Raw genomic sequence first — 167,029 nt, forward strand, 5'->3', positions numbered from 1 at the left:
TTCAACGTCTGCTCGGAGCGCGCGTATTCGCTGAAGGAAGTGCTGGTGATGCTGTCGCGCATCGCCGGTTACGTGATCGACGTGACGGTCGATCCGCGTTTCGTGCGGCACAACGAGGTGAAAAGCCTGAGCGGGTCGCGCGACAAGCTGCGGCGCGCGGTGGGCGAGCTGCCCGTCACACCGCTCGACGAAACGCTGCGGTGGATGGTGGATGCGATGCGAGCCGCGCCGCAAGGGCACGCAGGCTGAATCACGCGGCGCATGCGGGAACGCGGTGCGCCGGACGGAATGGCTTGACGCGAAAAACAACGGGCCGCCTGTTTTGCAGGCGGCCCGTTGTCGTTGATGCGTCGACGCGGCGAAAGCACCGCGTCGCTCAGCCCTCCAGGCCGCGCGCGAGATCGTTGCGCAGGTCGCCCACGTGCTCGAGGCCGACCGACAAGCGGATCAAACCTTCGGTAATCCCCGCCGCCGCGCGCGCTTCCGGCGTGATACGGCCGTGCGTCGTGGTCGCCGGATGCGTGATCGTCGTGCGCGTATCGCCGAGGTTGCCGGTGATCGAGATCAGCTTCGTGTTGTCGATCACGCGCCATGCGTTCGCGCGCTGCTGCTCGGGCGTGTCGCCCTTCAGCTCGAACGACAGGATCGCGCCGCCCGCCTTCTGCTGACGCTTCGCGAGTTCGTACTGCGGGTGCGACTCGAGGCCCGGATGAAACACGCGTGCCACCGCCGGATGCGAATCGAGCCAGCGCGCGATTTCCAGCGCATTCGCCGATTGCTTCTCGACGCGCAGCGACAGCGTCTCCATCCCCTTCAGCAGCACCCACGCGTTGAAGGCCGACAGCGTCGGGCCCGCGCTGCGCACGAACGGAAACACCTTGCCCATGATGAATTCCTTCGAGCCGACCAGCGCGCCACCAAGCACGCGGCCCTGCCCGTCGAGGAATTTCGTTGCCGAATGCATCACGACGTCCGCGCCGAGCTTCAGCGGCTGCTGCAGCACCGGGCTGCAGAAACAGTTGTCGACGACGAACAGCGCGTTCGCGGCCTTCGCGATCTTGCCGATCGCCTCGATGTCGGCGAGTTCGGTCAGCGGGTTCGACGGCGTCTCGAGGAAGAACATCTTCGTTTCGGGCCGCACGGCTTCCTGCCACGCGTTCAGGTCGGTCGGGTCGACGAAGGTCGTCGTGATCCCGAACTTGCTGAAGATCTGCGAGAACATCCCGAGCGTCGAGCCGAACAGGCTGCGTGAGCTGACGAGGTGGTCGCCCGCCTGCAGCGCGGACATCACGACCGACATGATCGCGGCCATCCCGGAGGCAGTGGCGATGCACGCCTCGCCGCCCTCGAGCGCCGCGAGACGCTCCTGGAACATGGTGACGGTCGGGTTCGTGAAGCGCGAATAGGTGAAGTAGTCTTCCGAATTCGCGAAGCGCTCGGCCGCGTCGGCCGCGCTCTGGAAGCAAAAGCTCGACGTGAGGAACAGCGCTTCCGAGTGCTCGTTGAAGTCGCTGCGCAGCGTGCCCGCGCGCACGGCAAGCGTGTCGAAGTTGAGGGAGTCGTCCATGTTCCGTTTTCCGTATTCGATGGCCGCGCGTGTCGCGCAAGCCAAGTCAAAACCAGGCCAAAACAAAAAGCCCGCTATGCGTCGGCATCAGCGGGCTTCGGTGCGGTACGACAGCGATCGACTCGGGCCGACTGCCGCCGGCCTTCGCTTTAGCTGTTTTGGGAAGTTGCCCCGCGTCCGCAAGCTGAATCAAATCGACGCAAGGCCACATCCTATCACGCTTCGGCAAAAGCGTGCGCCGGTGTCACTCGACCGACAGCTGCAGGTTCATCTGCGAGCGTTGGGTGTCGCCGGCCGTATCGCGATCGGCCTGCGATGCCGGCGTGAGGCGCGCGCGCTCGATCGTATCGAGATACTCGGGCGTCACGTCGCCGGTGATGTAGTTGCCGTCGAAGCACGACGCCTCGAAGCCCTCGAGCTTCGGATTGATGTCGCGCACCGCGCGGCGCAGGTCGTCGACGTCCTGGTAGATCAGGTGGTCGGCGCCGATGATCTTCGCGACTTCGTCGTCGGTGCGGCCGTGCGCGACGAGCTCGCCGCGCGTCGGCATGTCGATGCCGTACACGTTCGGGAACTTCACCGGCGGCGCCGCCGATGCGAAGATCACCGACTTCGCGCCCGCATCGCGCGCCATCTGCACGATTTCATGCGAAGTCGTGCCACGCACGATCGAATCGTCGACGATCAGCACGTTCTTGTCCTTGAACTCGATGCTCATCGCGTTGAGCTTCTGGCGCACCGACTTCTTGCGCACGGCCTGCCCCGGCATGATGAACGTACGGCCGACGTAGCGGTTCTTGAAGAAGCCTTCGCGATACTCGACGCCGAGCTTCGCGGCGACCTGCATCGCGGCCGGGCGCGACGAGTCGGGAATCGGCATCACGACGTCGATCGGCACGTTCGGCAGCTCGCGCTTGATCTTCTCGGCGAGATAGTCGCCCATGCGCAGGCGCACGTTGTAGACGGGCACACCGTCGAGGCACGAGTCCGGACGCGCGAGGTACACGTATTCGAACATGCACGGATTCAGCGTCGGCTGTTCCGCGCATTGCTGGCTGTGGAAGTTGCCGGCCGGGTCGATGAAGATCGCCTCACCCGGCTGCACGTCGCGCACGAATTCGAAGCCGATGCCTTCGACCGCGACCGACTCCGACGCGACCATCCACTCGGTGCCGTGCTCGGTTTCGAGCTTGCCGATGCAGAGCGGGCGGATGCCGAACGGATCGCGGAACGCGAGCAGGCCGTAGCCGGCGATCAGCGACACGATCGCATACGAGCCCTGCAGGCGGCGATGGACACCCGAGACCGCCTTGAACACCGAGGCCGGATCGAGCTCGAGGCCCGTGGTCGACAGTTGCAGCTCGTGTGCGAACACGTTGAGCAGCACTTCGCTGTCGGAATTGGTGTTGATGTGCCGGCGGTCGATCCGGAACATCTCGTCCTTCAGTTGCTGCCAGTTCGTCAGGTTGCCGTTGTGCGCGAGGATGATCCCGAACGGCGCGTTCACGTAGAACGGCTGCGCCTCGGCCTCGCTCGACGCCGAACCGGCCGTCGGGTAGCGCACCTGGCCGATGCCGTAGGTACCGGGCAGGCTGCGCATGTTGCGCGTGCGGAACACGTCGCGCACCATGCCGTTCGCCTTGTACATGTGGAAATTGCTGCCGTCCGCCGTCGCGATGCCCGCTGCGTCCTGACCGCGATGCTGCAGCAGCAGCAGGCTGTCATAGATCAGCTGGTTGACCGGAGATTGGGAGATAACGCCTACGATGCCGCACATGGCATGTCCTTCAGAATGACAAAATCGGTTACGTCCTGCCCGGCCGCGTCGTCACACGCGTACGTACTGGGCCATGCCGTCGGGCAGGAGCTGCTTCAGCTCGTGCACGCCCTGTTCGGCAAAAGGACGCAATAGCGCATTGCGCCAGAATTCCTGTTTGGGCAGTTCGGTCAGCCCGGCCGCCGCGACCAGCAGCACCACCAGCACGCAGCCGCGGACGAGCCCGAACATCATGCCCAGCGAGCGGTCGACGCCGCCCAGGCCGCTCGCCTGCGCGATCCGCGACAGCAGCGCGTTCGCCACGCCGGCGACCAGTACCACACCGATCACGAGCAACGCGAAGGCGATCACCCACTGCGTCAGCGCGCCACCCGGCCAGTTCACCGGAATGTACGGCACGACCAGCCCGACATAGCGACCGGCGATCACGATCGCCGCGATCCAGCCGATCAGCCCGAAAATCTCCGACACGAAGCCGCGCCACGCACCGCGCAGCGCCGACAACACGATCACCGCCAATACAGCGTAGTCGAAAGCCGTCAGCATCGTGCGTTATTGCGTCAGACCGGCTTCGCGCACCTTCGCGATCGCGGCGGTAGCCGCCGCGCGATCCGCGAACGGGCCCGCACGCAGCAGTGTAGCCGTGCTGCCGTCTGCCTGCTTGCGATGCTCGACATATGCGGGCACACCCGCAGATTTCAACTTGGTGGCCCACGAACGGGCCGTCGCGTCATCCTTGAACGAACCGAGCTGCACCGCGAAGCGCGCACCGGCCGGCGACGCCGGCGACGATGCGTCGCCGCTGTCCGGGCTCGCGGCGTCGGCATTCGCAACGGTCGCCGGAGCCGGCTTCGGCGCGGCCGGTTTCGCCGCGGGGGCGGCCGGCTTCGGCGCCGGCTTCGGCGGCGTCACGCTCGCCGTGGTGGTCGTATCGGGTTTCGCGGCCGGCTTGGCGGCATCCTTCGGCGCAGGCGCCGGAACCGCCGCGACGGCGGTGTCCGATGCCGGCGGCTCGTCGTGCGCGACGCCTGCCTGCACGTCGGGCGCGTCGTCGTCACGCGGCGCGACCGCCTGGTGCGCGGGCCGGTTCGGGATGTCGATCGCGATGTCGTCCGTCACCGGCTTCGGGTGCGAATCGAGCACCATCGGCAGCACGATCACGGCGGCCACGACGAGCGCGATCGCACCGACGAGGCGACGGCGCGCGCGTTGCTTTTCTGGAAGGGTCGGATCGAGGAGCAGTGCGTCCGATTCCGGACGCTCGGTGCGGCGCGGGCGCCGCTCGACGCGTTCAGTGCGCTCCGTGCGCACGTTCCGGGAGGTCCCGGTGCGACCGCCGCGCCGCGTGGGCGCGTCGTCGTCTTTTTTGCCGAACGAGAAAATTCCCATGAATGGCTGAGTCCGAAACTGCCCGTCAGTCAGTGTTGCTGCGATTTACGGTAGGCCAGCACGCCGGCAACCGTATGGAAACTGCCGAAAACCACGATTCTATCATTCTCGGATGCTCTTTTTAGTGCATCGCGAAACGCTTCGGCCGGCGACGCGTATCGCGTGACGCTCGAATCGGGCCCCTCCTCCACGCCAGCCTTGCGCAGCGCGCCTTCGAGCTGCTCCGCGGAGGCCGCGCGCGGCAGCGGCAGGTCGGTCACGCACCAGTGGTCGATCTCGCCTTTCAGATGCCGCAGCACGCCGTCGATGTCCTTGTCGCGCATCGCGCCGAACACTGCGTACGTGTACGGGAAGAAGCCCATGTTGCCGAGATTCTGCTCGAGCACGGCCGCCGCATGCGGGTTGTGCGCGACGTCGAGCACGATCGCCGGCTTGCCGGGCAGCACCTGGAAGCGCCCCGGCAGCTCGACGTTCGCGAGCCCGAGCCGGATGTCCTGCGCGGATACCGGCAGCACCGGGCGCAGCGCCTCGAGCGCGGCAAGCGCGGCCGATGCATTGATCAGCTGATTCGCGCCGCGCAGCGCCGGATACGCGAGCGCCGGATAACGCTTCTCGCGGCCGAGGTAGCTCCACTGCTGGCGCTCCGCGCCCGCCTGCGCCTCGTAGCGGAAATCGCGGCCGACCAGCCACAGGTCGGCGCCGATCGCTTCGGCATGGTCGGCGAGCGTCTGCGGCGCGGCCGGATCGCCGCAGATCGCCGGCTTGCCCGCGCGGAAGATCCCGGCCTTCTCGAACGCGATCTTCTCGCGCGTGTCGCCGAGGTATTCGGTGTGGTCGATGTCGATGCTCGTGACGATCGCGCAATCGGCATCGACGATGTTGACCGCATCGAGCCGGCCGCCAAGGCCGACTTCGAGGATCACCGCGTCGAGCCCGCGCGACGCGAACAGATGCAGGATCGCGAGTGTCGTGAATTCGAAGTACGTGAGCGACACGGGCTCGGCCAGCGACGTCCGTGCGGCTTCGACGGCCTCGAAGTGCGGCAGCAGTTCGTCATCGGTGACGTTCTGCCCGTTCACGCGCGCGCGCTCGTTGAATTCGAGCAGGTGCGGCGACGTGTGGCAGCCGACCTTGTAGCCCGCGCGCACGAGGATCGTCTCGAGGAACGCGCAGGTCGAGCCCTTGCCGTTCGTGCCGCCGACGGTGATGACGGGGCATGCGAATTCGAGTTGCAGCGCCGCCTTGACCTGCCCGATACGGGTCAGGCCCATGTCGATGCCGACCGGGTGCGCGCGTTCGAGATGCGAAAGCCACGCGTCGAGAGTGGGAAAAGTGCTCATCGGATCAAATCTGGATCGGTACCGCCACTACGCCAAAAAACGAAGCGCGCCGCCTGACGCTGAAGCCAGGCGACGCGCAGAGTTCACGACCTCGCGCCGATCAGGCCAGCGCGTCGGCCGGCTGTCGCTGCAGCAGCGCGAGCAGCTGCGCGATCTCGTCGCGCATCTTGCGGCGATCGACGATCATGTCGATCGCGCCCGTCGTCAGCAGGAATTCGGCGCGCTGGAAGCCCTCCGGCAGCTTCTCGCGGACCGTCTGCTCGATCACGCGCGGGCCGGCGAAGCCGATCAGCGCCTTCGGCTCGGCGATCACGACGTCGCCGAGGAACGCGAAGCTCGCCGACACGCCGCCCATCGTCGGGTCGGTCAGCACCGAGATGAACGGCAGCTTCGCTTCGGCCAGCTTGGTCAGCATCGCGGTGGTTTTCGCCATCTGCATCAGCGACAGCAGGCTTTCCTGCATCCGTGCACCACCCGACGCCGTGAAGCAGATGAACGGCACGTGCTGTTCCAGCGCGTTCTGCGCGCCGCGCGCGAAGCGCTCGCCGACGACCGAGCCCATCGAGCCGCCCATGAACGAGAACTCGAAGCAGGCCGCGACGACGGGCAGCGTGTGGATCGCACCGCCCATCACGACCATCGCGTCGGTCTCGCCCGTCTCGTCCATTGCTTCCTTCAGACGATCGGGGTACTTGCGGCTGTCCTTGAACTTCAGCGAGTCGACCGGCACGATTTCCTGGCCGATTTCATAACGACCTTCCGGATCGAGCAGCCCGTCGAGGCGCTCGCGTGCACCGATGCGCATGTGGTGATCGCACTTCGGGCACACGTGCAGGTTCGCGTCCACGTCGTTGCGGTACAGCACGGCCTCGCAGGACGGGCACTTGACCCACAGGCCTTCCGGAATGCCCTTGCGGCTTTTCGGGTCGGTCTGCTTGATCTTCGGCGGCAACAGTTTGTCGAGCCAGCTCATCGTATGGTTTCCTGTTCCGTGGCGGGCCGGGCCGCATGGCCCGCCCGCTCCCTGTGTTGTGTTTATCGCGCCGCCTTGCCCGCGCCGTCCAGCGCGGCACGCAGCTCGGCGATGAACGCCTTCAGCGCGGCGGCGGCGCCTTCGGGCGCGGCGCTTTCGAGCAGCTGCACGAGGCGGCTGCCGATCACGACGGCGTCCGACACCTCGGCCACCGCGCGCGCCGTTTCGGCGTCGCGGATGCCGAAGCCGACGCCAACCGGAACCGGCACGCGCGACTTGATGGCCGGGATTTTACCCGCAATGCTCGAAACATCCAGATTTCCCGCGCCGGTCACGCCCTTGAGCGACACGTAATACACGTAGCCGCTCGCGATCTTGCCGACGTCGGCGATGCGTTCGTCGGTCGACGTGGGTGCGAGCAGGAAAATCGGATCGATCTGCGCGGCGCGCATCTTTTCGGCGAATACCCCCGCCTCTTCAGGCGGATAGTCGACGACGAGCACGCCGTCGACGCCGGCCGCCTGCGCTGCGGCCGCGAACGCGTCGACACCCATCCGCTCGATCGGGTTCGCATAGCCCATCAGCACGACGGGGGTTTTCGCATCGGTTTCGCGGAACCGCTTCACGTCGGCGAGCACGCTCTTCAGCGTGACGCCGCGCGCGAGCGCGCGTTCCGACGAGCGCTGGATCACGGGGCCGTCAGCCATCGGGTCCGAGAACGGCACGCCGAGCTCGATCACGTCCGCGCCGCCTGCGGCGAGCGCGTGCATGAATTCGACGGTCTTCGCGGGATCGGGGTCGCCGGCCGTGATGAACGGGATCAGGCCCTTTCGGCCTTGTTCGGTGAGCGCGGCAAAGGTCTGCTGGATACGGGACATGGCAATTTTCCTAGGATTCGTTCGGCGATGCGGCGGCGCGATTCACACGCATGCCGGTGCGACGAGCGCGCTCACGCGCTCGTGCGCGATCGCACAATAACTTTCGTTGATCTCGTAGCCGACGAAGTCGCGCCCCTGCCGTGCGCAGGCCACCGCGGTCGTGCCGCTGCCCATGAACGGATCGAGCACGCGGCCGCCCGGCGGGCAGCTTGCGAGCACCATCCGCTCGACGATTTCCAGCGGCTTCTGGGTCGGATGATCGACGCGCTCCGCGTGCTGCCGGTGCAGGCGCGAGACCGACCAGACGTCCTTCGGGTTGTAGCCCATCTCCAGCCACTTGCTGCCTTCGAACAGCTTGCGCGAGCGGGCCTTCTTCGTGTCGGCGTCGTACGGGATGCGGACCGGATCGAGATCGAAGTAATACGCCTTGGAAACCGCGAAAAAGCCGATGTTGTCGTGCACCGACGTGAAACGGCGCGTCGTGCCCCCCATGCTCGGCACGCGCCGGTCCCAGATGATCTCGTTGACCATCGTGAGCTTCGTCTTCAGGAAACTGAAGATTTCCGGCGCGTACTGCCATGTGCAGAAGATGTACATCGACCCGCTCGGCTTGAGCTTCGGAATCGCGAGCTCGAGCCACTCGCGCGTCCACGCGAGAAACACGTCGCCCGAACGCTTGTCCGAGTCGTTGCCGTAGTCCTTGCCGAGCCCGTACGGCGGATCGGCGACGATCAGGTCGATCGACGCATCCGGCAGGTTCGCGGCATCGGTCAGGAAATCGCGGTTATGCAGTTCGATACCGGACGGCAGCGCGCGCGGCGCGACGGCGGCGGGCTGAACCGCCTCTGCCTCGCTCGCGGCGCCGCCGCCCGGCTCTTCGATCAGGTCACGCATCGGTCGGGGTCAGAGCTCGATGCCCGATCGCTCGGCGACCGTGTGCATGTCCTTGTCGCCGCGGCCCGACAGGTTGACGAGCAGGATCTTGTCCTTCGGCAACGTCGGCGCGAGCTTCACCCCATACGCGATCGCGTGGCTCGACTCGAGCGCGGGAATGATCCCCTCGATCCGGCAGCAGTCGTGGAACGCCTTCAGCGCTTCCTCGTCGGTAATCGCGACATACTGCGCGCGGCCGCTGTCCTTCAGCCATGCGTGCTCGGGGCCGACGCCCGGATAGTCGAGACCCGCCGACACCGAATGCGTCTCGATGATCTGGCCGTTGTCGTCCTGCAGCAGGTACGTGCGGTTGCCGTGCAGCACGCCCGGGCTGCCCGCGATCAGCGACGCCGCGTGATGGCCGGTGTCGAGGCCGTCGCCGGCCGCTTCGACACCGATCAGCTGCACCGCTTGATCGTCGATATACGGATAGAAGATGCCCATCGCGTTCGAGCCGCCGCCGACGCAGGCGATCACCGCGTCCGGCTGCCGGCCCGCGAGCTCGGGCATCTGCACCTTGCACTCGTCGCCGATCACGCGCTGGAAGTCGCGCACCATCATCGGATACGGGTGCGGACCCGCAACCGTGCCGATGATGTAGAACGTGCTCTCGATGTTCGTGACCCAGTCGCGCATCGCTTCGTTCAGCGCGTCCTTCAGCGTGCGCGAACCCGACTCGACCGGCACGACCGTCGCACCGAGCAGCTTCATCCGGTAGACGTTCGCGGCCTGCCGGCGCACATCCTCGGAACCCATGTAGACGACGCACTCCATCCCGAAGCGCGCGCAGATCGTCGCGGTCGCGACGCCGTGCTGGCCGGCGCCCGTCTCGGCGATCACGCGCTTCTTGCCCATGCGCTTCGCGAGCAGCGCCTGGCCGATCACGTTGTTGATCTTGTGCGCGCCCGTGTGGTTCAGGTCCTCGCGCTTCAGGTAGATCTGCGCGCCGCCGAGCGTCTCGCTCCAGCGCTGCGCGTGGTAGATCGGCGACGGACGGCCGACGAAATGCTTCAGCTCGCGCTCGAATTCGGCGACGAAGTCGGGATCGTGCTGGAATTTTTCATACGCCGCGCGCAGTTCGTCCAGCGCGTGAATCAGCGTCTCGGCGACGAACGTGCCGCCATACGGGCCGAAGTGGCCGCGAGCATCAGGAAGGTTGTACATGGTGTCTCTCTCGATCGGTCGATGCGCCCCGCTTTCGGGGCCGCACCGGCTTGCATCACCCGGCGTCCGCTTCGCGCACCGCGCGTACGAACGCCGCCATCCGGGCGTGATCCTTCACGCCCTTCGCGCCCTCCACTTCGATGCCACTCGAGACATCGACAGCAAACGGGCGCAACTGGCGGATCGCATCACCGACGTTTTGCGCGCTCAAGCCACCACTCAAAACGGCCCGATGCGCGAGCTCTACGGGAATAAGAGACCAATCGAAGACCTTGCCGCTACCGCCGTAGTCCGGCACCAGGGTGTCGAACAGGAGGCCGCGCGCTTTCGAATAATGAAGAGCCGATTCTACCAAATCGGACGGCTGCGTCGAGGGGCCGACGCGCACCGCGCGCAACCACGGCAGGCGTGCCGCGCGGCCGAGCGCGTCGCATTGCTCCGGCGTCTCGTCGCCATGGAACTGCAGCAGCGTGAGCGGCACGTCGCGCACGACGGCTTCGATCTCGGCTTCGGTCGCATTCACGAACAGTCCGACCACCGACACGAACGGCGGCGCGAGACGCGCGAGCTCGGCCGCCCGCGCGATCGTCACCGCGCGCGGGCTCTTCGGGTAGAACACCAGGCCGATCGCATCGGCGCCGAGCGCCGCTGCGTGCAGCACGTCCTCGGGGCGCGACAGCCCGCACAGCTTGATGCGCGTGCGCGGCGGCAGGCCGGCGGCGGCGGAAGTCGAAGGAGACACGGCGTGATCCGTCATGATTGCGGGTCCAGATCGGCCCAGACGCTGCTCCACGGCACGCTGCCGAGCTGCGCGGGCGGGACGGCGAATTCCGCCGGGTAGCCGACGTGGGCGAGATACAGCCCGTCGGCCATGAACGTGGGCGCCGCGAGGGTGCGGTCGCGCCCTGCCAGCACGTCGGCGACCCAGTCGGCCGGATAACGGCCGCGCCCGACCGCGACGAGGCAGCCCATCAGGTTGCGCACCATGTGGTGCAGGAACGCGTTGGCGCGGAAGCGGAAATGGACGAACTGGCCCATTCGCCGCACGTCGATCCGGTACAGGTGTTTGACCGGCGTCTTCGACTGGCATTCCGACGACCGGAACGACGAGAAATCGTGCTCGCCGATCAGGTGCGCGGCGGCGGCGCGCATCGCGTCGTCGTCGAGCGACGTATGGATCCAGCCCGCACGCCCGGCCAGCATCGGCGAGCGCACGGGGTGCACGTACAGCACGTAGTAATAGGTGCGCTCGAACGCCGAGAAACGCGCGTGGAACGTCTCCGGCATCGGCTTCGCCCATTGCACCGACACGGTCGACGGCAGGAACGCGTTGGTGCCGCGCACCCACGAGAATGCCTCGCGGTCGAGATCCGTGTCGAAGTGCACGACCTGCCCGAGCCCGTGCACGCCGGTGTCGGTCCGCCCGGCCACCGTCGTATGCAGCGGCACCCGCGCGAACTCGGCCAGTGCATGCTCGAGTCCGTTCTGCACGGTCTTGCCGTGCGGCTGCGCCTGCCAGCCGCAGAATGCCGCGCCGTCGTACTGGATGCCCAGCGCGATCCGCATCACGCCTCGTCCGCGAGTTTCACGAGCAGCGCGCGCGCATCGTCGCGCGTCGCCGCGTCGTTCGCGTCGACCACTTCCTGCAGCAGCGTCCGCGCGCCGGACAGGTCGCCCAGTTCGACGTACTCGGCCGCCAGGTCGAGCTTGTTGCGCGCGATGCGTGCAAGTTCGTCCGGGGTCAGCGCGGGCAGCGCGGCGCCCGGCGCGGACGGCAGGTCGAGATCGAAATCGAGCTTCAGCGCGCCGAACTGCGCGCCGCCGAGCGGCGGCAGCGACGACGTCGCGGACGGGCTGCCCGCGTGGTCGGCCGGCGTCGTCGCGTCCGGATCCCATTCGAACTCGTCGTCCTGGTCGGCCGGATGTTCCGGGGCCGGATCGATCGAGCCAATCGGCGGGTGCGGCGCGGACTGACCGTTAGTTGCAATTTCATCGGTGCCGGACTGCCCTGCCCGGTCAGCCGGCTCATCCGCCGCCAGCGACGGATCGTCCTGCGTGCGCGGCGGCAGCGGCATGTCGAGGCTGCTGAGCGCGCTGATCGCGTTCTGCATCAGCGTCGCGTGCTGCGCTTCGGTCGGCGAAGGCGCGGCGGGCGGCTCGGCCGGCTTGTCGGCGGCCGCCTGTTCTACCGGTTCTGCGTCGTGCAAAGCCGGAGCCGAAGTCGCGTCGTTCTCCGGCGGTACTGCTGCGTGAGCCTGCGCAGGCGGCAATTCAGGCTGGTCGTCATGCAGCTTCGCTACTTCAGGCGCCGGCGATACATCCGCCTCGGGCGGCGCGACCGTCTCCGCCGCTGCGGCAGTCGCCGCGGCGAGATTCATGTCGGCAGCCGCGTCGCGGGCGACCGGCATTTCAGGCAGGATCGGCAGTTCGCGTTCGACGGACGGCGCTGCTTCTGCTTCCGCTTCGGCAGCCACGGCACCGCCCGCTGCAGCGGCTGCAGCCGTCGTGCCCGCATCGTCCGTGTGCCGGCCCTTCCGGCGCCTGCGCCACGCCAACCCGGCCGCGAGGACGATCACGGCCGCGCCGGCCGCTGCGACCGGACGCCAGTCCGTCTGATCCGCAGGGCGCGCAGGCGCCGTCACGGGTGCGACCGGCTGCGCGGGCGCCGATACCGGCTGCGCAGCGCTGGCGGCCACGCCGGACGCCGCTTCGGCTGCAGGCGATGCGGCAGACGGTGCGCCCGCCTCGTTCGCGGCCGGACGCGGCGCGGCAGGCGCCGGCGCAGGCGCGACGTTGTTCGTCGCGGCCGGCTTGCCGATGCCGTGCTTCTGCAACTCCATCAGCACGCGGTTCTTCAATGCCAGCAGTTGCTGCAGGCTCGACGGCCGCGGTTGCGATGCACCCATGGCGGGTGCCGCACCAGCCGGTTCGTTCGTGCCCGAAACCTGGCTGCCCGGCGCGGGCTGGGCAGCGGCCTCGCTCGCGAACGACGGCGCCGACTGGATCGCGCCGCTCCACACATGCGGGCCGCTGGCGCCGGCAGCAGGCGCCGCCGGCTGCATGTTTTCGACAGCCGACGCGCCGTGCGCGGCCGAAGCGCCGACCGAAGCCGACGCACCCGCTGCCGTCGCGACGCTCGCACCGCTCACCGGCGCCGCATGCACGGCCGGCGCCACCGGCGCGGATTGCACGGCCGACCCCGGATGCGGCACGGACGCAACGGGCTGCGCGAGCGCCGCACCGCCCGACGCGGCAGCGGGCGCGGAGGCGGCCGTCGCACCGGATGCGCCGGATGCGCCCGCCGGCGCGAGCGCCGCGCCCGTTGCGTCGAGCGCGGGCACGGTCAGCGTCGCGCCGACTTTCAGGCGACTCGCGTCGCGCTTCATGAACGCCTGCGGATTGGCGTCGAACAGCGCGCGGCCGGCGCGCGCGAGCACGCCGGGATCGTGCGATTGCGTGGCCGCTTTCGCGATGTCGTTCAGCGACTGGCCCGGCTGGACCGTCACGGTAAGCGGCGCGGCGCCGCCGGCGGCAGACGCCGGCAGTTCGCCTGTGCTGGCCGCCCAGGCCGACGCGGCTGCGCCGAGCGCCAGAATCGCCAGGGCGCCACGCACGGCGCGCGACAGACGGGACTGACACGGAAACAAGGAAATTCGGGACATCGTAGGCTCTATCGCCGCGCGCGGGCGCGGCTCGGATTCACGGTTGGAAGCGTCAATAAAGTTGCCGCAGAAATGCAAAAGCGTCGCGCGGAACGCGACGCTTTCGGCGGGTCTGTGCGTCGTAACCGCGTAGTTTACTTCACGCGCTCGCGTTCGGGCCGAATTCATCGGCTGCGGGTGCAACCGGCCGCGCTCGCGCGTCGCGGCACACGCAGCGATCGCGTCGGGCTGCCGCACGGGAAGCGCACTGCAGCCGGCGCGCCGGATCGACCGCAAGGATATGCATCGATGAATGAAAATCCTTGCGGCAACATCGCATCCGGAACGAATGACACGGCTGTTCCCGCATCGCCTCCTTTCCGCGCGCCAAACGACGCGATGCGGGAACAGCCGCGCAAGCGGTTCGGCGCGTCCACGTTTCAGCCGGGCGGTCCGCACACGCGGACATCCGGCGCCGAACCACGACCGGGGTAATCGAGCGCATTCGCTCAACAATTCGCGTCGTCCGCCGTTAATTGATTAACAGCCGTCATTCCAAATAAACCCCGCCGGCCCGCCAATCCCATTCAAATCAACTTCAATTGAACGATAAGAAGTCAATTCCCCCCTCTTATCGCCAAATTGAACACCCCTCCCGCCAAATCCCCGCCCTATAAGGCTTCCGTGCCTGACATCGCGCCCAATTGCTCATACAAAAGCGATCATTTCGACAACAATTCAATTACATTACACAAAATTACACAGATCAAATAATTGCCGTCGCTACGATCTTCTTCAAACAGGAATCGGCGCAATTCGACCATCGCGTTCGCATCTGCCGGAATGGCGGGAACGGGAACGCGATCGGCCGGGCTGACGCCGCGAGGCGCCAGAGGGTCAACGCGCAGTTGCAAGACTGCATTCACTCAACAGCTCGTTACGGGGATCGAAGATGGGCTATCAGCAGGGTTTGAGCGGGTTGGCCGGCGCGTCGAGCAATCTCGACGTGATCGGCAACAACATCGCGAACGCAAACACGACCGGCTTCAAGCAGGGCCGCGCGAACTTCTCCGACATGTATGCGAATTCGGTCGCGACGTCGGTCAACACGCAGATCGGCATCGGCACGAAGCTCGCGTCGGTGCAGCAGCAGTTCGGCCAGGGCACGATCAATACGACCCACTCGTCGCTGGACATCGCGATCAACGGCAACGGCTTCTTCCAGATGTCGAGCAACGGCGCGACGACGTACTCGCGCGACGGCACGTTCCACCGCGACAAGACCGGCGCCATTGTCGACTCGCAAGGCCGCAACCTGATGGGCTATGCGGCAGGCGCAGGCGGCGTGATCAACACCGCGCAGACCGTGCCGCTGCAGGCACCGACCAGCAACATCGCGCCGCAGGCGACGAGCAAGATCACCGGCCAGTTCAACCTGAACTCGCAGGACAAGGTGCCGGCCAAGACGCCGTTCAACGCGAGCGACAACACGACGTACAACTACAATTCGTCGATCCAGGTCTACGACACGCTCGGCGGCTCGCAGCAGGTCACGATGTATTTCGCAAAAAGTGCCGCCGGCACCTGGCAGGCCTACGCGGGCGTGCAGGGCCAGACGCCGACGAATCTCGGCACCGTCACGTTCGATGCATCGGGCCGGATCAGCTCGACGACGTCGGCCGCCACCGGCCTGCCTACGCCGAGCCTCGGCCAGTTCGCGTTCTCGATCCCGAACACGACGGGCGGCGCCAACCCGCAGAACCTGACGCTCGACCTGACCGGCACGACGCAGTACGGCGGGAAGGACGGCGTGAACAACCTCGCGCAGGACGGCTTCGCGAGCGGCACGCTGACGACGTTCTCGATCGGCACCGACGGCAAGCTGACCGGCAACTACTCGAACGGCCAGAGCGCGGTGCTCGGCCTGATCGCGCTCGCGAACTTCAACAACCCGAACGGGCTCGTGAACATCGGCGGCAACCAGTATGCGGAGTCCTCCGCGTCGGGCGTGCCGCAGATCTCCGCGCCGGGCAGCACGAACCACGGCACGCTGCAGGGCAGCGCGCTGGAAAACTCGAACGTCAACCTGACGACCGAGCTCGTGAACCTGATCACCGCGCAGCGCAATTACCAGGCCAACGCGCAGACGATCAAGACCCAGCAGACGGTCGACCAGACGCTGCTGAACCTGCGCTGATCCGCGCATGAAAAACGCGCCGCGCCAGCCTTGACATCATCAAGGCCGACGCGACGCGTCATCTTGTGCAGCCCGGCCCGCAGGCCGGGCACGCAAACGGGCTTACTTGTCGAGCAGGATGCGCAGCATGCGGCGCAGCGGCTCGGCCGCGCCCCACAGCAGCTGGTCGCCGACCGTGAATGCCGACAGGTATTCGCCGCCCATCGCGAGCTTGCGCAGGCGGCCGACCGGCACCGTCAGCGTGCCGGTGATCTTCGCCGGCGACAGGTCGCGCATCGATGCTTCACGCTCGTTCGGCACGACCTTCACCCAGTCGTTCGCCGATGCGAGGATGCCGTTGATCTCGTCGAGCGGCACATCCTTGTTCAGCTTGATCGTCAGCGCCTGCGAGTGGCAGCGCATTGCGCCGATCCGCACGCACAGGCCGTCGACCGGGATCGAACCCGGCTCGCCCATCGCCGGCTTGCCGAGAATCTTGTTGGTTTCCGCGCCGCCCTTCCACTCTTCCTTCGACATCCCGTTGCCGAGATCCTTGTCGATCCACGGGATCAGCGAGCCGGCGAGCGGCACGCCGAAGTTGCTGGTCGGCATCGCGTCGCTGTTCATCGCGGCCAGCACGCGGCGGTCGATGTCGAGAATCGCGGAAGCCGGATCGGCGAGTTGCTCCTGCACCGCGCCGTTCAGCGTGCCCATCTGCGACAGCAACTCGCGCATGTTCTGCGCGCCCGCGCCCGATGCGGCCTGGTAGGTCATCGCCGTCATCCAGTCGATGAGGTTCTCGCGGAACAGGCCGCCGAGCGCCATCAGCATCAGGCTGACCGTGCAGTTGCCGCCGACGAAGTTCTTCGTGCCCTTGACGAGCGCGTCCTTGATCACGTCGAGGTTGACCGGATCGAGGATGATGACCGCGTCGTCGTTCATCCGCAGCGACGATGCCGCATCGATCCAGTAGCCGTTCCAGCCGGCCGCGCGCAGCTTCGGAAACACGTCGTTCGTGTAGTCGCCGCCCTGGCACGTGATGATCACGTCGCACTTCTTCAGCTCGTCGACGTTGGTCGCGTCCTTGAGCGTAGTCTCGTTTTTCGCGAACGACGGCGCCTTGCCGCCCGTGTTGCTGGTGCTGAAAAACACCGGTTCGATCAGGTCGAAATCGCCCTCTTCCTGCATGCGCTGCATCAGGACGCTGCCGACCATGCCGCGCCAACCTACGAGACCTACGTTCATGACTAACCCTTTGAATGGAGCTTCCCCGCCATTTCCGTCCCCGGCGTGACCGCGCGGGGAAACAGGCGGGCACGACGGACGATCAGCGTTTAATGATCGTTTTCGTGGTAATGGTTTTCGTGATGACGATGGCGCGCGTACCCGCACGGGCAGTGTTGCCGTGGAGTTTCAAGACCGGGGAGATCAGGGAAATCAGCGCCATCGTTCGAGTCTACACAAACCTATTCGGCCGCACAACGGCCAACCCGGAGCGAACGCGCCGTTTTTACCGGCCGCGTTCGCACCCTTTACTGCCTGCTTACAGCGCCGCGACCACCGCGTCGCCCATCGCCGCCGTACCGACCTGCTGGCAGCCCGGCGTCGCAATGTCGCCCGTGCGGTAGCCCTGTTCGAGCACCGTTTTCACCGCGCGCTCGATGCGATCGGCCTGCTCCGCGCGATTCAGCGAGTAGCGCAGCAGCATCGCGGCCGACAGGATCGTCGCGAGCGGGTTCGCGATGCCCTTGCCCGCGATGTCCGGCGCCGAACCGTGCGACGGTTCGTACAGGCCCTTGTTGTTCTTGTCGAGCGACGCCGACGGCAGCATGCCGATCGAGCCCGTCAGCATCGACGCTTCATCCGACAGGATGTCACCGAACATGTTGCCCGTGACGATCACGTCGAACTGCTTCGGCGCCTTCGCGAGCTGCATCGCCGCGTTGTCGACGTACATGTGCGACAGCTCGACGTCCGCATATTCCTTCGACACGTCGATCATGATGTCGCGCCAGAACTGCGACGTTTCGAGCACGTTCGACTTGTCGACCGACAGCAGCTTCTTCGCGCGCTTGCGTGCGGCCTGGAACGCGACGTGTGCGATGCGGCGCACTTCCGGTTCCGAGTAGCGCATCGTGTCGAAGCCTTCGCGCTCGCCGGCGAACGGGCCGTCCGGTGCGGCGCGCACGCCGCGCGGCTGGCCGAAGTAGATGTCGCCGTTCAGTTCGCGCACGATCAGGATGTCGAGGCCCGCGACGAGCTCGGGCTTGAGCGGCGACGCGTCGACGAGCTGCGGATAGCAGATCGCCGGACGGAAGTTCGCGAACAGCTCGAGATGCTTGCGCAGCCCGAGGATCGCCTGCTCGGGGCGCAGCGCGCGCTCGAGCGAGTCGTACTTCCAGTCGCCGACTGCGCCGAACAGGATCGCGTCGGCTTCCTTCGCGAGCTTCAGCGTCGCGTCGGGCAGCGGATGACCGCTCGCCTCGTAGCCCGCGCCGCCGACCGGCGCCTGCTCGAGTTCGAACTTCTCGTCGAGTGCGTTCAGCACCTTGACCGCTTCGTTGACGATTTCCGGACCGATGCCGTCGCCGGGCAGCACTGCAATCTTCATGCGTTATTCCTGACTGGGTAGGTTATGGAGGCAGGCCGGCGAACGCGCGGATAGCGCGCCCGCCTCGAAGGCGATATATCAGCCGACCAGCTTGGTGTTGAGCCACGGCTGCTTCACGAGCCGCTCGGCTTCGAACTGGCGGATCTTGTCCGCATGGCGCAGCGTGAGGCCGATGTCGTCGAAGCCGTTCAGCAGGCAGTACTTGCGGAACGCGGCGATCTCGAACGGATACTCGCGGCCGTCGCCCGTGCGCACGACCTGCGCGTCGAGGTCGATCGTCAGCTGGTAGCCGTTGAACGCGTACGTGTCGTTGAACACGTGATCGACCTGCTGCTCGGTCAGCACGATCGGCAGCAGGCCGTTCTTGTAGCAGTTGTTGAAGAAGATGTCCGCGAAGCTCGGCGCGATGATCGCGCGGAAGCCGTACTGCTGCAGCGCCCACGGCGCGTGCTCGCGCGAGCTGCCGCAGCCGAAGTTCTTGCGCGCGACCAGCACCGATGCACCCTGGTAGCGCGGCTGGTTCAGCACGAAATCGGGATTCAGCGGACGCTTCGAGTTGTCCTGCCCCGGCTCGCCGTGATCGAGGTAACGCCACTCGTCGAACGCGTTCGGACCGAAGCCCGTGCGCTTGATCGACTTCAGGAACTGCTTCGGGATGATCGCGTCGGTGTCGACGTTCTCGCGATCGAGCGGCGCCACGACGCCGGTATGTACTGTGAATTTTTCCATGATCCGTCTATCCGGTTGGAGGGCCGGCGTTCAGCCGGCGCACATCGACAAATTCTCGGCGGGAATCGTCACTCCGCGGCGCGCTTCAGCGCGTTGCCGGCGGCGTTGACGTCCTGCCCGAAGCCCTGGACGGTATTGCAGCCCGCGAGGCCGAAGCCCAGCCCCGCGAGCGCCAGCGCGGCAACCAGCCGCGTTATGATCTTCGATGCCGTCACGCGTTACCCCAGCTTGCGAATGTCGACGAAGTGACCTTCGATCGCCGCGGCCGCCGCCATCGCGGGGCTCACGAGGTGCGTACGACCGCCCGCGCCCTGCCGGCCTTCGAAGTTGCGGTTCGACGTCGACGCGCAGCGCTCGCCCGGATCGAGCCGGTCGGCGTTCATCGCGAGGCACATCGAACAGCCCGGCTCGCGCCATTCGAAGCCCGCATCCGTGAACACCTTGTCGAGCCCTTCGCGTTCGGCCTGCGCCTTCACGAGGCCCGAGCCCGGCACGACCATCGCGAGCCGCACGTTCGACGCGATGCGACGGTTCAGCTTCTTCACGACATACGCGGCCGCGCGGATGTCCTCGATCCGCGCGTTCGTGCACGAGCCGATGAAGATCTTGTCGACCTTGATCGATTCGATCGGCGTGTTCGGCTCGAGCGCCATGTAGGCCAGCGCACGCTCCATCGCGTCGCGCTTGACCGGATCCTTCTCGCGCTCGGGATCGGGCACGCGACCGTCGATCGACGTGACCATTTCCGGCGACGTGCCCCACGTGACCTGCGGGACGATCTCGGCTGCGTTCAGCTCGACGACGCGGTCGAACTGCGCGCCTTCGTCCGACTTGAACTGGCGCCAGTATTCGACGGCCTGATCCCATTCCGCACCGGTCGGCACGAACGGACGGCCCTGCAAGTAATCGATCGTCGTATCGTCGACGGCGACCATGCCCGCGCGCGCGCCGGCCTCGATCGCCATGTTGCAGACCGTCATGCGGCCTTCCATCGTCAGCGCGCGAATCGTCGAGCCGCCGAATTCGATCGCGTAGCCCGTGCCGCCGGCCGTGCCGATCTTGCCGATGATCGCGAGCACGATGTCCTTCGCGGTGCAGCCGCGCGGCAGTGCGCCCTCGACCTTCACGAGCATGTTCTTGCTCTTTTTCTGCAGCAGCGTTTGCGTCGCCAGCACGTGCTCGACTTCAGACGTGCCGATGCCGTGCGCGAGCGCGCCGAACGCGCCGTGCGTCGACGTATGCGAATCGCCGCACACGATCGTCATGCCCGGCAGCGTCGCGCCCTGCTCCGGCCCGATGATGTGGACGATGCCCTGGCGCACGTCGTTCATCTTGAACTGCGTGATGCCGAACGCATCGCAGTTCGCGTCGAGCGTGTCGACCTGCAGCTTCGAGACGGGATCGGCAATGCCGTGGCTGCGGTCCGTCGTCGGCACGTTGTGATCCGACACGGCCAGGTTCGCGCTGATGCGCCACACCGGGCGGTGCGCGATCTTCAGCCCTTCGAACGCCTGCGGGCTCGTGACTTCATGCAGCAGTTGACGGTCGATGTACAGCAAGGTCGTGCCGTCTTCCTCGGTGTGGACGACGTGGGTATTCCACAGTTTGTCGTAGAGAGTCTGTGCCATGGGTATGCGGGGTCGTTGTGACTACAAGCCTTACGGATGCGGTCGATTATGCCACGCAGAACGCGTCGCGGCGCAGGCTGGACGCGGAAAAACCCATTAAAAACAGTGATTTGGCTGGTAGTGCCAATACCTGTATCGGCATTACCCGGCAAATGAGGCGCGCCGGGCCCGGATGACCTCGATCGCGGATCGCGTCGCCCGGACCGGGCGCGACGGGCCGGAACCCGACTGCCTCAGCCGTTCGGATATTCGCGATTGATCAGGTCGAGCCGCAGCATCGCGAGCTGCATGCCGGCGTTGCTCATCAGGTAGAGATCGCGGCGGCGCATCGCCGGCTGCTGCGCGGACGTGTCGTAGAACGTCGGCAGCGCCAGCCCGGCCGGCACCGCCGCCTGCATCCCCGCCGCATTCGACACACGCACCGCGATCGACGCCTGATCCGCGTGCGTGACGATCGCGACCGTGCCGAGCGCCGCGGCCGAGCCGGCCTGCCTGACGATCGCGGCGGCGACGCCGTCGGGCGTCGGTATCGGGCTGCCGGCGACCGCCGCAGGCGTCGCGATCGACGTCACGCCGCTCGTCAGCCCGTACTTCGACGCGAGCACGGCCGCCACTTCCTGCTGCGCGAAGACCGGCGCCGCAATCGTCTGGCGAAGCCGGAACACGGCATCGGCGATCGCTTCGTTCACGGGCCCCGGTACGGGCACGGTGCCGGACGCCGCCGCACGGCTGCCGAAGCCGTACGCGACGATCGTGCGGATGAGGCTCGCATCGACGGTCGGCGGTGCCCACGAAAAGAAGGTGTCGAACAGGTAGCCGGTCTCGTCGGCGGCCGTTGCGCGATCGTTCAGCTCGGTCGTCAACTTGCCGAGCATCTGGCGCTGCAGCTCGGCATCGGAGGCCGGCGCGTCGCTCGCGAACACGGGCGTGGCGGCCGCGCACGATGCGGCGAGCGCGGAAGTAGAAGCCAGGAAATGGCGGCGGGTCGTCATGGTCATGAGAATCGAGTGGAGAGCGGAAGGCGTCAGCCCTTCGGGAACGCCTGCATCGTCGCGGCCATCGCGCGGCCGAGCATCTGCGCATACATGTCGTGCACGAGGTAGAGGCTGCGGTTGCGCGTCCACGGCTGGCCCGATTGCGGGTCGTAGAGCGTCGGGAGCGGCACCTCGGCAACGGCAGCCGCATTCATGCCCGCCTGCCGCGAAGTCTGGATGCAGCGCTTCGCATGATCGCGATGGCCGACCACCGCGACGGCGCCCATCGCGGCCGCGCCGCCGGCGCGCGACACGGCCACCGCCGCGACGCCGGCCGTGCTCAGGTACACGATCGTGCCGTCGCTCGCGATCGTCGGTTCGATCGACGACAGTACGTCGGCGCCCATCCCGTATTTCGATACGAGAAAGCGCGCGATCTCCCACTGCGCGTAGACCTTGACGGGCTTCAGCTGATGGATGCGATAGACCGCGTCCGCGAGCGCTTCGTTGACCGGCCCCGGATCGGGCAGCGCGGACTGGTTGCCGCCCGTGCTCGACGTGTTGCCGCTCGCCGCGTTCGGACGGTTGCCGAAGCTGTATGCGACGATCGCGCCGATCTGCGCGGCCGGCACCGTCGGCAGATCCCAGGTGAAGCCGACATCGGTCATCGCCGGCACGATCGCATTGACCGTCGCCGCGTCGCCGAGCTGCGCGTTCAGCTTCGCGGACATCTGTACGGCAAGTGCGCTATCGGTGATGGGCGCCGACGTGACGTCGTCGCCACCGCATGCGCTCAGCAGCGGTGCCGCCGCAACGGCGGGTGCGGCGGCAAGAAATTTTCTGCGTGAAGAAGCCGACGAATTCAGATTCATAAGAGATACGAAACGATGCGAACAACGCCGGCAGCAGGTCGCGGCGTTGCAAATCGCGGGTTCACGGGAAAGGACAATCGGGCACGTCGCGCGATTGGGAGACGGGCGACAGGATCGACGCACGGATCGGATCGCTGCGCTCTGTCGATCGACGATGCTGGATCGTAGTGGGTGTTTATTAAATTGCGGTGAACCTGTCGATCGAATGCAGGCGATCGTCATGCCGTTTCATCGATGGACGAGCGCGTTTCATCCGTGGCGAGAGAACGCAGCCACCGTTTCACCGGTGGCGAGCATGCGATTCGCGCGCATGGTCGCGCACTGCACGGCGATCTCCGGAATTCGCGTTACGATGGCGCGACGCACGCCCCCACGATCCGACCCGGAGCCCACCACGATGAAGCTCGGCCTGAACGAATCGCTTGCTCGCCTCGACGAAGAAGGCACGCTGTTCACGACGTTGTTTCAGCACGGCACGCTCGACGTCGAGCTGTACCGGCCGCGTATCGAGGACAAGCAGAAGCCGCATGCGCGCGACGAGGTCTACGTGATCACCACCGGCACGTCGCGCTTCGTCGTCGACGGACGCGAATGCGACGTCGCAGCCGGCGACGCGCTGTTCGTCCCTGCGCACGCGGAGCACCGCTTCGTCGGTTTCTCCGACGACTTCTCGACCTGGGTGTTCTTCTACGGCCCCGAAGGCGGCGAACGCGGCAACCGCGGCGCATGACGGGCAGCACTTTTCTTGCGATTGCCTAGACTGTCTATTCGCGGCGGACCGCGCACGGCCGCTCGGTTGTCACGATAGCTCAAGCATCCGGTTCAACTGGACAGGAGAACAGCATGCGATACGAACTCTATTACTGGCCCGAGATCCAGGGCCGCGGCGAATATGTGCGGCTCGCGCTCGAGGCGGCCGAAGCCGACTATGTCGACGTCGCGCGCGAATCGGGCCGCGGCATGGGCGTGTCGGCGATGATGCGCATGATGGACAGCACGAAAGCGGAATGCGTGCCGTTCGCGCCGCCGTTCCTGAAGGCCGGCGATGTGGTCGTCGGGCAGACCGCAAATATCCTGCTGTTCCTCGGCGCGCGGCTCGGGCTCGCGCCCGACGACGAGGCCGGCCGGCTATGGGTGCACCAGCTCCAGCTGACCGTCGCCGATTTCGTCACCGAGATCCACGACACCCATCATCCGATCGCAAGCGGCCTGTACTACGAGGACCAGAAAGCGGAAGCGGCCGAGCGCGCGACCGATTTCCTCGAGAATCGGCTACCGAAATTCCTCGGCTATTTCGATCGCGTGCTCGAACGGAATCCGCACAGGAGCGGCTATATCGCCGGCAGCGCGCTCAGCTATGCGGACCTGTCGATGTTCCAGCTGATCGACGGGCTGCGCTACGCGTTTCCGAAGGCGATGAAGCGCGCCGAGCGGAAGGTCGCGGGGCTCGTCGCGCTGCACGACCGCGTCGCGCGGCATCCTCCCGTCGCGCGTTATCTCGACTCGGAGCGCCGCATCCCGTTCAACGACATGGGAATCTTCCGACACTATCCGGAGCTGGACGAATAGCGGCGTGCCGCATCAGTCGCCGTACCGATAGCGGCTGCGCATCGCATCGAGCGGATTGCCGTCGGCGAGCGTGCCGCCGAGGCTGCGGATCACCGCGCTCGCCGCGTTGATCGCGGTCTGCACCGCGCCCTCGATCCAGCCGCCCGTGAACGAACAGCAGCAGCCGGCCAGATAGATCCCGCGGTCGGTCGACGGATCGGTCGCCGTCTGGAACTGGTAGAACAGCGCCTGCGAGTGGATGTCCTCGCCCGGATAGTTCAGCTTGAACGCGCCCAGCGCGTAGCGGTCCGACAGCCAGTCGTGGCTCGTGACGTTGCGCGCGTAGTCGTCGTCGAGCGGGCGCAGGTGCGCGGCGAACGCCGGCGACACGATGCCGATCTCGGCAACGAGCCGCTTGAACCGCTCGACCTTGTCCGTGAGCGACAGGATCTTGTGCGAATCGTCCTCCCACGTGTAGCTGATCAGCACGACGCCATGCGCGTCGGGATCGTCGGGCGCGTAGTCGAGGCAGTAGATGCCGCGCGCGAGCGTATCGGTCTGGATGTTGTGCGGCAGCCCGTGCTTGAGCCAGAACTTGTCTCGGGTCAGCACGAAGAGCTTAGACGAACTGACCATGTGCGTCTCGTTGATCGCACGGACGACGTCCGGCGCGAACAGGTTCGCGATGCCCGTCATGCCCATGCCGACCTGCATCGCGCGCGTCGTGGTCGCGACGATCACGCGGTCGAACACGCGCGTCGATCCGTCGTCGAGCGCGAGCGCAAACGTGCCGTCGAGCTGCTTCGTCACGCCGCGCACGGCCGCGTAAACGATGCAGTCGCGCACGTGCGCGCCGTCGGCGCCGTCATCCAGCAGCCCCTGCGCGAGCGCGAAGATGCCGGCCGGGATCAGTCGCTGGTCGACCTCGAGCTCGTTGACGACGATCCGCAGGATTTCGAGGAACGACGCGCGATAGACCGGCTGGAAGCCGCCCGATCCGATGCCGAGCGTGCCGAACAGGCGCAGGTCCTCGCCCTTGCGCCAGCGCACGCCGCCGGGCGGCGTTGCGCCCGTGAAAATCTTCACGATCGCCGAATAGAACGACTCGTCGCCGAACCGGTCGATGTACTGCTGCCAGCCGCGCAGCGCGTCGTCGTAGCGATGCGCGCGCAGCAGTGCCGTCAGTTCGGCCGGCGCGGGCAGCAGCGTGCCGTCGTCGAGCCGCACGCCGTCGCGGATGAACGCGCGCCAGCCGCGATCGACGCGCTCGAACAGTGCGGGCGGCGCATCGCCGGCCGGCCAGCGATACGCGTGGCCCTGGTAGTGGATCTCCGTATCGACGATGCCCGGGTCGGGAAACGCCGATGCGCTGTCGACGCCGAACCGGTCGAGGTAGTGGTAGAGCGCGGCCTGCGACGGCGGAAAGCGCATCGCGCCCATTTCCGCGAGCAGATGCGGATGATCGGGGTTGATCGACTGGGTCAGCAGGCGGCCTCCAACGCGCGCCCGGTTCGCCTCGAACACGACGACCTGCCGGGCACCCGCGCGCAACAGTTCGCACGCCGCGACGAGGCCGCCGACGCCCGCGCCGACGATCGCGATCCGTGCATCGTGCGCGCCTTCGGCCGGCAGCGTGCCGAGACGGCCGCCGGTGCGGGACAGGAAAGCGCCGTAGTCGTACAGCGAGTCGATGTACGGTAGCGTGTGCGGCAGGCGTTCAGGGGCGTTCATGGGATCGGGATCAAAGGTAGAAGCCGGATGCGCGGACCCGCGCTCATACGGGCAGGTGGATGCTGCCGAGCGGTGCGTCGGCGTTGACGAGGTCGACGCGCTTCACGCGGATGCGCAACGCGTCGTCGCGCACCGCGAGTTCATGCGTGTACCAGCCGGCGAACAGGGTCTGCTCGTCGCGCCGCGCTTCGACGTAATGGAACGGCGTGCGCAGTACGTACACGCCGCGCCCGCGGTCGGCATGCTCGACCTGCGGCTGCTGGAGCAGATGGTGGCCGCGGCTCGCCGGCTGCTGCGAAAACGTGCGGCGGCCGGCCAGGCGTTCGATGCGGATGCGCAGCAGCAGCCGGTCCTCGTCCATCAGCGCGCCGTGCAGCCCGGTGTCGGGCTGGTCCGGCGACAGCGGCATCCAGTAGCGCGCGTCGTCCGCGTAGAGCGCAAGCCAGTCTTCGTAGCGCCGCTCGTCGAGCAGGCGCGCCTCGTGGTAGACGAACGCGGCGAGTTCATCGTGCGGAAAGGTGCGCATCGGCCGCCTCCTTCGTCGATGCGGGCACGATGTAGCGCAGCCACGCGCGGAACTGGTTGCGGATCTGCTGCTCGCTGGTGCCGTTCGTTTCCGACGTCGGCTGCGCGAACTCCTGCGGATCGAACAACCGCCCCACGTGCACCCAGTCGCGCGACTGCGTCGCGAGGCCGCGCTGCGCGCGTTCGTACATCTCGAGATCGTCGTGCGCGACGATCGACGTCGGCGCGTTGATCAGCCGGTTGTATGCAAGCGTGCGCTCGAACAGCGAATCGGGCGCGCCGACGAGACGGAACGACCACGACTCCACCAGCGTGCGGTCGGCCGCGAGCGGCTTGAACACGCGCAGGATCTGGATCGGCCCCTTCACCATCGCGTTCGGAAACAGCACCGTGTTGTGACGGGCCTCGCCGAGAATGCGCGCCGCACGCGCTTCGCCGTAAGCCGCCACCATCTTCTCGTGATACCCGGGAATCGGCGTATAGCGCGCATGGATCGAATCGGCGGTGCCGGTGTGGCCGTGTCCGTTGGGCCACACGCGCAGCCCCATCTGCTCGAAGAACGCATGCGGCTGGATGAACGGCTCCAGCAGCTCGACCGCCATCGGCTTCGCACCTTCCGCGCCGTCGCGCTCCCACACGCGCACGGCCGTGCCGGCCGACGACTCGTGCGCGACCATCGGATGGCAGGTGTCGGTCTGGTTCTCGACCAGCATCTTCCAGTTGCACGCGTGCACGTACCGGAACACGCCGCCCGCGACCTCAACACGCCCTTCCGGCGAGCGGTCGACCAGGTTGTCGAGCGACGACAGCGCATCGCCGAAATAGTCGTGGAAATCGACACCCGACGGATTCAGGCGGCAGAACACGAAGCCGCGATGGTCATGGGTCGCGCCGACCGCCTGCATGCCCTTGCTCGCCTCGCACGATTCGAAGCCGGTGTTCTCGTAGCCGCGCCGCAGCGGGATCGCATAGAGACTGCCGTCGGTCCGGTACGACCATGCATGGTACGGACAACGGAAGAACGTGCCCGTATTGCCGCATGCATCGGTCACGAGCTGCGTGCCCTTGTGCGAACAGCGGTTGTGCAGCACACGCACCGATCCGTCGACGTGGCGCACCATCACGACCGGCTCGGCGCCGATCGTCGTCGTCACGTAGTCGCCGGTATCCGGAATCTGGCTGACGTGGCCGACATAGACCCACGTGTTCGCGAACAGGTGGCGCATTTCCAGCTCGAAGATCCGCGGCGACAGGTAGAGATCCTTGTGCACCTCGGTCTCGCGCACGAGCGCCGCCACCGCATCGTTGAACGGTTGCGCCGTCATGCACACCTCCAGCCGCGGACGCGCTGCCGCCGCGCGCCGTCGCGGCACGCGGATTCGATTGCTTTTATGGTCATCTCTCAGGTTTCTAGTCTTGGGTACCGCTCGGGCAGCGTGCGCGTGCCGCCGGGCACCCGGCGGCACGCGTGGCGGTGACGGTCAGCCCGTCACCGGTGTTTCGTGCAGGCGCAGCCAGCCGATGCGGCCGCTCGCGTCACGCTCGAACACGACGGTCGAACGGCGGACGCTGCGCCGCCCCTCTCCGTCGACTTGCGTCTCGCGATAGGCGATCGCCGCGCCGCCCTGCCAGGCGCTCACTTCGTGCAGTTCGTCGATCGCGATCCGCAGGCCGGGACGCGCGCCGAAGCCGCGCGAGAACAGGACGTCGATGTCGGCGAAGTCCAGCGCATGCCCCTGCAGCGAAATCATCGAGAAACGCCGCGAAAAACGCGCGAGCAGCGGCGCGAGACCGTCGCGTGCGGCGCTGCCGGACAGCCATTGCTCGATGTCGACATGCGCGCCGACGACTTCCTGGAAAAACGGGTTTGACCAATTCATCTCGATACTCACGAACGTTGGGAAACCGGCTGCCCGGCAGGCGCGCGGCGCCCCGCGACGCGCGCGACGAACGGCAGCGGCAGCAGCGTCAGCAACGCGGCCAGGCCGAAGCACTGCTGGTACGGCAGCCGCGCGTCGTCGCCGTGCATCGACAGCAGGAAATTCAGTGCGCTGCCCAGCACCGCGACGCCGAGGCAGAAGCTCAACTGCCGGTTGATGTTCCAGAGCGCGCTCGCATCTCCCATCCGCGCGGCAGGCACGTCGAGGAACGCCGCGCTTTGCGACGTGCTCGTGCACATGCTGGCGCCGAGCCCCATCGCGACGAAAGCCAGCACGCGTCCGGCCTCAAAACCGGCGAGCGGGGTCGCGAGCAGCGCGATGCCGATCCCGTCGATCACGATCCCGCACATGAACAGCGGCCTCGCGCCCCACTTCGGGAAACAGCGGCGCGTCGTCGCGATCGCGACGAACGACGCGATCGCCCACGGCACCATCAGCGCGCCCGTATGCGTCGCGCTGAGCCCCAGCGTGTTCTGCAGATACAGCGCCGCGACCAGGTTCACACCGGTGAACACGCCCGGCACGCACAGGTAGACGATCAGGCCGATCCGCAGCAGCGGCTGCGTGACCAGGCTCAGGTCGAGCAGCGGCGCGGCCGCGCGTCGCGCATGCGCGACGTATGCGCCGCCGGCGACGAGCGCGATCGCGAGCGGCGCGATCGCTTGGCGGGCCGCCCCCGGTTGCCCCGCGAACGTCAGGCCGAGCAGCAGCGCGACGAGCGCCACGGCGCTCAACGCGAGGCCGCGCACATCGAGCGCCGCCGGGCGTTCGCTCGCGTCGTCGGGCGGCAGCCACGCGAACGCGAGCACGCTGGCGGCCGCGGCCAGCGGCAGCATGCCGAAGAAGATCGCGCGCCACGACGCGCGATCGACGATCACGCCGCCGAGCGCCGGCGACAACGCCGGCACGAGCAGCGCAACCATCATCACGATCGACGTCAGGTGCGCGCGCGCATCGGGCGGATACGCACGATAAGCCATCGTCTGCCCGACCGGAATCAGCAGCCCGCCGCCGAGCCCCTGGATCAGCCGCCACGCCAGCAGCGCGCCGATCGACGCCGACAGCCCGACCCCGAGGCTGCCGAACGCGAACAGCAGCAGCGACGCGATCAGCAGCCGGCGCTCGCCGAAACGCCGCGCGAGCCACGTGCCGAGCGGGATCACGACGGTCAGCCCGAGCACGTACATGTTGCCGATCCACGCCAGTTGGGCGACCGATGCGTGCAGCTCGCGCTGGATCGTCGGGTACGCGGCATTGATGACGAACATGTTGGCGAGGTCGATCGCGAACCCGAGCAGGTAGACAGCGGCAATTTTCGAGCGATCGGTCATGACGGCGGAAGACGAACGAAACGCCGCAGTGTAAGGTTCGGCGCACGCGTCGATAAGACCGCCCGGCCGGCAAGACTGGTCGAAAAATTTTGACAATCAGGGCAACATGTCGGTTTTTCGCAAAGCAACCGACATGCCATGGTGAGTCTCGATCGTTTCGCCGTCTTCCGCGCCGTCGTGGAATCGGGGTCGTTTACGGCCGCCGCCGCCCAGTTGAATCAGGCCCGGGCGGCGGTCAGCTTCAACATCAAGCAGCTGGAAACCGAGCTCGGCGTCACGCTGCTCACGCGCACGACGCGGCGCGTCGAGCTGACCGACGCGGGCGAGCGCTTTTATGCGCGCTGCCTGCGCGTGCTGGAGGAAGCCGAGAGCGCGATCGACGACGCCCGCAGCGAGCACGGCGGGATGCACGGCGTGCTGCGCGTGACGTCGACCGTCGAGTACGGGACGATGGTCGTCGCACCGGCGCTGCACGTATTCATGCAGCGCCATCCCGCGCTGCGCGTGCGGCTCGAGACGCATGCGTCGCAGGTCGATCTGGTGCGCGAGCGCGTCGACGTCGCGATCCGGCTCGGGCGCCTCGAACAGTTCCAGGACCTGCCGTACCGGGGCGCGTGTCTTGCGACCTATGAAGTGCGGCCCGTGATCGCCCCGTCGCTGCTCGCCGCGGCCGGCCTGTCGCGCATCGATTCGCCCGACGTGCTGGCGCGCCTGCCGCAGCTCGGCCACACGCGGCTCGAGCGGATCGCCACCTGGACGCTCGCGGATCGCGACGGCAACCCGCACGCATTTCAACCGGGCGCCAAGCCGCGCTTGGTCGTCGACAACGCGTCGGTGCTGCGCGTGCTCGCGCGACAAGGCAGCGGCGTCGCGCTGCTGCCCGAATGGCTCGTGCGCGACGACCTCGCGAGCGGTGCGCTGGTCGACGCGCTCCCCGACTACCGGTTTCCGCCGCAGGCCGTCTACGCGCTGTACCCGTCGACCCCGCACGTGCCGCAGAAGGTGCGCGCGTGGGTCGACTTCATGAAGGCCTACCTGGCCTGAACGCGGCGGCTCAGCTGGCCGTCGCGCCCTCCCGCAGCCGCGCGTCGATCCGGCGCGCGATCGCCAGCAGGCGACGATCGCTGCCCCACGGCCCTTCCAGCATCAGTCCGACCGGCAGCCCCGTTTGCGCGGAGCACCCGGCCGGGATCGACACGGACGGCACGCCGGCGAGTGTCGCCGGCGACGTCTGGCGCACGACGCGCTCGAACAGCGCCGCGCCCTGCCCGGCCGTCATCGCGGCCACGTCGTTGAGCGACGGCGGCTCGCCCGGCACCGTTGGCATCGCGATGCAGTCGACCGGCGTGCCGAATGCGTCGTCGTACCAGTGCACGAGATGCCGACGGCACACGATCGCTTCCGCATAGGCGCCGGCATCGATCGGCGCGGACACGAACGACCGGAAGATGTCGCGCACGTCGTCGCTCCCGATCCGCTCGACGAACATCTCGAACGGAATGCCGAGCCGTTCCGCCGCGAAACGGCGCCAGTACCGGTTCGCCTCGAACGCGGCGATCGGAAAGCCGCATGCGGCGCTCGCCTCGTGCAGCGGCATCGCCGGCAGCGGCACGAGTGTCGCACCGGCCGCCGCGAACGACGCGAGCGCACGCTCGATGCAGGCCGCGACGCCCGGGTCGAGCGCGTCGAAGTAAGGCGCACCGGGCATGCCGATGCGCAGGCGGCGCCATTCGGGCGCGACGGCCGTGCTGTCGTCGCGCGTCAGCACGGCGTCGAGCAGCAGCAGGTCGTCGATGCCCTGGCCGATCGGTCCGACCGTATCGCGCGTGGGCGACAGCGACAGCACGCCGCGCGGCGAATAGCGCTGCGCGGACGGCCGCAGCCCGTACACGCCGCAGAATGCCGCCGGAATCCGCACCGATCCGCCGGTGTCGGTGCCGAGACCGAACGGGATGCCGGCCGCGACGGCCGCCGCCGTGCCGCCGCTCGACCCGCCGGCGATGCGCCGCGGGTCATGCGGATTGCCGACCGCGCCGAAATGCCGGTTGCCGCTCGTGATGCCGAATGCGAGTTCGTGCATGTTCGCCTTGCCCAGCGGCACCGCGCCGGCGTCGAGCAGGCGCCGCACCGTGAGCGCGTCTTCCGCCGCACGATAGCCGCTCACCGCCGGGCTCGCGCCGAGCGTCGGCATCGCGACGGTATCGAGGTTGTCCTTGATCACGAACGGCACACCGGCAAGCGGCAGCGCGTCGCCTTGCGCGACGCGAGCATCGACACGCTCGGCCGTGCGGCGCGCGAGATCGGCATCGACGTGCACCATCGCATTGAGCGGCGCGATCGCCGCGAGACGCGCGAGCGCGTCTCCGGCGACATCGACGGCACGCCGTCCGGCCGTGCGCACCGCATCGGCTATCTCGCGCACGCTGGCGCCGGCGGCAAGTGACTGGGAAGAAACGCGGTTCGGCTGTGTTGTCATGTTGTGTGCTGGACGCGAAATCGATCGGGAAATGCGCGGCGTGCAGCAGGCCCTGAGCGACACGCCGCGCGAACCGCGATGGTATCCCGGTGTGCGGCCGGCCGTCACGCGGTCGGCCGCACGCAGCGCACTACGCGTCGCGCGCTCGCTCGCGCGGGTCCGCCGCCGCGTCGACGGCCTCGACCGAGCGCGTCAGCCACGGCCCGATGTCCATCTCCTCATAGCGCACGAGCCGGCTCTTGCGTGCACGCCGATACGCGAACCAGATCGCGACGAACAGCGGAATCCACACATAGATCGACAGCACTTCCATCCAGTCGATGCGGGCCGCGAAGAACGCCTGGTAATCCTGCCCGAGCGAGATCACGATGCAGATCGCGATCGCGAACAGCGGACCGAACGGAAACCATTTCGCGCGATACGGCAACTGATCGAGACGGTAGCCCTGCTTCAGGAAGCCCTTGCGGAACCGGTAATGGCAGACCGCGATGCCGAGCCACGCGATGAAACCCGTAATGCCGACCGTATTCAGCAGCCACAGATAGATGCTCTGGTTGTTGGTCAGCGACGTGAGGAAACACAGCCCGCCGACGGCCATCGTCGCGTACAGCGCGTTGCGCGGCACGCCGCCCGGCGACAGCGTCGCGAACATCGCCGGCGCCCGCCCTTCCGATGCGAGGTTGTACAGCATCCGCGTCGCCGCGTAGGTGCCGGAATTACCGGCCGACAGCACGGCCGTCAGGATCACGAGATTCATTGCGCCGGCGGCGAGCGGAAAGCCCGCATGGCTGAACACCAGCGTGAACGGGCTGACGCCGATGTCGGTCACGTCGCTCTTCAGCAGGTTCGGATCCGTGTACGGCACGAGCAGGCCGATCACGAAGATCGCGAGCACGTAGAACAGCATGATCCGCCAGAAGATCTGCTTCACCGCGCGCGGGATCGTCTTGCGCGGATTCTCCGATTCGCCGGCCGTGATCCCGACCAGCTCGGTGCCGAGAAACGAGAATCCCGCGATCAGCGCGACGCTCATCATCGCGTGCACGCCGCCGACGAACGGCGCTTCGCCCGTCGTGAAGTTGCGCCAGCCGACCGGATGCCCGGTGCCGGAATGCCCGCTGGCTAGCACGCCGGCCGCGATCAGCAGCCCGGCCGCGATGAACGCGATCACGGTGACGACCTTGATCAGCGAGAACCAGTATTCCGATTCGCCGAAGCCGCGCACCGACAACGTATTCAGCAGGAAGATCAGCACGAGGAAGGCCGCGCCCCACCACACGCCCGGCACGGCCGGAAACCAGTAGCGCATCACGATCTGCGCGGCGACCAGCTCGATCGCGATCGTCACGGCCCAGCTATACCAGTAGGTCCAGCCGAGCGCGACGCCGAAGCCTTCGTCGACGTACTTTTCTCCGTAGATCGCGAACGAGCCCGACACGGGCATCAGCGCCGCCATCTCGCCGAGCCCCGTGACGACGAAGTAGACCATGATCCCGATCGCGAGATACGCGGCGATCGCCCCGCCCGGTCCCGCTTGCGCGACCGACGCGCCCGACGCGACGAACAGCCCCGTGCCGATCGAGCCGCCGATCGCGATCATCGCGATGTGGCGGCCCTGCAGACGGCGCTTCAACGTCGCCCCGGACGGCGCGGCCGTCTGCGCTGCCGCTTGCAATGCATCCATAGTGTTCACCTTGATTGATTCGGAATGCAAACCGATTGGCCTGGTCATTCGCATCGAAACCGGACCTTCCCGGCCGCGTCAAACGACGCTGCGCTTGATCGCCTGCAGTTCGGCCGTCGTCACGATCTTCTCGATCCGGAACCGCGGGCTTTCCAGCCACGCGTTCGCGATCCGCCGGTACTCGTCGAGATCCTCGCATGCGAGCCGCACGAGAAAATCGAATGTGCCGCTGACGAGCCAGCAATCGAGCACGGCCGGATTCGCCCGCATTTCATCCTCGAACGGCGCCTGCGAACGCCCGTGATCGGCCAGCACGATCTGCGCGATCACGACGATCGGCTTGGTCGCGCGCGGCGCGTTGATCACCGCGCGGTAGCCTTCGATCACGCCGAGCGCCTCGAGCCGCTCCACGCGCGCCTGGCAGGGCCGCGGCGTGAGGTTCACGAGCTCCGACAGCTTCCGGTAGGAAATCCGTCCGTCGGTGCGCAGGATGTCGAGGATCCGGAGATCGATCTTGTCGAGCTGCATCTTCTTGTCGGTCATCCGCGTTCGCTCCGGTCGGGTCGTGGCTGGTGCGCGGAACGTCTCCTGTTCCGCGCGGGGGCCACATTATCCGGCCGAAGCGGCCGCGCGCCAATCGGCTAGAACCGCAGCGACAAGCAGGTCAGGCCTCCATCCATCTTGCGGAACTCGCTCGTATCGATCACGTGCAGCGGCAGCCCGAGCGATGCGATCGCGTCGTGCACGCGAGGATAGCCGGCCGGCGTGATCAGCGTGCCGTTCACGCGCAGCGTGTTGCCCGCGTATTCGTCGGCGGCCGAGATTGCGATCCGGCGGTAGTCGGCGAACGCCGGGTGCGCGGCCAGCGCTTCGGTCACGAGCAGCGTGTCGTCGCCGAGCGCGTTGACGACCGACTTCAGGTGCAGGCCCGCGCCGACCGGCACCGCGACGACCGCATAACCGTAGCGCGACACGAGCGCTTCGAACGCGGCGATGCCTTCGGCGTCGGTGCGGCCGGTCAGGCCGATGTAGAAACGCCTGCCCACCAGCATCACGTCGCCGCCGTCGAGACGGCCGTCCTGCATCGGCAGCAGGTCGCGATGCGCGGCGAGCGCCGCTTCGATGTGCGCCGTCTCGCCGCGCCGCGCGGGCGCGCCGGGACGCGTGATCACAGCGAATTCCGGCGTCACGACGGCCACGTCCTCGACGAAATGCGAATCGGGAAATGCGTCCAGCGACGGCAGCTCGGTCAGCTCGACGCCGAGCGTGCGCAGCGCGTCGCAATACGCGTGGAACTGCGTGAGCGTCTTGTCGAAGTCGGGTGCGCCGAGTTCGGCGGTGGTCAGGCCCGCGCCACAGGACGGCGCGGGACGGCGAACGATCGCTTGCGTGAATTGCATCGGCTCCTCCTTGGTCATCGCCACACCCGTGCGGCGCACGGGGCAGCGGCGTTGTGTCCGGACCATTATCGGAAGCCAAATTGCGCAATTCGCGTCGATTTCGGCTGCGCCGACAGCCGATTGCGTCGAATTGCGCGCAGTACGCAGCGGATTCGGCAGACGACCGTTCGCCGCATCGCGAACGACCGCTTGCGTATGCGGCGCGCCCGTTACGCGCCGGGCCCGAACCCCATCTGCGAACGGCCGAGCGCCGTGAGATCGCCCTCCCCGCCGCGCCCGTCGAATTCGACCTCGAAATGATCGGCCGGGAAATCGGGCGGGCTCTCGCCGCGCAAGAACGCGGACTGCTGGCGCCGCAGGTACGCGTCGTTCTTCGCGCAGCCGGGCGCGGCCGCGATGTACATCACGTTGCTGTCGCCGCTGCCGCGATGCGCATCCTCGACCGCATGCACGACGTCGCCATGCCAGAACACCGCGTCGCCCGGCTCCATGTGCGGGATCGGCACCAGCCCGTCGAGCAGCAGCGCGTGCCACTCGGGCCGGATCGACAGCGCGCGGCCGGGACGCGCGCCGCACAGGTCGTCGTCGGCGACGTCGTCCTGCAGCGCGCGCAGCACGACATAGGCCATCGCGTTCGCGACCGGAATCAGTTGCAGCGTGCCGTCGCCGGGCCCCTGCGGCGTCAGCGCGGTCCAGCCCTGGAACGTGCGAAACATCGAACACACGGCCGGCGACGGAATCTCCTCGACGTCGGGACGGAATGCGGCGTCGAACGGGTCGTAATCGCGCCAGCGGCCGGCCAGCACGTGGCGATAGACCTGGCGGAAGTTCGCGCCGAGCCAGCGTTCGACGGAGCCGCCGTCGACATGCGGCGACAGCCCGAGCGACGTCGAACCCGGCGGCCGGCGGCGAATCCGGTCCGCATAGGCGGGCACCTGGTCGGGATCGAAATGCGTACGCGCGCCGTCCGCATGCCGCCACAAACGGTTCAGGAACACGCGCGCCTGCGTGAGCGCCGGCGACTGGCGCGCGGCCACCTGCGGCTTCGACCAGTAGACGCCGTAGATCTGCGGCTTGCCCGACGCGAGATTGCCGAAATAGCGATCCTCGGCGCGCGCATGCAGCCGGTCGGTGAAACGGTTCGAATCCAGATACGCGCCGATCTCGTCGTTCCAGTCGCGCGCCTGCCGCGCATCGAACACGCCGCGAATCACGACCGCACCATGCGCGCGGATCGCGGCAATCGCGTGCGGATCGACGGCGCCGCCCGCGATATCCGCGAACGGCACGACCGGAATCACGTCGCGGCCATGCGCATGCGCGCGGCGGATCGCGTCGACCTGCCGCGCGATGTCGCCTTCCAGCTCGCGGAACGTGACCGCATAACCGGGCAGGTCGGCGCGCAGCGCCTGTTTCGCCGCGCGGATCGCGGCGGGCAGATCGTCAATCGTCAGTTGCATCGTGTCTCCTCGCTGAAGCGTGTCGTGATGTGCTGCCAGCGTACGGCCGGCGCACGACCGCCATCACCGCTATCCGGTCAACTATCGATACAATCCTGACAACCGTGCATTACTCGGGACGATGGCAGACCACGCAGAGCTTGTTGCCGTCCGGGTCGCGGAAATATGCGCCGTAGTAGTCGCGGTGGTAATGCGGCCGCAGGCCCGGCGGCCCTTCGCAGGTACCGCCGTGCCGCAGCGCGAGCGCGTGGCAGCGATCGACGTGTGCGCGCGTCGGTGCGTCGAACGCGATCGTGTGGCCATTGCCCGGCTCGGGTGCGCGGCCGTCGAGCGGCTGGCCGAAGAAGAACAGCGGCCGGTCGGCGTCGGCCGGCATCCAGCCCGACCAGCCGTCCGGTTCGCGGAACTTCAGGCGCAACCCGAGTTCCGCGAACAGCGGCGCATAGAAATCGTAGGCGCGCGTCGTATCGCCGACGCCCACGCAAACATGTGAAAACATGGCATCGCTCCGTGGTAACGATCGCTGACGATCATGCCACGGCGCGCAGCCCGCGCCACCTGGAGGCCGCGATGAAACCGCAGTACGAGCACGTGACGTTCGCTCCCGGCTGTTCGATCCGCGTGTACCACCGCCAGCACGCGCGCATCCCGTTCGAATGGCACCGCCATCCCGAATACGAGCTGACGCTCACGCTCAACAGCCGCGGCCAGCGCTTCATCGGCGATCACGTCGCGCGCTACGCGGACGACGATCTGGTGCTCGTGCCGCCCAACCTGCCGCACACCTGGTCGTCGAACGCGCGCATCGATCGCGATGCGCGCGAAGTCGCGCTCGTCGTCTGGTTCGACGGCGACTGGGTGCGACGGCTTGCCGACTGCTGCCCCGAATACGCGCCGCTGCGCTCGCTGCTGCGGCGCGCGGCACCGGGCCTGTGCTTCGACGCGGACACGGCCCGCACGATGCGCGCGCGGCTGCCGAAGTTGCTCGACCCTTCGCCGCGCGTACGGCTCGCAGCCGCGCTCGACACGCTCGCCGATCTCGCGGAAGCCGACGGCGAGCCGCTCGCCACCGCGCATGCGTACGGCGGGCCCGACGGCACGACACCGTACACCGATGCGGCCGCGCCCGAAGCCGAGCGCCTCGATCGCGTGCTCGACGCGATCGACCGGCACTTCCACGAACCGCTGCGTATCGACGCACTCGCCGCTGCCGCGCACATGTCCGAGCGCACGCTGCAGCGCCTGTTCGTCCGGCATCTCGGCGAAAGCGTCGGTCGCTACGTGCAGAGGCTGCGGCTCGCGCATGCGTGCCGCCATCTCGTCGGCACCGACTGGCCGATCGCGACGGTCGCCGCGCGCTGCGGCATTCCGAATGCCGCGAACTTCAACCGCCAGTTCCTCGTCGCGCGCGGGATGACGCCCGGCGCGTACCGGCAGTTCTTCCTGCAGCACGGCCACGCGCCCGACGAAGATGCGCCGGCGCTCGATACGCGGCCGCCGTCGCTGGAGCGCCGCGCCGATCCTGCGCGCAAATGAAAACACCCCGACGGGCTGACCCGTCGGGGTGTCGTGGCGTTGCGATTGCCCGACGCGAGCGGCCTGTCGGCCGTCGCGCCGCACACGACTTAACGTGCGTTGATCGGCTTCGCTTCGCGCGGCGTATCGCCGATGAACAGCTGGCGCGGACGGCCGATCTTCTGCTCGGGATCGGCAATCATTTCGTTCCACTGCGCGATCCAGCCGACCGTACGTGCCATCGCGAAGATACACGTGAACATCGACGTCGGGATGCCCAGCGCGCGCTGGACGATGCCCGAGTAGAAGTCGACGTTCGGGTACAGCTTGCGCGACACGAAGTATTCGTCTTCCAGCGCGATCTTCTCGAGCTGCATCGCGAGCTTGAACAGCGGGTCGTCGTGCAGGCCCAGTTCGTTCAGCACTTCGTAGCACGTCTCGCGCATCAGCTTCGCACGCGGGTCGTAGTTCTTGTACACGCGGTGGCCGAAGCCCATCAGCTTCACGCCCGAATTCTTGTCCTTCACCTGCTTGATGAATTCGGGGATGTTGTCCGGCGAACCGATCTGCTCGAGCATGTTCAGCGCGGCTTCGTTCGCACCACCGTGCGCCGGGCCCCACAGACATGCGATACCGGCCGCGATACATGCGAACGGGTTCGCGCCCGACGAACCGGCCAGGCGGACCGTCGACGTCGATGCGTTCTGCTCGTGGTCGGCGTGCAGGATCAGGATACGGTCGAGTGCGCGGACGAGCACGTCGTTGACCTTGTACTCTTCGCACGGGTTCGAGAACATCATGTGCATGAAGTTCGCGCTGTACGACAGCGAGTTCTTCGGATACACGAACGGCTGGCCGATGCTGTACTTGTACGCCATCGCGACGAGCGTCGGCAGCTTCGCGATCATGCGGATCGCCGACACTTCACGGTGACGCGGGTCGTTGATGTCGAGCGAGTCGTGGTAGAACGCGGACAGCGCGCCGACCGCGGCGACCAGGATCGCCATCGGGTGCGCGTCGCGGCGGAAGCCACGGAAGAAGAAGTGCATCTGCTCGTGCACCATCGTGTGCTTCGTGACGGTGTCGACGAATTCCTTCTTCTGCGCCGCGTTCGGCAGCTCGCCCTTCAGCAGCAGGTAGCAGCTTTCGAGGAAGTCCGCGTTTTGCGCGAGGTTGTCGATCGGGTAGCCGCGGTACAGCAGTTCGCCCTTGTCGCCGTCGATGTACGTGATCGCCGAATTACAAGCTGCCGTCGACATGAAGCCCGGGTCGTATGTGAACTTGCCGGTCTGGCCGTACAGCTTGCGGATGTCGATTACGTCCGGGCCCATCGTGCCCTTGTAGATCGGCAGTTCGACGCTCGGCGAGTTGTCGCTGAACGATAGCGTGGCTTTAACATCAGACGGAGTCATGGCACATCCTCAATCGAAATAAAGAAACGGGATTCGATAACGGGCGTAACGCGTTACACGTTGCGCAGCATCTCCAACAGCCGGTGAATATCCGGGCTGTCTAGGTCGCCCTCTGGTTCCTTGCGCGCGAGGAGCAAGTCCATCAGGTCGTTGTCGCTCAGATCGAGCAGGCGCGACAACGCGCCTACGTCTGCATCGGTGAGGTCATGCTCGTATCTGCCGAAGAAACGCTCGAAGATGATGTCGTTTTCCAGCAGACCCCGCCGCGCGCGCCAGCGAAGGCGCGCGCGGCGGTGCGGGTCGGATTGATGCGAATCGTCGCTCATTGCACCCGGCCTTAAACCGCGCGGCGAACCATCAGTTCCTTGATCTTGCCGATCGCCTTCGTCGGGTTCAGGCCCTTCGGGCAGACGTCGACGCAGTTCATGATCGTATGGCAACGGAACAGACGGTACGGGTCTTCCAGGTTGTCGAGACGCTCGCCGGTGGCCGTGTCGCGGCTGTCCGCGATGAAGCGGTAAGCCTGCAGCAGGCCGGCCGGGCCGACGAACTTGTCCGGGTTCCACCAGAAGCTCGGGCACGACGTCGAGCAGCTCGCGCACAGAATGCACTCGTACACGCCGTCGAGCTCGTCGCGCTCTTCCGGCGACTGGAGGCGTTCCTTCTCCGGCGGCGGCGCGTCGTTGATCAGGTACGGCTTGATCGAGTGATACTGGTTGAAGAAGTGCGTCATGTCGACGATCAGGTCGCGCACGACGGGCAGGCCCGGCAGCGGACGCAGCACGATCTTCTGCGGCAGGTCGTTCAGGTTCGTCAGGCACGCGAGACCGTTCTTGCCGTTGATGTTCATCGCGTCCGAACCGCACACGCCTTCGCGGCACGAACGGCGGAACGACAGCGTCTCGTCCAGTGCCTTCAGCTTGACCAGTGCGTCGAGCAGCATGCGCTCGTGCTGGATCTCGAGCTCATACGTCTGCATGCGCGGCGCTGCGTCCTTGTCCGGATCGTAGCGGTAGACTTCAAAAATGCGTTTTGCCATTTCGGATTCCTTTGACTCGGCTTAGAACGTGCGCGGCTTCGGCGGCACGGATTCGACCGTCAGCGGCTTCATTTGAACCGGCTTGTAGTCGAGGCGATCGCCTTCGCTGTACCACAGCGTGTGGCGCAGCCAGTTCTCGTCGTCGCGGTGTTCGTAGTCGCTGTGTGCGTGCGCGCCGCGGCTTTCCTTGCGCGCTTCCGCCGACACCATCGTCGCGCGGGCGACTTCGATCAGGTTCTCCAGCTCGAGCGCTTCGACGCGCGCGGTGTTGAACACCTTCGACTTGTCCTTCAGGTGGATGCTTTCCACGCGCGCCTTCAGGTCGGCCATCTGGTCGACGCCTTCCTTCAGCAGTTCCGACGTGCGGAACACGCCTGCGTGCTTTTGCATCGTCGAGCGGATGTCGTTCGCGACGTCCTGCGTGTATTCGCCCGCCGTCGACTTCTCGAGCTTGTTCAGGCGCGCCAGCGAAAATTCGCCCGCGTCGGCCGGCAGCGGCTTGTGTTCCTTCTGGTTCTTCACGTGCTCGACGATGTGGTTGCCGGCCGCACGGCCGAACACCACGAGGTCCAGCAGCGAGTTCGTGCCGAGGCGGTTCGCGCCGTGCACGGACACGCACGAGCACTCGCCCACTGCGTAGAAGCCGTTGACCGGATCCTTGTGACCGCGCGACGTGCCGACGACCTGACCGTGGATGTTGGTCGGGATGCCGCCCATCTGGTAGTGGATCGTCGGGACGACCGGGATCGGTTCCTTGATCGCGTCGACGTTCGCGAACTTCAGCGCGATTTCGCGGATCGACGGCAGACGCTTCATGATCGTCTCGGCGCCGATGTGCGACAGGTCGAGCAGCACGTGATCCTTGTTCGGACCCACGCCGCGGCCTTCCTTGATTTCCTGGTCCATCGAGCGCGACACGAAGTCACGCGGCGCCAGATCCTTCAGCGTTGGCGCATAGCGCTCCATGAAGCGCTCGCCGTTCGCGTTGCGCAGGATGCCGCCTTCGCCGCGCACGCCTTCGGTGATCAGCACGCCCGCGCCGGCCACGCCGGTCGGGTGGAACTGCCAGAACTCCATGTCCTGCAGCGCGATGCCCGAACGCGCGGCCATGCCGAGGCCGTCGCCGGTGTTGATGAACGCGTTGGTCGATGCCGCGAAGATCCGGCCTGCGCCGCCCGTCGCGAACAGCGTCGTCTTGCCTTCCATGATGTAGACGTCACCCGTCTCCATCTCGAGGGCCGTCACGCCGAGCACGTCGCCGTCCGCGTCGCGGATCAGGTCGAGCGCCATCCATTCGACGAAGAACTGCGTCTTCGCCTCGACGTTCTGCTGGTACAGCGTGTGCAGCAGCGCGTGACCGGTACGGTCGGCGGCCGCGCAAGCGCGCTGGACCGGCTTCTCGCCGTAGTTCGCGGTGTGGCCGCCGAACGGACGCTGGTAGATCGTGCCGTCCGCGTTGCGGTCGAACGGCATGCCGAAGTGCTCGAGCTCGTACACGACGTTCGGCGCTTCACGGCACATGAATTCGATCGCGTCCTGGTCGCCGAGCCAGTCGGAGCCCTTGATCGTGTCGTAGAAGTGGAAGTGCCAGTTGTCTTCGCTCATGTTGCCGAGCGACGCGCCGATGCCGCCCTGCGCGGCCACCGTGTGCGAACGCGTCGGGAACACCTTCGACAGCACGCCGACCGACAGGCCCGCGCGCGACAGTTGCAGCGCCGCGCGCAAGCCGGAGCCGCCCGCGCCGACGATCACGACGTCGAACTTGCGACGCGGGAGGGAAGTTTTGATTGCAGCCATTCTTTACACTCTCCAGAGAATCTGCGCGGCGTAGCCCGCACATGCGAGCAGCCAGACGATGGTCAGCGATTGCAGCAGCAGGCGCACACCGACGGGCTTCACGTAATCCATCCAGATGTCGCGCACGCCGACCCATGCGTGGTAGAAGAGGGAAAGCAGCATCACGAAGGTCGCGAGCTTCATCCATTGCGCGGAGAAGATCGACGCCCAGCCTTCGTACGAGAAGTCGTGCGCGCCGAAGAACAGGACGAGCAGGATGACCGTGTAGACCGCCATGATCGTGGCGGTGATGCGCTGCGCGAGCCAGTCGCGCAGGCCGTAGTGCGCGCCGACGACGAGGCGCTTCGAGCCGATTCGGTTATTGGCTGCCATTTTCTTAGAATGCTCCGAACAGTTTGAGTGCCATGGCGATCGTCAGTGCGATCGAGACGACAAAGACGACGACTGCCGTCCGCTTGCCGCTTTCCTTCGTGACGGCGTCGTGGTTGACGTCCATCAGCAGGTGGCGAATGCCGGCGCAGAAATGGTGGAAGAAAGCCCAGGACAACGCGAGGACGATCAGCTTGACGACGATGTTGGAGAGGAAGGCCTTGAAGACTTCGAAGCTGAGCTCGGACGTCAGGCTCTGGTCGAACAGGAACAACAGGAACGGCAGGAACAAGAACAGCAGCGCACCGCTGACTCGATGGAGGATCGACAAAATCGCTGCCAGCGGCATGCGATATTTCATCGTGATATCGCCGAATCCGATGTTCCGGTATTCCGGTCTCGGTTTTCTTACTGCGTCAGTCATGCTAGACCCCTACTATGTTGTCACACTAATCCGCGATTTTAGCGCCTTTTTATATCGCGCTGCAGCGAAAGTCTGCTCTGGATAATTGCGCGAACGAGAACAAAGGCGGCCCGAAACGTGCTTCGCGAGCGTGGGAATCGCGAGGCACTCGGCCTGAACCGAACCGTCGTCAGCTCAAGTCATTCTGATAGTAGTACCCGGTTGTGACATACCAGCCGCGACGCACTTCCACCGGCCGGTCCCCGTATGTATAGGACACGCGCTCGACCGACAGCAACGGAAAACCCGCGGGCACGTGCAGCAGGTCGGCCACCGCCGGATCCGCCGCGACCGCACGGATCTTCTCCGTCGCGCGGATCATCCGCGTGCCGAACTCCGTCTCGAACATCGCGTAGAGCGGCCCCTTGTACTCGCTCAGCCGCTCGAACGTGAGGCCGCGAAACATCGCGCCCGGCAGCCAGATCTCGTCGAGCACCGTCACTTCGCTGTCGAACTCCAGCAGGCGGCGCACCTGCACGACGGGATCGGCCGGCTTCAGGTCGAGCTGCCGCGCGATCTCGGCCGGCGCACGCAGGCGCCGGCATTCGAGCAGGCGGCTCACGTGCGGGTGCTCGGCACCGTCGTCGGCGAGCAGGCGCAGGAAGCGGAACTGCGCGCGATCCTCGTTGTGCGTTGCAACAAAAGTGCCCTTGCCCTGCCGCCGGACCACGAGGTTTTCGGCGGCCAGCTCGTCGATCGCCTTGCGCACGGTGCCCTGGCTGACCTTGTAACGGGCCGCGAGCTCCACTTCGCTCGGGATGATCTCGCCCGGCTTCCATTCGCCGGTTTCGAGACTTTGCGTGATCAATGACTTGATCTGCTGGTATAACGGGCTGAACGTCGGCGACGGAGACGCCGCAGGCGAAGGTGCGGGATCGCTCGCGCCCGGCTGCCCTGGGCCGCCTGCGCCGGTCTGATTCGCGGTATTCGCCTGGTTCGATGTCATGGCGCGCATTTCATCACAAACCGCACTTTTTCGTCCACTCAATTTCCGCAAAACATCTGTCTTATATAAGACATATGATACCATTTGACTTTGCGCGTGACGGCTCCTACACTCCCGGTCGAGCAAGGGTTCGCGGGTGCAAAAGCGCGTCCCCGGCTACGTGCCACGGCCGTCTCCAGGTTCACCGCGTCTGCCATCGCGAGTCCTCCGCCCTGCTTCAATGCAACGTTACGCACAACGCGCATAGAATGGCGTTTTCGCTAGCGTCCAACGCTTCACCCGTCCTGGAGATTTTCAATGGCTAAGCCCGCAAAGCGCGTTGCCGTCACCGGCGCCGCAGGTCAAATCGCTTACTCCCTGCTGTTCCGCATCGCGAACGGCGACCTGCTCGGCAAGGACCAGCCGGTCATCCTGCAACTGCTCGACCTCCCGCAAGCCCAAGCCGCCGTCAAAGGCGTCGTGATGGAACTCGACGATTGCGCGTTCCCGCTGCTCGCGGGCGTCGTGATCACCGACGATCCGAAGGTTGCATTCAAGGATGCCGACGTCGCGCTGCTGGTCGGCGCACGTCCGCGCTCGAAGGGCATGGAGCGCAAGGACCTGCTGTCGGCGAACGCCGAGATCTTCACGGTTCAGGGCGCTGCGCTGAACGAAGTCGCGAGCCGCGACGTGAAGGTGCTGGTCGTCGGCAACCCGGCGAACACGAACGCGTACATCGCGATGAAGTCGGCACCGGACCTGCCGAAGAAGAACTTCACGGCCATGCTGCGCCTCGACCACAACCGCGCGCTGTCGCAGCTCGCCGCCAAGTCGGGCAAGCCGGTCGCGTCGATCGAGAAGCTCGCCGTGTGGGGCAACCACTCGCCGACGATGTACCCGGACTTCCGCTTCGCGACCGCCGAAGGCGAATCGATGCTGAAGCTGATCAACGACGACGTGTGGAACCGCGACACGTTCATCCCGACCGTCGGCAAGCGCGGCGCGGCGATCATCGAAGCGCGCGGCCTGTCGTCGGCAGCGTCGGCAGCCAACGCGGCGATCGACCACGTTCGTGACTGGGTGCTCGGCACGAACGGCAAGTGGGTCACGATGGGCATCCCGTCGGACGGCTCGTACGGCATCCCCGAAGACATCATCTACGGCGTGCCGGTCGTTTGCGAAAACGGCGAGTACAAGCGCGTCGAAGGCCTGGAAATCGACGCGTTCTCGCGCGAGAAGATGGACGGCACGCTGGCCGAGCTGCTCGAAGAGCGCGATGGCGTCGCCCACCTGCTGAAGAACTAAATTCGGCACCGTGACGGGCGGCCTCCGGGCAGCCCGTCATCGCAGGGCCGGCGCGCCGCCGGCCCTGCCGCCCGATCCGATCCGGGCACGTTTTGCCGCCTCGTGCGCACCGCGCACCGGCCCAGAACGCGCCCGAATCCGATTTTCTCCACGTTGACCCGCTTCCCTGACGTAGAAGAGATGGCCGCGCTCACTCCTGCACAAGTGCTGTACGACGGGGCGTCCCCGCCCGCGATCCTGCCATGCTGCGATCACTACGCGGGCAGCGAGAAGCTGATGCGCAAGTCGCTCGCGCTGCAGGCCGAAATGGGCCCCGTGTTCGACATCACGCTCGACTGCGAGGACGGCGCGGCCGTCGGCCAGGAAGCCGCGCACGCGGAACTCGTCGCCGAGCTGCTCGGCAGCGCCGAGAACCGCTTCGGGCGCGTCGGCGTACGGATCCACGACTTTTCCCACCCGCACTGGCGCGACGATGTCCGCATCGTGCTGCGCGCCGCGCGCGCGCCCGCCTACCTCACGCTCCCGAAGATCGCGAACGCCGCCGACGCGGCCGAAATGGCCGCGTTCATCGAAGGCACGCGCCGCGAGCTCGGCATCGCGCAGCCGATCCCGGTCGACGTGCTGGTCGAGACGCACGGCGCGCTCGCGCAGGCGGCCGGCCTCGCCGCGCTGCCGATGGTCGGCACGCTGAGCTTCGGGCTGATGGATTTCGTGTCCGCGCACCACGGCGCGATTCCTGACGCCGCGATGCGCTCGCCCGGCCAGTTCGAACACCCGCTCGTGCGCCGCGCGAAGCTGGAAATCGCCGCGGCCTGCCACGCGCACGGCAAGACGCCGTCGCACAACGTGACGACCGAGGTGCGCGACATGGGCGTCGTCGCCGCCGATGCACGCCGCGCGCGCGACGAATTCGCGTTCACGCGGATGTGGAGCATCCACCCTGCGCAGATCCGCCCGATCGTCGACGCATTCGCGCCGCGCACCGACGAGGTCGTGCTGGCCGCCGAGATCCTGCTCGCCGCGCAAGCCGCCGACTGGGGCCCGACGCGCCACGGTGATACGCTGCACGATCGCGCGAGCTACCGCTATTACTGGTCGGTGCTGCGCCGCGCGCGGGCCACCGGCCAGCCCGTACCGGCCGAAGCCGCACCGCTGTTCGGCCCGGCCGCCGCGGGCGACGCGCGATGAGCGCGCGCCGCCGGCCGATACACGAGTTTCATGCATTCACCGACGCGCGAACCGGACAGAGGTTTGCGAAACGACAAAAAACGTAACGGAGCCCGAAAACCTGATGTATGCGCGGCCAAATAGGTGAAAATAGCGGCCGCTGCGCGCTTTCGGGGCGCGTGCAGTTTCAAACCGGCCGGCAGCTTCGATTGCCGGCCCTTGTCAACTGATTATCGAAAGGTTCTGACTCCATGAAGAAACTCCTGATCGCTACCGCCATCGGCGCCTTGTCCGCCACGATGCTGGTGTCGGCTCCGAGCGCGTTTGCCCAGGGTACGACCACCACGACCGCGAAGAAGGCCACGGCCAAGCGCCCGGCGCCGGCCAAGCGCATCATCCCGCGCAGCAAGAAGGCGCAGGCGCGTGCCGCTGCCAAGGTCGATACGGTACCGGAAGGCGCGGTCAAGTGGACCTGTAAGGAAGGCCTGTCGTTCGACCTCGCCGGCGACATGAAGCGCGACCAGGTCGTCACGGTTCACTGGGCGAAGAAGAACTACAAGCTGCCGCGTCAGGCCACGACGACGGGCGCCGACACGTTCTACGATCCGGCAGCGGGCTTCAAGCTGGTCGTGATCCCGTCCAAGGCGATGCTGTTCTCCGACGCGAACGGCGGCGAGCGCCTCGCGGACGAGTGCGTGACGCCGGAAATGGCACAAGGCACGCCGGCACCGACGCAGTCGAACGAGCTGAAGCCGGCAACGAACTAAGCGCGTTCCCCCCGGCCCCTCGATGTCCGCCCCGGTCTCCAACGTCCGCCCTGCTCCGGATACGGTACTCGTCGATATCGTCGACTACGTGCTGAACACCGGCATCGACAGCGCGCTCGCGCTGGAGACGGCGTGTCATTGCCTGATCGACACGCTCGGATGCGGACTCGAGGCGCTGTCCTACCCTGCCTGCACCAAGCTGCTCGGCCCCGTCGTGCCCGGCACGATCGTGCCGAACGGCGCGAAGGTGCCCGGCACGTCCTTCCAGCTCGATCCCGTCCAGGCCGCGTTCGGCATCGGCGCGATGATCCGCTGGCTGGACTTCAACGACACCTGGCTCGCCGCCGAATGGGGCCATCCGTCCGACAATCTCGGAGGAATCCTGGCGACGGCCGACTGGCTCTCCCGCACGGCCGTCGCGGCCGGCCGGAAGCCGCTGCTCATGCGCGACGTGCTGGTCGCGATGATCCAGGCCCACGAGATCCAGGGCTGCCTCGCACTCGAGAATTCATTCAATGCGGTCGGGCTCGACCACGTGCTGCTCGTGAAGGTCGCGTCGACGGCCGTCGCCGGCCGGCTGCTCGGGCTCACACGCGACGAGCTGATCAACGCGGTATCCAACGCGTTCGTCGACGGCCACGCGCTGCGCACCTACCGCCACGCACCGAACACGGGCTCGCGCAAGTCGTGGGCGGCCGGCGATGCCACGTCCCGCGCGGTGCGCCTCGCGCTGATCGCGAAAACCGGCGAAATGGGCTACCCGTCGGTGCTCACCGCAAAAACCTGGGGCTTCTACGACGTGCTGTTCGACGGGCAGCCGTTCCGCTTCCAGCGCCCGTACGGCACGTACGTGATGGAGAACGTGCTGTTCAAGATCGCGTTCCCCGCCGAATTCCACGCGCAAACGGCCGCCGAGGCCGCGATGCAACTGCATGCGCAGCTTGCCGCAGCGGGGAAATCGACCGACGACATCAGCCGGATCACGATCCGCACCCATGCGGCCGCGATCCGCATCATCGACAAGCAGGGCCCGCTCGCCAATCCGGCCGACCGCGACCACTGCATCCAGTACATGGTCGCCGTGCCGCTGCTGTTCGGCCGGCTGAGCGCGGCCGATTATGAAGATTCGGCCGCGGCGGACCCACGCATCGACGCGCTGCGCGCGAAAACCGTGTGCGTCGAGGATCCGCAGTTCACGAAGGATTACCACGATCCGAACAAGCGATCGATCGCGAATGCGCTGACGATCGAGTTCACGGACGGATCGAAACTTGCCGAAGTGGCGGTCGAATACCCGCTCGGCCACAAGCGACGCCGCGCGGACGGCATCCCGCTGCTGGTCGAGAAGTTCCGGACCAACCTCGCCCGCCGCTTCCCGGCAAAGCAGCAACAAGCGATTCTCGACGTGTCGCTGGACCAGGCAAAGCTCGAAGCGATGCCGGTCAATGAGTACGTCGACTTGTATGTGATATAGCCGTCATCTACAGGACACGTTGTTTCCTAGCCTTAAACCCAGGAAAATCACCATGGCCCACAATCTCCACAAGACCCTCAAGGAATTCGACAGCGGTTCCGGCAAAGGCAAGTTCTACTCGCTGCCGCAACTCGGCAAAGAGCTGAAGACGAAGATCGAGCGCCTGCCGGTGTCGATCCGTATCGTGCTCGAGTCCGTGCTGCGCAACTACGACGGCAAGAAAATCACCGAAGAGCACATCGCGCAGCTCGCGAACTGGAAGCCGACCGCGAAGCGCGTCGACGAGATTCCGTTCGTGGTGTCGCGCGTCGTGCTGCAGGACTTCACGGGCGTGCCGCTGCTCGCCGACATCGCGGCCATGCGCGGCGTCGCCGAGCGCACGGGCAAGAACCCGAAGAAGATCGAGCCGCTGGTCCCGGTCGATCTCGTCGTCGACCACTCGGTCCAGATCGACTACTTCCGCCAGAAGGACGCGCTCGACCTGAACATGAAACTGGAATTCCAGCGCAACAACGAGCGCTACCAGTTCATGAAGTGGGGCATGCAGGCATTCGACACGTTCAAGGTCGTGCCGCCGGGCGTCGGCATCGTCCACCAGGTGAACCTCGAATATCTCGCGCGCGGCGTCCACAAGAAGGCGGACGGCGGCGACACCGTGTACTACCCGGATACCCTCGTCGGCACGGACAGCCACACGACGATGATCAACGGCATCGGCGTGGTCGGCTGGGGCGTGGGCGGCATCGAAGCCGAAGCCGGCATGCTCGGCCAGCCGGTGTACTTCCTGACGCCGGACGTCGTCGGCGTCGAGCTGAAGGGCAAGCTGCGCGAAGGCGTGACGGCTACCGACCTCGTGCTGACGATCACCGAAATGCTGCGCAAGGAAAAGGTCGTCGGCAAGTTCGTCGAGTTCTTCGGCGAAGGCACGAAGTCGCTGTCGCTACCGGACCGTGCAACGATCGGCAACATGGCGCCGGAATACGGCGCGACGATGGGCTTCTTCCCGGTCGACGAAAAGACGATCGACTACTTCGAAGGCACGGGCCGCACGAAGGCGGAAATCGCCGCGTTCGAAAACTACTTCAAGGCGCAGAAGCTGTTCGGCATCCCGAAGGCCGGCGACATCGACTACACGAAGACGGTGACGCTGGATCTCGCGACGGTCGCACCGTCGCTGGCCGGCCCGAAGCGCCCGCAGGACCGCATCGAGATCGGCAACGTCAAGTCGACGTTCACCGACCTGTTCTCGAAGCCGGTCGCGGAGAACGGCTTCGCGAAGAAGGCGGACGACCTGAACACGCAGTACACGACGAGCAACGGCGTCGACGTGAAGAACGGCGACGTGCTGATCGCCGCGATCACGTCATGCACGAACACGTCGAACCCGAGCGTGCTGCTGGCCGCCGGCCTGCTTGCGAAGAAGGCCGTCGAAGCCGGCCTGACCGTCGCACCGCACATCAAGACGTCGCTCGCGCCGGGATCGCGCATCGTCACCGAGTACCTGACGAAGACGGGCCTGCTGCCCTACCTGTCGAAGCTCGGCTTCGAAGTCGCGGCCTACGGCTGCACGACCTGTATCGGCAACGCGGGCGACCTGACGCCGGAACTGAACGAAGCGATCACGAAGAACGACATCGTCGCGGCAGCCGTGCTGTCGGGCAACCGTAACTTCGAAGCACGTATCCACCCGAACATCCGCGCGAACTTCCTCGCATCGCCGCCGCTCGTCGTCGCGTACGCGATCGCCGGCAACATCACGCGCGACCTGATGACCGAGCCGGTCGGCAAGGGCAAGGGCGGCCGCGACATCTACCTCGGCGACATCTGGCCGACGAGCGACGAAATCCACGCGCTGCTCAAGTTCGCGCTCGATCCGAAGAAGTTCGAGGACAACTACTCGAAGCTGACCAAGAAGGGCGACCTCTGGAGCAAGATCGAGGGCGAATCGGGCCAGGTCTACGACTGGCCGAAGTCGACGTACATCGCCGAGCCGCCGTTCTTCGGCAACGACTTCTCGATGGAACCGGCCGCTTCGATCCCGTCGGTCAAGGGCGCGCGCGCACTGGGCATCTTCGGCGACTCGGTCACGACCGACCACATCAGCCCGGCAGGCTCGATCAAGGAAGATTCGCCGGCCGGCAAGTGGCTGAAGGAAAACGGCGTGCAGAAGGCCGACTTCAACAGCTACGGCTCGCGCCGCGGCAACCACGACGTGATGATGCGCGGCACGTTCGCGAACGTCCGGATCAAGAACCTGATGATCCCGGTGAAGGCAGACGGCACGCGCGTCGAAGGCGGTCTGACGATCCACCAGCCGAGCGGCGAACAGCAGTCGATCTACGACGCGGCAATGCAGTACATCGCTGCCGACACGCCGACCGTCGTGTTCGCGGGCGAAGAGTACGGCACGGGCTCGTCGCGCGACTGGGCCGCGAAGGGCACGCAACTGCTCGGCGTGAAGGCTGTGATCGCACGCAGCTTCGAGCGGATCCACCGCTCGAACCTGGTCGGCATGGGCGTGCTGCCGCTGCAGTTCAAGGGCTCGGACAGCGTCCAGTCGCTCGGCATCACCGGCGACGAGACGTACGACATCGAAGGCCTCGGCGACGACTTCAAGCCGCAGCAGGACGTCACGCTCGTGATCAACCGCAAGAACGGCGAAACGCAGCGCGTGCAGGTGCTGCTGCGCATCGATACGCCGATCGAAGTCGACTACTACAAGCACGGCGGTATCCTGCCGTTCGTGCTGCGCTCGCTGCTCGCAGCGTAAGCGCCCTGCTTTTGCAGGTGCCGCAGCCGCCTCGCGGGCGGTTGCGGCCGATTTGGATGCCCGACCTCGTGTCGGGCTTTTTTTGCCTGCGCGTTACGTGATGCCGTTGCTTATTCGGCGCGTCACGCCGCCTTGTCGTCGCGCGTCTTCGCGCCCGCTCCTCGCGCGTTCTTCTTCAGGTGGGTGCGGTTGTATTCGATCGCCGCGCGCACGAGGGTCTTCAGCGCCCGCTTGTCGATCCGGTCGCCTTCGAAGAAATCGATCGCCCGTCGCGCATTGCCTTCGAGGCCATCATTGAACAGCCCGCCAGGATCGGGCAGATGCGCGCCGTGCATGAACGTCAGCTTCACCTTGCCCTTGTGCGCGTTCGCGACCGCGATCATTCCGTCTCGCGACCACACGGGGCTGCCCATCCATTTCCATTCCTCGACGATGCCGTCGTCGGCAGCGAGGATCGTCTGGCGGAGGTCGGCGAAGAGCGGGCCGCGCCAGTCGGCAATGCCGGCGATCAGCGCGTCGATGCGCTCCGACGGTTGAAGGTCCGATGCACTCATGCGCGAGCCTCCGTGCGTTCGTCGGGGCGGGCCAGCACCTGTTCCAGCGACTCGAAGAACCGCACCCAGCCGTGCTGCGCGCCGCGGTATGCCTGCTCCTGATCCGCGCGGAAGCCGACCTGCTCCATGCGCAGGTGCGTGCCGGCCGGCGTCGGCGTGAGCGTCCACGTGACGACGCTTTCGAGGCCGTAAGCGGCCCACGTGTAGGACAGCGCCCGCGGCGGCTCGATCGTCAGGACCGTGCAGTCGACCGAGCCCCAGTCCGCGCGGAAGCTGAATGCGCGGCCCGCGACGGGCTCGAAGTCGCTCTTCATCAACCACGCCTCGATCAGGTGCGGTTGCGTGAGCGCGCGCCAGATCTTCTCCGGCGGATGGGGCAGTTCCCGTTCGACGACGACGGAGCGCGTTTCGGTAGTGGCTTGGTTCATTACTGATCCATCCTTTTGAGCAGATCTTCGAGGGCGTCGAACCGGCTCTGCCAGAAGCCTGCCATCTGGCTCGTCCAGTCGATCAGCGGGGCCAGCGCTTGCGGCTGTGCGCTGTAGTGCGTCTGCCGGCCTTCGTGACGGTCATTCACGAGCCCGGCCTGCTTCAGTACGCCGAGATGCTTCGACACGGCCGGCTGCGAGACGCCCGCATGGGCCGTCAGCGCGGCAACCGTCAGCTCGCCCTCCTCGCACAGCCGCTCGAAAAGCGCGCGGCGCGTCGGATCGGCAAGCGTCCTGAAAAGCATGTCGTGAGCGGTCTGCATGTCCTGATTCATAACCCGTTGGTTATGGGTTGAAGGATATCTGCTGAACGGCAAGAGTCAAGGAGGAATTTCGCGGATGTCGATGCACGCCGCTGACGCATGCGACGCGCTTCGCGTCGCGCGCAGTCGCGCCGGAAGCGGGCTGGCCGAAGACATCGCGCGCCACCGGACCACGCCTGATTCGCCCGTCCGGATTCGAGTATTCGCTCTAATTCGCGACGGCGGCCTTGCGTCCGAAAGCCGCCTGCAAGACTGGGCCGCGCGCTGTTCCACAGTTCGGGAAACGTTTGCTATCGGCCGGCCCTGTTTTTGTGCATGCGCGAAGCGGCTCGGCCCGCATCGCATCGTTTGACCACATAGTGCGACTCGGCCGGCGTCCACGTCCGGTCGCGAAGCACGCATGCGTATGCCGGTCCGCGACGTCATCGAGCACGTTCCGGCGTTGCGACGAACGACTCATGCGCGCGAACGTCGCGCATCGTCGTGCCGTCGTGTCGCGAACCGGTTCCCTCGTCGGCACCCGCCGCTCGCCGCGTTCACCGCGCATTACGCGCGATTCCGCACGCCGATGTCAGAACTGACAGCTATGGAAACTGGCAGCTACCTGAACGGCACCGACGCCCTACGCTCGTCACCGCTCGCGGCCCCACAAGGGTCGGGGGCTCCAGTAACGTCGTCTCTCCTAAAAAGGACTCCCGATGAAAAGGAACGCCCGGTTTGCCCTGCCCCTTCCGTCGCCCCGCCGCCTTGCATGCGTGTGGCCGCTCTTGCTCGCCGCCGGCGCCGCACACGCGACGACGGACTGGGTCGATACCCACACGAAGGCCTTTCTGACCGGCCCGCAGTTGATGGCGCGCAGCGCAGCGCCGTCGCTCGAACTCGCGGCCGGCGAGACGACGGACGTCGTCGTCAGCCTGAAGCTGCGCAACGCCGCGCAGCTCAAGCAACTGGCGCGCGACGTGAATCGGCCCGGCAGCGCGCATTACCGCCAGTACCTGACGCACGAGCAGTTCCTCGCCAGCTACGCGCCGACCGACGCGCAGGTGAAGTCGGTCGTCGACTATCTGCGCAAGAGCGGCTTCGTGAACATCGAGGTCGCGCCGAACCGGCTGCTGGTGTCCGCGCGCGGCACGGCCGGCACGGTGAAGACCGCGTTCAACACGTCGCTCGTGCACTTCGAGTACGCGGGCCGCTCGGGCTTCGCGAACGCATCGACCGCACAGGTGCCGCGCGCGCTCGGCGACGTCGTCGGTTCGGTGCTCGGGCTGCAGAGCGTCGCGCGTGCACATCCGATGCTGCGCGTCGGCAACGTGGCGAAGTCGCAGGCGCTCGCGGCCGGCATGGCCACCGGCCACTATCCGAAGGAATTCCCGGGCCTGTACAACGCGACCGGCGTGCCTACCGCGGCCGGCGTGACGGTCGGCATCATCACGATCGGCGGCGTGTCGCAGACGCTGCAGGACCTGAAGCAGTTCACGTCGAGCAACGGTTACGGCACGGTGTCGACGCAGACCGTCATGACCAACGGCACGAGCGGCAGCTACAGCGACGACCAGGACGGCCAGGGCGAATGGGATCTCGACAGCCAGTCGATCGTCGGCTCGGCCGGCGGCCAGGTCGGCAAGCTCGTGTTCTACATGGCCGACCTCAACGCCTCGGGCAACACGGGCCTCACGCAGGCGTTCAACCGCGCGGTGTCGGACAACACCGCAAAAGTGATCAACGTGTCGCTCGGCTGGTGCGAAACCGACGCGAACGCCGACGGCACGATCGACGCCGAGGAACAGATCTTCACGACGGCCGCGGCGCAAGGCCAGACGTTCTCGGTATCGTCGGGCGACGAAGGCGTGTACGAGTGCAACAACCGCGGCTATCCGGACGGCTCGAACTACACGGTGTCGTGGCCGGCTTCGTCGCCGCACGTGCTCGCGATCGGCGGCACGACGCTCTACACGACGTCGGCGGGCGCGTTCTCGAACGAAACGGTGTGGAACGAAGGGCTCGACGGCAACGGCAAGCTGTGGGCGACGGGCGGCGGCGTCAGCACGATCCTGCCCGCGCCGTCGTGGCAGTCGGGCAGCAACCGCCAGTTGCCGGACGTGTCGTTCGACGCCGCGCAAAGCACGGGCGCGTACATCTACAACTACGGCCAGTTGCAGCAGATCGGCGGCACGAGTCTCGCCGCGCCGATCTTCACGGGCTTCTGGGCGCGCATGCTCGCGGCGAACGGCACGGGCCTCGGTTTCCCGGCCAGCAACCTGTATCGCGCGATTCCGTCGAACCCGTCGCTCGTGCGCTATGACGTCGTATCGGGGAACAACGGCTATCAGGGCTATGGCTACACCGCCGGCACCGGCTGGGATCTGACGACCGGCTTCGGCAGCCTGAACATCGCGAACCTCAACCAGTTGATCAAGTCGGGCGGGTTCTGAGCGATGCGTAAAGGCCGGCGCACGGCAGTGGTTTGCCGCGCGCCGGCTTTGTTGCGTTCAGGTCACGCTGCATTCGCGCATCACCCTACTCCGTCGCCGGCTCCTTCACACGCTCCGGCGCGGCCGGCACACCGTTCCGATGCGACGACGCAAACAACCGCAACCCGCTCGCGACGCTCGCGGCCCCGGCGAATCCCGCACCGAGCATCAACGCCAGCGTCGGCCCGTGACGCCCCGCGATCCCGAACGACAGCGCGACGAGCGCAGCACCGGTCGCCTGCCCGATCAGCCGCGCGGTCGCGATGATCCCGCTCGCGCCACCGCTGCGCTCGGGCGGCGCGCTCGACATCAGCGCCTTCAGGTTCGGCGACTGGAAGAAACCGAAGCCCGCGCCGCACAGCATCATTCGCCAGCCGATGTCGAATACGTTCGGCGACACAGGCAGTGCAGCGAGCGACACCATGCCCGCGCTCAGCAACGCAAGCCCGATCGCGCCGAGCAGGCCGGGCGGGTATCGATCCGACAGGCGGCCCGCGATCGGCGCGGCAAGCGCGACGATCGCCGACCACGGCGTCATCAGGAACCCCGTCTCGACCGCGTTGCGATGCAGGACGGTTTCGAAATAGAACGGCAGCGACACGAACGCGAGCCCCTGCGCGGCGAACGCGCACACGGCGGTCAGCGCGGACAGCGTGAACACGGGCCGGCGAAACAGGTCGATCGGCAGCATCGGCGCCGGGTGCCCGGCCTGGCGGCGGATCAGCAGCCAGCCGAACACCAGCGCGACCGCCGCCGCCGCGAGCACGATACGCAGCGGCCCGCGCTGTGCGAATTCACCGAGCGCGAAGATCAGCGATGCGAACGTGATCACGTTGAACAGCGCGGCGACCGGATCGAACGCATGCTTGCCGCGCGCCGTCTGCGGCAGCGACGGAATCGCCGCTGCAAGCGCGAACACGCCGAGCGGCACGTTCACCGCGAACAGCCACGGCCATGCGGCGACCGACAGGATCAGCGACGCGATCGTCGGCCCCACCGCGAACGACACGCCGACGACGAGCGCGTTGAAGCCGACGCCGCGCCCGAGCCGGTGCGCGGGAAACAGGCCGCGGATCAGCGCGACGTTGACGCTCATGATCGCGCTCGCGCCGAAGCCCTGCACGATCCGCGCGGCCGTCAGCATCGGCAGCGTCGACGCGAGCGAACAGCCGAGCGATGCGAACGTGAACACCGCGAGCCCGGCGATATACACGCGTTTGTGGCCAACGATGTCGCCGAGCGACGCGAACGGCAGCAGCGTCGCGACCATTGCGAGCTGGTACGCATTGATGATCCACACGGACGCAGCCGGCGACGCATGTAGGTCGGCGGCGATCGCGGGCAGCGCGGTGTTCGCGATCGCGGTGTCGAGCGTCGCGAGCGCGACGGCCAGCAGCACGGCGGACATCGCGCGCCAGTTGACGGCCGGCTCCCGGGCGCCGGCGGAGGATGCGAATTCGGACAAGATGAGGCTCGGCTGACGAGCGACGCGCGGCGTCGCGGATTGAGCTGCGCGACGGCGTGCGTTCCGGACCGCAAGACCGGCGCGCGCTGCCGCGATCCGTATTGTTGCAGAGCCGTATCGAACGTGCAGGCGGCCGCCTCGTCAGTCAGCGAAACGAAAGCTTGTGCAATGCCGCGCTTAACGCGCGGCATCGTTGAGCGCACAACGATCTACGATCCGGCGAGCGCCGGGTTGCCTTCCGGGCTCGTGCCCGGCTTCATCGTGTCGGCGCTGGCGGCCGGCCCGGCCGCGTCTGCCGGCGGCACCGCGCATCGGAATCGCGCCGATGCGCGGCGTGCGTGCACCGCCGTCGCGCCAGATCGGATCAGGTCACCGCGCGCCGCGCATTGCGTCCGCGCAGCCATTCGAGCGCGAGCAGCAGGCTCGTCGAGAAGATGATCAGGATCGTCGCGAGTGCGGCGATCGTCGGGCTGATGTTCTCGCGGATGCCCGTGAACATCTGGCGCGGCAGCGTCGTCTGGTCCGCGCCCGCGAGGAACAGCGTGACGACCACTTCATCGAACGACGTCGCGAACGCGAACAGCGCGCCCGACATCACGCCCGGCGCGATCACCGGCAGCGTCACGCGGAAAAACGTCGACACCGGATTCGCGCCGAGCGACAGGCTCGCGCGCACGAGATTGTGGTTGAACCCCTGCAGCGTCGCGGCGACCGTCGTCACGACGAACGGCACGCCGAGCGCTGCGTGCGCGGCGATCAGCCCCGTATAGGTATTCGCGAGCCCGAGCGGCGCGAAGAACAGGTACATGCCGACGCCGACCACGACGACCGGCACGATCATCGGCGACAGCAACACGGCCATCAGCAGCCCCTTGCCGCGGAAGTCGGCCTTCGTGAGACCGATCGCGGCGAGCGTGCCGAGCACGGTCGCGACGACGGTTGCCGACGGCGCGACGATGAAGCTGTTCTTCGCGGCCATCCGCCACTCGTCCGACGCGATCAGGTTCTCGTACCAGCGCATCGAGAAGCCCGGGATCGGATAGACGAGGAACGTGCTCGACGAAAACGACAGCGGCACGATCGCGAGCACCGGCAGGATCAGGTACAGCAGCGTCAGCACGACGAGCACGCGCAATGCGACGTACCACGCGCGCTCGACGAACGACATGTGCGGCGCGAACAGCGGCCTGGCGAGCAATTTCATGGTCGGATTCCCTTTCCCGTTTCCTGGTGCGTGGCGCTCAACCGAGGCTCACGTTGGTGCGCGTGAAGCGCCCGTACACCGCGTACAGCACGAGCGTCGCCGCGAGCAGCAGCCCGCCGAGCGCGCACGCCATGCCCCAGTTGATCGTCACGTTCGTGAAGTACGCGACGTAGTAGCTGACCATCTGGTCGTTCGGCCCGCCGAGCAGCGCGGGCGTGATGTAGTAGCCGATCGCGAGGATGAACACGAGCAGCGCGCCCGCGCCGATGCCCGGATAGGTCTGCGGCACATACACGCGCCAGAACGCGGCGAACGGATGGCTGCCGAGCGACACGGCCGCGCGCTGGTAGGTCGGCGGGATCGACTTCATCACGCTGTACAGCGGCAGGATCATGAACGGCAGCAGGATGTGCGTCATCGAGATATACACGCCGACGCGGTTGAACAGCAGCGTCAGCGGATGCGAGATCAGCCCGCTGCCGATCAGCGCCGTGTTGATGAGCCCTTCGCTTTGCAGCAGCACGATCCACGCGGCGACGCGCACCAGCACCGAGGTCCAGAACGGAATCAGCACGAGAATCATCACGAGGTTCGCGCGCCGCTCCGACTGCGTCGAGATCCAGTATGCGAGCGGGTAGCCGAGCAGCAGCGCGAACAGCGTGACGGCGACGCCGATCACGAACGTGCGGCCGAAGATCGAGAGATAGATCGACTGGTCGGGATCGGCCTGCACGATGTGGCCGAAGCCGTCCTGTTTGTGGTCGAGCGCGGCGAGCAGGTAGAACGGCGACACCTGGCTGCCGTTCTTCGCGATCGACTGCCAGTACGCGAGCTCGCCCCAGCGCGAGTCGAGCTCGATGAATTTCGCGCGCGTCTGCGCGGGCGTCAGCGTCGCGTCGTTGTCGCCCTTCAGCGGCATCGCTCGCGCCGTCTTCGCGACGAGCGAGCGATAACCGGGAATCTCGGTGTTCAGGCGCCGCGCGAGTGCGCCCATCGCCTCGCTGTCGGCCACCTTCGTCATGTCGGCCGCGAGCGCGACATACGCGGCGTCGGCCGGCGGTGCCTTGCGGTCCCAGCCGGACAGCGCGGCGACCGTGTTCGGCAACGCGGTCGCGATCTCGGGGTTCTGCACCGCGCGCGTGAGCAGCGTGCCGATCGGTACCACGAAGATCAGCAGCAGGAAAATCGCGAGCGGCGCGACCAGCAGCAGCGCCATCGTGCGCTTGCGGGACTCGGCGGCCTTCAGCTCGCGCTTGAGCGCGGCTGTCGACGGCGAGGAAGGCGCGATCGTCATCGTATTCAACGGTTCTCTCCGGCCGGGCACGCTCCGGCGGAATGCCGCGCGACGCGAACGAAGCGCCGCGCGGCCGGTTGCATCAGGATGCCTGAACGGTTACTTCGTCGCCCACGCGGCGAAGCGCTGCTCGAGCTCGTCGCTGTGGTCGGTCCAGAAGCCGATATCCTCCAGCACCGCGTTCTTGCCGTTGGCCGGCGAGTTCGGTAGGTTCGCGAGCGTCTTCGCGTCGAGCGACTTGATCGCGGCCACGTTCGCGGGGCCGTACGCGATGTGCTGCGCATACGCCTGCTGCGGCTTCGGCGTCAGCGAATACGCGATGTACTGCTCGGCCAGCGCCTTGTTCGGCGAGCCCTTCGGAATCGCCCAGTAGTCGAGGTCGTAGATGCTGCCGTTCCACACGACCTTCAGGTTCTTGCCTTCCTTCTGCGCGGCGTCGATGCGGCCGTTGTACGCGGTCGACATCACGACGTCGCCGGCGACGAGGAACTGCGGCGGCTGCGCGCCCGCTTCCCACCACTGGATGTACGGCTTCAGCTCGTCGAGCTTCTTGAACGCGCGGTCCTGGCCGGCCTTCGTGCCGAGCACCTTGTACACGTCCTTCGTCGCGACGCCGTCGGCCATCAGCGCGAATTCGAGGTTGTAGCGCGCGCCCTTGCGCATCCCGCGCTTGCCGGGGAATTTCTTCACGTTCCAGAAATCAGCCCAGCCGGTCGGTGCCGACTTCAGCTTGTCCGCGTTGTACGACAGCGCCGTCGACCACACGAAGAAGCCGACGCCGCACACTTGCGGCGATTCCGGAATCAGGTCGGACTTCTTCGCGATCTTCGACCAGTCGAGCTTCTCGTACAGCCCTTCGTCGCAACCGCGGTTCAGGTCGCCCGACTCGACTTCGACCACGTCCCAGTTGACGTGCTTCGCCTCGACCATCGCCTTCACTTTCGCCTGCTCGCCGTTGTATTCGACGGCGGTGACCTTGTTGCCGGTCGCCTTCTCGAACGGCTGGTTGAACGCGGCCTTCTGCGCGTCGCCGTTCGCGCCGCCGAAGTTGACGACCGTGAGTTCGGCGGCCGTTGCCGATGCGCCGACGACGGCGAGCGCCAGTGCCAGCGCGGTGCGGCGCGCGGTAAAGCTTGCTCGTTTCATGATGGTTCCTCTCCTCTCGTGGTGGAAGTGGGCAGTTGTTGTTGACGACGTGCTGCGGTAAATCGGGGAAACCCTGCTCACGCGAACACGCGCAGGTGCTCGGGCGCAAATGCGAGCGAAACCGGCGCGCCGGGCGAGAACGCGTCGAGCGCGCCGGTGCCGAGCGGCACCTTCACGAAGCATTCGTCCTGGCCCGGCAGCGCGCAGCGCATGCGCACGTGATCGCCGAAATAGATGAGGCTGCGTGCCTCGCCGGTCAGCCGGTTCGCGGCCGCGCCGTTCGCATGCCCGTTCGCGCCGTGCGCGGCGAGGCTCATGCGTTCGGGGCGAATGCACGCGACGGCCGACGCGCCCTCGGCGGCTTCGCCGATATGGCGGCCGACGAGCTGCGTGCCGTCGTCGAGCCGGAACTCGCAGAATTCGCCGTCGACGCGCGCGATGGTGCCGCGCAGCCGGTTGCTGTCGCCGATGAAGTTCGCGACGAATTCGTTGCACGGCGATTCGTACAGGCGGTCGACGGTGTCGAGCTGCTGCACGATGCCCTTGTCGAACACCGCCACGCGATCGGACATCGTCAGCGCCTCGCCCTGGTCGTGCGTCACGTACACGAAAGTCACGCCGAGCTTCTCGTGCAGCGCCTTCAGTTCGTACTGCATGTGTTCGCGCAGTTGCTTGTCGAGCGCGCCGAGCGGCTCGTCCATCAGCACGAGCTTCGGCTCGAACACGAGCGCACGCGCCAGCGCGATGCGCTGCTGCTGGCCGCCCGACAACTGCGCCGGATAGCGTTTCGCGAAGCGCTCCATCTGCACCATCTTCAGCGCATGCGCGACGCGCTCCGCGCGCTCGGCGGCCGGCAGCTTGCGCACGGTCAGCGGATACGCGACGTTCTGCTCGACCGTCAGGTGCGGGAACAGCGCGTAGTTCTGGAACACCATGCCGATGTTGCGCTTGTGCGGTGGCACGTTGTTCAGGAGTTCGCCGTCGAGGCGGATCTCGCCGCCGGTCGGAAACTCGAAACCGGCGAGCATCATCAGGCAGGTCGTCTTGCCCGAACCCGACGGCCCGAGCAGCGTCAGGAATTCCCCTCGGTGGATATCGAGGTCGAGCGATTTGACGACCAGCGTTTCGCCGTCATAGGTCTTCCGCACGCCGCGAAAGCTGACGATCACATCATCGGACTTCATCATGCTGTCCCCTTGCGTCGCGACAATCGTTTTTGAGATGCGATCCACTATACGATGCGTACGGTTCTACAATAGGGAACCATTTCAATATTACTAGTAGGACCACTTTGGATACCGTGATCCTTGCCGACTGGCTCTCCGCCCGCCTCGACCGCGGCTCGTCCGAGCCGATGTACCGGCAGTTGCTGCAACAGATGCAGCAGGCCATCCTGACCGGGGAATTGGGGCCAGGGACAAAGCTGCCCAGTTCCAGGACGCTCGCGGCAGACCTGTCGATCGCGCGCAATACCGTGCTGCACGTGTACGACCAGCTGACGGCCGAAGGTTACGTGCTGACGACGACCGGCAGCGGCACCTACGTGGCCGACACGCGGCCGGACACCGCCGCGATTCGCGCGCCGGGCGCCGTGCCGCCGCCGCCCGACACCGGTACGCTTCCGCCGCCGGACGCGCAGGGCAGCCTGTCGATGCGAGGCCGGCAACTGATCGAGCACGCGGGCGTGTCGCGGCGCCAGTGGGGCGCGTTCATGCCGGGCGTGCCGGACGTGTCGGAGTTTCCGAGCCGCACGTGGAGCCGCCTGCAGGCGCGGTTATGGAAGGAGGCGAACCCCGAGCTGCTGACCTATGCGCCGGGCGGCGGCTACCGGCCATTGCGGCGCGCTCTGGCCGATTACCTGCGCGTCGCGCGCTCGGTCAAATGCTCGCCGGACCAGGTGATCATCACGACGGGCATTCATCAGTCGATCGATCTCGCGGTGCGGCTGCTGTCCGACATCGGCGATCGCGCGTGGGTCGAGGAACCGTGCTACTGGGGCGTGCGCAGCGTATTGCAGGCGGCCGGCCTCACGCTCGCGCCGGTGCCGGTCGACCAGGAAGGGCTCGCGCCGCGTGCCGGCGACATGCAGCATCCGCCGCGGCTCGTGCTCGTCACGCCGTCGCATCAGTACCCGCTCGGGATGGTGATGAGCCTCGCGCGGCGCCGGATGCTGCTCGAATACGCGCGCCAGCACCGCTGCTGGATCATCGAGGACGACTACGACAGCGAATTCCGCTACGGCAGCCGCCCGCTCGCGTCGCTGCAGGGGCTCGACGACGGCGGTCGCGTGATCTACGTCGGCAGCCTCGGCAAGATGCTGTTCCCGGGCCTGCGGATGGGCTACATGGTCGTGCCCGAGCATCTGGTCGACACCTTCCGCACCGGGTTGTCGGAGCTGTACCGCGAGGGCCAGCTGATGCAGCAGGCCGTGCTCGCCGAATTCATCATGGACGGCCACCTGACGTCGCACGTGAGGCGGATGCGCACGCTGTACGGCGAACGCAGGCAACTGATGATCGACGCGATCCGCGCGCGCTTCGGCGACGCGCTGCCCGTGATGGGTGACGAGGCCGGCCTGCATCTGGTGCTCGGCCTGCCCGACGCGTGCGACGATCGCGCGGTCACGCAGAGCGCGTTCGACGCGGGCGTGATCGTGCGCCCGCTCACCAGCTACTACAGCAACCTCGACACCGCGCAGCGCGGCCTGCTGCTCGGTTATGCGTGCGTCCCGCACGAAGGCATCGGGCCCGCGTTCGACACGCTCGCCGCTGCCATCGAGCAGCATCTGCCGCAGCACATCACGCGTGCGGCATAGGGTCGGTCGCGCGCAGCGCGGCCCGCATTACTGCGCGCTGCCCGCCCCGCGATCGAGCGACGCCGCGCGCACGGCTTCACCGGGCTTCGTGAACACGCGCTGCCGCAGGGCGGCGATCTGCACGTCGCGGTCCTGCGGCGACAGGCCGGCCGACTCGATCTGCGCACGCTGCGCCGCATAGTCCGCGTAGCGGCTCTGCCAAGTTGCGTCGTCCTGCTGCATCTGCGCGACGCGCGCGGCGGCCTCGGGCCCGAGCGTCTGCGTCAGTTGCGCGCGCATCGCATCGGGCGTCGCCCCGCTCTTCTGCAACTGCGCGATCTGGTCGATCGCGGCCCGCTGCCGGTCGACCCGCTGCTGCGCCGCGCGCTCGTCGGCCGGCATCTGCTGCTCGAGTGCCGCGAGCCGTTCGGCCTTCTGCGCATCCGTCAACGTGCGATCCTGCGCGATCTTCAGCCGCGCGAGATCGTAGCGCTGCCGCCACTGCTCCGCGCCGAAGAACGGCTGGCTCCAGTCGCCGAGCGTGCGATACGCGATCGACGCGCGCTGGTCGAGCGCGAGCTGCAGCGCGCCCAGGTCGGACTTGTCGACCGCGCCGGCATCGCGCAGTTTCGCGAGCGCGTCGAGATACGCGCGATACCGGCGCCATACGTCGAGCGCCTCGGCCTGCGCGGCCGTGCCGTCGAGCTGCGCGGCAATCTCGCGCGCGACGAGCGCATCGAGCGCGGCTGCGCTGAGGTCGCTCTGCGCGGTCAGGCAGTAGTCGAAGAAATCGCGCACCGCGCGCACCTTCGCGAGATGGCCGCCGGCATCGAGCGGCAGCCGCGGCGCGCTGGAACCGGCCAGCGACGACGGCAGGCCCGCGCTCGCCGGCACGGCGGCCTGCGGCGGTGCCGCAGCCACGCCGCCCACCGCCGCCGCATCGGGCGACTCGCCGGCGCTACCCGTACCGCGATGCCATCCCGCACCGCTCCACATCGCGACGCCGGCGATCGCCGCCAGCCCCACGACACCGTAGACCGCAGCGCGCCGCGCCAGCGGCGCGCGCCCTTCGCGTGCCGCCATCGATTACACGCCCGCCTGCTGCAGCCGGTTCGCATGCGTGCGGATCACCGCGACCGGATCTTCCGCATACGCGCCGCGCACGCCGAGCAGCTGGTTGATCTCGTCGATATGGTTCCACTTGTAGTTCGTGCTCAGCACCTTGCCGTACAGCGCGCTGCACTTCGACACGAGTCCGTCGTTCTGGCCCGAGCTGCGGTTGATCATCACCGTGCCCGTACCGAACAGCGCGAGCGTCGACGGGTCGAGCGCGTTCGCCGGATCGACGAGCGGAATGGTGCTCGTGTCCGTCGCACCCGTGACGCCGAACGCCGAGATCGTCGGCTGGATCGCAGTGCCGGCCCACGAATACAGCAGATGCGTGTTGCCGCCGACGGTTTCCGTCGGTGCGCCGGTCTGGCAACTGCCCGGCGCGCCAAGGCCCGCGCTCGGATAGTTCTGGTTGTACGTGGCGGCCTGTGCGGTCGTCAGCGTCTTCAGCGACGCGAGCGCGTCCTGGTTCGTGTTGTTGCTGCTGCTCGTGAGGATCCCGAACACATTGACGAACGCGGCGATCACCGATGACGAAAGCCCGGTCGGATCGTATGCGAGCACGCCCTGCACGAAGTCGGCGAACTCGGAGCCGCGATGCGGCGTGCCGATCGTCGTCACCGACGCGACGAGATCGGGCGCGACGGCCGCGACATAACGCGACGTGAGCCCGCCCTGGCTGTGACCGACGAGATTGACCTTGGTCGCGCCCGTCGCGGCGAGCACCGTCTTCACGTAAGCGAGCAGCTGTTCGCCGCGCCCGTTCGGGCCGTCATCGCTCTGGAAACCAGACAGGTTCGCGACGTAGACGGTCGCGCCGTGCTGCTGCAGGTCTTCCTGGATGCCGTACCAGTACTCGAGCACGCCCGCGTACTTGTCGGTGCCCGTGAGCCCGTGCACGAGGATGATCGGATAACGCGTCGTCGCGTAGTTGTCGACGGGCGCGGTCGCCGCCATCGCCGCGTGTGTCGTCGCGAGCGTCATCAACGCGGTCGTCCCCGCGAACGGCGCGATGCTCATCGCGCATGCCACTGCCCCTGCCACCACCCTGGAACGCATCGATCTGGCCATGCATGTTCTCCTGATTATTGTGCTGCCGGTACGAATGAACTCGAATCGACACACGCGGCGCCCTCGTGTACGCCGTGACTGTCGAATGCCGGAGTGAATCACGAGTCGCGAACGTTTGCGCCCTGACTAGACACGGTTCTCTAATCGCTTGACGCGCCCCGCCCGTTCGGGCGGGGCCGCGTTCATGCGCGCGCATGCTGCAACGCACACGCGCAACGCACTACAGCTTCGCGCTCACGCGTACCCATGCGGTACGGCCCGGCTCCATCACCGGCGTGTTCGCCGGATAGCCGAAGCCCGCATTGCCGGCGAGGTTCAGATGCTCCGTGTACGCCTTGTTCAGCACGTTGTCGACGCCGACCGAGACCTGCACGGTCTTGCTGACGTTGTACTGCGTATGCAGCGACAGCACGCCGAATCCGGCGCTCGGGCCGAAGTCCTTGCCGACCACGTTGCCCTCGTTCAGTGCATAACGATGCTGCGGCGCAACGATCCGCCACAGGCCGCCGGCCGACCACGCGCCGCGCGTGTATTCGAGCCCGATGCGCGCCTCGAGCGGCGGCATCTGCGGCAGCGGATCCCCGCTCGCCACGTTGCGCCCCCACGCATACGCGAGCGACGTCTCGACGCGCAGCGGCGCAACCGGCCGCCACGACACGCCTGCTTCGCCGCCCATGATCTGCGCGTTGACGTTGGTCGCCTGCGTGGTCGGGCCCATCATGCCGGCCGCGTAGTTGAACAGGATGAAGTCCTGCACGTAGCCTGCGTAGGCCGACACCCACGCATCGAACCGGTCGCTCTTGTATTGCGCGCCGATGTCGAGCTGCGTGGTCTTCTCCGGCTGCACCGCCGAGAACGCGTTGACCGAACCAGCCGGCCCGCGCTTCGCGGAAAACAGCTCCCAGTAGTCGGGATAGCGCTCCGCATGACCGATCCCCGCATACCACGTGACGGGCAGCGACGCGAGATCGCGCTCGTAGCGCACGAAGCCGCTCGGCAGCACACGCGCGCGGTCGTCGTCGAAGGTCGGGTTCGGCTTGCTCGTCATCATGCCGCTCGTCTTCGCGCGCTTGTCGCGTGCGCTCGCGTAGTCGACACGCGCGCCGCCGATCACGCGCGCCACGTCACTCGCGTACCACGTCAGCTCGCCGAACGCGCCCGCGTTCCACATCGTCGCCTGCGCATCCCACGGCTGGTCGCCGTAGTTCTGCCGCCCCATCGCCGAGCGCGAATCGAGCCGGTTCGACTGCGCGTCGACACCCGTCACGAGCTTGAAGTCGTCGCCAAAACGGAACGTCGCGGCCGCGCGCGCGCCGAACGTGCGGCGCCGCACCTCCGATGCCATCCGCATCGGCATGCTGCTGGTCGGGTCGGGCTGCCGCAACGTGTAGTTGTCCATCACATGGTCGGCTTCGTTGTAGTACACGCGCGCCTCGATCCGGTCGAGCACGTCGCCGAGATGCCGCTTGTCGAACGACAGGCCGAACGTCTCGCGGCGGAAATGCGCGCCGTCCATCCCGCGGCCCGCATACTTCGCGTAGCCGTCGCCCGTGCCCGCCGTCAGTTCGACCCGCGTGTGGTCGTCGGGCGTCCAGCCGAGCGCCGCATCCGCGTTCCACTTGTCCCACTGCGACGGCACCGTGTTGCCGTTGCCGTCCTGGTAGTCCTGCGAATGCGCGTGGTTCGCGGTCACGCGGCCATAGACGTCCGGCGTGCCGGCCGTCACGTCGATGTTCTGGTCGTTGCGCCCGAACGAGCCGCCGACGAGGCTGCCCTCGAAACGCATGCCCGGCTTGTCGAAACGCGGCGTCACGCGTTCGAACAGCACGGTGCCGGCCGACGCGCCCGGGCCGTACAGCACGGTCTGCGGCCCCTTCACGACCGTGACCTTGTCATAGCTTTCCGGTGCGATATACGACGTCGGCGCATCCATCCGGTTCGGGCACGCGCCGAGCGTCGGCATCCCGTTCGCCAGGATATTCAGCCGCGAGCCGAACATCCCGCGCAGCACGGGGTCGCCGTTCGTGCCGCCGCTGCGGATCGACGTGAAGCCGGGGATCGTCTTCAGATAATCCGCGCCGTCGCTGGCGGGCAGCGGCTGGCGCGGCGCCTTCGGATCCGTGACGACGACGAGCGGCGTCGTCAGCGGCGACGCGACGACCTCGACGGCCGGCAGCAGCGCGGCCGCATCGTCCGCAGGCACGCCGGCCGCGCGAGCCGTTTCGGCCGCCGCAGCGGTCGCGGCCAGCGCGCCGACGGCGAGCGCGGGAACGGTGAGTTTCAAGATGCGCGGCACGCGCCGCGCACAGGCATTGCGTGACGCCCGCGGCGCACGCAACTGGAAAATGGTCATGATCGGAAGCCCGAGTGACGCCCTCCAGGCGGCCTCGACGGGCCGCACGGATATCGGCGGTAGATGGAACGGAAGACAGCGCGTCAGGCGCGCTCGGGCGGTGCGCGTGGATACGCGCGCGGATAGCGGTCGGCGCGCGCCGCGACGGCAGGCGGCGCGGCGGCGGAAACGGACACGACGGGAACGGAAGCGAACGACGCGGCGGCAGGCGCACCGATCGCGGGGCTGTGCGCGAAGAAGCCGCAGTAGCCGCACGCATCGAGATGCAACGCGTGATCGTGCATGCGGCCCGCATCGGGCGACCGATGCGCGCCGTGCTCTGCACTGCAGACGATCGCGTCGGGCGCGGCCGCCTGCGCGATGCGCCACTGCGACACCAGCGGCGCCGCGATCGCGAGCCAGATCGCGAGCACGCCAAGCCAGGCGGTCAGGTGACGATGTCGGTGCAACATGCGCGGCGGCGAGTAAGCGGAATGTAAAAACAGCCGAGATGTTACAGAATGTTCGCCGCGATGGCCAGCCACGGATGACGGTAAACGGACCGGGGGCGCATGGTTGTCAATACAACCATGCGCCCCCGCCTGCTGCGCGCGTCCGGAGTGCGGCGCTCAGGGCGCCATGCGCCGCAGCACGTCGTCGCGCCGGATGAAATGGTGGTACAGCGCGGCCAGCGCATGCAGGCCGATCACGAAGTAGAACGCGTTGCCGATCAGCGCGTGCGCTTCCTTGATCGTCGGCCGCAGTGCCTTGTCGGGGCCGAACAGCGTGAACGACACGCCGAGCCAGTCGAGCGATACCGGCTTCCCGCCCAGGTTGATCAACATGATGCCGAGCAGCGGCTGCGCGATGATGAACACGTAGAGCGCGACATGCGCGAGCTTCGAGAGCCAACGCAGCAGCGCGGCCTGCGGAATGGCTTCCGGCACGCGGCTGACGGCTCGCCACAGTACGCGCAGCACCGACAGCACGAGCACGAGCGTGCCCGCGGTAAGGTGCACGTTCATCCAGAACACCCGGCTGTCGCTGCCTTTCGGCCCGCGGATCTCGATGGCCAGGTAGGCCAGCGCGACCAGCAGGAAGATGGCCCAGTGGAAGAAGATCGCGGGCGAGCTGTAGCGCGTCTGTTTCGCGAGGATGTTTTTCATGCGTCGTCTCGTATTGTATGCAGGGATGGGCGCATGCCGAAACCGGCTCCGCGCCCGGCAGAGCTGCCACGATTGTAGCCGCACGGGTGTCCGGTTTTGCACGGCTCGGTCAAATATCAGACGAATCGTCGACGCACGCCGCGCGGGGCTGTCATATGGAAAATCCGCATCGCGCCCGGGAACGGCTGTGGCACGATGAAGCTTTGGTGTCGACGTTGCGCGCGCATCATGAGCAAGGCGTTCTTCGTTGCGGCCTACCGGCTGATTGCCGCGTTGCTCGCGGTGTCCACGACGTTGCACAGCATCGCCGGCTACTGGGGCATGCCCGCAATTCATCTCGGCAACTTCCTCAGCTATTTCACGCAACTGAGCAGCCTCTATGCGGCGGCGATGCTGACCGCGGGGCTCTGGTGCGTCGCGCGCCCCGGCTCGGCCCGCTACGAATCGATGCGCGGCGCGGCCGTTTTGTACATGCTGATCACCGCGATCGTCTACGAACTCCTGCTCGCGCGGCTCGATGCACTGCGACACGTCACTCCGGCGTTCAACAACTGGGTGCTGCACCGGATCGTGCCGCTCGTCATGCTGTGCGACTGGCTGTACGTGGAGCCGCGCTCGCCGATCGCGCGGCGCAGCGCGTTCGCGTGGCTCGGTTTTCCGGTCGTCTATCTCGGCTATACGCTCGTGCGCGGCGCGCTGGAGAACTGGTATCCCTACCCGTTCGTCGATCCGCGGCCGCACGGCTACCTCCCGGTCGCGATCCAGTGTTCGCTGATCGCGCTCGGCGCGACGGCGCTCGCACTGGGCATCCGCTGGCTCGGCAATCATGCGAGACAGCCCGGCACCGCGACGCTGAAGGAAGGATGAACGCGAAAGAAGGCGGGAGCGTGTGCGCCGCCCGGCGCACACGTGGCGATGCGGCTCGTCAGCCGCCGTTGCGCGGCAGGAAGATCATCGGATCGACGACCTTGCCGTTCTGGCGGACTTCGAACTCGAACGTCGAACGGCCGCTCGCGTCGGTGCCCATCTCGGCGATCGGCTGGCCCGTGCGCACCGCGTCGCCTTCGTTGACGAGCAGCTTGCCGTTGTGGCCGTAGGCCGTGATGAGCCCGTTGTCGTGCTTCAGGATCACGAGCGGTCCGTATGCCTTGACACCCGACCCGGCGTAGACCACCCGCCCGTTCGCCGCGGCCCGCACCGAACGGTCGGGCCCGGATGCGGCGATCACGACGCCGCGCGTCTTGCCGGCCGCAAACGGCGCCGCGACGACACCCGTGGCCGGCCATGCGAGCGAGCCCGGCTGCGCGGCCGCCGCGGGCGGCTGCCCGAGCGACGTCGCGGCAGGCGGCGGCGCGACGCGCAGCACCTGGCCGGGCGACAAGGCGTCGGTAGGCGCCATGTGGTTCCAGCTCGCCACGTCCTGCACGCGCTGCCCGTAGGCGCTCGCGACGCCCGCGAGCGTGTCGCCCGGGTTCACGCGGTAATAGCCGGCGATCACGCCCGGCGTCGCGGCCGACATCGGCGCCGACGAACGCGCCGGCTGCCAGTTGTCGGTCCACGGCGTCAGCGTACAGCCCGACAGCGCAACGGCCGCGGCAACGAGCGCCGCCTGCGGCAGCCAGCGTGCCAGCGAATCGTGGATGGGAATAGTTTTTCTCAAGGGTCCTCCCGGATTTGCGTCGTTGCGCCGCCCACCGCCCTCCGGCGCGCGACGCACGATGTCCGGCCGGACGGCCGGACCAACCAGTATCCGACCGCTGTCGCGGCCGTCAGTTTCCACATCGGAACGTCTGCGCGAACGGGCTCACCGGCCCCTTTTTCGCGTCGCTCCGACCGGCAAAGATACCATTTGTCGCGGTCGGGACCACGACAGTTGCAGGTTCCGGCAACAATCTTGCGGCCCCGCCCATGCGTGCCGACGGCCCGCGAGCCGCGCCGCGCGACCCATCCGGCGAGCCTGCCGCCGGTCTTCCGCATACCTCGCCGCCGTCATCTGCCGTCTCGGCTCCGTCACATTCTCCCCTTCGATCGCCGCCTATACTCGGTGATGCGCAGCGCGATCCAACGACAACGAGGAGCATGACAATGAACAATGCGACGTTTCTTTCGGTGCAGCTCAACGCGGACGATTTCGCCGGTTCCAGCGGCCTGGTCGAATTGCTCAACCGGCACCTGCTGTTCGCGACCGACGTCGCCGAGGCGGCCGATGCGCTCGTCCAGCTGGCGAGCGTCGCGCACCTGACGGGCGCCACGCGCCACAGCGTCGAGTTGCCGATCCTCGCGCTCGAGCGGCTGCGCGAGGCGCTCGACACGCTGAGCGGCTACGACGAAACGTGGCTCCAGGTGCTGGAGCCGGCCGAAGCGCTGTTCCAGGATATCGGGCGCGGCCGGCGCCCGCTGCACTGACTGCCGGCGTAGTACGTGCCACCAATGAAAACGGCCCATCTTTCCGCATGACGGAACCGGCGCCGCAGGCGCCACAAGTGAAAACAGCCTGTCGTTCCGCAGGGCGGAACCGGCGCCGCAGGCGCCACAAATGAAAACAGCCTGTCGTTCCGCAAGGCGGAACGACAGGCTGTTTGTACTACGTGGGGTCAGGTCCGGCCGCCGGGGCGGCCGCGCCATTAACGACCCTTGTAGACCGGTGCGCCGTCAGCGATACGCTTGACTTGCCAGCCGGTCTTTGCCGCGGCCGGGGCGCCCGATTCTTGCGCGGCGGCCGGTTGCGCGCCATAGCCGGTCGTGTCGGCGGCGGCGACGTTCTGTTGCGGGTTCACACGGGCTTCAGCAGCCAGGATGCCTTCCGGGTAGTTCGTCCGGTCGCTGCCCAGCTTGTAGCCGGCTTGTTGCAGTTGGACCAGTTCGGCCTTCACCTGCGCACGGGTGACGGGCGCGTTCTGTTGGGCGAACGAGACGGCGGGAACGGCGAGGACAGCAGCTGCAGCGAACGTTGCGATCAGCGATTTCATGATTACCTCCGGGATTTTTTTGCTCCGCCGCACACACCATGTCTGCAGCGATGGAACAGAGTTTAGTCCCGGCGTCGCCTAGGGAAAACCATGAAAGAACGAAAACACTGTTTCCCGGAAGCCAACAATGCCGGCATCCGAGATAGAAAAACCCTATTCAAAGAATAGATTTTCGCAACAATGCTGCCCCCGGCGGCCGGTTACGACCAGTTCGCGTGGAAGCTGCCCGGCTTGTCGGTACGCTCGAACGTGTGTGCGCCGAAGAAGTCGCGCTGCGCCTGCACGAGGTTCGCCGGCAGCCGCTCAGAACGGTAGCTGTCGAAGTACGCGACCGCCGACGCGAACGCGGGCACCGGCACGCCGGCCTTCACCGCGGCGACCACGACGTCGCGCAGCGACGCCTGGTAGTTCGCGGCGATGTCCTGGAAGTACGGATCGAGCAGCAGGTTCGCGAGCGCCGGATCCTTCGCGTAAGCATCCGTGATCTTCTGCAGGAAGCGCGCGCGGATGATGCAGCCCGCGCGGAAGATCTTCGCGATCGTCCCGAGATCGAGGTTCCAGCCGTACTCTTCGGACGCCGTGCGCAGTTGCGCGAAGCCCTGCGCGTACGAGATCACCTTGCTCAGGTACAGCGCGCGGCGCACCGCTTCGACGAACGCGGCGCGATCGCCGCCGAACGGCGCGGCGGCCGGGCCCGACAGGATCTTGCTGGCCGCGACGCGCTCGGTCTTCAGCGACGACAGCACGCGCGCGAACACCGATTCCGTGATGAGCGGCAGCGGCACGCCGAGATCCAGCGCGTTCTGGCTCGTCCACTTGCCGGTGCCCTTCTGCGCGGCGCGATCGAGAATCACGTCGACGAGGTGCTTGCCGGTCTCTTCGTCCTTCTTGCCGAATATCTTCGACGTGATCTCCATCAGGTAGCTGTCGAGCTCGCCCTGGTTCCATTCGGTGTACACGGCGCCGAGCTCGTCGTTGGTCAGGCCCGCGACGTCCTTCAGCACCGAGTAGCTTTCGGCGATCAGCTGCATGTCGCCGTATTCGATGCCGTTGTGGACCATCTTCACGTAGTGGCCCGCGCCATCCGGGCCCATGTATGCGACGCACGGCTCGCCGTCCGACGGCGCCTTCGCGGCGATCTGCTTGAGGATCGGCTCGACGAGGTCGTACGCGTCGCGCTGGCCGCCGGGCATGATCGACGGGCCGCGCAACGCGCCCTCTTCGCCGCCCGACACGCCGGTGCCGATGAAGTGCAGGCCCGATTGCGCGAGTTCCTGGTTGCGGCGGATCGTGTCGGTGAAGTGCGTATTGCCGCCGTCGATCAGCACGTCGCCCTTCTCGAGCAGCGGCTTGAGCGAAGCGATCGTCGCATCGGTCGCCTCGCCGGCCTTCACCATCATCAGGATCCGGCGCGGCGTTTCGAGCGACGCGACGAACTCCTCGAGCGTGTAGGTCGGCACCAGATTGCGGCCGGGGAATTCGGCGATCAGTTCGTCGGTTTTCTCGCGGCTGCGGTTGTACACCGACACCGCGTAACCGCGGCTCTCGATATTGAGTGCGAGATTGCGGCCCATCACCGCGAGTCCGATCACACCGATTGCTTGTTTGCCCATTAGTCAATTCTCCGGAAAAAACAGGGCGCGACCCGACCCGGGCCGCGCGCACAGGCGAAAGGATAGTGGAAACCCGGCGGCGATGCGCGCTTGCGTGTCATTGCTCCGCGTGCGGAAGCCGACGGAACACGACGCTCAGGTTGTTCGCCGGCATCTCGACGACCTCGATGCAGTCGAGCCCGCGATCGAGGCCGAGCGCGACGACGGTCTCGAGATCGCGCACGCCCCACGACGAGTCGCGGCTTCGCAACTGCAGGTCGAATGCCTCGTTCGACGGCGCCGTATGCCGGCCTTCGCGACGATACGGGCCGTACAGGAACAGCACGCCGCCCGGCCGCAGCAGGCGCGACGCGCCCGCGAACAATGCTTCGGTGCAGGCCCACGGCGAGATGTGAATCATGTTGATGCAGACGATCGCGTCGAGCGCGTCGACCGGCCACGACGCGTCGCGCACGTCGAACGCCAGCGGCCCGGCGACATTCGCGAGGCCCGCATGCACGATCCACGCGGCGATCGAGCGCCGCGCGTGCGCGTCGGGATCGCTCGGCTGCCAGCGCAGGCCCGGCAACGCCTGCGCGAAGTGGACGACGTGCTGCCCCGTGCCGCTCGCGATTTCGAGCACACTGCCGGTCGCCGGCAGCACGCGGCGCAACACGTCGAGGATCGGCCCGCGATTGCGTTCGGCCGCCGGCGCCGACAACCGCGCGGACGGATCGGGCGAAGGTGTCGGGCCGCTCACGATGCGTGCTCCGGTGCGTTGCCCGCGAGGCCCAGCCGCGCAGTCAGTGCGTCGAGCGCCGGTGCGCACTGCGCCTCGACCTTCAGCGTCAGCATCGGATCGGCGCGCGTATGGCCGAGATTGAGCGCGGCGACCGGCTTGTGCTGCGCCTGCGCCCACACGCAGAAGCGGTACCCCGAATACACCATCAGCGACGACCCGACGACGAGCAATGCATCGGCCGCATCGAGCGCCTGCGCGGCCAGCGCGACGCGCTCGCGCGGCACGTTCTCGCCGAAGAACACGACTGCCGGCTTCAGCAGGCCGCCGCATGCGGGGCACGCCGGGATGCGAAACGTGTCGAGCGCGGCCCATTCGAGGTGCGCGTCGCCGTCCGCGGCCGGCTCGGCCTGCGCGCCCAGCAGTTCGGGATTGTCGGCTTCGAGCACGGTCTGGATCGTCGCGCGCGCATGATGCGCGCCGCATTCGAGGCACGTCACGCCGTTGATCCCGCCGTGCAGTTCGATCACGTCGTCGCTGCCCGCGCGCTGATGCAGGCCGTCGACGTTCTGCGTGACGATGCGCTCGATCCGGCCCGCGCCGCCGAGCCGCGCCAGCGCGACGTGCGACCGGTTCGGCTGCGCGCGGCCGACGACAGGCCAGCCGATCATGCTGCGCGCCCAGTAGCGTCGCCGCGCGGCATCGGAGCCGAGGAATTCGTGGAGCTGGATCGGCGGCGAGCGCATCCATTGGCCGTTGCGGTCGCGATAGCCGGGAATGCCGGAATCGGTGCTGATGCCCGCGCCGGTCAGCACGAGCAGGCGCGGATGACGCTCGACGAACGTGTGCAGCGCGTCGAGCGCGGCCGGCTCGACACTGGCGGATGAAGGGTCGTGAAGGGCTTGATCGTTCATGTAGATAACGCGTGATCGGGCGCGCCGGCAAGCCGTGCGACCGCACGAGCGGCCCGCGCGCCAGCACATGATACAGAACGCCGCGCGATCCGGCCGGCGCCACGCACGGCAAACCCGCGCACAAAAAAAGACGCCCATCGCCGCTCGGCGATGGGCGCTTCAACAATTGATCCATCGGGGTAGTGGATCAACTGACAGCACAATGGTGTGGCGTCCGCCACGCTGCGCATGGTGAACGCTTCCCCTGGACTACGCGTGTTCCGCGATGCCGCTCGCATCGTTGCGCCACCGGCTTTCCGGTGCGATCCGGTTCTTCGGGCCCGTCACGCCGATGCCATGCCCGGCGCGCGAACGCATCCGCCGCGCGACGACTCGCGTTGCACTACGGAATGACGATCCGGGATCCAGACCAAGGCCATCCGCATGCGTTCACGGGTCATCCCCGACGGCCGACCGGCACCGCGGTCGGCCTCGTGCGTCACGCATGCACGTCGTCGTTCAGAACGAACCCGATTGCTCGGATGGAACGGAAAGCCGCGCACTCACGTCGCCGCAATCAACGGCGAAGCGAATACCCTGGCAGGTCGGCGATTCAAGTTTGCAACACGACACGTTGCGATTCGGTCTCTTTTCATTCTCTTGTCCCCGTATTCGATACGTCCGACCCACTGAAGCGATCGCCGGGCCGACTGCGCTAGCGATCGCGCTCACGGCGCATACAGATATGCAAGGAGCGCACCATGCTTCATGCCGCAAGGCCGCGCGGGCGGAAGCAAGGCCTTCGACAGGGATCGCGCACCGACGAGGAGCGCTAACGTTTCGAAACTGAAACACCCACCGGATCGACGACGGCCGGCCATGCCTGCCGGCTTCCCGCACCGGCCCGGGCGGGCATCGCGACGTTGTTTCTGCGCGCCGCGCCGCCGCCGATCGTCTTACAATCGCCCGACAGCGGCGGCGCACGCATGACCGGACGTGCGCGCCTGGCCTTGCGCCCTTCGCGCGGCTCCCCGCCGCCTGACCGGAAAACCTCGCTCGACGCATGCCTGACGCAAAAGACTGGCTGGATATCGACTACCGCACGCTGTTCCGGTTGCACCCGGATCGCCGGATCGAACGCGAGAACGATCCCGACTGCTCGCCGGGGCCGCGCTTCTGGCTGGGCCGATGCGCGGACGGCCACCTGTCGGGCGTACGCGCCGACGTGCCCGGCCACCTTGCGGACGAACTGGCGCGCGTGGCCGACAGTGAACCGCCGTTTGCGGGCCGCACGCAGCCCGCGCATCTCGAACGCTATCTGTCGATACTCGCGCCCGTTTCGCACTGGAACACCGGCCTCGTCTACGCACTGCCGCACGCGCTCGAGTTCGACACCGACGCGGGCATCGCGCTGATCGACGGCGACAGCGACGCCGGCCGGCAGCTGCGGCAATCGCTGTCCACGCACGGGATGCCCGAAGGGCTGTTGTCGATGGGTTTTCGAAGCGTCGCCGATCTGTGGACGCCGTGGTGCGCGGCCGTCGTCGACGGCGAAGTCGTGTCGGTTGCGTTCGCTGCGCGGCTGTCCGATGCCGGCGCCGAACTGGGTCTCGCGACGGCTCCGGCGTTTCGGGGGCGCGGCCTGGCAGCCGCCGTCACCGCTGCATGGTCGCGGCTGCCGTCGCTTCGCACGCGCACGCTGTTCTATAGCATCGACGGCGACAACCATGCGTCGCAACGCGTGGCGTCACGCTTGGGCCTCGCGCTGCGCGGCATGACGCTGCGGATCGTGTAGCGCCGTGATTGGCGCGGCACATCAACGAAAGGCTTCGATAACCTTCACGCGACGTTCGGTTTCGTCGACAAAGCAACTGTCACGCTCCACGAGCCCAAACGTGCCGCCCGCGTCGGGCTGCCGTGACTCGGCACACATTGTGTCCCGTGTCTTGAGCCAGCGGCGCTCGTCGTTGCGCAACCTTGACTTGCCCTCCGCGTCCAGGCTCGCCATCTTCGTCTTGTAGACGGCATTCAAGCGCCTGTCAGCCGCGTCGTATTTCAGGCCGAGGCAATTGCGGATGTCGGCCGTGTAGCCCGTTTGCTCGGCAGTCTTGCAGATATCGGCGCTCACCGCTTCGTCTGCGAGCACACCGGACGCAACCACGGAGAGTGTCGCGCTCGCCACCAGACCAACCACCATTTTTCGAAGCGCATTCATCCGAATTCGTTACTCAATGACAGAAGGCGCTGACTATGCTCGACCCGCTGCTCACACGCCCTTCGCCACCTCGATGTCATCCGGTTAGGTTCAACCGGGTTCAGCGCATGCCGTGCTTCGCAGCCGGCGTGCAAACACGCTAGCATTCGGACACGGAACGCCGCGCTCGCACGAACCGCCGATCGTTGCTCGCCTTGCACCGTCTCCAGGAATTCGACATGACCACGCCAGCCCTCGCCCGCGCCGACGTCGCACACCGCGTCTTTTCGGCCGGGCAGTTGTCGATCGGCCTCACGCTACCGCTGCTTCGCAGCGGCAATATCGTCGCCGACTTCAACGAACAGCTCGAACTCGCGGCGCTTGCCGATACGCTCGGCTTTCGCGCGCTGTGGATTCGCGACGTGCCGCTGAACAGCGCCGACTATCCCGACCCTGTCGGCCACCTCGATCCATGGGTGCTGCTCGGTGCACTGGCGTCGCGCACGCACCGGATCGCGCTCGCCAGCGGCGCGATCGTGCTGCCGCTGCGACATCCGCTGCATATCGCGAAAGGCGCGCTGTCGGTTGCGACGCTGTCGGGCGGACGCTTCATCCTCGGGCTCGGTTCCGGCGACCGGCCTCCTGAATACGCGGCGTTCGGCGTCCCGGCGGAAACGCGGCGCGACCGCTATCGCAAACACTGGGAAGTCGTCGCGGCCGCGCTCGCCGTGCCGTCGCGCGTGCTGCCCGACGAAACGCCGCCCGACGCCACCGAATTCACGCTGCTGCCGCGCGGCGACGACGCGGTGCCGATGCTCGCGGTCGGCTCGGGCGGACAGAGCGTCGACTGGATCGCGCGGCACTCGATCGGCTGGATGACGTACCACCGCGATCCGGACACGCAGCACGCCCGCTATTCGATGTGGCGCGCGGCAGTCGACCGGCTCGCGTCGCCGGCCTTTCGCGCATTCGGCGTGTCGATGCGGCTCGACCTCGCCGCACACCCCGATGCGCCGGTCACCGCGCTGACGCTCGGTTATGCCACCGGGCGCCGCGCATTGGTCGACATCCTGCAGGACATGCGCGCGGCGGGCACGCATCACGTCACGCTGAATCCGGGAGCGGACCGGCCCGTGCGCGAGGTCATCGAAGAACTCGCCGCGCACGTCCTGCCGGTTTTTCACGACGGGCAGGCATGATTCGTCAGGAATACGAATCCATCACATGCGACGTGTGCGTTGCGATGATGGTCCTTCTTTCATGATCGGTCGAACGCTCGCCTGACGATACGCCGTTCGCGTCCAACAAACGTTCCCGGTTCACATCTGCACACCCGGCCCCCACCAGCCACGCGTTACAGGACGCTTACGACTCGACAAGAACGATGTGTCCACATATCGGACTGTCTACAGTCTTGTGTCGGACGCTTGCCCGTCCGAACCCCCGGCCGACGAGATCTCGATGCGACGCAAATACAAGCCGCAAACGCCCACGCCACTTCAGGTATGCCAGATTCGAATATTCGTCGATGGAACTATTCGGTTCCGATCGCGATCATGTTAACTTCCGTCCATCGTTCAGCCCGGCGGGCCGCGCGCCGATGCGCGCCCGCATGCCTACTCATGCGACAACTTCTTCTCGGCTGGCTGCTTGCCGCCGCCGTCTCGGCCGCGCACGCGGCCGCTCCCGCACCGGCCGCCGCGTCGGCCGCCTCCGGCACCGCGCCCGCGCTGACGCCGCAACAAGCGCAGCAGGCACTCGACGTGCTCGAAAACCCGCGCCAGCGTGCCCAGGTCGAAACGACGCTGCGCGCGATCGCGGCCGTCGGCGCATTGAGCGCGCCCGCGGTCGCCGCAAGCGAAGCGGCCGCGGCCAGCCGCGCGCCGGCTGCCGCTGCGCCGACGGCCCTCACGTCGAACGGGCTCGCGTCGATGCTCGTCCGCCAGGGAGCGCACTGGACCGCCGAAATCGGCAGCGCGTTGAAGGAATCGCTGCGCTCGCTGCTCGATGTCGGCTCGGTCGGCAGCTGGTGGCATGACAAGCTGGTGCGCGCCGACGCGCGCGCGGATCTCGCGCGCGCGATCTGGATCATCGTCGCCGTGCTCGTGCCCGCGTTCCTGTTCGAATGGTTCGCGAAGCGGCTGCTGCGGCGCGCGCTGGCCGCGCTGGCCGCACGGCGCGCCGACTCGTCGCGCAGCACCGCGCCCGACGACGACAACGCACCGCCGCCGGACTCATCAGACCCGCCCGCCACCCCTGACACACCTGACACTACCGACGCATCCAACGCCGCACCCGCGTCACCGCAAGGGCCCATCGACGCGCGGCGCCACACCACGCTGCTGCACCGGATGCCGCGCGCGCTCGTCAGCCTCGCGCTGCGCGCGGTGCCGCTGCTCGTGTTCGTCGGCGTCGCGAGCCTGACGATGTCGATGATCGGCAACGCAGGCACGCCGGTCGAATCGTCGCTCGAATCGCTGATCGACATCTACGTGATCTGCCGGCTCGTCACGATCGTCAGCCGGTTGTTCTTCCAGCCCGATGCGCGGCAATTGCGGCTGCTTCACATCAGCGATGCATGGGCCGACTTCGGGCAACGCTCGATCGCGCGGATCGTGGTCGTGGTCGGTGTCAGCACGGCCGCGGTCGAGATCGCCGCGAACTTCGGGCTAAGCGAGGCCGGTCACGTCGCGCTGCTGAAAGCGGTCGCGCTCGTCGGGCACGTGATGATCTCGGCGCTGATCCTGCAGTGCCGCCGGCCGGTCGCCGCGCGGATCCGCGCGGCCGGCGCGGACCGGCCGACCTTCGCGGTGGTCGGCAACGCGCTCGCGGACGCCTGGGCGCCCGTCTCGGTATTCATCGTGATGGCGCTGTGGTTCGTGTGGGCGCTCGACGTCCACAACGGCTACCGCGTGCTGATCACGCTCGGCGGCCGCTCGATCGCCGTGATGATCGGCATGCGAATGGTGTCGATCGTCGCGTTCGGCGCGCTCGCGCGGCTGTTCCAGCGCCGCGACGAAGACCGCACGCTCGTCCATCTGCATGCGTACCGCTACTACCCGCTGCTGCGCCGGATCGTATCGGGCGCGATCGGCATCGTGACCGTCGTGCTGTTGCTGCAGATCTGGGGCGTGCCGATCTTCCGTGCGTTCGAAACCGGCACGATCGGCCACCGGCTCGCGTCGGCGCTGGTGACGATCGCGATCGCGGCCATCGTCGCGCTCGTCGTATGGGAAGCCGCGAACATCGCGATCGAGCGCCGCCTGCAGCGCTGGACCCGCGAAGGCAATCTCGTGCGCGCGGCGCGGTTGCGCACGCTGCTGCCGATGCTGCGCTCGCTGCTGTTCGTGATGATCGCGCTCGTCGTCGTGCTGACGGGCCTCAGCGAGCTCGGCGTGAACATCGGCCCGCTGCTGGCCGGCGCCAGCATCTTCGGCGTCGCGCTCGGCTTCGGCTCGCAGAAGCTCGTGCAGGATTTCATCACCGGGATCTTCCTGCTGATGGAAAACGCGATGCAGGTCGGCGACTGGGTCACGCTCGCCGGCGTATCGGGTACGGTCGAATACCTGTCGATCCGCACCGTGCGGCTGCGCGCGGGCGACGGGTCGCTGTACACGATTCCGTTCAGTTCGGTGACGACCGTCAACAACACGAATCGCGGGCTCGGCAACGCGGCCGTCAAGGTCAGCATCGCATACGGCGAGGACATCGATCGCGCAATCGCGACGCTGAAGGAGATCGGCACCGCCTTGCGCGACGATCCGAAGTACCACGACGGCATCCTGTCGGACTTCAGCTATTGGGGCATCGACCAGGTCGACGGCGCGGCACTTGCGCTCGCGGGACAGATGCAGTGCACGGACTCGACGCGCTGGAGCGTGCAGCGTGAATTCAACCGGCGGATCGCCGAGACGTTCCGCGAACGCGGCATCCGGATCGCCAATCCGCAACGCAGCCTCGTCGCGTACGCGGATGGATCGCGGCCGGAGGGCAACGGCGCAAGCGAAGACGAAAGCGGCGGCAACACCCGCAACGGCAACGCCACGGAAACGGCGGCCCGGCCGCCGTCGCCCAGCCAACCGGAGCGCAAGCCGAACTGACCGGCCGCGGCCAACGACGCTCGATCGCGAAATCGAAAGCGCTGTCGATTCGGTGCGCGAAGCATTTTGCGGATGGAGTACGTCGTCGGCCTGACGACCGACGCGCCCGTCGCAACATACGACGGCGCGCGCATCCGGCACGCCGCTCTCGAATTCGACATTCGCCGGCACGCGCCGGCAATTCGAGTGCTTCCTCGATAGCGATCGGTCAATTGCACAATTACCAGGCGAATCAGAAATGATCGGCGAATCGCCTTCGGCATTACCTTCACGGTCGGCTTCGAAAATTACAAAATGCCGCCGATCTTTTCAAAAACATTGCACCTTATTCGATTTAATTTTGTTTCATATAATCAGAAAAAGTTTGACACTCAGCTTTCGTTCTTGATACCGTCCGATTCAAGCAATCCGACGAATTGCCGATCACGCAATCGATTCCGCTCCACGTTTTTTCGCTTCCGTCGCACCGTAGTGCTCGCTGCCGGCTGTGTCGTTCGCGCACCGGCGCATGCAATATTCCGATGCATCTCATTGGACGGCTGCCATCCGGCAGCGGGCCAAAGGATCGAACAAAATGAGCAGGACAACGAAGCTGTTGCTCTAGCAATCCCGCCCGCGCGATGTCCGCGCGGCTGCCCCGCATCGCGGCGCAGCCCTTTCGCTACCGCGTTTTTCGTATTTCGCCCCCGGAGAGAAACCATCTTCCCGGATCGGGCGAAAGGCCCTGTCGCGTCCGCGTCAACCGCAGAGCGCGACAGAAAGCGGCGGTGCACGATCCGCACCGCTGTCGACCGTTGTTGTTCGTGCCGTTCGATGTTCAACCGGAGGGGTAACTCAAATGAATCAGGTTGCAAACAAGAAACAAAAACACGTTCGCATCGTCAAGCTCGCATTCGCCGCCGCCGCGGCCGCTTCGTTCGGCATGGCGACCGTCCACGCCGCGCCGGCGGCGGGCTGGACGGAAACGCGCACCAAGGGATTCCTGCCGCTCGTGCAGCAGAGCGAAGCCGGCGTGGCCGGCGCGCCTGCCGCCAGCACGGCTGCCGCCGCGGCCGCGGCAATCGAACTGGCGCCCGGCGAATCGGTGGACATCGTGCTCGGGCTGAACCTGCGCAACGAGCCGCAACTCGACCAGTACCTGCGCGACCTGCATACGCCCGGCTCGCCGCACTACCGGCAGTTCCTCACGCCGGCGCAGTTCGCCGCCCGATATGCGCCGACCGACCAGCAGGTCGCGTCCGTCGTCGCACACCTGCGCAAGGAAGGTTTCGTGAACATCGTGGTCGCGCCGAACCGGCTGCTGGTGTCCGCGTCCGGCACCGCGGCGACCATCAAGTCCGCGTTCCGCACGACGCTCAAGCGCTTCACGCGCAACGGCCGCAGCGTCTATGCGAATACCGACGCCGCGCAAGTGCCGAACGCGATCGGCAGCATCGTGGGCGCGGTGCTCGGCCTGCAGAACGTCGAGCTGATGCATACCGGCGCGGGCAGCAAGCCGCAAGGCAACACCAGCAACCTGACGATCCCGGCCGGCGCGTCGGCGGTGCCGCACAACCCGACCGAATTCTCGTCGATCTACGGCGGCGACGGCACGCCGACGGCCTCGCAAACCACGGTCGGCATCATTTCCGAAGGCGACCTGTCGCAAACGGTGAGCGACCTCAATACGTTCGCCGCGAACAACGGCCTCGGCACGATCGGCAGCAGCATCGTGCAGACCGGCCCGGCCGGCAGTTCGTACACCGATACGTCCGGCACCGTCGAGTGGAACCTCGACAGCCAGTCGATCGTCGGCTCGGCCGGCGGCAGCGTGAAGCAGGTCGTGTTCTACGCGGCGCCGTCGATGACGCTCACGGCAATTACGGCCGCGTACAACAAGGTGGTGACCGACAACGTCGCGAAGGTGATCAACGTGTCGCTCGGCGTGTGCGAATCGTCCGCATACAGCACCGGCTCGCAGGCGACCGACGACACCATCTTCAAGCAGGCGGTCGCGCAAGGGCAGACCTTCTCCGTCTCTGCGGGCGACCATGGCGCGTACGAATGCGCGAGTGGTACGCCGTCGCGCTCGACCTACACGGTGAGCGAACCGGCGACGTCGCCGTACGTGATCGCGGTGGGCGGCACGACGCTGTTCACCAACACGTCGACCAACGCGTACAACAGCGAGATCGTCTGGAACGATCCGAGCTGGCAGCCGGGCACCGTGTGGTCGACGGGCGGCGGATACAGCAAGTACGAGGCCGCGCCGTCGTGGCAATCGTCGACCCTCACCGGGTCGACCAAGCGCGCGCTGCCGGACGTCGGTTTCGACGCCGACCTGCGCACCGGCGCGATTCTGGTGGTGAACGGCCAGACGTCCGACACGCTGTGGGGTTCGGGCTACCTGAACAACGAAGGCGGCACCAGCCTCGCCGCGCCGATCTTCACCGGCATCTGGGCGCGGCTGCAGTCGGCGAACAACAATGCGCTCGGGTTCCCCGCGTCGAGCATCTACAAGTACTTCCCGTCCAACGCGGCGCTGCTGCACGACGTAACGTCCGGCAACAACGGCAGCGGCACCTACGGCTACAAGGCGAAGGCCGGCTGGGACGCAACGACGGGCTTCGGCAGCGTGAACATCTCGAAGCTGAACGCGTTCATCCAGAGCACGTCGGATTTCGCGCGCTGATGGATCGATGACCGACACGGTTTCGGGCGCGCGCCGTTTCGTGCGCCCGGAACCGCATGCAACTGCGTAAAAAGCCCGCGAAGCCCTCACGGGTTTGCTGCATTCCGCGTGCGCCGCGCGCCGCCGCATTCTGCGAAGCCTCCCGGTCTGGCCGCCGAACTCAATCGGCCCAGTTCCGGACGTAGTCCGGCACGGGCACGCCGTCGTTGCCATCGGCATGAACCGGTGTACCACGCGTCGTCTTCAGTGGCAGAACCCCCGCCCACACAGCAAGCGAGAGATCTTCCTCCTTGTCGGACGGCAGCGAATCGCTGACTTTCACCGCCGCCTCCGCAAGAGAAATCCGCAGCACACTGGTTGCGTTGATTTCCTTCGAATTGCCCGGTCGTGCTTCATGCTTGCGGCCCGCGGCGATCTTGTCCATGAAGGCATCCAGCACCGCGAGCTTTTCCGCGCTTCCTTCCACTGCGTCGAACCGCCCGTAGATCAACGCCGATCGATAATTCATCGAATGACTGAAGGCCGACCTGGCCAGCACGAGCCCATCCAGCAGCGTAATCGCCACGGAGGCCTGCGTGCCCGCAGACAGCGCCTTGATCATCCGGCTTCCGTTCGACCCGTGGATATAGAGATCGTCGCCCCGTCTCCAGTGGGCTGTCGGGATGCAGTGCGTGTCCTGTCCGTCGCCGAACGCGATGTGACAGACGTACGCATCGTCCACGATGCGGTAGAGCATCGCACGATCGTGATTCGCCAGTTCGGGCAGGCGGCGAATGGTGGTACGGGATGTGGGAGAGATGAGGGTCTGGTCTTTCATGTTTCGTTTTCCTGTTCGCGCGCAGCCTTGCGCACATCGATCGGCCCGCGTTCTCGCAAAACGCATATATCCGGTCGAATATATCTATGCACTGCGAAATTAATTGAATCGGAATCGCACGATATCGATGCGTGAGCAACCGGTCGAACGATTCATCGACCGTCGCTCGCCAAATCGATCAAAATACGCGATCGCAACGATCGTCCGACGTACCGGCAATCCGCTGCGAATCGCCCGGCACGGAACGGCGCCGCGAGAACGTGAACAATACGATGTGCGCTGATTCTTAAAAAGAACCAGCCCAAGGAAAAAATCTGGAACCAGCCTATGGATCTCGCGCTGCTCATCTCGTCGCTTTCCAGGCAGGACGGCACGACAAGACACAGCCAGCAGGAAGCCCTGTACCGGAGCCTGCGCAACATGCTGCTGGACGGGCAGATTCCGCCCCGCACGCGGCTCGCGTCGACGCGCGTGCTCGCGGCGGAACTGGGCATCGCGCGCAACTCCGCGGTCTATGCGTACGAGCGTCTTGCCGAAGAAGGCTTCGTGGCGGCCACGCGCAACGGCACGATCTCGCTGTGGGACGGATGCGGCCGTTCGAGCGCCGGGACTGACGACAGCCCGGCCCGGGTTCACCTGTCCGAGCGCGTGCACGGCCTGGAGAACACTGATCCCGAGCCCGAGCGCATGCTGCCGTTCGTCCCCGGCCTTCCTTCGCTCGACGAATTCCCCGTCGCCCAGTGGCGCCGTTGCATCGAGCGCGCATGGAAAGCCGTCAAGCCCGCTCACCTCGCGTATGGCCCGGTCGAAGGGCTGCCCGAATTGCGGCGCGCCGTGGCCGCCTATATCCGGGTTTCGCGAGGCGTGCGCTGCGAGACCGGCCAGGTATTCATCACCGACGGCACGCAGAGCAGCCTCGAGCTGTGCGCGCGCATGCTCGCGAACCCCGGCGAATTCGGCTGGCTCGAAAACCCCTGCTATAACGGCGCCAGGACGGCATTCCGCTCGACCGGCCTGCATATCGTGCCGGTCGAGGTCGACCACGAAGGCATGACGCCGACCGACGAACAGTGGCGCGACAAGCCGCCCCGGCTGATCTATACGACGCCGTCGCACCAATACCCGCTCGGCGCGCTGATGAGCCCGCGACGACGCGCGGCGCTCGTCGAGCATGCGCGTGCATGCGGTGCGTGGATCATCGAGGACGACTACGACAGCGAGTTCCGCCACGGTGGCCAGCCGCTCCCGGCGATCCAGGGCCTCCATGGCGACGCGCCGGTCTGCTATCTCGGCACGTTCAGCAAGACGATGTTTCCCGCCCTCAGGCTCGGCTTCATGGTGGTGCCGCCGGTCCTGGTCGACCGCTTCACCCGAACGCTGCGCGAACTCGTCCATCGCGGCCATTCAGCCGATCAACTGGCGATGGCCGAATTCATCGACACCGGCCTCTTTGCGCGGCACCTGCGCCGCATGAGAGCGCTGTACGCCGAGCGGCGCAGCAGCCTCGAAGCGGCACTCGCCCGCCATCTCGGCACCACGTTGAGCGTTCGTGAAAGCCCGGGCGGCATGCATCTGTCGGCGGATCTCGCGCTGCCGCTGCACGACACCGATGTCGCACGCGCCGCGTCCGCGCATGGCCTGCTGCTTCAGCCGCTGAGCAGCTACGGCGTCGGCGACGGCCGCCGGTACAACGGCTTCGTGCTCGGATATTCCGGCCTAAGCGACACGACGATCGAAACAGCGACGATGCAGTTCGCGGGCGTCATCGAAAAACTCAGCCGCACGCGGTGCTGAGCGCAGCACGCCGCATCGTCACTCACAGTTGCGATTCGATCGGAAACAGCCCGAGAAACCAGACTTCCACCCGGCGCGCAGCCGAAACTTCCGGTTCATGGCCGAGCTCGGTGACCGTCCCGTCCGAATCGGTCTGAACCCACTTGAGCTGCCCTTTCCCCGCCGGATCGGTCCTCGGCTCGACACGCCACGCGATCCGGTCGAGTCGGGATTCCAGATCGTTTGCAACCTGCGACGCAACTGCCGGACTCTCGCAGTAAACGCCGATCTCCGTATTGAGGTTCAGCGAGCGCGGATCGAGGTTCATCGACCCGATGAAAATGCTCTTGTGATCGAACACGTAGGTCTTCGCATGCAGCGACGCACGCGACGATCCGATGATGACCTGCTTCGAAATGCTCCTGTCGCCCGACGGCCGCCGTTCGTAAAGCCGCACGCCGGCCGCCACGAGATCGCTTCGGTAGCGACGATAGCCGGCATGCACGGCCGCCACGTCGGTCGACGCGAGCGAATTGGTCAGCACCGTCACGCGCACGCCGCGCGCCGAGAGCGCGCGCAGCCGCTCGACGACGGCCTTGCCCGGCACGAAGTACGTGCGACACGATCAGCAGGTCATGTTCGGGCTGCAAGGCGAGCGCGCGCAATTGCGGCATCAGGTGCCCATCGCTGTCCTTCGGCGAATGTGCGATCTTCGACGGATCGTCGTACAACACCGTCGCGCGCCCCCACGACAGTTCAGTGCCCTGCCCATGAACGATCCGGTCGAGCCGTTGCCTCGCTTCGAGCACGTACGGATTGTCCTCCATCGCCCTCAGGTAGTCGCGCAACCGCTCGCGCTCTCGATCCAGCCCGCCCGGCGCCGCGTCGTGCCCGACCAGCGCGTCGATCGGATACGCATACGGGGAATTCCAGAACGTATCGAATTCCGTCGAGATGTCCTTCACGACCGGGCCATGGACGACGACATCGAGATCGCCGAACTCCAGCATCGACGATGCGCCGAAGTATTCGTCGCCGATATTGCGGCCGCCGACGATCGCCGCCTGGTTGTCCGCGATCATCGCCTTGTTGTGCATGCGCCGATTGACGCGCGAGAACTCGAACACCGTGCCGATCTTCTTGAACCGGCGCGTAGCGACCGGATTGAACAGGCGGATCTCGATGTTCGGATGCGAGCTGATCTCGAGCAGCTTGCGGTCGTCCGCGTTCGTGCCGAGATCGTCGAGCAGCGCGCGAACACGCACGCCGCGATCGGCCGCGCGAATGATCGCGTCGGCCAGTTCATGACCGGTCAGGTCGTCGTGCCAGATGTAGTACTGAAGGTCCAGCGACCGGTCCGCGCGATCGGCAAGCAGCACACGCGCATCCAGCGCATCGACCGGATCGGTCAGCAGATGAAACGCGTCCTGCCCCGGATGCATGCCGGCCTGCTGGCGGAACGCGACGCCCAGCCGCGTGTTTTCCGTGTCGGCGAATGCATGCGTCGGCGCGCGGTCGGCCTGCGGCGGCAGGCTGGCGCACGCGACGAGCGCCAGCAACGAAAGAATCGCACCCCACGAACGCAGCATGATCATGATTACCGTCGCCACTCCCCGGCGAAGCATGTTTATTCTGGCCGCCGGATGGATCGCGGGGCTCGACGGCTGAACGGGCGCCCGACAGGCATCGCGCGCGGACCGTGCCGCGCCACAGCATACTTCGATTGCCATCGGGACGGCATCCTCTCCGTGTTTCCCCGGTGGCAGTGTTCTGACGATGCGCGACATGCCGCTGTCGCTCGCGGCGGAAACGCCCGTGCGGATGTTCAGGGGGTGATCGATGCGGGCACACGCAGCGCACGCGGCGTGGTGTGCGCCGTTTCACGGCGGTCCGGACGCTCGCCTACGCAAGGAAAAACCGCGACGCATGAGGCCATCGCGGTTTTCGGCATGCCGCGACACAGCGCGGCATGAAATGCCGGTGGTCCGTGGATTCGTCGACCGTCGTGCGAAGCCGTGTCCGCGAGTAAGCGACCAATGCGCGCGACAGGAAGGAGTAGCCGCCGGGTATCCACTCGAAGCGACCGTCCGCGCGATTCGTGAACATCGGAAACACATCGACCTTCCGATTCCGGTCGATTCGTTATCCGGATCTGCATCGATCCAACAGACCCATGCCCGATCCGGCGCGCACTTTGTACGCTTTCGTACTGCGCCGTCCGTCCGTTACCAGTACCGTGTAACCATGCCGGACATCCGTCGCGACGCCACGCCAGCCTGTATACCGCGTGCATGAACGGGATCGGCACGAACCGCTCCGCATCCACGGACGAGCGACTGGACGCCACCGCACGGCACGCGGTTCAGCCGGATCATCGACATGCCGCGCATCGATCTGACGAGAACATCATGCTACGAAGCATCAAGGAATTGCACGGAAGCGCGGTGCGCGCGAAGGACGGCGACATCGGACACGTCAATCAAGCCTACTTCGACGACGACAACTGGTGCATCCGCTACCTAGTCGTCGAGACGGGCGACTGGCTGCACGAGAGGCTGGTGCTCATCTCGCCCTATTCCGTCAAGCACACCGACTCCCGATCCAGCACGCTGCATGTCGACCTTACGCGCCAACAGGTAGCAGACAGCCCGGATCTGGACGCACACAAGCCGGTATCCCGCCAACACGAAATCGAATACCTGCGTTACTACCATTACCCGCCCTACTGGGGTGGCCCGAACCTGTGGGGCATGGACGCATACCCTGCGTCCCATTCTGCCGCCCTGTCGCAAGATCTCGAGGCTGGAAATCCGCTGCCCACCCGCGCAACGCCGGCCGATGCGCCAGCAGATGCGCCGACGGATACGCATCTGCGCGGCACCGGCAAGGTCAAGGGTTATCGGCTCGAAGCCACGGCCGGACGCATCGGTCGCGTGTCCGACTTCATCTACGACGATGAAGCCTGGGTGATCCGCTATCTCGCGATCAGAACGCGGAACTGGTGGTTGACCAACAAGGAAGTCCTGATCGCGACGCACTGGCTCGACCAGGTGGACTGGGCCACGGAAACGGTATCGACCGAGCTCAACCGCGACTCGATTCGCCATAGCCCCGAATACGACGATTCGCAGCCCGTCTATCGAAGCGACGAGATTGCGCTGCATCAGTTCTACGGCAAGCACGGCTACTGGTTGAACGCGGAATCGTCCACGACCCGCGGTGCGCTTTGATGCCACGGCCTCGGACCGCGTGAACCCCTGCAACCTTCCCGCTCGTCCGTCCTGAACGCTTTGTCAGTACGCACCGGAGAAGTTCCATGTCCGCTTTCATGCCCGTCATCTCGGCCCGGCAATTCATCGATCTGGTCAATCAGCGCCTGCCCTCGCATCACGTATTCAAGGCCGGGATGCGCGTGTTTCTCGTGAGGCCGGCATCCGCCGACGCCGATGCGACCGAGTTCGACTATTCACCGAGGACGCGCCGGGCGAGCGGCGTGGTCCTCTACGTCGTCGATCATGTGAAATCCCAATTCCTGGTCGAGCCGGACCTGAGGCTGGCCGGCTCCGGATAGCGCCGTTCGATGCGGCCGCCGGTCGAAGCCGGCCTGGAACGCGTTCAGGGCAATCGCAACTTTCTGCGCGGCCAGGTCCGCGACCGCAGCGTCGACACGTCGCTGGACGCAACCCAATACCGCCCGCAGTTACCCTCGGCTGCCTACGGAATCCCCTGGACACCCTGAGAAACAAAAAAAACCGCGAAGCCTTGCGGCATCGCGGGTTTCGAGACTTCCTCGGATAACCTTGGAAGCGAATCTGGTGGGCCCGGCGGGGTTCGAACCCGCGACCAATCGATTATGAGTCGACTGCTCTAACCGCTGAGCTACAAGCCCTGATGAGATTTGACGCGTGCTACACGCAGCCCCGGCAAAGAAGCCGGGCCGCATTGTAACAACAAAGGAGACAAACGCCACCGGCATCACGCAGATACCGGTGGCGTTCGTGGGAGAAACGCTGGAAATCAGTTCCCTTCGAGGAACGACTTCAGCTTGTCGGAACGGCTCGGGTGACGCAGCTTGCGCAGCGCCTTGGCCTCGATCTGACGGATCCGCTCGCGCGTGACGTCGAACTGCTTGCCGACTTCCTCGAGCGTGTGGTCCGTGCTCATTTCGATACCGAAACGCATCCGCAGCACCTTCGCCTCGCGCGGCGTCAGCGAATCGAGCACGTCCTTCACGACGTCGCGCATGCTTGCATGCAGCGCGGCATCCGCCGGCGCGACCGTGTTGGTGTCCTCGATGAAGTCGCCGAGATGGGAATCGTCGTCGTCACCGATCGGCGTTTCCATCGAGATCGGCTCCTTCGCGATCTTCATGATCTTGCGGATCTTGTCTTCCGGCATTTCCATCTTCTCGGCGAGCGTTGCCGGATCCGGCTCGAGGCCGGTTTCCTGCAGGATCTGCCGCGAGATGCGGTTCATCTTGTTGATCGTCTCGATCATGTGAACCGGAATACGGATCGTGCGTGCCTGGTCGGCGATCGAGCGCGTGATGGCCTGACGGATCCACCACGTCGCATAGGTCGAGAACTTGTAGCCGCGACGGTATTCGAACTTGTCCACCGCCTTCATCAGGCCGATGTTGCCTTCCTGGATCAGGTCGAGGAACTGCAGGCCGCGGTTCGTGTACTTCTTCGCGATCGAGATCACGAGACGCAGGTTGGCCTCGGTCATTTCGCGCTTCGCCTGGCGCGCCTTCAGTTCGCCGGCCGCCATCTGGCGGTTGGTTTCCTTCAGGTCCTTCAGCGGCAGCACGACGCGCGCCTGCAGGTCGAGCAGGCGCTGCTGCTGTTCGCGGATCGCCGGAACGTTACGCGACAGCACCGCGCTGTACGAATGGCCTTCGGCCATGATCTTCTCGGACCAGTCGAGGTCGGTTTCACTGCCCGGGAAGCGCGCGATGAATTCCGAACGCGGCATGCCGCACTTGTCGACGACGATGTGCAGGATCTGACGTTCGACCTGACGCACTTCGTCCACCTGCGCACGCAGCGTGTCGCACAGGCGTTCGACGGTACGCGCGGTGAAGCGGATCGTCATCAGTTCGGTCTGGATCGTTTCCTGCGCCTTCAGGTAGGCCTTCGACTTGTAGCCTTCCTTTTCGAACGCGCGGCGCATCTTGTCGAACCACTCGCTGATCTGCGAGAACTTGTCGAGCGAGGCACGCTTGAGGGCTTCGAGCTGGGCGGCGTTGGCCGATGCCTGTGCGGCACCGTCATCCTCCTCCTCTTCCTCTTCTTCCTCTTCCTCCTCGGCTTCCTCGTCCTCGTTCTCGATGGCTTCCGCTTCCTTCGCGGAGAAGCCGTCCGTATCGGCGGAGTCCGAAGCATTCGGATCGAGCAGGCCGTCGACGAGCTCGTCGACGCGGATCTCTTCGTTCGCGACGCGCTCGGCCATCGCGAGGATGTCGGCGATCGTCGTCGGGCACGCGGAAATCGCCATCACCATGTGGCGCAGGCCGTCCTCGATCCGCTTCGCGATCTCGATTTCGCCTTCGCGCGTGAGCAGCTCGACCGTGCCCATTTCGCGCATGTACATCCGGACCGGATCGGTCGTGCGGCCGAATTCCGAATCGACGGTGGACAGCGCGACTTCCGCTTCCTCTTCGACTTCATCGTCCGACGACGCGGCCGGCGCGTTGTCGTTCAGGAGCAGCGTTTCCGCGTCCGGTGCCTGCTCGTAGACCGCCACGCCCATGTCGTTGAACGTGCCGATGATGCCTTCGAGGGCTTCGGTCTCGGTGAAGTTGTCCGGCAGGTGGTCGTTGATTTCGGCGTACGTAAGGAAGCCGCGCTCCTTGCCGAGCTTGATCAGCGCGCGCAGCTTCACGCGGCGCTCTTCGAGCTCCTCGGCCGTGCCCGGCGTGCTCGTCGCGAACGCTTCCTTCAGCAGCGCCTTTTCCTTGGCGCGACGATCGCGCACCTTGGATTTGCCCGGTGCAGCCGCGGCTGCGGGCTGCTCGTCGCTCTGATTTGCGTCGTCATCGACGGATACTTCGTTCAGCTTTTTGGTCATGGAGTTCGCCGTACCGGCTATATCGACTCGCGGCTGCTGGACGACAGCCGGTTGAACCGTGGGTGCATGAGTAGTACGTACTGCCGTTTCGTCCGCGGCGGCAGTCGTGTCCCTTGCGCTTTTCGCACTTGCCCGCTTCGCCGCCGGCTTGGCCGGCCCGGAGTCGGGTCTGGCGGCAGCCCGTGTTCTGGCTGCCGGCGCCGGCGCAGCCTGAGCAGTGCCGGCCGCGGTTTTCTTTCCCGCCGGGGCTGACGATGCTGAAGACGTTGTCCTGGTGGAAGAAGCAGACTTGGCCGCTGTGACCTTCTTGGTCGGCTCCGTCGAGCCCTTGCCCGTTGCTTTCTTTCCGCCTGTCGTCTTTGCCATCGCGATTCTCGCCTCTGCTTGGAAAACAAACCGCTGGAAACCTTATATTATAGCACGCTGGGGAGCCCTCTCTAAGCGCCCCGGCCGCCTACAGCCCGAGCCGACGCTTCATGTCGGTTCGCTGCTGGTTCAATTCCGTCAATTCGGCCAGTTCCTCGGGTGTGAAGGTGGATTGCCGCGCCAGCCGATCGAGCCGGTCGCAGCAGGCGTCGTAGCGCATCTTGAGCACCCCCGCCTGCAGCTCCTCCCCCGCGATCCGTTCCTGTTCACGCTGCCGCTCGGGCACCGTCTCGTCTTCCGGATTCTGTAACAGCAAATCGCGGACGTTTTCATCATAGTCCAGAATTTCGCGGAAGATTTCCTCGTAAGTCGCCCCGTTCGAGGACGTCCGCAGGACATCCGACAGCAGCCGGAACTCCGCGCCGTCACCCAGCGCACGCGCATGGTCGACGACTTCGGCGAACAATTCGCCGATGCGCGGCAACGCGCGCAGGGTCGCAATCTGTTCGTCGTCGAGCTGCGACGCGATGCGCGGATGCATCACCAGCGTGCGCAACGCACGCTTTTCGCTGTCCGTCACTCGGCGCCGCTCGCTGCGCGCGGGCGCCTGGCGCGGCGGCGCCGCGATCCGCGCGTCGACGTCGGACAGCCCCGCGACCTCTTCGAACGGGATATCGAGGCGGTCCGCGAACATGTGCATGATCTGCGCGCGCAACGCGTTCGCGGGCAGCGCCTGCAGCAGCGGCTTCGCATCGAACAGCGCCTTCGCGCGGCCTTCCGGCTGATCGAGCGCCTTGCCGGCAATTGCTTCGTTCAACAGAAATTGCGACAGCGGCATCGCGCGCTCGACCTGCTCGGAGAACGCATCCGCGCCGAACTCGCGCACATAGCTGTCCGGATCGTGCTCGGACGGCAGAAAAAGGAACCGGATCGTGCGGTTGTCCGCCGCATGCGGCAGGCACGCCTCCAGCGCGCGCCGGGCCGCACGCCGCCCGGCCGAGTCGCCGTCGAAACTGAAAATGACCGTGTCGGTCTGGCGCAGCAGCTTCTGCACGTGAATCGGCGTGCACGCGGTACCGAGCGTCGCAACCGCGTTCGGGAAACCGAGCTGCGCGAGCGCGACGACGTCCATGTAGCCTTCGACGACCAGCACGTACTTGCGCTCGCGAATCGCCAGCCGCGCCTCGAACAGCCCGTAAAGCTCGCTGCCCTTGTTGAACAGCGGCGTTTCGGGCGAGTTCAGGTACTTCGGCTCGCCGCTGCCGAGCACGCGGCCGCCGAAGCCGATCACCTGCCCCTTCACGTTGCGGATCGGGAACATGATCCGCTCGCGGAACCGGTCGTAGCGGCGCGCGACGCCCTGCGCATCGGTTTTCTCGCTGACGATCACGAGCCCCGACTCGACAAGCGACTCGTCGCGATAGTCGGGAAACGCGGTTTCGAGGTTCTGCCAGCCGTCCGGCGCATAACCGAGCCCGAAGCGCGCGGCGATCTCGCCGGTCAGGCCCCGGTTCTTCAGGTACTGGATCGCGACGGTCGCGCCGCGCAATTGCTTGCGGTAATAATCGCACGCGGCGGACATCACGTCGGACAGCGCGGTCGCGACGGATTTCGACACCGGCGCCGGATAATCGCCGCCTCCGCCCCCACCGCCGCGCATCGACGGCTCGTGCGGCACGGTCAGCCCGACGGACTGCGCGAGCTCCTGCACGGCTTCCGGGAACGTGAGCCCCGCATGCTCCATCAGGAAGCCGATCGCCGTGCCGTGCGCGCCGCAGCCGAAGCAGTGATAGAACTGCTTGGTCGGACTGACGGTAAACGACGGGCTCTTCTCGTTATGGAACGGGCACAGCCCCATGAAGTTGGCGCCGCCCTTCTTGAGCTGCACGTACCGACCCACCACGTCGACGATATCGACGCGGTTCAGCAAGTCCTGCAGGAACGAATGCGGAATCACCGTGGGATCGAGCGAAAAAAGACAATACGACGCCCGGCGCACGCAACGCCGCGCGCGCCGGGAACGGGTTTTACTTCGTGAGCGCGGCCTTGACCTGCGCGGAAACGGCCGTCATGTCGGCACGGCCGGCGAGCTTGCCCTTCAGCACGCCCATTACCTTGCCCATGTCCTGCGGGCCGGCTGCGCCGGTTTGCGCGACCGCCGCCTGGATCTCGGCCGCCACTTCGGCGTCCGACAATTGCGCGGGCATGTAGCCGCCCAGCACGGTCAGCTCGGCCTGCTCCTTCGCGACGAGGTCATCGCGGCCGGCGGCCTGGAACTGGCTGATCGAATCCTTGCGCTGCTTGATCATCTTGTCGATCACGGCCGTGATGCCCGCGTCGTCGAGCGTGACCCGATCATCGACCTCACGCTGCTTGATCGCGGCCATCAGCAGGCGAATCGTCGCCAGGCGCTCGCTTTCCTTCGCGCGCATCGCGGCCTTCATGTCTTCGCTGATCTGCTCTTTCAAACTCATCTTTCACCCGGGATGGAAACGTGAATCCGACGCCCGCGAACAGGCGTCAACACAAAAACCCGCTTGGGACAGTGTCTCAAGCGGGTTGCTCGAATCCGGCATCGGCGACTCGCCGCCTGATCGGCTGCGCGATCGCACCCGATCGCACGGAGTCGCCGGTGCGCCGCTCAGCGAACCGCGCGGCGCCCAATCGTTCAGTACAGCTTCTTCGGCAGCGTCTGGCTGCGGATACGCTTGTAATGACGCTTCACCGCAGCAGCCTTCTTGCGCTTGCGCTCCGCGGTCGGCTTCTCGTAAAACTCGCGCGCACGAAGTTCGGTCAATAGACCATTCTTCTCGATCGTGCGCTTGAAGCGACGCATTGCAACTTCGAACGGCTCGTTCTCTTTAACGCGAATGATCGTCATGATCCAACACGAATAAAGGTTTGCAGGGAAAGACTACCGAGTATAGCAGAGCGATTGCTCAAAGGCACGGGGCCTGGTCCCGCTAAAACGGAGCTTGTCCGGCCCGTCAGACGCCGCGCGCATACTCCGCCGCGGCCTGCCCGGCCGCCGTGCCGGACGCCCACGCCCACTGGAAGTTGTAGCCGCCGAGCCAGCCCGTCACGTCCACCGCCTCGCCGACGAAGAACAGCCCCGGCACGCGCGCGCTCATCATCGACGCCGACGACAGCTCCCGCGTATCGATCCCGCCCTTCGTCACCTCGGCCTTCTTGTAGCCTTCGGTGCCGTTCGGCGTCAGCGTCCATCCGGCGAGCGCGTCGCCGATCTGGCGCAGCGTCTTGTCGGGCAGGTCCGCGAGCCGCGCGTCGGCCGCGACACTGTGCGTGTCGAGCCATGCGTGCGCGAGGCGCGACGGCACCCAGTCCGCCAGCAGCGAACCGATCTGGCGCTTCGACGTGCGCTTCGCGTCGAGCAGGTCGACCACCGTGTCGCGCTGCGGCAGCAGGTCGACGCGAATCGGGTCGCCAGGCTGCCAGTAGCTCGAGATCTGCAGGATGCCGGGCCCCGACAGGCCTCGATGGGTCAGCAGCAGGTCCTCGACGAATTCGCCGCCGCGCTTCTTGTCGCCGGTCGACACGCGCACTTCGAGCGACACGCCGGAGAGCGCCGCGAACGGCTCCCAGTCGTGCTGCGCGAACGTGAGCGGCACGAGCGCGGGCCGCGTATCGATGAGCTTGTGGCCGAACTGCTTCGCGAGCCGGTAGCCGAAGTCGGTCGCGCCGATCTTCGGGATCGACAGGCCGCCTGTCGCGACAATCAGTGCGCGCGCACCAATCGGCCCGGCCTGCTGCGTGTCGAGCGTGAAGCCGTCGGCCGGCGCGTGGCGCACCGCGTCGACGACGACGGGCCGGCGCCACGCGATGCCGCCCGCGTCGCACTCGTGCTTCAGCACGTCGATGATCGCGTCGCTGCCGTGATCGCAAAAAAGCTGGCCCTTGTGCTTTTCGTGCCAGGTCACATGATGGCGCTTGAGCAGCCCGAGGAAGTCGCGCGGCGTATAGCGCGCCAGCGCCGAACGCGCGAAATGCGGATTCGCCGACAGGTAGTTGTCGGGGCCTGCGTACAGGTTCGTGAAGTTGCAGCGGCCGCCGCCCGAGATGCGGATTTTCTCGGCGAGCCGCGGCGCGTGATCGATCAGCACGACGCGGCGGCCGAGTTGCCCGGCGACCGCGGCACTCATCATCCCGGCAGCACCCGCGCCGATCACGGCGATGTCATAAGTTTCCATGGCGCGGATTGTACCTGCCCGGCATAGGGCCCGGGCCGCCGCCAGCGGCGGCCTGCCCTCGCCTGTTATACTTTCTGGTTACGTCGACCTTCCTGCGGCGCGCCCGATATGGCGCGCCCTGCCCGTACCCATGCTCGTTCTCGGCATCGAAAGCTCCTGTGACGAAACCGGCCTCGCGCTCTACGACACGCAGCGCGGCCTGCTCGCGCACGCGCTCCATTCGCAGATCGCGATGCACCGCGATTACGGCGGCGTCGTGCCCGAACTCGCGTCGCGCGACCACATCCGCCGCGCGCTGCCGCTGCTCGAGGAAGTGATGGCGCAAAGCGGCACGCGCCGCGACGACATCGACGCAATCGCATTCACGCAGGGCCCTGGCCTCGCCGGCGCGCTGCTGGTCGGCGCGAGCATCGCGAATGCGCTCGCGCTCGCATGGAACAAGCCGACCGTCGGCATCCATCATCTCGAAGGCCACCTGCTGTCGCCGCTGCTCGTCGCCGAGCCGCCGCCGTTCCCGTTCGTCGCGCTGCTGGTTTCCGGCGGCCACACGCAACTGATGCGCGTGACCGACGTCGGCGTGTACGAGACGCTCGGCGAAACGCTCGACGACGCGGCCGGCGAAGCGTTCGACAAGACGGCAAAACTGATCGGCCTCGGCTACCCGGGCGGCCCGGAAGTGTCGAAACTCGCAGAAACGGGCACGCCGGGCGCGGTCGTGCTGCCGCGTCCGATGCTGCATTCGGGCGACCTCGACTTCAGCTTCAGCGGCCTGAAGACGGCCGTGCTCACGCAGATGAAGAAGTTCGAGGCAGCGAAGCTGACGGGTGAAGCGCTCGAACGCGCGAAAGCCGACCTCGCGCGCGGTTTCGTCGACGCGGCCGTCGACGTGCTCGTCGCGAAGTCGCTCGCCGCGCTGAAGAAGACGAAGCTCAAGCGCCTCGTGGTCGCGGGTGGCGTCGGCGCGAACCGCCAGTTGCGCGAGGCGCTGTCGGCCGCCGCGGCCAAGCGCGGCTTCGACGTGCACTACCCCGATCTCGCGCTCTGCACCGATAACGGCGCGATGATCGCGCTCGCGGGCGCACTGCGGCTCGGCCGCTGGCCCGAGCAGGCGAATGCCGACTACGCGTTCACGGTGAAGCCGCGCTGGGATCTCGCGTCGCTCGCACGCTGAGCCGCGCAACGTAACGCGACGCCGCACGCACCGTGCACACGTAAAAAGGCCGCTCAAACGAGCGGCCTTTTTCATCGGCGCGACAAAACGACGCAGCGTTATGCAGCCTGCCGCTTGTCGCGTTCGATCAGCGCATACGCGCTGTGATTGTGGATCGACTCGAAGTTCTCGGCTTCGAGCACGTACGCGGCCACGCGCTCGTCCGCATCGAGACGCTGCGCGACATCGCGCACGAGATCCTCGACGAACTTTGGATTCTCGTACGCGCGCTCGGTGACGAACTTCTCGTCCGGGCGCTTAAGCAGGCCCCACAGTTCGCACGACGCCTCTTCCTCCGCGATGCGGATCAGCGCCTCGACCGGCAGGTCGGCCGCGAGCTCGGCATCGATCGTCACGTGCGAGCGCTGGTTGTGCGCGCCGTACTGCGAGATCTTCTTCGAACACGGGCACAGGCTCGTCACCGGCACGAGCACCTTCAGGAACAGGCGCGCGTCGCCGTTGCGGCTTTCGCCCGCGAGCGTCACTTCATAGTCGAGCAGGCTCTGCACGCCGGACACCGGCGCCGTCTTGTTCACGAAGTACGGGAACGTGACCTCGATGCGACCCGCCTCGGCCTCGAGCTTCTCCAGCATCGACGCGAGCATCGCGCGGAAGCGCTCGACCGTCAGCGGCGCGCGGTTCTCTTCGAGCAGCGCGACGAAGCGCGACATGTGCGTGCCCTTCTGGTCGGCCGGCAGGCGCACGTCGAGGTTCCAGACACCGACGGTCGGCTGCACGTCGCCGCTTTCGGTACGCACCGTCAACGGATGCCGGACCGCCTTCACGCCCACGCGCTGAATCGGAATCTGACGGGTATCCACCGTGCTCTGCACGTCGGGCATCACGAAGGCGGGATTCATCTGGTTCATCTTGTTCAATCCTTGTAAGCCGCGCGTCCGACGACGCGCACGCCGCGTCATGCGGCAGCCGGAAAAGCAACATGGGCCCGCAGGCCCATGTTTTCCGCATCAATGAAGACCGGTTGCGCCAGTCGCACCAGCGCCGCCCGCGGGCGGCGCCAGCTTATGCGACGCGCTTCGCCTGACCGGCGACATCAGCCGCCGGGTTCAGGAAGCGTTCGCGAATCGATTTCGCGATGCCCGCGCCGTCGAGGCCGCATTGCGACAACAGCTTTGCGTGGTCGCCGTGGTCGACGAACTGGTCAGGGAGGCCCAATTGTAGTACGGGTCGGATAACCCCACTCTCCATCAGGGCTTCCACGCAGGCCGAGCCCGCGCCGCCCATCACGCAGCCTTCCTCGATCGTGACGAGGTAGTCGTGCGTCTCGGCGAGTTCGCGCACGAGCGCCGCGTCGACCGGCTTCACGAAGCGCATGTTCGCGACGGTCGCGTCAAGCTCTTCACCGGCGACAAGCGACGGTGCGACCATCGTGCCGAACGCGAGGATCGCGACGCGCTTGCCTTCCGGCTGAGCCGTGCGGCGACGCACTTCACCCTTGCCGAGCGGGATCTCGGTGAATTCCTTCACCGTCGGCACGCCCGTGCCCGCGCCGCGCGGATAGCGCACCGCGGTCGGGTTCGGCTGCTGCAGCGCCGTGTGCAGCATCTGGCGGCATTCGTTCTCGTCGGATGCGGCCATGACCGTCATGTTCGGGATGCAGCGCATGAACGCGAGATCGTACGCGCCCGCGTGCGTCGCGCCATCCGCGCCGACCAGGCCCGCGCGGTCGATCGCGAACACGACCGGCAGGTTCTGCAGCGCGACGTCGTGGATCAGCTGGTCGTAAGCACGCTGCAGGAACGTCGAGTAGATCGCGACGACCGGCTTGAGCCCTTCGGTCGCGAGGCCGCCCGCGAACGTCACCGCGTGCTGCTCGGCGATGCCGACGTCGTAGTAGCGATCCTTGAAACGCTTCTCGAACTCGACCATGCCCGAGCCTTCGCGCATCGCGGGCGTGATGCCGACGACGCGCGTATCGCGCTCGGCTTCATCGCACAGCCACTCGCCGAACACCTGCGTGTACGTCTTCTTCGCGGGCGTGGTCGACGGTTTGATGCCTTCGGCCGGGTTGAACTTGCCGGGGCCGTGATAGAGCACGGGATCGGCTTCGGCGAGCTTGTAGCCCTGGCCTTTCTTCGTCACCACGTGCAGGAATTGCGGGCCGCGCAGTTCGCGGATGTTCTGCAGCGTCGGGATCAGCGAATCGAGATCGTGACCGTCGATCGGGCCGATGTAGTTGAAGCCGAACTCCTCGAACAGCGTGGCCGGCACGACCATGCCCTTCGCGTGCTCCTCGAGCTTGCGCGCGAGTTCGAGCACCGGCGGCGCAACGCTCAGCACGCGCTCGACGCCCGCGCGCGCAGCCGCGTAGAAGCGGCCCGACATCAGGCGAGCGAGATGGCGATTCAGCGCGCCGACCGGCGGCGAGATCGACATGTCGTTGTCGTTCAGGATCACGAGCAGCTTCGCATCTTCCGACACGCCCGCGTTGTTCATCGCCTCGAACGCCATGCCGGCCGTCATCGCGCCGTCGCCGATCACGGCGATCGAGAAGCGATCGTCACCGTTCAGCTGGCTGCCGATCGCCATGCCGAGCGCGGCCGAGATCGACGTGCTCGAATGCGCGGTGCCGAACGTGTCGTATTCGGATTCGCTGCGGCGCGGGAAGCCCGAGATGCCGTCGTACTGGCGCAGCGAATGCATCTGGTCGCGGCGGCCCGTGAGGATCTTGTGCGGGTAGGTCTGGTGGCCCACGTCCCAGACGATGCGATCGTTCGGCGTGTTGAACACGTAGTGCAACGCGATCGTCAGCTCGACCGTCCCGAGGTTGGACGACAAATGGCCGCCCGTCTTCGACACGCTGTCGAGCACGAACGCGCGCAGTTCATCCGCGAGCGGTTGAAGTTGGCGACGATCGAGGCGGCGCAAATCCGCCGGGTCGTCGATGGTTTTCAGCAAGTCGTACATCGTCGTTCCATTGTAGGAAATCAAACGCGCCCGCATTCTATTGCACGCACCGTAGCATGTGCGCGGCGGCGGGCTTTCGCGTCAGCTGACCCGGTTCACAACCAGGTCGGCAAGTTCGGCGAGACGCTGTGCGCGTGCGCCGAACGGTTTCAGCGCGTCGTGCGCTTCGGCGCGCAGTTGCGCTGCGAGCTCGCGCGACGCCTCGAGGCCGAGGATCGAAACGTAGGTCGGCTTGTCGTTCGCCGCGTCCTTGCCAGCCGTCTTGCCGAGCGTCGCCGAATCGGTCGTGACGTCGAGAATATCGTCGACGACCTGGAAAGCCAGGCCCACGGCCCCCGCATAGACGTCGAGCGCGGCCATCGTTTCCGCCGACGGCGTCTCGCCGGCCAGTGCGCCCATCCGCACGGCCGCGCGCAACAGCGCGCCAGTCTTCATCCGGTGCATCGTCTCGAGCTGCTCGCGCGTCAGCTTGAGGCCGACGCTCGCCAGGTCGATCGCCTGCCCGCCGGCCATGCCGAGCGAGCCGCTCGCAAGCGCAAGCTCGCGCACGAGCGCGGCCTGCTGCACCGGCGACAGCGCGTCGGCATCGGTCAGCGCGACAAACGCCTGCGACTGCAGCGCATCGCCGACGAGCAGTGCCGTCGGCTCGTCGTACTGCACGTGCACCGTCGGCTTGCCGCGTCGCAGCGCGTCGTCGTCCATGCACGGCATGTCGTCGTGCACGAGCGAGTAGACGTGGATCATCTCCAGCGCCGCCGCCGCCGCATTGCGCGCCGCTTCCGTTGCGCCGGTCAGCTCGCCTGCTGCATGGCACAGCAGCGGGCGAACGCGCTTGCCGCCGCCGAGGACCGCATAGCGCATCGCCTCGTGGAGTTGCGCAGGCATCGCGGTTTCAGCGGGCAGATAGTGACCGAGTGCGTCCTCGACACGGTCAAGCACGGACCGCATCCATTGTTCGAATGTCATAGATCGTCGTCTTCGCCGTCCGTGGCGGCCGTTCCGGACGAAAGCGGCTTCAGCGTCGCGCCGTCGAGCACGCGAACCTGCTGCTCCACTTTCTCGAGCTGCTGTTGGCAAAATGCAACGAGGGTCGCACCGCGGCGATACGCCGTCAGTGAATCCTCGAGGCTCAACGCGCCGCCTTCCATCCGGGCAACCAGCGTCTCGAGTTCCGCGAGCGCCATCTCATAATTGTCCGGCAACGGTTCGGTGCCATTGCCGGGCGGCGTGGCGCCTGGGGATGCGGTTTTCGCCATGGACGAGGGTGTCAAATTTCAAAACAAGTCGGACATTCTACGGCAAAAGAGAATTCTCCGATCTGCCGACTTGGACGCCGGACACATATTCCGGCCCCATCTCCGGCACACAGTGTGCACCTGCCGATTGTCACCCGACAAAAAATTGACACAAATCAGGCACTTAATCCTGGCCTTGCGAGGCGAACCGGGTATAATTCCCCGTTTCCCTAAATCGATTTTTCGATGGTTGGGTTGTTCACTGCTTTCACGCTAACACCGGGAGTGGGAATGTCCAATCTGAGCGATGCGCTTCAGTTGAAGTCGGCTCACAGCCAGCTTCCAGTCACTGCATATTTCGATGAGGCGCTGCTCGAGCGCGAGATCGAAACCCTCTTCAAGAAAGGACCTCGTTACGTCGGGCACGAGTTGATGGTGCCCGAGGCGGGGGATTATTTTGCGCTGCCGTCCGAGAAGGAAGGCCGCGTGCTGGTCCGCAACCAGACGAACCAGATCGAACTGCTGTCGAACGTCTGCCGCCACCGGCAGGCAATCATGCTCAACGGGCGCGGCCACACGCAGAACATCGTGTGCCCGCTGCACCGCTGGACGTACGACCTGGAAGGCGAGCTGCTCGGCGCGCCGCACTTCCCCGAGAAGCCGTGCCTGAACCTCGGCAAGAGCCCGCTGCAAAACTGGCAGGGGCTGCTGTTCGAGGCCGAAGGCCGGAATGTCGCGCGCGACCTCGCCAATCTCGGCACGAAGCATCACTTCGACTTCTCCGAGTACCACTTCGATCACATCGAAGTGCACGAGTGCGATTACAACTGGAAGACGTTCATCGAGGTCTACCTCGAGGATTACCATGTCGTCCCGTTCCACCCGGGCCTCGGCAGCTTCGTGTCGTGCGACGACCTCAAGTGGGAATTCGGCGACTGGTACAGCGTGCAGACGGTCGGCGTGCACAACGCACTCGCGAAACCGGGCAGCGCGACTTACCAGAAGTGGCACGAGCAGGTGCTGAAGTTCCGCAACGGCGTGCCGCCGGAGTTCGGCGCGATCTGGATGGTCTACTACCCTGGCCTGATGATCGAGTGGTATCCGCACGTGCTCGTCGTGTCGTGGCTGATCCCGCGCGGCCCGCAGAAAACGACCAACATCGTCGAGTTCTATTACCCCGAGGAAATCGCGCTGTTCGAACGCGAGTTCGTCGAGGCCGAGCGCGCCGCCTATATGGAAACGGCCGTCGAGGACGACGAGATCGCGATGCGAATGGACGCAGGCCGCCGTGCACTGATGGCACGCGGCGAGTCGCAGGTCGGCCCGTACCAGAGCCCGATGGAAGACGGCATGCAGCACTTCCACGAGTTCCTGCGCCGCCACCTCGGCGACATCTGACGGCCGGTGCGGCGCTTCGACGCCGCACGGCATCCGGCAGACGAAAAGACGGGCTTCGGCCCGTCTTTTTTTGTTTAGACTTGGAGTGTCAGGCCATTCGCACTCCAGGGAGCTGTCATGCCACACACTCATTACACCACGCTCATCTCCGCCGCCAATCTCGCCGAGCGCCTGGCCGCGGCGCCCGGCAGCGTCGTGCTGTTCGACTGCCGCTTCGATCTCGTCGATCCCGGCGCGGGCGCAGCCGCCTATGCAGCCGGTCACATCCCCGGCGCGCAGTATCTTCATCTCGATCGCGACCTGTCGGGACGCAAGACAGGTACCAACGGCCGCCATCCACTGCCGACCCGCGACGCGCTCGCCACGCTGCTCGCGAGCCGCGGCCTCAAGCAAGGCCAGCAGGTCGTCGCATACGACGCGCAAGGCGGCGCCTACGCGGCGCGCCTGTGGTGGCTGCTGCGCTGGCTCGGCCACGATTCGGTGGCCGTACTCGACGGCGGCCTGCAGGCTTGGGAAGCGGCCGGCCAGCCGCTGACTACCGACGTACCGCAACCGGCCGCCGGCGATTTCCGCGCGGCAGCGCCGCTCGAATCGACGGTCGACGCGGCAGCCGTGCTCGCGAACGTGACGTCGCGCACGCGCGTCGTGATCGATGCTCGCGCACCGGACCGCTATCGCGGCGAAAACGAAACGATCGATCCCGTGGGCGGCCACATCCCCGGCGCACGCAACCGGTTCTTCAAGGACAACCTGACCGCCGATGGCCGCTTCAAGACCGGCCATGAATTGCGCGAGACGTTCTCCACGCTTCTGGCGGGCACCGAACCGAATCTCGCGATCCTGCAGTGCGGCTCCGGCGTCACCGCCTGCCACAACGCGCTTGCGCTGGAGATCGCGGGGCTGCACGGCGCATCGCTGTATCCGGGCTCGTGGAGCGAATGGAGCGCCGATCCGTCGCGGCCGATCGCGACCGGCCCGAACCCGTAATCCGGACCGCGGCGCGCCGGCGAAGCAACGCGGCGGCCATTCGGCCGCCGCGTTCCGTTTACATCACGCCGTACTTGTGGAACCACGCGATCGCGCGCTTCCAGCCGTCCTCGGCATCGGCCTTTACATAGCTCGGCCGATAGTCGGCGAAGAACGCGTGGCCGGCATCCGGGTACACGACGATCTCCGATTCGCGCGCGAGCTTCGAATCGCTCGTCTGGATCGCCTTGCGCATGTCCGCGAGCGAGGCCTGCGTGATGTTCGTATCCTTCTCGCCGTACAGCCCGAGCACGGGCACCTTCAGCAACGCCGCATGATCGACCGGATTGAACGGCGTCATCTCGTCGGTCTTGCCCTCGACAAACCCGTACCACGCAACGGCCGCGCGCACGTGCGGATTGTGCTCCGCATACAACCACGCGTGGCGGCCGCCCCAGCAGAACCCCGTGACGCCGAGACGCGCCGGATCGCCGCCGTTCTTGCCGACCCACGCGACCGTCGCATCGAGATCCTCGGTGACCTGACGGTCCGGGACCTTGCTGATGATGTTGTCGAAAAGGTCCTTCATCGTCGGATACTTCGACGCGTTGCCCTGCCGCGCGAACAGGTCGGGCGCGATCGCGAGATAGCCGAGCTTCGCGAAGCGGCGGCACACATCGGCGATATGCGCATGCACGCCGAAGATCTCGTGGATCACGATAATGACCGGCAGGTTCGTCTTGCCGGCCGGCTGCGCGCGATAGGCCGGCACGCTCGCGTCGCCGGAGCGGATCTCGACGGTGTCGACGTCCAGCCCGGCGCTGTCGGTCGTGACCGTCTGCGCCGAAACGGGCAGCACGGCCGCCGCGAAGGTGCCGCCCAGCGCGGCCTGCATGAACTTGCGGCGCGAGAACGGGACGTGGGGGACCAGGCTGTCGACTTCGGGTTTCAACATGAATGCACTCCTCGATTGGGCGCCGCCGTCACGGTCGTGGATGCGGCATGACGGGACATCGCGCCGGCGCACGGCGCGGATGTCGCGGCGGTTGGCACCCCGCCGCAAACGGAAACCCGAACAAGATGCCCAATAATCCGTTGTCGCGTCAACTGTCAGATGTGTAAGACTCAATTACGAAGAATCGATCCGGCCGCCCCGGCCACGGTATCGATGCGTGCCGGCGCCCTGCCAGATCATGGCGCGGCCTGCATGGGTCGATCGCCGTTGCGCGACTGGAAGCTTGCGGATTGAAAACGAAAACGCGCGAACGATCTCGCCCGGCCGGAGCCTGCACGACCATCCGGCCGCCCGAAAAAACACGGGCGGAGAACACGCACGGCGTGCGCACTCCCCGCCCGCTCCCCGCGCGAACGCGCGGTCAGTGCAGCTTGACGCGCGGCAACGTCGTGCGCCGCAGCCAGTGTGCAACCGTGTCGAGCATCATCCGCGGATAGCCGTGCAGCGCCGCGACGTGCAGCCGGTACAGCGACATGTACATGAAGCGCGCAAACAGCCCTTCGATCAGCATGTTGCCGCCGATCAGCCCGCCCATCAGGTTGCCGACCGCGCTGAAATGGCCGAGCGACACGAGCGAACCGAAATCGCGATACGTGAATTCGGGCAGCGGACGCTCTTCGAGACGGCAGCCGATCGCCTTCAGCAGGAAGCTCGCCTGCTGGTGCGCGGCCTGCGCGCGCGGCGGCACGTTGCGCTCGTTGCCGGGCCACACGCATGCCGCGCAATCGCCGAGCGCGAACACGTTGTCGTCGGTGAAGGTCTGCAGCGTGCGGCGCACGTCGAGCTGGCCGAGCTTGTTGACCTGGAGGCCATCGAGATGCGACAGCACGGACGGCGCCTTGATGCCGGCCGCCCAGACCGTCAGATCCGCGCGCACCGCCTTGCCGCTCGCGGTATGCACGAGCCCCGGCGCGACCTCGGTCACGCGCTCGCCGAGCATCAGCCGCACGCCGAGTTTTTCGAGCAACTCGGCCGTCGCCGTCGACACGCGCTCCTGCAGCGCCGGCAGAATCCGCGGCCCCGATTCGATCAGCACGATGCCGACGTCGTGGCGCGGGTCGAGCTTGTGCAGCCCATACACGGACAGCACCTGCGCCGTGTTGCGCAGCTCCGCGGACAACTCGACGCCCGTCGCGCCGCCGCCGACGATCACGACCTGGATGCGCGGTTCGGCCGTATCGCCCGGCGCGGTCGGCGCCGGCGCCTGGTGCTCGGCACGCATGCACGCGGCGATCAGCCGCTTGCGGAAGCGCTCGGCCTCACCGACGGTATCGAGCGCGATCGCGTTTTCCGGCGCGCCCTGCACGCCGAAGAAGTGGGTCGTGCTGCCGATCGCGATCACGAGCGTGTCATATTCCAGCTCGCGCTCCGGCAGCAGTTCCTCGCCATCGCTGTCGTTGATGGGCGACAGCGTGATGCGCTTCGCCGCGCGGTCGAGCCCGGTCAGCCCGCCCTGCTGGAATTCGAAGCCGTGCCAGCGCGCCTGCGCCGCGTATTCGAGCTCCTGCGTGAACGGGTCCATGCTGCCCGCCGCGACCTCGTGCAGCAGCGGTTTCCAGATGTGCGTCGGATTGCGGTCGACGAGCGTGACGAGCGCACGCGCGGGACGATTGCCGCGCGCGCCGTAACGGTCGCCGAGCCGCGTCGCCAGTTCCAGGCCGCCCGCGCCTCCGCCTACGATGATTATCCGATGCATCCGATTCCCCCTTTGCGATTCGAAACTGCTGCCGCCGGACGAAACAAACGCGATGCATTCGCGCCACCCGGTGGATTAACCGGTTCGGACATCATCGATGTGCAGTTCGAAGCACTTCGATGCGCCCGCCCCGGAACGCGGGGCGCGCCGCTCCGCGTCAATGACATGACCGACATGCATTGTCCGGGAGCTTGCGCGTTGACCACAAGCAAACCATCTCGATATTCAGCATCCCTGCAACAATATGCCGCAGGAATCGGGAACCGCGCAGCGGTGCGTCAGTGTGCCTCTTCCCAGTTCGCTCCAGCGCCCACTTCGGCGACGAGCGGCACCTTCAGCTTCGCGACGCCGCACATCATTTCCGGCAGTTTCTCGCGCACGAGCGACAGTTCGTCGTCGGGCACCTCGAGCACCAGTTCATCGTGCACCTGCATGATCATCCGCGATGCAAGCTTGTCGCGCGTGAGCCAGTCGTCCACCGCGATCATCGACAGCTTGATCAGGTCGGCCGCGGTGCCCTGCATCGGCGCATTGATTGCCGCGCGCTCGGCCGCCTGGCGGCGCGGGCCGTTGCCGCCGTTGATTTCCGGCAGCCACAGGCGGCGACCGAAAACGGTTTCGACATAACCCTTCTCCTTCGCGGTCGCGCGCGTCTCTTCCATGTACTGCGCAACGCCCGGATAGCGGGCGAAATAACGGTCGATATAGAGCTTCGCCGCGTCGCGCGTGATGCCGAGGTTCGACGCGAGCCCGAACGCGCTCATCCCGTAGATGAGCCCGAAGTTGATCACCTTCGCGATCCGGCGCTGGTCGGAATTGACCTCCAGCGGCGTCACGCCGAACACCTCGGCGGCCGTCGCACGGTGGATGTCCTCGCCCTGCGAGAACGCGCGCAGCAGCGACGCGTCGCCCGAGATGTGCGCCATGATCCGCAGTTCGATCTGCGAATAGTCGGCCGACACGATCCGGTGGCCCGGCGATGCGATGAACGCCTCGCGGATCCGCCGGCCTTCGGCCGTGCGCACCGGAATGTTCTGAAGATTCGGATCGTTCGACGCGAGACGGCCCGTCACCGCGACGGCCTGCGCATAGTTCGTGTGCACGCGGCCCGTTGCGGGGTTCACCATGCGCGGCAGCTTGTCGGTATAGGTCGACTTCAGCTTCGACAGCCCGCGATGCTCGAGCAGCAGCTTCGGCAGCGGGTAATCCTCGGCGAGCTTCTGCAACACTTCTTCGTCGGTCGACGGTGCGCCGCTCGGCGTCTTCTTCACGACCGGCAACTGCAGTTGCTCGAAGAAGATCTGCCCGATCTGCTTCGGCGAGCCGAGATTGAATTCGCCGCCCGCCAGTTCGTACGCCTGCGCTTCGAGCTCGATCAGACGCGTCACGATTTCGGTGCTCTGCGCGTGCAGGAGCGCGTCGTCGATCAGCACGCCCGTGCGCTCCATCTTGCGCAGCACGAGCGACACGGGCATCTCGATCTCGCGATACACGCGCTCGAGGCCCGGTTCGCGCGCGACCTGCGGATACAGCACGTGATGAAGCTGCAGCGTGATGTCGGCATCCTCGGCCGCATATTCGGCGGCCTGCGCGAGCGCCACTTCGTCGAAGCCGATCTGCTTCGCGCCCTTGCCTGCCACGTCTTCGTACTTGATCGTCTTGACGCCCAGATGACGCAGCGCGAGGCTGTCCATGTCGTGCGTGCGGTGCGATTCGAGCACGTACGATTCGAGCAGCGTGTCGTGCTCGATGCCGTTCAACGCGATGTCGTAGTTCGCGAGCACCTGCGCGTCGTACTTCAGGTGCTGGCCGACCTTCTTGCGATCGGCCGATTCGAGCCACGGCTTCAGGCGTGCGAGCACTTCGTCGAACGGAAGCTGCTCGGGCATGTCGGGGCCGCGGTGCGCGACCGGCAGGTACGCGGCCTTGCCCGGTTCGACCGAGAACGACAGGCCGACGAGCCGCGCGAGCATCGGGTCGAGCGCGGTCGTCTCGGTGTCGAACGCGGTCAGCGCGGCCGCGTCGATCTTCGCGAACCACGCGTCGAATTGCTCCCAGGTCTGGATCGTGTCGTATTCGCGAACGATGTCGGCCGCCACCACCGGCGCCGGCTCGCCGTCCGGCGCATCGGCATCGCCGCCTTCCGCCGGTGCGCTGTCGACTTCGCGCAGCCACGTCTTGAAGCCGTAGCGCGCGAAGATGTCGCGCAGCAGATCTCGCGCCTCGCCGTCGGTCTTCAGCGACGCTTCGATCGATTCGAGGTGCGGCGCGAGATCGCAGGCCGTGTCGACCGTCACGAGCGTGCGGCCGAGCGGCAGGAAGTCGAGCGCGCGGCGCAGGTTGTCGCCGACCACGCCCTTGATGTCGCCTGCGTGTGCGATGACGCCGTCGAGGCTGTCGTATTGCGACAGCCATTTCACGGCCGTCTTCGGCCCGCACTTCTCGACGCCCGGCACGTTGTCGACGGTGTCGCCGATCAATGCCAGGTAGTCGATGATCCGCTCGGGCGGCACGCCGAACTTCGCGATCACGCCGTCGCGGTCGAGCGTCTCGTTGGTCATCGTGTTGACGAGCGTGACGTGGTCGGTCACGAGCTGCGCGAGATCCTTGTCGCCCGTCGACACGATCACGTTCATCCCGTGCCGTTCGGCTTCGCGCGCGAGCGTGCCGATCACGTCGTCGGCCTCGACGCCTTCGACCATCAGCAGCGGCCAGCCGAGCGCGCGCACCGCGCCGTGGATCGGTTCGACCTGCAATGCGAGGTCGGGCGGCATCGACGGGCGGTTTGCCTTATAGTCGGCATAAAGGTCGTCGCGGAACGTCTTGCCCTTTGCATCGAACACGCAAGCGCTATACTCTGCACTGACTTCCTTGCGCATACGGCGCAGCATGTTGATGATTCCGTAGAGCGCTCCGGTCGGCTCCCCGCCAGGGCCACGCAAATCAGGCATCGCATGGTAAGCCCGATACAGATAGCTCGAACCGTCAACCAATAGCAGGGTCTTACCTTCCAGATTTCGTTCTTCAGGCATTATGAACAAGAGAAAAGTGATTCCGAGTCTGCGTTCACTCGCAGATCAAGAGCGCGCGACGGCCAAGAAGGCGCGCGCATCGTGGCAGATGTTCACGATTATGGCAGAGTTTATCGAGGCGACCGAGTACCTGTCGGAGATCCGCCCGGCTGTCAGCATCTACGGTTCTGCCCGCCTCAAACCCGACACGCCGCACTACAAGCTCGCCGCGCAGATCGCGCGCAAGCTGTCCGATGCCGGCTTCGCCGTGATCTCCGGCGGCGGCCCCGGCATCATGGAAGCCGCGAACAAGGGCGCGCACGCCGGCAAGGCGCCGTCGGTCGGCCTGAACATCGAGCTGCCGCACGAGCAGGCCGGCAACCACTACCAGGACATCTCGCTGCGCTTCCGCCACTTCTTCACGCGCAAGGTCACGTTCGTGAAGAATTCGGATGCGGTGATCGTGATGCCGGGCGGTTTCGGCACGCTCGACGAGTTGTCCGAAGTGCTTACGTTGATCCAGACGAAGAAATCGCGCCTCGTGCCGATCATTCTCGTCGGCAGCGCGTTCTGGCAGGGGCTGCTGCAGTGGTTCCGCGACCAGCTGATTCCGATGGGCCTCATCAATCCGGAAGACATGGATCTGATGCAGGTGATCGACGATCCCGACCAGGTGCTCGACGCAGTGCTCGCGTTCTACGAGGACAGCGGCGAGGAAGAAGGTTCGGACGAAGAAGGGCATCCGCCGCGGCCCGAAGAAGACCGGATGTTCTACCTGTAATCGCTCCGTGACCACCGCCGGCCCGACGGCCGGCGTACTGCTTTCCGCGCGACAGGCATGGCGATCGCGCCGCTTGTCGTGCGCGACTTTGTAACGCGCTGTTAATCCCGCTTCGCGGTCGCGCGCCGCCGAATGTCAAATTCGCACGGCCGGCGCCGCGTCGTTCGACATCACGTCCCCGGCCCTGCGGCCCGTCTTTGTAAAATCGCGCCGCGCGGCATGCGCGTTCCGTTCGCACCGGCTTCCAACTCACCGTAATAAACGCCCCTCGCCTTTTCCAACGCGTCGCAGCACACTGCATTCCGTCGGCGCAGGCGATCCCCCCCTGCGGAACGATTCGCGGTTCGGAGTCGCTCCCGTTGCGCCGCGCCGACCTCCTCACAACGACATCACGGAAAAGAACATGAAGCGCTCATTGATCGCTCTCGCTTTCGCCGGCCTGGGCCTCTCCCTGTCCGGCCTCGCTCACGCCGTCAACGTCGACGTCAATATCGGCACGCCCGCGCCGGTCGTCGTGGCGCCCGCGCCCGTCATGGTCGCACCGGCGCCCGCAGTCATCGTAGGCTGGCATGGCGACCGCTACTGGGACGGCCGCCGCTACTGGGAACGCCGCGAGTGGGAACGTCATCATGGTTACGACGATCGTCGCGGCTACCACTGCCCGCCGGGACACGCGAAGAAGGGTGAGTGCTGAGCGCATGACCACCGGGCCGTCCCGCCCCGGGCGCTGACGCGGAAAGACAAAGGCCTCACGTGAACAAGCGTTCGCGTGAGGCCTTTGTCATGGGAGGCGCCACCGCGCCGGGCAGTTACTGAAACGCCACTTCCGCAAAGCTCCGCAGTTTGCGGCTATGCAACTTGTCGAGCCCGTTCGTGCGCAGGATCTCCATCGCCTTCACGCCGATCTGCAGATGCTGGTCGACCTGCCCGCGATAGAACGTGTCGGCCATGCCCGGCAGCTTCAGCTCGCCGTGCAGCGGCTTGTCCGATACGCACAGCAGCGTGCCGTACGGCACGCGGAAGCGGAAGCCGTTCGCGGCGATCGTCGCGCTTTCCATGTCGAGCGCGATCGCTCGGCTTTGCGACAGCCGCTGCACGGGCTCGCGATGGTCGCGCAGCTCCCAGTTGCGGTTGTCGACGCTCGCGACCGTGCCCGTGCGCATCACGCGCTTCAGTTCGACGCCCTCGAGCCGCGTGACGTCGGCCACCCCGCGCTCGAGCGCGAGCTGCACTTCGGCGAGCGCCGGGATCGGCACCCACAGCGGCAGGTCGGCGTCGAGCACATGATCCTCGCGCACGTAACCGTGCGCGAGCACGTAGTCGCCGAGACGCTGCGTGTTGCGCAACCCCGCGCAGTGACCGAGCATCACCCATGCGTGCGGACGCAGCACCGCGATGTGATCGGTGATCGTCTTCGCGTTCGACGGACCGACGCCGATGTTGACCATCGTGATCCCGCTGCCGTCCGCACGCTTCAGGTGATACGCCGGCATCTGCGGCAGGCGCGGCGGCGCGGCACCCTCGGCCGGCTCGCTGCCGAGGTTCGCGTTGTACGTGACGACATCGCCCGGCTCGACGAACGAGCTGTACTGGCTGCGGTACGCGCGCACCTCGGGATCGTCGCTCTCCGTCATCACCGTGCGGCCGAGCTTCACGAACTCGTCGATGTAGAACTGGTAGTTCGTGTAGAGCACGTAGTTCTGGAAATGCGTCGGCGACGTCGCCGTGTAGTGACGCAGCCGGTGCAGCGAGAAGTCGACGCGCGCGGCCGTGAACAGCGCAAGCGGATGCGGCTCGCCCGGCGCCGGCTCGAACGTGCCGTTGACGATGCGGTCGTCGAGATACGACAGGTCGGGCGTGTCGAAGATGTCGCGCATCGCGAGCAGGCGGTCGCGGTCGAGCTCGCCCTCGAGATGGATGCCTTCCGGAAACGCGAAATGGACCGGAATCGGCTGCGACGACACGCCGATCTCGATCTTGACATGATGGTTCTTCGACAACAGGCGCAGTTGCTCGCGATAGTAGTTCGCGAAGAGATCGGGGCGCGTGACTGTCGTCTCGAACACGCCGGGGCCGGCGACGAAACCGTACGAGCGGCGCGAATCGACGTGCGTGTTGACGTCGGTACGGATCCGCACGAACGGGTAGCACGCGCGCACGTGCTCGGTAATCGGTTCGTGGCGGCGATAGCGCGCGAATGCGTCGCGCAGGAAGCCCGTATTCGTGTCGTAAATGGCGGACAGCCGCCCGACGGCGGCGATCGGATCGTCGAAAGCCTCGACCGGCGGGCTTTCGGGCGTCAGCACACGGTGCCGGCGGCTCAGGTCGTTCTTCATTTGTATCACCTCGTCTGATCGAACGACATTACCACGGAACCCGGTCATCCTCATGGCCGCCCATACGCACGCCAGGGCCGGATGGCCCGCAGTATTTGCTAAAATCGATAAGTTCACTGGAGACTCATCATGAAGCCGCTCATTCTCGTCGCCGCTGCCGCCGCGTTTGCCGCCGCCAGCGTCGCTTACGCCGCCGGCGCCACGCCTGACGCCGACGCGCAGGCCCGGGCCGAGGCCAACGAAGCCGCCGGCCTGCCCGATCTCCGCAAGATCAACCGGCCTGGCGCCGAAGTCACGTCGAAAGTCGACTTCGCCGACATTCGCCGCACGCCGAGCTTCCATGAAAAGAGCAAGAACGGCACCGAGGTCACCGAGTACCGCGACCGCGGCAAGCCGGTCGAGATCGACGTGAAGTCGAACTTCGGCACGCGCTACCAGATGAGCTCGACGCCCGACACGTCGCCGAAGCCGCACGACGCGGGCATCCCGATCACGCGCCTGCCGTCGCTGAACCTGCGCTACTGATTCCGTCGCGCGCCGCATCGATCGCGGCGCGCCGCCTCCCTTCACCTGCTGTCGCGACGCATGCCGCCCGCGTGCCGACACCTTGACCTGACGCATCCCGCATGGCCGTTTTCACTGCTGTTTCCGACTCCGATCTCGCGCAATGGATGCGCCACTACGAACTGGGCGACGTGCTTGCGTTTCGCGGCATTCCGTCCGGTATCGAAAACAGCAATTTCTTCCTGACGACGACGCGCGGCGAATACGTCCTCACGATCTTCGAAAAGCTGACCGCGCAACAACTGCCGTTCTACCTCGACCTGATGCGGCACCTGGCCGGCCACGGCGTGCCGGTGCCGGATCCGATTCCGCGCGACGACGGCGCGCTGTTCGGCGAGCTGCACGGCAAGCCGGCCGCGATCGTCACGAAGCTCGACGGCGCGGCCGAACTCGCGCCGGGGGTCGAACACTGCATCGAGGTCGGGCAGATGCTCGCGCGCCTGCACCTCGCGGGGCGCGACTATCCGCGCAACCAGCCGAACCTGCGCAGCCTGCCGTGGTGGCAGGAGAACGTGCCGGCGATCGTGCCGTTCATCACGGACGCGCAACGCGCGCTGCTCGAAGGCGAGCTTGCGCACCAGGCGGCCTTCTTCGCGTCGGACGACTACGCGGCGCTGCCGGCCGGGCCGTGCCATTGCGACCTGTTCCGCGACAACGTGCTGTTCGCGCACGCAGCGCCGGGCACCGGCCACGACGTGCGGCTCGGCGGCTTCTTCGACTTCTATTTCGCCGGCTGCGACAAGTGGCTGTTCGACGTCGCGGTGACCGTCAACGACTGGTGCGTCGACCTCGCGACCGGCGTGCTCGACGTCGCGCGCGCCGATGCGCTGCTGCGCGCGTACCAGACCGTGCGTCCGTTCACGGCGGAAGAGCGCCGCCACTGGAGCGACATGCTGCGCGCGGGCGCGTACCGCTTCTGGGTGTCGCGCCTGTACGACTTCCACCTGCCGCGCGCGGCCGAGATGCTCAAGCCGCACGACCCCGGTCATTTCGAACGCATCCTGCGCGAGCGTATCGCGCATACGCCCGCGCTTCCCGAGATCCAAACCGCATGCAACTGATCGAAGTGCCCGCAAAAACGGGCTATGTCTGGTTCCGCCAAGGCGTCTGGCTGTTCCGCCGGAACCCGCTCGCATTCATCACGCTGTTCTTCACGTACCTGCTGGCGATCACGCTGGTGTCGATGGTGCCCGTGATCGGCTCGGCGCTGCCGCTGGTGTTCATTCCCGGCATCGCGGTCGGCTTTATGGCCGCGTGCCGCGACACGGTGGCCGGCAAGCCGGTGATGCCGACGATCCTGATCGACGGCTTCCGCTCGTACGGCACCGTCGCGACCCAGCGGCTGCTCGTGCTCGGCGTGATCTACGTCGCGTCGATGGTGCTCGTGTTCGCCGCTTCGTCGTTCGTGGACGGCGGCGCGCTGTTCCACGTGATGATGGGCGCGGCCGACGAAGCGAGCACGACGCCGGAAACGCTCGCCGCGCAAGGCACGTTCGGCGCGCTGATGTTCGCGACGCTGCTGTATCTGCCGATCTCGATGCTGTTCTGGTTCGCGCCGGTGCTCGTCGCATGGCATGACGTCCCGCCCGCCAAGGCGCTGTTCTTCAGCATCGTCAGCTGCTGGCGCAATCGCGGCGCGTTCGCCGTGTACGGCATGCTGTGGTTCGGCGTCGCGCTCGGCACGTCGCTCGCGCTGTCGCTGCTGCTGCAGGCGCTCGGCGCCGGTGGTTATGCGCTGACGATCATGATGCCGGTGACGATCATCATCGTCACGATGCTGTACTGCTCGTTCTACGCGACCTATCGCGGCTGCTTCGGCGTGCAGGAGCCGGACGCGACGACAACCACGTCGGGCCGCTGAAGCCTCCCCCGGCCGGCGCGCGTCGCCGGCCGTCACGCTGTGTCCCGCGCCGGGTTGCATCCGGCGCCCGGTCCCATCGCGCCCCCTTTCCTGGTATCCATTACCCGCCGCCCTGGGCGGGCGCCCCTAGCCGGGCGCCCCTGTTCAATCGCATCTTTTGCGCGCAGAATAATTTGCGTACAAATTGTTAGCGCGTGCGCCGCGCCTCCCGAATCATGGACCGCCCACCCCCGCTGCCCCAGACGCTCGACGAGCAACTGTGCTTCGCGCTCTACTCGACTTCGCATGCGATGACGAAGGCGTACAAGCCGCTGCTCGACAAGCTGTCGCTGACCTATCCCCAATATCTCGCGATGCTCGTGCTGTGGGAGCGCGACGACATCGCGGTGAAGGACATCGCCGCGCGGCTCGATCTCGACCCGGCCACGGTTACGCCGCTGCTGAAGCGGCTGGAAGCGCTCGGCTACGTCGAGCGCGTGCGCAGCGCGGCCGACGAACGCGTCGTGAACGTGCGCGTGACGCCGGAAGGCCGGGCGCTGAAGGACCGCGCGCGCTCGGTGCCCGCCGATCTCTTCTGCGCGATGCAGCAAACGCCCGAGTTCCTGATCAGGCTGCGCGCCGACCTCCGTCAGTTGCGCGACGCGCTTTCGGTCGCCAACGAACGCTGACGAACCGAGCGTCGGCCGATCGACCCGGCACTGCCGGGTTTTTCTTCAAAATTTCATTTGCACACTAATGATTTGTGTTCTATATTTTCTTCGTGGCCGGCGACATTCCATTCGACCGGGCCGCTTTTCTCCCCTTTTCCCGACAGGAGCTGCACGATGAACATTCTGTACAAGACGAGCGCCACGAGCACGGGCGGCCGCGACGGCCGCGCGGTATCCGCCGACAACAAGCTGGAAGTGAAGCTGGCCGCGCCGCGCGAACTCGGCGGCACGGGCGCGGAAGGTACGAATCCGGAACAGCTGTTTGCCGCAGGTTACTCGGCGTGCTTCCTGAGCGCGATGAAATTCGTCGCCGGCCAGAACAAGCAGGCGCTGCCGGCCGATACGCAGGTGACGGCGGAGGTGGGCATAGGCCCGAACGACGCAGGCGGCTTCGGGCTCGACATCGAGCTGCGCGTGTCGCTGCCGGGGCTCGACAAGGCCGACGCGCAGGCGCTGGTCGAAAAGGCGCACCACGTGTGCCCGTATTCGAACGCAACGCGCAACAACGTGCCGGTGCGCCTGACGGTCGTGTGACGCGACGCAGGACGACGAACGCAAAAAGGGCGCGTGCGGCATCAAGCCGCACGCGCCCTTTTTGCGTGACTCGCCGGAACGGCGGGCCGGCTGGCCCGCCTTGCGCTGCTTAGCGCGCGCCGAACGAATACGGGCGGTTCATCGACGCCTCGCGATCGATCTTGCGCATACGGAATTCGAGATCGTGGATGTCGGTTGCTTCGGACAGGTACGCCTCGGCGCGCTCTTTACGGGCCGTTTCAGCGTTCTTGGTCAGCATCAGGAAGAGGTGGCTCAGCAGGTACATGTTCGATCTCGCAATCCAAAGGTTCTTTGACTAGGGTTTTCCCGAATTATAGGGAAAACCCTAGTTCTTGGCCAGCGTTGATCAAACGATGCGTCGTTCGGTCGCCACAGTGCGACGACGTGATTCGAAAAAGGCCCAGATCATCGCGCTCGCATCGGGGCCGACCGCCGCATGAAACGGCACGGCTTCGTCGCCGCCGGCCCACGCGTGATCGAGCCCTTTCACATGGCACAGACGCACGACCGGTTCGCCGTCGCGGCAGACATCGGTGATCTGTGCGCCCGCGTCGCGCGTCTCGACGCGTTCGCCGCCGCGCAACGCGCCGCGGCTGTCGGCGAGCCCGTTCAGCCGCATGAACTGCACCGTCAACTGGTCGGCATTCTTCGGCGCGACGACATGGTCGCCGTCGCCCTGGACGATCAGCGCGGGCATGCCCGGATACGCAGCGGCATCGACCAGCGCATCGACGGCCGCGGCCGGGTTCTGCCGCACGCCGCGCCGCATTACGTCCATCGCGGTGATGCCGGAATTCGCCTCGCCGAGCGCGGGGCCCGAGTGCAGCGCCGCCGCCGCGAAGCGGTCGGGATGGTGCAGCGCAAGAAGTGACGCGAGGCCCGCGCCGGCCGACAGCCCCGCGACATAGACGCGCGACGCGTCGAAACCGCGTTCGTCGACGAGCGCGTCGACCAGCGACGCAACCGCGTTCGCCTCGCCGCGGCCCGCGCGGTCGGTGTCTTCATACCAGTGCCAGCAGCCGTGTGCATGCGCGCGCAGCGACTGCTCCGGATACAGCACCGCAAAGCCGTGCTTGTCGGCCAGCAGGTTCATCCGCGTGCCCTGCACGAATTCATCGACGGACTGCTGGCAGCCGTGCAGCATCACGACGAGCGGCATCGCGCCGCGTCGGCGGCCGGGCGGCACGTAGAGGCCGTACGCGAGATTCTGGACGAGACGCCCGAGCGCGGGCGCCATCGGATGCTCGCCGCGCGTCCACTCGCCCGCCGCCCACGCGGCAGCGCGCGGGCGCACGCGCGATTCGCGCGGCGGGGACAGATCGGATACGGCGGGAGAGGCGGCGGCCTCGAGTGCGTCGCGTGTAATGCGCTGTGCATCGCGCGCCGCACGCTTGGCGACCGGAGACAGCACGCGTTTCATGCCGCCCAGCCACACCTTGGTCAGACTTTTGGTCATCGATCGGGCTCGCAGTCAGGAAAAAATAAGGGTGCCATGAGGGCACCGCAACGGATGCATCGTTCGACTTTGTGCAATGCACCATAACATTGTTTCTGGGATTTTTCCTGCACGTGGTTAGTTCCCGACGGCGCAAAAAACGGGGCTCGTGCGCACGCGGCGCTATACTGGAGTTTCGCCGCTTGTATCCGTTGTAGTCGTTCTTCCCGGCTCGCGCGTTGATTTAAGCATCCTCCCCGCCTCCGTTCGTCCCTTCCCGATGTTCGACCTGTCATCTAGCCTGTGGATCATGATCACCGCGTTTGGCGGCGCCGGCCTGACCTTGCCGCTCGCGATCACGATCGCCGTCTGGCTCGCGCTCGGCTACTCGCGGCGGCGCGCAGTTGCGTGGCTGGGCGTACTCGCGGCCGCGATCGGCGTGGTCGCGCTGACGAAGATCGCATTCCTCGGCTGGGGCATCGGCATCCGTGCGTGGGATTTCACGGGCTTCAGCGGCCACGCGATGCTGTCGACGTCGGTCTATCCGGTCGCGATTTTCCTGATGCTGATCCGCACGCGCACGCCGGTGCGGATCGCCGGCATCGCGCTCGGGCTCGCGGCCGGCGTCGCGGTCGGCGTGTCGCGCGTCGCGCTCGACGCACATTCGCCGTCCGAATCGATCACCGGCTGCATCGTCGGCGCGATCGCCGCGCTCGCGTTCATCGCCGGCTCGTGGCGCGCGGTGCCGCACCGCTGGTCGGTGCCCGCGGTCGTCGCGAGCCTCGCGATCGTCACCGTCGCGCTGCATGGCATCACGGTGCCGTCGCATCGCTGGGTCACCAAGGTTGCGCTGCAACTGTCGGGCCACGAGCGCCCGTTCGTCCGCGCGCGCTGGAAGGCCAACCCGAACTACCGCCCCGCGTCGCAGCCGTCGTCGCTGCAGCGCACCGAATCGCCGACGCACACGCTGCACGCGTGACGGGCCGCCTGGCCGTCACGCCCACCATTCTTCAGGCCTGACCATTTCATGCGCACCGTCGCATGAGCGGTATGTCGAGCGTTATAACCCGCCCTATATTACGATTACGGTTTCCACCCATTCACGCGAATCCACCATGCGCTCAACCGTCCGTCCGCTTCGCCGCACCCTGCTCCGCCTGCTGCCGATCGCCGCGCTTGCCGCCGCCGGTGCTGCGTTCAGCGCGCCCGCTTGCGCCGACGAACTGGTCGTGTCGGCCGCCGCCAGCCTGACGAACGCGTTCAAGGCGGTCGGCGACGCGTACCAGAAGCAGCATCCGGACACCAAGGTGCTGTTCAACTTCGGCGCGTCGGACGTGCTGATGCAGCAGATCGCCAAGGGCGCACCGGCCGACGTGTTCGCGTCGGCCGACCAGAAGGCGATGGATCGGGCGGCCGACGAAAAGGTGATCGTGCCCGGCACGCGCCGCGATTTCGCCGCGAACTCGCTCGTGCTGATCGTGCCGGCGGACAGCCGCGCGGCCGCGCCGACGTCGCTGAACGACCTGACGGCGCCCGGCGTGAAGCGAATCGCGTACGGCGACCCGGCATCGGTGCCGGTCGGCCGCTACACCGAAGGCGCGCTGCGCGCGGCCGGCGTGTGGGATGCCGTCAGCGCGAAGGGCGTGCTGGCCGCCAACGTGCGCCAGAGCCTCGACTACGTCGCGCGCGGTGAGGTCGACGCGGGCTTCGTGTTCGGCACCGACGCCGCGATCATGCCCGGCCGCGTGAAGGTCGCGCTGACGGTGCCGACGAAGACAGCCATCACCTATCCGATCGCCGTGGTCAAGGACAGCCGCCACGCCGCACACGCGCAGTCGTTCATCGACTTCGTCGCGTCGCCGCAGGGCCAGGCCGTGCTGTCGACGTTCGGCTTCAAGCCCGCGGGCAAGTGAGCGTATCGCGATGCAAGACGCCTGGGTACCGCTGCTGCTGTCGCTGAAGGTCGCCGGCTGGGCGACCGCGCTCGACATCGTGCTCGGCGTCGCAGCCGCGTTCGTGCTCGCGCGCTGGCGCTCGCCGCTGCGTGACGTCGTCGATTCGCTGCTGACGCTGCCGCTCGTGCTGCCGCCGACGGTGCTCGGCTATTACCTGCTCGTGCTGCTCGGCCGGCGCGGCGTGTTCGGCGCGTGGCTGGACAAGTTCGGCATCGAGCTCGTCTTCACGTGGCAAGGCGCGGTGATCGCATCGATGGTCGTCGCGTTTCCGCTGATCCTGAAGTCGGCGCGTGCCGCGTTCGAAGGTGTCGATCCGCATCTCGAGCGCGCCGCGCGCACGCTCGGGCTCGGCGAAGCCGCGGTGTTCTTCCGCGTGACGCTGCCGCTCGCCACGCGCGGGATTCTCGCGGGTGCGCTGCTCGCGTTCGCGCGCGCGCTCGGCGAATTCGGCGCGACGCTGATGATCGCGGGCAACCTGCCCGGCCGCACGCAGACGCTGTCGGTTGCAATCTATGCGGCCGTGCAGGCCGGCGACGACAACACGGCCGACTTCCTCGTGCTGGTGACGTCGATCACCTGCGTGCTCGTGCTGCTCGCGACCGGCTGGCTCGTGCCGTCGCGCGCCCGGCGGAGCCAGTTGACATGAAGCGCCTGCCTTGTCCGCATCGCCTGTGTCGTGCGGCAACCGGATTGCTTCGGCGGAGGCCCGCATGAGCCTCGTCGTCGACATCCGCAAGACCTATGCGAACGCCGAGCGCCGTTTCACGCTCGACGTGTCGTTCACGGCGGCGACGCAGCGCGTCGTGCTGTTCGGGCCGTCCGGCGCGGGCAAGAGCATGACGCTGCAGGCGATCGCCGGCCTGCTGTCGCCCGACGCCGGCACGATCACGCTGAACGGCGACCCGCTGTTCGACGCCGCGCGCCGCATCGACGTGCCGACCCGTGAACGCCGCGTCGCGTACCTGTTCCAGGACTACGCGCTGTTTCCGCATCTGAACGTGCGCCAGAACATCGCGTTCGGGCTCACGTCGGGGCTGCGCAACCCGCGCGCGAAGACGGTGCCGCCCGAAGTCGCATACTGGCTGCACGCGTTCGACCTCGAAGCGCTCGCGGGGCAGTATCCGTCGCAACTGTCGGGCGGGCAGAAGCAGCGCGTCGCACTAGCGCGCGCACTGGTCGCGCAACCGCGGATCCTGCTGCTCGACGAACCGTTCGCGGCACTCGACGCCGCGATGCGTCAGCGCATGCGCCACGAGCTCGCCGAGTTGCAGGCGCGGCTCGACATCCCGATGGTGCTGATCTCGCACGACCCGGACGACGTCGCCGCGTTCGGCGACCAGGTCGTGCAATTGAGCGAAGGACGCGTGCAGGCGACACCGCCGCACGCCGAGTGGCCGACGCGCGTCGCGTGAGCGCGCGAGGCCGAGGCCGTGGCGCCGGCAGCCACGTTGGAGCCTGAGAGAAGCCGCGCATCGCGGCATGAGTTGAAAGCGGAAACGAAGCCGGTGCCATGCAGACGACGTCCGGCGCCGGCTTCGCCCCGTCCGTCACACGATCGCCGCAGCGCACCACCCTGCCTGCACCGTCAGCCCGTCACCGCGAGAATCACGCTCGATGCCTTGAACAGCGCGATCGCCCGCCGGCCTGCGTCGAGCTGCAGCGCATCGACGCTTTCGTTGGTGACGACGGCCGTGAGCGTGCCGCCGCCGTCGAGCGCCAGCGTCACTTCGCTGTTCACCGCGCCCGCCGTGACGGATTCGACGCTGCCGCGCAGCCGGTTCCGCGCGGACACCTTCAGCTCGGGCCCGCCATCGTCGACCGCCAGCACGACCCACGACGCCTTCACCAGTGCGCATGCGGCCACACCATCCCGCAAGCCGAGCGCATCGGCGCTTTCGTGCGTCAGCACGGCGACGATCGGCTGCCCGCCTGGCAGCGCAAGCGTCACTTCGTCGTTGACCGTGCCGCGCACGATCGATGCGACCTTGCCGAACAACTGGTTGCGCGCACTGGTCTTCATGCCGATCCGGCCGATCAGCGCCCAGTCGACGTCGAACCCGGCAACGGCCGCGCTCGCGGCCTCGATGAAACGGCGATGCTCGCGCTCGATCGTGCGGAACGCGGCGATCAGCGACGTCGCGCGCGGCGTCAGCGTGGTGCCGCCACCGCCCTTGCCGCCCGTCGAACGCGCGACGAGCGGTTCGCCGGCGAGATTGTTCATCGTGTCGACCGCATCCCAGGCAGCCTTGTAGCTGAGGCCGACGGCCTTCGCGGCACGCGTGATCGAACCGGTGTCGCCGATTGCCGCGAGCAGCGCGATGCGTGTGGCGCCGCCGAGCGTCTGCTCGCCCGCGCGCAGCCACAGCTCGCCGCCCAGTTCGAGCGGTTCGGAGGACGGGTAAGGTTGCGGTGCGTCGGTCATCGTATGGGTGCGGGAAACGGTCGGCAATTATAGTCAGCGCGCGCCGCTCAGCCCCGCTTGCCGTCGAGCTTCGGCGGACGCAGGCTGGCCAGCAGCACCTCGGCGTCGTGCGCGGCGCGCTGTTCGAGCGCCGCGCCGTAACCACGCACGAAACCGAGCTGGTACGGCGGCGCCGCCAATTGCTCGAGATGATGCAGCGCGGCCATCGTATCGTTCGCTTCGCCGAGCACGCTCTGCACGCGCGCGAGCGTCTTGACCGTCTCGTTGCGCGTGCGGCGCGACGCCAGCGACGCGAAGAATTCGAGTGCATAGCGCAGCCGCTTCGTGTCGATCCGCACCCGATGGCGCGCAGCCGTATCGAGCGACGTGAGCGACGGCGATGCGTAAAGATGGCCGAACAGCCGCCGCACGCGCTTCGTCGCATGACGCCGCAGCGACGGCGCGTCGCCGCCTTCGGCAGGCGGCAGCGCGAGCGCACTGAGCCATTCGAGCCAGCCGAGCGTCAGCCGCGCATAGCGGGCCGAATGCAGCGCTTGCCGCAACTCGCCGCGCGCGACCATGGACTGCGCGCGCGCGGCGTCGAGCGTGCCGTTCCAGTCGGCGTCGGCGCTGCCATCGTCGGCCGCGATCAGCGCGGGCAGGCTTTCAGTCGAGAACACGTCCCAGTCGCGCACCGTGCCGAGCAGCGCGGCAAGCCAGCGCAGGTCGGCGCCGAACGTTTCCTGCCACTGGCGGTCGGCAAAGAGCGGGAAGAAGCGCATCAGCGTGCGCAGACGGCGCAGCGCGACGCGCATCTGGTGCACGAATTCGGGATCGTCACGATCGAGCACGCCGCCCTCGTTGCCGAGCCATTGCGCGACGATGTCGCCGGACAGCGCGAACAGCGCGGCGCGCTGCGTGCGGATGCCGGTCAGGTCGACGAGCCGCGCCTTGACCGGTCCGGCGGCGGCCGGCTCGCCCGCACAGGCGCGGTCGATCACGCTCGTCAGTTGTACGAATGCGGGCCACGCGCCGCTCAGTTCGCGCGCCGCGGCAAACAGCGTGTGCAACGCGGCCGTGCGCGCGGCGGAGGTTTCCCAGTCGGGCGCGGAAAGACGCAGCTCGACGTAGCGGCGCGGCGGCTCGTCGCCGCCGTGCAGCGTGACGTCGTCGAGCGTCATCTCGACCACGACACCGCTGTCATCGGCCCACCGCCCGCGCCGCCGTTCGCTGACGAGGCGCGGCGCCGACGATTCCTGCGGCGTGCCGGCGATCGGACGCTCGGTGGCGTCCGGCGCGATGCCGTCGGCTTCGTCGACTTCGCCCGTCGGTGCATCGGCCACGGCGGCCGTCGCGGGCACGGGCAGCGGCATCGCGACGACGATGCCAGCGTGCTCCGCGTCGAACAGTTCGCGCTGCGTGACGCCGGGTGCGAACACCTTCGTGCGGGACGCGACGACCCGCCTGCCATGCGCATTCGACTCGACCCAAGTCCACCAGCTCGCGCCGGGGCTCGGCTCGGCTTCCTCGACCTGACACGGCTCGATCGTCACGCGTTCATGGCCTCGCCGCATCCGGACCTGCGGGCAGATCCGCCATGCGCGCACGAGTTCGGCGCCGAAATCGCGCTGCGTGCCGCGGGCGCGATTCGCAGCCTTGACCGGCCAGCCTTCCAGCGACAACGACAACACGATTTCCAGCACGCGCGACATGGAAGCTCCTGCACATGAAGAATCGCCGGCGCATCGTCCACGCCGGCGTCGTCCGTGAAGCATCTTCCATAGTACACGCCGTCAAAACGCGCGGGCGACGATCCGGCCCCGTCGCCCTGTCGCACATCAAACGGTGTATTGCGCGATGCCGTTGCCGAACGACCAGTCCTCCTTCAGCACCTCGACAAGACTGATGAATACGTCCTGTTGCCGCACGCCGGGCTGCTCCGCGAGATTCTCCGCGATCGTCCGGTACAACGCCCGCTTCTGCTCGAGCGTGCGCGTGTTGTTCGCGGTGATCTGGATCATCACGAGATCGTCGCTGCGTTCGATGTCGAGGTAGTGGCGGCCGAACACGAAGTTCTCGGCCGCATGCTCGGTGACGACCATGAAGATGTCGTCCTCGGGCACGTTGAACGTGTGCATCAGCGCGCGATGCACGCCGTCGACGAGCGCCGCGCGGTATGCGGCCGGTTTGCCTTCGCGCACTGCGATACGGGTGAATGGCATGGTCCTGCTCCTGTCGGTGACGTTGAAGAACGGAAACACGACGTCAGGTTAGGCTCCCCGAACTATAATGAACAGTCATCAATGAATATTTCATTCATTTTCATTTGAAATGAAAGTACTCGATCTCGATGCCGTGCGCGCGTTCGTGCTGGTTGCCGATCTCGCCAGCTTCACGCGCGCCGCCGATGCGCTCGGCACCACGCAATCGGCTGTCAGCCTGAAGCTGAAGCGGCTGGAGGCGCACCTCGGCAAGCCGCTGCTCGCGCGCACGCCGCGCGTGGTCAAGCTGGCCGCCGACGGCGAGAATTTCCTGCCGGCCGCCCGTGCGCTGCTCGACGCGCACGACCACGCGCTCGGCGCGATCTCGGCCGGCACGCACCGCCTGTCGCTCGGCGTCAGCGAACACGTCGCGGTGCCCGACCTGCCGGCCGTGCTCACGAGCCTGCATCGGCAGGATCCAGGGCTGTCGCTGGAAATGCATCTCGGGATGTCGGCGGGCCTGCTCGCGCAATACGACGAACGCCGGCTCGACGCGGCGATCGTGCGGCACGAACCCGGCGAGGACCCGCCGCGCGAGGACGGCACGCTGCTGTTTGCCGAACCGCTGGCCTGGCTCGCCGCGCCGGACTGGGCGCCCCGTGCTGGCGAGCCGCTGCCGCTCGCGGTGCTGGCCGGCCCGTGCGGCGTGCGGGCCGCGGCACTGCGTGCGCTCGACCACGCAGGGCGGCCTTGGCGCGAACGCTTCACGGGCGGCGGTGTCGCGGCGGTCACGGCCGCCGCCGCGGCGGGGCTCGCCGTCTGCCCGCTCGCGCGGCGTGTCGCGCCGCGCACGCTGGTCGACGTCGGCGCGAAATTCGGGCTGCCGCCGCTGCCGCAGTCGCAGGTCGTGCTGTATTCGCGCGTGCGCGACGCACGTGCGGCCGCCGCACTGCGCAGGTTTGCCGACAGCCTTGCAATCTCGGCGTAAGCTGTGAGGTTTCGCCGCCCGCAATCTTCAGAAGAATCCAATGAAGCCCGAAGCCCGCAAGCACCTCCGCGCCAACCTGCTGATGCTCGCCGCCGCCGCGATCTGGGGCTCGGCGTTCGTCGCGCAGCGACTGAGCCTCGACGTGATCGGGCCGTTCCTGTTCACGGGGCTGCGCTTCCTGCTCGGCGCGCTCGCGCTGGTTCCGCTGCTGATGCTCAACGCGGCGTCGCGCGCGCAGTTCGCGGCGATCCGCCGCGAGCCGGCGTTGCTGCTGCCGGGCCTCGCGCTCGGCGGGCTGCTCGCGGTGTCGATCTCGCTGCAGCAGTTCGGCCTGCAGTACACGCGGGTCGCCAACGCGGGTTTCATCAGCTCGCTGTACGTCGTGATCGTGCCGCTGATGGGCGTGTTCGCACGCCACCGGATCGGCGCCGGCACGTGGTTCGGCGCGCTGCTCGCGGCGATCGGCCTGTATTTCCTCAGCATCGACGAGCATTTCTCGGTGCTCTACGGCGACTGGTTCCAACTCGCGGGCGCCGTCATCATCGCCGCGCACGTGATGGCGGTCGGCCATCTCGCGAAGCGCCACGATCCGCTCGTGCTCGCGTTCATGCAGTTCGTCGTCTGCGGCGTGACGTGCCTCGCGGTCGGCCTGGCCGTCGAGCCGATCAGCGTCGCGATGCTGCGCGGCGCGCTGCCGACGCTGCTGTACGGCGGGCTGCTGTCGGTCGGCATCGGCTATACGCTGCAGGTCGTCGCGCAACGCGACGCGGCACCCGCGCACGCGGCCGTGATCTTCAGCATGGAAGGCGTGTTCGCGGCGATCGCCGGCTGGGCCGCGCTCAACGAAACGCTGACGCTACGCGCGCTCGTCGGCTGCGCGCTGATGCTGGCCGGCCTGCTCGCGTGCCAGCTGCTGCCGAACGGCGACGCGCGGAAAAAGGACGAGGGCGCGCTGCCGGCGTGACACGCACCGTCCCTATAATGGCGGTTCGCGTGACTTCCACGCCAACCGCTTCCGACAGGCCTGCTCCGTGACGTCCACTTCCGTCGATCCCGCCGCCGACCTGCTGCGCGAACGCGCAGCGCACTACACCACCCAGGCGGCGCTGTTCCTGCGCGACCAGGCGCTCTCCACCGCGTCGCACGACCTGCGCAGCCCGCTGAACGCGATGCATAGCTGGGCATACGTGCTCGAGCGCCAGCTCGCCAATGCCGATCCGAACCTGCAACGCGCGCTCGCGGGCATCCGCACGGGCATCGACCAGCAGGTGACGCTGATCGACGACGTGCTCGATGCACCGCGTGCCGAAACACGCACGCTCGCGATCGCGCCGCGGCCGCTCGCGCTGCGCGCGCTGCTCGACGACACGCTCGCGCTCGTCCGTTTCGCGCTCGCCAACGCGCGGCAGGTCGCGCTCGACGCGACGCTGCCGGACGGCGAACCCTCGTTGTCAGCCGACCGCGAACGCATCGCGCAGGCGCTCTGGACCATGCTGACGGCGGCCGTCGAGGCCAGCGCCACCGGCAGCCGCGTAACGTTCGAATGCACGCGCGACGGCGCGCAGTTCGTCGCGCGCGCCACCTGCACCGTCAGCGCCGACGCGCTCGCCGATCCCGCGCGGCCGCATGCGTTCGAATCGTTCGCGCGGCGCGAGATGCTGCGCGAGCGCGACGCGAAGCGGATCGCATGGGCGCTCGCGCTGTGCCAGCGCGTCGCGCTCGCGCACGGCGGCACGTTCTCGCATACCGCGTTCACCGACGGCGCAACCGCCGCCATCACGCTCGCCGTTCCCTGCGAGGCGCCGGTGTAGGCAATCGGCCGCCCAAAACATTACAAATCCATTTCAGGCTCTATACTGATCAGCCTGTCATAACCGGAGCGATTCTTTGTTACAGATCTTCGCGCTCATCGGCGCGTTGTTCCTGGTGGCCCTGAACGGGTTCTTCGTTGCGGCCGAATTCGGCCTCGTCAAACTGCGCGCGACGCGCGTCAAGACCCTCGCCCGCAAGCACGGCCTGCGCGGGCGCATCCTCGGCATCGTGCACGGCCGGCTCGATGCGTATCTTTCCGCATGCCAGCTCGGCATCACGCTCGCGTCGCTCGGCCTCGGCTGGGTCGGCGAACCGGCCTTCGCGCAACTGCTCAGCCCGTTGCTCGACCTGATCGGCGTGCAGTCCGAACGCGTCGTGCACCTGATCTCGCTCGTGTTCGCGTTCTCGCTGATCTCGTTCCTGCACATCGTCGTCGGCGAGCTTGCGCCGAAATCGATGGCGATCCGCCAGTCCGAGAAGGTCGGCCTGTGGGTCGCGCTGCCGCTCTATGCGTTCTACTGGGCGATGTATCCGGCGATCTGGGTGCTCAACAACAGCGCCAACGCAGTGCTGCGGCTTGCCGGACTGTCCGCCGACCACGGCGGCGACGCGCATTACTCGACCGACGAGCTGAAGCTGATCCTGCGCAGCCGCCGCAGCACGGCCGGCAACACGGCACAGCCGGCGCGCGGCACGTACAGCAACGACGAGTGGAACACGCTCGCGCATTCGCTCGATTTTTCGTCGATGACAGTATCGGACCTGATGCGGCCGGCCCATGAAATGATCGGCCTGCGGCGCGACCTGCCGCTGCCCGACAACATGGAGATCGTCGCGCGGCACCGCTTCAGCCGCTATCCGCTGTTCGAGGACGCGTCGCGCGAACAGGTGAGCGGGCTGATCCACCTGAAGGACCTGCTGCTCGCGCGTCACGCGGGTGCGGCGCTCGAAGACCTGTCCGACTACGTGCGCCCCGTGCAGTACGTGAGGCCCGACACCCCGGCACTCGACCTGTTCCGCCGCTTCCGCAAGGGTGCGCCGCACTTCGCGCTGGTCGGCAACAAGGGCGAGAAGCCGATCGGCTTCCTGACGCTCGACAACCTGCTCGGCGCGCTGGTCGGCCAGATCCACGACGAGTTCCGCCAGGGCGATGCCGACTGGAGCCGCCTCGACGACGGCACGCTGATGGGCAAGGGCAGCCTGCCCGTCGTGTCGCTCGAGCAGGCGCTCGGCATCGACATCGACGAAGGCCGCGCGGAATCGGTCGGCGGCCTCGTGATCCAGGCGCTCAGCGACCTGCCGACCGAAGGGCAGCGCGTGTCGTTCGACCGCTTCGACGTCGTCGTGAAGAAGATGAACGGGCCGCGCATCGTGCTCGTGCGCGTCTATCCGAAGATCGCGAAGGAGGCCGACGAATGACGGCCTGTCGTCGGCGGCGCGGCACGCGATGAACGCAACGCTGCCGCGCTGCTGCGTGATCACGCCGGAGCCGGCGTCCGCGTCGGCGGCCGATTGCGATGCGTTCCTCGACCGGCTGTCGGCCGTGCTCGCGCGCGGCGAGACGCTCGTGCAACTGCGCGTGAAATCGCTCGATGCGGCTGCGTTCGCGCGGCTCGCCGCCGCGGCGCTCGCGCGCTGCAATGCAGCCGGCGCGCACCTGATGCTGAACGGCCCGATCGACGCGGCCGGCGTGATGCGGCTCGACGGCGCCGGCTGGCATCTCGACGGCGCCGCGTTGCGCGCCGCCGCGCAGCGGCCATTGCCGGCCGGACGATGGGTGTCCGCGGCCTGCCACACGCAAGACGACCTGCTGCTGGCCGCGCGCGTCGGCGCGGATTTCGTCACGCTGTCGCCGGTGTTGCCGACGCTCAGCCACCCCGGTGCGCCGGCGCTCGGCTGGAGCCGATTCGACTCGCTGGCCGCGCAGGCCGCGATGCCCGTCTACGCGCTCGGCGGGATGACCCGCGCGCATCTCGACGACGCGCGCCGCCACGGCGCGTACGGCATCGCAGGCATTCGCGGGTTCTGGTAGCCCGGGGCGTTCCGGCAAAACAACCGCCGGGCGCGGAAGCGCCCTCGGCCGTTCGGATAGTTACTCGCCCAGGCGATCTTCAGGCGTTCAGGTTCGGACGCGCCCCGCGCCACGAGCCGTCGTCGATGCGACGCACGTCGTGCGTGAGCGCGTACCGGTTGACGTCGCCCGTCAGCCACGCGACGAGCGAATACGGCGGCAATTCCCCTTCATCGACCCGATCGCGCGCGCGCGCCGGCGTCTCGAACACGACCTGCCCTCTCGGCGCATCGAACGGCACCGCATCGGGCGACAGGTTCAACGCGATCGTCAGCGTCTCGTCGTCGGCAAGGCGCCATGACGCAAGCAGCGCGTCGGCATCGCCGTCGCCGCCCGCCTTCAGCGCATGCGCGTCCTGCGGCCGGCAATCGGACAGCCGCGGCGCGATCAGCTTCGCGCGCACCGCGAGCGCCGACTGCACGAAATGCGCGCGATCGGCGTCGCGCGCGGTTTCGTCGAAGATCAGCGGGATCTGCGGCGTGAGCAGCGACAGCGCGAGCCCGGCCAGGCCGGCCTCCTGCCCTCGCTCGCCCTGACCGCAGTCGCGCCACGCGCCATCGGACAGCACCAGCGACGTCAACGACAGCCCGGTTTCGGCGGCCATGCCTTCTGCCGGCGCGGCCGGCTGAAACGCCGCGCCGGCCGCGGTCAGCGCGCGGGCGAGCGTATGGATCGACTGATGCGTGGAAATGCCTTCATGGCCCGATGTGTCGCGCCCCGTCAGCCGGTGCAGCGCGCGTTCGCCGCAACCGTTCCATTGCGCATCGAAATGGGTATCGGCGAGATGCGCCGGATGCCGCTCGCTGCCGAGCACGAGATGGATGAACCGGTCGGCCGGCACGGCCGCGCGCACGCGATCCGCGATCTCGCGCAGCCACGACACGTCGATCCGGTCGGCCTCGCGCAGGCGCAGCCCGTCGCAACGGTATTCGTCGATCCAGTACAGCGCGTTGTCGCAGAAGAAATCGCAGACGTCCGGATGATCGAGCGCCAGCGGCGGCGCCTGCAGCGGATCGTCGCGGGTATGGAAGAACGGCTCCGTGAAGTGGCGCAGCGCGTCGGTGCCGCTGCCGAAGCGCGCGTAGTCGAGTTCCAGCAGCACCGCGAGGCCGAAGCCGTGCGCGTCGTCGATCAGCGCCTTCAGCGCATCGGGGCCGCCTTCAACCGCAAGCGGCGCGAACGGCAGGCTGTCGTGCGGCGATGCGAGCAGTTCCAAAGCGGTCACGCCGAGGCGCGCGAGCTGCGGCAGGCGGCGACGCACGCCGGCGAAGCCGCCCACCGCGTGCGGGCGAATCGCGTAGAGCGCCATGTCTTCCCACGCGCGCCCGCGCCAGAACGTGTTGCGCCACGTGAACGCGCGCGGATCGACGACCTCGCTCGGGCCGTTGAGCCCTTCGGGTTGCGAGCGCGACGCGGGATCGGGAATCGACACGGCATCGTCGAGGCGATAGCGGTAACGCGCACCCGCGCCGCAATCGGCGAACACTTCGAACCAGTTCGGGCCGGCGGCCGTCATCGGGACGAGCGTCGGGCCGTAGCCGGTATCGAGCTCGAGCTGGACCTGCGTGCTGCCCGGCGCCCACACGCGAAAATGCGTGCGCGGTGTCGTGCCGAGCGCGCCGCAGGGCTGCGCGCCAAACGGCAAACAATGAATGTAGTGCTGCGCGTACGGATCGTGCGGACAATCGGACATCATGCGCTCCTCGTGCGTGCCGAGCGGCATGGCCGCGCCACTGGCGCGGCGCATCGGGGCCCGGCATGCGACGGCCAGGCGGGGGGAGAAGAACGAGTATGCGCCGGATTCGCCATCGCGATGCATCATGGTCAGACATTTTTAAATGCGAATCGACCCCCGGAAAATCGGCAGTCCGACGCTTGCCGAGTCGGGTAGTCGGCATACCGGAATGACCGCTCGCCTTGTTGCGTCGACCATGCACGCTTACGCTCTGCGCCATGCTCGCGGACACGTCGTCCGCGCCCGACCCGAGGAACCCGCCATGTCGCTTCCCGCCAGCGCCGCGAAATTCGATCCGGCACGCGCACACGAATACGCCGAGCAATCCCGCATCGCGCTCGCCGGCTACGATGCCTGCCACGAACTCGCCGCGTGCATGCTCGCGTCGGCGATCGGCGCGCCCGATGCGCGGATACTCGTCGCGGGCGCGGGCGGCACGGGGCAGGAGATCTGCGTGGCGGCCGCGCTCGAATCGGGCTGGCGGTTCACGGCCGTCGACCCGTCCGCGCCGATGCTCGCGCTCGCGCGCACGAACGTCGAAGCCGCGGGCTTCGGCGCGCGCACGGCGTTCGTCGAGGACAACGTCGATGCGCTGGCCGACGCACCCGCGTTCGACGGCGCAACGCTGATCGGCGTGCTGCATCACGTGCCGGGCGACGATGCGAAGGCGGCGCTGCTGCACGCGATCGCGCGACGCCTGAAGCCCGGCGCGCCGCTCGTGCTCGCCGGCAATCATCGCCGCTACGCGGACCACCCTCGCCTGCTCGATGCGTGGCAGCAGCGCTGGCGCATGAAGGGCGCCACGCCCGACGCCGTGCGCGCGCAACTCGCGAAGATCCTGCAGGGCGCCGATCCGCCCGCGTCCGAGGAAGCCATGTTCGACCTGCTGCGCGATGCGGGCTTCGATGCGCCGCTGCGCTTTTTCGCGAGCCTGTTCTGGGGTGCGTGGATCGCGGTGCGGCGCGCATAACGGCTCGAAGCGGCTCGAAACGGTGGGCGAGGCGATTCGCGTACACGCCACGCGCGCTGGGTATGATGTCGTTCCCGCCCCTTCCGGCCTCGACATGCTCACCGTCCATCACCTGAACAACTCGCGCTCGCAGCGCGTGCTCTGGCTGCTCGAAGAACTGGATGTGCCGTACGAGATCGTGCGCTACGAGCGCGATCCGAAAACGATGCTCGCGCCGCCCGCGCTGCGCGCGATCCATCCGCTCGGCAAGTCGCCCGTCGTCACCGACGACGGCCGCACGTTCGCCGAATCGGGCGCGATCATCGAATACCTGGTCGAACGCTACGGCAACGGGCGCCTCGCGCCGCCGCCCGGCACGCCCGAGCGGCACGACTACACGTACTGGCTCCACTACGCGGAAGGGTCGGCGATGCCGCCGCTGCTGCTCAAGCTCGTCGCGCTGCGGATCGCGCATGCGCCGATGCCGTTCTTCGCGCGACCGATCGCTCGCAAGATCGCCACGACGCTGCAGTCGGGTTTCGTCGATCCGCAGATCGCGCTGCATCTCGGCCATATCGACGGCGCGCTGAATCGCACCGGCTGGTTCGTCGGCGACGGCTTCAGCGCGGCCGACATCCAGATGAGCTTCCCGCTCGAAGCCGCGACCGCACGCGGCGGCGGCACCCAGTACCCCGCGATCGCGCGCTTTCTCGACACGATCCACGCGCGGCCCGCGTACCGGCGGGCACTGGAACGCGGCGGCCCGTACGACCTGCTCAAGTAACCGGCGTCAACTCAGCAACCCCGCCGCGACGTTGATCGACAGCCCGAGCACGGCCATGTTGAAGTAGAACGACAGGATCGACTGCGCGAGCACCGCGCGCCGCGCGGAGCGGTTCGCCAGCGACACGTCGGCCGTTTGCGACGCCACCGCGAGCGTGAACGCGAAATACAGGAAATCCCAGTAATCGGGTTCGGGGTGCTGGTCCGGGAAGCGCAGCGCGCGGTCGCTGCTCGGCGAACCGTAATAGAGCCGCGCGTAGTGCAGCGTGAAGATCGTCGGGATCAGGAACCACGCGCCGAACAGCGTCGCGCCGGTCACCGCGTAATGGCCGAGCCCCGCGCGAAACCCGACACCCTTGGCCGTCGCCAGCTCGATCGCGATCGCGGCCACGCTCGCGACCGTCGCGAGACACACGACCGTCAGCACCGTGGTCGCGCTCTCGTCCTCGCGGATCGCGATTTCACGCACCTTGTGATGGCGCGCGGTGACCATGCGCACCCACATCAGCGCGAGATACAGCCAGATCGCGCAATCCCAGCCGATCAGCGCACGCGCGGTCGGACGCAGCTGAAACGGCAGCAGCACCGCGCACAGCAAGCCCGCGACGAACGCCGCGACCATGCGCGGCCGGTTGCGTAATACCTGCGGATAAAACGTCATCGTGAAATTCCGAAAGCGGATGGAAAGGGTTCGAACAGCGCGTGGTGCGGCCCGCTGCGCCGCGCCGGCGGGTACCGCGCCCCGATTATCGCCATTCCATCGTGACGTGGCGATGGGCGCGAGCGCCTAAGATACTGGGATGACTGCCACCGCCTCCCTCTGCCGCCACCCGGCGAACACGGCCGGCCGCGACTTCGTCGTCGGCGACCTGCACGGCTGCGTGGACGTGCTGCGCGCGCTGCTGCACGACGTCCGCTTCGATCCGGCCCGCGACCGCCTGTTCTCGGTCGGCGATCTCGTCGACCGCGGCCCCGCCTCCGAAACCACGCTCGACCTGCTCGACCGCCCGTGGTGCCATGTCGTGCGCGGCAATCACGAGGAAGTGCTGAGCCTCGTGTCGCGCGGCAAGCTGTCGCCCGACGCGTGGCGCGGGATCGGCGGCGACTGGGGCGCCGACCTGCCGCCGGAGCGACTGCACGCGCATGCGGCCCGCGTCGACGCACTGCCGCTGGTGCGCGTGATCGGCGACGGCCCCGAGCGCTTCAACGTGCTGCACGCGGAATTCTTCGGCTCGGACGCCGAGCTCGACACCGGCAGCTATTCGCACGACGTGCGCGAACGGCTGATCTGGGGCCGCGATCTCGTCCAGGGGCTCGCCGATCCGGCGGTGCAGGCCGGACTGTCGCTGACCTGCACCGGGCACACGCCCGTGCGCGCGCCGCAGCGGATCGGCGCGCAGTGGTTCATCGACACCGGCGCGTTCGCGCCGTCCGGGCGGCTCACGCTCGCCGAGCCGCGCACCGGCAGCACGTGGTCGATGACGCAGGCCGAGGCGCGCGAACGCCACGCGGGCGACTGGCCGTTGCCTTAGTCCCCTCGCGCCTTCACACCGGCAACGGCCCGCGAGCGAACGCTAGCCGACCTGGTTCAGTTCGAACACCGCGTCGACAGCCGAGCCGTTCCAGTTGTATTCGAGGTAGGCCGCGTGATGGCAGTCGCGCAGCAGCGCGGTGCGGAATGCGGCCAGACACTCGCCGTGCGGGTCGCGCACCGACGGATAGACGATCCCCGCGCCGCCCGCGTTGCGCACCGCGCGGCCGAGCGCCTGCCCCGCGCTGTAATCGAGCGGATGCAGCAACGCGGGATCGCGCTGCGGCCACGTACGCACGTCGACCACGTCGCCCTGCGCGAACACCGTGTAGAGCCGCATCTGCTGGCGCATCGGCGGCTCCTTCGTCGCGGCCAGGAACAGCGCGCCGTGATAGCGCGTCTCGGCGATCGCGGTGTCGCGCGAGCGGGCGCAGTAGAACACGCCGTAGCTGCCGTCGGAAAAGCGGCTGCCCTGCGGATTCAGGTGCGTGAACGCGGCCATGATCGGCCCCCAGCCCAGCCCGTAGCGGCGCTCGGCGGGCGGCACGAGGTCGAGCGTGCCGACTTCGTTGCGGATGCGGTCGTTGGTCAGCGATTCGAGCGCGTACAGCGCGTCGAAATCGTCCGCCGACGCGACGCGGTCGAACAGGTTGATCGCAGGAAAACGGGTGGGGATCACACGATAGGCAGGAGCCCAGTCGACGGCGGTCGCAGGCCATTGTTTTGCTTCGATCGGCATCGTCATCGTCACGCCCAGCCACCTCGCATCGCGTCGAGATATTGCCGGACGGCAACCAGATCGCCGACGTTGCCGGCCAGCATCCGGTCGAGCGCGCGCTTGCCGCCGAACGGCGCCGCATCGTTGGGCCGCTTGACCCATGCGTCGGCCGCGGCCGGCTGCGGCAGCAGGATCTGCAGCGCCTTGTAGATGCCGAGCAGCAGCGATAGCCGCTCGAGCGTATCGCGCGGCAGCCGTGCCGATTCCGGCGCGGCCTTCCACTTGAAGAACGTCGAACGGCCGGGCGACCCGAGCAGCACGATCTGCTCGTCGATCGTCAGTTCCCAGTCGCGCGCGATGTTGAAAAACGCACGCAGGCCGGCCGCCGACATCTGCGCGAACGAAGCCTGCGGCGGGGCGGAATGCGAATCGTAGGCAGGCTGTGACATGATCGTTAGTCTCGAAATGAATTCACTAACAAGACTAGTCCATTTTCGTATTTTTGCAAGGGTCGACACCCGACGATCGGCCAGCGCTTCCGGCAAAAACGATATTTTTTGTCCATTCTGGACTCTTATTTTATTTTCTGCGTTAATGGCCATGCGGACACCGCGCGCAAACGCGGTTCGTGTCCGTGGAACCGTGTCGCACAGAACCGGAAGCACCCCGCCAAGGAACACACCATGAAGAGACTGATTGCCGCCGTATCGATCGCCCTGCTCGCGGTAGCCGCAGGCCCCGCCGTCGCGAAGGACTGGACCACGATCCGCTTCGGCACCGACGCCAGCTACGCGCCGTTCGAGTCGAAGGCGCCCGACGGCAAGCTCGTCGGCTTCGACATCGACCTCGGCAACGAGATCTGCGCGCGCCTGAAGGCGAAGTGCGTGTGGCTCGAGAACGATTTCGACGGAATGATTCCGGCGCTGAAGGCGAAGAAGTTCGACGCGGTGCTGTCGTCGATGTCGATCACGCCGCAGCGCGCGGAACAGATCGGCTTCACGACGAAGATCTACAACCAGCCGACGCGGCTCGTCGTGAAGAAGGGCTCGCCGCTGCTGCCGACGGCCGAATCGCTGAAGGGCAAGTCGATCGGCGTCGAGCAGGGCACGACGCAGGAAACCTATGCGAAGGCGTACTGGGGCAAGCAAGGCGCGAACGTCGTGTCGTACCAGAACCAGGACGGCGTGTATGCGGATCTGACCTCGGGTCGCCTCGATGCGGCGCTCCAGGATGAAGTGCAGGCCGCGATCGGGTTCCTGAAATCGCCGCGCGGCGCGAACTACCAGTTCGTCGGGCCCGAGCTCGTCGACGAAAAGGTGCTCGGCATCGGCGCCGGCATCGGGCTGCGCAAGGAAGACGCCGACCTGAAGGCGAAGATCGACCGCGCGATCGTCGACATGGTCAAGGACGGCACCTACAAACGGCTCGCGTCGAAATACTTCGACTTCGACATCTACGGCGGCTGAAACGGCGTCGCGCGCGTACGGGCGCTACTCCCGTCGCGCGCGTCCGACCGCCCCTCCCCTCACCACCGGGCGGCGACGGCATCGTGCCGTTCGCCGCCGCATCGAATTCATCCTCGGTCGCGCGCGCGGCGCAACGTGTCAAACCTGATTCGGATTGCAGATCGATTGCAATGGTTCGCGCGACCGATGGGCAACGCGACCGGATCTCGTGCGAATTCAGTAGGCGAAGATCGGGCGTCGCGATACCGGCGCCCGTACGCACATGCCCTTTCGAATCGGGTCTGCGTGCAGGAAAGTCCCGACCCGGCGCGGATGACCGGGAATCAGCCGGATCCGCCTCGCCCCGGGCGCGGAGAGATGGCCTGTCGATGCATGCCGGCCGGCTGCGAGAACGACGTTCGACCGGCGATGCTCCGAATCACTGCGATCGCGGCCTGCCGGCCGCGGCGTGTGGCGATCGATCATTTTTCTACCCCGTTTTCAGTCTGGTGCTTGTTCCGGCAACCGGACGATGCCGGCGCCCCGACGATCAGGCGACGACGTTCCATGCTCGCCGGAACGCGGCGGCTGCGCCGCGCTCCGCCGCCGCATCCCCGCGGACTGCGTCCTGGCCGGTACTGGCAGGGTTTGCTGCAGAACCGGCCGGACCTCGCGTCGTCGACTTTCGTACGTTCATATCCGCAAGGAGCGGGCCAGCTTCGCGCGCGCCCATCCGCACAAGGGGTTCGGCGCGCGGCATGAGGGCCGAAACGGGTGCGGAATGCCGGAAGTTGCGAATCTGAAACATGCGTCGCGCGGCACGCGCCGGCCGTGTAGCGACCGAGCCTTGCGGGATAAGGCTGAACAATGGGGCATGGAATTCTTTCCGACCGGCGCCGTTGCGATCGGCCGATTCCCAGCGGAAATTCGCCCGGTTGCCGACGCGAAACGTTTCATGCGCTTTACATGCCGTCGGCGGCATCGGGGCCGTCGGTCGCGCGCAGGCCCGGACGGCGATTGCGGGGCCGGCCGATCCGGCTGCCGATCGCACGGCCATATCACGAAACCGACACGGGGCACGCGTTGCGCGTGCCCGTCACGTTCGTGCTGCACCGGCTCCGGACCTATCGCTGAACCGGTTCACGCGCTTGACGCACAGCTCAGCCGACGCGCTCCCGCCCCGCGTCGCCGGGCGGCGTGCCGTCGTGCCCGCCGTTGTTGTCGTGATCGTTCAGCCCGTGCTCGATCATCATCCGGTAGAGCGTCACGCGCGAGATGCCGAGTTCGGCGGCAGCCTTGTTGATCCGGTGATCGTTGCGCAGCAGCGCATTCTCGATCGCGGTTCGCTCGGCGAGCGCCCTCGCCTGTTCGAGCGTCACGGGTTCGGTTTCGCCCGGCGTCTCGAGCCCGAGATCGTGCGGCGTCAGCAGCCGGCTCTCGGCCATCACGATCGCTCGCCGCACGCGGTTGATCAGCTCGCGCACATTGCCGGGCCACTCGTAGCGCCGCAACGCATCGAGCGCGGCCGACGTGAAACCGCTGATCTTGCGGCCGCTGTCTGCCTTGAACTTCTGCAGCACGTAATGCGCGAGGATGTCGATGTCCTTGCCGCGCGCGCGCAGCGGCGGCTCGTGGATGCGCAGCACGCACAGGCGGTGATACAGATCCGCGCGGAAGCGCCCGGCCTCGACCGCGCCGTCGAGATCCACGTGCGTCGCCGAGATGATCCGCACGTCGACCGCGATCGATTCCTGTCCGCCGAGCCGCTCGATCTTCCCTTCCTGCAGGAAGCGCAGCAGGCTCGCCTGGCTTTCGATCGGCATGTCGCCGATCTCGTCGAGAAACAGCGTGCCGCCGTTCGCCGATTCGATCCGGCCCGCGCGCCGCTGGTTCGCGCCCGTGAACGCGCCGCGCTCATAGCCGAACAGCTCCGACTGCAGCAGGTGATGCGGAATCGCACCGCAATTGATCGCGACGAACGGCCCCTTGCCGCGGCCGGAACGCTCGTGAATCGCGAGCGCCGTCAGTTCCTTGCCGGTGCCCGACTCGCCCGAGATGAACACGCTGGCGTCGGTCTTCGCAACCTTGCGGATCGTGCTGAACAAGTGCTGCATCGCCTCGCAGTTGCCGATCATCCCGTGTTCGCCGATCGACGCCGCATAGGCTGCGCCGTCGACGCGGTCGAGTGCGGCCATCCCGCGCGCGTGGCCGAGCACATGCGAAATCCATTCGTAGGGCAGCGGCAGCGTCACATAATCGAAACAGTAGCTGCGGATCAGTTCACGCACGGCGGGACCGATCGTGATACCGGCCTGCGCGATCGAAATCCAGCCGATCGCCGGCTGGCTCAGGCACGCTTTCAGCGCCGGATAGTCGCGCGAAGTGAACCCCGTGAAATCGACCAGCCCGGCGGCGACGTTTACGCCGGAAGTCATGTTCTGCGCGGCGCCGGCTGTCTTCGCGACCGCGATCTCCCAGCCGAGCCCGCGCAATTGCGCAAGCAGCGGCTCGTCGGGCGTACGCATGATCACGAACAGCTTGCGTCCGGCCTCGGGAGCGGTGACGGACACGTGCGTCATCTCGGGTGCCGCTTGCCCGTCTGCGTCGGGTGACCTTGCAACCATCGTTATTCCCCGCTTGGCGTTGGTATCGCGCGCCGGCTCGCCGCCGCGTACGACGGACCACGATTGAACCGACATATTGGCCGCATTTCCGTCCGAATAAAATCCCCCTGTGCATGAATCGTGCATGAGGTGGGTACTGTCATGAACGGTATATCGATGCGGCCGGCCTGCGGCTAGATGGGTGTTATCCCTGTAGCGTGCGCGGCGCGAACCCGGAACGGATGGGCGCGCCGCGCGCAAAGCCGCGCCGGTGCTGGCGCGCGGCGTTCGCGTACGATGCGGCGCACGGAGAATCGGGCCGTCGGCGGGTATGTGCGCGGCCGGTCGACCGGACAGCCGGACGCCCGCGCAGCCAGTTCCGGTTGATTTCGGTCAATCGTCAGAGGAAGCCGGATGATGCAGGAACGCAACATGCGCGGTGCGACGCCGCGCATGGCAGCGCGGCGGATTGTGTCAGCGGCCCGACGCGACCGGCGCCAGCGCATTCGCGCGGCCGCGGCCTGCCGGCGTACCGCCGTGTTCGCCGTAGGTGGCGACGAGCGCGTCGACTCGCGCGAGATGGTGATGGTTGTCGTGATCCCACGGATGGAAGCCCGGCCGGAAAAAGCTCAGCCATTCGCCCGCGATGCGCGGGAACAGCCCGCGGCGCGGCCCGTACAGGAACGCGATCGTCCGCAGCATCCCGCGCACGTGATGTCCGGCGCCGCGATCGCGCCACAGCAGCGTCGCGTGCATCAAGAACACGGCCGGCCAGAACGTCAGCGTCGTCAACAGGTACACACCGATGCGGATCAGGTAACGGCGCAGCCCCGGCTTCGTCACGGCATTCCACACGTCGAACGACACGGCCTTGTGCTCGGTTTCCTCGAGCGCATGCCATATCCACATCTGCCGGTAGCCGTCGACCGAGCCTTCGAGGCGCGTCGGGTCGTGCAGCAGCCACTCGGCGAGCATCGCCGTGTAGTGCTCCGCCGCAATCGTATGCGCAAGCTGCACCGAATGCGGCAGCTTGCGCTTCATGTAGCCGAGCACCGCCCACACGCGCTTGTCGAGCTTGCGCGCGGGCAAGCGGTTCGCCTGCATCCGTTCGTTGTATTCGACGTGCTCGCGCGTATGCATCGCTTCCTGGCCAATGAAGCCGAGCACCTGCTGCTTCAGTACCGGATCGTCGATCCGATCGCGGTAATTGCGCACCGAATCCATGAAGAAGCGCTCGCCGGCCGGGAACAGCAGCGACAGCGCGTTGAAGAAATGGGTCACATGCGACCCGAGGCCATGCCAGTCCTTCGCGCGTTCGACCGGCAGGTCGAAGCGCAGGTCGCGGCGCACCGGCATGATCCCGGCTGCGGTGGCGGAAGCGGCTGACTTCATGTTCATCGTTCTCCTGTTCCGGAACGGCCCGGCGCGCCGTCCGACACGGCCGGCGCAGGCTCCGGCGGCGCATCGCGCACCACCAAAATCTTGACATCGATAAATGTAAAGATAGGCCGCCCGCGCCAGCGCGTGCAAGCCGCGCGGTAGATGCGCGCTTCCAAACAGGGCACGGTCGGAAAGGCGGAAAAAACGACGTTCGAACCGCGCCCGGGCGGGCCGCGATTCGAACGCGCTCGCCGGCCGGCGAGCGGCGCGAGGCGGTCGGCGCTGCAACTCGCCATCTGCCCGAACGCCCCGCGCGACGGGCGTTTCGACGAATCCGGCGGCGGCGCGCGGCATATGGAATACCGCGCCGGTAGCACCGATTCATACGCGCGGCGCACTCGCACGGTGCAACCCCGGTCGCGCGGCCCGCGCAAAATTCAAACGCGCGTTCCATTCACGTTTGCGGCGATCGCGGGCGCACTGCCTCGCAGCCGTCCACGACACGCGGGCCGGCGGGTGAAAGCCACGTACGACGGCCCGCTGCGGGCTCGCCTACAATAGCGGTTTTACGCAACCCTCTTTCAGGAGTAGTCATGTCTGTCATCACGACCGAATCGGGCCTCAAATACGAAGACCTGACCGAAGGCACCGGCGCGGAAGCGCAAGCCGGCAAGACCGTCAGCGTCCACTACACGGGCTGGCTGACCGACGGTCAGAAATTCGATTCGAGCAAGGACCGCAACGACCCGTTCGCGTTCGTGCTCGGTGGCGGCATGGTCATCAAGGGCTGGGACGAAGGCGTGCAGGGCATGAAGGTCGGCGGCGTGCGTCGCCTGACGATCCCGCCGCAACTCGCCTACGGCCCGCGCGGCGCAGGCGGCGTGATTCCGCCGAACGCGACGCTCGTGTTCGAAGTCGAGCTGCTCGACGTCTGACGACGCCCCCGGCCGCTTCCTTCCGATGGAACGCATCGCCTCCCCCGCCATCGCGCTGCGCCGCTACGACACGTGCGAAGCGTCGGACGTGCACGACTTCCACCAGGTCGTGCTCGGCGTCGATGGCGCGATGGTGATGGCGGTGGACGGGATCGGCCGGCGCATCGACCGACACGCGGCCTGGCTGATTCCGGCCGGCGCGCGCCACGACTATTCGGGCCTCGGCGACAATCGCCAGCTCGTGATCGACCTGCCCGCGGCATCACTCGCGGTGCCGCAACGGCTGTTCGACCGCGCACGCGCGGTGTCGATCGACCCGGCCCTCACTTCGCTCGTCGCGCAGGTCGCGGCGGCGGCCGCGCAACTCGATGCGCCGGCCGGCGACGCACGGCAGGCCGCCGCGCACCGTTTCCAGTGGCAGGCCGCCGCGCGCCTTTGCGGCGCGCTCATCGACGATGCCGGCATCGCCGCACCCGCGTCGGGCCTCGATTTCGCGCGCATCGACCGCTGGCTGCGCGCGCGGCTCGCCGAGCCGCTGCGCATCGCCGATCTCGCCGCGCACTGCGGCTACGGGATGCGCCGCTTTCACCAACTGTTCGTCGACGCGTTCGGCGAAACGCCGCATCGCTACCTGCAACGGCTGCGGCTCGACGCGGCGATCGTGCTGCTCGCCGACGGCCGGTATCCGCTCGTCGATATCGCGGGCATGGTCGGCTTCGCGGATCAAAGCACGTTCACGCACGCATTCACGAAGCGCTTCGGCGTTGCGCCGGGACGCTGGCGCGGCGAGCGGCATTGAGCGAATCCGTCTCCGTGAGCACGCGTCGATCCACGTAGCGTCACGGTTCGGCAAACCGCGTGCGAGCCGGTCCGGCCGCAATCTTCATCGCCCCCGCGTCTTTCCCGCTCGCGGCCCGGCCGCAACGCATCGCGCGTATCGACGCTTCACGTCCCGCTGAAACGTCGCCCGCCCGCCGCGTCATACGATGGGCGCATGGATACGACCACGCCCTCCCCCGCCTTCCCGCCCGCGCTTGCACGCGTCGTCGCGACCGTCAGCACCGGTTTCGTCGTCACGCAGCTCGATGTGACGATCGTCAACATCGCGCTCGCGCATCTCGCCGGCGACCTGCGCCTGCCGGTCGCCGGCCTGCAGTGGGTCGTCGATGCGTACACGCTCGCGTTCGCGGTACTGATGCTGTCGGGCGGCGCACTCGGCGACCGCTTCGGCGCGCGCCGCCTGTATGTCGCGGGCCTCGCGCTGTTCGCGCTCGCGTCGCTCGCGTGCGGCGCCGCGAGTGCGCCCGCGATGCTGATCGCGGCCCGCGCGCTGCAGGGTGTCGGCGCCGCGGCGATGCTGCCCAATTCGCTCGCGCTGCTCAACGACGCATGCCGGCACGACCCGCACCTGCGCGCGCGGGCCGTCGGCTGGTGGACGGCGGCCGGCTCGATCTCGATCGCGGCCGGCCCGGTCGTCGGCGGCCTGCTGATCGCGGCGTGGGGCTGGCGCGGCATCTTCCTCGTGAACCTGCCGCTGTGCGCAGCAGGGCTCGCGGCCGCGTTCGCGTGGGTGCCCGCACGCCGCGAGACGGCCGCGCGCACCCGTTCCCTCCGCGCGCTCGACCTGCACGGCCAGCTCATCGCGATCGCGCTGCTGACCGCGTTGACCGGCGCGGTAATCGAATGGCGGCCGCTCGGCCTCGCGCATCCGGTCGTCGCCGGCGGGTTCGCGCTGGCGGCGCTTGCCGCGCTCGCGTTCGTCGCGGTCGAGTCGCGCACGGCCATGCCGATGCTGCCGCTGGCGCTGTTCCGCCATCGCACGTTCAGCGCAGCCGTGCTGTTCGGGATCTGCGTGAACCTCACGTACTACGGCACCGTGTTCGTGCTCGCTCTGTACCTGCAGCGTGCGCGCGGCGAATCGGCGTTGCAGGCGGGTCTCGCGTTCCTGCCGCTGACGGGCGGCTTCCTGCTGTCGAATCTCGCGAGCGGCCGGGTCGTCGCGCGTCACGGCCCGCGCGCGCCGATGCTGGCAGGCGCGCTCGTCGCCGCGCTCGGCTACGGGTCGTTGCATTTCGTCGATGGGTCGACGCCGCTGCCCGTGCTGCTCGTGCCGTTCCTGCTGATTCCGTCGGGAATGGGGTTCGCGGTGCCGGCGATGACGACGGCCGTGCTCGCATCGGTCGCGCCCGAGCGGGCCGGCATTGCGTCGGCCGTGCTGAATACCGCGCGGCAGGCCGGCGGTGCGATGGGCGTCGCCGCGTTCGGCGCGCTCGCGGGCGGCGGCAGTGCGTGGCAGGTGGTCGACGGGTTGCGGATCGACACGGCCGTGTCGGTCGCGCTGCTGGCCATCGCCGCGCTACTCGCGACGCTGGTCCGGCCCGATGCGCATCGCGACGCATCGCCAGCGCGTCAGGCGGTGCAGGCCGTCGACTGACCGGCCGCGCATGACGCTCACCGCCGCGTCGCGCCCGCTTCGTCGCCGACCTTCCTCACGAGCGTGTCGGCCGCCTTCACGGGCCGCCCGTCGTCGTGCCGCAGCGCGAGCTTGCGGATCGCGCGCCCCGTGTCGCGGTCGACCAGCACCGAATGCGGCTCGCCACGCGCGAACAGGTTCGCCTCGCCCCACTGCCGCAGCATCACGATGACCGGGAACAGCCCCTCGCCCTTTTTGGTCAGCGCGTATTCCTGATACGCGGTGCCGTCCGACGCCGGCACGACGTCGAACACGCCGGCGTCCACCAGCATCCTGAGCCGATCGGACAGGATGTTGCTCGCGACGCCGAGGCTCGCGCGAAAATCGCCGAAGCGGCGCACGCCGTCGAACGCATCGCGCACGATCAGCAACGCCCAGCGATCGCCGACGATATCGGTCGCCCGCGCCACCGGGCACGGCGAATCCGCAAGACTTTTCTGCCTGGCCATGTTCCTCTCCGCAGTCGTGCCGGCCGCCTTCACGGCAACGCCGGCCATCCGTGCGCGGGCCCATCGCCCGCCGCACAACAAGTTGCATTTTAAAACTACTTTTCCTACACTCACACCAGTTTCAAATTGCAACTACTTTGCGTGAGGAAACCGATGGCGCCTTCCTGTCATTCAAGCACCGTTGCGTCGAACGCAGCGAATGCACCGAACGCCGCGCATCCGGCCGGCGACGGCCGCCTGTCCGCGGTGCACGTCTCGCTGCTGGCCGTCTGCTGCGCGGCGAGCGTCGCGAACGTCTACTACGCGCAGCCGCTGCTCGATTCGATCGCGCGGGATTTCGGCGTGTCGCAAGCCGCGGTCGGCGGCGTCATCACCGCCACGCAGCTCGGCTGCGCGCTCGCGCTGCTGTTCGTCGTGCCGCTCGGCGATCTGCTGAACCGCAAACGCCTGATCGCCGTGCAGCTTCTGCTGCTGACGGCAGCCTGCATCGGCGTGGCGGCAGCGTCGACGCGCTTCGCGCTGCTGGCGGGGATGGTCTCGGTCGGGCTGCTCGGCACCGCGATGACACAAGGGCTGATCTCGTGCTCGGCCGCGCTCGCGGGCGCCGGCGAACGCGGGCGCGTGGTGGGCGCCGCGCAGGGCGGCGTCGTGATCGGGCTGCTGGCCGCGCGCTCGGTGGCCGGCGTCGTCACCGATGTCGCCGGCTGGCGCGCGGTCTATCTCGTCTCGGGTGCGCTCGCGATCGCGATGCTCGCCGTGCTGTCGCGGATGTTGCCCGACTCGAACGGACCGCGCGAGCGCATCGGTTACATGGCGCTGCTGCGATCGATGGTGTCGCTGCTGCGCGACGAACGCGTGCTGCGCGTGCGCGGCGCGATCGCGCTGCTGATGTTCGCGGCGTTCAGCATCTTCTGGAGCGCGCTCGTGCTGCCGCTGAGCGCACCGCCGCATTCGATGTCGCATACGCAGATCGGCGCGTTCGGCCTCGTCGGCGCACTGGGCGCGGCCGCCGCCACGCGCGCGGGCCGGCTTGCCGATCGCGGGTGCGGCGAAGCGACGACCGGCGCCGCGCTCGCGCTGCTCGCGTGCTCGTGGCTGCCGCTCGCGTTCGGCAATACGTCGATTGCGCTGCTGATCGTCGGCATCGTGCTGCTCGACGTCGGCGGACAGGCCGTCCATGTCGTCAACCAGAGCATGATTCTCGGCACGCGGCCCGATGCGCATGCACGGCTCGTCGGCTGCTACATGCTGTTCTACTCGGCCGGTAGCGGGCTCGGCGCGATTGCGTCGACGATGACGTATGCGCGCGCCGGATGGACGGGCGTCTGCGTGCTCGGCGCGGTCGTGAGCGTGGCCGCGCTCGGCGTGTGGGCCGCGACGCTCAGGCGCGCATGACGCGTGCCGGCGATGCGGATCGGGAGGGGAAAGCCGGCGCGCCCGTAGCGGGCGGCCGGCGCACGAACCGGCCGCGCATGCGCGCCGGTTCGACCTTCGGTTCGGCGCGCACGATGCGCGCCGCGGGCGCTCAGCCTGCCGCCTGGATCGCTTCTTCGTACACGCCGGCGACGCGCCGCGCGATCACCGCGTTGTCGAAATGATCGCGCGCATAGCGCTTGCACGCGGCCTCGTCGGGCAGCGCGATCGCACCCGACAGCGCGCCGCCGAGCCCTTCCGCGATCGCGTCCGCGCCGGTCGACGGCAGCACGAGATCGTTGGACAGCCCGGCCACCGCCTCCGGCAGCCCGCCGACCGGCGTGACCAGCACGGGCGTACCGGACGCGAGCGATTCGACCGTGATCAGCCCGAAGCCTTCGAGGGCGACCGTCGGCACGACGCTGACCGTCGCCGCGCGGTACAGCGCCGCGAGATGATGGTCGGGCACGAAGCCGAGCAGCTTCACGTTGTCCTGCAGCCCCGCCGCGTCGATGCGCTGCTGCAGTTCCTCGCCGATCTTGCCCTTGCCGGCGATCAGCAGCAGCACGTCCGGGTGACGATGCTTGACGAGGCCGATCGCATCGATCAGGTCCTCCAGCCCCATGCGCCGCACCAGCCGGCGCACGGCCAGCACGATCGGCCGGTCCTGCGGCAGTTGCAGCTTGTGCCGTGCCTCGGCGGGCGTGAGCGGCGTGTCGAACTGCGCGGTATCGACGCAGCCGGGAATCACGCGCACGCGCGACGGCTCGATTCCGTAGCGGTTCGTCAGGATCTGGCCGAACGCCTGCGACAGCACGATCAGCCGCGACGAGCGCGTATAGACGGCCTGTTCCAGATAGCGTTTCGCGCGCTGCCCGAGCGTCGCGGCACCCTCGACCTGGCTTTCGTCTGCCCACGGCCCCTGGAAATGCGACACCTGCGGAATCCCGCGCGTCACGTCGAGGCCCGGGAACGTGTACAGCGCGAAGTGCGACGAAATCACGTCCGGCCGCTCGCTGCGGATCTCCTCGCGCAGCGCGCGTCGCGCCGCGAGCATCCGGCGCGCGAGCGTCTGCGACGCGGGACCGAAGCCCTGGATCGCGCCGCCCGTGTCGTCGGCGACCTTCGGCGAGCCGGCGACGAGCCCGCGCACCTCGACGCCCGCGCCCGGCAGCGCGCCGACGAGCGAGTAATACATCCGGTCGAGGCCGCCCGCACGTTCGGGAAACCAGTGCATGCCGATCTGCAACGATTTGATCGGCCGGGAAGATTGAGACATCACGACTGCTCCTGCGTGACTGCATGCTCGACCCGCTCGAAAGCGGACGGCTGCGTGGGTTGGCCGATGCGCCGGTAGAGCGCGACGTACTGGGCACCCATGTGCGCCCAGCCGAAACGGGTCATCAGTTCGCGGGCCGCGTCGCCCATCGCGCGGCAGGTGTCGCGCGACGCCGCGAGCGAGCCGATCGCCTGCGCGAGCGCGGCCGGATCGTCCGGATCCTCCAGCACGATCCCGCATTCGCGCGTGATGATTTCCGCGCCGCCCGCGGTGCGCGCGGTCACGACCGGCAGGCCGGCCGCCATCGCCTCCAGCAGCGACAGGCTCATCGCTTCGTAGCGCGACGGGAATACGTACGCGTCGACCGAGCGCATCAGCGTCGGCATGTTTTTCACGAGGCCGAGGAAATGCACGCGCGAATCGATGCCGAGCGCGCGCGCTTCTTCCGGATACGGGCTGCCCGGCAGATAGCCGGCCACCGCCAGATGGACGTTCGCCGGCAGCTTCGTCAGCGCCTTCAGCACGGTGCCGAGGTTCTTGCGCGGCGTGCGCAGGTCGCCGACGAACAGCAGCAGGAACGCGTCGTCCGGCAGCTTGAACGCCGCACGGTCGGCCTGCGCGCCCGCGAACGCGCTGCCGTCGACGCCGTTGTAGATCACGCTGATCTTGCGGCTGTCGATACCGAGCGCGGCGATCTCGTCGGCCACCTTCTGCGACACGGCGGTGATCGCACGCGAACGCCGGTAGGCCCAGCGCTCGAGCGCGGTGTTCACGCGTGTATAGACATACTGGTAAGCCGACCACATCCCCTTCGTGAGCCCGAACGGATAGTACGGGCTCCTGAACCAGCCGCCGTGCACGAAGTGCGCGGTATTCACGTCGGCCTTGATCCACGAGATGAAGCCGTTCACGTGCAGCACGTCGTACTCGCCGCGATGCGCGCGCAGCCACCACGCGCTCTTCAGCGCGAACACCTGTTGCTTGACGAGATTGGACGGCCAGAAGCGCCCGACCTTCACGGGCACCCAGCGCACGCGCGGGTCGGCCAGCAGCTCGGGCGCGACGTGCGACGCGACCAGCGTGACTTCGTAGTTCTCGGCCAGCGCCGCGCGCGCGATTTCGTAATTGACGCGGCCCTGCCCGTCGTTATGTCGCACGACATGCGTGACGATCGCGATTCTCAAAGGTCGCCTCCCCGTGAACGCGCGGCGGCCAGCAGGCGCTGAGCCTTCTGCCAGTGCGCCGCGGAAAGTATCGAAAAAATGGCTGTAAACATCAGCAGGCCGCCCGTGCCGATCAGCGAGTTCGTGAACACGAGCATCGCGAACGTCGACAGGCACAGGCTCAGGCACGCGCCTACGAACTTGTCCTTGCGCAGCTTGAACGCCGCGCGCAGCGTGCGGCCGAACAGCATCACGACGCCGGCGAGATACAGCAGCGTGCCGGGCCAGCCGAGCACGAACGGCACGTTCATCACGCCGCTGTCGAAGCTGCCGTACTTGCCGAGCTCGCCGCTGTCGCTCGACAGCTTCGTCGATGCGCCGGTCGCGCCCATCCCTTCGCCGGCGACGTCGGTAAACGCCGTCTGAGCGAAGGTTGCGTAGAACTTGTTGCGGTCGTCGTAGCTGCGGTCGTCCTTCAGGTTCACGATCGACTGAAGACGCTGGCCGAGACGATCGGCCACCGGCCCGACGGTCAGGAGCGGCACGCATAACCCGACCAGCACGACGCCGCTGATGAGGATCCGCATCCGCACGCGGTTGTTCGACTGCGCGAGCTGGATCGCGAGCGCGATCACCCAGCCGCCCCACGTCGAACGCACGAGACACAGCGCGAACGACACGAAACCGGCCGCACCCGCGAACCAGCGGATCTTCTGCGGCGCCGCGAGCACGAACACCAGCGCGCCCATCATCGCGAACGCGAACGGCCCCGACGAGTTCATCGTGCTGAATACGCGCACGCCGTACGGCACCGGCTCGCCCTGCGAACCCATGTCCGAACCGATCATCCACAGCACGTCCCACTGCGGCATCACGAAGTACTGCACGACGCCGTACACGCCCATCACGAGCATGCCCCACATGAACGTGGACAGCAGCACGTCGCGGTACTCGGGATAGTCGCGCGCGTTGACCATGATGTGAAAGCCGATCAGCACCGGGTACACCCAGTTCGCGAGGTCGTAGGTCGCGGCCATCACGCCGCTCGACACGATCCCGACGAGATATGCGTATGCGAGCCCGAACAGCATCAGCAGCACCGGTATCCCGCGCCGCTGCGCGAGCACGCGGTAATGCCGGATCAGCCCGAAGCCGGCGATCATCGTCACCGCGAGCGGCGCGACCTGGATCAGGCTCGTCGGCGTGAACGCGCCCTTCGACCAGTCGGCGAGACGCCGCACTTCGGGGCTCAGGAACCACACCCACCACATGAAGCCGACATAACGCGCCGGGCTCTTGAAATACAGCCAGAGGCCGACCGCGATGGCCAGCACCGGAAACGCGAGCGTCAGCACCTTGCCCTGGTGAATGGCGATCAGCGCGGCGGTGAGCGACCACAGCCCGGCCTGCCCGATCCAGTGCTTCGGTTCGGCGAACCAGCTGCGGTTGCGCGACGGTGCGCGTTCGGCGGCAATCGTACTCATCGATCCGCTCTCACCGCGACGACGGACGCGAATCCGCGAGCGGCATCGCCAGGCCCGCGGCCGCCGGCGTACGGCGCCGGCGCAGCATGTCGCGCGTGATCCGCACGTGCTGCTCGGCGAACGCCTGCGTGGTCAGGTCGCGCTCGCACAGGCACGCGGCGGCGGCCCGCGCGCAGCCGAGCGCCGCGACCGGATCGGCGACGAAGCGGTCGGCGGCCTGGCGCATCGCCTGCGCGTCGAACGCCGGCACATAGGCGGCCGTATCGTGCGGGAAGTAGTCGCTGAGCCCGCCGACGTCGGACACGATCATCGGCTTGCCGACGGCTGCCGCCTCGAGCATCACCGTGATGCCCGACGCGTGGAAGTTCGGCCGCAGCGGCACGACGATCACGTCGGCCCACGCGTACAGCTCGTGCTGCTTCGCGAGCCCCGACGCCGAGCCGATCTTCACGTTCGGCGCATGCCACTCGCGCGGCACGCGGCGGCGCGTCGCAAGCCGCACGTCGTAGCGCTCGTCGCCGCCGAACGCGGCAAGGAAGGTGCGCCAGTCGCGGTCGCGGTCGTTGCCGATCGCCGCGATCCGCAGCGGCCGGTTCGGTTGCCACTGCTGCGGCTCGGTCAGCGGGAAATCCTGCGTGTTCAGCCCGTAATAGACGAACTCCGCATCGCGCCCGAGATAGCGGCGGCACAGGTCGGCGTTGTCGCGGGCGAGCGTGGTCAGCGCGTCGGCGCGCGCGAGCAGCTTGCGGTACAGCCAGCGGCGCGCGCCGCCGAAGCTGCCCCACTTGTCGAACAGCCACACGCTTTGCGCGAGCAGCAGCGGGCGCTTGCCCTGCGCGCCGGCGAGCTTCAGGATCAGCGAAGCAGCGAGGTGCTCCTGCTCGGTGTGCGTCCAGATCACGTCGGTGTTCAGCAGCGCGGCGCGGTTGCGCCACGCATGCACGACGTCGAAGCCGAGCGCCGCCTTCAGCGCGCGGCGCGCGAGGCTGGCGACACGGCTCTCGCCACGGTCCTGCGAATAGGTCAACCGGAATTCGTCGGATTCGGCATGGTGATAGCCGTACAGGCAGCCGATGTTCTCGCCTTTCCGGTAGGTACGGGGATCGGCGCCGTAAAACAAATGGACGTGAACGTTCGTTGCAGCTTTCGTTGCAGTCATGTCAGCCTCCGCCGGGCCGCCCCAAGGAGGCTGACCGCCCCCTCGGGAGGCAGCGCACAAAGCGCGCGTGGGAGTTGTTTCATTTCGAGCCCTCCGGGGATGGCCGCGCGCGATGCGCGCAGCCCGTTCAAGACGTCACCGGCGGCATCGCCGCACGGTGGGGGGCAAGGTTCGCGCGGCGAGCGTCGCGCGCGCCGCGGCGCACCGCGCGCCAGTGCTCGCGGATCCGGCTGCGCTGCGCCGTATGCACCGACAGCAGCACGTGCGCGAAACCGGGATAGACGCGCGTACCGACCAGCGTCCACCACCACCACGCGATCTCGCGCCGGACCGGCGGCAGATGCTCGCGCAGGATCAGATGCAGGTTGTACGCGCCGTTGCTGATCGCATTCAGCGAAGCGGCATCGCGCCGGTCGTCGTCGAAGCGCTCGGCCGGGAAATGATCGACCGCGATCGCCGGGTCGTAGACGAGCTTCCAGCCGTCGCGCTGCACGCGCATGCTGAACGCCATGTCGTTGTGCACCTGCGCACCCGCGCCGCGCAGCCGCGTGTCGAAACGCAGCCGTTCGATCGCGGTGCGGCGGTAGCTCATGTTCGCGCCTTTCAGCATGTCGACTTCGCGCAGGCCGCCGACGCCGAGGTGATGATTGCCGACGATCTTGCCGGACAGCGTGAGTTGGCCGACGAGTTCGCGCGATTCGTCGAGCACGCGGCCTTTCTCGTGCACCCAGTCGCGCCCGCCCACCGCGCCCACGCGCGGATCGGCCTGGAATGCCGACTCGACGCGTGCCAGCCAGTCGGGGTGCGGCGCCGCATCGTCGTCGGTGATCGCGACGACGTCGCCGTTCGCCGAGTCGAGCCCCTTGTTCAGCGCGGCGACCTGCCCCGGCACGTCGACCGGCACGATGCGCAGCGGCAGCGCGCCGCCGACCGCCGGATCGGCGAGCCGCTCGTGCGTGGCGTCGTCCTCCGGGCGCGCGACGACGATCACCTCGTCGGGCAGCCGCTGCTGGCGCTGCAGCGCCAGCAGGCAGCGCGCGAGGTCGGCCGGGCGCCGGTAGGTCGGAACGAGCACGGAAATTTTCATCGATGGTTCTCCAGTCGGCCGGGCTCGCGCGCTGCGCGCCGGCCCGGTTTCGCGCACTGCACTCAGGCGCTCAGGTATTCGTGCACGGCCGCATAGCCGCGGCCGTAGCCGCGCGCCTTCGGCGGCACGCCGTTGAAGATCCCGCCTTCCAGATCGACGCCCGCGGTGCGCAGGCGCTTGATCGCGTCGGCGATCTCGCCTTCGGTGTGCATGCCCGAGCGCAGCACGAGGAACGTCGAGCCGGCCATGCGGCCGATGATGGTCGCGTCGGTCACCGCCAGCACCGGCGGCGAATCGATCAGCACGACGTCGTAGCGCTTGCTGAGCCCTTCGAGGTATTGCGGCAGGCGCGTCGACATCAGCAGTTCCGACGGGTTCGGCGGACGCGTGCCGGCCGCGATGAACGACAGGCCCTGCACCGGCGTTTCGCGCACGGCATCCTCGAGCGGCGACTGGTCGCTCAGCAGCTCGGACAGGCCCGGCTGCGCGGTAAGGCCGAAGTAGCGGTCGAGCAGGCCGCGACGCATGTCGGCGTCGATCAGCAGCACGCGCTTGCCCGAATGCGCGAGCAGCACCGCGAGGTTGACCGCCAGGAAACTCTTGCCGATGCCGGGCGTCGGGCCCGTCAGCACGATCACGCGGTTCTTCGCATCCATCATCGCGAACTGCATCGCGGTGCGCAGGCTGCGCAGGCTCTCGACGCTGAGATCCTTCGGACGCAGGCTCGCGAGGATCGGCCGCGCGCGGCTGCCGCTCTTCTCGGCCGCGGCGTCGAGCTTCACCTGCTCGGCGCTTTGCGGCACCAGCCCGTACAGCGGCAGGTTGAACGTGCGCTCGACGCGGTCGGGATCCTCGATACCCTGGAACATGTTGCGGCGCAGGAACACGACACCCGTGCCGAGGATCAGGCCCAGGAACACGGCGGCCGACAGGATCAGCACCTTCTTCGGCTTGACCGGATCGCCCGGGCGCAGCGCCGAATCGACGAGGTGGATGTTGCCGCCCGTGCCGGCCTTCTGCACCGACAGCTCCTGCACGCGGTTCAGCAGCAGCACGTAGATGTCCTCGGCGACCTTCGCGTCGCGCTGGAGCTGGACGGCCTTCACTTCGGTCGCCGGCAGGCTGCGGAAGCGGTTCGCGTACTTGTCCTTCTCGCCCTCCAGCTCGGCGAGCTGCTGCTTCGCGGCGATCACCATCGGGTGCGAATCGGTGAAGCGCTGCGCGAGCGATGCAAGCTGCAGGCGCTGCGCGGCGATCTGCTGCTCGTACTGCACGCTGCCCTCGAGGTAGACCTTCGCCTCGTCGCTCGCGTTGATCGACCCCGACGTGCGCTGGTATTGAGTCAGCGCGGCTTCCGCGTGTTCGAGGTCGGCCTTCAGGCGCGGTTCCTCACCCTTCAGGAAGTCGAGCATCTTGGTCGCTTCGGCCTGCTTCGCAACGACGTGCTGGTTCAGGTACGACTGCGCGAGCGCGTTCGCGATCGCGGCGGTCTGGTCCGGATCCTTGCCTTCGAGCGAGATCTGCACGACGCCCGTCTGCTTGCCCTGCTCGCTCACCTGGATCCCGGTCTGGAAGCCGGAGATCGCGTCGAGATCGTTGTAGCGGGTCACCGTGAACTGCGTGCCGGGGCGCGCGACGAGCTTCTTCACGAGCAGCGTCACGCCGCCGCCCTGCGCCGATTCGCCGACCTGGCCCGCCAGCAGCCGGGTGCCGTTCTGGTCGACGATCGAATAGGTGTCGTTCGGGCCGGCCGTCAGCGTCAGCTTCTTGCCTTCGAGCGCGGGCACGACGCTGATCGAATCGATGTCGGCGATTTCACCGCCCCATGCGTACGACTTCAGGCCGAGCCACGGCCGTGCCGGCTCGCCCGGCGTCGCGACGCGCGCGGCGAAGCTGCCGATCACGGGCAGCGTCTTCGGCACGACCGAGAAGTTCAGCTTGAACTGCTCGACCACCGGCGCAACGACGCCGCGGCTCTTGATGATCTCGATTTCCGCGTCGGTCGGCGCCTGCTGCGGGCCGCTGTTGATCGACGCGCCCGTCTGCGTCTGCGTGAGTGCCTGCGACGTGTTGTCGCTGCCCTCGACCCGCACGTGCACGTCGGCCTGGTAGACCGGCTTCGCGATGTAGCAGTAGAGGCCGGCGAGCGCGATGACCGTCACCGCGATGCCGAGCAGCAGCCAGATGTCGTCCATGATCACCTGGAGCAACTGGCCGAGGACGACATCCTCTTCCTCGGTTTTCACGGACAGATCCGCGTAGGAGTGTTTCGCTTGCGTGTTCACCATTCGTTCCCGCTTGAGTGGTGCCGGGGCGGAGGCGCCGCCCCGGCGGGCTATCAGCGTGTGATTTGCCGCATGAAGAAGATCGTCTGGATCGTCGGCAGCACTTGCTGCAGCACCCGGTTGAACTGCACCGAGCTGGCCGTGCTGACGTAGACCACATCGAGCGGCTGAAGCGGGAAGCGGCTCGACAGCATCAGCGCATCGGGTTGCGTCATGTCGAGGCGGAACACTTCAGGCTTCGTCGGGTTGTCGCGCATCCCGCGCATCACGTAGATCTTGCGCGGGTTCGCATCGGTGTCGAGGATGCCGCCGCCGGCCGTCAGCGCATCGGCGATGGTCAGCCTGCCCTTGAGCATCGGCACCGTGACCGGCGTCTTGACCTCGCCCATGATGAACACGCGGCTGTCGCTGCGGTCCGGCACGTTGACGATGTCGCCCTGCTGCAGCATCACGTTCTGCTTCACGTCGCCGCGATCGAGCACGCCGTTCGCGTCGAGCGTGTAGAGCTTGCCGTCGCGCGTCAGGCGCACGCGCTGCAGGTCGGCCTCGTTGGTCGAGCCGCCCGAGCGCGAGATCGCGTCGACCAGCGTCAGCGGCACGTCGCTCATGGCGAGCGGGCCCGGCGTCTTCACCTCGCCCGTCACCTGCACCTTCTGGCTGCGGTACGACAGCACGCGCACGTCGAGCTGCGGATTCTTCACGTAGCGCGCGAGGCGCGTGGCCAGCTCGTCGCGGGTCTGCGCGATCGTCTTGCCCGCCACGTGGATGCGGCCGACGAACGGGAAGAAGATCGTGCCGTCGGCGGCCACCGTCTGGCCGTATGGATCGGCCTGGCCCGGCAGCGACGACGAATAGGGCTGCTGCAGCGCGCCCGCGATCGTCTGCGTCGTATTGCCGCCGCTCGAGAACGACTGGCCCTGCGGCGTCGTCAGCTCCGGGTGGTCCCAGACCGTGACGCCGAGGATGTCCTGCGGGCCGACGCGGTACACGTACTGCGACGAATCGGTATAACGCGCAGGCGGCAGCGGGTGATCGACCTGCTGCTTCTGCAACTGGTCCATCACCACTTTGGCGTCGATGTAATGAACCGGATAGGTCTCGGCCGCTTGCTGGCGGCCGTCGTCCTTCAGGTTCGACGAGTCGAGGTAGTTGCCGGGCGCGGTTGCACAGGCTGACAGGAAAGTCGTCAGCGCGACGGCAAGCGCCACCGGGCGCATCGGGCGTTTCAGCATAGTTTCTGTAGCCATCCTTGAACCAGACGTTCGATCTGCGAGTAGCTCTCGCGGTATTCGGCCTCGGGGCCGCCGTGCGGATCGGCAATCTCGGCCCCTTCCCACTTGCCGAGCAGGTGGACCTTGCCGCGCGCGAACGGATCGACCGATTCGACGGCCGCGATCTGTCCGCGCTCGCTGACGAGAATCAGGTCGGCGTCGCGCACGATCCGGCGCGACAGCCGCCGCGAGCGGTGGGTCGTCGCATCGACGCCGCGCTCGGCAAGCAACCGTCGCATCACCGGATCGATGCCATCGCCGTCGTTCGCATGCACGCCGGCCGAGTGGAACGTCGCGCGCGGGCCGCCGCGCGACGCGGTGTGCGACTTGAACAGCATTTCCGCCGCCGGGCTGCGGCAGACGTTCGCGTGGCAGACGATCAGGATGTTCCGGAACATGGCGTCTCGTAACGGGTGACGTGAAGCGGGTTACGCGCGCTCGCGCGCGGCGCCCGGCACGCGGGCGGCAACAGCCTGGCGCGAGCCCGGCCGGCCGATCGGGTGGTATTCGATGCCCTGCTCGCTCATCGTCTCCGGCTCGTACAGGTTACGGCCGTCGAAGATCACCGGCGTCTTCCACAGGCGGCCGAGCGCGACGAAGTCGGGGCTCTTGAACGCCTTCCATTCGGTGACGATCACGAGCGCATCGGCGTCGCGCGCGGCCTGCGCTTCATCGTCGACGAAGCTCAGGCGCTCGAGCCAGCTCGGGTGATCGGCAAGATCGAGCGCGATCACGCGGCGCGCTTCCTGCTGCGCGACCGGGTCGTACGCGGCGATGCGCGCGCCGCGCGACAGCAGCTCGGCGATCAGCTCGCGGCTCGGCGCCTCGCGCATGTCGTCGGTGTTCGGCTTGAATGCGAGGCCCCAGATCGCGAACGTGCGGCCCGTCAGGTCCTCGCCGAAGCGCGCGACGATCTTGTCGGCGAGCACGCGCTTTTGCGTCGCGTTGACCGACGACACGGCCTTCAGGATCTGCAGCGATTGCCCGTGCTCGTCGGCCGTGCGGATCAGCGCCTCGACGTCCTTCGGGAAGCACGAGCCGCCGTAGCCGCAGCCGGCGTACAGGAAGTGATAGCCGATGCGCGGATCGGAGCCGATCCCGCGGCGCACGGCCTCGATGTCCGCGCCGAAGCGGTCGGCGAGGTTCGCCAGCTCGTTCATGAACGAGATGCGCGTCGCGAGCATCGCGTTCGCCGCGTATTTCGTGAACTCGGCCGAGCGCACGTCCATGTACAGCGTGCGCTCGTGGTTGCGGTTGAACGGCGCGTACAGCTTCTTCATCAGCTCGCGGGCGCGCTCGCCCGGCACGTCGTCGTCGCAGCCGATCACGATGCGGTCCGGCCGCGTGAAATCGTCGACCGCCGCGCCTTCCTTCAGGAATTCCGGGTTCGACACGACCGAGAACATCTGGTCGCCGCCGCGCTTCGCGAGCTCCTCGGCGACCGCCGCGCGCACGCGCTCGGCCGTGCCGACCGGCACCGTCGACTTGTCAACGATCACCTTGAAGCCCGTCATGTAGCGGCCGATGTTGCGCGCCGCCGCGAGCACGTATTGCAGGTCGGCCGAGCCGTCCTCGTCGGGCGGCGTGCCGACCGCGATGAACTGCACGTCGCCGTGCGCGACCGCGGCCTCGACGTCGGTCGAGAAACGCAGGCGGCCGGCCGAGCGGTTGCGCGCGATGACTTCCTTGAGGCCCGGCTCGTGGATCGGCACGCCGCCGTTGTTCAGGATGTCGATCTTCGCCTGGTCGACGTCGAGACAGAACACGTCGTGCCCGATGTCGGCGAGACAGGCGCCGGTGACAAGACCTACGTAACCGCTGCCGATGATAGTCAGATTCATGATGTGTCGGACCTCTTGACCAATGATTCGAAATTCGTAAAACCGGAATGCCTGCGCGGGAGTGCATCTCGAGAAAACATCGAGCCGTCCCGAGTTTTCCGCCCCGCAGGAAGCCCCCTTTGGGGATGCTCCCCTCGGGCGGCCTGCGCGAAGCGACGGATCCCGGGGCGCTCAGTAAGCGTTGCTGCCGGTGAAGCCTTTCCACAGCGTCAGCGCGACGATCTTGATGTCGAGCCAGAACGACCAGTTCTGCATGTAGTACAGATCGAGCTTCACGCGTCCCATCATCTTCTCGATCTGGTCGGTCTCGCCGCGAAAGCCGTTGATCTGCGCCCACCCGGTGATGCCGGGCTTGATCCGGTAGCGGAACATGTAGCCCTTGACCAGATCCTTGTAGATGTCGTCGTGCGCGAGCGCATGCGGGCGCGGGCCGACGACCGACATCTCGCCCTTCAGCACGTTGATGAACTGCGGCAGCTCGTCGAGGCTCGTGCGGCGCAGGAACCGGCCGACCGGCGTCACGCGCGTGTCGTTCTTGGTCGCCTGCGTCACCATGCCCGCCACTTCCTGGTGCACCTTCATCGAGCGGAACTTGTAGATCTCGAACTCGTGCCCGTCGATGCCCTTGCGTTTCTGGCGAAAGAACACCGGCCCGCGCGACGTCAGCTTGATCAGGCCCGCGATCAGCAGCATCACCGGCGCGAGCGCCGTGAGCGCCGCCAGCGCGAACAGCCGGTCGAACACGAACTTCGGCAGGATCCGCACGTCGGTGATCGGCGACGCCGCGAGGTTGATCGCCGGCACGCCGAGCACCTCGACCACTTCCTGGTTGAAGAACGACAGCGTGCGCACGTCCGGAATGAAACGGATGTTCACGAAATCGTGGCGGAACACCGTCACGATCTGGTGAATCCTCGGCTCCTCCGAGATCGGCAGCGTGAGCCACAGCTCGCGAATCGCGCGGCTGCGCACGAGCCACACCAGCGATTCGAATTGCCGCTCGATGCGCACGTCGTCGAGTGCGACATCGCCCGGCGCTTCGCTTTCGTCGTACACGCATACCGGGTTGAAGCCCGCCTCCGGCCGCGCCCGCATCTGCGCGATCAGCCGCCGCGCCGCCGGCGTACCGCCGACGATCGCGACCGCCTTCAGGTTGTAGCCGCCGCGGCGCAGTTGCCGCAGCACGACGTGCACGCACGCCTTCGAACCGGCGAGCAGCGTCATCGTCACGAGCGCCCAGTAACCGAGCCACAGCCGCGACAGGTCGCCCGACTGGTGAAAACTGAAGCTCATCAGGATGCCCGCGAGCTCGACCACGAGCCACGCGAACGCGACGCGCCCCATCAGCCCGACCAGACGCTTGCCGCGCCACGACTGGTAGATGCCGATGGCCGGAAAGAACACCACGACCAGCAGGCAGTCGAACAGCACCGTCGTGCGCTGCAGGTCGTTGAGCCAGATGCTGCCGTCGTGCAGCGCAGCGGCGATCAGCGCCCCTGCCACGACCATCGCGATATCGATGACTCTCGCCAGCACGCTCAACATGTCTGCTTCCTCTTTGAACAGGCGTTTGCCGAACAGCTCCTCGTGCAGCCCGTGCCGCACATTCGATTCAAACGTTGCATGACGCTATTGAAGCGACAAGAAAATCGCCCCTCAAGCGCACAAGTATTTCGAAAAATAATCGGAAATTCTTGCCGCGAACTTTTTGATTTAATTCGGCACGTTTTCCCGAATCGATCGGGAATCGGGAAGTTTTCGGATACTTTACGTTCGCCGCGAGCCCTTTGCCGGCACGGGATGGCCAACAATTCCCGGAATTATTTTTTATTTTTTTATTTGCATCCGATGCGATCGCGGAAAATTTTTCCAGATGAATGCCCGGCGAATATCAGCCAATGGACCCGGTTTTATTGTCGATTTACTTCATGCTACAACGACAGGCACTGACTTCAACCGTGGAGAGTGTCATCATGAATGCTCCGGCCGTGGCAGCCGAAACGCGCCAATCTTCTTCCGCCGCCCCCGCCTCCGGCACGCGCCTCGCCGTGCAGCCGGTGATTCTTGCCGGCGGGTCCGGCACACGCCTGTGGCCGATGTCGCGCGAACGCTTTCCGAAACAGCTCATCGGCCTGCTCGGCGATCATTCGCTGCTGCAGTCGACCGCGCTGCGCCTCGACGGCCTAACGGCCGACCACCCGCTGAACGACGACGTGCTGATCGTGTGCGGCGAGGATCACCGCTTCACGACCGCCGAACAACTGCGCCTGACGGCCAAGCCCGCGACGATCGTGCTCGAGCCGCTCGGCCGCGACACCGCGCCCGCGCTGACGCTCGCCGCGCTGCGGCTCGTCGCCGACGGCAACGATGCGGTGATGACCGTGATGCCGGCCGACCACGCGGTCGCCGACCTGCCGCGCTTCCACGCGGCCGTCGCGGCCGGCGTGCACTGCGCGGCGCAAGGCAGGATCGCGACGATGGGCATCGTGCCCACGCATGCGGAAACCGGCTACGGCTACATCCGCGTCGGCGCACCGCTCGGCGACGCCGCGACGGGCGACCTCGACGTGCGCCGCCTCGACCGTTTCGTCGAGAAGCCGCACCTCGAACTCGCTCAGCAGTACGTCGCATCCGGCGAGTACTGGTGGAACAGCGGCATCTTCATTGTCCGCGCGTCGGTGTGGCTGAAGGCGATCCGCCAGCTCGAACCGGCGATCTACGCGGCCTGCGAACAGGCCATCGCGCAGGGCAAGGCCGATGGCGACTTCTTCCGCGTCGATCGCGATGCGTTCGCCGCGTCGCCGTCGAACTCGATCGACTACGCGGTGATGGAGCCGCTCGCGAGCCTGCCGCAACTGTGCGAGAGCGTCGTCGTGCCGCTCGACGCGGGCTGGTCGGACGTCGGCTCGTGGGACGCGATCTGGCAGATCTCGGAGAAGGACGAGGCCAGCAACGTCGGCCGCGGCCACGTGCTGTTCGAAGGCGCCGAATCGACCTTCGCGCATTCGGAAAGCCGGCTCGTCGCCTGCGTCGGCACGCAGAACCTCGTCGTCGTCGAAACGCCCGACGCCGTGCTCGTCGCGGACAAGTCGCGCGTGCAGGACGTGAAGAAGATCGTCGGCCGCATCAAGGCGCAACAAGGCGCGGAAGCCACCGATCACCGCAAGGTGCATCGCCCGTGGGGCCACTACGACTCGATCGACATGGGCGAGCGCTTCCAGGTGAAACGCATCGTCGTGAAACCGGGTGCGCGACTGTCGCTGCAGATGCACCACCACCGCGCCGAACACTGGATTGTCGTGCGCGGCACCGCGCGCATCACGCGCGGCGACGAAACGTTCCTGCTGTCCGAAAACGAATCGACGTACATCCCGCTCGGCGTATCGCACCGCCTTGAAAACCCGGGCATGATGCCGCTCGAACTGATCGAAGTGCAGTCGGGCGCGTATCTCGGCGAGGACGACATCGTCCGCTTCGACGATACCTACGGCCGGCAGTGACGCGTCAAGCGCCGGGGGCGCCGCTGCGACAGCGGCGCCCCCGGTGTGGCAAGCATCGAAAGACGAAGCTTCCGCGCGGGTGTCGTGGCACACGACGGCCCGCGCGTTGCGCTGGAACGGCGCTCAACCTACGCGGTACGCGTATTCGCGGCGCTCCGACTGCACGGGATCGTTGCGGCTTTCCGACAACGCGCCCGCGTGACGCTCGGCGATGAAGCGCTTGATGTCCGACTCCGCACGCGCCAGCGCGGACAACCCGGCCAGCACCTCGCTTTGCGGCGCACGTGCCGGCTCGTCGCTCGCACCGTGGCGATCGATCCACTGGCGCGCCCAGTCGAGCGCGAACTGCTCGGCTTCCTCGGCATCGGTGAAACGCGGACCGATGAGGCCCGAGCGCTCGACGCGCCGGTCGTCCTGCGAGATCTCGGCCCACGCGCGATACATCAGGTTCTGCACGGGCTGCGCAATGCCGCAGATCGTATAACCGCGATACTCGTCGACTTGCGGTTCGGCCGCGGCGAAGCTCGCCGACGACGCACGCGCATGGCGCAGTTCCGCCGCCTGCGTACCGGGCACCACGAACGACGCGCCGGCCGGATCGGCCACTGCGTCGTTCGGCATCGCGCTCAGCGACGCGCCCTCGCCCTCCCAAACGTTTGCCTGCGCGACCGGCAATTGCCACGACTCGGGGTTTTGCCAGAACACGCCGCGCAAGCGATCGTTGTCGGGCACGGGCTCCGCGCGACGCGCAGGGACGACCGGCACCGGCGGCGGCGGAATATACGCGAACGTGCGCCCGCTGAACTGGGTCAGCACGTCGATCATCTGCAACAGCGTGCCGCTCGCGAGCCACTCCTCGTAGCGACGACGGCACGTCGGCCCGGACGGATACCGACCGGGCAGCTTGGACCAGGCTTCACCGGTCGTCAGAATCCAGAGCACCGCGTTGGCAACGACGCGCGGTTCGGCTCGTGGACGCCCACGACGATTCAGCCGGATGGGTTCATCGGCGATCAGCGTTGAAAGACGAAACCACTCTTCATCGTTAAGCTCATCGAAGAACATAGTAGATCTCTCCACGCAGCCAGGCCGGGCTGCGATTGGCGGCGCCGTCGCGACACATCGCGTCGCGGGGCGGCCAGGTTGCACATTTATGCTTATCCGGTGTTGTGCATGCCGGCCGACACCGCACTTTCACGGTGCCGGAATTCCCGGCAATGGCGCACAAATCGCGGTCTCACTCCAATGTGGGAATTTTTGTGCACGAAGCATACCATCCTCAGGGTTTATCTCAATATGACAATGACTTAATGTTACGCACTGAAACAACCTGCCATGGATACGCAATCTATTTACGCTTGAATTTTTTTGCGAGATCTTTATGCCCGGCGCTGCAAAGGCCCGTCCGGCGGGGCTCTGCAAGGTATGAAGAATGGCCTCCGCTGAGCGGTTAGGGGCTGTTCCGACCCTTGCCTGAAACAATCGCGGGAATCGCTTCCTAAAATCGGTAAATCAGGGAAAATTGCGTAACAAGATATTCACGAATCGGTAAATCGTTCAATATCCGTGCAGCTGAATTATCTCCGTGCACAATCTCTTTATTGTTTCCCTGCGAGTGATGAAAGCACGGTGACGCGGGATGCACATAGTTTCTCCGCATGCAAGCGCGGGGGGTCTGTTACATCTTCGCGGCGCCGAGCGAACGGCCACGCCGTATCGCACGCGGAAATCCTGTTTCGGGTCGGAACGGAAAAGCGGAATAGGCCGCGCAGGACGCGCGGCGGTCGTGTCAGCGCAGGTCGCCGGCCAGCGACGCGGCCACGTCAGGATCCACGCGCTGCGGCGGCATCGTGTAGGCCGGGTGATCGCAGCCGATCGACAGCGCCGCCCCGTCCTTGAGCGCCGCGCGCATCGGTGCGTCGAGTTCGAAACGCACGAAATGCACGGCCGACGTCTTCTCGTCGTTGTCGCGCTCGAGATCCTCGTCGGCGATCGCGTAGACGCGCGCCTGCCCGTCGATCTGCAGGTACACGCGATCCTCGATACCGATCAGCCGCGCGAGCGCCGCGCGCCGCTCGATCTCGTGCTCGTATTCGATCTGCATCGTCGCCTTCAGGTTGGTGCCGTCGGGCACGAGCGGCAGATACGCGTCAAGTTCGCCTTCGATGCCCGCCTCGTCGAAGATCTTCTCGATGTGCAGCATCTCCTGGATCTGATAGCGGATCGTCGTCTCGTCCTCGAACAAGAAGCGCAGATGGTTGCCGAGCGCGACCGCGCGGCGGCGCTTGTACGCGACGAGCCGCGCGTGTTCGGTCCTGCGGATCTTCGCGTACGCTTCGAGCGTCAGCAGGGAGTCGCGGGTCAGCGTCATGGATTGTCCTCGTGGGTCGGCCGGCATCGGCTCAGATGCCGTATGCGCGGCGCAGCAGCGTGAGCGGATGCGCGAGCGGCGCGGACGGCAGCCCCTTCTCGTCGATGCCCTGCACGATGTGATGGCCGGCCAGCGCGCAGTCCGACGACACGAAATCCGGCTGCGGCTCGGCCATCGCCTTGAACACGGGCGTGCCGATCCGCATCGCGTCCGCATGGAATTCCTTCTTCACGCCGAACGTGCCCGCATGGCCCGAGCAGCGCTCGACGACATTCACGCGCGTATCGGGCACGAGCGACAGCGTGTCGGCCGTCTTGCGGCCGATGTTCTGCACGCGCGCATGGCACGGCACGTGATACGACACGGTGCCGAGGCCGGTCTTGAAATCGGTCTTCAGCAGCCCGTCGCGATGCCGCGCGATCACGTATTCGAACGGATCCCAGAACGCGTCGGCCACCGCGCGCACCGCTTCGTCGCCGGGGAACATCAGCGGCAGCTCGCTCTTGTACATCAGCACGCAGCTCGGGATCGCGCCGATCAGCGCATAGCCTTCGCGCGCATAACGTTCGAGCACGGGCAGGTTCACGTCCTTCTTCGCGGCGACACCCGCGAGATTGCCCTGCTCCAGCAGCGGCATTCCGCAGCACGCTTCGCGCGTGACGAGCTCGTACGGAATGTCGTTGTGCGCGAGGATCGCGAGCAGGTCGTGGCCGATGCCGGGCTCGTTGAAATTCACGTAGCACGTCGCGTAGATCGCGACCTTGCCGGGCGTACGTTCGCCGTCGCGCGCGGGCGGGTTGTCCGAGCGCTTCGCGGCGCGCCGGAACTTGCGCGGCGCGAACTCCGGCAGCCACGCGTTGCGATCGACGCCGAGCGTCGCTTCGAGCGCATGGCGTGCGGGCGGCGTGCGGTGGACCGCGTTCACCGCCTGCGTGACGATCGGGATGCCCGCGAAGTGGCCGAGCGCATCGGTGTTCGACAGCACCTTGTCGCGCAGCGTCGCTTCGCCGCGCTTGTAGCGCGCCGCCTTGCCGCGCAGCATCAGGTGCGGAAAGTCGACGTTCCATGCGTGCGGCGGCACGTACGGGCATTTCGTCATGTAGCAGAGATCGCACAGATAACACTGGTCGACGACCTTGCCGAACGCTGCCTTCGGCACTTCGTCGATGCCGCCCAGCGGCGTGTCGTCGACCAGATCGAACAGCGTGGGAAACGCGCCGCACAGCGACACGCAGCGCCGGCACCCGGCGCAGATGTCGAACACGCGCGTCATTTCCGCATCGATCGCGGCCTGGTCGTAGAACGCATCGGACTGCCAGTCGAGCGGATGCCGGGTCGGGGCTTCGAGACTGCCTTCCTTGTGGGGCATGAGGCGCTCCAGCGTGGCGCGCATGCGCGCGAGCGCGCCGCCCGCGCGCTGCGGGCGGCGATGAACGAACGGCCGGCCGCTTGCGGGTCACACGGTCGTACCGTGCGGCCTGCGGCGGCGGTCGTCTCAGTCGACGAGGCTGTCCAGCGCCTTCGTATAGCGATTCGCGTGGCTGCGTTCGGCCTTCGCGAGCGTCTCGAACCAGTTCGCGATTTCGTCGAAGCCTTCGTCGCGCGCCGTCTTCGCCATGCCCGGATACATGTCGGTGTATTCGTGCGTTTCGCCGGCGATCGCCGATTCGAGATTCAGCCGTGATGAACCGAACGGCAAGCCCGTTGCCGGATCGCCGACGGCTTCCAGGTATTCGAGGTGGCCGTGCGCATGGCCGGTTTCGCCTTCGGCGGTCGAGCGGAACAGCGCGGCGAGGTCGTTCTGGCCTTCTACGTCAGCCTTCGAAGCGAAATACAGATAGCGCCGGTTCGCCTGCGATTCGCCTGCGAATGCGGCCTTCAGGTTCTCTTCGGTTTTGCTGCCCTTGAGGTGAGCCATTTGCGCCTCCGTGCATTGTGCCGGCGCATCGATGCGCCGGACCGAATGACTGATTGTGGGGAACGATGCGCGCAGCGTGGCACCTGCCGCCAGCATCGTGTTGTGTAATCTAGGCGCTCGAAGGGGCATCCCCCAATTGGCTTTTTCAATGCAGTCGATAGCGATCGACCGGTGCCGGGCGAACGATCGTGCGAATATGCGCACGATACGATGCGCAATCAATAACGCATCGCTCCGGGGCAATGACATCATGCCCCGGCGCGATGCGTGTCGCGCGGGGCGTCGCCGACCGCGCGACGCCCCGCTCGCCCGGCCCGGTGTGTGCGGCCGGGCAAACGACGTTTACCGCACGTCGTCGGCAGGCGACGGACGCACCATGTAGCTGACGATGCGCCCCGGCCCGGACACGCGCCCCGCGCTGAACACGTTGCCGTAGCTGCTCGTGACGCCCGACGACTCGTTGTACAGGCGGCCCGTCACGGAGACCGAATCGTCGCCGTGCAACGTGCCGTTGTTGGTCACGTTGCCCATGACCTTGACGGCGCCGGCCTCGATCGTGCCGCTGTTGGTCAGGTTGCCCATCGCGGAGAGCAACTTCTCCGCGCGCAGCGTGCCGTTGTTGGTCGTAT

General features: G+C 67.0%; 149 protein-coding genes, 1 tRNA gene and 1 pseudogene (1 of these 151 only partly in view). 50 read left to right on the forward strand and 101 right to left on the reverse strand.

The window, feature by feature from the left end; translation table 11 throughout:
- A protein-coding gene (locus OEJ37_RS16930; RefSeq protein ID WP_263344924.1) for an NAD-dependent epimerase/dehydratase family protein crosses the window boundary here: on the forward strand, positions 1-249 show its 3' end. 714 nt of this gene lie to the left of the window's left edge; the window shows 249 of its 963 coding nt (coding positions 715-963); its start codon lies off the left edge, out of view; it ends in the stop codon at positions 247-249.
- Between the two features lie 127 nt (positions 250-376).
- On the opposite strand, the gene OEJ37_RS16935 is transcribed toward OEJ37_RS16930, so the two are convergent.
- From OEJ37_RS16935 to OEJ37_RS16995, 13 genes are all read right to left on the reverse strand, one after another.
- On the reverse strand, positions 377-1,567 hold the full coding sequence (locus tag OEJ37_RS16935) for an O-succinylhomoserine sulfhydrylase (protein WP_263344926.1): 1,191 nt from the start codon (positions 1,565-1,567) through the stop codon (positions 377-379).
- A 244-nt stretch (positions 1,568-1,811) separates the two neighbouring features.
- Positions 1,812-3,344, reverse strand: coding sequence for an amidophosphoribosyltransferase (gene purF, locus OEJ37_RS16940; protein WP_174420549.1), 1,533 nt, complete (start codon positions 3,342-3,344; stop codon positions 1,812-1,814).
- Positions 3,345-3,395: 51 nt separating this feature from the next.
- On the reverse strand, positions 3,396-3,890 hold the full coding sequence (locus tag OEJ37_RS16945; RefSeq protein ID WP_174420550.1) for a CvpA family protein: 495 nt from the start codon (positions 3,888-3,890) through the stop codon (positions 3,396-3,398).
- Positions 3,891-3,896: 6 nt separating this feature from the next.
- Positions 3,897-4,733, reverse strand: a complete 837-nt coding sequence (locus OEJ37_RS16950) for an SPOR domain-containing protein (RefSeq protein ID WP_263344927.1) — start codon at positions 4,731-4,733, stop codon at positions 3,897-3,899.
- A 29-nt stretch (positions 4,734-4,762) separates the two neighbouring features.
- Positions 4,763-6,073 (reverse strand): bifunctional tetrahydrofolate synthase/dihydrofolate synthase, encoded by a 1,311-nt coding sequence (gene folC / locus OEJ37_RS16955; RefSeq protein ID WP_263344928.1) that lies wholly within the window; start codon positions 6,071-6,073, stop codon positions 4,763-4,765.
- 100 nt (positions 6,074-6,173) lie between these two features.
- Positions 6,174-7,046 (reverse strand): acetyl-CoA carboxylase, carboxyltransferase subunit beta, encoded by an 873-nt coding sequence (gene accD, locus OEJ37_RS16960; RefSeq protein WP_006755101.1) that lies wholly within the window; start codon positions 7,044-7,046, stop codon positions 6,174-6,176.
- A gap of 62 nt (positions 7,047-7,108) precedes the next feature.
- Entirely contained in the window at positions 7,109-7,924 is an 816-nt protein-coding gene (gene trpA / locus OEJ37_RS16965; protein WP_174420553.1) for a tryptophan synthase subunit alpha, read from the reverse strand.
- Positions 7,925-7,966: 42 nt separating this feature from the next.
- Positions 7,967-8,818 carry a DNA-methyltransferase gene (locus OEJ37_RS16970; protein WP_263344930.1) on the reverse strand — a complete coding sequence of 284 codons (852 nt, stop codon included), beginning with the start codon at positions 8,816-8,818 and terminating at the stop codon, positions 7,967-7,969.
- 9 nt (positions 8,819-8,827) lie between these two features.
- Positions 8,828-10,021: a tryptophan synthase subunit beta gene (trpB, locus tag OEJ37_RS16975; RefSeq protein ID WP_152855574.1), complete on the reverse strand. Its 1,194-nt coding sequence runs from the start codon at positions 10,019-10,021 to the stop codon at positions 8,828-8,830.
- 55 nt (positions 10,022-10,076) lie between these two features.
- On the reverse strand, positions 10,077-10,778 hold the full coding sequence (locus tag OEJ37_RS16980) for a phosphoribosylanthranilate isomerase (RefSeq protein WP_174420573.1): 702 nt from the start codon (positions 10,776-10,778) through the stop codon (positions 10,077-10,079).
- A complete protein-coding gene (truA, locus tag OEJ37_RS16985; RefSeq protein ID WP_263344932.1) occupies positions 10,775-11,587 on the reverse strand; it encodes a tRNA pseudouridine(38-40) synthase TruA in 813 nt (270 codons plus the stop codon). Before truA ends, OEJ37_RS16980 begins: the two co-directional genes overlap by 4 nt.
- Positions 11,587-13,683, reverse strand: coding sequence for a FimV/HubP family polar landmark protein (locus OEJ37_RS16990; protein ID WP_263344933.1), 2,097 nt, complete (start codon positions 13,681-13,683; stop codon positions 11,587-11,589). Before OEJ37_RS16990 ends, truA begins: the two co-directional genes overlap by 1 nt.
- A gap of 701 nt (positions 13,684-14,384) precedes the next feature.
- Complete coding sequence (locus tag OEJ37_RS16995; RefSeq protein ID WP_174420557.1) at positions 14,385-14,588, reverse strand: hypothetical protein; 204 nt, start codon at positions 14,586-14,588, stop codon at positions 14,385-14,387.
- 26 nt (positions 14,589-14,614) lie between these two features.
- Here OEJ37_RS16995 and flgE point away from each other — a divergent pair, with 26 nt between their 5' ends.
- On the forward strand, positions 14,615-15,859 hold the full coding sequence (flgE, locus tag OEJ37_RS17000) for a flagellar hook protein FlgE (RefSeq protein WP_175917713.1): 1,245 nt from the start codon (positions 14,615-14,617) through the stop codon (positions 15,857-15,859).
- Between the two features lie 102 nt (positions 15,860-15,961).
- Here flgE and asd read toward each other — a convergent pair whose 3' ends face one another.
- The 8 genes from asd to OEJ37_RS17040 all read right to left on the reverse strand — a co-directional run bounded on the left by asd (position 15,962) and on the right by OEJ37_RS17040 (position 22,652).
- Entirely contained in the window at positions 15,962-17,083 is a 1,122-nt protein-coding gene (gene asd, locus OEJ37_RS17005; protein WP_174420559.1) for an aspartate-semialdehyde dehydrogenase, read from the reverse strand.
- Positions 17,084-17,165: 82 nt separating this feature from the next.
- Positions 17,166-17,285 carry a hypothetical protein gene (locus tag OEJ37_RS17010; protein ID WP_039319027.1) on the reverse strand — a complete coding sequence of 40 codons (120 nt, stop codon included), beginning with the start codon at positions 17,283-17,285 and terminating at the stop codon, positions 17,166-17,168.
- A 96-nt stretch (positions 17,286-17,381) separates the two neighbouring features.
- Positions 17,382-18,449: a 3-isopropylmalate dehydrogenase gene (gene leuB, locus OEJ37_RS17015; RefSeq protein WP_174420560.1), complete on the reverse strand. Its 1,068-nt coding sequence runs from the start codon at positions 18,447-18,449 to the stop codon at positions 17,382-17,384.
- Between the two features lie 78 nt (positions 18,450-18,527).
- Entirely contained in the window at positions 18,528-19,178 is a 651-nt protein-coding gene (gene leuD, locus OEJ37_RS17020) for a 3-isopropylmalate dehydratase small subunit (RefSeq protein ID WP_034179996.1), read from the reverse strand.
- A gap of 68 nt (positions 19,179-19,246) precedes the next feature.
- The gene (locus tag OEJ37_RS17025; protein WP_111019903.1) at positions 19,247-19,393 is read right to left on the reverse strand and encodes an entericidin A/B family lipoprotein; all 147 of its coding nucleotides are present in this window, start codon (positions 19,391-19,393) and stop codon (positions 19,247-19,249) included.
- Between the two features lie 3 nt (positions 19,394-19,396).
- Positions 19,397-20,806 (reverse strand): 3-isopropylmalate dehydratase large subunit, encoded by a 1,410-nt coding sequence (leuC, locus tag OEJ37_RS17030; RefSeq protein ID WP_174420561.1) that lies wholly within the window; start codon positions 20,804-20,806, stop codon positions 19,397-19,399.
- 233 nt (positions 20,807-21,039) lie between these two features.
- Positions 21,040-21,798, reverse strand: a complete 759-nt coding sequence (locus OEJ37_RS17035; protein ID WP_175918674.1) for a Tat pathway signal protein — start codon at positions 21,796-21,798, stop codon at positions 21,040-21,042.
- A gap of 32 nt (positions 21,799-21,830) precedes the next feature.
- Positions 21,831-22,652, reverse strand: a complete 822-nt coding sequence (locus OEJ37_RS17040; RefSeq protein ID WP_263344939.1) for a hypothetical protein — start codon at positions 22,650-22,652, stop codon at positions 21,831-21,833.
- 397 nt (positions 22,653-23,049) lie between these two features.
- Here OEJ37_RS17040 and OEJ37_RS17045 point away from each other — a divergent pair, with 397 nt between their 5' ends.
- Positions 23,050-23,382, forward strand: coding sequence for a cupin domain-containing protein (locus OEJ37_RS17045; protein ID WP_263344941.1), 333 nt, complete (start codon positions 23,050-23,052; stop codon positions 23,380-23,382).
- 113 nt (positions 23,383-23,495) lie between these two features.
- A complete protein-coding gene (locus OEJ37_RS17050) occupies positions 23,496-24,221 on the forward strand; it encodes a glutathione S-transferase (protein ID WP_263344943.1) in 726 nt (241 codons plus the stop codon).
- Positions 24,222-24,233: 12 nt separating this feature from the next.
- Here the strand turns inward: OEJ37_RS17050 and OEJ37_RS17055 are convergent, their stop codons facing one another.
- The 5 genes from OEJ37_RS17055 to OEJ37_RS17075 form a co-directional block, all read right to left on the reverse strand.
- Positions 24,234-25,931 carry a flavin monoamine oxidase family protein gene (locus tag OEJ37_RS17055; protein ID WP_263344945.1) on the reverse strand — a complete coding sequence of 566 codons (1,698 nt, stop codon included), beginning with the start codon at positions 25,929-25,931 and terminating at the stop codon, positions 24,234-24,236.
- Between the two features lie 43 nt (positions 25,932-25,974).
- Positions 25,975-26,457 carry an aromatic-ring-hydroxylating dioxygenase subunit beta gene (locus OEJ37_RS17060; protein ID WP_175943181.1) on the reverse strand — a complete coding sequence of 161 codons (483 nt, stop codon included), beginning with the start codon at positions 26,455-26,457 and terminating at the stop codon, positions 25,975-25,977.
- Positions 26,435-27,781 (reverse strand): aromatic ring-hydroxylating dioxygenase subunit alpha, encoded by a 1,347-nt coding sequence (locus OEJ37_RS17065; protein ID WP_263344947.1) that lies wholly within the window; start codon positions 27,779-27,781, stop codon positions 26,435-26,437. The genes OEJ37_RS17060 and OEJ37_RS17065 overlap by 23 nt, the downstream gene beginning before the upstream one ends.
- Positions 27,782-27,937: 156 nt before the next feature.
- Positions 27,938-28,336, reverse strand: a complete 399-nt coding sequence (locus OEJ37_RS17070; RefSeq protein ID WP_263344948.1) for a DUF4440 domain-containing protein — start codon at positions 28,334-28,336, stop codon at positions 27,938-27,940.
- Positions 28,337-28,344: 8 nt separating this feature from the next.
- Positions 28,345-29,727 carry an MFS transporter gene (locus OEJ37_RS17075; RefSeq protein ID WP_263344949.1) on the reverse strand — a complete coding sequence of 461 codons (1,383 nt, stop codon included), beginning with the start codon at positions 29,725-29,727 and terminating at the stop codon, positions 28,345-28,347.
- A 138-nt stretch (positions 29,728-29,865) separates the two neighbouring features.
- Here OEJ37_RS17075 and OEJ37_RS17080 point away from each other — a divergent pair, with 138 nt between their 5' ends.
- Entirely contained in the window at positions 29,866-30,771 is a 906-nt protein-coding gene (locus OEJ37_RS17080; protein ID WP_263344950.1) for a LysR family transcriptional regulator, read from the forward strand.
- Between the two features lie 10 nt (positions 30,772-30,781).
- On the opposite strand, the gene iaaH is transcribed toward OEJ37_RS17080, so the two are convergent.
- The 6 genes from iaaH to OEJ37_RS17110 form a co-directional block, all read right to left on the reverse strand.
- A complete protein-coding gene (gene iaaH, locus OEJ37_RS17085) occupies positions 30,782-32,203 on the reverse strand; it encodes an indoleacetamide hydrolase (RefSeq protein WP_263344951.1) in 1,422 nt (473 codons plus the stop codon).
- A 130-nt stretch (positions 32,204-32,333) separates the two neighbouring features.
- Positions 32,334-33,887 (reverse strand): amino acid permease, encoded by a 1,554-nt coding sequence (locus tag OEJ37_RS17090; protein ID WP_263344953.1) that lies wholly within the window; start codon positions 33,885-33,887, stop codon positions 32,334-32,336.
- Between the two features lie 78 nt (positions 33,888-33,965).
- The gene (locus OEJ37_RS17095; RefSeq protein WP_124486396.1) at positions 33,966-34,430 is read right to left on the reverse strand and encodes an Lrp/AsnC family transcriptional regulator; all 465 of its coding nucleotides are present in this window, start codon (positions 34,428-34,430) and stop codon (positions 33,966-33,968) included.
- A gap of 98 nt (positions 34,431-34,528) precedes the next feature.
- Positions 34,529-35,287 carry a dimethylarginine dimethylaminohydrolase family protein gene (locus tag OEJ37_RS17100; protein WP_263344954.1) on the reverse strand — a complete coding sequence of 253 codons (759 nt, stop codon included), beginning with the start codon at positions 35,285-35,287 and terminating at the stop codon, positions 34,529-34,531.
- Between the two features lie 209 nt (positions 35,288-35,496).
- Positions 35,497-36,747, reverse strand: a complete 1,251-nt coding sequence (locus OEJ37_RS17105; RefSeq protein WP_263344955.1) for a DUF1479 domain-containing protein — start codon at positions 36,745-36,747, stop codon at positions 35,497-35,499.
- 109 nt (positions 36,748-36,856) lie between these two features.
- Positions 36,857-37,246, reverse strand: coding sequence for a VOC family protein (locus OEJ37_RS17110; RefSeq protein WP_174418368.1), 390 nt, complete (start codon positions 37,244-37,246; stop codon positions 36,857-36,859).
- Positions 37,247-37,317: 71 nt separating this feature from the next.
- Here OEJ37_RS17110 and OEJ37_RS17115 point away from each other — a divergent pair, with 71 nt between their 5' ends.
- The gene (locus tag OEJ37_RS17115) at positions 37,318-38,283 is read left to right on the forward strand and encodes an AraC family transcriptional regulator (protein WP_263344956.1); all 966 of its coding nucleotides are present in this window, start codon (positions 37,318-37,320) and stop codon (positions 38,281-38,283) included.
- An 89-nt stretch (positions 38,284-38,372) separates the two neighbouring features.
- Here the strand turns inward: OEJ37_RS17115 and gltA are convergent, their stop codons facing one another.
- The 7 genes from gltA to OEJ37_RS17150 form a co-directional block, all read right to left on the reverse strand.
- Positions 38,373-39,674: a citrate synthase gene (gltA, locus tag OEJ37_RS17120; RefSeq protein WP_014899964.1), complete on the reverse strand. Its 1,302-nt coding sequence runs from the start codon at positions 39,672-39,674 to the stop codon at positions 38,373-38,375.
- Between the two features lie 53 nt (positions 39,675-39,727).
- Entirely contained in the window at positions 39,728-40,000 is a 273-nt protein-coding gene (locus OEJ37_RS17125; protein ID WP_031400668.1) for a succinate dehydrogenase assembly factor 2, read from the reverse strand.
- Positions 40,001-40,011: 11 nt separating this feature from the next.
- A complete protein-coding gene (locus OEJ37_RS17130; RefSeq protein WP_006479352.1) occupies positions 40,012-40,713 on the reverse strand; it encodes a succinate dehydrogenase iron-sulfur subunit in 702 nt (233 codons plus the stop codon).
- 21 nt (positions 40,714-40,734) lie between these two features.
- Positions 40,735-42,510 (reverse strand): succinate dehydrogenase flavoprotein subunit, encoded by a 1,776-nt coding sequence (sdhA, locus tag OEJ37_RS17135; RefSeq protein WP_174418371.1) that lies wholly within the window; start codon positions 42,508-42,510, stop codon positions 40,735-40,737.
- Positions 42,511-42,513: 3 nt separating this feature from the next.
- Positions 42,514-42,882, reverse strand: a complete 369-nt coding sequence (gene sdhD / locus OEJ37_RS17140) for a succinate dehydrogenase, hydrophobic membrane anchor protein (protein WP_034180015.1) — start codon at positions 42,880-42,882, stop codon at positions 42,514-42,516.
- Between the two features lie 4 nt (positions 42,883-42,886).
- Positions 42,887-43,303: a succinate dehydrogenase, cytochrome b556 subunit gene (gene sdhC / locus OEJ37_RS17145; RefSeq protein ID WP_084908228.1), complete on the reverse strand. Its 417-nt coding sequence runs from the start codon at positions 43,301-43,303 to the stop codon at positions 42,887-42,889.
- A 169-nt stretch (positions 43,304-43,472) separates the two neighbouring features.
- The gene (locus OEJ37_RS17150) at positions 43,473-44,297 is read right to left on the reverse strand and encodes a GntR family transcriptional regulator (RefSeq protein ID WP_174418372.1); all 825 of its coding nucleotides are present in this window, start codon (positions 44,295-44,297) and stop codon (positions 43,473-43,475) included.
- A 288-nt stretch (positions 44,298-44,585) separates the two neighbouring features.
- Between OEJ37_RS17150 and OEJ37_RS17155 the strand changes: the two genes are divergently transcribed.
- From OEJ37_RS17155 to acnA, 5 genes are all read left to right on the forward strand, one after another.
- Entirely contained in the window at positions 44,586-45,572 is a 987-nt protein-coding gene (locus OEJ37_RS17155; RefSeq protein WP_034180017.1) for a malate dehydrogenase, read from the forward strand.
- 180 nt (positions 45,573-45,752) lie between these two features.
- The gene (locus OEJ37_RS17160) at positions 45,753-46,760 is read left to right on the forward strand and encodes an HpcH/HpaI aldolase/citrate lyase family protein (RefSeq protein WP_263344996.1); all 1,008 of its coding nucleotides are present in this window, start codon (positions 45,753-45,755) and stop codon (positions 46,758-46,760) included.
- 230 nt (positions 46,761-46,990) lie between these two features.
- Positions 46,991-47,506, forward strand: coding sequence for a hypothetical protein (locus tag OEJ37_RS17165; protein WP_174418373.1), 516 nt, complete (start codon positions 46,991-46,993; stop codon positions 47,504-47,506).
- Positions 47,507-47,528: 22 nt separating this feature from the next.
- Positions 47,529-48,980 (forward strand): bifunctional 2-methylcitrate dehydratase/aconitate hydratase, encoded by a 1,452-nt coding sequence (locus OEJ37_RS17170; protein ID WP_263344959.1) that lies wholly within the window; start codon positions 47,529-47,531, stop codon positions 48,978-48,980.
- Positions 48,981-49,032: 52 nt separating this feature from the next.
- Positions 49,033-51,750, forward strand: a complete 2,718-nt coding sequence (gene acnA, locus OEJ37_RS17175) for an aconitate hydratase AcnA (RefSeq protein WP_174418375.1) — start codon at positions 49,033-49,035, stop codon at positions 51,748-51,750.
- Positions 51,751-51,872: 122 nt separating this feature from the next.
- On the opposite strand, the gene OEJ37_RS17180 is transcribed toward acnA, so the two are convergent.
- The 3 genes from OEJ37_RS17180 to OEJ37_RS17190 are packed head-to-tail and all read right to left on the reverse strand — an operon-like array spanning position 51,873 to position 53,055.
- Positions 51,873-52,304, reverse strand: a complete 432-nt coding sequence (locus OEJ37_RS17180; protein WP_175917701.1) for a DUF1801 domain-containing protein — start codon at positions 52,302-52,304, stop codon at positions 51,873-51,875.
- A complete protein-coding gene (locus tag OEJ37_RS17185; RefSeq protein ID WP_034180023.1) occupies positions 52,301-52,732 on the reverse strand; it encodes an SRPBCC domain-containing protein in 432 nt (143 codons plus the stop codon). The genes OEJ37_RS17180 and OEJ37_RS17185 overlap by 4 nt, the downstream gene beginning before the upstream one ends.
- Positions 52,732-53,055: an ArsR/SmtB family transcription factor gene (locus tag OEJ37_RS17190; protein ID WP_263344960.1), complete on the reverse strand. Its 324-nt coding sequence runs from the start codon at positions 53,053-53,055 to the stop codon at positions 52,732-52,734. The genes OEJ37_RS17185 and OEJ37_RS17190 overlap by 1 nt, the downstream gene beginning before the upstream one ends.
- A 698-nt stretch (positions 53,056-53,753) precedes the next feature.
- Between OEJ37_RS17190 and OEJ37_RS17195 the strand changes: the two genes are divergently transcribed.
- Positions 53,754-55,487, forward strand: coding sequence for a protease pro-enzyme activation domain-containing protein (locus tag OEJ37_RS17195; protein WP_263344961.1), 1,734 nt, complete (start codon positions 53,754-53,756; stop codon positions 55,485-55,487).
- Between the two features lie 85 nt (positions 55,488-55,572).
- Here the strand turns inward: OEJ37_RS17195 and OEJ37_RS17200 are convergent, their stop codons facing one another.
- From OEJ37_RS17200 to OEJ37_RS17220, 5 genes are all read right to left on the reverse strand, one after another.
- Positions 55,573-56,991: an MFS transporter gene (locus OEJ37_RS17200; protein ID WP_263344962.1), complete on the reverse strand. Its 1,419-nt coding sequence runs from the start codon at positions 56,989-56,991 to the stop codon at positions 55,573-55,575.
- Positions 56,992-57,355: 364 nt separating this feature from the next.
- Positions 57,356-58,195 carry an ABC transporter permease gene (locus OEJ37_RS17205; protein WP_152855611.1) on the reverse strand — a complete coding sequence of 280 codons (840 nt, stop codon included), beginning with the start codon at positions 58,193-58,195 and terminating at the stop codon, positions 57,356-57,358.
- Positions 58,196-58,232: 37 nt separating this feature from the next.
- Positions 58,233-59,489, reverse strand: a complete 1,257-nt coding sequence (locus tag OEJ37_RS17210) for an ABC transporter permease (RefSeq protein WP_263344998.1) — start codon at positions 59,487-59,489, stop codon at positions 58,233-58,235.
- Between the two features lie 99 nt (positions 59,490-59,588).
- Entirely contained in the window at positions 59,589-60,635 is a 1,047-nt protein-coding gene (locus OEJ37_RS17215; RefSeq protein ID WP_174378804.1) for an ABC transporter substrate-binding protein, read from the reverse strand.
- A 77-nt stretch (positions 60,636-60,712) separates the two neighbouring features.
- Positions 60,713-61,819 carry an ABC transporter ATP-binding protein gene (locus tag OEJ37_RS17220; RefSeq protein WP_065502544.1) on the reverse strand — a complete coding sequence of 369 codons (1,107 nt, stop codon included), beginning with the start codon at positions 61,817-61,819 and terminating at the stop codon, positions 60,713-60,715.
- A 107-nt stretch (positions 61,820-61,926) separates the two neighbouring features.
- On the opposite strand from OEJ37_RS17220, the gene OEJ37_RS17225 reads away from it, so the two are divergent.
- Entirely contained in the window at positions 61,927-63,450 is a 1,524-nt protein-coding gene (locus OEJ37_RS17225) for a PLP-dependent aminotransferase family protein (protein ID WP_174418380.1), read from the forward strand.
- Between the two features lie 27 nt (positions 63,451-63,477).
- Here the strand turns inward: OEJ37_RS17225 and OEJ37_RS17230 are convergent, their stop codons facing one another.
- The 5 genes from OEJ37_RS17230 to OEJ37_RS17250 form a co-directional block, all read right to left on the reverse strand.
- Positions 63,478-64,512, reverse strand: a complete 1,035-nt coding sequence (locus OEJ37_RS17230; protein ID WP_263344964.1) for a lipase secretion chaperone — start codon at positions 64,510-64,512, stop codon at positions 63,478-63,480.
- Positions 64,513-64,515: 3 nt separating this feature from the next.
- A complete protein-coding gene (locus OEJ37_RS17235; protein ID WP_175943206.1) occupies positions 64,516-65,610 on the reverse strand; it encodes a triacylglycerol lipase in 1,095 nt (364 codons plus the stop codon).
- A 220-nt stretch (positions 65,611-65,830) separates the two neighbouring features.
- A complete protein-coding gene (locus tag OEJ37_RS17240) occupies positions 65,831-67,963 on the reverse strand; it encodes a TonB-dependent copper receptor (protein ID WP_263344965.1) in 2,133 nt (710 codons plus the stop codon).
- Positions 67,964-68,046: 83 nt separating this feature from the next.
- Complete coding sequence (locus OEJ37_RS17245) at positions 68,047-68,415, reverse strand: DUF2946 domain-containing protein (RefSeq protein WP_263344966.1); 369 nt, start codon at positions 68,413-68,415, stop codon at positions 68,047-68,049.
- A 156-nt stretch (positions 68,416-68,571) separates the two neighbouring features.
- Complete coding sequence (locus OEJ37_RS17250) at positions 68,572-69,108, reverse strand: cytochrome b (RefSeq protein ID WP_174418385.1); 537 nt, start codon at positions 69,106-69,108, stop codon at positions 68,572-68,574.
- Positions 69,109-69,336: 228 nt separating this feature from the next.
- Here OEJ37_RS17250 and OEJ37_RS17255 point away from each other — a divergent pair, with 228 nt between their 5' ends.
- Positions 69,337-69,975 (forward strand): Pr6Pr family membrane protein, encoded by a 639-nt coding sequence (locus tag OEJ37_RS17255; RefSeq protein WP_263344967.1) that lies wholly within the window; start codon positions 69,337-69,339, stop codon positions 69,973-69,975.
- A 58-nt stretch (positions 69,976-70,033) separates the two neighbouring features.
- On the opposite strand, the gene OEJ37_RS17260 is transcribed toward OEJ37_RS17255, so the two are convergent.
- Positions 70,034-70,768, reverse strand: coding sequence for a peptidoglycan DD-metalloendopeptidase family protein (locus tag OEJ37_RS17260; protein WP_175943214.1), 735 nt, complete (start codon positions 70,766-70,768; stop codon positions 70,034-70,036).
- Positions 70,769-71,193: 425 nt separating this feature from the next.
- On the opposite strand from OEJ37_RS17260, the gene OEJ37_RS17265 reads away from it, so the two are divergent.
- Complete coding sequence (locus tag OEJ37_RS17265) at positions 71,194-71,514, forward strand: hypothetical protein (RefSeq protein ID WP_175918670.1); 321 nt, start codon at positions 71,194-71,196, stop codon at positions 71,512-71,514.
- Between the two features lie 218 nt (positions 71,515-71,732).
- On the opposite strand, the gene OEJ37_RS17270 is transcribed toward OEJ37_RS17265, so the two are convergent.
- From OEJ37_RS17270 to OEJ37_RS17285, 4 genes are all read right to left on the reverse strand, one after another.
- Positions 71,733-72,077: a DUF4148 domain-containing protein gene (locus OEJ37_RS17270; RefSeq protein WP_047901374.1), complete on the reverse strand. Its 345-nt coding sequence runs from the start codon at positions 72,075-72,077 to the stop codon at positions 71,733-71,735.
- A gap of 200 nt (positions 72,078-72,277) precedes the next feature.
- Positions 72,278-73,690 carry an NADP-dependent phosphogluconate dehydrogenase gene (gene gndA, locus OEJ37_RS17275; RefSeq protein ID WP_174418389.1) on the reverse strand — a complete coding sequence of 471 codons (1,413 nt, stop codon included), beginning with the start codon at positions 73,688-73,690 and terminating at the stop codon, positions 72,278-72,280.
- Positions 73,691-73,787: 97 nt separating this feature from the next.
- Positions 73,788-74,429 carry a DUF938 domain-containing protein gene (locus OEJ37_RS17280; protein WP_174418390.1) on the reverse strand — a complete coding sequence of 214 codons (642 nt, stop codon included), beginning with the start codon at positions 74,427-74,429 and terminating at the stop codon, positions 73,788-73,790.
- The gene (locus OEJ37_RS17285) at positions 74,426-75,322 is read right to left on the reverse strand and encodes an NAD-dependent protein deacetylase (protein ID WP_174418391.1); all 897 of its coding nucleotides are present in this window, start codon (positions 75,320-75,322) and stop codon (positions 74,426-74,428) included. Before OEJ37_RS17285 ends, OEJ37_RS17280 begins: the two co-directional genes overlap by 4 nt.
- Before the next feature lie 1,042 nt (positions 75,323-76,364).
- Here OEJ37_RS17285 and OEJ37_RS17290 point away from each other — a divergent pair.
- Positions 76,365-77,096 (forward strand): GNAT family N-acetyltransferase, encoded by a 732-nt coding sequence (locus OEJ37_RS17290; protein ID WP_263344968.1) that lies wholly within the window; start codon positions 76,365-76,367, stop codon positions 77,094-77,096.
- A 21-nt stretch (positions 77,097-77,117) separates the two neighbouring features.
- Here OEJ37_RS17290 and OEJ37_RS17295 read toward each other — a convergent pair whose 3' ends face one another.
- Positions 77,118-77,516, reverse strand: a complete 399-nt coding sequence (locus OEJ37_RS17295) for a lysozyme inhibitor LprI family protein (RefSeq protein WP_263344970.1) — start codon at positions 77,514-77,516, stop codon at positions 77,118-77,120.
- Positions 77,517-77,734: 218 nt separating this feature from the next.
- On the opposite strand from OEJ37_RS17295, the gene OEJ37_RS17300 reads away from it, so the two are divergent.
- From OEJ37_RS17300 to OEJ37_RS17310, 3 genes are all read left to right on the forward strand, one after another.
- A complete protein-coding gene (locus OEJ37_RS17300; RefSeq protein WP_263344972.1) occupies positions 77,735-78,694 on the forward strand; it encodes an LLM class oxidoreductase in 960 nt (319 codons plus the stop codon).
- A gap of 423 nt (positions 78,695-79,117) precedes the next feature.
- Positions 79,118-81,595, forward strand: a complete 2,478-nt coding sequence (locus OEJ37_RS17305) for a mechanosensitive ion channel family protein (RefSeq protein ID WP_263344973.1) — start codon at positions 79,118-79,120, stop codon at positions 81,593-81,595.
- Positions 81,596-82,433: 838 nt separating this feature from the next.
- Positions 82,434-84,266 carry a protease pro-enzyme activation domain-containing protein gene (locus OEJ37_RS17310; RefSeq protein WP_174418393.1) on the forward strand — a complete coding sequence of 611 codons (1,833 nt, stop codon included), beginning with the start codon at positions 82,434-82,436 and terminating at the stop codon, positions 84,264-84,266.
- A 160-nt stretch (positions 84,267-84,426) separates the two neighbouring features.
- Here OEJ37_RS17310 and OEJ37_RS17315 read toward each other — a convergent pair whose 3' ends face one another.
- On the reverse strand, positions 84,427-85,083 hold the full coding sequence (locus tag OEJ37_RS17315) for a pyridoxamine 5'-phosphate oxidase family protein (RefSeq protein ID WP_174418394.1): 657 nt from the start codon (positions 85,081-85,083) through the stop codon (positions 84,427-84,429).
- Positions 85,084-85,410: 327 nt separating this feature from the next.
- On the opposite strand from OEJ37_RS17315, the gene OEJ37_RS17320 reads away from it, so the two are divergent.
- Complete coding sequence (locus tag OEJ37_RS17320; RefSeq protein WP_174418395.1) at positions 85,411-86,877, forward strand: PLP-dependent aminotransferase family protein; 1,467 nt, start codon at positions 85,411-85,413, stop codon at positions 86,875-86,877.
- A 22-nt stretch (positions 86,878-86,899) separates the two neighbouring features.
- On the opposite strand, the pseudogene OEJ37_RS35125 reads toward OEJ37_RS17320, so the two are convergent.
- Positions 86,900-88,451 (reverse strand): annotated as a pseudogene (locus OEJ37_RS35125) (phospholipase D family protein).
- A gap of 813 nt (positions 88,452-89,264) precedes the next feature.
- Here OEJ37_RS35125 and OEJ37_RS17340 point away from each other — a divergent pair.
- Positions 89,265-90,086 (forward strand): PRC-barrel domain-containing protein, encoded by an 822-nt coding sequence (locus OEJ37_RS17340; protein ID WP_174418463.1) that lies wholly within the window; start codon positions 89,265-89,267, stop codon positions 90,084-90,086.
- Positions 90,087-90,172: 86 nt separating this feature from the next.
- Complete coding sequence (locus OEJ37_RS17345) at positions 90,173-90,427, forward strand: hypothetical protein (protein WP_263344975.1); 255 nt, start codon at positions 90,173-90,175, stop codon at positions 90,425-90,427.
- A gap of 242 nt (positions 90,428-90,669) precedes the next feature.
- Here the strand turns inward: OEJ37_RS17345 and OEJ37_RS17350 are convergent.
- The 6 genes from OEJ37_RS17350 to OEJ37_RS17375 all read right to left on the reverse strand — a co-directional run bounded on the left by OEJ37_RS17350 (position 90,670) and on the right by OEJ37_RS17375 (position 97,508).
- Positions 90,670-90,745, reverse strand: a tRNA-Ile gene (locus OEJ37_RS17350).
- Between the two features lie 128 nt (positions 90,746-90,873).
- Positions 90,874-93,291 (reverse strand): RNA polymerase sigma factor RpoD, encoded by a 2,418-nt coding sequence (gene rpoD / locus OEJ37_RS17355; RefSeq protein ID WP_096474817.1) that lies wholly within the window; start codon positions 93,289-93,291, stop codon positions 90,874-90,876.
- Positions 93,292-93,379: 88 nt separating this feature from the next.
- Positions 93,380-95,248, reverse strand: a complete 1,869-nt coding sequence (gene dnaG / locus OEJ37_RS17360; protein ID WP_263344976.1) for a DNA primase — start codon at positions 95,246-95,248, stop codon at positions 93,380-93,382.
- 70 nt (positions 95,249-95,318) lie between these two features.
- Positions 95,319-95,765 (reverse strand): GatB/YqeY domain-containing protein, encoded by a 447-nt coding sequence (locus OEJ37_RS17365; protein WP_124446510.1) that lies wholly within the window; start codon positions 95,763-95,765, stop codon positions 95,319-95,321.
- A 194-nt stretch (positions 95,766-95,959) separates the two neighbouring features.
- Positions 95,960-96,172 carry a 30S ribosomal protein S21 gene (gene rpsU / locus OEJ37_RS17370; RefSeq protein WP_006479415.1) on the reverse strand — a complete coding sequence of 71 codons (213 nt, stop codon included), beginning with the start codon at positions 96,170-96,172 and terminating at the stop codon, positions 95,960-95,962.
- 106 nt (positions 96,173-96,278) lie between these two features.
- On the reverse strand, positions 96,279-97,508 hold the full coding sequence (locus OEJ37_RS17375; RefSeq protein WP_263345000.1) for an NAD(P)/FAD-dependent oxidoreductase: 1,230 nt from the start codon (positions 97,506-97,508) through the stop codon (positions 96,279-96,281).
- 121 nt (positions 97,509-97,629) lie between these two features.
- On the opposite strand from OEJ37_RS17375, the gene tsaD reads away from it, so the two are divergent.
- Positions 97,630-98,670 (forward strand): tRNA (adenosine(37)-N6)-threonylcarbamoyltransferase complex transferase subunit TsaD, encoded by a 1,041-nt coding sequence (gene tsaD, locus OEJ37_RS17380; protein ID WP_174418399.1) that lies wholly within the window; start codon positions 97,630-97,632, stop codon positions 98,668-98,670.
- A gap of 98 nt (positions 98,671-98,768) precedes the next feature.
- On the opposite strand, the gene folE2 is transcribed toward tsaD, so the two are convergent.
- The 4 genes from folE2 to OEJ37_RS17400 all read right to left on the reverse strand — a co-directional run bounded on the left by folE2 (position 98,769) and on the right by OEJ37_RS17400 (position 102,893).
- Entirely contained in the window at positions 98,769-99,578 is an 810-nt protein-coding gene (gene folE2 / locus OEJ37_RS17385; RefSeq protein WP_152855637.1) for a GTP cyclohydrolase FolE2, read from the reverse strand.
- A gap of 154 nt (positions 99,579-99,732) precedes the next feature.
- Positions 99,733-101,637: a 1-deoxy-D-xylulose-5-phosphate synthase gene (gene dxs / locus OEJ37_RS17390; protein WP_174418400.1), complete on the reverse strand. Its 1,905-nt coding sequence runs from the start codon at positions 101,635-101,637 to the stop codon at positions 99,733-99,735.
- A gap of 81 nt (positions 101,638-101,718) precedes the next feature.
- Positions 101,719-102,603: a polyprenyl synthetase family protein gene (locus tag OEJ37_RS17395; protein ID WP_174418401.1), complete on the reverse strand. Its 885-nt coding sequence runs from the start codon at positions 102,601-102,603 to the stop codon at positions 101,719-101,721.
- Positions 102,600-102,893, reverse strand: a complete 294-nt coding sequence (locus OEJ37_RS17400; protein WP_011355806.1) for an exodeoxyribonuclease VII small subunit — start codon at positions 102,891-102,893, stop codon at positions 102,600-102,602. Before OEJ37_RS17400 ends, OEJ37_RS17395 begins: the two co-directional genes overlap by 4 nt.
- A 270-nt stretch (positions 102,894-103,163) precedes the next feature.
- Here OEJ37_RS17400 and OEJ37_RS17405 point away from each other — a divergent pair, with 270 nt between their 5' ends.
- Both OEJ37_RS17405 and OEJ37_RS17410 read left to right on the forward strand, forming a co-directional pair.
- Positions 103,164-104,270 carry an aromatic ring-hydroxylating oxygenase subunit alpha gene (locus tag OEJ37_RS17405; protein WP_174418402.1) on the forward strand — a complete coding sequence of 369 codons (1,107 nt, stop codon included), beginning with the start codon at positions 103,164-103,166 and terminating at the stop codon, positions 104,268-104,270.
- 117 nt (positions 104,271-104,387) lie between these two features.
- A complete protein-coding gene (locus OEJ37_RS17410; protein ID WP_174418403.1) occupies positions 104,388-105,257 on the forward strand; it encodes a sulfurtransferase in 870 nt (289 codons plus the stop codon).
- A 58-nt stretch (positions 105,258-105,315) separates the two neighbouring features.
- Here OEJ37_RS17410 and OEJ37_RS17415 read toward each other — a convergent pair whose 3' ends face one another.
- The 3 genes from OEJ37_RS17415 to polA form a co-directional block, all read right to left on the reverse strand.
- Complete coding sequence (locus OEJ37_RS17415; protein WP_174418404.1) at positions 105,316-106,191, reverse strand: dienelactone hydrolase family protein; 876 nt, start codon at positions 106,189-106,191, stop codon at positions 105,316-105,318.
- A gap of 421 nt (positions 106,192-106,612) precedes the next feature.
- On the reverse strand, positions 106,613-107,947 hold the full coding sequence (locus tag OEJ37_RS17420) for an NAD(P)/FAD-dependent oxidoreductase (protein ID WP_263344977.1): 1,335 nt from the start codon (positions 107,945-107,947) through the stop codon (positions 106,613-106,615).
- Positions 107,948-108,225: 278 nt separating this feature from the next.
- On the reverse strand, positions 108,226-110,979 hold the full coding sequence (gene polA, locus OEJ37_RS17425) for a DNA polymerase I (protein ID WP_263344978.1): 2,754 nt from the start codon (positions 110,977-110,979) through the stop codon (positions 108,226-108,228).
- Position 110,980: 1 nt separating this feature from the next.
- On the opposite strand from polA, the gene OEJ37_RS17430 reads away from it, so the two are divergent.
- Entirely contained in the window at positions 110,981-111,739 is a 759-nt protein-coding gene (locus OEJ37_RS17430) for a TIGR00730 family Rossman fold protein (RefSeq protein WP_174418407.1), read from the forward strand.
- Positions 111,740-112,142: 403 nt separating this feature from the next.
- Positions 112,143-112,433, forward strand: coding sequence for a hypothetical protein (locus OEJ37_RS17435; RefSeq protein ID WP_174418408.1), 291 nt, complete (start codon positions 112,143-112,145; stop codon positions 112,431-112,433).
- 115 nt (positions 112,434-112,548) lie between these two features.
- Here the strand turns inward: OEJ37_RS17435 and OEJ37_RS17440 are convergent, their stop codons facing one another.
- Positions 112,549-114,075: an AMP nucleosidase gene (locus tag OEJ37_RS17440; RefSeq protein ID WP_152855647.1), complete on the reverse strand. Its 1,527-nt coding sequence runs from the start codon at positions 114,073-114,075 to the stop codon at positions 112,549-112,551.
- A 129-nt stretch (positions 114,076-114,204) separates the two neighbouring features.
- Between OEJ37_RS17440 and OEJ37_RS17445 the strand changes: the two genes are divergently transcribed.
- The 5 genes from OEJ37_RS17445 (at position 114,205) to OEJ37_RS17465 (ending at position 117,744) form a co-directional block, all read left to right on the forward strand.
- Positions 114,205-114,600, forward strand: a complete 396-nt coding sequence (locus OEJ37_RS17445) for a hypothetical protein (RefSeq protein WP_034185188.1) — start codon at positions 114,205-114,207, stop codon at positions 114,598-114,600.
- 101 nt (positions 114,601-114,701) lie between these two features.
- A complete protein-coding gene (locus OEJ37_RS17450) occupies positions 114,702-115,700 on the forward strand; it encodes a homoserine kinase (RefSeq protein WP_174418409.1) in 999 nt (332 codons plus the stop codon).
- Positions 115,691-116,500 carry a BPSS1780 family membrane protein gene (locus tag OEJ37_RS17455; RefSeq protein WP_174418410.1) on the forward strand — a complete coding sequence of 270 codons (810 nt, stop codon included), beginning with the start codon at positions 115,691-115,693 and terminating at the stop codon, positions 116,498-116,500. Before OEJ37_RS17450 ends, OEJ37_RS17455 begins: the two co-directional genes overlap by 10 nt.
- Before the next feature lie 215 nt (positions 116,501-116,715).
- Positions 116,716-117,168, forward strand: coding sequence for a MarR family winged helix-turn-helix transcriptional regulator (locus tag OEJ37_RS17460; RefSeq protein WP_174418411.1), 453 nt, complete (start codon positions 116,716-116,718; stop codon positions 117,166-117,168).
- Between the two features lie 156 nt (positions 117,169-117,324).
- A complete protein-coding gene (locus OEJ37_RS17465) occupies positions 117,325-117,744 on the forward strand; it encodes an organic hydroperoxide resistance protein (RefSeq protein WP_034185184.1) in 420 nt (139 codons plus the stop codon).
- Between the two features lie 109 nt (positions 117,745-117,853).
- Here the strand turns inward: OEJ37_RS17465 and OEJ37_RS17470 are convergent, their stop codons facing one another.
- Entirely contained in the window at positions 117,854-118,030 is a 177-nt protein-coding gene (locus OEJ37_RS17470) for a DUF3563 family protein (RefSeq protein ID WP_152855653.1), read from the reverse strand.
- An 81-nt stretch (positions 118,031-118,111) separates the two neighbouring features.
- Complete coding sequence (locus OEJ37_RS17475; protein ID WP_263344980.1) at positions 118,112-119,221, reverse strand: PHB depolymerase family esterase; 1,110 nt, start codon at positions 119,219-119,221, stop codon at positions 118,112-118,114.
- A 259-nt stretch (positions 119,222-119,480) separates the two neighbouring features.
- Between OEJ37_RS17475 and OEJ37_RS17480 the strand changes: the two genes are divergently transcribed.
- The 4 genes from OEJ37_RS17480 (at position 119,481) to OEJ37_RS17495 (ending at position 122,567) form a co-directional block, all read left to right on the forward strand.
- Positions 119,481-120,179 carry a phosphatase PAP2 family protein gene (locus OEJ37_RS17480; protein WP_175943250.1) on the forward strand — a complete coding sequence of 233 codons (699 nt, stop codon included), beginning with the start codon at positions 119,481-119,483 and terminating at the stop codon, positions 120,177-120,179.
- A 136-nt stretch (positions 120,180-120,315) separates the two neighbouring features.
- The gene (modA, locus tag OEJ37_RS17485; protein WP_174418414.1) at positions 120,316-121,113 is read left to right on the forward strand and encodes a molybdate ABC transporter substrate-binding protein; all 798 of its coding nucleotides are present in this window, start codon (positions 120,316-120,318) and stop codon (positions 121,111-121,113) included.
- A gap of 10 nt (positions 121,114-121,123) precedes the next feature.
- Entirely contained in the window at positions 121,124-121,801 is a 678-nt protein-coding gene (gene modB, locus OEJ37_RS17490) for a molybdate ABC transporter permease subunit (RefSeq protein ID WP_263344981.1), read from the forward strand.
- A gap of 64 nt (positions 121,802-121,865) precedes the next feature.
- Positions 121,866-122,567 (forward strand): sulfate/molybdate ABC transporter ATP-binding protein, encoded by a 702-nt coding sequence (locus tag OEJ37_RS17495; RefSeq protein WP_263344982.1) that lies wholly within the window; start codon positions 121,866-121,868, stop codon positions 122,565-122,567.
- 173 nt (positions 122,568-122,740) lie between these two features.
- On the opposite strand, the gene OEJ37_RS17500 is transcribed toward OEJ37_RS17495, so the two are convergent.
- The 3 genes from OEJ37_RS17500 to OEJ37_RS17510 all read right to left on the reverse strand — a co-directional run bounded on the left by OEJ37_RS17500 (position 122,741) and on the right by OEJ37_RS17510 (position 125,778).
- Positions 122,741-123,577, reverse strand: coding sequence for a TOBE domain-containing protein (locus tag OEJ37_RS17500; RefSeq protein WP_263344984.1), 837 nt, complete (start codon positions 123,575-123,577; stop codon positions 122,741-122,743).
- A 47-nt stretch (positions 123,578-123,624) separates the two neighbouring features.
- The gene (locus OEJ37_RS17505) at positions 123,625-125,268 is read right to left on the reverse strand and encodes a CHAD domain-containing protein (protein WP_263344985.1); all 1,644 of its coding nucleotides are present in this window, start codon (positions 125,266-125,268) and stop codon (positions 123,625-123,627) included.
- 126 nt (positions 125,269-125,394) lie between these two features.
- A complete protein-coding gene (locus OEJ37_RS17510) occupies positions 125,395-125,778 on the reverse strand; it encodes a tautomerase family protein (protein WP_174418419.1) in 384 nt (127 codons plus the stop codon).
- Between the two features lie 109 nt (positions 125,779-125,887).
- Between OEJ37_RS17510 and OEJ37_RS17515 the strand changes: the two genes are divergently transcribed.
- The 5 genes from OEJ37_RS17515 to OEJ37_RS17535 all read left to right on the forward strand — a co-directional run bounded on the left by OEJ37_RS17515 (position 125,888) and on the right by OEJ37_RS17535 (position 130,589).
- On the forward strand, positions 125,888-126,745 hold the full coding sequence (locus OEJ37_RS17515) for a LysR family transcriptional regulator (protein ID WP_152855662.1): 858 nt from the start codon (positions 125,888-125,890) through the stop codon (positions 126,743-126,745).
- Positions 126,746-126,785: 40 nt separating this feature from the next.
- Positions 126,786-127,709 carry a DMT family transporter gene (locus OEJ37_RS17520; RefSeq protein WP_174418421.1) on the forward strand — a complete coding sequence of 308 codons (924 nt, stop codon included), beginning with the start codon at positions 126,786-126,788 and terminating at the stop codon, positions 127,707-127,709.
- A gap of 67 nt (positions 127,710-127,776) precedes the next feature.
- Positions 127,777-128,556: a sensor histidine kinase gene (locus OEJ37_RS17525; protein ID WP_174418422.1), complete on the forward strand. Its 780-nt coding sequence runs from the start codon at positions 127,777-127,779 to the stop codon at positions 128,554-128,556.
- 76 nt (positions 128,557-128,632) lie between these two features.
- Positions 128,633-129,976, forward strand: a complete 1,344-nt coding sequence (locus tag OEJ37_RS17530; protein WP_174418423.1) for a hemolysin family protein — start codon at positions 128,633-128,635, stop codon at positions 129,974-129,976.
- Between the two features lie 28 nt (positions 129,977-130,004).
- The gene (locus OEJ37_RS17535; protein WP_174418424.1) at positions 130,005-130,589 is read left to right on the forward strand and encodes a thiamine phosphate synthase; all 585 of its coding nucleotides are present in this window, start codon (positions 130,005-130,007) and stop codon (positions 130,587-130,589) included.
- Between the two features lie 79 nt (positions 130,590-130,668).
- Here the strand turns inward: OEJ37_RS17535 and OEJ37_RS17540 are convergent, their stop codons facing one another.
- Entirely contained in the window at positions 130,669-132,321 is a 1,653-nt protein-coding gene (locus OEJ37_RS17540) for a DUF3459 domain-containing protein (RefSeq protein ID WP_174418464.1), read from the reverse strand.
- 304 nt (positions 132,322-132,625) lie between these two features.
- On the opposite strand from OEJ37_RS17540, the gene OEJ37_RS17545 reads away from it, so the two are divergent.
- Both OEJ37_RS17545 and OEJ37_RS17550 read left to right on the forward strand, forming a co-directional pair.
- Entirely contained in the window at positions 132,626-133,333 is a 708-nt protein-coding gene (locus tag OEJ37_RS17545) for a class I SAM-dependent methyltransferase (RefSeq protein WP_174418425.1), read from the forward strand.
- Between the two features lie 94 nt (positions 133,334-133,427).
- Complete coding sequence (locus OEJ37_RS17550) at positions 133,428-134,096, forward strand: glutathione S-transferase (protein ID WP_174418426.1); 669 nt, start codon at positions 133,428-133,430, stop codon at positions 134,094-134,096.
- Positions 134,097-134,102: 6 nt separating this feature from the next.
- Here OEJ37_RS17550 and OEJ37_RS17555 read toward each other — a convergent pair whose 3' ends face one another.
- Entirely contained in the window at positions 134,103-134,756 is a 654-nt protein-coding gene (locus OEJ37_RS17555; protein WP_174418427.1) for a DUF1345 domain-containing protein, read from the reverse strand.
- A gap of 139 nt (positions 134,757-134,895) precedes the next feature.
- On the opposite strand from OEJ37_RS17555, the gene OEJ37_RS17560 reads away from it, so the two are divergent.
- Positions 134,896-135,627, forward strand: a complete 732-nt coding sequence (locus OEJ37_RS17560) for a metallophosphoesterase (RefSeq protein ID WP_174418428.1) — start codon at positions 134,896-134,898, stop codon at positions 135,625-135,627.
- Between the two features lie 42 nt (positions 135,628-135,669).
- Here the strand turns inward: OEJ37_RS17560 and OEJ37_RS17565 are convergent, their stop codons facing one another.
- Together OEJ37_RS17565 and OEJ37_RS17570 are read right to left on the reverse strand one after the other, a co-directional pair.
- Positions 135,670-136,365 carry an RES family NAD+ phosphorylase gene (locus OEJ37_RS17565; protein WP_411859267.1) on the reverse strand — a complete coding sequence of 232 codons (696 nt, stop codon included), beginning with the start codon at positions 136,363-136,365 and terminating at the stop codon, positions 135,670-135,672.
- 8 nt (positions 136,366-136,373) lie between these two features.
- The gene (locus OEJ37_RS17570; RefSeq protein WP_034185167.1) at positions 136,374-136,793 is read right to left on the reverse strand and encodes an MbcA/ParS/Xre antitoxin family protein; all 420 of its coding nucleotides are present in this window, start codon (positions 136,791-136,793) and stop codon (positions 136,374-136,376) included.
- Positions 136,794-137,027: 234 nt separating this feature from the next.
- On the opposite strand from OEJ37_RS17570, the gene OEJ37_RS17575 reads away from it, so the two are divergent.
- A complete protein-coding gene (locus OEJ37_RS17575) occupies positions 137,028-137,810 on the forward strand; it encodes an ABC transporter substrate-binding protein (RefSeq protein ID WP_174418429.1) in 783 nt (260 codons plus the stop codon).
- Between the two features lie 1,139 nt (positions 137,811-138,949).
- Here OEJ37_RS17575 and OEJ37_RS17580 read toward each other — a convergent pair.
- Together OEJ37_RS17580 and OEJ37_RS17585 are read right to left on the reverse strand one after the other, a co-directional pair.
- On the reverse strand, positions 138,950-140,413 hold the full coding sequence (locus tag OEJ37_RS17580) for a sigma-54 dependent transcriptional regulator (RefSeq protein WP_174418430.1): 1,464 nt from the start codon (positions 140,411-140,413) through the stop codon (positions 138,950-138,952).
- 453 nt (positions 140,414-140,866) lie between these two features.
- Positions 140,867-141,784: a metal-dependent hydrolase gene (locus tag OEJ37_RS17585; protein ID WP_263344988.1), complete on the reverse strand. Its 918-nt coding sequence runs from the start codon at positions 141,782-141,784 to the stop codon at positions 140,867-140,869.
- A gap of 581 nt (positions 141,785-142,365) precedes the next feature.
- Here OEJ37_RS17585 and OEJ37_RS17590 point away from each other — a divergent pair.
- The 3 genes from OEJ37_RS17590 (at position 142,366) to OEJ37_RS17600 (ending at position 145,141) form a co-directional block, all read left to right on the forward strand.
- On the forward strand, positions 142,366-142,707 hold the full coding sequence (locus tag OEJ37_RS17590; protein ID WP_152855675.1) for an FKBP-type peptidyl-prolyl cis-trans isomerase: 342 nt from the start codon (positions 142,366-142,368) through the stop codon (positions 142,705-142,707).
- Between the two features lie 25 nt (positions 142,708-142,732).
- Complete coding sequence (locus OEJ37_RS17595; RefSeq protein WP_174418432.1) at positions 142,733-143,506, forward strand: helix-turn-helix transcriptional regulator; 774 nt, start codon at positions 142,733-142,735, stop codon at positions 143,504-143,506.
- Between the two features lie 195 nt (positions 143,507-143,701).
- Positions 143,702-145,141 (forward strand): MFS transporter, encoded by a 1,440-nt coding sequence (locus OEJ37_RS17600; protein WP_263344990.1) that lies wholly within the window; start codon positions 143,702-143,704, stop codon positions 145,139-145,141.
- 17 nt (positions 145,142-145,158) lie between these two features.
- Here OEJ37_RS17600 and OEJ37_RS17605 read toward each other — a convergent pair whose 3' ends face one another.
- Positions 145,159-145,629: a winged helix-turn-helix transcriptional regulator gene (locus tag OEJ37_RS17605; RefSeq protein WP_174418434.1), complete on the reverse strand. Its 471-nt coding sequence runs from the start codon at positions 145,627-145,629 to the stop codon at positions 145,159-145,161.
- 153 nt (positions 145,630-145,782) lie between these two features.
- Here OEJ37_RS17605 and OEJ37_RS17610 point away from each other — a divergent pair, with 153 nt between their 5' ends.
- Entirely contained in the window at positions 145,783-147,024 is a 1,242-nt protein-coding gene (locus OEJ37_RS17610) for an MFS transporter (protein WP_263344991.1), read from the forward strand.
- A gap of 130 nt (positions 147,025-147,154) precedes the next feature.
- Here OEJ37_RS17610 and OEJ37_RS17615 read toward each other — a convergent pair whose 3' ends face one another.
- The 10 genes from OEJ37_RS17615 to OEJ37_RS17660 form a co-directional block, all read right to left on the reverse strand.
- Entirely contained in the window at positions 147,155-148,321 is a 1,167-nt protein-coding gene (locus tag OEJ37_RS17615) for a glycosyltransferase family 4 protein (protein WP_072439360.1), read from the reverse strand.
- The gene (locus OEJ37_RS17620) at positions 148,321-149,505 is read right to left on the reverse strand and encodes a glycosyltransferase family 4 protein (RefSeq protein ID WP_111019813.1); all 1,185 of its coding nucleotides are present in this window, start codon (positions 149,503-149,505) and stop codon (positions 148,321-148,323) included. The genes OEJ37_RS17615 and OEJ37_RS17620 overlap by 1 nt, the downstream gene beginning before the upstream one ends.
- Positions 149,502-150,968 (reverse strand): O-antigen ligase family protein, encoded by a 1,467-nt coding sequence (locus OEJ37_RS17625; RefSeq protein WP_175917656.1) that lies wholly within the window; start codon positions 150,966-150,968, stop codon positions 149,502-149,504. The genes OEJ37_RS17620 and OEJ37_RS17625 overlap by 4 nt, the downstream gene beginning before the upstream one ends.
- A gap of 10 nt (positions 150,969-150,978) precedes the next feature.
- Positions 150,979-152,127: a glycosyltransferase family 4 protein gene (locus tag OEJ37_RS17630; protein WP_263344993.1), complete on the reverse strand. Its 1,149-nt coding sequence runs from the start codon at positions 152,125-152,127 to the stop codon at positions 150,979-150,981.
- A gap of 127 nt (positions 152,128-152,254) precedes the next feature.
- Positions 152,255-153,214: a glycosyltransferase family 2 protein gene (locus OEJ37_RS17635; protein ID WP_174418438.1), complete on the reverse strand. Its 960-nt coding sequence runs from the start codon at positions 153,212-153,214 to the stop codon at positions 152,255-152,257.
- A 62-nt stretch (positions 153,215-153,276) separates the two neighbouring features.
- Positions 153,277-155,502, reverse strand: coding sequence for a polysaccharide biosynthesis tyrosine autokinase (locus OEJ37_RS17640; RefSeq protein WP_175943293.1), 2,226 nt, complete (start codon positions 155,500-155,502; stop codon positions 153,277-153,279).
- A gap of 50 nt (positions 155,503-155,552) precedes the next feature.
- A complete protein-coding gene (locus tag OEJ37_RS17645; protein ID WP_263345001.1) occupies positions 155,553-156,731 on the reverse strand; it encodes a polysaccharide biosynthesis/export family protein in 1,179 nt (392 codons plus the stop codon).
- Positions 156,725-157,168 carry a low molecular weight protein-tyrosine-phosphatase gene (locus OEJ37_RS17650; protein ID WP_174418440.1) on the reverse strand — a complete coding sequence of 148 codons (444 nt, stop codon included), beginning with the start codon at positions 157,166-157,168 and terminating at the stop codon, positions 156,725-156,727. Before OEJ37_RS17650 ends, OEJ37_RS17645 begins: the two co-directional genes overlap by 7 nt.
- Before the next feature lie 30 nt (positions 157,169-157,198).
- Complete coding sequence (locus OEJ37_RS17655) at positions 157,199-158,611, reverse strand: UDP-glucose dehydrogenase family protein (RefSeq protein WP_175943297.1); 1,413 nt, start codon at positions 158,609-158,611, stop codon at positions 157,199-157,201.
- A 171-nt stretch (positions 158,612-158,782) separates the two neighbouring features.
- On the reverse strand, positions 158,783-160,156 hold the full coding sequence (locus OEJ37_RS17660; protein WP_174418442.1) for an undecaprenyl-phosphate glucose phosphotransferase: 1,374 nt from the start codon (positions 160,154-160,156) through the stop codon (positions 158,783-158,785).
- A gap of 428 nt (positions 160,157-160,584) precedes the next feature.
- Here OEJ37_RS17660 and OEJ37_RS17665 point away from each other — a divergent pair, with 428 nt between their 5' ends.
- A complete protein-coding gene (locus OEJ37_RS17665) occupies positions 160,585-162,111 on the forward strand; it encodes a mannose-1-phosphate guanylyltransferase/mannose-6-phosphate isomerase (RefSeq protein WP_175943299.1) in 1,527 nt (508 codons plus the stop codon).
- 123 nt (positions 162,112-162,234) lie between these two features.
- Here OEJ37_RS17665 and OEJ37_RS17670 read toward each other — a convergent pair whose 3' ends face one another.
- The 5 genes from OEJ37_RS17670 to OEJ37_RS17690 form a co-directional block, all read right to left on the reverse strand.
- On the reverse strand, positions 162,235-163,176 hold the full coding sequence (locus OEJ37_RS17670) for a transposase (RefSeq protein WP_174418467.1): 942 nt from the start codon (positions 163,174-163,176) through the stop codon (positions 162,235-162,237).
- 724 nt (positions 163,177-163,900) lie between these two features.
- Positions 163,901-164,482, reverse strand: coding sequence for a DUF3501 family protein (locus OEJ37_RS17675; RefSeq protein WP_174418444.1), 582 nt, complete (start codon positions 164,480-164,482; stop codon positions 163,901-163,903).
- Positions 164,483-164,513: 31 nt separating this feature from the next.
- Positions 164,514-165,851, reverse strand: coding sequence for a heterodisulfide reductase-related iron-sulfur binding cluster (locus OEJ37_RS17680; RefSeq protein WP_174418445.1), 1,338 nt, complete (start codon positions 165,849-165,851; stop codon positions 164,514-164,516).
- 126 nt (positions 165,852-165,977) lie between these two features.
- The gene (locus OEJ37_RS17685; RefSeq protein ID WP_034185149.1) at positions 165,978-166,400 is read right to left on the reverse strand and encodes a rubrerythrin family protein; all 423 of its coding nucleotides are present in this window, start codon (positions 166,398-166,400) and stop codon (positions 165,978-165,980) included.
- Between the two features lie 342 nt (positions 166,401-166,742).
- Positions 166,743-167,029, reverse strand: a 287-nt coding sequence (locus OEJ37_RS17690) for a hypothetical protein (RefSeq protein ID WP_411859266.1), incomplete at its 5' end; no start/stop codon positions are given.

This window comes from Burkholderia sp. BKH01 (assembly GCF_025685725.1).
Taxonomy (GTDB): Bacteria; Pseudomonadota; Gammaproteobacteria; order Burkholderiales; family Burkholderiaceae; genus Burkholderia; species Burkholderia pyrrocinia_C.

Bases quoted from the DNA above. Each gene is read 5' to 3' on its own strand.
- OEJ37_RS16935 (WP_263344926.1), bottom strand. From the start codon at position 1,567: ATGGACGACTCCCTCAACTTCGACACGCTTGCCGTGCGCGCGGGCACG.
- purF (WP_174420549.1), bottom strand. From the start codon at position 3,344: ATGTGCGGCATCGTAGGCGTTATCTCCCAATCTCCGGTCAACCAGCTG.
- OEJ37_RS16945 (WP_174420550.1), bottom strand. From the start codon at position 3,890: ATGCTGACGGCTTTCGACTACGCTGTATTGGCGGTGATCGTGTTGTCG.
- OEJ37_RS16950 (WP_263344927.1), bottom strand. From the start codon at position 4,733: ATGGGAATTTTCTCGTTCGGCAAAAAAGACGACGACGCGCCCACGCGG.
- folC (WP_263344928.1), bottom strand. From the start codon at position 6,073: ATGAGCACTTTTCCCACTCTCGACGCGTGGCTTTCGCATCTCGAACGC.
- accD (WP_006755101.1), bottom strand. From the start codon at position 7,046: ATGAGCTGGCTCGACAAACTGTTGCCGCCGAAGATCAAGCAGACCGAC.
- trpA (WP_174420553.1), bottom strand. From the start codon at position 7,924: ATGTCCCGTATCCAGCAGACCTTTGCCGCGCTCACCGAACAAGGCCGA.
- OEJ37_RS16970 (WP_263344930.1), bottom strand. From the start codon at position 8,818: ATGCGTGACCTGATCGAAGAGCCGGGCGGCGGCGCCGCGAGCGAGGCA.
- trpB (WP_152855574.1), bottom strand. From the start codon at position 10,021: ATGTACAACCTTCCTGATGCTCGCGGCCACTTCGGCCCGTATGGCGGC.
- OEJ37_RS16980 (WP_174420573.1), bottom strand. From the start codon at position 10,778: ATGACGGATCACGCCGTGTCTCCTTCGACTTCCGCCGCCGCCGGCCTG.
- truA (WP_263344932.1), bottom strand. From the start codon at position 11,587: ATGCGGATCGCGCTGGGCATCCAGTACGACGGCGCGGCATTCTGCGGC.
- OEJ37_RS16990 (WP_263344933.1), bottom strand. From the start codon at position 13,683: ATGTCCCGAATTTCCTTGTTTCCGTGTCAGTCCCGTCTGTCGCGCGCC.
- flgE (WP_175917713.1), top strand. From the start codon at position 14,615: ATGGGCTATCAGCAGGGTTTGAGCGGGTTGGCCGGCGCGTCGAGCAAT.
- asd (WP_174420559.1), bottom strand. From the start codon at position 17,083: ATGAACGTAGGTCTCGTAGGTTGGCGCGGCATGGTCGGCAGCGTCCTG.
- OEJ37_RS17010 (WP_039319027.1), bottom strand. From the start codon at position 17,285: ATGGCGCTGATTTCCCTGATCTCCCCGGTCTTGAAACTCCACGGCAAC.
- leuB (WP_174420560.1), bottom strand. From the start codon at position 18,449: ATGAAGATTGCAGTGCTGCCCGGCGACGGCATCGGTCCGGAAATCGTC.
- leuD (WP_034179996.1), bottom strand. From the start codon at position 19,178: ATGGAAAAATTCACAGTACATACCGGCGTCGTGGCGCCGCTCGATCGC.
- leuC (WP_174420561.1), bottom strand. From the start codon at position 20,806: ATGGCACAGACTCTCTACGACAAACTGTGGAATACCCACGTCGTCCAC.
- OEJ37_RS17035 (WP_175918674.1), bottom strand. From the start codon at position 21,798: ATGACGACCCGCCGCCATTTCCTGGCTTCTACTTCCGCGCTCGCCGCA.
- OEJ37_RS17040 (WP_263344939.1), bottom strand. From the start codon at position 22,652: ATGAATCTGAATTCGTCGGCTTCTTCACGCAGAAAATTTCTTGCCGCC.
- OEJ37_RS17045 (WP_263344941.1), top strand. From the start codon at position 23,050: ATGAAGCTCGGCCTGAACGAATCGCTTGCTCGCCTCGACGAAGAAGGC.
- OEJ37_RS17050 (WP_263344943.1), top strand. From the start codon at position 23,496: ATGCGATACGAACTCTATTACTGGCCCGAGATCCAGGGCCGCGGCGAA.
- OEJ37_RS17055 (WP_263344945.1), bottom strand. From the start codon at position 25,931: ATGAACGCCCCTGAACGCCTGCCGCACACGCTACCGTACATCGACTCG.
- OEJ37_RS17060 (WP_175943181.1), bottom strand. From the start codon at position 26,457: ATGCGCACCTTTCCGCACGATGAACTCGCCGCGTTCGTCTACCACGAG.
- OEJ37_RS17065 (WP_263344947.1), bottom strand. From the start codon at position 27,781: ATGACGGCGCAACCGTTCAACGATGCGGTGGCGGCGCTCGTGCGCGAG.
- OEJ37_RS17070 (WP_263344948.1), bottom strand. From the start codon at position 28,336: ATGAATTGGTCAAACCCGTTTTTCCAGGAAGTCGTCGGCGCGCATGTC.
- OEJ37_RS17075 (WP_263344949.1), bottom strand. From the start codon at position 29,727: ATGACCGATCGCTCGAAAATTGCCGCTGTCTACCTGCTCGGGTTCGCG.
- OEJ37_RS17080 (WP_263344950.1), top strand. From the start codon at position 29,866: ATGGTGAGTCTCGATCGTTTCGCCGTCTTCCGCGCCGTCGTGGAATCG.
- iaaH (WP_263344951.1), bottom strand. From the start codon at position 32,203: ATGACAACACAGCCGAACCGCGTTTCTTCCCAGTCACTTGCCGCCGGC.
- OEJ37_RS17090 (WP_263344953.1), bottom strand. From the start codon at position 33,887: ATGGATGCATTGCAAGCGGCAGCGCAGACGGCCGCGCCGTCCGGGGCG.
- OEJ37_RS17095 (WP_124486396.1), bottom strand. From the start codon at position 34,430: ATGACCGACAAGAAGATGCAGCTCGACAAGATCGATCTCCGGATCCTC.
- OEJ37_RS17100 (WP_263344954.1), bottom strand. From the start codon at position 35,287: ATGCAATTCACGCAAGCGATCGTTCGCCGTCCCGCGCCGTCCTGTGGC.
- OEJ37_RS17105 (WP_263344955.1), bottom strand. From the start codon at position 36,747: ATGCAACTGACGATTGACGATCTGCCCGCCGCGATCCGCGCGGCGAAA.
- OEJ37_RS17110 (WP_174418368.1), bottom strand. From the start codon at position 37,246: ATGTTTTCACATGTTTGCGTGGGCGTCGGCGATACGACGCGCGCCTAC.
- OEJ37_RS17115 (WP_263344956.1), top strand. From the start codon at position 37,318: ATGAAACCGCAGTACGAGCACGTGACGTTCGCTCCCGGCTGTTCGATC.
- gltA (WP_014899964.1), bottom strand. From the start codon at position 39,674: ATGACTCCGTCTGATGTTAAAGCCACGCTATCGTTCAGCGACAACTCG.
- OEJ37_RS17125 (WP_031400668.1), bottom strand. From the start codon at position 40,000: ATGAGCGACGATTCGCATCAATCCGACCCGCACCGCCGCGCGCGCCTT.
- OEJ37_RS17130 (WP_006479352.1), bottom strand. From the start codon at position 40,713: ATGGCAAAACGCATTTTTGAAGTCTACCGCTACGATCCGGACAAGGAC.
- sdhA (WP_174418371.1), bottom strand. From the start codon at position 42,510: ATGGCTGCAATCAAAACTTCCCTCCCGCGTCGCAAGTTCGACGTCGTG.
- sdhD (WP_034180015.1), bottom strand. From the start codon at position 42,882: ATGGCAGCCAATAACCGAATCGGCTCGAAGCGCCTCGTCGTCGGCGCG.
- sdhC (WP_084908228.1), bottom strand. From the start codon at position 43,303: ATGACTGACGCAGTAAGAAAACCGAGACCGGAATACCGGAACATCGGA.
- OEJ37_RS17150 (WP_174418372.1), bottom strand. From the start codon at position 44,297: ATGCGCGCCATGACATCGAACCAGGCGAATACCGCGAATCAGACCGGC.
- OEJ37_RS17155 (WP_034180017.1), top strand. From the start codon at position 44,586: ATGGCTAAGCCCGCAAAGCGCGTTGCCGTCACCGGCGCCGCAGGTCAA.
- OEJ37_RS17160 (WP_263344996.1), top strand. From the start codon at position 45,753: ATGGCCGCGCTCACTCCTGCACAAGTGCTGTACGACGGGGCGTCCCCG.
- OEJ37_RS17165 (WP_174418373.1), top strand. From the start codon at position 46,991: ATGAAGAAACTCCTGATCGCTACCGCCATCGGCGCCTTGTCCGCCACG.
- OEJ37_RS17170 (WP_263344959.1), top strand. From the start codon at position 47,529: ATGTCCGCCCCGGTCTCCAACGTCCGCCCTGCTCCGGATACGGTACTC.
- acnA (WP_174418375.1), top strand. From the start codon at position 49,033: ATGGCCCACAATCTCCACAAGACCCTCAAGGAATTCGACAGCGGTTCC.
- OEJ37_RS17180 (WP_175917701.1), bottom strand. From the start codon at position 52,304: ATGAGTGCATCGGACCTTCAACCGTCGGAGCGCATCGACGCGCTGATC.
- OEJ37_RS17185 (WP_034180023.1), bottom strand. From the start codon at position 52,732: ATGAACCAAGCCACTACCGAAACGCGCTCCGTCGTCGTCGAACGGGAA.
- OEJ37_RS17190 (WP_263344960.1), bottom strand. From the start codon at position 53,055: ATGCAGACCGCTCACGACATGCTTTTCAGGACGCTTGCCGATCCGACG.
- OEJ37_RS17195 (WP_263344961.1), top strand. From the start codon at position 53,754: ATGAAAAGGAACGCCCGGTTTGCCCTGCCCCTTCCGTCGCCCCGCCGC.
- OEJ37_RS17205 (WP_152855611.1), bottom strand. From the start codon at position 58,195: ATGAAATTGCTCGCCAGGCCGCTGTTCGCGCCGCACATGTCGTTCGTC.
- OEJ37_RS17210 (WP_263344998.1), bottom strand. From the start codon at position 59,489: ATGACGATCGCGCCTTCCTCGCCGTCGACAGCCGCGCTCAAGCGCGAG.
- OEJ37_RS17215 (WP_174378804.1), bottom strand. From the start codon at position 60,635: ATGAAACGAGCAAGCTTTACCGCGCGCCGCACCGCGCTGGCACTGGCG.
- OEJ37_RS17220 (WP_065502544.1), bottom strand. From the start codon at position 61,819: ATGAAGTCCGATGATGTGATCGTCAGCTTTCGCGGCGTGCGGAAGACC.
- OEJ37_RS17230 (WP_263344964.1), bottom strand. From the start codon at position 64,512: ATGGCGGCACGCGAAGGGCGCGCGCCGCTGGCGCGGCGCGCTGCGGTC.
- OEJ37_RS17235 (WP_175943206.1), bottom strand. From the start codon at position 65,610: ATGGCCAGATCGATGCGTTCCAGGGTGGTGGCAGGGGCAGTGGCATGC.
- OEJ37_RS17240 (WP_263344965.1), bottom strand. From the start codon at position 67,963: ATGACCATTTTCCAGTTGCGTGCGCCGCGGGCGTCACGCAATGCCTGT.
- OEJ37_RS17245 (WP_263344966.1), bottom strand. From the start codon at position 68,415: ATGTTGCACCGACATCGTCACCTGACCGCCTGGCTTGGCGTGCTCGCG.
- OEJ37_RS17250 (WP_174418385.1), bottom strand. From the start codon at position 69,108: ATGAAAAACATCCTCGCGAAACAGACGCGCTACAGCTCGCCCGCGATC.
- OEJ37_RS17255 (WP_263344967.1), top strand. From the start codon at position 69,337: ATGAGCAAGGCGTTCTTCGTTGCGGCCTACCGGCTGATTGCCGCGTTG.
- OEJ37_RS17265 (WP_175918670.1), top strand. From the start codon at position 71,194: ATGAACAATGCGACGTTTCTTTCGGTGCAGCTCAACGCGGACGATTTC.
- OEJ37_RS17270 (WP_047901374.1), bottom strand. From the start codon at position 72,077: ATGAAATCGCTGATCGCAACGTTCGCTGCAGCTGCTGTCCTCGCCGTT.
- gndA (WP_174418389.1), bottom strand. From the start codon at position 73,690: ATGGGCAAACAAGCAATCGGTGTGATCGGACTCGCGGTGATGGGCCGC.
- OEJ37_RS17285 (WP_174418391.1), bottom strand. From the start codon at position 75,322: ATGAACGATCAAGCCCTTCACGACCCTTCATCCGCCAGTGTCGAGCCG.
- OEJ37_RS17290 (WP_263344968.1), top strand. From the start codon at position 76,365: ATGCCTGACGCAAAAGACTGGCTGGATATCGACTACCGCACGCTGTTC.
- OEJ37_RS17295 (WP_263344970.1), bottom strand. From the start codon at position 77,516: ATGAATGCGCTTCGAAAAATGGTGGTTGGTCTGGTGGCGAGCGCGACA.
- OEJ37_RS17300 (WP_263344972.1), top strand. From the start codon at position 77,735: ATGACCACGCCAGCCCTCGCCCGCGCCGACGTCGCACACCGCGTCTTT.
- OEJ37_RS17305 (WP_263344973.1), top strand. From the start codon at position 79,118: ATGCGACAACTTCTTCTCGGCTGGCTGCTTGCCGCCGCCGTCTCGGCC.
- OEJ37_RS17310 (WP_174418393.1), top strand. From the start codon at position 82,434: ATGAATCAGGTTGCAAACAAGAAACAAAAACACGTTCGCATCGTCAAG.
- OEJ37_RS17315 (WP_174418394.1), bottom strand. From the start codon at position 85,083: ATGAAAGACCAGACCCTCATCTCTCCCACATCCCGTACCACCATTCGC.
- OEJ37_RS17320 (WP_174418395.1), top strand. From the start codon at position 85,411: ATGGATCTCGCGCTGCTCATCTCGTCGCTTTCCAGGCAGGACGGCACG.
- OEJ37_RS17340 (WP_174418463.1), top strand. From the start codon at position 89,265: ATGCTACGAAGCATCAAGGAATTGCACGGAAGCGCGGTGCGCGCGAAG.
- OEJ37_RS17345 (WP_263344975.1), top strand. From the start codon at position 90,173: ATGTCCGCTTTCATGCCCGTCATCTCGGCCCGGCAATTCATCGATCTG.
- rpoD (WP_096474817.1), bottom strand. From the start codon at position 93,291: ATGGCAAAGACGACAGGCGGAAAGAAAGCAACGGGCAAGGGCTCGACG.
- OEJ37_RS17365 (WP_124446510.1), bottom strand. From the start codon at position 95,765: ATGAGTTTGAAAGAGCAGATCAGCGAAGACATGAAGGCCGCGATGCGC.
- rpsU (WP_006479415.1), bottom strand. From the start codon at position 96,172: ATGACGATCATTCGCGTTAAAGAGAACGAGCCGTTCGAAGTTGCAATG.
- tsaD (WP_174418399.1), top strand. From the start codon at position 97,630: ATGCTCGTTCTCGGCATCGAAAGCTCCTGTGACGAAACCGGCCTCGCG.
- folE2 (WP_152855637.1), bottom strand. From the start codon at position 99,578: ATGAACCAGATGAATCCCGCCTTCGTGATGCCCGACGTGCAGAGCACG.
- dxs (WP_174418400.1), bottom strand. From the start codon at position 101,637: ATGTACGACTTGCTGAAAACCATCGACGACCCGGCGGATTTGCGCCGC.
- OEJ37_RS17395 (WP_174418401.1), bottom strand. From the start codon at position 102,603: ATGACATTCGAACAATGGATGCGGTCCGTGCTTGACCGTGTCGAGGAC.
- OEJ37_RS17400 (WP_011355806.1), bottom strand. From the start codon at position 102,893: ATGGCGAAAACCGCATCCCCAGGCGCCACGCCGCCCGGCAATGGCACC.
- OEJ37_RS17405 (WP_174418402.1), top strand. From the start codon at position 103,164: ATGTCCAATCTGAGCGATGCGCTTCAGTTGAAGTCGGCTCACAGCCAG.
- OEJ37_RS17410 (WP_174418403.1), top strand. From the start codon at position 104,388: ATGCCACACACTCATTACACCACGCTCATCTCCGCCGCCAATCTCGCC.
- OEJ37_RS17415 (WP_174418404.1), bottom strand. From the start codon at position 106,191: ATGTTGAAACCCGAAGTCGACAGCCTGGTCCCCCACGTCCCGTTCTCG.
- OEJ37_RS17420 (WP_263344977.1), bottom strand. From the start codon at position 107,947: ATGCATCGGATAATCATCGTAGGCGGAGGCGCGGGCGGCCTGGAACTG.
- polA (WP_263344978.1), bottom strand. From the start codon at position 110,979: ATGCCTGAAGAACGAAATCTGGAAGGTAAGACCCTGCTATTGGTTGAC.
- OEJ37_RS17430 (WP_174418407.1), top strand. From the start codon at position 110,981: ATGAACAAGAGAAAAGTGATTCCGAGTCTGCGTTCACTCGCAGATCAA.
- OEJ37_RS17435 (WP_174418408.1), top strand. From the start codon at position 112,143: ATGAAGCGCTCATTGATCGCTCTCGCTTTCGCCGGCCTGGGCCTCTCC.
- OEJ37_RS17440 (WP_152855647.1), bottom strand. From the start codon at position 114,075: ATGAAGAACGACCTGAGCCGCCGGCACCGTGTGCTGACGCCCGAAAGC.
- OEJ37_RS17445 (WP_034185188.1), top strand. From the start codon at position 114,205: ATGAAGCCGCTCATTCTCGTCGCCGCTGCCGCCGCGTTTGCCGCCGCC.
- OEJ37_RS17450 (WP_174418409.1), top strand. From the start codon at position 114,702: ATGGCCGTTTTCACTGCTGTTTCCGACTCCGATCTCGCGCAATGGATG.
- OEJ37_RS17455 (WP_174418410.1), top strand. From the start codon at position 115,691: ATGCAACTGATCGAAGTGCCCGCAAAAACGGGCTATGTCTGGTTCCGC.
- OEJ37_RS17460 (WP_174418411.1), top strand. From the start codon at position 116,716: ATGGACCGCCCACCCCCGCTGCCCCAGACGCTCGACGAGCAACTGTGC.
- OEJ37_RS17465 (WP_034185184.1), top strand. From the start codon at position 117,325: ATGAACATTCTGTACAAGACGAGCGCCACGAGCACGGGCGGCCGCGAC.
- OEJ37_RS17470 (WP_152855653.1), bottom strand. From the start codon at position 118,030: ATGTACCTGCTGAGCCACCTCTTCCTGATGCTGACCAAGAACGCTGAA.
- OEJ37_RS17475 (WP_263344980.1), bottom strand. From the start codon at position 119,221: ATGACCAAAAGTCTGACCAAGGTGTGGCTGGGCGGCATGAAACGCGTG.
- OEJ37_RS17480 (WP_175943250.1), top strand. From the start codon at position 119,481: ATGTTCGACCTGTCATCTAGCCTGTGGATCATGATCACCGCGTTTGGC.
- modA (WP_174418414.1), top strand. From the start codon at position 120,316: ATGCGCTCAACCGTCCGTCCGCTTCGCCGCACCCTGCTCCGCCTGCTG.
- modB (WP_263344981.1), top strand. From the start codon at position 121,124: ATGCAAGACGCCTGGGTACCGCTGCTGCTGTCGCTGAAGGTCGCCGGC.
- OEJ37_RS17495 (WP_263344982.1), top strand. From the start codon at position 121,866: ATGAGCCTCGTCGTCGACATCCGCAAGACCTATGCGAACGCCGAGCGC.
- OEJ37_RS17500 (WP_263344984.1), bottom strand. From the start codon at position 123,577: ATGACCGACGCACCGCAACCTTACCCGTCCTCCGAACCGCTCGAACTG.
- OEJ37_RS17505 (WP_263344985.1), bottom strand. From the start codon at position 125,268: ATGTCGCGCGTGCTGGAAATCGTGTTGTCGTTGTCGCTGGAAGGCTGG.
- OEJ37_RS17510 (WP_174418419.1), bottom strand. From the start codon at position 125,778: ATGCCATTCACCCGTATCGCAGTGCGCGAAGGCAAACCGGCCGCATAC.
- OEJ37_RS17515 (WP_152855662.1), top strand. From the start codon at position 125,888: ATGAAAGTACTCGATCTCGATGCCGTGCGCGCGTTCGTGCTGGTTGCC.
- OEJ37_RS17520 (WP_174418421.1), top strand. From the start codon at position 126,786: ATGAAGCCCGAAGCCCGCAAGCACCTCCGCGCCAACCTGCTGATGCTC.
- OEJ37_RS17535 (WP_174418424.1), top strand. From the start codon at position 130,005: ATGAACGCAACGCTGCCGCGCTGCTGCGTGATCACGCCGGAGCCGGCG.
- OEJ37_RS17540 (WP_174418464.1), bottom strand. From the start codon at position 132,321: ATGTCCGATTGTCCGCACGATCCGTACGCGCAGCACTACATTCATTGT.
- OEJ37_RS17545 (WP_174418425.1), top strand. From the start codon at position 132,626: ATGTCGCTTCCCGCCAGCGCCGCGAAATTCGATCCGGCACGCGCACAC.
- OEJ37_RS17550 (WP_174418426.1), top strand. From the start codon at position 133,428: ATGCTCACCGTCCATCACCTGAACAACTCGCGCTCGCAGCGCGTGCTC.
- OEJ37_RS17555 (WP_174418427.1), bottom strand. From the start codon at position 134,756: ATGACGTTTTATCCGCAGGTATTACGCAACCGGCCGCGCATGGTCGCG.
- OEJ37_RS17560 (WP_174418428.1), top strand. From the start codon at position 134,896: ATGACTGCCACCGCCTCCCTCTGCCGCCACCCGGCGAACACGGCCGGC.
- OEJ37_RS17565 (WP_411859267.1), bottom strand. From the start codon at position 136,365: ATGCCGATCGAAGCAAAACAATGGCCTGCGACCGCCGTCGACTGGGCT.
- OEJ37_RS17570 (WP_034185167.1), bottom strand. From the start codon at position 136,793: ATGTCACAGCCTGCCTACGATTCGCATTCCGCCCCGCCGCAGGCTTCG.
- OEJ37_RS17575 (WP_174418429.1), top strand. From the start codon at position 137,028: ATGAAGAGACTGATTGCCGCCGTATCGATCGCCCTGCTCGCGGTAGCC.
- OEJ37_RS17580 (WP_174418430.1), bottom strand. From the start codon at position 140,413: ATGGTTGCAAGGTCACCCGACGCAGACGGGCAAGCGGCACCCGAGATG.
- OEJ37_RS17585 (WP_263344988.1), bottom strand. From the start codon at position 141,784: ATGAAGTCAGCCGCTTCCGCCACCGCAGCCGGGATCATGCCGGTGCGC.
- OEJ37_RS17590 (WP_152855675.1), top strand. From the start codon at position 142,366: ATGTCTGTCATCACGACCGAATCGGGCCTCAAATACGAAGACCTGACC.
- OEJ37_RS17595 (WP_174418432.1), top strand. From the start codon at position 142,733: ATGGAACGCATCGCCTCCCCCGCCATCGCGCTGCGCCGCTACGACACG.
- OEJ37_RS17600 (WP_263344990.1), top strand. From the start codon at position 143,702: ATGGATACGACCACGCCCTCCCCCGCCTTCCCGCCCGCGCTTGCACGC.
- OEJ37_RS17605 (WP_174418434.1), bottom strand. From the start codon at position 145,629: ATGGCCAGGCAGAAAAGTCTTGCGGATTCGCCGTGCCCGGTGGCGCGG.
- OEJ37_RS17610 (WP_263344991.1), top strand. From the start codon at position 145,783: ATGGCGCCTTCCTGTCATTCAAGCACCGTTGCGTCGAACGCAGCGAAT.
- OEJ37_RS17615 (WP_072439360.1), bottom strand. From the start codon at position 148,321: ATGTCTCAATCTTCCCGGCCGATCAAATCGTTGCAGATCGGCATGCAC.
- OEJ37_RS17625 (WP_175917656.1), bottom strand. From the start codon at position 150,968: ATGAGTACGATTGCCGCCGAACGCGCACCGTCGCGCAACCGCAGCTGG.
- OEJ37_RS17630 (WP_263344993.1), bottom strand. From the start codon at position 152,127: ATGACTGCAACGAAAGCTGCAACGAACGTTCACGTCCATTTGTTTTAC.
- OEJ37_RS17635 (WP_174418438.1), bottom strand. From the start codon at position 153,214: ATGAAAATTTCCGTGCTCGTTCCGACCTACCGGCGCCCGGCCGACCTC.
- OEJ37_RS17640 (WP_175943293.1), bottom strand. From the start codon at position 155,502: ATGGTGAACACGCAAGCGAAACACTCCTACGCGGATCTGTCCGTGAAA.
- OEJ37_RS17645 (WP_263345001.1), bottom strand. From the start codon at position 156,731: ATGCTGAAACGCCCGATGCGCCCGGTGGCGCTTGCCGTCGCGCTGACG.
- OEJ37_RS17650 (WP_174418440.1), bottom strand. From the start codon at position 157,168: ATGTTCCGGAACATCCTGATCGTCTGCCACGCGAACGTCTGCCGCAGC.
- OEJ37_RS17655 (WP_175943297.1), bottom strand. From the start codon at position 158,611: ATGAATCTGACTATCATCGGCAGCGGTTACGTAGGTCTTGTCACCGGC.
- OEJ37_RS17660 (WP_174418442.1), bottom strand. From the start codon at position 160,156: ATGTTGAGCGTGCTGGCGAGAGTCATCGATATCGCGATGGTCGTGGCA.
- OEJ37_RS17665 (WP_175943299.1), top strand. From the start codon at position 160,585: ATGAATGCTCCGGCCGTGGCAGCCGAAACGCGCCAATCTTCTTCCGCC.
- OEJ37_RS17670 (WP_174418467.1), bottom strand. From the start codon at position 163,176: ATGTTCTTCGATGAGCTTAACGATGAAGAGTGGTTTCGTCTTTCAACG.
- OEJ37_RS17675 (WP_174418444.1), bottom strand. From the start codon at position 164,482: ATGACGCTGACCCGCGACTCCCTGCTGACGCTCGAAGCGTACGCGAAG.
- OEJ37_RS17680 (WP_174418445.1), bottom strand. From the start codon at position 165,851: ATGCCCCACAAGGAAGGCAGTCTCGAAGCCCCGACCCGGCATCCGCTC.
- OEJ37_RS17685 (WP_034185149.1), bottom strand. From the start codon at position 166,400: ATGGCTCACCTCAAGGGCAGCAAAACCGAAGAGAACCTGAAGGCCGCA.